We start from the raw sequence: 230,686 nt of genomic DNA, 5'->3' as shown, positions 1-230,686 counted from the left end.
GCGTCCAGTTAAATGACGGGCGTGAGTATGAGGCCAAACTGATTGGCCGTGACGAACAAACGGATATCGCCCTGCTTCAACTGGTGAACGCCAAAAATCTGGTTGCCGTCAAAATGGCGGATTCCGACCAACTGCGCGTGGGTGATTTCGCCGTCGCGGTGGGTAACCCGTTCGGCCTCGGACAGACGGCCACTTCCGGTATCATTTCCGCGTTAGGTCGCAGCGGGTTGAATCTGGAAGGGCTGGAAAACTTTATCCAGACCGATGCCTCCATCAACCGCGGTAACTCCGGCGGCGCATTAGTCAACCTCAACGGTGAACTTATCGGAATCAACACGGCCATTCTGGCGCCGGGCGGCGGAAACATCGGCATCGGATTTGCCATTCCCAGCAACATGGCGCAAAACCTGGCTCAGCAGTTGCTCGAGTTTGGCGAAGTCAAACGCGGCGTGCTGGGTATCAAAGGCAGCGAGATGACTGCCGAAATGGCCAAAGCCTTCAAGGTCGACGCACAGCGCGGCGCATTCGTCAGCGAAGTGTTGCCAAAATCCGCCGCTGCCAAAGCAGGTATCAAAGCAGGTGATGTGCTGATCACGCTGGATGGTAAACCCATCAGCAGCTTTGCCGAACTGCGCGCCAAAATAGGCACCACCGCCCCCGGTAAAACCGTGAAAATCGGTTTGCTGCGTGAGGGTAAACGGCAGGAAGTGTCTGTCGTACTCGACAATAGCGCAACCTCTACCACCAGCGCGGAAACCCTGTACCCAGCCTTGCAAGGCGCATCCATGACCAACGGACAGTTGAAAGATGGCAGCAAAGGCATACAAATTGATAATGTCGCCAAAGACTCCCCAGCCGCACAGATTGGTTTGCAAAAAGGCGATGTCATCATCGGTGTCAACCGTGAGCGAGTGGAAAACATTACCCAGCTCCGTAAGCTGCTGGAGGCCAAACCGTCTGTACTGGCTTTGAACATCGTTCGAGGCGACGAAACGATTTATCTGCTTCTGCGTTAACCAGCCGCGGAGAGATTTCTGCATGCTATTTCGCCGAACATCGCACACCAAGCCAGCCTGAAAAAATCGGACACAGTATCCTGCTGTGTCCGGTTGTCTCGTGTTATCCTCGGCACCATATTCCTCTTACACAGTAAAACGCGCTTATGCTTGTTAAGTTATTACGCTCCACCCTGCTTGGCGTAATCGCCGCTGGCATTCTGCTGGCCGTTTTCCCCATGCTGCGTCCTGCATCATGGCAGAAAACCGATAACAAACCGGCCTCTGATACCCCGGTCAGCTATTACGAGGGGGTCCGCCGCGCCGCGCCGGCCGTGGTTAACGTCTACGACAAAGTGCCCAATTCAGATCAGACAGCCGAACTCAATATCAGCACGCTGGGTTCCGGCGTCATCATGAGCGACAAAGGTTATATTTTAACCAACAAACATGTCATTAATAACACACAACAAATTTTGGTTGCACTTCAGGATGGCAGACTCTATGAAGCCATGGTTGTCGGCTCGGACAGTCTGACCGATCTGGCCGTCTTGCAAATCAACGGCGTCAATTTACCGGTCATCCCGATCAACGCCGATCGCATCGCGCATGTGGGCGATGTCGTGATGGCTATCGGTAATCCCTACAATCTGGGACAAACCATTACTCAGGGGATCATCAGTGCAACCGGACGCGTAGGACTGAGTGCCGGCGGACAGGATAGCCGACAAAATGGCCGCCAAAACCTATTACAGACCGATGCTTCCATTAATCACGGTAACTCCGGCGGCGCGTTGGTCAATACGCTGGGCGAACTGGTGGGTATCAATACGCTCTCCTTTGAGAAGGGTAACGACGGCGAAACGCCAGAGGGGATCGGTTTCGCCATTCCCGTAGCGCTGGCAACCAAGGTGATGGGAAAACTCATTCGCGACGGCCGCGTGATTCGTGGTTATATCGGCATCAACGGGATACAAATAGAAGATATCGAAAGTATCGCAAACGGCAGCAAACAAGGGCGTCCCAACGGAATTCTGGTCAGCACGGTTGACCCCGGCGGCCCGGCGGATAAAGCCGGTATCCGGATCAGAGATATCCTGGTCAGCGTCAACAACAAGCCGACACGCTCTGTTATCGAAACCATGGATCAAATTGCAGAAATACGGCCCGGAACGGTGGTGCCCGTTGTAGTCAAGCGGGATAATAAAGAAATCCGATTAGACATGACGATTCAGGAGTTTCCGGCCAACTGAATCCTGAAACCGGAATCACAAAAGGCACGCACAAACCGGGTGAAACCTCACCCGGCAGCTACCCGCAACACCGCTATCGAACTCGCTTAATCGTGCTCTTTCACACGCTCGATGTTCGCCCCTAACGCGCGTAATTTATCTTCAATGCGATCGTAACCGCGATCGATATGATAGATACGATCAACGGTCGTTACCCCTTCGGCAATACATCCTGCCAACACCAGACTCGCTGAAGCACGTAAATCTGTTGCCATAACCTGCGCACCGGACAACTTTTCCACGCCGTGGCAAATTACCGTGTTGCTTTCAATTTCCGCCTGCGCGCCCATGCGGATGAGCTCGGGTACATGCATAAAGCGGTTCTCGAAAATCGTTTCAGTAATGACGCCGGTGCCTTCCGCCACCAGGTTCAGTAGGCTGAACTGCGCTTGCATATCTGTTGGGAAACCAGGATGCGGCGCGGTACGGATGGTCACCGCTTTCGGCCGTTTCCCATGCATATCCAGGCTGATCCAGTCCTCGCCGATTTCGATTTCAGCCCCTGCCTCACGCAGTTTAGCCAACACCGCATCCAGCGTTTCCGGGCGAGTCTGACGGCAAACCACTTTACCGCCGGAAACAGCGGCGGCGACCAGGAATGTCCCGGTTTCGATACGATCAGGCAGCACGCGATGGACGCCGCCGCCCAAACGCGCGACCCCTTCGATAATCACTTTGTCGCTGCCCGCGCCGCTGATTTTAGCGCCCAGTGTGTTCAAAAAGTTTGCCGTATCAACTATTTCCGGCTCGCGCGCGGCGTTCTCGATAATGGTGGTGCCTTCGGCCAGCGTCGCTGCGCTCATGATGGTCACCGTGGCCCCCACGCTGACTTTATCCATCACAATGTGCGCGCCTTTCAAACGACCATCGACAGAAGCCTTCACGTAGCCTTCTTCCAACGTGATCTCCGCCCCCAATTGCTCAAGGCCATTGATGTGCAAATCCACCGGACGCGCACCGATCGCGCAACCGCCGGGCAAGGAAACCTGACCTTGTCCAAAGCGCGCCACCAATGGCCCTAACGCCCAAATTGATGCACGCATGGTTTTCACCAGATCATAAGGCGCACAAAAAATATTCACCCCACTGGCGTCTACCTGTACCGAACCGTTACGTTCAACGCGCGCGCCCAACTGAGTGAGCAACTTCATTGTTGTATCAATGTCCCGCAATTTTGGCACATTCTGGATTTCTACCGGCTCTTCAGCGAGCAAGGCAGCAAACAGAATCGGCAGTGCGGCATTTTTGGCCCCGGAGATGGTGACTTCACCTGTTAGCCGGGTTGGGCCCTGCACACGAAATTTATCCATAATCGCTGTTTCTCAATGTTTCAATTCAATGTTGCATCATACGTCCGCAAATTTAAAAACCATTCAACTTGCGATCGCGCTGCCACTCTTCTGGCGTATACGCCTTGATCGACAACGCATGAATACGGTTATCCACAATATATTCCGTCAGCGGCGCATACACGGCCTGCTGTTTTTTCACCCGACTCATGCCAGCGAAAAGCGCACCTATGGCGATAACCTGAAAGTGGCTGCCATCACCGGTAACATGGGCTTCCTCCAGCGCCAGCGCCTTCATCAGCACATCTTTAATTTCGTTATTTTCCATCGCTCTCGATTTCTATGCCAGGGGGGATGATAATCAGGCTGGTATCTTAGATGAATACCACGCTATCTTAAACAAAGAAATCCCCTAAAAATTGCCGGGCGTGATTTTGACGCCGCTTGTGACGGCCCGAAGGGTGGCGGGCAGAGAGCCCGCCTTAAACAAGGGGATTCCGATATCCCTTCATCAATGGCGATCAGGCCATTTGAGACACGGGGATGATTTCATTCAGGTTATAAAGTGCAATCAGCGTTTTTAGCCGTTCGCCGGCCCCAACAATTTTCAGCCAGCCGTCTTGCTGAGACGGCTGGTGATAAAAATGCATCAGTAAAGCCAGCCCCGCCGAGTCAACACGTTCCAGACCGGAAACATCCAACGCCGTTTTACCCGCCAGCAGTGTCTCCCGCTGTTCCCAGAGCGGAAGCAGCGTTTCGCGATCCAGATCGCCGGTTAACACCAGCGTCGATTCCTGTGACTGCCAGCTCAATGCATTCGCCATGTCTCTGCCCAGAATTAATTGTTTTGCTTATCCAGCGTGATCGGCCGTTTCGCCGCCGCCTCTAGCTGTTGGGTCAGGCCATCAACGCCTTTTTGACGCAATGTCGCCGCCCATTCATTTTGCTTGGTCGTAATCATACTGACGCCTTCGGCTATCATGTCATAAGCCTGCCAGTTACCGGTTTTGCTATTTTTACGCCATTGGAAATCCAGACGCACCGGCGGGCGGCCGCCGCTATCAATGATTGAAACGCGGATGGAAATAATATCGGCATTTCCCAGCGGCTGATCGGGCGCAATCTGGTAAGTCTGACCGTGATATAACGCCAGGGCTTGTCCGTATGCTTGCTCCAGATAAGCTTCAAATGCCTTGAAATAGGCATCGCGCTGTTCAGACGTCGCCTCTCTGTAATAGCGTCCCAGTACCAGCGCCCCGGCGTAGCGCACCTGTACATACGGCAACAACTCTTCACTCACAATCGTACGCAGGTAATCCGGGTTTTGCTTGATACGCGGCTGTTCAGTTTTCAACCGGTTAAAAGTCTTTTCTGCCGCTTCTTGCATCAAACGATAAGGATTTTTTTGATCAGCAGCGTTGGCTAATGGCGCCACCACCAGTAAAGCCACCATCAGTAAACGTTTAAACATGCAGATATCCTCTTATGGATGTGGAGTAACAGGCTGGCTCTGAGGTTCAGGCGATGCTGGCCCGGAACCTGCCTGACCTGCATTATCCTCGCTATTGCCGCCGCTTCTATATAAGAATTGACCGATGAGATCTTCCAATACCAGGGCGGACTTGGTGTCCTGAATGACACCGCCGTCTTTCAGTGTTGACGTGCCCATCTCTTCATCCTCAAAACCGACATTCATGGCCAAATACTGCTCGCCCAGCAAGCCGGAAGTGCGAATTGCCAGAGAACTGGTATCAGGAATGTGGTCATAGCGCTGCTGAATATCCATCGCCACACGGGGAAGGTAGGTTTTCTCATCAAGCGAGATATCCACCACCCGTCCAATCACCACGCCGCCAATTCGTACCGGTGAACGCATTTTCAGGCCGCCGATATTGTCAAACGTCGCGTACAAACGGTAGGTGGGCTCACTACCGATCGACTTGAGATCGGCTACCTTCAGGCACAAAAAGAGGATGGCGCACAGCGCAATCAGCAAGAATGCGCCAACCCAAACTTCATTTTTCTTTGTTTGCATTGAATCAGTTCCCAAACATCAGTGCTGTCAGCACAAAATCCAATCCCAACACCGCGAGCGATGAATGCACAACGGTACGGGTGGTCGCCCGACTGATCCCTTCTGAAGTAGGAATCGCATCATAGCCGTTAAACAGTGCAATCCAAGTCACGGTAATCGCGAAGACGATACTTTTAATCACGCAGTTCAGTATATCCTGCCGCCATTCGACGGCCCCCTGCATGGCAGACCAGAAAAAACCGCTGTCGATGCCTTTCCAGTCAACGCCAACCAGCGCCCCTCCCCAGATACCGACAGCGACAAAAATCACCGCCAGTAACGGCATACTGATCAGCCCGGCCCAGAAACGCGGCGCCACGACGCGGCGTAGTGGATCAACCGCCATCATTTCCATGCTGGACAACTGCTCGGTCGTCTTCATCAGACCAATTTCCGCCGTCAGCGCCGATCCGGCCCGACCGGCGAACAGCAGCGCGGTGACCACAGGGCCGAGTTCACGCAGCAGAGAAAGCGCCACCATCATGCCCAGACTGGCTTCCGCGCTGTAGGTGGTCAGAACAAGATAACCTTGTAAGCCGAGAACCATACCGATGAACAGACCGGATACCATGATGATTAACAGGGACTGAACACCGACGCTATACAGTTGTTTGATCAGCAGCGGCCACTGTTTCCTGAATTCAGGCTTGCCCACCAACGCATTAAACAGCATCAGTCCAGCACGGCCAAACGAGGCACAGGTAGAAATTCCCTGACGTCCCAACGACGCCAACGCCTGTAATAACATAAGTCCGTTAACCCCCTGAACCTAACAGCGCGGTTTTATAATCATCCGCCGGTAAACGAAAAGGGACGGGACCATCGGCAATGCCATCCATAAACTGGCGCACCCGGGGTTCGTCGTTCATTTTCAGTTGTTCCGACGTACCTTCCGCCACGACGTGCCGTTCGGCAATGATATAGGCGTAATCGGCAATGCTCATGACTTCCGGCACATCATGGGAGACGATAATGCAGGTAACACCCAGCGCATGATTCAGTTCATCAATCAGTTTGACCAGAGTTCCCAGCGTTATCGGGTCCTGCCCGACGAAGGGCTCGTCGAACATGATCAATTGCGGATCGAGCGCGATTGCCCGCGCCAACGCCGCGCGCCGCGCCATCCCGCCGGAAAGTTCCGCGGGCATCAGATTGGCCGCCCCTCGCAACCCCACCGCCTCCAGCTTCATCATCACCGTGCTGCGAAGCAACGGCTTCGGCAGCCGGCTGTGCTCGCGCAGCGGCCAGGCGACATTATCAAACACGTTCAGATCGGTAAATAACGCGCCAGACTGAAATAACATGCTCATTTTCTTGCGGGCGTTATAGAGATCGGTGCGCGACAACGACGGAATATTGTCGCCGTCAAACCAGATTTCCCCGCTGTCCGGCTGAAGCTGCCCTCCAATCAGGCGCAACAATGTCGTCTTACCGATACCGGACGGCCCCATAATCGCGGTAACCTTCCCTTTGGGCACATTCAACGTGATATCTGTAAAAATCTGCCGTTCTCCGCGCCGAAAGCTCAGACCGCGAATCTCAACCAGATTGACACCATTATGATTCATTATTTCATATTCCTTGCCGATCAACGTGTTATCTACGATCCTCTGTTTTAAACGAATAGCGATAATGCGTCCTTATCTCTAAATCCTAATGGCTGATACTCTGCAAAGCCCGAGTTTTACAAAAACTTACCCTAAGTTCTTGTCTAAAATGGCCGAACATCACCGCCATAGGTTTTACTTTTCCGTCTTACACAGTCAGAATTAACGCTGATGATGGAAACGTATTTTATTTGAAATTCATCCAGAAATGCTGGTTATAAACTTATATACCTCAATAATTCGAGTTGCAGGAAAGCGGCAAGTGAGCGCAGCCAACGCTCATGCAACTTGAAGTATGGCGAGTATAGCCAGTGATTATACCTTAAAAAGGACGCTGAATGCTTTTTGCGACGGTACTGCTGTTCGTTGGTTTAATATTGCTGGTATATGGTGCCGATCGTCTGGTGTATGGCGCCGCCATTCTCGCGCGCACCATCGGCCTGCCGCCTTTCATTATCGGTCTTACCATCGTCGGCGTCGGGACATCGCTGCCCGAACTGATTGTTTCCGTAACCGCCGCATTAAACGATCAGATCGACATGGCGGTCGGCAACGTACTGGGCTCGAATATCGCCAACATTCTCTTGATTCTCGGCAGTGCGACGCTCATCCGCCCCCTGGCCGTTCATTCAGAACTGTTGCGCCGGGAATTTCCGCTTATGCTGCTGATCACCGTTTTATGTGGCTTTTTATTACATGATAGCGACCTGAGCCGCACTGACGGCATGATTCTCCTGACCACCGCCGGGCTGTATCTGTTCCTGATAATCCGCATGACGCGTCTGGCGCAACAAGAAGGCGTGGATAGCCTGACTCGGGAGCAGTTGGCTGAACTGCCCCAGGAAGACAGTAATCAAACGGTCGCCATTTTATGGCTGATCCTCGGTCTGATTATTTTACCGATGGCCGCGCGTATGGTGATCGATAATGCCACCGTGTTGGCCCGCTATTTTAATATCAGCGAACTGACCATCGGCCTCACCGTGCTGGCGATTGGCACCAGCCTGCCTGAATTGGCCACCGCCATTGTTGGTACGTTGAAAAAGGAAGATGATATTGCGCTGGGCAATCTCATCGGCTCGAATATTTTTAATATCGCCATCGTGTTGGGCGTACCGGCGCTGCTTTCACCCGGCGCAGTCAATCCCCTTGCCTTCCGGCGCGACTATTGGGTCATGCTAGGAGCCAGCACGATACTGGCGGCGCTGTACCTCAGCAGGAAACGCCGTATCGGACAGGGCGCGGGCGCGCTGTTACTCTGTGCGTTTTTCGTTTATCTCTCGGTGCTGTTCTTTGTGTAATTAGCGAATGGCTGGGTTAACCCGAACATCAGCGCATTCACTAACAGCATCAAACCAAGCAGGATCACTCAGGTATGTCACATTTTGAACTCCAACCCGGTTTTGATTTTCAGCAGGCAGGCAAACAGGTTCTGAATACTGAGCGCGAAGGTCTGGCACAGCTCGATCAGTACATTGACGATAATTTCACGCAGGCCTGCGAAAAAATATTTCACTGTCAGGGAAAGGTGGTCGTGATGGGAATGGGAAAATCCGGCCACATTGGTTGCAAAATGGCGGCGACGTTCGCCAGCACCGGAACCCCCGCTTTTTTTGTTCACCCCGGCGAAGCCAGCCATGGCGATTTGGGCATGGTCACGCCGCATGACATTGTGATTGCCATTTCCAATTCGGGTGAATCCCACGAAATCCTGTCGTTAATCCCAGTACTGAAACGCCAGCAGATTTTCCTGATTTGCATGACCGGCAATCCTGAAAGCACCATGGGAAAGGCGGCGGATATCCACCTGTGCGTCCATGTTCCGCAAGAAGCCTGCCCTTTAGGTCTGGCGCCGACCAGCAGTACGACCGCGACGCTGGTGATGGGAGATGCGATGGCTGTCGCACTGTTGCAGGCGCGGGGTTTTACCGCCGAAGACTTTGCGCTCTCCCACCCCGGCGGGGCTTTGGGCCGCAAACTTCTGCTGCGCGTCAGCGACATCATGCACTCGGGCGAAGAAATTCCCCATGTCTCCCACAATGCCTCCCTGCGCGATGCGCTGGTGGAAATAACGCGCAAAAATTTAGGGATGACGGTAATCTGCGATGCGGACATGAAAATCCTCGGCATCTTCACCGATGGCGATCTGCGCCGAATCTTCGACATGAAGATTGACTTGAACAACGCCCGCATTGCTGATGTGATGACCGTCGGCGGCATTCGGGTCACGCCGCAAACGCTGGCCGTGGAAGCACTGAACCTGATGCAGTCACGCCATATTACGTCGCTGCTGGTGGCGGAAAACGATCGTCTGGAGGGGATCGTTCATATGCACGATATGCTACGTGCAGGCGTGGTGTAATCCGTCATCATGCGCCAACCCGCGATAGTGAAGTAACTACTTGTAGATCCATAGCCAAAAGAACCAAGGATAAACATCAATGAGTGAAACCAGGACGCAAACCGATACCTGTTATGGGCCTGTCGATCAACAGGTGCTGGATAAGGCCGGTAAAGTTCGTCTGTTAATCTGCGATGTTGACGGCGTGATGTCGGATGGGCTGATTTATATGGGAAATCACGGTGAAGAATTGAAAGCGTTTAACGTCCGCGACGGTTACGGCATCCGTTGCCTGCTGACGTCCGGTATCGAAGTCGCCATTATTACCGGCCGAACGGCCGACCTGCTGGTAGACCGTTGTAAAACGCTGGGGATCACCCATCTTTATCAGGGACAGTCCGATAAGGTTTTGGCCTTCAACAATCTGTTGGATAAACTGACGGTAACCGCTAGCCAGGTCGCCTATATTGGTGACGACCTGATCGACTGGCCGGTGATGGCTCAGGTGGGCTTAAGCGTTGCCGTGGCTGACGCTCATCCGTTGCTGCTGCCGCGGGCTGATTATGTTACGCGCATCGCGGGCGGTCGCGGCGCGGTACGTGAACTTTGTGATTTAATCCTGTTTTCACAGGGTAAGCTGGAGCAGGCCAAAGGGTTGTCGATATGAGTAAAACTAAGCGTTGGCTGACCGCTTTGCTGGCACTGCTTGCCCTCATTCTGATCGGCTGGACTATTACAGATAATGAAACGGTGACGCCGACAGACAGTGCGAGTCCGGCCGTACCGGTATATACCAGCGAGAAAACCACCACCCAGGTTTACAGCCCGGCCGGAAAGCTGAGCTACCGTCTGATCGCGGACAAAGCGGAATATTTCAATGACGAGCAACTAAGCTGGTTTACCACCCCGGTGGCGACAATGTTTAACGAACAGGGGACGGCGACCTGGTCGGTGCGCGCGGACCGCGCCAAGCTGACGAAAGACAAAATGCTCTATCTATACGGTCATGTCGAGGTCAACAGCCTGACACATGACTCACAGTTGAAGAGAATCAAAACCAATAATGCCAAGGTAAATCTGGTCACTCAGGACGTCTCTTCCGATGATGAAGTCACCCTGTACGGCGCCAGCTTTACGTCCAACGGGATGAGAATGCGCGGGAATCTGCGTAATAAGACAGCCGAGTTGATCGAAAAGGTAAAAACCTCTTATGAAATTCAAAACCAATAATCTGATGCGTCACACCCTGATCGCCAGTTCGCTGTTAGCCGTCAGCGTTTCTGCGCCGGCCGTTACCGGGGATAACAACCAGCCGATTAATATCGATTCAGAACAGCAGTCTCTGGACATGCAAGGCAATACGGTAACGTTCACCGGAAATGTCGTCGTAAAGCAGGGAACGATAGAAGTCAAAGCCGACAAAGTCGTCGTTACCCGGCCACAGGACGCAAAGGGCCGTGAAGTTGTTGAAGGCTACGGCAACCCCGTCACTTTCTACCAGATGCAGGACAACGGCAAGCCAGTGAAAGGCCATGCCCGGAAAGTCCGTTATGAACTGGCCAATGACTTTCTGGTATTGACCGGCGACGCCTACCTGGAGCAGATGGACAGCAATGTGAAAGGCGACCGAATCACTTATCTGGTGAAACAACAGCAGATGGAGGCTTTCAGCGATAAAGGTAAACGTGTTACTACGGTATTGGTTCCCTCTCAACTTCAGGAAAAAGAGAACAAGAACGCCGCCTCCCCCTCTCAAACACCGCAACCGAGAGTCACCGAATAACTTATGGCAACATTAATCGCAGAAAATTTGGCTAAGGCATATAAAGGCCGCCGAGTCGTGGAAAACGTCAGTCTTACCGTTAACTCCGGTGAAATCGTTGGGCTACTGGGGCCGAATGGCGCGGGGAAAACCACCACATTTTATATGGTTGTCGGTATTGTCCCGCTCGATGAAGGGCGGATAGTAATTGATAGCGACGATATCAGCCTGCTGCCCCTGCACGACCGCGCTCTGCGCGGGATCGGCTATTTACCGCAGGAAGCGTCGATCTTTCGCCGGCTGAGTGTCTACGACAACCTGATGGCCGTTTTGCAGATCCGTAAAGATCTGACCTCGGAACAACAGGAAGACCGGGCGAACGAGCTAATGGAAGAATTCCATATTATCCATTTACGCGATAGTCTGGGACAATCGCTCTCCGGTGGAGAACGGCGCCGAGTGGAAATCGCCCGTGCGCTGGCGGCAAACCCTAAATTCATCCTGTTGGATGAGCCATTTGCCGGTGTTGACCCCATTTCGGTGATTGATATAAAAAAAATAATTGAACATCTGCGTGACAGCGGACTCGGCGTGTTGATTACCGATCATAACGTCCGTGAAACGCTGGATGTTTGCGAGCGCGCCTACATTGTGAGTCAGGGACACCTGATCGCCCACGGTTCACCGACCGAAATCCTTGCCGACGAGCAGGTAAAACGCGTCTATCTGGGCGAAGGCTTCCGACTCTGATAGGGTAGGGTTTCAAATTAAATAATAGATAAGGAAGTTAGCGCTACTTATGAAGCAAGGTTTGCAACTCAGGCTTAGCCAGCAATTGGCCATGACTCCACAGCTACAGCAGGCAATCCGTCTGTTGCAACTGTCCACGCTTGAACTGCAACAAGAGATTCAACTGGCGCTGGAAAATAATCCGTTACTCGAGCAGTCGGACAATCACGAAGAAATAGAGTCATTCGAGGCGGCCGACAGTGATTCGCTGGATACCGGCGAAGCGCTGGAACAGAAAGATATGCCGGAAGAGTTGCCGCTTGACGCGACTTGGGACGAAATCTATTCCGCGGGCACGCCATCCGGCACCGGCACCGATTACCGGGATGAAGAGTTACCCATCTATCAGGGGGAAACGACGCAAACCCTTCAGGATTACCTGATGTGGCAGGTGGAGTTGACGCCCTTTTCAGATACCGATGCGGCGATAGCGACGTCCATCGTTGACGCGGTGGACAACACCGGCTATCTCACCGTGCCGCTGGGAGATATTTTGGACAGCATTGGGGATGAAAACGTCACGCTGGATGAAGTGGAAGCGGTGCTCAAGCGGGTACAGCGCTTTGATCCGGTGGGCGTTGCCGCGCGCGATCTGCGTGACTGCCTGCTGGTACAGCTTTCCCAGTTTGCTGAGAGCACGCCGCGCCTCGCGGAAGCCAGGCTGATTGTGAGCGACTTCCTCGATTTGCTGGCCAACCATGATTTCCGCAGCCTGATTCGCTCAACCCGCCTGAAAGAAGAGGTGTTGAAAGAAGCGCTGGCGCTGATTCAATCCCTCGACCCCCGTCCGGGCCAATCCATCAACACGGGTGAGTCCGAATATGTTATTCCTGACGTGCTGGTGCGCAAAATCCAGGGACGTTGGGTGGTCGAACTGAATACCGACAGCGTGCCGCGGCTACAGATCAATCAGCAATACGCCGCGCTGGGCAACTGCGTCCGTAGCGACAGCGACGGCCAGTTTATCCGTAGTCATTTGCAGGAAGCGCGCTGGTTAATCAAAAGTCTGGAGAGCCGTAATGATACGCTGCTCAAAGTGACCCGCTGTATTGTCGAACAACAGCAGGATTTTTTTGAACAGGGTGAAGAATTCATGAAACCGATGGTGCTGGCAGATATCGCCCAAGTGGTGGATATGCATGAATCCACCATTTCCCGGGTGACCACACAGAAATTTCTGCACAGTCCGCGCGGCATTTTTGAACTAAAATATTTCTTCTCCAGTCACGTGAATACCGACAGCGGAGGTGAGGCTTCGTCAACGGCTATCCGGGCACTGGTGAAGAAGTTAATCGCCGCGGAAAACCCCGCCAAGCCATTAAGCGACAGCAAGCTCACGCTGCTGCTCGCCGAACAGGGCATCATTGTGGCGCGGCGGACGGTGGCGAAATACCGAGAGTCTTTATCTATCCCACCATCAAATCAGCGTAAACAACTGGTTTGATCTCAACAGAGAAGGAAGAGACGATGCAGCTCAACATCACCGGACACCACATCGAAATTACCGAACCTTTACACGATTTCGTGAACACCAAATTCTCCAAGTTGGAGCAATACTTTGATCGCATCAATCAGGTCAACGTGGTATTGAAAGTGGAGAAAATACAACAAATCGCTGACGCCACGGTTCACGTCAACGGTGGAGAGCTGCACGCCACATCAGAAGCGCTAGATATGTACGCCGCTATCGATTTGCTGATCGATAAGCTGGCTCGCCAGCTTACCAAGCATAAAGATAAGCTGAAACAGCACTAGTTTCTTCTCTTGTCCCGTTGGGCAAGAGAACAGACCCGGCTCATGCGCCTGTGGGCCGGGCTCACCAGAAGTAAAAGCGCCGTTAAGTGAATATAAAATGAACAACGATCCCGTTTTGCAACTCAGCACCGTGTTACGTCCAGAGTGCACCCGAAGTTCGGTCCATTGCCAAAGTAAAAAGCGGGCATTGGAAATTATCAGTGAGCTGGCGGCCAAACAGCTTAATCTCTCCTCACAGATTATTTTTGATGCCATTCTCACCCGCGAGCGAATGGGCAGTACCGGTATCGGCAATGGTATTGCCATTCCACATGGAAAGCTTGAGGGGGATAACGTGCTGGGAGCAATCGGCGTCTTTATCCAGTTAGAGCAGCCTATCGCTTTCGATGCCATTGATAATCAAGCCGTTGATTTGCTTTTTGCCTTGCTGGTTCCGGCAGAACAATGTAAAACCCATTTACATACGCTGTCGCTCGTCGCCAAACGCCTGGCGGATAAAACGGTTTGCCGGCGCTTGAGGGCGGCGCAAAGCGATGAAGAGCTCTATCAGATCATGACGGAAACCGGTTAAGTCAAATGACGGCAATGCTGACGATGAATGGCGACCCGATCGGGGATCAACGGTTCTTGGGGGCAGAGAGTGCTTGCAATCTGTGTTCTAACAATTCATTTTCTAGCCATTCACTATAAACACAACGGCAGCAAGAGTTCGCCATCACGCTGCCAGAGGGGAGTCGTCAGATGGTGCTGATGATCGTCAGCGGTCGCTCAGGGTCGGGGAAATCTGTCGCCCTGCGCGCGCTTGAAGACATGGGGTTCTACTGCGTAGATAACCTGCCAGTGGTTTTGTTGCCAGAGCTGGCCAATACGCTTGCGGCACGCAATATTTCCGCCGCGGTCAGCATTGATGTACGCAATATGCCGGAATCCCCGGAAATCTTCGAGCACGCGATGGAACAACTGCCGCAAAGCTTCTCACCGCAACTGTTATTCCTGGATGCCGATCGCAATACGCTAATCCGCCGTTACAGTGATACCCGCCGTCTGCATCCCTTATCCAGTAAAAATCTGTCGCTGGAAAGCGCCATTGATGAAGAAAACGATCTGTTGGAACCGCTGCGCTCGCAGGCCGATCTGATCATCGATACCTCCGAGATGTCGGTGCATGAGCTGGCTGAAATGCTGCGTACCCGCCTGCTGGGTAAACGGGAACGCGAACTGACGATAGTATTTGAATCTTTCGGCTATAAACACGGTATTCCCATTGATGCCGACTATGTGTTTGACGTTCGCTTTCTGCCCAACCCGCACTGGGATCCGAAGCTGCGTCCGATGACCGGTCTGGACAAACCCGTCGCTGCCTTCCTCGATCGGCATACTGAAGTCCACAATTTTATCTACCAGACGCGCAGCTATCTGGAACTGTGGCTTCCCATGCTGGAAACCAACAACCGCAGCTATCTGACGGTGGCGATTGGCTGTACCGGGGGAAAACATCGTTCGGTGTACATCGCGGAGCAGTTAGCTGATTATTTCCGCTCACGCGGCAAGAACGTTCAGTCGCGCCATCGCACATTGGAAAAACGTAAATAATGACCGTCAGACAAACAGTTGAAATCAAGAACAAGCTGGGTATGCATGCCCGGCCCGCCATGAAACTGTTTGAACTGGTGCAGAGTTTTGACGCGGAAGTGATGCTGCGCAACGACAGCGGTACGGAGGCCGAAGCCAGCAGCGTCATTGCCATGCTGATGCTGGATTCGGCCAAAGGCCGGCTCATTGAGGTCGAGGCCACAGGCCCGGATGAGGTATCGGCGCTGGCGGCGGTTATCCAGCTATTTGAAGCCGGGTTTGATGAAGAGTAATGCTTTTCGGCTTCGCGGCGCAGCGGCAATCGCATAAAGCCGATGACCGCCCCGCCGTGGTTTATTCTCCCGCAATCTTCATTTCAGGCAGCAGCACCGAGCCGCACTGAATATTGCTGCGTGTTTCAATATCGTTGCCGACCGTCACGATGTTGCGCAACATGTCTTTCAGGTTGCCCGCTATGGTAATCTCACTGACCGGATACTGAATTTCGCCGTTTTCCACCCAGAAACCGGACGCGCCACGAGAATAGTCCCCCGTTACGCCGCTGACGCCCTGTCCCATTAGTTCGGTCACCAGCAGACCTTTGCCCATCTGTTTAAGCAAACCGTCGAAATCCAGCCCCTGTCCGGCAATGCGCCAATTATGAATCCCTCCGGCGTGTCCGGTGCTTTTCATGCCCAGCTTACGCGCGGCATAGCTGCTCAGCAGCCAGGTCTGTAAGACACCGTCTTTCACAATCTCACGTTGCTGAGTGCGTACACCTTCATTATCAAACGGCGCCGACGCCGGCCCTTTGCGCAAATGCGGCTGTTCTTCAATAGTGAGCCACTCTGGTAAAATCTGCTGGCCCAGTTTATCCAACAGGAAGGTCGATTTACGGTACACGCTGCCGCCGCTGATTGCGCCGACCAGATGGCCGAACAGTCCGGTCGCCACTTCAGCGGAAAACAGTATCGGCGCCTGCATGGTCGGTAACTTCCGCGGCGACAGACGGGATAACGTTCGGCGCGCGCACTCTTCGCCCACCCATTCCGGCGTTTTCAAATCATCCAGCGAACGACCAACGGTATAGGCGTAATCACGCTCCATATCGCCATTCACTTCGGCAATCACAGAACTGGACATGGAATGACGGCTGGAGCAGAAGCTTTGCAGCATGCCGTGGCTGTTGCCAAACACTTTGATACCGTAATGACTGTTGAAACTGCCGCCTTCGGTATTGGTGATGCGTTTATCCGCCTTCAGCGCAGCCTGTTCCGCGCGCGCGGCCAGTTCGATACCCCGCTCCGCATTCAGTTCCGCTGGGTAAAAGAGATCCAGATCCGGCGCGTCAAAGGCCAGCAGATCGTTATCCGCAGGCCCGGCAAAGGGATCGGCGGAGGTGTAACGGGCAATATCCAACGCCGCCTGCACGGTGCGCGCGATCGCATCCGGGCTGAGGTCGGTGGATGACGCGCTGCCTTTGCGCTGCTGGTAATATACCGTAATGCCCAGCGCGCCATCACTGTTAAATTCAACGTTTTCAACTTCACCATAGCGGGTGCTCACGCCAATGCCGGTGGTTTTCGACACCGCGACTTCCGCCCCGTCAGACCCCGCCCGCGCCAGCGCCAGCGCCTGTTCAACCGCCTGTTCCAGCGCTGCGCGCTGTTGTGCAACCTGAGTGATTATTGCCATTGTTCTGCCATAATGAGTGAGGAAATCAAAGCCAATATATACCTGCAACTCGAAAGATGAAGGGGGTAGCATAGAACTTTTAAGTCTAACAGGATCTTTAGACAATTTCGCACAAAGCCCAAACCTGTTAGGATCGGCCTCTTTTTACGACGAGCGACCTGCCTGTCATTTTCGGCGTCGCGGCAAGCGCCGTTAAAAACGCGCCCGGAAATTTTTAGGAACCCACCATGAGCAAGAAACCCGCAGACTGGCTTGATGATGTCCCGGACAATAACGAAGACGATGATGATGAAATTATCTGGGTCAGCAAAAGCGAAATAAAGCGCGATGCCGAAGCGCTGAAAGATCTCGGCGCGGAGCTGGTAGAGCTGGGTAAAAACGCGTTGGAGAAAATCCCGCTGGATGATGATCTGCGCACTGCGGTAGAGCTGGCGCAGCGAATCAAGAAAGAGGGCCGCCGCCGCCAGTTGCAGTTGATCGGTAAAATGCTGCGCGCCCGCGATCCTGAACCCATCCAGGCGGCACTGGATAAACTGAAAAACCGTCACAATCAGCAGGTGGTGCTTTTTCATAAGCTTGAACTGCTGCGCGACCGTCTGGTGGCTGAAGGGGATGACGCCATTCCCGACATATTGGCGCTTTATCCACATGCCGACCGTCAGCAGCTACGCTCGCTGGTGCGCAACGCGCAAAAAGAAAAGGCTGCGAATAAACCGCCGAAATCCACCCGTCAGATCTTTCAGTACCTGCGTGAATTGTCAGAAACCGAAGCGTGACAGCGGATTTGGGGTGACCACCGCGCCCCTGGGTTAGCGCGTCTAATCACTCAACGCGTGCTGATATTTACGCAACATGGCGATTAAACGTCCTACCGATGCCGTCATGTCCGGCGACACCTGCCGTTCAGTCAGTTTCTGCTGGTACTCCCCCAGCTCATCCAATAGTTGTGCAAAAGAGTGGCTGCGCGTGGTTTCCCGCCGCGCGCCAATCACCTGCTGCGCCGTGGCGCGGATCCGGCGATGAAAAGCGGAGAGCGACTTATCCGGCGGGATTGCCAGTAAACGCAGGCGCTGATGCGCGATAATCAACGATAGCGCCAGACGGTATTTGGCAATATCGCCGGGGAACATGTTCAGCAGTAAAAACAGCTGCTGGTAGAGCGCGGGTAAGTGGTTATCTTTGCGCCGCGCCTGATTGGTCGTCAATGCCGATACCGCACGGTAAACAAAACGATTCAGCAACGTGCGTCCGGTGCGGGCTTTCGCATTGTCGCGGATCAGCAAAATGACCAGCAATGCCAGAAAACAACCGATAATCTGCCCGATAGCGCTATCCAGAAACTGACTGATATCGAAGGTCATCGGGTTATCCAGCACCAGAATATTAATCGTACTCGCCAGTGCGCCCAGCGACCCCAGACGCCGCTTTTGCACCTCGATACCCAGGAAGAACGCCATCGTCCCCAGGCTGATGCACAGCAACAGCATGCTCTGCTGCGTGGCGGGCATGATAAACATAAACATCAGCGCCCCCAGCGGCAGCGCGAAGATTGTGCCGTAAAGGAAATCAATCGCCATCATTTTGGGGTTCGGCAATCGCATCGCCAGCGACGTCACCACGGCAATCATCACCATGCAAACGCTGCCCGACGTCCAGCCGGTACTTAGCCAGAATAAGCAGCCCAGCGCGGTCGCTACTCCCGTACGCAATCCGTTGATCATGGCATGGTGGGCTTCAGCGGATGGTACTTTAACCTCAACATCGCTGCTCAGCACCTCAGCCTCTACTTTGCTGATGCGTCCGTTGGTCTGCACGCCTTTGGTCAGCAACAAGTAGCGGGTTGCGGTTCCGACCCAGCTACTCACCGTAGGCGGGATCGCCTGACTATCGCTGGCCACCATCAGATGCCGCAGCGATTTCAGACGCTGATGGACATCCCGCATCGATTCAACCGGCTGATCGATAACCCATTTCAGGCTGCCTTTCATCCATGAAGGATGGTCCTGTAAAATCAGATAGGTTTCGCAAGCCTGGGTAATCAGCGCCAGCGATTGCGTATGCATTGATTTCAACCGGCGGTTGCTGTTCTGCCAGCGCGACGATTCCATCATCAAATAACTGCGCATACCATTCAGCGCTGTCGTTTTACGCACCAGCTCGTGCCAGGCGGTATCGATCACCGCTTTTTCCGCCTGACTGATACACAGTTGCAGCAACCGATACTGATCCACCAGCAGCGCGTCGATGCTACGGTCAATATCTTGCTTTATCGAACGCGGCGAGAACGCCAAATCAGCCAGAATCGCGCACACAATCCCCAGTACAATTTCACTACAGCGCTCGACGGCAAACTGTGGGGTCAGCAGCGGCGTTCCCTGCGCGGTGACGATGATGATCAACGCCGTGTAGCCAGCCAGCCCAACCCCATAGGCGTTTTCAACTTTGACCAGTGAAGAGAGCCAGGTACACACGCCCGCCCACAAACAACACAGCATCAGCATCAGAACCGGCGCGCGGATCGTCGCAATAATGATGACTAACGCACCGATACAGCCGATAAACGTCCCGATAATACGCAACATGCCGCGATGACGGATCGCGCCGGAAAACGGTTCGCCTCCCGCTGCAAAAGCCGGGCCGGCAGCAACGATGGCCGCCGTCAGCACTGACCAGCGCGGAGTTTCCAACTGCAAATGGAAACCCAGCAGCAAAGACAGGACAATGGCGAAACTCAGCTTAAACGCAAAACGGAAGCGCAAAAATATTGGGTTTTTCATGATGTTAACCGAACTCACGCAGGCGGTATAACAGACGAATCAGCGGCGATGGCTTTTTATCGTTGTTGACCTGCTCGCCGGTAATGACGACGGTGGCGGTGGTGCCGGCCGGATACAGATCGCCCATTTGACGATCGAGTTTGATTTTCACAGGCACGCGCTGTGCCAGACGCACCCACTCCAGGTTTGAGTCAACGGTTGCCAGACCTTTACTGTCGACGCTGCTACTGCTGTTGTTCACCCCGGCGGCCACGCTGTCCACCGTACCGTAGAAGATACGCTCGCTGCCCAGCGGCGTGATTTCAACGCGATATCCGCGGCGCACCCTTTCCAGTTTGGTTTCTTCCATATACGCCAGCAGGTAGAATGAATCTTTCTTTACCAGCGCAACGGCGGTCGAACCGCGGGTAATAAATTCCCCGCGCTGCACAGTCAGGTTGGTTACCCAACCATCCGCTGGCGCACGCACCACCGTACGTTCCAAATCCAATTTCGCCAGTCCCAACGCGGCCTGTGCTTTGGCAAGCTGGTGCGTCGCCGTTTCCAGCGCATTGCCTGACTGGTCGATATCCTCCTGCGACATCGCCTGAATGCCCAAACGTACCCGGCGTCCCGCTTCCCGCTTTTTCTCCACCGCCAGCGCCTGATAATAGGCTACATCGGCTTCAGCCTGGGCCAGCGCCTCACGATAGCGGGGTTGATCCACCACGAACAGCACATCGCCCTGTTTCACCGACTGATTATCCGTCACCCGAACATCGGTGAGTAACCCGCCGACGTCGGGGGAGATTGCCACCACATCCGCGCTAAACTTCGCATCCCGCGTCCAGGGCGATTCGGTATAAAACGCCCAGATACGAAATACCGCCACAATTGCGCATAACACAACAGCCAGCGTAATAACCACACTGCCCAGCTTTTTCGCGAGCGTGGCAATAAAGAAAGATTTCACAAAAAAACCTCAAAGACCGTAACGGAACAGCAGATAGAACAGGCAGCAGAATAATGCGGTATTAAACAACGCCGGATGCCAGACAAAATCATAAATACCCGTCGGGTGTAATAGCCGGTTCACCACAAAAAATAGCGTCAGCGACACCAGCAGAACAAAGAAAACCGGCGGGAACGACAAACCGAACAGCACCATAACAGGGAGTGAACTCATCCTCTTTTCCTTATGTTTCATTAGGTGTAACGCGCCTTAATGACAGGTTACCGTGATTAACGTAATGATCGTCCACCGCGTGACGCATCGACAGCAACGTCTTGTCCCACAGGCTTCACAGCCGGCAGGTAAAACTGAGTCAGAACGAGGGAGGAGGCTGACTGCTGATTCAATAAGCGATGTTAAATCGGCATTTTTTAAGCTACGGTGATAACAATGAACGATTGAAGGTTTTACATGACCCGTCCGGCATCACCGGATGGACTACATTATGAATGTTTATTATCACCTTATCTACACAGTGTGATCTAAATCACTTTTAAGCCAGAGTGAATAATGGACCGATTAAAAAGTATGTCGATATTCGCCAGAGTGGTGCAATGCGGCTCCTTTACCGCCGCAGCACGCCAACTTCAGATGAGCGTTTCCGCCGTCAGCCAGACCGTCACCAAACTTGAAGACCAATTGCAAATCAAGCTGCTTAACCGCAGTACGCGTAGCATTGGCCTGACCGAAGCGGGAAAAATTTATTACCACGGCTGCCGCCGCATGCTGCATGAAGCGCATGAGGTGCATGAACAGCTCTATGCCTTCAACAGTACCCCGATCGGCACATTACGTATCGGCAGTTCTTCAACCATGGCGCAAAATGTGTTATCCGCCATGACCGCCGATATGCTGAAAGAATATCCGGGACTCTCCGTTAATCTGGTCACGGGTATCCCTGCGCCTGATTTGATCGCCGACGGTCTGGATATTGTCATCCGGGTTGGGGCGTTACAGGATTCCAGCCTGTTCTCCAAACGACTGGGATCGATGCCGATGGTGGTGTGCGCCGCCAAAAGCTATCTGACCCAGCACGGCTCGCCGGAAAAACCGGCCGACATGGGCAATTTCTCCTGGCTGGAATACAGCGTGCGAGCGGATAGTGAATTTGAGCTGATTGCCCCCGAAGGCATTTCCACCCGGCTGGCGCCGCAGGGCCGTTTTGTCACCAACGATCCGCAGACGCTGGTGCGCTGGCTAAAAGCCGGCGCAGGCATCGCCTATATTCCCTTGATGTGGGTAGTTGAAGAAATTCAGCGCGGCGAAATGGAAATTCTGTTCAACCGCTACCATTCCGATCCGCGCCCGGTTTATGCGTTATATACCCGTAAAGACAACCTGCCGCTGAAAGTGCAGGTCTGCATCAATTACATGATTGAATATTTTAAGAAAGTCGCTCTGACGTATCAGGGGTATCGTCAGGATAACGGGGGAGAGGAAGAGAAAACGTAAATTTCGTGAAACGTTTTCGCCTTTCCCCCTACAAATTAATGATGATGTTTTGGTGCAACGTCACGCGATACATATCAGTCGGTTGAAATCGGTTTTCACCGCCGTGACCTGTGTTAAAAAACCGCATCCGTTCAGTAAGCACGCGGTTTCTCATAAAGACAACGTGAGTACGGCGTTTGCTTACGCCGTACCGCCCACGGTAAGGCTTTCCAGCTTCAGCGTCGGCTGACCAACGCCCACTGGGAGGTTTTGCCCCTCTTTGCCGCACAAGCCAACCCCTTTATCCAGCGCCAGATCGTTACCCACCATAGAAACCTGCTGCATGGCTTCAATGCCGGAGCCAATCAACGTGGCGCCTTTTACCGGCGTGGTCACACGGCCGTTCTCGATCAAGTAAGCTTCAGATGTTGAGAACACAAACTTGCCGGAAGTGATATCCACCTGACCGCCGCCGAAGTTCGGCGCGTATAAGCCGTATTCAACGCTGGCGATTATCTCTTCCGGCGTTGACTGCCCCGCCAGCATGTAGGTGTTGGTCATACGCGGCATCGGCAGGTGCGCGTAGGATTCACGGCGTCCGTTGCCGGTAGGGACGACGCCCATCAGACGGGCATTCAGTTTGTCCTGCATATAGCCTTTCAGAATACCGTTTTCAATCAGTACGTTATACTGTCCCGGCACCCCCTCGTCATCCATCGCCAATGAGCCGCGACACCCTGTCAGCGTACCGTCATCCACCACCGTACAAAGCTCGGACGCCACCAGTTTGCCCACCTGACCGCTGAATACCGAGGTTCCGCGGCGGTTAAAATCGCCTTCCAGACCGTGCCCAACCGCTTCATGCAGCAATACGCCCGGCCAACCCGCGCCCAGTACGACTGGCATCGATCCCGCGGGCGCCGCAACCGCCGACAGATTGACCCGCGCCATGCGCACCGCCTCTTTCGCCCAGGCTTCCACACGCGGTTCACCGTCATCGGCTTCCCAGAAATAGTGATAACCGCTGCGCGAACCGCCGCCGCTGGTGCCTCGCTCACGTTTGCCGTCCACCTCAACCAGCACGCTGATCGACAGACGCACCAGCGGACGAACATCGGCTGCCAGCGTGCCATCGGTGGCGGCCACCAGCACCAGTTCGTACACCCCTGCCAGACTAGCGGTCACTTCCTGCACGCTGGCGTCAGCGGCACGCGCCACTGCATCCGCTCGCTGCAACAGGGCGATTTTCTCTTCACGGGTCAGGCTATCCAACGGGTTAAGCTGGGGATAAAGCGCAGGGTGCCCCACCTCGCCCAGCGTATGCACCTTGCCGTTACCTTGCTCGCGCACAATGCTGCGGGCGGCCTGTGCACTCTGATGCAACGCATTCAGCGTGATCTGGTCGGCATAGGCAAACCCCGTTTTTTCACCATCAATCGCGCGAATTCCCACGCCCTGATCGATATGGTAGGAACCATCCTTGATGATGCGGTCTTCCAATACCCATGACTCGTGGTAGCTGGATTGAAAATAAAGATCGGCATAATCCAGACGACGTTCATTTAATAATCCCAATACGGAAGACAGATCGTTAAGGTTCAATTTGTTAGCGGTAAGTAATTGCTCACTGACAAACGACAGACTCATATTTTTTCACTCTTTATTAGATGAAATTGGGTGAACGAACCGCGCCAGCCATTTATGCCGCTACTCGCCCTTACTTTTTACTCGGTTCACGCAGCACTTCTTGAATCTTTGGCTGATCGATGCTACCGGAAATGTGGTAACGGATCAGTGAAATTTTGTTCCATAGCGGCGCCAGCGCTTTGCTGGCGGCGAATACGGCGGCCCCGACGACCGGGTTCACGGCAAACGCCACCCCGACCCCTACCGTGGCGGAAATTTCCGGCGCTATCACCGCTTCCATATCAATCTGGCGATTCACCAAATCAGCATTGCCTTTCATCGCAATATCCGCTTCCAGGCCATCGACCAGCGTATCGTCGGTACGCAGCACGCCATCTTTAATCCATGCCGTGCTGCGGATACCATCAAAATAGAAACCGCTGCCAAACGTATCGCTAAAATCGAACCGCAGTTTGCGCAGCAAGGCATCAAAACTCACCAGACGCAGCAGTTGCCCGGCCTGACCCGTCCCCGCCTCGGCGATTTCCCCTTTTCCTATCCGCGTACGCAGAATTCCGCTCAGGCTGGCGATATCCGGCGCCCACGGGGTGCCGCGCCAGTAAAGATCGTAATCCACCTCAAACGACCCGGCATGCAACGGCGTTACGATGCCGAACCAGTCGGCGTTCTGCACCAGACTGTCTCCGTTCAGGCGTCCTTTCAGTGCCGTACGGACGCCCTCGGCATTCTCCTGCCAGCTACCGTTTACCGTCAGCCGCGCCTTGCCCGTGTCAATAACGCCGCCGCTCAGAATCAGCCTGTCTTTCTCCGGCTGTAGCGTCCCCTGTATGCGGCCAACGTTTTGTCCCACGAGCCAGCACTGACGACAATTGAGCTGCAAGGCAGGCAAATCCTGAAAACTGATACTGGGATCGTTCAACGGCGATTTCTTCTCGGCCAACGCAATCGGATTGGTTGCCTCATTCTCTTTCCATTGAGGATTGTAATAGAGATAACGAATATCACTACGCCACACACCGCGCTGCGGTATCTCAAGCGTGGCATCAATTTCGCGAGCCTGAGCCCGCACCTCGCTGCCGCGAAGACCGTTTTTACCGGTTATCGATAAATCATGCCACCGCTGCCCCAGCATTTGCAGTTCAGGCGTGCGCACGGTCACTTCTGTCGGTAAGCGGAAACGGCTGACAGCGCCATTTCCACCCATTGATGAACGTGCTGATGGCAGCAATCCGAGCCAACTCTCACCATCCAGCGCGGGCAGATCGACCACCAGCGCCGAGCCTTCCGGCAATGGCGGCAGCGTATTGACGCTGTTTTTCCAACTGCCGCGCGCCAGCGTGACAGTATCGCCTTTCAGTAACCATTGGCTGTTGAACTGATTATCCTTACCAATACGGCCATTCAGCGTGAACCCGCTCAGGTCGCCTTTGGCTTTGACCAGAAAAGGTAAACGCTCTCCCGCGGCTTTATTTAACGGACGAGGTAAGTGACTACTTACTTTATCTAAATTAGCTTCGATATCAACGTCATATGTCGTTTTCCCTTGATGGGGCAACGTGACTGCGATGGTACTTTTCCAATCCGCCGTCCCCGACACCTGACCGGCAAGCGGTTTCGGTATACCGGACAAGCGGGAGGGTTGCCAGGCGCCCTGTAGCCCGACGTTCACCTGGAGCGCCTTTTCCTGCTCTTGCGTGGTGAAATTCACCCGCATTGGCTGATCCAGCCAGTTGGCTTCCAGCGTTTCGCTGCGCAAGTTGCCGTTGTCATAACGGAACCGGCCCGTGAGGTTTTTTATCGTCGTTGCCAACGGCTTGATATACAGGCTGTTATTATTTAATACGACATCGCCTCTGGCGCGAACCCCGTCCCCATTCAGTGGAATATCAAGACGCAGGGAACTCTTCACCGCACCGGCAATTCTCAATTCTTCCAGCGCGGCGCCCACCGAGGATTTCAGCGGCGTCTGCTGGAAATAGTTGCTGACTTCCGGCCCCGGACCGTCCAGCTCGGCGTCAATCAACAGTTTCTCTTTTTTGTAATCGGGAATAACGGCGCTGATGTTCTTGCCTTCCACCTTGCCCAACCAGGCTTGCGGCGCAAACATCCACAGGCCGTTATTGGCGAAATCGAGATTGATATCCAATTGTGTCAAGGCAGGCCAACCGGGCTGAAACTCGAACACCGCATTTTTGACCGGCACCCACACTTCAAACTGTCCTTCGTTATGCACAAAGGGGAAACGCTGCGGATTACCGGCAAAAATCAGCGTGCCATTGTCGACCCGACCGCTCTTGAGCGCGTTGCTCAGGTAATTCACCAGTTCCTTGCCCATAAAGGGCTCAGGATAATAACGCCCCGCATCAGCAGCATCGGTCAGGCGAAGTCCGGCCAGAATGTCCAGTCTGGGCTCGCCTTTTTCAGGGTGCTGATAGCGGAAATCGCCGTTGATCCGCAGCGATTTGGCCTGGACATCCAACCCGTGGCTCCACAGTTCCCAACCCTGCGGGTTATAGCGCCAGTAGACCGCACCGTTCGCCCGATTGATTTCCAACGGGGCGCGGAACATGGCTTCATAAGGCAGCGTACTCTCCGCCAGACCGATATTCAGTCGCCCTTGTTCGGCACTGCCGCTGACCGAACCAGAGAAATGGTTCATCCCCGGCAGCCGTTCCCACGGCTGCCAGCTCACATCCTGCCAGCGGCTTTGAAAACGGGTTTTTTCCGGTTGTTGCAAGGGGATATCCAGCGCCAGCGCCGCAAGCTTACCTTTCGGTTGCAGTGATCCCCAGCGCGTTTTCAAATCGGGCAGGGTGGTCGACAGCAGCGGCAGCAACGTACCAAGACGCTCCAGTTCCAGATCGGTGGCCCGGACACGTAACGCTTCCTGACGATCCGGCCCCGGCATAGATTCATCCTTCGGCAGCCAAAGCGCGGATAGTTGGCCTGCCGGCCAGGCAACGCCATCGGTGGCGAGCACGTTCAGTGCGGGAACATCCAACTGCCAGCCATTTTCCTGACGACTGGCGCGCAATACCATGTCATCCACATTCAGCCGATGCCCGTTCTCTCCTTCTTTCCAGGTTGCCGTCCCGTGATTCAGTAGCACATCTCCGCTATGAATATTGCCGTCACGCACCTTCAGCCAGGCGGCCAAACTAAAATCCGCGCTCTCCAGCCCGGTATTACTCTTCAGCCAGCGGCTAAGCCAGGGCTTCATATCAATATTGTCGGCCTGTAAATACAGCGTGCCGTTATTGAGCACCCCCTGGCTATCTTGCAGATCCATGCTCATCTGCACCACACCATGCTGACCGGTAAAACTCGACAGGCTGATCAACCCTTCGGCACGGTGTTGATTATCCTGATTCAGCCAGGTCAGCTGAGGGATGCTCAACTCCGCACGATCGCCGGACGGCGTAAGAAAGGAGATAGCGCTATCACGCAGATCAAAATGATCGAACTGTCGCAGGAACAGATCGTTCAATTTCCCCTGCTCCATCAGTGCGCCATCCCGACGCTGCCCGTTCAGGGTCGTATTGAGATCCAGGCGGGATTGATAAAAGGTAAGCTCACGAAACTGCCAGCGTCCACGCAGCAGAGATTGCCACACATCCAGCGCCAGCGTGACGCGTTTAACCTGCCAGTCGGATTCCGGCAGCGAGATACGAAAATGGTCAATTTCCAACGCGGGGCCAAACGATTCCCAGCGCCCTTTGAGCGCGCCGATCTCCAGCGGAACCCCGGAGACAGACTGTGCCCATGCAACCAGCTGTGGCCGGAAGTGATCGAGCTGTGGCAGCACCAATCTTAAACCGCTGACTAACAGCGCTACAATCACGATAAGAGTGGCGCCCGTGACGAATAATATTCCGGGCAGTCGCCTCACGTATTTCTCCTTGTTTTCGTCGTGATGACGGAGGGCACTTACTTACATCATCACTACGTCAAATTGTTCCTGGCTATACAGGGGTTCAATCTGTACTTTGACCTCTTTGCCGACGAAAATCTCCACCTCGGCCAGCGCGTGCGACTCTTCGCTTTTCAGCGCTTCGCCAACCGCCGGCGACGCATAAACCAGGAAGCGGTCAGTGTCATAAGCATGGTGAACACGCACAATCTCGCGCATGATTTCAAAGCAGACGGTTTCGACGGTTTTCACCGTACCGCGCCCGTGGCAGGTGGGACATTCATGACACAAGACATGTTCTATACTCTCACGGGTGCGTTTACGCGTCATCTCCACTAATCCTAGTTGGGAGAAGCCATTAATACTGGTTTTTACCCGATCTTTACTCAGCGCCTGCTCCAGAGAATGCAATACGCGCCGACGGTGATCCTCATTGTTCATATCAATGAAATCGATAATGATAATGCCGCCGAGGTTACGCAAACGCAGTTGCCGCGCAATCGCCTGAGTAGCTTCGATATTGGTGTTAAAAATGGTTTCATCAAGATTGCGATGGCCGACAAAAGCCCCGGTATTGATATCGATGGTGGTCATCGCTTCCGTTTGGTCGATGATCAGATAGCCGCCGGATTTCAACTCGACTTTTCTATCCAGTGAGCGCTGAATTTCGTTTTCCACATCGAACAGATCGAAAATCGGCTGTTTACCCGCGTAGTGTTCCAGTTTGCTGGTCATTTCAGGAATATACTCGGCGGTGAACTCCAGCAGCGCATCATAGGTCAGCCTGGAATCGATACGAATGCGATCCAACGCCGCGCCTGCGAAATCACGCAGAATACGTTGCGCCAGCGCGACTTCGCCGTAGAGTTTGCATTTGGTCTGGTTGCGTTTTTTACGCTCCATCACCTTGCCCCACAGACGCTTGAGAAAAGCCGCGTCCTGAGAAAGTTCCTCTCCACCAATACCTTCCGCCGCCGTGCGGATGATAAAGCCGCCCTGTTCGTCACAGTAATCCGCGACGGTTTTCTTTAAACGTTCACGTTCAGCCTCACTTTCGATACGCTGCGAAACGCCAACGTGCGAAGCGCCCGGCATAAAAACCAGGTAACGCGACGGCAAGGTGATATCCGTCGTCAGGCGCGCCCCTTTGGTGCCCAGCGGATCTTTCACCACCTGAACCATCAGATCCTGCCCTTGCCGCACCAGTTCGGCAATATCGCGAACGTGGAAGTTTTTCTGTTCGTCATTGGCCACACATTCGGTATGCGGCATGATATCGGAGGCGTGCAAAAAGGCGGCCTTATCCAGACCAATATCGACAAACGCCGCCTGCATGCCCGGTAATACCCGGCTCACGCGGCCTTTGTAGATGTTGCCGACGATGCCGCGTTTGGCTTCACGCTCAATATGAATTTCCTGCAAAATGCCGCCGTCAATGTAGGCAACCCGCGTTTCTGAAGGGGTGACGTTCACCAGTAGCTCAGCAGTCATGTTTTCCTCTCGCCTGTCGCAGCGCAGCAAAATTACTGAACAGCTCATGTGTTTCCACCAGCGGCAACCCTACCACCGCGTGATAGCTCCCGTTGAGCGATCGGACAAAACAGCCGCCCTTGCCCTGAATGCCATAGGCGCCAGCCTTATCCATCGGCTCGCCGCTGGCGATGTAAGTGTCGATATCTAGCGGGGAAAGCGTCCGAAACACGACATCCGTCTTGACCAGCGCGCTGAGGCTATCGCCCCTGTCAGCCAATGCCACCGCGGTCATGACCTGGTGCCGTTGCCCGGAAAGCATCGCCAGCATGTGCGCCGCGTGCGCTTCATCCCGAGGCTTTTCCAGCACTTGTCCGTTCAATACCACAATCGTATCCGCCCCCAGCACCGGTAAGTCGGCAGGCGCGGCCCGTACCCCCGCGGACGCTTTTTCATGCGCCAGACGGCGAACGTAGGCTTCGGCCGTTTCATCGGGGAAACGTTGTTCTTCCACCGCCGTATTCAACACGGAAAAGGGGACACCGAGCAGAGATAAGAGTTCCCTGCGACGCGGCGATGCGGATGCCAGATAGAGCTGAGTCATGATTAACCTTTATTGCACGGTAAACTGACGACGTACCTTACGCATCAGCAGGAACAACCACGGCCAGAGAATGCCGTCAACTACACTATTCCAGAAAGTTTCAGGCCGGAACGAGACGTTAATCACCAGGAATTCGGCCCAAAATACAATCAAGTCCATCAACAGTGACAGCATCATGACGATCAGCGCCTGCTGCCATAACGCCATGTTCCTGAAAAGCTGGAATTTAAATGCCACCAGATAAGCCACAATACTGAGCGCCAGCGCCCGCACGCCAAGTGTAGACCCTAAAATCAGATCCATAATAATGCCGAGCACAAACCCGGTGCCGACGTTAACTCGGTGCGGTAGCGCCATCACCCAGTAGATCAGAAATAACGTCAGCCAGGAGGGTCGAAACACATAGATTTCGTCCGGCCACGGCATAATCTGCAATACCATTGCGATGAGGAACATGAGCCAGATGATCCAGTTTCCGTGTCTGTGGTAGCGGTTCATTGACGGCCCCCTGACGGCATAGCCGCAGGATCGGAAACAGGCGGCGGCGGGCCCATTTCATCGGGAGACGGTAAGACATGCGGCATCATCTGCATCAACCGTTCATTGGCGACCCGATGAACCTCTTGCGGCGGCAACGCGGCACGGGTATTCCCGTCCACGCCCCATAACAGCAACAAATAACGCAAGCGCTGCAAGCCCGCCGTCGGACGCGCCTGAATAATCGTATAAGCGCGTTGGGTATCAATTTTCACTGACGACACCACGGCGACCGGATACCCTTCCGGGAAACGCCCGCCCAGCCCTGACGTGACCAGTACATCGCCGACGCGAATGTCGGTGTTATTGGGCAAATGTTCCAGTTGCAGGTCATCAGTACAGCCATTGCCTGCGGCAATCACGCGGATATCATTGCGCAGTACCTGAATCGGCAGCGCGTGGGAAACATCACAAATCAACAAAACCCGGCTGGTTAACTGCCCAACCGCCACCACCTGGCCCACCACCCCCTTGTCACTGATGACCGGCTGACCTTCATACACGCCGTTGACCAGACCCTTGTTAATCACCACCTGATCGCTATAAGGGTCCGTGCCGGCGGAAATGACCTGCGTCACCATTTTCTGCTCGTCCTGACGCAGCGGCGACCCCAGTAACTCACGCAGACGGGCATTCTCCTGCTTGAGTTGCCCTAACAGCAGCAGTTCGCTGTTCTTCATCAGCAATTCCTGACGCAGCGCGGTATTTTCGATCCCCAGTTGTTCACGGGTTACCAATGACGCCGAGACGTTATCCAGCACCTCACGCGGGCCATTCGCCAAAAAATAAAAGGGACTGACCGCGGTATCCATATACGTTCTGATTTTATTGAACGCACCAAGCCGACTGTCAGCAATAATCACAGAAATCGCGGTAACGACAGCGAGAAAAAGTCGTAGTTGCAGGGAAGGTCCCCTGCTAAAAATCGGCTTCATATAATTCGTGTATTCCTCGACAGCAATAAAACGCCGGGCGCGTTTTTTAACAACGTAAAGCGTTGGCCCGCGGAGCGGCGGGAAGGAAAAGCCTGCTGTAACAAAACGCCGGGCGCGTTTTTCAACGCTGCCCTGCACGGAACCGCTGGGCGAGTCATGAATGAGACGAATAACGATTGCCCCGCGCTATGTTCAACAACGCGCAGCGTTGACCCCAAAGCGCAGGACGGACAAAGCCCGCCATAAAACATAAAAAAAGGGCGGCCGCACGGGATGAAAAGTGTCCGCATTCATCCATACGGCCCCCTATTTCCCGGCCGGATTATTCTTCGCTGAACAAATCGCCGCCATGCATATCAATCATTTCCAACGCTTTACCACCGCCGCGCGCCACGCAGGTCAACGGATCTTCCGCCACAACGACCGGAATGCCCGTCTCTTCCATCAGCAGACGATCGAGGTTACGCAACAGTGCGCCACCACCGGTCAACACCATGCCGCGTTCGGAAATATCGGAGGCCAGCTCCGGCGGACATTGTTCCAGCGCCACCATTACCGCGCTGACGATCCCCGTCAGCGGTTCCTGCAATGCTTCCAGAATTTCATTGGAATTCAGGGTAAAGCCGCGCGGAACCCCTTCAGCCAGGTTACGGCCGCGGACTTCAATTTCAAGCACTTCATCACCCGGATACGCCGAACCAATCTCATGCTTGATACGTTCCGCTGTGGCTTCACCAATCAGTGAACCGTAATTGCGGCGAACATAGTTGATAATCGCTTCATCAAAGCGGTCGCCGCCAATCCGCACGGAAGAGGAATACACCACGCCGTTCAGGGAAATAACGGCCACTTCCGTCGTACCGCCACCGATATCCACAACCATGGAACCCGTGGCTTCAGAAACCGGCAGACCCGCACCAATCGCGGCAGCCATCGGTTCTTCAATCAGAAAGACTTCGCGAGCCCCAGCCCCCTGTGCGGATTCACGAATCGCACGGCGCTCTACCTGCGTGGCGCCGACCGGCACGCACACCAGCACGCGCGGACTTGGGCGCATAAAGCTGTTGCTGTGCACTTGTTTGATAAAATGCTGCAACATTTTTTCAGTCACAAAGAAATCAGCAATCACGCCGTCCTTCATCGGGCGAATTGCGGCGATATTGCCAGGCGTTCTACCCAGCATCTGTTTGGCGTCATGGCCGACTGCGGCGACGCTTTTCGGAGAACCTGCGCGATCCTGACGAATAGCGACCACGGAAGGTTCATTCAGTACGATGCCCTGCCCTTTAACATAAATCAGGGTATTGGCCGTACCCAGGTCGATGGACAAGTCGTTGGAAAACATGCCACGAAATTTCTTAAACATAACTAAAGGATAATCCTGCAAGTGGGGGCGAAAAATAAATCCGCTTACTTTACCAACCACACGAAGCAGCGACAAGGCACGAAAACGCTCTGCTTCGGTGAAAAAAGTCTGTGTTGTACCGTTCGGCTTTCAAAAGAATCCCGCTCGCCGCCGTCTTTCCTCCAGACAGCGAGGCGAATCATCGCTTTTTCCACCACAGCATGGCGCTAACACAGGAGATAAAATCTAACTTTCAATCGGTTTGCTGCTAACGTAAGCACACACTAACCTAATCAACAGCCGAGCCATTCTACGTCAATTTAGCCAGGACTTTTACACTAAACGCGATGGCGAGGTGAATATTTTTTCAACTCATCACCTACCAGCAGCGAAGCGGCAAAGAAGTCACCCTGCCCGCCATAAACACCCTTCTCCAATAACGTACGCCACTCTTCTTTAGTGCGTACGCCTGCCGCAAAAACGGTCGTCTTGGTCCCTTTACAGGCTTCCGTCAGACTTTGTACAATTAACTGATTTTCCGCTCGGCGTTCAAGGCTGCGCACCAGTCCCGGATGGAGCTTGATGATTTCCACTGTCAATGACTTAATATAGGTGGTGCTGACCAGTGTTAATCCCGCTTGCACCACCGCAATACGACAGCCCAAACCCAGCATAATCTCCAGCACCGGGCGCAGACGGCCGATATATTGACAAACATCCGCTTCAGCAAGTTCAAATAAAATGCGCTGCCGCTGTTTAACGGGACACTGCCCCAGCGTTTCCCGTAGCCAATGGATAAATGGCTTTTGCAGAAGTGAGTCAATACTCACCGGCATCGCCAGCGTTTCTTCAGGCCAGCTTACCAATAGCGTCAGAATTCGGGAGATAAGTTGCCGATCATAGCTGGCCGTCAACCCCAGTTGCTGAACCAATGGCATGTACTCGGCTGCCAGTAACTCCTGAGTACCGTCGTAAATACGGCTCATCATTTCACGGTGGTGCACCACGCCTTCCCGAGTCACCGCCGGTTTCTGATACAGCCTCGGCCCCCCTCTGGCAAGCGTCAGTTCCAGCAATGTGCGCCATTTCACACAGCCCCGGCCTTTTTCCGGCACCTGCCGATCAAACACGCACCAGCCATTGCCTCCCAGCAACACTGCGTTACGGGTCGCGTCTTCCACACTTTCCATCACATGCTCTGGACTTTGCCCGCTGCGATAAGCGCAAATCCCAATATGCAGGATATCTTCGCGATCGATCACCGACATCGGCGGCAGAATATCAATGGCTTTGACCAACTGAGCGGCTATGCTGTCCGCTTCTTTCAGGGTACGGTGCGGCAATAACACCGTAAAATCATTGTTGAAATAACGCGCCAGTAATGCAGAGGGATAGCGCATCACAAAGGTCGACAGTAAATTCACCAGCGTATTGCGGTATTCATGAATCGCACTGTTATAACCGTGAGTTTCCTGCAATGTGTCAAAATCAGGCACGCGAATCATCATGACGATACCGTGCGTACCGACATTTTCGGTATCTTCCAACTGTGTCGTTAGCTGGTTATCAAAAAATAGGCGATTGCTGAGGCCGGTTTCCGCATCCTGAGCCGCAAACGCACGGATTAGCGTATCGACCCGGCTGCGTTCTTCTCGCGCGGTTGTTAAATCAGACAGCAGTTGATCGATCGCGCCACTGGCGTTTATCGGCCACTCCCGCACCGAACCATGCATCACCGATTCACGCTCACCATTCAGAATCCGCCGGGCGCGCATTTCCAGTTCTTCCTGTCCGGCAGTCTGGCGGTGCAACCAGCGAATGGACAGATAAAAGACCAGCGCCATCAAGCAAACGGCCAACAGTACCGACATCAAAAAACGCGATATGCCAATCAGGGGATCGGCATAGGTGACGGCCACCTCCATGTTTAGATTGTGCATCAAAGCAAGCCGGGTATCACGGTTGAGATAGCTGGATCTATCACCCGCCTCGGGCAGCCGCACCGAATACAGAATGGTATCCCCATCGATAACCTCTAGCGAGACGATAGCGGCGGTTTTCATCATGGAGGGTAACCAGAATTTGATATTTTCTGACGATTGCACCAAAAGTGCCTGATCGATGCTGGCCGCGACTTCATTTAACTGCTGTGAGGTTCGCTGCTGGCTATAATAAAAGAGGCTCGAAATGCTGCTGGAGAGAATCAGAAAAATCGCCAGAGTTGTCAGCAGCGTCATGAGTATGGAGAATCTGGTCGTAAATTCCATCCCTGCGTCCTATTCCTGAACAGTGTTGTCTCTGCGGGTTTGTTGTTTTTTATCAGTACGCATACTACCTGTCACAAATATAGTTTCTAAAATGATTCGGCATCTTTTTTTATACTGTCAAAGGAGATTGCACATGCGCGCCCTGGTTCTTGAACAACAGGATGGATTAACACTGCCCCGGTTACGTAATATTGATCCGGCACAACTCCCCCCCGGCGATGTCACCGTCAATATCAATTGGTCCAGCATCAATTATAAAGATGCGCTGGCCATCACCGGCAAAGGTAACATTATTCGTCAGTTTCCGATGGTGCCCGGTATTGACTTCGCCGGCACCGTGAGCCACAGCGACAGCGACCGTTTTCAGCCGGGTCAATCCGTCATTCTAACAGGATGGGGCGTGGGTGAAAATCACTGGGGCGGGCTGGCTGAACAGGCGCGGGTAAAAAGTGACTGGCTGGTCGCTCTGCCTCAGGCGCTGGATGCCCGCCAGGCGATGGTCATTGGCACTGCGGGTTTTACGGCGATGCTATGCGTCATGGCGCTGGAGGAAAGCGGCGTCATGCCGGAAAGCGGCGATGTCGTTGTGACCGGTGCCAGCGGAGGCGTCGGCAGTACCGCCGTGGCGCTGCTTTCCGCGCTGGGCTATCAGGTCGCGGCCATCAGCGGCAGAGCCGGCAATACCGGGTATTTACAAGCGCTCGGCGCAAAACAGGTGCTTGATCGCCATGAATTCAGCCGCGATGCGCGTCCTCTGGAAAAACAGCGCTGGGCAGGCGCGATCGACACTGTAGGCGGCAAAGTGCTGGCAACGTTACTGGCGCAGATGGATTATAACGCCACTGTCGCGGCCTGTGGTCTGGCGGGCGGGGTTGCGCTACCGGCAACGGTGATGCCTTTTATCCTGCGCAATGTTCGCTTACAGGGTATTGATTCGGTAATGACGCCACCGCCGCGCCGCCTGCAAGCTTGGCGGCGTCTGGCCACGCTGCTGCCCCCGGCTTTCTATCAACAGGTGACTCACGAGATCGCGCTGGACGCGGTGCCCGCCGTCGCCATCGCGCTGTTGGAAAACAACGTGACGGGCCGTACGCTGGTCAAAATCAGATAACCCACTCCACCTGCCGTAAGAATATCTCCGCAGATAAGGCCAGTATTAAGCTGCTAATTGCTACGATATGGTTATAATGCTCGACTTTAATTTTTCAGCGCCGGACAATTTTCACACGAAAGGTGACAAACGAATGGCTTCGCGCTATTTTGTGCGACACCGTTTTTACAATCCGGGCGAATCGCGGGAGATAGCAGCACAATGGCCGAAAAGTTTCACATTTTGCTTTTGAATGGTCCTAACCTCAATCTGCTGGGCACCCGCGAACCGGACAAGTACGGCAGCACGACGTTGCCTGAGATTGTCAGCCGCCTGGAAGCTCAGGCGCAGGCGTTGAATATCCGGTTTTCCCATCTGCAATCCAATGCGGAACACATCCTGATCGATAGCATCCATCAGGCCAGAGGAAATACGGATTTTATTTTGATTAATCCGGCGGCGTTCACCCATACCAGCGTTGCCCTGCGTGATGCTCTGCTAGCGGTAGCCATCCCGTTTATCGAAATTCATCTGTCCAACGTGCATTCGCGCGAAGCGTTCCGTCATCACTCCTACCTTTCTGATATCGCGGTAGGCGTGATTTGCGGGCTTGGGGCAGAGGGTTATCACTATGCTTTACAGACAGCGGTAAAACGTCTGTCAACCTCCAATTAAACAAGAAGAGTACGGAACCACATCCATGGATATTCGTAAAATCAAAAAACTGATCGAACTGGTTGAAGAGTCCGGCATCGCCGAACTGGAAATTTCTGAAGGTGAAGAATCAGTACGTATCAGTCGTGCCCCGGTAACGCCAAGCTACCCGATGATGCAGCAGGCCTATGCGCCCATGATGCAACAGCAACCGGCTCTGGCCGCCGCCGTCGCGCCGGCCGCGGACACGGCTGCACCTGCACCTGCCGCCATCAGCGGTCACATCGTTCGTTCTCCAATGGTGGGTACGTTCTACCGCACCCCAAGTCCTGATGCCAAAGCATTTGTCGAAGTGGGCCAGCAAGTAAATGTCGGCGATACGCTTTGCATTGTGGAAGCCATGAAAATGATGAACCAAATCGAAGCCGACAAAACGGGCGTGGTCAAAGCGATTCTTGTCGACAACGGTCAACCGGTTGAATTTGACGAGCCACTGGTTGTCATCGAATAACGAGGCTTACCATGCTAGATAAAATCGTTATCGCGAACCGCGGAGAGATTGCGTTGCGCATTTTGCGCGCCTGCAAAGAGCTGGGCATCAAAACCGTTGCCGTTCACTCCAGCGCGGATCGCGATCTGAAACACGTACTACTGGCGGATGAAACCGTGTGTATCGGCCCGGCGCCGTCCACCAAAAGCTATCTGAACATTCCGGCAATCATCTCCGCCGCGGAAATTACCGGTTCGGCGGCGATTCACCCCGGTTACGGTTTTCTGTCAGAAAACGCCGACTTTGCCGAGCAGGTTGAGCGTTCAGGCTTTGTTTTCATCGGGCCGCGTGCCGATACCATCCGTCTGATGGGTGATAAAGTCTCCGCCATCAACGCCATGAAAAAAGCCGGCGTACCTTGCGTGCCGGGTTCCGACGGCCCGTTAGACGGCGATATGGATAAAAACCGCGCTTTTGCCAAGCGCATCGGCTATCCGGTGATTATCAAAGCGTCTGGCGGCGGCGGCGGTCGCGGTATGCGCGTGGTTCGCAGCGATAAAGAGCTGGAACAATCCATCAATATGACCCGTGCGGAAGCCAAAGCCGCTTTCAACAACGACATGGTCTACATGGAGAAATACCTGGAAAACCCGCGTCACGTGGAAATCCAGGTACTGGCTGACGGCCAGGGCAACGCGATTTATCTGGCTGAACGTGACTGCTCAATGCAGCGCCGCCATCAGAAAGTGGTGGAAGAAGCCCCGGCGCCGGGCATCACCGACGAACTGCGTCGTTTCATCGGCGACCGCTGTGCGAAAGCCTGTATCGATATCAATTATCGAGGCGCGGGTACGTTTGAATTCCTGTACGAAAACGGCGAGTTCTATTTCATTGAAATGAACACCCGTATTCAGGTGGAACATCCGGTCACCGAAATGATTACCGGCGTGGATCTGATCAAGGAGCAATTGCGTATTGCCGCGGGTCAGCCGTTGTCCATCAAACAGGAAGACTTGATTGTGCGCGGCCACGCGGTCGAGTGCCGTATCAACGCCGAAGACCCGAATACCTTCCTGCCGAGTCCGGGTAAAATCACCCGTTTCCACGCGCCGGGCGGTTTCGGTGTGCGCTGGGAATCGCATATCTACGCCGGTTATACCGTACCGCCGTACTATGATTCCATGATCGGCAAACTGATCACCTACGGTGAAACCCGCGAGGTCGCGATTTCCCGCATGAAGAACGCGCTGGCTGAGCTGATTATTGACGGCATCAAAACCAACGTCGATCTACAGATGAAGATCATGAACGATGAAAACTTCCAGCAAGGTGGCACCAATATCCACTATCTGGAGAAGAAACTCGGTTTGCACTAAATCTTCGCGGTTCTCCCGGAAGGCCGGCTTAATGCTGGCCTTCCGCCATTAAGCCGCAAGAAAACCTTACGATCTGGGTGTCATAACGACACGAATATCCGCCGATGACGCCTGATAGGGGGCAGAGGTGATCAGCAACCCCACGCCGGTTTCGGCATAACGTTGAATGGTTTGCAAATTGACACCACCCGCCGCCGAAACGATGCACGCCGGGGCGTGTTGCTTAACATGAACCACAATGGCCCTGACTTGTTCCGGCGTAAAATTATCGAGTTGCAGGATATCCGGTTGCGCGGCGAGCGCCAGGAGTGCCTCATCGGGATTATCCACTTCGACGATAATCTCTTTCTCCGGCGCGGCGTTGCGCAAACAGGCTACGTGCGTTGCCCAGTCATCAGGATTTGATAAAAAGCGGCGATGATTGGTAAACAGCAGTATGGTTTCCGCACAGCCCAGACGATGGACGATACCGCCTGCGGCCACGACAGCCAGCGTCGCAAGCAGTTTGGTTCCGGGGATGGTTTTCCGCGTACAGGCAATCTGCCCGGACGGAACATAGCGGCGATACACTTCTCTCATCTGCGACAGATACTCACTGACGCCACAGCACCACTCCAGGACGTTTTGCGTGACTTTCCACCCCTGATGCAACGCCGCCGCATTCCCCGTGGCGGATAACAGCGCCTGCCCAGGTTGAATGCGCTCTCCGTCCTGAACCCGATAGGTAATCTGCAACCCCAGTTTTTGCAACAAACGCTCGGCTACGGGTATCCCACTGACACATCCCCCCTGACGATGAAAAAACGTGATATCGCCCGTTATTTTCTCAATCCCCAGCGCCCGGGTGGTTAAATCCCCGTATTGAATGTCCTCCAGCAAAAGCTGGTCGAGAAAAGTCTCTGGAAGGTAGATCATCTCACATGCTCCGTTAGCGCCGATTATCGTTATGTATTTTTTTATATTACGCTTCAAATTATCCACGTACGGCGCTACGGTCAATCACCAATGACCTACTTTTCACCCTGTGAACGTCTTGCCTGAAAATCGAATCTGAGCAGGCCCCCCGCCCAAACAACGCTTTTGTCTTTCTGACGCAATTAATTACTAGGCAATTGGCTCACATGCCGTAAAATTTCCGGTTTTGTCATACTTTCACCCAATCAATGCCATTGCTCCGGCTTAACGTGGAGAGAAAAATGGATACACGTTTCATTCAGGCGCACCGGGAGGCCCGCTGGGCCTTCATCCTGACGCTGGCTTATCTGTTCGCCTGGATTGTGGCGGCTTACCTGCCCGACAGTACACAGGGCATAACCGGCCTACCCCACTGGTTTGAAATGGCCTGTTTGCTGCTACCGCTGATTTTTACGCTATTGTGCTGGCTGATGGTGCGCGTCATCTTCCGCGATATCTCTCTGGAGCATGACGATGCAAAATGAAGTGCTTTTGCCGTTGCTGGGCTACCTGCTGCTGGTTTTCGGACTCTCGGTATACGCGTACCGCCGTCGGCAGGCCGGTAACTTTCTTAACGAGTATTTCCTCGGCGGGCGATCAATGGGCGGCTTTGTGCTGGCAATGACCCTGATCGGCACCTACGTCAGCGCCAGTTCGTTTATCGGCGGACCGGGGGCGGCCTATAAATATGGGCTGGGCTGGGTACTGCTCTCCATGATTCAGTTGCCCGCCATGCTGCTGTCGCTGGGCATTCTGGGGAAGAAATTCGCTATTCTGGCCAGACGTTACAACGCCATCACGCTTAACGACATGCTGTTCGCCCGCTACGGCAGTCGCCTGCTGGTGTGGTTTGCCAGCATCAGCCTGCTCGTTGCCTTCATCGGCGCGATGGCGGTGCAATTTATCGGCGGCGCGCGCCTGCTGGAAACCGCAGCCAACATTCCCTACGATATCGGCCTGCTGATTTTCGGCGTGACTATCGCCCTCTACACCGCCTTTGGCGGCTTTCGCGCCAGCGTGCTGAATGACGCCATGCAGGGCATCGTGATGTTGATAGGCACGGTGATTCTGCTGGCGGGCGTGATCTACGCCGCAGGGGGGTTACACAGCGCGGTGGAAAAACTGCAACAGATCGATCCTGCGCTGGTCACGCCGCAGGGAAGCGATCAGATCTTGTCGATGCCCTTTATGGCGTCATTCTGGGTGCTGGTCTGCTTCGGGGTTATCGGCCTGCCCAATACGGCCGTGCGCTGCATCTCCTATCGCGACAGCAAGGCGCTGCACCGCGGCATTATCATCGGCACCATCGTGATCGGCATCCTGATGCTGGGCATGCATTTATCCGGCGCGCTGGGCCGGGCGGTTATGCCGCATCTGACCATCCCGGACCAGGTGCTGCCGGCTCTGATGGTGACCGTTTTACCGCCGCTGGCCGCAGGCATCTTTCTCGCCGCGCCAATGGCGGCTATCATGTCCAACATTAACGCGCATCTGCTTCAGGCCTCCGCCACGATAATCAAAGATCTCTATCTCAACGTGCGGCCTCAGCAGATACACAACGAGCGCCGTATCAAACGCCTTTCCAGCATGACGACGCTGTTACTAGGATTACTTGTGCTTGCCGCTTCCTGGCGGCCGCCGGAAATGATTATCTGGCTCAATCTGCTGGCGTTCGGCGGTCTGGAAGCCGTGTTTCTCTGGCCGCTGGTGCTGGGTCTGTACTGGGAGCGGGCCAATGCGACAGGCGCGCTGAGCGCCATGTTCAGCGGCGCCGTTTGCTATACCATACTGGCCAGCTTCAATCTCCAGCCGGCCGGTTTCCATCCCATTGTGCCATCGCTGCTGCTGAGCCTGATGGCGTTTATTGTTGGTAACCGGTTTGGTCATCAGACCCCGCAAACGGTTACCGCCTCAACTTCACTTTAAAATGTAATAGAGACTGCTATGCCGTGGATTCAACTGAAAATCAATACGTCCGGTAACCATGCCGAACAACTGGGTGACACGCTGGTGGAAAGCGGCGCCGTGTCCGTTACGTTTCAGGATAGGCATGATACGCCGGTGTTTGAACCGCTGCCGGGCGAAACCCGTTTGTGGGGTGATACGGATATCATCGGCTTATATGACGCAGAAACCGAGATGGACGAGGTTATCGCTATGCTGGAGCAGGAACCGCTGCTGGGAACCGGTTTTAAATACAAAATTGAACAGTTGGAAGATAAAGACTGGGAACGCGAATGGATGGACAACTTCCACCCGATGCGTTTTGGCGAGCGTCTATGGATATGCCCAAGCTGGCGGGACATACCCGATCCGACCGCCGTCAATGTTATGCTCGATCCGGGGCTGGCGTTCGGCACCGGCACTCACCCAACCACCGCACTCTGCCTGCAATGGCTGGATGGGCTGAATCTCCAGGGCAAAACCATTATTGATTTCGGCTGTGGTTCCGGCATTCTGGCCATCGCCGCGCTGAAATTGGGCGCCTCTCGCGCTATCGGCATTGATATCGACCCCCAGGCTATTCAAGCAAGCCGCGATAACGCGCAAAGAAATGGCGTCTCCGACCGTCTTGAACTCTACCTGCCGAATGAGCAGCCTGTCGACCTGTCGGCCGACGTCGTGGTTGCCAATATTCTGGCCGGCCCGCTGCGTGAACTGGCGCCGCTTATCAGCGATCTGCCTAAATTCGGCGGTTATCTCGGTCTGTCGGGCATATTGGCGACGCAGGCCGGCAACGTTGCGGAAGCCTACGAAGAGAAATTCAACCTCGATCCCGTCGCGGAAAAAGAAGAATGGTGCCGTATCACGGGCCAGCGCAAGTAACCGTTCAGAACGCCAATCCACTGTAACCGGCAATACAGTGGATTCTGCCTCGCTCTCTCGCCTTCACCCCCGCCATATCCTGTTGCCGGAACGGTTCGCCGTCACTGCCGATAAATCAGGTAGCATCACCGATTTTTCTCCGAACCATCAAAGCATTACTCTGTCAAACCCACCGTCAAATTGAAAATTTCGGCTAATAATAGCGTTGCATACAGATAAAATTCTGTTACCAAAGGAATATAATTTAGAGCACAAAATAATCACAAGCACTCAACTTATTGTTAAATATAGATAATATATCCTTTCCCTCTCTCGAACTGCATTTTCCATGATCGATAGCGGCTGATTGGTCAAAGTTTGGCCTTTCATCTGGCTTAAAAAATGCGTAATATACGCGCCCTTACAGACACAGTATGGTCACTCTTTGTCTATGCGCATTGGACAACTTCAGCTTACCAATCGCCTGATAGCCGCCCCGATGGCCGGCATTAGCGATCGCCCGTTCAGAGCACTCTGTCATGCGATGGGCGCTGGAATGACCGTGTCCGAAATGCTCTCTTCCAATCCGGAAGTCTGGCGTTCAGACAAGTCACGTTTGCGTAGGGTACATAGTGATGAACCCGGAATCAGAGCCGTGCAGATTGCCGGTTGTGACCCGGACGAGATGGCGGCGGCGGCCAGAATCAATACGGATTTCGGCGCGCAGATCATCGACATCAATATGGGCTGTCCGGCCAAGAAGGTGAACCGCAAGATGGCGGGATCTGCATTATTGCAGTACCCGGATCTGGTAAAACAGATCCTCTCGGCGGTAGTGAAAGCGGTAGACGTACCGGTAACACTGAAGATCCGTACTGGTTGGGCGCCAGAGCACCGTAACTGTGTAGATATTGCCAAATTGGCTGAAGATTGTGGTATTCAAGCTCTGACCATTCACGGACGCACACGTGCGTGTCTGTTCAATGGTTCGGCGGAATACGACACGATTCGGACAGTTAAGCAGGCCGTTTCCATTCCCATTATTGCGAATGGCGACGTGACTTCCCCGCATAAAGCCAGAGCGGTTCTTGATTACACCGGGGCAGACGCCCTAATGATAGGACGAGCCGCTCAGGGAAGACCCTGGATCTTTCGGGAAATCCAGCATTATCTGGACACAGGGGAGTTGCTTGCACCAATGCCGTTGGCGGAGGTTAAGCGCTTGTTGATCGAGCATATACGGGAATTGCACGACTTTTATGGTCCAGGCAAAGGATTTCGTATCGCTCGTAAGCACGTATCCTGGTATCTCCGGGAGCATGCCCCAAACGACCAGTTTAGGCGCACATTCAACGCCATTGAGGATGCCGGCGAGCAGCTGGAGGCGTTGAAGGCATATTTTGAAAATCTTGCGTAAACAGAAAAAGAGCTGACAGAACTATGTTCGAACAACGCGTGAATTCTGACGTACTGACCGTTTCCACCGTAAACTCTCAGGCTCAGGTAACCCAAAAACCCCTGCGCGACTCGGTTAAACAGGCACTGAAGAACTATTTTGCCCAACTGAATGGTCAGGACGTTAATGATCTCTATGAGTTGGTATTGGCTGAAGTTGAACAGCCGCTGTTGGACATGGTGATGCAATACACCCGCGGCAACCAAACCCGTGCTGCCCTGATGATGGGTATCAACCGTGGCACCTTGCGTAAGAAACTGAAAAAATACGGCATGAACTGATTTTCGTTCATCACCGATCGTTCCTTAAGGGCGCTGATGCAACATTGTCAGCGCTTTTTAATGACCATTCTCCAACCCTTTATCGGCCAAATAACTTCTCTCATCCGTCTACGTCGTCAGGTAATATCCACCTCAATCCATAGCGCCGTATGACGCAAACCGCGGTACTCCATGAAGTCACCTCAGCTAACGGCACGACTGGTTCGGACCTCATTAGCACGGTGCTTTATTGGTGAATCCTCGAGCAACAATGGCCGCAACAGCATGCGGACACTATATGCGTTGTTGATATAACCCATTGCTTTATTATGATTAGTAAAAACACAGGACATAACGTAGATTCGCTTCGTTTAACGCTAATAATGGCGTAACACTTTATGATGAGGTTTTCATAATGAAGAACATCAGTTTTGCTTTACTGACTGGCGCGTTGCTCGCTACCAGTGTATTTGCGCAGGCGCAAGATGACCTCAGCGCGATCAAAGCTGCCGGTGTCATCAAAATTGGAACAGAGGGTACCTACGCACCTTATACCTACCATGACAAGTCAGGTGAACTGGTTGGTTTTGATGTGGATGTCGGCCGGGCCGTTGCCGAAAAGTTGGGCGTCAAAGCGGAGTTTGTCGAAGGCCGTTGGGATGGGCTGATCGCCGGCATTGATGCCAAACGTTATGATGTGGTCATTAATCAGGTCGGCGTGACCAAAGAGCGCCAGGCCAAGTATGATTTCTCTAAACCCTATATTGAGTCAAAAGCCGTACTGATTACCCGAGGCGACAATACTACCATCAAGGATTTCAGCGATCTGAAAGGGAAAAAATCCGCTCAAAGTCTAACCAGTAATTACGCAAGGCTTGCCACCAGCCACGGAGCGGATATTGTCCCGACAGACGGCTTTAACCAGTCACTGGATCTGGTCCTCAGCGGCCGCGCCGAAGCCACGTTAAATGATAATCTGTCCTTTCTCGACTTCAAAAAACACAAGCCGGACGCCAATGTTAAAATCATCGCCACCTCCCCTACCGGCGAGCCCTCTGCTATTTTGGTCCGCAAAAATCAGCCTCAACTAGTCGATGCGTTAAATAAAGCGCTGGATGAAATCAACGCGGATGGCACCTATAAAACGATATCTGTGCGATACTTCGGTGAGGATGTTTCCCAATAACCGCCCTGCTATCGGAGCCATTTTTTATGCCGCCCTGGCTACAACTTATGGCAGACTCCTTTTGGAGTCTGCTGTCTGCTGGACTTAAATTCACTGTCCCCCTTGCCATTCTTTCCTTTATATTCGGCTTGGCTGTTGGCGTGATGGTTGCGCTGATACGTCTTTATGGCCCGAATCCGCTGAAGTGGCTGGGAGATTTCTACGTTTGGGTGATCCGCGGAACACCGCTGTTAGTGCAGCTTTTCCTCATCTTTTACGGGCTTCCCAGCGCCGGTATCACACTCGATGCATTTCCCGCCGCATTAATTGGCTTTACCATCAGCGTCGGCGCCTACAGTTCTGAAATCGTGCGGGGAGCCATCCTGTCGGTTCCCAAAGGCCAATGGAACGCCGCTTACTCACTTGGCATGAACGGTACACAGGCAATCCGCTGGGTCATCTTTCCGCAATCCGTTTTTGTATCGCTGCCTCCTTTATCCAACACGTTTATCTCGTTGATTAAAGACACATCTCTTGCAGCCGTCATCACCGTCCCAGAAATGTTCCTATCCGCACAGCGGATTGTTTCCGTCACTTATGAGCCGCTGATTCTCTATATTGAGGCCGCCTTGATCTACCTGATGTTCAGTACCGTACTAAGCCAGTTGCAAGTGAGACTCGAAAAGTATTATCAACGCCATATTGAACGTTAATTCCCTGTTTCCCAACTGGAACGAGCGGCGCTAAAAGGTATTACATCACCTTTAGCGATTGCTTTACTCAACACTGCCGCGCATCAAAGGTTTACCAATCATCACTGTCACTTTTTTGCACCAAAATAAAGCAACACGAGTATCTTGCCTTTATTTTGGTGCATCAATACTTCTCGGGCACTGCCGATCAAGAGAGCTTATTCCCAATATTTATATTTATTATCATATAGATAAATAGTTGGCATCTTGTTTGCTAGCTCTTGCCACGGCGGTAAGCCGACTGACAGGAATGGTGCACCATAAATTGTGCCCCGCGTCACAACAGCATATAACTTTAGCCACTAGGATGATTATGAAGAGAATGATTATGTCTACTCTGGTTGCCGGCGCTTCATTGTTCGCCGCGATCAACCAGGCTCATGCTGGCGCAACTTTGGATGCGATTCAGAAAAAAGGGTTTGTACAGTGTGGTATTAGCGACGGTTTACCCGGCTTCTCTTACGCAGACGCCAGTGGCAAATACTCAGGTATTGATGTTGATGTATGCCGCGGCGTGGCTGCCGCCGTATTTGGCGATGCGAACAAAGTAAAATTTACCCCTCTGACCGCCAAAGAACGTTTTACCGCCCTTCAATCCGGGGAAGTTGATATTTTGTCCCGCAATACAACCTGGACCTCTTCTCGCGATAGCGGCATGGGTATGCTCTTTACCGGCGTTACCTACTACGATGGCATCGGTTTTCTGACTCACAATAAAGCCGGGTTAACCAGCGCAAAAGAGCTGGATGGCGCAACCGTTTGTATTCAGGCCGGTACAGATACTGAACTGAATGTCGCTGACTATTTCAAAACTAATAAAATGCAGTACACCCCAGTGACATTCGACCGTTCTGACGAAAGCGCCAAAGCACTGGAATCCGGTCGCTGCGATACGCTGGCTTCCGACCAATCCCAACTCTACGCACTGCGTATCAAACTGAGTAAGCCGAGCGAATTCGTTGTTTTACCAGAAGTGATCTCTAAAGAACCGCTGGGCCCGATTGTCCGCCGCGGTGATGAAGAGTGGTTCTCTATCGTTCGCTGGACGCTGTTTGCGATGTTGAACGCCGAAGAAATGGGCGTAACGTCCCAGAACGTCGAGCAACTGGCGGCAAAACCAATTACGCCGGATATGTCTCACCTGCTCGGCCATGAAGGCAACTATGGTAAAGACCTCAAATTACCTAAAGATTGGGCTTTCAAAATCATCAAACAAGTCGGCAACTACGGTGAAATCTTTGAACGTAACGTCGGTATGGGCAGCGAGCTGAAAATCAAGCGCGGTCTGAACGAATTGTGGAATAAAGGCGGTATCCAGTACGCACCAGCCGTACGCTAATCACCTGTGGAACCGGGTGCAGCCAAAGGCTGCACCTTCTGTATCCCCGTTATTGAGGCTTCAACATGCTACAACGCCCAACCGTGAAAAGTGATTTATCACTGACGAATCCAGCGGTGCGCGCCTGGCTTTATCAAATCATCGTTGTTATCGCTGTATTAGCTACCGCTGGTTACCTGTTACACAACACCGTGACTAATCTAGCCCAGAGGGGAATCACATCTGGATTCGCCTTTTTAAATAACACGGCGGGATTTGGGATCGTCCAACATCTGATTGATTATCAACAGGGCGATACCTACGCGCGTGTTTTTCTTGTCGGATTATTCAATACGCTGTTGGTGTCAGCCTTGTGCATTTTTTTCGCTTCTTTCCTTGGTTTCATCATTGCACTGGCACGCTTGTCTGATAACTGGCTGCTGCGAAAAATCTCCACCGTCTACATCGAAATCTTCCGTAATATTCCGCCACTATTGCAGATCTTTTTCTGGTACTTTGCCGTACTGCGCAACTTACCCGGACCACGGCAATCCATTAATGCCTTCGATCTCGCTTTTCTCAGCAACCGCGGCTTTTATCTGCCTGCTCCAGAAGCGGGACCGGGAGCAATAGCATTCAGCCTTTCCATTGTTATTACGCTGATTATCGCGATTATTGTCTCTCGTGCTAATAAACGCTACCACGCACTAACGGGTCAGCAACGGAAAACCTGGCCCGTGGCTTTGGGCTTATTGGCCGTATTGCTCGTCCTAAGCCACCTGGTTTTCGGCCAGGCGATACATTGGAGTGTGCCTGAATTAAAAGGGTTCAACTTCCGAAGCGGAATGGTATTAATTCCTGAACTAGCAGCCTTGACTCTGGCTCTTTCGGTTTATACCTCATCGTTCATTGCTGAAATCATTCGCTCAGGAATTCAGTCCGTTTCTCATGGTCAGCATGAGGCTGCACGCTCTCTGGGTCTGCCAAACCCGATAACCCTGCGCAAAGTTATTCTGCCTCAGGCATTGCGGGTCATTATTCCTCCGTTGACCAGCCAGTATCTCAACATCGTCAAAAACTCCTCGTTGGCAGCCGCTATCGGTTACCCAGATATGGTTTCTCTGTTCGCCGGTTCGGTGCTAAACCAAACCGGTCAGGCAATCGAAACCATCGCCATTACGATGTCGGTCTACCTCATCATCAGCCTACTGATATCCCTGTTGATGAACTTATATAACCGCAAGATTGCGCTCATTGAGCGTTAAGAGGGCTTATGACGATGATTCAACCTATTCAGACCCGTCAGGCTCCTCTTTTCAGAGCGATCCATTGGGCTCGACGAAATCTTTTTTCCAGCATTACCAATAGCCTGCTCACACTGTTTTGCCTGTGGCTACTGTGGATTGCCATTCCTCCGTTATTAAATTGGGCAATATTTCAGGCAAACTGGATCGGTACAAGCCGTGATGACTGTACACGAGACGGCGCATGCTGGGTCTTTATCCATGCCAGAATCAGCCATTTCATGTATGGCCTTTATCCGGCAGAAGAAATCTGGCGCATTAATTTTGCGCTGGTCATTGGCCTACTCAGCATCCTGCCAATGTTTTTGCGCAGTATTCCACATCGTGGACGCTACATTGCAATCTGGGCCGTTGCTTATCCGTTGATCGCCTGGTGGTTGCTTTACGGTGGATTTGGCGGCCTTCCTCGTGTGGAAACCCGTCAATGGGGCGGATTGACGCTAACATTGATCATTGCTGCGGTTGGCATCTCTGGCGCGCTGCCACTGGGTATTCTGCTGGCGCTGGGACGCCGTTCCACACTGCCTGTCGTTCGTATGCTCTCTATTGTATTCATCGAGTTCTGGCGCGGTGTTCCGTTGATTACCGTACTTTTCATGTCCTCTGTCATGCTGCCGTTATTTTTAACGGAGGGAACCAATATTGACAAGCTGCTGAGAGCGCTGGCGGGAGTCATACTTTTCCAGTCTGCCTATGTCGCCGAAGTCGTCCGGGGCGGCTTACAGGCATTACCGAAAGGCCAATATGAAGCAGCAGAGTCACTGGGATTAGGTTATTGGCGCATGCAAGGGCTGGTCATTCTGCCACAGGCGCTGAAAATGGTGATTCCTGGATTGGTGAACACCATAATTGCGCTGTTTAAAGATACCAGCCTGGTGATCATCATTGGTTTATTCGATCTCTTTAGCAGTATTCAACAGGCAACTGTCGATCCAACCTGGCTTGGTATGTCGACAGAAGGCTATGTTTTTGCCGCAATGATCTATTGGATCTTTTGTTTCAGCATGTCGCGCTACAGCCAACATCTGGAAAACCGTTTTAACACCGGACATAAGTCGCACTGAGGCCATCCATGAATCAAAATTCTATAACACAATCAGCCGATCACATGATCACACTGGATAATGTAAATAAGTGGTATGGACAATTTCACGTATTGAAAGATATTAATCTGCAAGTCAAGCAGGGTGAAAGGATTGTACTATGCGGTCCATCAGGCTCAGGAAAGTCCACGACCATACGTTGTATCAACCACCTTGAAGAGCATCAGCAAGGGCGTATTCTTGTTGATGGTGTGGAATTAAATGGCGATCTACGAAACATCGAGAAAATCAGAACGGAAGTGGGCATGGTTTTCCAGCACTTCAACCTGTTCCCGCATTTGACCGTATTGCAGAACTGCACGCTGGCCCCTTGCTGGGTGCGCCACACACCGAAAAAAGAGGCGGAAGAACTGGCAATGCATTATCTGGAGCGTGTACGTATCGCGGCACACGCGCACAAGTTCCCAGGCCAGTTATCCGGGGGACAGCAACAACGTGTCGCGATTGCTCGCTCACTGTGTATGAAACCCAAAATCATGTTGTTCGATGAACCAACTTCAGCACTTGACCCTGAAATGGTAAAAGAAGTCCTGGATACTATGCTTGGGCTTGCTCAGGACGGAATGACCATGTTGTGTGTGACGCATGAGATGGGCTTTGCAAAAACTGTTGCCGATCGGGTGATTTTCATGGATCAAGGAGAGATCGTTGAACAGGCGCCACCGGACATCTTTTTCTCCAGCCCACGTTCTGAACGTACCCAAACATTCTTGGCACAAATTCTTCACTAATTGAATCCAGGTAAGACATTCGTAAAAGCCGGCCAAAGAGCAGGCTTTTCACACTGATGACAAAGTCCTGGCCTGCCGGTCAGGACTTTGATCTAATGAGGTCAGTGCAAAAAACGGACTGACCGCCATGCTCAAAGAGCCTGCCCCACAGCAATACCAATTTGAAATGGTTACCCTCGAAGAACTGGTGCCTGAAGACCATCTGGTGCGCAAAATTGATGCCGCCATCGACGTTGAATTTATCCGCGATACCGTTGTCAACGCCAAGATTGTTGGCCGTTTTTCGCCATTTTTAATGTCCGCTATTGGTCATTAATGTTGTCCGCTTTCCGCCATTTCATCATCACTGATTGGCGTGGCGTTTTTTGCCAGCACTCCGGCTTTGCGTTTTTCCTTTGACCGATAGCTTTCTCCTTTGATGTCCAGTGTGGTTGAGTGGTGTAGCAGCCGATCCAGGATCGCCGTTGCCAGCACGTTATCGCCGAACATCTCTCCCCAGTCGGCGAACCCATTATTTGACGTCAGCACGATGCTCGCTTTCTCATACCTACGGTTCAGCAACCGGAAGAACAGACTGGCCTCCTCGCGGGTCATCGGCAGATAGCCTATCTCATCCAGTATCAGTACACAGGCGTAACCAAACTGTTGTAGCTGCTTTTCCAGCCGGTTTTCCTGCTTTGCCTTCATGAGTGTGGCGATCTGAACCACCCCGGTTTTCTTGGAGAGGGTTAAAGCAGGAAGCTCAGGCTGCCAGATTGTTACATTTTCTGGAAGCATAATATGCTTTCTCGGCTTTCACTGGTGGTATGTGACCGATGCGTTCGAGCAACCGTCGATTGTTGTACCAGTCCACCCACGCCAGCGTTGCCAACTCCACTTCTGCCTGATTTTTCCAGCTTTTACGGTGTATGACTTCAGCTTTATAAAGGCCGTTGATACTCTCGGCCACAGCATTATCGTAGGCGTCGCCTGTACTGCCCGTTGATGCCAACAACTCTGCATCCTGAAGCCGCTGCGTGTATGCCAGCGAGACGTACTGCGAGCCCTTATCGCTGTGATGGATAGTACCCACTGGACGACGAGCCCACAGTGCCTGTTCCAGAGCGTCCAGCACGAACGTCGTTTCCATCGACGATGAGACTCGCCAGCCAACGATCGCGCCGGCGAACACATCGATGATAAAGGCCACATAGGCGAAGCCCTGCCAGGTGCTGACGTACGTAAAATCTGCACACCAAAGTTGATTGGGGCACTCTGCCACGAACTGACGGTTTACCCGCTCTGCTGCCGCCGCTGTTTTGCGGCTGATCGTAGTCCTGATGACCTTGCCACGGAGTACACCCCGCAGACCCATCATTTTCATCAGACGCTCCACAGTACATCGTGCAACGCTGAAGCCCTCGCGGAGCAACTTTTCGTGCCCCGTAAACACGGTAATTTTCTTCATAAACGCGTTTTATCTCCAGGCTGATCTGAGCATCACGCTTTTCTCGTTGGCGACATTTTTCGGGGTGCTGCCGGCGTTGCTGATGCCAGTAATATGTCGACGTGGCAATATCCAGCTCGCGACATACCGGCCCGACCCCGTGCGTACCACTCAGACGTTCCATAAGTGGCATTATTTTTTCCAGTGGCGGTCGATCTCCGCCTGCGCAAAATAAGCAGAGGCCTGACGCAATATGTCATTGCTTCGGCGGAGTTCCCGATTTTCACGCTCCAGTTCTTTTAAACGCCAGCGTTCATCAACAGTCAGTCTCCCATCATCAAAATTTCTGGGGGAAACATCGCCATGGGTATCAGTTCTGTGCTGTCGCAGCCAGGCCCGCAAGGTATCGTAATGACAAGCCAATTTTTGATGAGATGGCGCGAATGGCATCCGGCTCGGAGTCATATTCAGCGCGGTGTTCAAGAATCATCCTGACGGCACGTTCACGTAGCTCTGGCGGATAACGGTTTGTTGATTTTGATTTCATTTAGGATCGCCTTCCACTGAGAGTTTAGTCTCCAGGAAACTCGGTACGGTTCAGCTCAAAACAACATCATGGTCATCGTTATGCGCGGTTCCGTGGTCTGATGAAAGTGCAGATGCAATGCCTGCTTGCTGCCACAGCGCAGAATATGAAGAAGATGGCGCTGCTGGCGCTGTGTTATCTGCTTTTACTGGCTGACTACAACGCAGTAAAGCGTAATGAGCGCCGAAGAGTGACGCTGAACGCAGTAGTAGGATAAAGACAAAAAATATCGCGTTCGCGACCAACCGTCGTTCGTAAAACAGAACCCCACGTGAAAACATGGGGTTCGTCATCAGTCTGAGCCTGCCAAAGAGCGGGCTTTTATTTGTTCATCCCTATCACGCAAAAAGCTCTTCTCATAACCGGCCTCAACGCAAAAAGCCCCATGCTTTCGCATGAGGCCTTCTGTTTTATTTGATGCCTGGCAGTTCCCTACTCTCACATGGGGAGACCCCACACTACCATCGGCGCTACGGCGTTTCACTGCTGAGTTCGGCATGGGGTCAGGTGGGACCACCGCGCTATCGCCGCCAGGCAAATTCTTTTCCGTCCCGACCGTCATGCGCCTTTCCTCTCGCACAACCACCAGAACCTATCACGGAACAAGCTGACTATCTCTTCTCTCTCAAAACACCTTCGGCGTTGTAAGGTTAAGCCTCTCGGGTCATTAGTACTGGTCAGCTCAACGTATCGCTACGCTTACACATCCAGCCTATCCACGTCGTCGTCTTCAACGGCCCTTATGGGGACCTAAAGTCCCAGGGAAGACTCATCTCGAGGCAAGTTTCCCGCTTAGATGCTTTCAGCGGTTATCTCTTCCGCACTTAGCTACCGGGCAATGCAATTGGCATCACAACCCGTACACCAGCGGTGCGTTCACTCCGGTCCTCTCGTACTAGGAGCAACCCCTCTCAGTCTTCCAACGCCCACGGCAGATAGGGACCGAACTGTCTCACGACGTTCTAAACCCAGCTCGCGTACCACTTTAAATGGCGAACAGCCATACCCTTGGGACCTACTTCAGCCCCAGGATGTGATGAGCCGACATCGAGGTGCCAAACACCGCCGTCGATATGAACTCTTGGGCGGTATCAGCCTGTTATCCCCGGAGTACCTTTTATCCGTTGAGCGATGGCCCTTCCATTCAGAACCACCGGATCACTAAGACCTGCTTTCGCACCTGCTCGAGCCGTCACTCTCGCAGTCAAGCCAGCTTATGCCTTTGCACTAACCTCCTGATGTCCGACCAGGATTAGCTGACCTTCGTGCTCCTCCGTTACGCTTTGGGAGGAGACCGCCCCAGTCAAACTACCCACCAGACACTGTCCGCGACCCCGCTCAGGGGCCCACGTTAGAACATCAAACATTAAAGGGTGGTATTTCAAGGTCGGCTCCACGCAGACTGGCGTCCGCATTTCGCAGCCTCCCACCTATCCTACACATCAAGGCTCAAGGTTCAGTGTCAAGCTATAGTAAAGGTTCACGGGGTCTTTCCGTCTTGCCGCGGGTACACTGCATCTTCACAGCGAGTTCAATTTCACTGAGTCTCGGGTGGAGACAGCCTGGCCATCATTACGCCATTCGTGCAGGTCGGAACTTACCCGACAAGGAATTTCGCTACCTTAGGACCGTTATAGTTACGGCCGCCGTTTACCGGGGCTTCGATCAAGAGCTTCGCCTTGCGGCTGACCCCATCAATTAACCTTCCGGCACCGGGCAGGCGTCACACCGTATACGTCCACTTTCGTGTTTGCACAGTGCTGTGTTTTTATTAAACAGTTGCAGCCAGCTGGTATCTGCGACTGGTCTCAGCTCCGTCCGCGAGGGACTTCACCAAATCCAGCGTGCCTTCTCCCGAAGTTACGGCACCATTTTGCCTAGTTCCTTCACCCGAGTTCTCTCAAGCGCCTGAGTATTCTCTACCTGACCACCTGTGTCGGTTTGGGGTACGATTGCGTGTTACCTGGTGCTTAGAGGCTTTTCCTGGAAGCGTAGCATCGGTTACTTCGCCACCTTGGTGGCTCGTCGTCACGCCTCAGTGTTAATGACGACCCGGATTTTCCAGGGTCATCCACCTTCACGCTTAAACCGGGACTACCGTCGCCCGGCCAACCTAGCTTTCTCCGTCCCCCCTTCGCAGTAACACCCAGTACAGGAATATTAACCTGTTTCCCATCGACTACGCTTTTCAGCCTCGCCTTAGGGGTCGACTCACCCTGCCCCGATTAACGTTGGACAGGAACCCTTGGTCTTCCGGCGAGCGGGTTTTTCACCCGCTTTATCGTTACTTATGTCAGCATTCGCACTTCTGATACCTCCAGCAGCCCTCGCAGGCCACCTTCGCAGGCTTACAGAACGCTCCCCTACCCAACAATATCGCTATTGCTGCCGCAGCTTCGGTGCATGGTTTAGCCCCGTTACATCTTCCGCGCAGGCCGACTCGACCAGTGAGCTATTACGCTTTCTTTAAATGATGGCTGCTTCTAAGCCAACATCCTGGCTGTCTGGGCCTTCCCACATCGTTTCCCACTTAACCATGACTTTGGGACCTTAGCTGGCGGTCTGGGTTGTTTCCCTCTTCACGACGGACGTTAGCACCCGCCGTGTGTCTCCCGTGATAACATTCTTCGGTATTCGCAGTTTGCATCGGGTTGGTAAGTCGGGATGACCCCCTAGCCGAAACAGTGCTCTACCCCCGAAGATGAATTCACGAGGCGCTACCTAAATAGCTTTCGGGGAGAACCAGCTATCTCCCGGTTTGATTGGCCTTTCACCCCCAGCCACAAGTCATCCGCTAATTTTTCAACATTAGTCGGTTCGGTCCTCCAGTTAGTGTTACCCAACCTTCAACCTGCCCATGGCTAGATCACCGGGTTTCGGGTCTATACCCTGCAACTTAACGCCCAGTTAAGACTCGGTTTCCCTGCGGCTCCCCTATTCGGTTAACCTTGCTACAGAATATAAGTCGCTGACCCATTATACAAAAGGTACGCAGTCACCCCCCATTAAGAGAGGCTCCCACTGCTTGTACGTACACGGTTTCAGGTTCTGTTTCACTCCCCTCGCCGGGGTTCTTTTCGCCTTTCCCTCACGGTACTGGTTCACTATCGGTCAGTCAGGAGTATTTAGCCTTGGAGGATGGTCCCCCCATCTTCAGACAGGATGTCTCGTGTCCCGCCCTACTCATCGAACTCACCGTCTGTGCCTTTTCGTGTACGGGGCTGTCACCCTTTGTTGCGCGACTTTCCAGACGCTTCCACTAAGGCACAAACTGATTCAGGTTCTGGGCTTCTCCCCGTTCGCTCGCCGCTACTGGGGGAATCTCGGTTGATTTCTTTTCCTCGGGGTACTGAGATGTTTCAGTTCCCCCGGTTCGCCTCGTTTGACTATGGATTCATCAAACGATGATGCACTAGTGCACCGGGTTTCCCCATTCGGGTATCGTCGGGTATTACGGCTCATATCGCCTTGCCGACGCTTATCGCAGATTAGCACGCCCTTCATCGCCTCTGACTGCCTAGGCATCCACCGTGTACGCTTAGTCGCTTAACCTCACAACCCGAAGGTGTCTTTGATTCTTCAAAGCCTCTTCGCGCCGTGATTATTGAGAGACTCTGATGCGACCGCCTTTTTATCGCTAAAGACTCATGCCGCCGCATCGTTTCAATTTTCAGCTTGTTCCAGATTGTTAAAGAGCAATATCGCAAACCCTGACTATCGCTAGTCAGTTTTAAGATAAAAGATAAGCATGAACACTTACTGAAGACCCCCGCTTTCACCGGAATGGTCGGATGCGCTGGCGTCCCCTAGGGGATTCGAACCCCTGTTACCGCCGTGAAAGGGCGGTGTCCTGGGCCTCTAGACGAAGGGGACACGACACCGTACTTTGTTGACGCTTTTGCTCGTTATTTTCATCAGACAATCTGTGTGAGCACTTCACTCAATCCGCTCTGCTGGTAAGGAGGTGATCCAACCGCAGGTTCCCCTACGGTTACCTTGTTACGACTTCACCCCAGTCATGAATCACAAAGTGGTAAGCGCCCCCCCGAAGGTTAAGCTACCTACTTCTTTTGCAACCCACTCCCATGGTGTGACGGGCGGTGTGTACAAGGCCCGGGAACGTATTCACCGTAGCATTCTGATCTACGATTACTAGCGATTCCGACTTCATGGAGTCGAGTTGCAGACTCCAATCCGGACTACGACGCACTTTATGAGGTCCGCTCACCCTCGCAGGCTCGCTTCTCTTTGTATGCGCCATTGTAGCACGTGTGTAGCCCTACTCGTAAGGGCCATGATGACTTGACGTCATCCCCACCTTCCTCCGGTTTATCACCGGCAGTCTCCTTTGAGTTCCCGACCGAATCGCTGGCAACAAAGGATAAGGGTTGCGCTCGTTGCGGGACTTAACCCAACATTTCACAACACGAGCTGACGACAGCCATGCAGCACCTGTCTCAGAGCTCCCTAAGGCACAACCTCATCTCTGAAGTCTTCTCTGGATGTCAAGAGTAGGTAAGGTTCTTCGCGTTGCATCGAATTAAACCACATGCTCCACCGCTTGTGCGGGCCCCCGTCAATTCATTTGAGTTTTAACCTTGCGGCCGTACTCCCCAGGCGGTCGACTTAACGCGTTAGCTCCGGAAGCCACGGTTCTGGACCACAGCCTCCAAGTCGACATCGTTTACGGCGTGGACTACCAGGGTATCTAATCCTGTTTGCTCCCCACGCTTTCGCACCTGAGCGTCAGTCTTCGTCCAGGGGGCCGCCTTCGCCACCGGTATTCCTCCAGATCTCTACGCATTTCACCGCTACACCTGGAATTCTACCCCCCTCTACGAGACTCCAGCCTGTCAGTTTTGAATGCAGTTCCCGGGTTAAGCCCGGGGATTTCACATCCAACTTAACAGACCGCCTGCGTGCGCTTTACGCCCAGTCATTCCGATTAACGCTTGCACCCTCCGTATTACCGCGGCTGCTGGCACGGAGTTAGCCGGTGCTTCTTCTGCGGGTAACGTCAATGAAAAAGTCTCTTAAACCTTTCCCCTTCCTCCCCGCTGAAAGTGCTTTACAACCCGAAGGCCTTCTTCACACACGCGGCATGGCTGCATCAGGGTTTCCCCCATTGTGCAATATTCCCCACTGCTGCCTCCCGTAGGAGTCTGGACCGTGTCTCAGTTCCAGTGTGGCTGGTCATCCTCTCAGACCAGCTAGGGATCGTCGCCTAGGTGGGCCATTACCCCGCCTACTAGCTAATCCCATCTGGGTTCATCCGATGGCGTGAGGCCCGAAGGTCCCCCACTTTGGTCTTGCGACGTCATGCGGTATTAGCCACCGTTTCCAGTGGTTATCCCCCTCCATCAGGCAGATCCCCAGACATTACTCACCCGTCCGCCGCTCGCCGGCAAAGTAGCAAGCTACTTCCCGCTGCCGCTCGACTTGCATGTGTTAGGCCTGCCGCCAGCGTTCAATCTGAGCCATGATCAAACTCTTCAATTTAAGAATGGTTTGATTCGCTAAGTGAATAGCTTTGCTCAAAGAATCAATAACTGTTTATTCGTAATGAATTTACTGTCAGTCACTCTTCAAGACTCGGTATATCTTTGAGATACGGTCTTGTGAGTGCCCACACAGATTGTCTGATTAAATTGTTAAAGAGCGTTGCATTGCGGCCTGAACCGCTAACGCGAGGTGGCGTATATTACGCATTCCTCTCTCAGAGTCAATGCTTATTTTGAGCATAACTCTTTCCTCTCGCCACCCCGTTGTGATTAAACTCACAGCGCCGTATCGATGGAGGCGCATTATAGAGCTCCCATTTCGTTACACAACTATTTTCTCCATCTTTTTTCTATATTAGCGTGTTTTTCGTCCCTTTCGTTGAGATCTTATTCGATCAAAGCTATTTTCAGGGGACAAATACGGTATAGCAGTTGATATTTTGCCACCCGCTAAAATTACGATGTCATGACTAAGGGGTTGTTGATGGAACCTAAATTAATTCGCCGTTATAAAGACTCGTTTCCTATTGTTAGCAAAAACGTCATGATTGATCGTTCAAGCATCGTTATTGGTAAAGTGACACTGAGTGATGACGTAAGCGTGTGGCCGCTTGTAGTGATTCGCGCCGACGTGAATCAGATAACCATAGGCGCAAGAAGCAATATTCAGGACGGATCGGTTTTGCACATCACCCACTGTTCAGAGAAAAACCCTGAAGGTAATCCAATTATCATCGGAGAAGATGTCACGGTCGGACATAAAGCAATGCTACACGGTTGCAAAATCGGCAACCGTGTATTGGTCGGAATGGGATCGATTATTCTTGATGGCGCCATTATCGAAGACGATGTCATGATCGGTGCCGGTAGTCTTATTTCACCGGGAAAACGTTTAGAAAGCGGTCACTTATACTTAGGTAGTCCTGTGAAAAAAATCAGGCCGCTGGCTCAGGAGGAGATCGAAGGACTCATCTACTCCTCAAATAACTACGTTCGCTGGAAAAATGAATATCTCGCTCAGGATAAGGAAAAATAGTTCCGGACGTCATATTCATTCATTATCACGAATCATTTTTTCAAATATGTCTTCAAAATCCCAGCGATTTTACCTGAACAGCGCCAAGCACAGCTCAGGGCTGACGTTAGAATAATGCCGCCGAAACTGTGCTATACCGATTAGGCATTCCTGCTGAAATCCATTTCCCAAAACCGGAAAACGAATCGCCTGCAACACCCCGTTCCAATGAGTACTAACAATCAATCCGGAAATTGGATCGCCTGATTCACGGCGACAGTTCCAGTTTAAGTAACTGGATGACAGGATTAACATCTGGCATCACGCCATGCCAAAGTTTAAAAGCATGTGCTGCTTGCCCAACCAACATACCTAAACCATCTGCGTAATGGACTGCCCCCTGGTTGATACACCATGCTAAAAATGGCGTAATTCTAGGTAAGTAAAACATGTCATAGCAACGTGTTTCAGGTGAAATCAGCTTCGAGGGTAAATCGGGGACACTACCGTACATGCCGGATGATGTTGCATTGATCACCAGATTGAATAACTGTCCTTGCAACAACGCATCAAACGTTACCGCCTCAATCTCACCAATCGAACCGAAGAGTTGTGCCAATGCATCCGCTTTTGAGAAAGTACGGTTCGTCAGCACGATCGAGCAACCATAAGACAGCAATGGCTGTATAACACCACGGGCGGCACCACCAGCCCCAATCAGTAAAACATGATCTTGTGGATTGATGAAATTCAGCCGCTGCAAATCACTTAACAATCCAATGCCATCAGTATTGTCGCCAAACAAGCGCCCATCTTTAAGCTTCTTTAACGTATTAACCGCACCAGCAAGTGATGCATATTCACTAAGTTCATCTGCCTGTACAAAAGCCCGCTCTTTAAATGGCGCGGTAATGTTCGCGCCCCATGCTCCGTCTAGAAAATAGTGACGAAGAACCTCTTCAAAGGTGTCCTGCGGTGCCAGCACACGCTGATAAGAAAGGTCAATGCCCGTCTGGGCAGCAAATAACTCATGTATACGTGGCGATTTACTGTGTGCGATTGGATTACCAAAAACAGCAAAAGACTTTATCTCAGACACCCTCTTCTCCAATCGTTAGATTAACCCTGACGCAGCAGCTCACCAGTTAAAACATCTCTTATCTCTGAAGGATTTGTCCTGCCACCGACTTTCCCATGAACAATAGGAAAATCTTTACCGAATTGTTGGCAAACTTCCTCCTCAGTACGGCAAGGCGGCAATCCACTCAAATTAGCACTGGTTGAAACTAACGGTTTTCCATAGCTCAGACACAATTGCTTTACCAATGGGTGTGCGCTGACACGGACTGCGAGGGACGTGAATTGCCCGGTAAGCCATTTCGGCGTTGTCGGCTTCGCCGGCATCACCCAAGTAACCGGCCCTGGCCAACTTGAGAACATATCGTATTTTCGTTTTTCAGATAACGCGCTGTCGTCTACATAGGATGATAGTTGCTGGTAATTGGCGGCAATAAGGATCAATCCTTTCTGCCAAGGCCGTTGTTTTAGTGCCAATAAACGCTTGACCGCAATTTCACTATCAGGATCACACCCCAAGCCAAATACGGCCTCAGTGGGATAGGCGATCACACTTTCATTCTGCAATTCCCTTAATAAAGGAACCAGAACATCATCAGAAACATCACTCATCGTTATCAATTTCAGTCTTTGCCGGCTTTCCGCATAATTTGCTGGCACAAAAAAACCTGATGCCCTGCGCTGTTTTCTTCTCAAGCAGTAGCGGGTAATGGCAATAGATACACTCGCCTGCAACAGGTTTATGGTTTAGCGTAAACTGGCAATCAGGGTAGCAATCGCAAGAATGAAATACTTTCCCATAACGGGATTTACGTTGTAGCAAAGTGCCTCTTTTACATTGCGGACAATCAATCGTTGTTTCATCTGGGCGATCTATTGCTTGGGTATGATTGCATTCGGGATAATTGTCACACCCGATGAACATGCCATAACGTCCTTGTCTCAATACCAATGTGGCCTGACATTGCGGGCAAATCTGCCCATCCAATACTTTGACAATATGACCATCTGCCTGAATTTTCAGCGGACGAATAAATCCGCACTGCGGATAGCGGGAGCAACCGAGAAAAGGTCCGTGTCGGCCGGAACGGATAACCAACACAGACCCACACTCAGGACAGATATTTTGTTTCTTTTCGGCAAACAGTGCGGTCTTAGCCATCCGTTCTCTTATATTTATTGCACATAATCGCCATTCACCTCAAATAGTAGCTCTTCCATCTGCTGATAAGCGTTTTCACACCCGGGAACATTGAAAAGCACCATGAGAATGACCCATTTCAGATCCTCAAGATCAAACTCTAGCGTTTCCAGCGCCATCACCCGCTCAATCACCATTTCGCGCGTTTCAAGGCTCAGCACCTGAATCTGTTCAAGGAATAATAAAAAACCACGACAGTCAGCATCAAGCCGTTGCTCTTCATCCTGCGTATAGATTCGCATAGCTAGCGGGTCATGCGCCAGATTAAGAGGCGTGTTCTGCCCTTCCTGTATATCAGCCAGTTTTTCCAACCAATTCAACGCGCTGTAAATATCATTACGGTCAAATCCAGCACGTGTGAGGTCATCAGTCAACGTATCCTGATCGACACGCATTTCTGTTTCATTGTGGATGTAAGTTTCAAACAAGTACATGAGTACGTCGAACATGGCCTGCCCTCCTTAATCGGACATAGCCGCCGGGTACTGATGCGATCCATCCTGCTAACTCCAGTTCCAATAGTTGATTCACTACCTCTGGCACAGGTTGGCCGGCACGTTCAGCGACAACGTCAACAGGTGTAACCTCATCTCCTACGTTAGCCAACACATCAGCAAATGGCAATTCAACATCCGCTTCAACAGCAGAAATAGTTTGATCGTTTTCGGTGGAGATCCAGTGAAGTTCGCTTCTCAACTGTTCGAGAATATCTTTAGGATGAGTAACAAGGCATGCCCCCTGTTGAATCAACCAGTGCGTTCCCTCTGTCATCGGATTGCCAATTGCTCCTGGCAAAGCAAAGACTTCACGACCTTGCTCCAATGCATAGCGTGCGGTAACCAAAGAGCCGCTCCGGATCGATGCTTCAACGACCAATGTTCCCAGACTCAACCCGCTTATAATACGGTTTCTCCTGGGAAAGTTGGTTGGCCTGGGAGGGGCAGACAGCGGAAATTCGGATACCAGCGCACCACCATTTTCAAGGATACGTGAGGCAAGCATCTTGTGGCGATGAGGATAATGAGTTTCCAATCCGCATCCCAATACGCCAATAGTCTTCCCCCCCGCATCCAATGCCGCACGATGCACAATGCCATCAATCCCGATAGCCAAGCCACTGGTGATGGTGAAATCGTTGACGGCCAGTTCCTGAGCAAAAAACTGCCCCCATTGCTCACCATACAGCGTGTTATTTCTGCTACCCACCATCGCTATTTGTGGTGATTTCAGTAAATCTGGATCGCCATCGACAAACAGTAAAAGAGGAGATGAGCGGATATTACTCAGTAAAAACGGGTACCTGTTATCAGAGCAAGTGATGATGTGGTGGCCTGGCTGAGCTAACCACTTTAACGTGGCCTCCAGTATGCGGCGATCCACAAGTTGAAATTGTTCAACCTGAATTTCCGCCATCCCCAGAGATCGCAAGGTATTGTCATCAGTGCGCCCTCTGTCAATGAGCTTCCTGGCGATGACGATCGCGCGTTTCGCGTTCAACTGCTTCACTTCCCTTAAACGCAGCCAAATTTCCGTTGATAGCATTGAACGCCCCTTATTTCTCCGAATTCAGGTTACCGCGTAATTGAGTGCAGATGCTGTCAATCGGAACAGGAAATGTCTAGAATAGTTGGCAGGACTCTTTCACCACTCAGACGCAGATCTAAATATATATGTCAGTTTTGCAGGTATTACACTTTCCGGACGAGCGGCTTCGCATAAAAGCGCGGCCAGTAAAAGAAGTCAATGCAGATATTCAGCGTATCGTTGATGATATGTTTGATACTATGTATGAAGAAGAAGGTATTGGTCTGGCCTCCACACAAGTGGACATTCATCAACGTATTATTGTCATAGATGTTTCAGAAGAACGGGATCAGCGATTGGTTCTGATCAACCCTGAACTGCTTGAAAAGAGCGGTAATGCCGGCATAGAAGAAGGATGTTTGTCGATCCCAGAAACCAGAGCATTGGTTCCGCGTGCCGAACACGTAAAAGTGCGTGCATTGGATCGGGAAGGAAATACATTTGAACTGGAAGCCGACGGTCTTCTTGCTATTTGTATCCAGCATGAAATGGACCACCTGGTCGGGAAACTGTTCATTGATTATCTTTCCCCGTTGAAACGCCAGAGAATTCGTCAAAAGCTGGAAAAACTGGCAAAGCAAAATAGCCGCGCTTAATAATTTTTCCATACAGGAAACACCGTGACTGACTCTTTACGCATCATTTTTGCCGGAACACCTGATTTTGCAGCACGCCATCTTGAGGTCCTGCTATCGTCCAAACATCGGGTTGTCGGTGTTTTCACACAACCTGATCGGCCGGCTGGAAGAGGCAACAAACTGACACCAAGCCCGGTGAAAATTCTGGCGGAAGAACATAATTTGCCGCTCTATCAACCCAAATCCTTGCGTCCTTCAGAAAGCCAGAGGCTAGTCGAAGCGTTACATGCAGATGTTATGGTTGTCGTCGCCTACGGTTTGATTTTACCGCAAGCCGTGTTAAATATGCCACGACTTGGCTGTATCAACGTACATGGTTCACTTCTGCCGCGTTGGCGGGGTGCGGCCCCCATTCAGCGCGCACTTTGGGCGGGTGATCGGAATACAGGTGTTACCATTATGCGGATGGACGCAGGTCTGGATACAGGCGCAATGCTGCATAAAATTGAGTGCCCGATACTTCAAAATGATACCAGTGCAACGCTATACAGCAAACTTGCTGAACTGGGTCCACGCGGCCTTTTAGAGACGCTTGAACAGCTTGCCAATGCTTGCAGTACAGCAGAAGCGCAAGATGATGCTTTTGCCACCTATGCTGAAAAACTCAGTAAGGAAGAAGCCCGCCTTAACTGGCAGCTTTCTGCGGAGCAGCTTGAGCGTTGTATTCGGGCTTTTAATCCCTGGCCAGTCAGCTATTTCCTGATAGACGAACAGCCTGTGAAAGTATGGAAAGCAGAGGTTATTTCTTCCAATCACTTTTCGCAGCCAGGCACTATCCTGCAAGCTGACAAGAAAGGCATCCAGGTTGCCACTCGGGAAAATATTTTAAATATTGTCGAATTACAGCCCGCAGGCAAAAAAGTGATGAAAGCACAGGATTTACTTAACTCACGCCGGGAGTGGTTTACACCCGGTAATATTCTGGCCTAGTCGATTCGCATACCGGTCGCTATCACCGGTATGCCCACCTCTCATGTAGTCGCTAACGAATGAAAAGCTCATATAATCTTCGCAGCATTGCCGCTAAAGTGGTAGGACAAGTATTGGACCACGGACAATCACTTAGTACGCTGTTACCTGTTTATCAGCGAAAGATCGCCGATAAAGATCGCGCATTACTACAGGAACTATGCTTTGGCGTACTACGTGTATTGTCGCAATTAGAATGGTGTATTCAACAATTGATGTCCAAACCTCTGACGGGTAAACAGCGACCGCTCCATTACCTCATTTTGGTCGGCATCTATCAGCTGTTATACACGCGTATTCCGGCACATGCGATACTGGCCGAAACCGTTGAAGGTGCCGTTGCCATGAAACGACCACAGCTTAAGGGACTAATCAATGGTGTATTACGCCAATTTCAACGACAGCAGGATGAGTTAATCCAGCGTGTAGCAAATAACCCCGCTCATTTCCTGCACCCCGGCTGGCTATTAAAAAGGATTAAAGATGCCTATCCGGAACAGTGGGAAGAGATTATTGACTCGAATAATCAACGCCCGCCAATGTGGCTGCGCGTCAATCGTCTGCACCATACCCGTGACGCGTATATCGCCTTATTAACTCGGGAAGGCATTGAAGCTTTCCCCCATCCTGACTATGCCGATGCCATTCGGCTATCTACGCCCTGTTTAGTTAATCTTCTTCCAGGGTTTTCGCAAGGCTGGGTAACGGTACAGGATTCTTCAGCCCAGGGGTGTGTTTATTGGCTGGCACCACAGGACGGTGAACAGATTCTCGATCTCTGTGCGGCACCTGGCGGTAAAACGACGCATATTCTCGAAGCCGCACCCAAATCTCACGTTCTAGCCATTGATATCGACAGCACAAGGCTCAACCGGGTGAGAGAAAACCTACAACGTTTGCAGTTGCACGCTGAAGTCAAGCAAGGGGATGCACGCTACCCTGCAACTTGGTGCGGTGACAAAGTATTTGATCGCATTCTTCTCGATGCGCCTTGTTCAGCGACCGGAGTCATTCGCCGCCATCCAGATATAAAATGGCTACGACGAGATGATGACATTGCAAAACTCGCCATACTGCAAAAACAGATCCTTGATGCTGTCTGGCCTCATCTGAAAACAGGCGGAACGCTGGTCTATGCGACGTGCTCAATTATGCCGGAAGAGAACCAGCAGCAAATAACCGCTTTCCTCAATCGCTATACCAACGCACGGTTAATAGAGACGGGAAATTTAACAAGTCCTGGCATACAGAAACTACCCAGGGTCGATGATGGCGATGGCTTCTTTTATGCGAAACTGGTAAAAAGCTGACATCAACCCCAGTATTGTCCAACCCCCGGCAATGAATATACGGCAGAATGAACTATGAAAATTATTATTCTTGGCGCTGGTCAGGTAGGCGGTACACTGGCGGAAAATCTGGCAGGTGAAAATAACGATATCACCGTCATCGACACTGATACCGTTCGTTTGCGTCAGCTCCAGGATAAATTTGATCTCCGGGTGGTTACAGGCTATGCCTCTCATCCACGTGTATTGCGTGAGGCGGGTGCGGAAGACGCGGATATGTTGGTCGCAGTAACGAATTCCGATGAAACTAATATGGTTGCGTGCCAGATTGCCTATTCACTTTTTAATACGCCAAACCGAATTGCGCGAATTAGATCGGCTGAATACATCCGTGAGTCCGAGCATTTATTTTTTCCCGAAGCCGTTCCTATTGACCATTTAATCTCACCTGAACAGCTGGTCATTGACAACATTTACAAGTTGATTGAATATCCCGGAGCACTTCAGGTTGTCAATTTTGCACAAGGCAAAGTCAGCATTGCCGCAGTAAATGCCTATTATGGCGGACCTTTGGTCGGCAATGCGTTGTCCTCTATTCGTGAACATATTCCCCATATCGAAACGCGGGTTGCAGCAATTTTCCGTCATGATCGCCCTATCCGTCCTCAAGGCTCTACTGTTATTGAAGCAGGTGACGAAGTCTTCTTTGTTGCCGCTTCACAACATATCCGGGCCGTGATGAGTGAATTACAACGACTGGAAAAGCCCTATAAACGAATTATGATTGTTGGGGGTGGGAATGTTGGTGCGGGTTTAGCTCAGCGATTAGAAAAAAACTATAACATCAAACTGATAGAACGAAACGCTGAGCGTGCTGCTGAACTGGCTGAGCTGTTGCAAGACACGATTGTTTTTCATGGTGATGCGTCAGATCAGGAGCTTCTTGCAGAGGAACATATTGAACAAATCGACGTCTTCATTGCGATAACCAACGATGATGAAGCCAATATTATGTCTGCAATGCTTGCAAAACGGATGGGTGCCAAGAAGGTCATGGTACTTATCCAACGCAGGGCTTATGTCGATTTAGTTCAAGGGAGCGTCATTGATGTTGCAATTTCACCACAACAGGCAACGATCTCGGCTTTACTCAGTCACGTCCGTAAAGCGGATATTGTCAGCGTATCCTCTCTTCGTAGAGGCGTAGCGGAAGCGATTGAAGCTATCGCGCATGGGGATGAAGGAACATCAAAAGTTGTCGGGCGGACGATTGAAGATATAAAACTTCCGCCTGGCACAACCATCGGTGCGATTGTTCGAGGCGATGATGTCATTATCGCAAAGGATAATACTCACATTGAGCAAGGCGACCATGTCATCATGTTTTTAACAGACAAGAAGTTCGTACCGGATGTAGAACGCTTATTCCAACCAAGTCCGTTCTTTTTGTAATTTCTGAATACGCCTTTTTATACAAATTTTGGGTAATGTGGAAAATATTAAACTATTGGTTAAAATTAATTAGTCTTTTGTCAAGGGGAGTGGTTATGAGCATTATCAAAGAATTCCGCGAATTTGCCATGCGGGGAAATGTTGTCGATTTGGCGGTTGGCGTTATCATTGGTACCGCCTTCAGTAAAATTGTTTCGTCATTGGTTTCAGATATCATCATGCCCCCGTTAGGATTACTGATCGGCGGTGTGGATTTCAAACAATTCAGCTTAGTATTACGTGGCGCCCAAGGGGATGTACCCCCAGTAATTATGCATTACGGCGTCTTTATTCAAAATATTTTTGATTTTATCATTGTCGCTTTTGCTATTTTTATGGCGATCAAACTCATGAATAAAATGCGTCGTAAACAGGAACAGGCTCCAGCAACACCGCCCAAGCTGAGTGCGGAAGAGAAATTATTAACTGAAATTCGCGATCTGTTAAAAGATCAACAACAGCCTAAACTATAAGCTGATGAAAGAAACGATTTATAGAATACGTCGTGGTGCAACGACGCGCTCATATTCATATCCAGGCCTGTAGTAAAACCATCAGAAAACAAAAAAACCAGCGGTAAATAATCATTCGATTTCTTACCGCTGGACTCCCAGTTTCCCATCTTGGCATGTTTATCTTTTCTGCGATAACTGCCCTTACCTTTAACATTAACTTCCACTCTTTGGCGAAACATTGGGTCATACAGTAAAGCTTCGATAGCATTATCATGGATCTTTCCTCGTTTATGACAATAGGTAGTCATAATTACTCCTCAAAATTAGAATAATAGAAATAGGGCATGGTGGGTATAGTGAATAACCTTGGATTAAAACAGTCAGAATTGATAATTCATTATGTCACTTAAAATCTTTTTTTCAGCGATGATCCATATTTACCGTGCAAAAAATCTGTATTGATGCCCTTTTGCCGTAACCTCAATTCAAGCATACGTAAACGCTGCGACATTTCTTGATATCCTGGCGCCTCTTGAGAAATACTTTCCAGCATATCGGCTAACGCTAATGCCTCTTTACGTTCTTGCAGTTCAACCGGAAGACACCCGGCATTCTTGAGCAAGCGATAAGCCACTCTGAGCTCTTGAGGAACACGACTATCATCATCCAAAACCAACGGACGTCCATAACCGGGAAGGTTATCAAAGGCACCATCCTGTTTAGCACGAGCAATATGGCGTTCAACCAGCTCATCAATCAACCACATTACACAACCTCTATACGGCCAGATCTAGCTTCACAGATTAAGCTTATTTCAGACATAAAAAAACCGGGTTTCCCCGGTTTTTTTATGCTATTACAGATTACTCTGCGGTAGCGACTTCTTCTGTCGGAGAAGCTGAACGATCAACGAGCTCGATGTATGCCATCGGCGCATTGTCGCCTGCACGGAAGCCGCACTTAAGAATACGTGTGTAACCACCAGCACGGCTCGCGAAACGCGGGCCCAGTTCATTAAACAGTTTTGCCACGATCTCGTTATCACGAGTACGGGCGAATGCCAGACGACGATTAGCAACACTGTCGGTCTTGGCAAGAGTAATCAGCGGTTCAACAACACGGCGCAGCTCTTTTGCTTTCGGCAGGGTCGTCTTGATAATCTCATGACGAACCAAAGAACTAGCCATGTTACGGAACATAGCCTGACGATGGCTGCTGTTACGGTTCAGTTGACGACCACTCTTACGATGGCGCATGACCTTATCCTTCTCAGTAAAACCTTAACCTGTGATCTGGTTACTCATCAGCAATGCTTGCCGGTGGCCAATTTTCCAGGCGCATGCCCAGAGATAAGCCGCGGGAAGCCAGTACGTCTTTAATCTCAGTAAGAGATTTTTTACCCAAGTTAGGCGTTTTGAGTAGCTCAACCTCGGTACGCTGTACCAGATCACCGATGTAGTGGATAGCTTCTGCCTTCAGGCAGTTAGCAGAGCGGACAGTCAATTCCAGATCGTCAACAGGGCGCAGCAGGATCGGATCGAATTCTGGTTTTTCTTCTTTAACTTCTGGCTGACGAACATCACGTAAGTCAACAAAAGCTTCAAGTTGTTCAGCCAGAATGGTTGCCGCGCGGCGGATCGCCTCTTCAGGATCGATCGTGCCATTGGTTTCCATTTCGATGACCAGCTTATCCAAGTCAGTACGCTGTTCTACGCGAGCTGCTTCAACATTATAGGCAATACGCTCTACAGGGCTGTAGCAAGCATCGACTAACAGACGACCAATCGGGCGCTCATCTTCTTCCGTATGAATACGGGCAGACGCCGGCACATAACCACGACCACGCTGAACCTTAATACGCATGCTGATCGCAGCGTTCTCATCAGTCAGATGGCAGATCAAATGCTGTGGCTTGACGATTTCGACATCACCATCATGGACGATGTCGGCTGCAGTCACAGGGCCAATGCCAGATTTATTCAGGGTAAGAATAACATCATCTTTGCCTTGAACTCTCACCGCCAGCCCTTTCAGGTTGAGCAGGATTTCCAGGATATCTTCCTGTACGCCTTCTTTGGTGCTGTACTCATGCAGTACACCATCAATCTCAACCTCGGTCACCGCGCAACCTGGCATGGATGAAAGCAGAATACGGCGCAGTGCGTTGCCGAGAGTATGGCCGAAGCCCCGCTCTAACGGCTCAAGGGTCACCTTGGCGTGCGTCGAACTCACTTGCTCGATATCAACCAGGCGCGGTTTTAGAAACTCTGTCACAGAACCCTGCATTGTGTCCTCTCTTTGGTACTAAGCTTTACTTGGAGTAAAGCTCGACGATCAGGTGTTCATTAATGTCCGCAGACAGATCGGTACGTTCAGGAATACGCTTGAACACACCTTCCATCTTGGCAGCATCAACTTCCAGCCAAGTTGGCTTTTCACGCTGTTCAGCCAACTCCAAAGCGGCTTTAACGCGAGATTGCTTTTTAGCTTTCTCACGGATGCTGACTACGTCATTCGGGGATACCTGATAAGAAGCGATGCTAACAACGCGTCCGTTTACCATAATAGCTTTATGGCTGACCAACTGACGTGCTTCTGCACGAGTGGCGCCAAAACCCATACGATAAACGACGTTATCCAAACGCCCTTCCAGTAATTGCAACAGGTTTGCACCAGTGTTGCCTTTCAGACGTGCTGCTTCTTTATAATAGTTACGGAACTGGCGTTCCAGAACACCGTAAGTACGGCGAACTTTTTGCTTTTCACGCAACTGCACACCATAGTCAGACAGACGCGGTTTACGCGCACCATGCTGGCCGGGAGCTTGTTCAATTTTACACTTGGTATCGATCGCACGAACACCAGACTTCAGAAACAGGTCGGTGCCTTCACGACGGCTCAGCTTGAGCTTAGGACCCAAATATCTTGCCATTTTCTTTCTCCAACAATCCTAAAAGCGGCGTTATACGCGGCGCTTTTTCGGCGGACGACAACCGTTATGAGGGATCGGAGTCACATCAGTAATATTAGTGATGCGGAAACCAGCCGCGTTCAATGCGCGGATAGTAGACTCACGGCCCGGACCAGGTCCTTTAACCATAACTTCCAGGTTCTTGATACCGTATTCTTTCACTGCTTCAGCACAGCGCTCTGCTGCAACTTGAGCGGCGAACGGAGTGGATTTACGAGAACCACGGAAACCGGAACCACCGGCAGTTGCCCAACCCAGCGCATTACCCTGACGATCCGTTATGGTAACGATGGTGTTGTTGAAAGAAGCATGGATATGAGCCACACCGTCAGAGACTTGCTTTCTTACACGCTTGCGTGCACGAATAGGTGCCTTTGCCATTATTCAATCACCCCGATTATTTCTTGATCGGTTTGCGCGGACCCTTACGGGTACGGGCGTTAGTCTTGGTACGCTGACCGCGAACCGGCAGACCACGACGATGACGCAAACCACGATAAGTACCAAGATCCATAAGACGCTTGATGCTCAGGGTAACTTCACGACGCAGATCGCCTTCGACAACAAACTTGGCAACTTCGTCACGCAGCTTATCGATTTGCTCTTCAGACAGCTCACTGATCTTAACATCTTCAGCAATTCCCGTAGCAGCACAAATAGCCTGCGAACGAGTCTTACCAATACCGTAGATCGCAGTTAATGCGATAACAGTATGTTTATGATCAGGAATGTTAATGCCTGCTATACGGGCCACTATGCACTCCTACAATTTTATACAGCAATACCATTCTGAAAAGCCCGTTTTCAGGATACTCAAATAGTATTGCGGTTACATACAAAAGATTGGCTGGCTAATCTAGCCAGCTCAACCCAACTTTGCAAGAAAAATATGCGAGATAATCAGCCCTGACGCTGTTTATGCTTCGGTTCGGCACTGCAGATCACACGAACGACACCGTTACGCTTAACAATCTTACAGTTACGACATAATTTCTTGACAGAAGCACGAACTTTCATTTTTACTCTCCGTAACTTCTCAAGCTCACCCGATTAACGGTTATAGCCTTTCAGGTTTGCTTTCTTCAATGCAGACTCGTATTGACTCGACATCATCAGAGTTTGCACTTGAGCCATAAAGTCCATGATGACAACGACAACGATCAATAATGACGTGCCACCAAAATAGAAAGGCACTTTCATTGCGTCGCGCATGAACTCCGGGATCAGGCAGATAAAAGTAATATACATCGCACCGACCAAAGTCAGACGAGTCATTACTTTATCGATATATTTAGCCGTTTGCTCTCCCGGACGAATTCCTGGCACGAATGCACCGGACTTCTTCAGGTTATCTGCTGTTTCACGCGGGTTGAAAACCAACGCCGTATAAAAGAAACAGAAGAAGATGATTGCAGACGCATAGAGTAGCACATAAAGCGGTTGTCCGGGCTGTAAATACAGCGAAATCGTAGTCAGCCAGTTCCAACCGGTACCGCCCCCAAACCAAGATGCTATCGTGGCTGGGAACAGAATAATGCTGGAAGCAAAAATAGCCGGAATTACCCCCGCCATGTTCACTTTCAACGGTAAATGCGTACTCTGTGCTGCATAAACACGACGACCTTGTTGACGCTTGGCATAGTTAACAACAATACGACGTTGACCACGCTCAATGAAAACAACGAAGAAGGTTACTGCAAACACTAAAACTGCAACCAACAGCAACAGGAGGAAGTGCAAGTCGCCTTGCCGCGCTTGCTCGATGGTATGACCAATGGCCGGCGGTAAACCCGCAACAATACCAGCGAAGATTATGATCGAGATACCGTTGCCGATACCACGCTCCGTAATCTGTTCACCCAACCACATCAGAAACATTGTCCCGGTGACCAGGCTCACAACAGCGGTAAAGTAGAACGCAAACCCTGGATTTAACACCAAGCCCTGCATTCCAGGCATATTCGGTAAACCGGTAGCAATACCGATTGACTGAAATATTGCCAATACCAGAGTGCCGTAACGGGTGTACTGGCTAATCTTACGACGGCCAGCTTCCCCTTCTTTCTTTATTTCAGCCAACGCTGGATGAACCACCGTTAACAGTTGGATAATAATAGACGCCGAAATGTACGGCATGATACCCAGAGCAAAGATAGAAGCACGGCTGAGAGCACCACCAGAGAACATGTTGAACATTTCAATGATGGTGCCTCGCTGCTGTTCAAGCAATTTGGCAAGCACAGTGGCATCAATACCAGGAATTGGGATAAAAGAGCCAATACGGAAAACAATCAGCGCACCGATAACAAACAATAGTCTGCGCTTCAGTTCGCCAACTCCGCCTTTAGCACTTTGAAAATCTAATCCTGGTTGTTTGGCCATCTGCTACTTATTCCTCAATTTTACCGCCAGCAGTTTCGATAGCAGCACGAGCGCCTTTAGTGACACGCAGACCACGAATCGTTACCGGACGAGCAACTTCACCAGACAGAATCACTTTCGCGAATTCGATCTGAATGCCAATAACATTAGCGGCTTTCAGCGTATTCAGGTCAACGATGTCGCCTTCTACTTTAGCCAGATCGGACAGACGAACTTCTGCCGTAATCATTGCCTTGCGAGAAGTAAAACCGAATTTCGGCAGACGACGGTATAACGGCATCTGACCACCTTCAAAACCGCGACGTACGCCACCGCCAGAACGAGACTTCTGACCTTTGTGACCACGACCGCCAGTTTTGCCCAGGCCAGAACCAATACCACGACCTAAACGCTTCGGTGCATGTTTAGCACCTTCGGCCGGAGACAGAGTATTCAAGCGCATCTGTTACTCCTCCACTTTAACCATATAGGAAACCACGTTGACCATACCACGAACGGCAGGAGTATCCTCACGTTCAACGGTATGCCCAATACGGCGCAGACCCAGGCCAAGCAGTGTTGCCTTATGTTTCGGCAAACGACCGATTGCACTACGGGTTTGAGTTATTTTAATAGTCTTTGCCATGGTTAATTACCCCAGAATTTCTTCAACGGATTTACCACGCTTGGCAGCGACCATTTCCGGGGACTTCATATTTGCCAGACCATCAATCGTTGCACGAACCACGTTAATCGGGTTAGTGGAACCATAGGCCTTAGCCAATACGTTGTGAACCCCTGCGACTTCAAGGACGGCGCGCATTGCACCACCGGCAATAATACCGGTACCTTCAGAAGCCGGCTGCATGAACACACGAGAACCCGTGTGAGCACCTTTAACCGGGTGCTGCAGGGTGCCGTTGTTCAGCGCGACATTCATCATATTGCGACGGGCTTTTTCCATCGCTTTCTGGATTGCTGCCGGAACTTCGCGTGCTTTTCCGTAGCCAAAACCAACGCGGCCATTACCATCACCCACTACAGTCAGCGCGGTGAAGCTAAAAATACGACCACCTTTAACGGTTTTAGATACGCGATTTACCGCGATCAGCTTTTCCTGCAGTTCGCCAGCTTGTTTCTCGATGTGAGCCATCTTACACCTCTACCTTAGAACTGAAGGCCAGCTTCACGAGCAGCATCTGCCAGTGCCTGGACTCGACCATGATATTGGAAACCGGAACGGTCAAAGGATACGTCTTTAATCCCTTTTTCCAATGCGCGTTCAGCAATAGCTTTACCTACTGCGGTTGCTGCATCTTTATTACCGGTATACTTCAGTTGCTCAGCGATAGCTTTTTCTACAGTAGAAGCGGCTACCAGGACTTCAGAACCGTTCGGTGCGATGACCTGCGCATAAATATGGCGCGGGGTACGATGTACCACCAGACGCGTCGCACCCAGTTCCTGGAGTTTGCGGCGTGCGCGGGTCGCACGACGGATACGAGCTGCTTTCTTATCCATAGTGTTACCTTACTTCTTCTTAGCCTCTTTGGTACGCACGACTTCGTCGGCGTAACGGACACCCTTGCCTTTATACGGCTCAGGACGACGGTAGGCGCGTAATTCCGCAGCGACCTGACCAATAACCTGCTTATCAGCACCTTTCAGTACGATTTCAGTCTGGCTCGGACATTCAGCAGTAATACCTGCCGGCAGTGCGTGATCAACCGGGTGAGAGAACCCAAGAGACAGGTTCACTACGTTGCCTTTAACGGCAGCACGGTAACCAACACCAACCAGTTGCAGCTTCTTGGTGAAGCCTTCGGTAACACCTATAACCATTGCGTTCAACAGAGCGCGGGTAGTGCCCGCCTGGGCCCATCCGTCAACGAAACCCTCGCGCGGAGCGAAAGTCAGAACGTTGTCAGCCTGCTTAACTTCAACAGCATCATGGATCTTACGACTCAGCTCGCCGTTTTTACCCTTAATCGAAACATCCTGACCGTTGAGTTTTACCTCTACGCCGGCAGGAATGACGACGGGTGCTTTTGCAACACGAGACATTCTTTCCTCCCGATTAAGCTACGTAGCAGATAATCTCGCCACCAAGACCTGCCTGGCGAGCTGCACGATCAGTCATAACACCTTTAGAGGTAGAAACAACCGCGATACCTAAACCAGCCATGACTTTCGGCAGCTCATCTTTTCTTTTATAGATGCGCAGACCTGGACGGCTTACTCGCTGAATGCTTTCTACCACTGCCTTGCCCTGGAAATATTTAAGTTCTAATTCCAGAACCGGCTTGGCGTCGCCTTCGATTTTAAAATCTTCAATGTAACCTTCTTCCTTCAGCACGTTGGCAATTGCCACTTTCAGCTTGGAAGAAGGCATGGTGACCGCAACTTTGTTCGCGGCTTGACCGTTACGGATACGGGTCAGCATATCCGCGATCGGATCTTGCATGCTCATCTGTCTTTACTCCCGTGATTCAATTGGTGACAATTACCAGCTAGCCTTTTTCAGACCCGGAATTTCACCGCGCATAGCGGCTTCACGGACCTTGATACGGCTCAACCCGAACTTCCGCAGGAAAGCATGCGGACGACCAGTTTGGCGGCAGCGATTACGCTGACGAGACGGGCTGGAATCACGCGGCAGAGTCTGCAGCTTAAGAACCGCATCCCAACGTTCTTCGTCGGATGTGTTCACACCAGAGATAATAGCTTTTAATTCCTCGCGTTTAGCGCGGTATTTATCAGCCAGTTTCACACGAACAACTTCGCGTGCTTTCATGGATTGCTTAGCCATTAGTAACCCTACCTTACTTGCGGAACGGGAAGTTAAAAGCGGCCAACAGCGCACGGCCTTCATCATCGGATTTCGCAGTAGTGGTAATGGTAATATCCAAACCACGAACGCGATCGACTTTGTCATAGTCGATTTCCGGGAAGATGATCTGCTCACGCACACCCATGCTGTAATTACCACGACCATCGAATGACTTGGCGGGCAAGCCACGGAAGTCACGGATACGCGGTACAGCAATGGTAATCAGTCGCTCAAGAAACTCCCACATGCGTTCGCCACGCAGAGTTACTTTACAGCCGATCGGATAGCCCTGGCGGATTTTGAAGCCTGCAACAGATTTGCGTGCTTTGGTGATCAACGGTTTTTGACCGGAGATAGCTGCCAAGTCAGCTGCTGCATTATCCAGCAGTTTCTTGTCAGCGATTGCTTCACCAACACCCATGTTAAGGGTGATCTTCTCGACCCGAGGGACTTGCATGACAGAATTGTAGCTAAACTCAGTCATGAGTTTTTTAACTACTTCGTCTTTGTAGTAATCATGCAGTTTCGCCATCGTACTACTCCAAATTACTTGATAGTTTCGCTATTAGATTTAAAGAAACGGACTTTTTTACCGTCTTCAAATCTAAAGCCTACACGGTCAGCCTTACCAGTTGCCGCATTAAAGATTGCAACGTTAGAAACCTGAATTGCCGCTTCTTTTTCAACGATGCCGCCTGGTTGATTCAGGGCCGGAACCGGCTTCTGATGCTTTTTAACCAGATTGATACCTTCAACGATGACCTTACTAGCAGACAGGACATTTTTTACTTTACCGCGCTTACCTTTATCTTTGCCGGTCAACACGATAACTTCGTCATCACGACGGATTTTCGCTGCCATGATTCGCTCCTTAAAGTACTTCTGGTGCCAGAGAGATAATTTTCATGAACTTCTCATTGCGCAGTTCACGAGTTACCGGCCCAAAAATACGCGTACCGATAGGCTGTTCGCTGTTATTGTTTAAAATAACGCAAGCATTTCCATCGAAGCGAATGACAGAACCGTCCGGGCGACGAACACCCTTCTTGGTGCGCACCACTACCGCCTTCAGCACATCGCCTTTCTTCACCTTACCGCGGGGAATTGCTTCCTTGATGGTAATTTTGATGATGTCGCCGACGCCTGCGTAGCGACGGTGCGAGCCACCTAGAACCTTGATACACATTACGCGACGTGCACCGGAGTTATCGGCCACATTCAGCATAGTCTGTTCTTGGATCATTTTAGTGCTCCGCTAATGTCAACTACTACTTTAGGACCCATGATAGGCCATTAAAATGCCCCATAATTAAGGGCGCAGCATTATAACACCGCTTCCTGATTATGGGTAGAAAAAATAAACGGCCCAATTACTGAGCCGTTTATCATATCGAGAAGAGCGCTACTGTATTACAGAATAGCTCTCTCTACAACGCGAACCAGCGTCCAGGACTTGGTTTTGGACAGCGGACGGCATTCGCGGATTTCAACCACGTCGCCGATACCACATTCGTTGTTCTCGTCGTGTACGTGCAGCTTAGTCGTACGCTTGATGAATTTACCGTAAAGCGGGTGTTTCACGAAACGCTCAATGGCAACGACCATGGATTTCTCCATTTTGTCGCTAACGACTCGGCCTTGCAGAGTACGGATTTTATCGGTCATTACGCACCCGCCTTCTCAGTCAGTAAAGTCTTAACACGTGCAACATTACGACGCACTTGTTTCAACAGGTGAGTTTGTTGCAGCTGACCACTTGCCGCCTGCATGCGCAGATTAAATTGCTCGCGCAGCAGTTCGAGCAGCTCAGTGTTCAGCTCTTCAACGCTCTTTTCACGCAGCTCTTGTGCTTTCATTACATCACCGTCTTAGTTACAAAGGTGGTTTTGATCGGCAGTTTCGCTGCTGCCAGTTGGAATGCCTCACGGGCTAACTCTTCCGGCACACCGTCCATTTCGTACAGGACTTTACCTGGCTGAATCAAGGCAACCCAATACTCAACGTTACCTTTACCTTTACCCATACGGACTTCAAGCGGTTTTTCGGTAATAGGTTTGTCCGGGAATACACGGATCCAGATCTTACCTTGACGCTTAACAGCACGGGTCATGGCACGACGTGCAGCTTCGATTTGACGAGCAGTCAGGCGACCGCGGCCAACAGCTTTCAGACCGAAAGTGCCGAAGCTAACATCCGTACCGGCAGCCAGACCGCGGTTGCGGCCTTTGTGCATCTTACGGAATTTTGTACGCTTTGGTTGTAACATCAGCGACTCTCCTTACTTGCGGCCTTTACGCTGCTGCTTTTTAGGTTGAGCAGCCGGTTTCTCCGGTTGTTCAACGGCAGCCATACCACCCAGGATCTCACCTTTAAAGATCCACACTTTTACACCGATAACACCATAAGTGGTGTGCGCTTCGGAAGTGTTGTAATCGATATCCGCACGCAACGTGTGCAACGGAACACGACCTTCACGATACCATTCGGTACGCGCGATTTCAGCGCCGCCCAGACGGCCGCTTACTTCAACTTTAATACCTTTAGCGCCCAGACGCATGGCGTTCTGTACCGCACGCTTCATCGCACGACGGAACATCACACGACGCTCCAGCTGAGAAGTGATGCTGTCAGCAACCAGTTTTGCGTCCAGTTCAGGTTTACGAACTTCTGCGATATTGATCTGTGCAGGTACGCCAGCGATATCCGCTACGACTTTGCGCAGTTTTTCAACATCTTCACCTTTCTTACCGATAACGATGCCTGGGCGAGCAGTGTGAATAGTCACACGAATGCTTTTAGCCGGACGTTCGATAACGATACGAGAAACGGAAGCCTTCTCCAGTTCCTTCGTGAGGTATTTACGAACTTTAAAGTCGCTGTCCAGGTTGTCAGCGAATTCTTTGGTATTCGCATACCAGGTAGAGTTCCAAGGTTTGACAATACCCAGTCGAATACCATTAGGATGTACTTTCTGACCCATTGCTAGTCTCCAGAGTCTCAGCGATCGGACACAACCACAGTAATGTGGCTGGTACGCTTCAGGATGCGATCCGCACGACCTTTGGCACGCGGCATAATGCGCTTCATGCTTGGGCCTTCGTCAACGAAGATTTTCGCAACTTTCAGATCATCAATGTCAGCGCCATCGTTGTGCTCTGCGTTAGCAATGGCAGACTCCAGCACTTTTTTAACCAGACCAGCAGCTTTTTTGTTGGTGTAGGTCAGAATATCCAGAGCTTGCGACACTTTCTTACCGCGAATCAGGTCAGCCACCAGGCGAACCTTTTGAGCAGAAGAACGAGCGTGGCGATGTTTAGCGATAGTTTCCATCTCTTCCTCCTACCTTAGCGCTTTTTAGCCTTTTTATCGGCCGCATGGCCGCGATAAGTACGAGTCGGCGCGAATTCACCCAGTTTATGACCGACCATTTCATCGGAAACAAACACCGGAACGTGCTGACGACCATTATGGACAGCGATGGTCAAACCGATCATGTTTGGAAAGATCGTTGAACGACGGGACCAAGTGCGCAAAGGCTTCTTGTCACCGCTTTCCACCGCTTTCTCTACCTTCTTCAGCAAGTGCAGGTCAATGAATGGACCTTTCTTGAGAGAACGTGGCATGGTTTATCCTCTAAGATTATTTAGTACGGCGACGCACGATAAATTTATCAGTACGCTTGTTGCTGCGGGTCTTCTTACCTTTAGTCTGAATGCCCCACGGAGTAACCGGGTGCTTACCAAAGTTACGACCTTCACCACCACCGTGCGGGTGGTCCACCGGGTTCATCGCCGTACCGCGAACGGTAGGACGAACACCACGCCAGCGTGCAGCGCCCGCTTTACCCAGAACGCGCAGCATATGCTCAGCGTTACCTACTTCGCCCAGCGTAGCGCGACAGTCAGATTCGACTTTACGCATTTCGCCGGAACGCAGGCGCAGGGTCACGTAGGAACCGTCACGAGCAACGATCTGAACGTAGGCACCGGCGGAACGAGCCAGTTGGCCGCCCTTACCTGGTTTCATTTCTACGTTATGAACCGTTGAACCGACAGGGATGTTACGCATCGGCAAGGTGTTACCGGTTTTAATTGCAGCATCAACGCCAGATTGAATCTGGTCACCTGCTTTCAGGCCTTTCGGCGCCAGGATGTAACGGCGTTCGCCGTCCTTGTACAGAACCAGCGCGATGTTCGCGGAACGGTTCGGATCATACTCCAGACGCTCAACAACAGCAGGAATACCATCTTTATTGCGTTTGAAGTCAATCAGACGATATTGCTGTTTATGACCACCACCGATATGACGGGTAGTGATGCGGCCATTGTTGTTACGGCCACCGGATTTGCTGTTCTTTTCCAGCAACGGGGCATAAGGTTTGCCCTTGTGCAGCTCAGGGTTAACCACTTTAACAACGTGGCGACGACCCGGAGATGTCGGTTTACATTTAACAATTGCCATTGTTCTTTATTCCTCCGACTTACTCTGCGCCGCCGATGAAGTCCAGATTCTGGCCTTCTTTCAGGGTGACGTAAGCTTTTTTCCAGTCGCTACGACGACCGATACGCTGTCCATGACGTTTCACTTTTCCTTTAACTACCAGGGTGCGAACATCATTGACTTCGACTTCAAACAGTTTCTGCACAGCAGCTTTGATTTCTGCTTTAGTCGCGTCTTTAGCAACTTTGAGCACGATGGTGTTGTTCTTTTCCATCGCAGTAGACGCTTTTTCAGAAACGTGCGGCGCGCGCAATACTTTCAGCAGACGTTCTTCACGGATCATGCCAGCATCTCCTCAACTTGCTTAACAGCATCAGCAGTCATGACGACTTTGTCGAAGGCGATCAGGCTAACTGGGTCGATTCCTGCTACATCGCGCACGTCAACCTTGTATAGGTTACGAGCAGCCAGGAACAGGTTCTCATCTAGTTCACCAGTGATGATCAGCACATCTTCCAGAGCCATGTCTTTCAGTTTCTGTGCCAGCAGCTTGGTTTTCGGTGCCTCTACAGAAAACTTCTCGACAACAACCAGACGATCTTGACGCACCAGTTCAGACAGGATGCTTTTCAGCGCGCCGCGATACATCTTTTTGTTAACTTTCTGACTGTGGTCCTGAGGCTTCGCAGCAAAGGTCACACCACCAGAACGCCAGATCGGGCTCTTGATAGAACCAGAACGCGCACGGCCAGTACCTTTCTGACGCCACGGCTTTTTACCGGAACCGGTTACTTCGGCACGGGTCTTCTGAGCGCGAGTCCCTTGACGGGCACCTGCTGCGTAAGCAACAACAACCTGGTGTACCAGCGCTTCGTTGAAATCACGACCGAAGGTAGTTTCGGAAACAGTCAGCGCGCTTTGCGCGTCTTTCAATACTAATTCCATTGCTATCTCCTCACGCCTTCACAGCTGGTTTAACGATCAGGTCGCTACCGGTTGCACCCGGAACCGCACCCTTAACCAGCAGCAGGTTGCGCTCAGCGTCAACACGCACTACGTCCAGGCTCTGAACGGTTACACGTTCGTTACCCAGTTGGCCTGCCATTTTCTTGCCTTTAAACACCTTGCCCGGAGTCTGGTTCTGACCGATAGAACCCGGAACGCGGTGAGACAAAGAGTTACCGTGGGTAGCGTCCTGGGTACGGAAGTTCCAGCGCTTAACTGTGCCGGCAAAACCTTTACCCTTAGATGTACCAGTAACGTCTACTTTTTTAACGTCTGCGAAAATTTCAACACTAATGCTCTGACCTACAGAGAACTCTTCGCCTTCACACAGGCGGAATTCACGCAGGATACGGCCGGCTTCAACACCAGCTTTAGCAAAGTGACCTGCTTCTGGCTTGGTAACGCGATTTGCTTTTTTAGCACCGGTTGTTACCTGTACAGCGCGGTAACCATCGTTAACCAGGTCTTTTACCTGAGTGACGCGGTTTGCTTCAATTTCGATAACCGTTACGGGGATAGATACGCCATCTTCAGTGAAGATACGAGTCATGCCCACTTTTTTACCGACTAAACCAATCATTGTTTCAACCTCTCAATCGCTCAATGACCTGATTAACCCAGGCTGATCTGCACGTCTACACCGGCAGCCAGATCCAGACGCATCAGAGCATCAACGGTTTTCTCAGTTGGCTCAACGATGTCAACCAGACGCTTGTGAGTGCGAATTTCGTACTGATCGCGCGCATCTTTATTCACGTGCGGAGAAATCAGAACGGTAAAGCGCTCTTTGCGGGTCGGCAGCGGGATCGGACCACGGACTTGCGCACCAGTGCGCTTGGCAGTCTCGACGATTTCCGCAGTTGATTGATCGATCAGACGATGATCAAACGCTTTCAGGCGGATACGGATTCTTTGGTTCTGCATGAGACCAGAGCTCCAATTATTTATAAACGTAAATAATTACTCCTCACACCCATTTCGATTGATGGGGGAGTGTAATCGTCGGTACATAACCCCCATATCGGGAGTATTGTTTTAGCTAATTAATCAACTTAGCTTCTGATTTACTAGAAATCAGACTTACCCAGCTTTGGTAAGCTCGCGCATTATACGCAAATTGGTTCAGGAAGCAACAGAAAGGAGAAAATGATTTAAAATATAACTGGTCGGAACATAGCGATATGTCCGACCATGAGGTTTAATAATGAAAAGCAACTTATTACGCTTTAAGCTGACTCTGAAGATAGTTTTGTATTCCAAGACGGGATATCAGATCCAGCTCAGTCTCCAACCAGTCAATATGCCCTTCTTCATCAGCCAGGATTTCTATCAACATATCCCTGCTGACATAATCCTGCACAGAATCCGAGTAAGCGATGGCTTCTCGTAAGTCTCTGGCACCATCTAGTTCAAGTTGAAGGTCGGAACGAAAAATCTCCTCGACATCTTCCCCGATGTTAAGTTTCCCCAAGTCTTGCAGATTAGGAACACCTTCGAGAAAAAGAATTCGCTCTATATAGCGATCGGCGTGTTTCATTTCGTCAATGGACTCATGATACTCGTGATCGTTGAGACGGGTCAGCCCCCAGTTTTTAAACATTCGGGCATGTAGGAAATATTGGTTGATTGCTACCAGCTCATTGCCCAATAAGTTATTCAGATATGTAATGACTCTTTTATCGCCTTTCATGACACACTCCTCCGCTCCAGTTATTAAAAGTGTATAACCGGTGAGCAGAGAGAGTCAAAGAAAGACCTTACATTTTATGCTACTTCATACATATCAGGAACTTTGGCTTGTTCATCCTCAAAAATAATCTTCGCCTGTCTAATACATTTGCCACAATCCGTTCCAATAGGGACTAACTCACGCAACTGCTGCATAGACCGAGGTTGATGCTGACGAACCGCATTACGGATCGCTTTATCAGAGATGGCGTTACATAAGCAAACATACATACCAGACAACTCATTTTTCATGACCGGCTGTCCTGCCCGCCACTTTTGGAGCCACCGAAGTGACGATTTAAAATCGCTTCCTGCGATTTTTTAATCAATACTCCATTGTAAATAAGAATGGTTTTTATTTCAATTCACATTTAGATAAACAAGCATAAAAAAAGGCACCGAAGTGCCTTTTGGATAACTTTAGTGTTTCAGCGATCAAGCAATAACTTTGGCAACAACGCCCGCGCCGACAGTTCGACCGCCTTCACGGATGGCGAAACGCAGACCGTCATCCATCGCGATTGGCGCTATCAGGTTTACCACCATCTTGATGTTGTCCCCTGGCATTACCATCTCTACCCCTTCCGGCAGTTCGATGGTGCCGGTCACGTCAGTTGTTCGGAAGTAGAACTGCGGACGGTAGCCTTTGAAGAACGGCGTATGACGCCCCCCTTCATCTTTGCTCAGGATATACACTTCTGATTCAAACTGGGTGTGCGGCTTGATTGAACCCGGTTTAGCCAGTACCTGACCACGCTCTACGTCATCACGTTTAGTACCGCGCAACAGAACACCAACGTTCTCCCCTGCACGGCCTTCGTCCAGCAGTTTGCGGAACATTTCCACGCCGGTACAAGTGGTTTTCGTGGTGTCTTTGATGCCCACGATTTCAACTTCTTCACCCACTTTAACGATACCACGCTCTACACGACCGGTCACAACCGTGCCACGCCCGGAAATAGAGAACACGTCTTCGATCGGCAGTAGGAACGGCTTGTCAATCGCACGCTCCGGTTCTGGTATGTAGTTGTCCAGCGCTTCAGCCAGCTCGATGATTTTCGCTTCCCACTCTGCATCGCCTTCCAGCGCTTTCAGCGCGGAGCCGCGGATCACAGGCGTGTCGTCACCCGGGAAGTCGTATTGAGACAGCAGTTCGCGAACTTCCATCTCCACCAGTTCCAGCAGTTCTTCGTCATCAACCATGTCACATTTGTTCAGGAACACGATGATGAAAGGAACGCCTACCTGACGACCCAGCAGGATGTGCTCGCGCGTCTGCGGCATCGGGCCGTCAGTGGCGGCAACAACCAGGATCGCGCCGTCCATCTGGGCTGCGCCGGTGATCATGTTTTTCACGTAGTCGGCGTGCCCTGGGCAGTCAACGTGCGCGTAGTGACGGGTCGGGGTATCGTATTCAACGTGAGACGTGTTGATGGTGATACCACGGGCTTTTTCTTCCGGTGCATTATCGATCTGGTCGAATGCACGTGCGCTACCACCGTAGGTTTTAGCCAGAACGGTGGTGATAGCGGCGGTCAGCGTTGTTTTACCATGGTCAACGTGGCCGATAGTACCGACGTTAACGTGCGGTTTTGTACGTTCAAATTTTTCTTTAGACACGGCGATATTCCTTACTCTAATGCTCTCTCTAATGGAGAAGAGAGCACGGGATCAATGTGTTAAAACCCGGATTACTTACCACGGGCTTCAATAACGGCCTGAGCTACGTTGTTCGGCGCTTCAGCGTACTTCAAGAACTCCATGGAGTAAGAAGCACGGCCCTGAGTCTGCGAACGCAGATCGGTAGCATAACCAAACATTTCAGACAACGGAACCTGTGCACGAACAGTCTTGCCAGTTGCCGTATCTTCCATACCTTCGATAATACCGCGACGGCGGTTAAGGTCACCGATTACGTCACCCATATAATCTTCCGGCGTTTCAACTTCAACCTTCATAATCGGTTCAAGCAGAACGGGTTTTGCTTTCTTAAAGCCGTCTTTAAACGCCAGTGAAGCAGCCAGTTTGAACGCCAATTCAGAGGAATCGACGTCATGGTAAGAACCGAAGTGCAGACGCACTGCGATATCCACTACCGGATAACCCGCCAGAGGACCCGCTTTCAACTGTTCCTGAATACCTTTATCAACGGCAGGGATATATTCACCAGGAATCACACCACCCTTGATGTCATTGGTAAAGGTGTAACCCGGACCACCTGGTTCCAGCGGAGACAAGTCGATCACCACGTGACCATACTGACCACGACCGCCGGACTGCTTCGCATGTTTACCTTCGATATCCTTGACGGTATCACGAATGGTTTCACGGTAGGCAACCTGGGGTTTACCGATGTTCGCTTCAACGTTGAATTCGCGCTTCATACGGTCAACGATGATTTCCAGATGAAGCTCACCCATACCTGCGATGATCGTCTGGTTGGATTCTTCGTCAGTCCATACTCGGAAAGACGGGTCTTCTTTCGCCAGACGTCCCAAAGCCAAACCCATTTTTTCCTGATCGGCTTTGGTTTTTGGTTCAACTGCGATGGAGATCACCGGCTCTGGGAACTCCATACGCTCCAGAATAATCGGAGAGTTTGGATCACACAGGGTATCACCCGTCGTTACGTCTTTCAGACCGATTGCCGCAGCAATGTCCCCTGCACGAACTTCTTTGATTTCTTCACGTTTGTTGGCGTGCATCTGAACAATACGTCCAAAACGCTCACGCGCGGCTTTCACCGAGTTCAGCACCGTATCACCTGAGTTCACCACGCCAGAGTACACGCGGAAGAAGGTCAGGTTACCCACAAACGGGTCGGTGGCAATTTTAAACGCCAATGCAGAGAACGGTTCTTTGTCGTCGGAGTGACGCTCAGCCGGGGTGTCTTTACCGTCGTCCAGGATACCTTTGATCGCAGGAACGTCGGTCGGCGCCGGCAGATATTCAACAACGGCATCCAGCATTGCCTGTACGCCTTTGTTCTTGAACGCAGAGCCACAGGTAACCAGAATGATTTCGTTGTTCAGCACACGCTGACGAAGAGCGGACTTGATCTCTTCCTCGGACAGTTCTTCACCGCCGAGATATTTTTCCATCAGCTCTTCGTTTGCTTCAGCCGCAGACTCAATGAGGTTCTGATGCCATTCTTCAGCCAGATCCTGCATTTCAGCCGGAATCTCTTCATAAATGAAGGTAACGCCCTGATCGGCGTCATTCCAGTTGATGGCTTTCATTTTCACCAAGTCGACAACGCCGGTGAAGCTGTCTTCCGCGCCGATAGCCAGCTGCAAAGGAACAGGATTCGCACCCAAACGGGTTTTGATCTGACTTACGACTTTCAGGAAGTTCGCGCCCATACGGTCCATTTTGTTAACGAACGCAATACGCGGAACTTTGTATTTGTTAGCCTGACGCCAGACCGTTTCAGACTGAGGCTGAACACCACCAACCGCGCAGTAAACCATTACTGCACCGTCGAGTACACGCATAGAACGCTCCACTTCGATAGTGAAGTCAACGTGTCCTGGGGTGTCGATGATGTTAACGCGGTGTGGCTCAAACTGTTTAGCCATACCAGACCAAAAAGCGGTAGTCGCAGCTGAGGTGATAGTGATACCACGCTCCTGCTCCTGCGCCATCCAGTCCATGGTGGCCGCGCCGTCATGAACTTCACCGATCTTATGGTTTACACCTGTGTAGAACAGAATACGCTCTGTAGTGGTGGTTTTACCGGCGTCGATGTGTGCACTGATACCGATATTACGGTAGCGTGCAATGGGTGTTGTACGAGCCATTTGTTTCCTCTATATCCTAGGGCGTTCAATTTAGTTAACACAAGCGGGCTGACTTTAAAGCGCCCGCCTGGTTAGCATAACTACAACGAAGGGATTACCAACGGTAGTGAGCGAACGCCTTGTTGGCCTCAGCCATACGGTGAACGTCTTCACGTTTCTTGACAGCAGTACCTTTGTTTTCTGCTGCATCAGAAAGTTCGTTCGCCAGGCGCAGAGCCATGGATTTATCACCGCGTTTACGAGCAGCTTCAACGATCCAACGCATTGCCAGAGCATTACGACGAACCGGACGGACTTCGACTGGAACCTGATAAGTAGAACCACCAACGCGGCGAGACTTAACTTCGACAGTCGGGCGCACGTTATCCAGAGCGACTTCAAAAGCTTCCAGATGGTCTTTACCAGAACGCTGAGCCAGGGTCTCCAGCGCGGTATAGACAATTGCTTCAGCAGTAGATTTTTTACCATCTACCATCAGGATGTTTACAAATTTAGCCAATAGTTCTGATCCAAACTTCGGATCTGGCAGAATTTTACGTTGACCAATAACGCGACGACGTGGCATGGAAATACTCCGTTGTTAATTCAGGATTGTCCAAAACTCTACGAGTTTAATTTGACATTTAAGTTAAAACGTTTGGCCTTACTTAACGGAGAACCATTAAGCCTTTGGCTTCTTCACACCGTACTTGGAACGGCCCTGCTTACGGTCTTTAACACCGGAGCAGTCCAGCGCGCCACGAACGGTATGGTAACGCACACCTGGCAGATCTTTCACACGACCGCCACGGATCAGGATCACGGAGTGTTCCTGCAGGTTATGACCTTCACCACCAATATAGGAAGTAACTTCAAAACCATTAGTTAAGCGAACACGGCATACTTTACGCAGCGCGGAGTTCGGTTTTTTCGGGGTGGTAGTATACACACGAGTGCATACGCCACGTTTTTGCGGGCAGGCTTCCAGCGCCGGAACGTTGCTTTTAGCAACCTTCAGGGAGCGCGGCTTGCGAACCAGCTGGTTAATTGTTGCCATTGAAAAGCTCCTGGTTTTTGCTTCGTAAACACGTAATAAATCGCCTCATACTTGCGCAGGGCACAATATGAGGACGCAGAATTTTAGGGCTGGCTGTGGAAGGAGTCAAGAAATATACAAAAATTCAGCGTCACCAAGCCAGCTGTTGCGGATATTGAACCGTCAATTGAACAAAATGATTATAGCTAATTAATGCGGCCCTGTTTGAAATTTGCGCAGTCAAACCTCTAGCATCAGCATCATTACAAATCACATACAACGGGATAGATAATTCGAGGAGGCGTTCTAACATTTTCGTCTCGGCCAGCGCGCTAATCACACCGTCCTGCATTAAGACAAGGACATCTCCGGGCTTCAGATAGTGTAGAAGCGCATCCATGTCACTGTGATAGGGTGAATGAGAAAGCGTGTGCAGCATAAATATGAGCGCCCGTCTTAAAATGAAAGAACAGAATGGTAATCGGCCAGTTTGTCGTGTAACGCGTCAGGGGAAAGCAGTTCGACATCCAGAACCCAATCCGTACTCAAGTCGATACCGCGCTGACGTATTGATGTTTCGCACACATAGCAATTTTCTATATCATAAAGCGGCAGTACGCCAAAGGTCGCAATATAGTCGCGCATCAGAATTTTTTCCGGCTGTTGTGATGGCAACAGTTGCAACACGCCATCCCCAATAAAGAATACGCCAACTTCTTCAGTTAATGCGGACATCGCCAACAGCGCATCTAATCCTTCGCGGCCAGAAGCATTCCCGTGAGGCCCGTGACTAAAAACAAAAGCAATACGCTTCATAACGCTACCCTAAAACTGGAGAACCCGATCGCAGTTCAACACGGATTGTGCCAATTCTCCCAGACCGCTCAGGGTAAAACCATGTTGCAGATTAGCCCCCTCCAGCTTGAGTTGCTCAGCCTGCTGTCGATCGGTTACCCCCCGCCGCAAAGCTGCGGCGATACAGACGTTCAACGCCACATGATGCTCTTGCCCCAAACGTTGCCAGGCTCGTACAAGATCAAATTCGTCATTTGCCGGCGAGGTGAGATGATTCGCGTTAAACACCCCTTCGCGATAGAAGAATACGCTTTCCAACTGGTGCCCTTCCGCCAACAGAGCCAGCGCGAACTGTAGAGCGCTGCTTGCTTGCTGCGTTCCATAAGCGGGGCCGGTAACCAAGATGCAATAAGTCAGCATGTGCTTAGTGCCCGCTGAAATCGCCGCTTTTAAACTGGCGGATATAGAGATACACGGTGTGTTTGGAAATATTAAGACGTTCGGCAACCTGATTGATAGCATCTTTAATATCAAAGATACCCTTTTCATACAAACTCAGCACAATCTGCCGGTTTTTTGCGTTATTACACACATTGCGGTCTGCATTAATTTCCTCAATGGAGAACTCCAGCGTTTGCGCAACGAGATCGTCCACCGATGAGGCAAAGTTAACCGACGAGGCCACTTCGTGCATTTCAGGTGGGATAAATGTTTGAATTAATTGAGAAAAAGGGACATCCAGATTCATATTGATGCACAATAGACCAATGACTCGTTGATCGCGATTGCGTATAGCGATCGTAACTGATTTCATCAGCATGCCGCTTTTGGCACGGGTGAAATAAGCCTTAGAAACACTGCTGTCCTCCCCGGCCATGTCATGCAACATACGCAATGCAAGGTCAGTAATGGGCGAGCCGATTTTCCTGCCAGTATGTTCACCGTTAGCGATCCGCACGGCAGAACATTTAAGATCCTCAAGCGAGTGCAAAACAATCTCGCAATGATCACCGATTAACATGGCCAGACCATCAACCACCGCTTCATACGATTTGAGTATCTCATAATCCGTCTGGCTAAACGGACGTTCATCCAGCAAATCAAGGTCATAAGATTCGCCAGATACAAGCGAATTAGACATGGCAGACACCACCCTCAACGTCATCTATTTATTGTATTGACAGGAGACATAGTCTAGCAAATGTCCACTCTGTCGTCCCTGAATTTCACGATTCCCGATCTTAAGGTTGTATTAACTTAGCCCCGCTAGAGTCTGCCCGTATTGATATTTCCCTCAATACAAAAGAGACTCATCATGACAAGCCAGATTCAGATTGGCAGACCACGCTGGAGCAGCATACCGTACGCTGTGTTTTTTGCAGCCTTCATCACAATTGTTCAAAATATCGCCTATTATCGGCAAACGCTGCATTTGCTCGATATGACCGACTGGGTCAATATTCTGTTCTTCTTTAGTATGCCAGTAGTGATTTTTGCGGTGCTGAACATAGTATTCACCGCGCTGTTCGTGCCGTATCTGCGCCAATCCGTCATTGTGTTATTTCTATTATCCGGTGCTACAGCCCAATATTTTATGCTGAACTACGGCATTATCATCGATCGTACAATGATTCAAAACATCATTGAAACAACGCCCATCGAAACAGCCTCATTGATAACGCCACAATTGATCGTCTGGCTATTTTTACTGGGGATTGTCCCCTCGCTTCTCGCCCTTTGGATAAAAATAATCCCCGCTAAACCGACGATAACGAATATCGGCATGCATTTCCTGAGCATTATTGCCTCGTTGTTTGCCATTTTATTTATTGCCGTTATTTTCTATAAAGATTACGCATCGTTGATGCGTAATAATAAAGAACTGGTAAAATCAATTACGCCAAGCAATATCGTCGCCGCGAATCTGTCTTATTACAAACATAACGCACTGGCCAATTTGCCTCTGGTAAAAATTGGTCAGGATGCACACAAGAAAACTCCACAATCCGTCACGGCGAAAAAAAATCTGGTCATCCTCGTTGTGGGTGAGACAACGCGGGCCCAAAACTTCTCCCTCGGCGGCTATCCCAAAGAAACCAACCCACGGCTGGCGAAAGACAACGTTATCTATTTTGACAATACAACTTCCTGCGGTACATCAACGGGCGTCTCGGTGCCCTGCATGTTCTCTAATATGCCGCGCACCGGATTTAATGGTGAACTTGCCAGCCATCAGGAAGGTCTGCTAGACATATTACAACGCGCGAATGTAAACGTGCTTTGGCAAGAAAACGACGGTGGCTGCAAAGGAGTTTGCGCGCGAGTGCCAACGACAGATATTACGAAAATGGCGTTGCCGGAAATGTGCTCTGGCGGCGATTGCCATGATGAAGCGTTGTTGCATGGCTTGGAGGATTATATTAATAAGCTGAATAACGATGGAATCATCGTTTTGCACACCATGGGCAGTCATGGCCCAAGTTATTATCAGCGTTATCCCGCTACTTTCAAAAAATTCACCCCAACCTGCGACACTAATCAGATTCAACAATGCTCTCAGGAAGAACTCACCAATACTTACGATAATACGATCGTCTATATCGACTATATGCTGGATAAAACCATTAATTTATTGAAGTCCCATCAGGATAAATTTAATACCGCGCTGGTTTACCTTTCCGACCACGGTGAATCCCTGGGTGAAAATGGCATCTATCTGCACAGCATGCCCTACTCGGTCGCGCCTGAGCAGCAAACCCATATCCCTATGCTCATGTGGCTATCTGAAAGCTATAAGCAACAATTTGCTATTCAGGACAGCTGTTTGCGTAAAAATGCGAAGCAGCAAGCATACTCACAAGATAATCTTTTCCATACCATACTGGGAATGTTTACTATTGAAACAGCAGAATATCAGCGACAGTTGGATATTCTCCAGCCATGTCGGGGCTACGTATCATGAAGATATTGATTGTTGAAGATGACAAGTTGTTGCAAGAAGGGTTAGTGATGGCCTTAACCTATGAGGGTTATGCCTGCGACTATACCGGAACCGCAAAAGAAGCCGACGCGTTAATTGGGAGCGCGCATTATAGCCTCGTTATCCTCGATCTCGGATTGCCGGACGATGACGGACTGCACTTATTATCTCGCTGGCGTAAAAGCAAGTATCAGCAACCGGTTCTGATTTTGACCGCCCGGGATAGCGTAACAGACCGTGTTAATGGGCTTGATTTCGGTGCCGATGACTACCTTGTCAAACCTTTTGCCCTGACAGAATTACAGGCAAGAGTCAGGGCCCTCATCCGCCGACATCAAGGCGCAAGCAATAGCAATATTCAGGCCGACAACATTACGCTTGACCTGAACAGTAAGCAGGTAACGGTTGATGACAAACCTGTTATCCTCACGCCGAAAGAGTTCGCCATTCTGTCCCGGCTGGTATTAAAAGCAGGTTCTCAGGTACATCGCGAAGTATTACATCAGGATATCTATAACTGGAATGACGATCCCTCCTCCAATTCGCTTGAAGTGCACATCCATAATCTACGCCAAAAAATCGGCAAAGACCGCATACGAACCTTGCGTGGTTTTGGTTATTTATTGACAAAAGGCAGCCAGACATGAAAAGCGCCCCCGATCCGTCCAGTGATATTGCGAACGTTGCCAGCATGCGTTGGCGTCTGATTTTGGCGCTGGGTTGCATTCTTCTGGTCTGCCAGCTAATCAGCGTGCTGTGGCTATGGCACGAAAGCGAAGAGCAAATTGGATTACTGGTGGATAAAACCCTGAGCGCGCTTGCTCAGAATAGGCAAATCAATCAGGAAATTAACGAAGCTATTGCCTCACTTAGTCTCCCCAGCCTGGTAATGGTGGTTGCTACATTAATACTGTGCTTTCAAGCTGTCAGTTGGATAACCCGTCCACTTTCACGTCTACAGGAAGAATTGAAAAACCGTACAGCAGAAAATCTGGAACCCTTGCCGCAACAGAGCGACATTAAGGAGATTATTGCCGTGACAAACACCATTAATCAGCTATTTCAGCGTCTGGATGAAACCTTGAAACGTGACAGACAGTTTACCGTCGATGTCGCTCATGAACTGCGTACGCCCTTGTCCGGCATACGGTTGCATCTGGAACTGCACGAACAACTGCATCACATTGATTGCCGACCGTTAATCACTCGCATTGATAAGATGACAAAAACCGTGGAGCAATTGTTACTGCTGGCCCGTGCCGGACAGGACTTCGCCGCGGGGCATTATCACGATATCGCTATGCTGAAAGACATCATCTGCCCCATGCAGGATGAACTCACCGAGATGGTACAAAACCGTCATCAAACACTTGAATGGCGGCTTCCGGATACAGACATGATCATGCGCGGCGATATAACCCTGTTGCAATTGCTACTGCGTAACCTGGTGGAAAATGCCTATCGCTACAGCCCGAAAAAAAGCACGATAACCATCAGGCTAAATACTCAGCAACATATTGAATTAATTGTGGAAGATCAGGGCCCGGGAATTGATGAAAGCAAGGTGGGAGACTTAAGCAAGGCATTCGTTCGAATGGATAGCCGCTATGGTGGAATTGGTCTCGGTTTAAGTATTGTCACGCGAATTGCCCAGTTACATGATGGACAACTCTTTCTGACAAATCGTCTACTGGAGACAGGGACGATCGCCCGCGTAGTTTTTGCCACCTCGCCAGAGAACAGCCAAAGATAATCGACACTCAGAAAAAAAAAATCGCAGGACTAACCTGCGATTTTGACATTACTTGGCGCCATTACTGCGTGCTTTTCTCAGCAGCCGGTTTTTCGTTTTTTGCCCCATCAGCGGCTTTCACATCGGCTTCAGATTTGATATCCAGCAACTCAACATCAAAGACCAGCGTTGAGTTGGCAGGAATTCCCGGAACGCCGGTTTCACCATAAGCCAGTGCAGGAGGGATGACCAGTTTGATTTTCCCACCTTTCTTGACATGTTTTAACCCTTCAGTCCAGCCAGGGATGACGCCATCAAGACGGAAAGATAACGGTTCGCCACGCTTATAGGAGTTGTCAAACTCTCTACCATCAACCAGCGTGCCTTTGTAGTTAACGACAACCGTATCGCTATCTTTCGGCACACTGCCGCTGCCGTCTTTCTCAACCTGATACAGCAGGCCGGATTCGGTTTTCTTCACGCCGTTTTCTTTGGCGAAAGTATCACGATACTTGGTGCCTTTATCCGCGTTGTCTTTCGCATCCTGCTTCATTTTGGTTTCTGCCGCGGCTTTCACACGGGCTTCAAAGCTTTGCAGCGTTTTTTCAATCTCTTCGTCGTTCAGTTTGCTCTTATCAGCAAACGCATCCTGAACACCGGCAATCAGTTGTTCTTTATCCAGCTTGATGCCAAGTTTTTCTTGCTCTTTCAAGGAGTTATCCATGTAACGTCCCAAAGATGCGCCTAAAGCATAAGCAGCAGCCTGTTCATCATTCTCGAATTTGGCTGTCGTGGCACTCTCAGACGCCTTCTTCTCCTCTGCCGCGAAAGCCTGGCCTGCGTTCAGAGTCAGAGCCATCGTCGTTGCTAACAGCGTTACTTTAAACAGTGATTTCATCCATTTCTCCAGCATCTGGAACAATGCGCTCCAGCCATCATTAAAAATAAATTCGCGCCTACTATAACTGTGCGCGTGAAGACAACACAACGACACGCGCGACAATCTTTTGATAAAAAATCGTCTGGAACGTTTTTAACGCCACGGGCGGCAGCCCGCCGTAAAAATCGCCAGATAACGTAAGACGCTTTACTCCGACCGTTTTTACTACCAGAAGTTTCCACTTTCTGACAAACTCCGGGAGAAGAAGAGGCATAGAGGAAAAACCATGACACCGTCTTTACTTGAAGCACGGCTTGAACTTCTGGAAAGCCGTCAGGCCTTTCAGGAAATAACGATAGAAGAGCTGAACCAAACCGTCATTCAGCACGAACGGGAAATTAGTCGGTTGCGTGAGCAGATACGTCTATTAACGGAAAGATTGCGGACGCAGCAAACCTCGTTAGTCGCCCCGCAGTCTGAAGAAACAGCGCCGCCGCACTATTGATGCAGGCGTTAAAACGGGTATAAAAAAACCTCAGGCGATTCACATCAACCTGAGATTCTCCATAAAGGGTGGCAATCAGTGGCAACCGCATCCGCCATGTCCGCCGCAACCACCTTTGCCATGCTCGTGATCATGATCGTGGCCGCCGCAACAGCCATCACCATGTTCATGATCATGCTCGCCATGAACATGGCCGTGAGCCAGTTCTTCTTCCGTTGCTTCGCGGATTGCGATAATTTCAACATTGAAGCTCAGATTCTGCCCCGCCAGCATATGGTTGCCGTCAACCACGACGTGGTCGTCTTCCACTTCCGTGATCTCAACCGGAACCGGACCTTGATCGGTTTCAGCCAGGAAACGCATACCGACCTGAAGCTCATCCACGCCCATGAAGACGTCTTTAGGAACACGCTGAACCAGATTTTCGTCATAGTTGCCGTAAGCGTCGTTGGAACCAATGTTCACATCAAAACGCTCACCCACAGTACGGCCTTCCAACGCATTTTCCAGACCGGTAATCAGCGAGCCGTGACCGTGCAGATAGTCCAACGGCGCACTCACCGGAGACTCATCAACCAATACACCCTCTTCTGTACGTACCTGATAGGCCAGACTGACTACCAGATCTTTTGTTACTTTCATGATATCTCCTACCGTTGGAAATCAAACTGGCGCAAATTGTAGCTGAAAAAAATCCTCATGTACCGCACGGAATAAAAAATCGTCAGGAACGATTTTGAATGTCACACGCGACGGCCCAACATTAAAAACCACCGCGGCCTCAATCGGGATGAAAAATGCCGATGATGTCCTGAGCGGGTCGTTCCGGCACTGCCGGCGGCATGTCCGACTGGCTTTGGTGGTAGCCGCATTTTACGCAGGTCACAATGTCGGTTTCACCTTCACGCCCTATGGCCAGCGTATCCTGCGCCTGACATTTAGGGCAGACGGCCCCGGCAATAAATCGTTTACGCATTATTCATGGCCTATTATTCCCGCTTACTCCGCTTCATCCCAATCTTCAGGCCGACGCCGTTCACGCTGCATTTCCCGCTGGAAAATATCCTCCAGCTCGCGGCGGGCCTCTTTGACGCGGGATATTTGGGCAACATCCCCATGCAGTTGCGGCATCAGTTCACGCAGCATACGCATATCCAGACGCCGGAAATGCTGCTGAGCACGAAATGCCTGATGAGGATGCATTCCCAGCGACATCAGCGCCTTGCGCCCCAGTTCCAGCGCACTGGAAAACGTTTCACGCGAAAAGTGTTTTACGCCGGATTGCAAAAGCTCATGCGCCTCAACACGCCCGCGCGCCCGCGCTAGAATTTCCAGGTGCGGAAAATGTTGCTGGCACAAATGTACAACCGCCATCGTATCTTCCGGCGCGTTGCAGGTAATGACGATCGACTGCGCCTTGGCCGCACCCGCCGCACGCAATAGCTCCAGTTCAGTCGCATCACCATAGTATACTTTATAACCATAGCTTCTCATCAGACTAACGGCGCTTATGTCGCGCTCTAATACCGTAATCCGCATTTTGTTCGCCATTAACAAGCGGCCGATGACCTGTCCGAAGCGGCCGAATCCTACAATAATGACCTGCGGATCATCGTCGGCAACATAGGGCTGCTCGTCGGAAACGTCCTGTTGATTGTAACGCCGAGTCAGAATACGGTCGATCGCCTGCATTAACAGCGGTGTCGTCATCATGGATATCGTCACCGTTACCAATAGCAACGGCAGTTGTTCGCCTTTCAAGACGTTATAGGTCGAGGCGGCCGAAAACAGGACAAATGCAAACTCTCCGCCCTGGCTCAAAACCCCCGCAAACTGTAAGCGCTCCGATCGACGCATCCGGTTATACCGCGCCAAGCTATACAGCACCATGCCTTTAACCGCGACCAGCACCAATACCGCCACCAGTACCTTGATAATGTGGATATAGAGAATACCCAGATTCAATGCCATCCCAACGGAAATAAAGAACAGTCCCAGCAGCAGTCCCTTGAACGGCTCAATCGCGATTTCCAGTTCATGGCGGTACTCGCTTTCCGCCAACAATACGCCGGCAATAAAGGTGCCGAGCGCCATAGAAAAACCCAGCGCTTCCATAAAGAGCGCTGAGCCCAGCACCAGCAACAGCGCAGCGGCGGTAAAAACCTCACGCACACCGGATGCCGCAATGAAGCGGAATAGCGGACGCACCAGATAGCGGCCGCCAATCAACATCCCCACAAAAGCCGCGACTTTCAGCACCACCTGATTCCAGTCATCCACCTCGCCCTGAACCCCGGCCAAAATCGGAATTAGCGCCAGTGCGGGAATCACCGCCAAATCCTGAAACAGCAGTACTGAAAAACCAAGCTGGCCTGATTCGCTGCGGTTCATGCCTTTTTCTCGCATCAGTTGCAGCGCCATCGCCGTGGATGACATGGCAAGGCCGATGCCGCCGATCAAAGCCGACTGCCAGGCGAAATCCGTCAGGTAGAGCGCGCCCCCCAGTATCACTGTACTCAGCCCGACCTGTGCGGCCCCCACGCCGAAAATGGAACGCCGCAGCGTCCACAATTTTTTCGGATTCAGCTCCAGTCCAATGATAAACATTAGAAAGACCACGCCAAGCTCGGAGAAATGCAGGATCGCCTCAACATCGCGGATAAATCCCAACCCCCAGGGGCCAATGGCTATTCCGGCGATCAAATAGCCCAATACCGCGCCGATCCCCAATCGTGCGGCAATTGGTACAGCGACCACCGCCACAAATAAAAACATCACGCCGGCGGCCAGTAGCGCAGAGCTCTCCATCATCTGCGCTCCTTTTTATCGAGAGGGCTTGCCAGCCATTCGCCGTAAGCCTGGGCATAACCTGTCAAAACATCAGGTTGCAGACGGCGCGCCCAGTAAACAATCATCGGTTGCATCCAGTGCATACGGCACATCGACGCTGTCAGCTCAAATGGACGCAGCAGATCCACGATGGAGAAACGGCGCTCACCCCCCGCCTGATAGACATATTCAGGCTCTCCCGTGGTAATCACCGAACGCCAGTATTTGCCCGCCAGCGCATTGCCGCCAATGCCGCTGGCGAAACCGCGCGACAAAACCCGATCAAGCCATTCTTTCAACAAGGCCGGACAACTGTAGGTATAAAGCGGATGTTGAAAAACAACCACCTCGTGTTCACGCAGCAATTGTTGTTCATGATGAATATCAATAAAAAAATCAGGATAGTGCGCGTAAAGATCGTGCACGGTGACATTATCCAACTGCTGTGCCGGTTGCAGTAAAACCCGGTTCGCTACCGAGTCCTGTGATTCCGGATGGGCATACAGCAGCAAAATCCTCGGTGGCTGCAACATCTATTCCCCTCCAAAGCGTCGTCACGGTAGACGTTTTCCGTTACCATGCAGCGCAACGACTAAAAAAACAGACACAACGGGTGCTGTTATTAGGTCAATAATTTAACATACTCTGAACATACGGCGCTTTATGATTGTTTTCTCTTCGCTGCAAATTCGACGTGGCGTGCGCGTTTTACTGGATAACGCGACAGCCACGGTTAATCCAGGTCAGAAAGTCGGGTTGGTCGGTAAGAACGGCTGTGGCAAGTCTACGTTGTTATCGTTACTTAAAGGTGAAATCAGCGCCGACAACGGCAGCGTCACCTTCCCTCAGAACTGGGCGCTGGCGTGGGTAAATCAGGAAACCCCCGCGCTGGATGTACCGGCGCTTAATTACGTCATTGATGGCGATCGCGAATACCGTCATTTGGAAGCCGAACTGCACACCGCCAACGAAGAGAACGACGGGCATGCCATTGCGACGTTGCACGGCAAGCTGGATGCTATTCAAGCTTGGACTATTCAGGCCAGAGCCTCAAGTTTGCTGCACGGTCTAGGCTTCTCCCAGGATCAGCTACAGCAGCCCGTCAGCGCGTTTTCCGGCGGCTGGCGCATGCGTCTTAATCTGGCTCAGGCGTTGATTTGCCGTTCAGATTTGCTGCTGCTGGATGAACCGACCAACCACCTCGATCTGGACGCGGTCATCTGGCTGGAGAAATGGCTGAAAAGCTATCCGGGCACGTTGGTGCTGATTTCTCACGACCGCGATTTCCTCGATCCCGTCGTCAATAAGATCCTACATATCGAGCAGCAGGTGCTGAACGAATACACGGGCAACTACTCCTCTTTTGAACGTCAACGGGCTACCCGGCTGGCGCAGCAGCAATCGCTGTATGAGCACCAGCAGGAAAGAGTCGCGCATTTGCAACATTATATTGACCGTTTCCGCGCTAAAGCGAGCAAGGCTAAACAGGCGCAAAGCCGGATAAAAATGCTGGAACGGATGGAAATGATTGCCCCGGCGCACGTGGATAATCCTTTTCGTTTCAGTTTCCGCCCACCGGAATCTTTGCCCAACCCGCTGCTGCGAATGGAAAAAGTCAGCGCAGGCTATGGTGACAAGCTGATTCTGGCGTCGATTAAGCTCAATTTGGTGCCCGGCTCACGTATAGGCTTGCTGGGGCATAATGGCGCGGGTAAATCCACGCTGATTAAGCTGTTGGCGGGCACGATCGCGCCCATACAAGGCGAAATCGGCCTGGCCAAAGGGGTCAGGCTGGGGTATTTCGCCCAGCATCAGTTGGAGTTTCTGCGGGCGGATGAATCGCCGCTACAGCATCTTGTCCGTCTGGCCGAACGGGAAACGGAACAACAGTTGCGTGATTACCTCGGTGGTTTCGGGTTTCAGGGGGATAAAGTCACCGAAGTCACCGAATGTTTCTCCGGGGGCGAAAAAGCCCGTCTGGTTCTGGCCCTGATCGTCTGGCAGCGCCCGAATCTGCTGCTGCTGGATGAACCCACCAACCACCTCGATCTGGATATGCGACAGGCGCTGACCGAAGCGCTGATCGATTTTGAAGGCGCGCTGGTGGTGGTATCGCACGATCGACACTTGCTCCGCTCCACCACCGACGATCTTTATCTGGTGCACGATCGCCAGGTCGAGCATTTCGATGGCGATCTGGAAGATTATCAGCAATGGCTGGTCGGCCTGCAACGTCAGGATAATGCGTCGGATGAGACGTCAAAAGAGAACACCGCCAACAGCGCCCAGGCCAGAAAAGAACAAAAGCGGCGGGAAGCAGAGCTGAGAACGCAAACGCAGCCGCTGCGTAAGCAGATCACCAAACTTGAGCAGCAGATGGAAAAGCTGGGCGACGCGCTGGCCTCGCTCGAAACCCGGCTGGCGGAGAGCGATCTCTATGACATCAGCCGTAAAGCCGAACTCACCGACTGTCTGCAACAACAAACAAAAGTCAAAATCGCGCTGGAAGAAACGGAATCGGCCTGGCTGGACGCGCAGGAACAACTGGAGCGGATGATGCAAGGCGATTGAATGGCATTCAGCCCAGCGATCCAGTCTCTTGTATGCTTCCGCATCATCTTGGCATATACCGATACAACCATTCGGCGAACATCTTTCCTATGATGTTCTCTTCGCCGCCTGCGTCATTCTGGGGGTTGCGTGCTATTTCAGTTCTTCCCCAGCCTTCGCCTGGCGGCAGTGCGATAACTGAATAGCAAGCGGCAAGCTATTTCATCAATGCCAAATCAGCAGCACACACGCTGCGGTCAGCACGCCCATCGAAACATTGAAGATAACCCATGCTTTTTTACTGCGCAGCAGGCGGCCTATCATCGTACCGAATCCCAGCCAAATCACCCCCGACGCCAGATTCACCAGCACGATTCCCACGCTTATCGCCGCCACCGAATGGGAATAGCCGTCCCCTGCCAGACTGAAGCTGGCAACCGCCCCCAAAGCCATCAACCACGCTTTTGGATTCAAGAATTGCAGTAGCCATCCCTGATAAAACCGGATCGGTCTGGACGGCGCGGCATTAGTTTCCAGCGTCTCATAAGCGGCAGTGGCAATTTTCCACGCCAGCCAGAACAGGTAAGCACTGCCGAAAACTTTGAAGATAAAATGCAGCGAGGGATAGAGCAGAATCAGGCTGCCCACGCCAAACGCCACCAGCAGCAAGATACTTTGCATACCCAGCATGATACCGCCCATCAGCCACAAAGAACGCATAAAACCAAAGTTTGCGCCGGACGTGGTCAGCAACATGTTATTTGGTCCGGGCGTAATGGCCGCAACCCAGAGAAAACCTAACATTGAGAGAAATAAACTCAGTTCCATGAAGTGGCGCCTCTCGCCTCGCCCGACTGCGTTGAGTCGATACCGTCTATTGCCATGTGCTTTTTCAGCCTCGATTTTAGCAAATCACCCTTTTCCGCACATCCCAGGCTCAACGCATGAGGGTTTTGACAAATCAAAAAAGAGTGATTAACTGGCAGTATCGAAGCTAGCAGTATGCTATTGATCGCACAAGATCGGATAACAAGATTTCATGACATGATGTATCGCATTTTTCGCCCGCTTTTATCAGTACCCTATTTTGGAAAAAATCGTGATTATTCCCTGGCAACAACTCGATCCTGAAACGCTGAACAATCTCATCGAATCTTTCGTGCTGCGGGAGGGAACCGATTACGGTGAGGAAGAACGCACATTAGCGCAAAAAGTCGCTGACATTCGTCGGCAACTGACGTCCGGTGAAATCGTACTGGTGTGGTCTGAATTACATGAAACCATCAACATTATGCCCCGGGACCAATTTAATGCCGGTGAGCATCACTCGTATTGAACGACTAAATATGCTAAAAGCAGTGCATATCTATTCCCTTTTTTGATGGCGCCCGATTACCGACGGCGATGCTAAGTCGCGCCGCCATCACGGAGTAAAGCCTCACATGTCATATAAGCATCCAATTATAGCCGTTACCGGCTCCAGCGGCGCGGGAACCACCACCACCAGCCAGGCGTTCCATAAAATTTTTCAGCAGTTGAAAATGCGGGCTGCCCAGCTCGAAGGGGATAGCTTCCATCGTTACACCCGCCCGGAAATGGATATGGCCATTCGCAAGGCGCGCGATCTTGGCCGGCACATCAGCTACTTTGGGCCCGAAGCCAATGATTTCAGCCTGCTGGAACAGTCGTTCATTGAATATGGGCAGCATGGGCGAGGGAAAACCCGCAAATACCTTCACACCTATGATGAAGCGATTCCCTACAATCAGGTTCCCGGTACATTCACCCCCTGGGAACCCATGCCGTCACCCACGGATGTGCTGTTTTACGAAGGTCTGCATGGCGGCGTGGTTACCGAGCAACACAATGTGGCTCAACACGTCGATCTGCTGGTCGGCGTGGTGCCTATCGTCAATCTGGAGTGGATTCAAAAATTGATTCGTGATGTCAATGAACGCGGGCATTCACGCGAAGCCGTGATGGATTCAGTCGTTCGCTCGATGGAGGACTACATCACTTACATCACGCCACAATTTTCACGCACCCACTTAAATTTCCAGCGCGTCCCCACCGTGGATACGTCCAACCCGTTCGCAGCGAAATCCATTCCTTCACTGGATGAGAGCTTCGTGGTGATACATTTTCAGGGGCTGGACAATATTGATTACCCTTATCTGCTCGCCATGTTGCAAGGCTCGTTTATTTCTCATATCAACACGCTGGTTGTTCCCGGTGGAAAAATGGGTTTGGCGATGGAGCTGATTATGACGCCGCTGGTACAACGCCTGCTGGAAGGGAAAAAGATCGAATAGCATCACAGCATCACGCCCTATCAGGCGCGTCGTGTCGCTGTGATGGCGACGATGTCAGGAAGGCGCGGTTAGGCTGAATCCCGGACTTCATGACTGTGCGTAACCTGAACAACTTCCCCCAACATCAGCGCCACAGAGCAATACTTTTCAGCAGACAATACCACCGCGCGCTCTACCGCCTGATCGGTCAGCCCTTTCCCCGTCACGATGAAATGCAAATTGATATGAGTAAACAGACGAGGCGCTTGCACTCTCCGTTCCGAAGTCAATTTCACTTCACAATCGGCGACATCGTGACGTCCTTTTTGCAAAATCGACACAACATCGATCGCGCTGCAACCGCCAACCGATATCAGCAGCATTTCCATAGGGCTTGGCGCCTTGTCACCCGCATTGCCGTCCATCATAACCTGATGTCCTGAGGCGGACTCGCCAAGAAACGTTAAGCCTTCAATCCATTTCACCCGTGCATGCATAGCGTCTCCCTAAAAAATTTTTGAAAATTTATATTGTTACTATACAAAAAACGCCATACCCGGCGCTTTCTCATGCTGAAGCGAGACAATACAAGACACTTCCCTCAAGCTGTGTTAAAAACAAAAGTAGCATCTGCCTGTTCCGGGCAAACACAGATACAAGGAAGGTGATGGCGTCGCCAGATAGTAAATTCCAGTATATTCCCTGACGTCATTCTGCCCACACGAAATTTGATTTTTTAGCAGTCGCAGTTAACACGCCGTACAGGGAACTCTGAGCCCTGTGATTTGCGCAGTGAATTACAACAGAGGATAATAGCGAATGGTTCTCGGCAAACCGCAAACAGACCCCACTCTCGAATGGTTCCTTTCTCATTGCCATATCCATAAGTATCCATCGAAGAGCACGCTTATTCACCAGGGTGAAAAAGCAGAAACGCTTTACTACATCGTGAAAGGCTCTGTCGCAGTGCTAATCAAAGATGAAGAAGGCAAAGAAATGATTCTCTCTTATCTCAATCAGGGAGATTTTATCGGCGAGCTTGGCCTGTTTGAGGAAGGACAGGAGCGCAGCGCCTGGGTACGGGCAAAAACGGCTTGTGAAGTCGCTGAAATTTCTTACAAGAAATTCCGGCAACTAATACAGGTCAATCCAGATATTCTCATGCGTCTGTCCGCGCAAATGGCAAGCCGTCTACAGGTAACCTCGGAAAAAGTCGGCAACCTGGCTTTTCTTGATGTCACAGGCCGTATTGCTCAAACGCTGCTAAATCTGGCGAAACAACCTGATGCCATGACCCACCCGGATGGCATGCAAATAAAAATTACCCGCCAGGAAATCGGACAAATTGTTGGCTGTTCACGTGAAACCGTGGGCCGCATTCTTAAAATGCTAGAAGACCAGAACCTGATCTCCGCACATGGCAAAACGATCGTCGTTTACGGCACTCGTTAAGTCTTACCTTACCCTACAAAAAAAGCGTGAAGCCAACCTCACGCTTTTTTAACTGTTTCATGGCAATAGCGCATTAATCTGCGGCGTTAACCACCTGCTCGACGGCTTTAGCGAATTTAGCCATTCCCTGCTCGATATCTTCCGTTTCAATCACCAGGGAGGGCACAAAACGAATCACATTCGGACCGGCTATCAGCACCATAACGCCTTGCTCAGCGGCGGCGGCCAGGAAGTTACGCGCCCGGCCATGCCACTCCGGGGTCAGCTCGGCGCCCAGCAATAGGCCCATGCCGCGAATCTGTTCGAAAATGCCATGCCGCTGGTTAATTTTTTCCAGTTCATTGACAAACCGTTCGTGACGATCCGCCACACCAGACAACACTTCCGGCGTATTAATGGTGTCCAGCGCGGCTTCCGCCACTGCGCAAGCCAGCGGGTTACCGCCATAGGTCGTACCGTGTACGCCAACCGTCATCACCGAGGCAATTTCCTCGGTTGTCAGCATCGCACTGATCGGGAAACCGCCCCCCAACGCTTTCGCCGTGGTCAGAATATCTGGCGTAATACCGTAATGCATATAAGTAAACAGTTTTCCCGTTCTGCCCATTCCACTTTGGACCTCGTCAAACACCAGCAGCGCGTTATGCCGATCGCATAACTCACGCACGCCCTGCAGAAACGCTGGCGTCGCCGGCATAATTCCGCCCTCTCCCTGCACGGGTTCCAGAACCACCGCACAGGTGTGATCATCCATTACCGCTCTAACCGCGTCCAGATCGTTAAAAGGCACATGAACGATATCCGCAGGCTTCGGGCCAAAACCGTCAGCATATTTTGCCTGGCCGCCAACCGAGACGGTGAACAACGTTCTTCCATGGAACGCATTATAAAACGCGATGATTTTAGTCTTGTACGGGCTGTGGCGTTCAATCGCGTAGTGGCGCGCCAGTTTAAACGCCGCTTCGTTGGCCTCCGCCCCGGAGTTGACAAAGAACACCCGATCGGCAAAGGTCGCGTTAATCAGCTTGCTGGCCAGACGCAACGCCGGCTCATTAGTAAAAACATTGCTGGTGTGCCAGAGTTGTTCTCCTTGCTGTTTCAACGCGGCGACCAGAGCGGGATGGCAATGCCCCAGCGCGGTAACGGCAATACCGCCTGAGAAATCAATATATTCTCGCCCTTGCTGATCCCACACCCGGCTTCCCTTACCTTTTACCGGCACAAACTGCGCTGGTGCATAAACCGGCAGAATTACTTTATCGTGAGTTTCCCTTGTTACTGTTTTGTTCTCTGTAGTCATTTGCTGCCCCGCTCTGATATTTCATCGTTCCGTATGAAAATATAGTCAGTAAATATGCATAAAAAATCAATTAAGGGCAATGTTTAATCCCCTTTGCCAAGCAATGACTTTCTATCCGACTAGATTTTAAGAAAATTATCCAAAAGCTGATGTCCTTGCTGGCTAAGTATGCTTTCAGGGTGAAACTGTACCCCCTCCAACGGCAGCGAACGATGCCGGATTCCCATGATTTCATCACGTTCGCCCTTGCACTCACTCCAGGCGGTCACCTCAAAGCAGTCAGGTAAAGCATCCGCTTCAAGCACCAACGAGTGGTAGCGCGTCACCGTCAGCGGCTGGGATAAACCGTAAAAAATTCCCGTACTGTTATGGGTGATGACAGAGGTTTTGCCATGCATGACCTGTCGGGCACGCACAACACGCGCGCCAAATGCCTGTCCCAGCGCCTGATGACCAAGACAGACCCCCAGAACAGGCAATTTATCCGCAAAATGGCGGATCGCCGCCAGTGAAATACCGGCATCATCCGGGGTACAAGGGCCGGGGGAAATCACCAGTCTCTCTGGCGCAAGCCGTTCAATATCCGCCAATTGCAACTCATCGTTACGCTTGACCAGAACCTCTGCGCCCAGCTCACAGAAATACTGATACAGGTTGTAAGTAAAGGAGTCGTAGTTATCGATGATTAGCAACATAATTATATTATCTATTTGATATTTAATGATTAAAATAAAAATGGACCACCATCCTGCGTGCAGGCGCGCATACCTGGTGAGCAATAACTACTCCGTCGCGGTGCCTACAATGACACCAGGCTTTCTTGGGGTAAATTGATTGCGCATATTCCATTAACTTTTACGGAAGGTATCAATCACCAAGTTCTCAACACGCCTCCTTCCCCCCCGACAGCTTATCAAGATTGGAGCCAAGCCGCACAAGGCGGTGAAAGTAGCGCCGCTCATCAGAAACAAAAGCCCCGCCATCAAGTCCGCAGCATGACCAACCATCCAGCCCTTGCTCTTCTGACTCCCCTGGCGAAAAAAGCGCGCGTCTCCCGGACAGGAGAAATGATCCGCGGGTCAGTTTGTGCATTCTAACCAGATTTCGCAACGCCTTCCTGGGTGATGAGAACGTCGGTCAATGTCCTGTCAGCAGCGAAAAAAATGAAAAGCTATGTTTAACGCGCTTACAAAGACCCCCCGTCATTATCACGGTACAAACCAAGCCTGTAATGTATGCGTCGTCTGCCAAAGTCACTAATACAAGAGATTGGATGCCGAGAAGCGGTATCGATGGCGTGGCGAAAGCCGGGAGGCTATTTCGTACAGCCCACTTCTCATAGTTGTAACGCTATTATCAGCTTAAACGGTACGTTGCCGGAATGGGGCCAGGTGCCCGGCTCATGAGAGGAAAATCACGGTTCTCAACTTTAGCCGCCATCATCAGCAAAGGGCGACCTCCCCAATGGATAACCCCCGGATGCACCTTCATCAATTGCTTTCGGAGTTGGCGACTGATAACACAGGATGCCGGCATGAAGACGACTCGTTCGCCAGCCCTATTTCTTACCTTTTCATCTGTATTACCCATTGAATACCATCCATTTGCAGTAGCAAAAGGGAAATAATACAAAATTATTCTCTTCTAATTTGTTTTAATAAAATTATATATCCCAACAGAGATTAATTAACTCACACGGAGCAACTTTATTAATCAAAAAATAATCTGATGTTCATCACACGTGTTATTCCAGAAAAATTAACCCCATAAAAAAACAGAAATAACTGGAAACCGTACGATTCACTCCCGATGAAATAAAACTAATATACTGATAAATAATAAATTTATAAGAAACCAATTTCTAAATAGAACACCAGCATATTTTTAAATATACGTTGAAAGATATATTTAATATAACATCTGTTGTATTGTTCTATATTTGTGGTAACACTGAGGTGGGCGAATCAACAAACTTATATTTTATTTTTGTTGAAACATCCTGTGACAATTACATCTGGCATGTGGAACGATAAATGCCAACGATAGTTATACCAAGGAGATAATCATCATGAAATATTTACTGCCTTCCGCAGCCGCTGGACTATTATTTTTAGCTTGCCAGTCGGCGATTGCGGCAGATACCGGGGGTTATGCAACAACAGACGGCGGCGACATCTCCGGCGCCGTTAAAAAGACCGCTCACTCAATGCAGGATATTATCGATATTATTGCAGAGGCGAAGCTCAATTCTGCTGGCAAAAAAGTAAAGGGAGGCGCCTATCCGCTGGTCATAACTTATGATGGTAATGAAGACTCGCTGATCAAAGCCGCTGAGGACGATATCTGCGGACAGTGGAAAAAACCGGTACGCGGCGTGGAGATCAGAGAGTTCACCAAAGGTCTTACCATTATCGGCACCAATGGTTCTTCAGCAAACTTCGGTTTCTGGCTCATCAAATCCGCGGATGTTGTGATTCGCAATATGCGTATTGGCTATATCCCTGGCGGCCCGGAGGACGGCGACGCCTTTCGCGTTGATGACTCGCCGAACGTCTGGATAGATCACAACGAAATTTTTGCCAAAAATTATGAATGCAAGGGGACGCCTGACAGCGATACCACCTTTGAATCCGCTGTGGATATCAAAAAAGGGTCAACCAATGTGACGGTTTCCTACAATTACATTCACGACTTCAAGAAAGTTGGCCTGAGCGGTCTTGGCGCCAAAGATACCATCAATCGTGACCTGACTTACCATCACAACATCTACAGCAATGTGAATGCGCGTGTTCCGTTACAGCGCGGCGGCAAGGTTCACGCCTACAACAATCTGTATACCGGCATCACCAGTTCCGGTCTTAACGTGCGTAAGAAAGGCATTGCACTGATTGAGAGCAATTGGTTTGAAAACGCGAAAAACCCGGTGACGTCGCGTTACGATGGTTCTGAGTTCGGCACCTGGGAATTGCGTAACAACAACATTATGGAACCGGCTGATTTTACGACTTACAACATTACCTGGAATAAGGATTCCAAATCTTACGTGAACGCCGAGGATTGGAAAAGCACAGGCACCTTCCCTTCCATCCCTTACAGCTATTCGCCAGTAACGGCACAGTGCGTGAAGGATAAACTGGCGGATTACGCCGGCGTAGGTAAAAATCTGGCGGTATTGACACCTTCCGACTGTGATTAAAACCCCAGGCAATCCATCGTCGCGAAAGGAATCGCGGCCACGCTTGAGCGAGATCTTCGGATCTCGCTTATTTTTTATGAAGTTTTTCAAACCTGGAAATAAAAACGATTACTCCCCCATCGCTATAGGATGGGCGAAATAAAGCAACCACAATCTCTACCGCCCAGATTTCCTGTAAAATTTTGTCCATAAATTAGCAAAAAGTGCTCAAGCCCATATGTAACATGCCGATAACATGCTTTGCACCACATGCTCTATTTATGGAGTACCAACAGCCCGCAACTTCCCTGCCGGCTCACGCGCAGGGAGGCTCAAACTAGAGATCTCTTCATCAGAGATCATAAAATCATAGTGTCACCAGGGCTAGCATCATGAATTTTATTCGCAACACCAAAATCAGAACCATGATGGTTCTTATCCTCGTTCTGTTTTCCTTGCTATGGGGCGGCGTCTCCGCATTCGCCTTATATTCCTTAAACCAACTCACTTCGGAGCTTAACCTGACCAGCGTTCAGCAAAATAACGGCGATATTATCAACGGCGCCAGCGGGCAGTATTACCGCGCCAAAAGCGCGCTGGATCGCGCGGTTGAAGCCCGGCAGCAAAACAACGCTCCCGCGTTTGATGAGGAGATGCGGAACGCCGCGGCTGAAATCGCCAGCCTCAAAGCTGGTCTGGAAGCGTTCAAAACCACCGACCACGCCAATATCGATCAGGCCATCATCGATAACATTTACAACAGTTCTTATCAGTTATTCAGCCAGTCCATTGTGCCGATGTACGACGCCTTAAAAGCGGATCGCATGGAGACGTTTTTGCAGATTTCCAGTCGTGAATACCGCGATCAGCGCAGAAACTTCACCACCGTCATCGATCAATATAACGGCGTGATCGAACGATTGAAGGCCGAAGCCCAGGAGCGCATTAACAACTGGGTGAGCATGTGTCAGAAGATGCTGGTCGCCGCGCTGGTGGCCGGTTCGATCATCGTCCTATTAACGGATCGCTACCTGGCGAAATTTGTCATTCATCCGCTCAACCTGATCCAACAGCATCTTCATATCCTTTCTGTCGGCCAGTTGCACAGGCTTCTGGAACAAACCGGGAAAAATTGCGTCGGCAAACTGATCCCGTTCGTACAGCAGATGCAGGCAAACTGGGTTAAAACCGTTTCCGAAATTCGCATGAGCTCCGAGGAGATCTATCGCAGCGCCGGTGAAATCGCCTCCGGCAACACAGACCTGTCTTCCCGCACCGAAGAGCAGGCTTCCGCGCTGGAGCAAACCGCCGCCAGCATGGAAGAGCTTAGCGCCGTGGTAAAACAAAACGCCGACAACGCTAGCCAGGCAAGCATACTCGCGCAGAATGCGTCCAAAACCGCTAATCAAGGCGGCGATATCGTTGACGGCGTGGTTAAGACCATGAGTAATATCTCCAGCAGTTCACAGAAAATTTCCGATATCACCTCGGTGATCAACAGTATCGCTTTCCAGACCAATATTCTGGCGCTTAACGCGGCGGTAGAAGCGGCGCGCGCTGGCGAACAAGGCCGAGGTTTCGCCGTGGTAGCCAGCGAGGTGCGCAATCTGGCGCAGCGCAGCGCGCAGGCAGCCAAAGAGATCGAAGGTCTGATCGCCGAATCCGTCGATAATGTCAAGGTCGGTTCGGATCAGGTGACGCTGGCAGGCAACGCAATGGACAACATCGTGAAGGCCGTGACCAACGTCACCGACATCATGGGTGAAATCGCCTCCGCTTCAAGCGAGCAAAGCAAGGGCATCACCCAGGTTGGTGAAGCCATTGTGGAAATGGATGGCGTGACGCAGCAGAACGCCGCGCTGGTCGAGCAATCGGCGGCCGCCTCTGCTTCGCTGGAATCTCAGGCTCGTCATCTGACACAAATCGTGTCGATATTTAAACTTTCCGCCGCAGAGGAAACTAAAACTGCCGAGACAACGCACCAGCCAGCCCAGTCTGTGGCGGCCATTGCGCAGAAGAAAGCACCCGCCAGCCCTAGCGGGAAAGCCAACTGGGAAACTTTTTGATTCCGTTTTGACGGTACCCCAATGCGGCGGAAAAGCCAGATAAAAAACCCGGCGTCTTCATCAAAGACGCCGGGGCCGGTAAACATGGCTGGCATGAGAGAAATCAGGGCAGTACTTTCGCCGACTGGATCACGATCGGTTTGGTCGGCACATTCTGATAAGGACCGACATTTTCCGTCTGCACCTGAGAGATCTTATCCACCACGTCCATACCTTTTACTACCTGACCAAAGACGGCATAGCCGAAGTCGCGCTGACCATGATCGAGAAACGCGTTATCCGCCACGTTGATAAAGAACTGGCTGGTGGCGCTGTCCTTTTCTGCGGTACGCGCCATGGCAATCGTACCGCGCAGGTTACGTAGCCCATTATCCGCTTCGTTTTTGATCGGCGGATTAGGCGCTTTCTGTTTCATATCGCTGCTAAAACCCCCGCCCTGAATCATGAAGCCCGGGATCACCCGATGAAACGTCGTACCGTTATAAAAACCGTTATTCACATACTCAATGAAGTTTTTCACCGAAACCGGTGCCTTTTGATTATCCAGCGCCAGTTCGATATTCCCGGCCGACGTGGTCAGCAGAACGTTCGTTGTGCCGGAAGCGGCGAAGACGGGAGGGAAAGCCGTCAGGGAAATAAAAGCTACCGCAGCAGCCAGAGTACGTTTGAGCATGAGAATTCCTTTTTGAAAAAGCCAGCTACAGAAAGCGTACTGATTGTAAATACCTACACCTTCCAAAGCCACTCATTTACCTTTTTTTACGTAGTAAACTCTCATTGTGTCGCATTGTTAATGCCCCCCCATTTATCCCCGGTACCAGCAATAAAAAGCACTGATATTGGCGCTGGCGCTAAAGATTTTATTGCAGGGTATGAAGAAAAATCCTCCCCCCTGCGTTACGCACTTACGCCCAAAATGCGGCTATACCGATAGCTGGCATCGAACTTTACCGGCAGAACATCAACGTGAATGAATTAAGCGCCAGCAAATTAAAAAAACAGCACTTTTTCTTATTATGATCGTATCTTCCTGGAAGACGATGCCCGGTTCGTTGCGGCATATGAAATTCAGGTCATCGATGGCGCTACGCAAATCAAATGCCATTGCCGTTAATAATACGCCATCATTTACCCAACGCCGCGCGTCCTGCCGCACCAGCAGGACGTGTTCCGGCCTGAACTTGTTAAATGGCACCACAGGATTTACCTGCCAATATTCTGCCAATTGCACGACAAACATTGCTTACTGGTGTGAGGAGGTGAAATCGCCGAACGGAAAGCACGCCTGCTGCTGGATGCCGCCTCGATTCTCACGGTGAACGCCATCAGCTTCAGTGAACAGTTTCTTGACTGGCAGAAAGAAAGCCGGGTTACGCTGGTGCGGGGCAGCCTCCATCCTGATTTACTAAATCGCGCATGGCTGGTCATTGCGGCTACCGACGATCGTCACGTCAATAAGCAGGTTTACAACCACGTCAGCAAGCGGCGGATCTTCTGCAAGATGTTCGACGACGCCAAAAACGCCAGTTTTATCTTGTCCTCGATTGTCGATCGTTCTCCACAATGATTGCCGTGTCGTCCGGCAGCACCGCGCCGGCTCTGGCGCGCCTGCTGTGTGAAAAACTGGAAGGTATCCTGCCCCAGCACCTCGGGCAATTAGCTTCATTGGCAGGTAAAGACGTCAGCGCGTCAAGAAGCGTTTCCGGCAGGCGGCCACGCGCCGCCGATTCTGGGAAAAGCCGTTCACGCACGATAGGCTTGCCCAAGCGCTGGCCAATAACGACGGCATAAGCACACAGCAACTTTCCGCACAACTATTTTCAGCACTGCGGGACGAAAAAGGCAAAGTGGTGCTGGTGGGCGCTGGTCCCGGAGGTGCGGCGCTACTCACACGAAAGGCCTACAGCAACTGCAACAGGCGAATATCGTGGTCTACGATCGGCTGGTTTCCAGCAATGTGTTGAAACTGATCGGGCGTGACGCCGAACGTATATTCGTCGGCAAAGGTCTGGCTACCACCGGATTAAGGTCATCAGGAGGCTTGGCCTCCTGATTATTTTAACCGTTACGGGCGGGGAACAAATCCAACCGCATCATACACTTTTTTCAGCGTTTCCTGCGCACGAGCGCTGGCTTTCTCCGCGCCCTCACGCATGACCTGCTGCAAAAAAATTTCGTCGCCGCGGAAGCGATGATAGCGCTCCTGCAATTCCGCCAACATGCCGGACACCGCATCGGCAACGGCGCCTTTCAGGTGACCATACATCTGGTCGCTGAATTCCTGCTCCAACTCGGCGATGGTTTTTCCTGTCACGGCAGAAAGAATATCCAGCAGGTTGGATACCCCGGCTTTATTCACCACATCGTAGCGAACCACTGGCGGCTCATCGGAGTCCGTTACCGCACGTTTGATCTTCTTCACAACCGATTTCGGATCTTCCAGCAGACCAATCACGTTGTTGCGGTTATCGTCCGACTTGGACATCTTCTTGCTCGGCTCCAACAATGACATCACGCGGGCGCCGGACGTGGGAATAAACGGTTCGGGGACGTTGAAAATGTTATCACCATATAGACTATTGAAACGCTGGGCGACGTCCCGGCTCAGTTCCAGATGCTGTTTCTGATCTTCGCCTACTGGCACCTGGGCCGTTTGATACAACAGAATGTCAGCCGCCATCAGCACCGGATAATCAAATAAACCCGCGTTGATATTTTCTTCGTAGCGAGCTGATTTATCCTTAAACTGTGTCATACGACTCAGTTCGCCGAAATACGCATAACAGTTCAGTATCCAGCTCAGTTGGCTGTGTTCCGGCACATGCGACTGGACAAAGATGGTACTTTTCTTCGGGTCAATCCCGCAGGCGAGGTAAAGCGCCAACGTATCCAGCGTCGCTTCACGTAACTGCTGGGGCGCCTGACGCACCGTAATCGCGTGCAGGTCAACGATGCAATAGATGCAATCGTAATCATCTTGCATATTAACCCACTGACGTAACGCCCCCATGTAGTTACCAATGGTCAATTCACCAGACGGTTGTGCGCCGCTAAATACAATGGGTTTGCTCATACTAATGCTTCCTGATTTTTGAAAATGACGGCCCAACGAGGGGCAGCAGATCGGCAAAACGATCCAGCACGATGTCTGGGTGACTCAATTCAATCGCTTCACCATAGTTATATCCGTAAGTCATACCGACGCAGGGGCAGCCGGCAACCTGGGATGCCTGAATATCGTTACGCGAATCACCCACAAACAGTAATTCTTCAGCCCGTAATCCTAACTTGCCCAAGACCAGATACAACGGCGCTGGATGAGGCTTTTTGGCAATCACATCGTCGCCGCCGATAATCAGCGAAAAATAGTCGCCAATCTCCAGCGATGCCAGCAACGGCGCGACGAATGGCGTAGGTTTGTTGGTCACCACTGCCATTGGAAAACCTTGCAGCGCCAGCGCCGCCAGTGTCTCTTTTACCTGGGGAAAAAGCGAACTGCCGCTTTCCACGGTTTCAGCATAATAGTGGTCAAAACGTTGCCGGGTTTCACTCAGACGCTGTGCGGTGGGTTCAACGCCCGCCCAGCGCAGCGCCCGTTCAACCAATACGTCCGCACCATTACCGATCCAGGTAGCCACTCGCGCCTCACCGGCAGCAGGCAATGATTGTGACTGCAACGCCAAATCGACTGCGGCGGAAAGCCCTGGCGCGCTGTTAATCAACGTGCCATCCAAATCGAATGCCAATCCGCGAATCGGCGTCACGTCACTCATGACTCACCCTGGCCAATTCAGTGCGCATCCGTTCAATGACGGCATGGTAGTCCGGCGTCCCAAAAATAGCCGAACCAGCCACAAACATATCCGCACCGGCCGTCGCGATATCGCCTATGTTATCCACTTTGACGCCGCCATCCACTTCAAGACGGATGTCATAACCGCTATCGTCAATCAGCGTGCGCACATGACGCAGTTTATTCAGCGTTCCCGGAATGAAGGATTGACCGCCAAAGCCAGGATTAACGGACATCAGCAGAATGATGTCCAGTTTATCCATGACGTAATCAAGATAGCTGAGCGGCGTTGCCGGATTGAAAACCAGGCCAGCCTTGCAGCCGTGATCTTTAATCAGTTGCAGGGAGCGATCGACGTGTTCCGAGGCTTCCGGGTGAAAAGTAATGAAACTCGCACCCGCTTTGGCAAAATCGGGAATAATGCGATCAACCGGTTTCACCATTAAATGCACATCAATCGGGGCGGTGATACCATAATCCCGTAAGGATTTCAGCACCAGCGGCCCCATAGTAAGATTAGGCACATAGTGATTATCCATCACATCAAAGTGCACCACATCTGCCCCGGCGGACAATACGTTTGCCGTGTCCTCACCAAGCCGGGCAAAATCAGCCGAAAGAATAGACGGTGCGATTAAAAACGGTTTCATTCGCTTCTCCAAACGATAAAGTCTGAATTTCTGCTGTCGGAGCTTCCGTTCATCCACCCTCCGATCGGCGAGAATTATTGAACATAGTCAATTATTGAATAACGCGGCTGTCCAGCCAATCATCTTTAAGTTGTTGGAACCCTGCTTACTGCCGACAAATTAACAATACAGGGCTAATAACTCGTTTACTTTACTACGCCCCAGAATATTACGGCTAATCGTTCGACGCGCTTTAACCACGTAAAGTGAGGCCCCCTGATACCACTCACGGGTCAACACCGTATCGTGATTGGAAATCAGTACCGGAATCTGGCTTTCAACCGACAGGCGATGCGCTAACCTGGCCAGGTTCTGCTGATCGATATGATTGAAATTATTGGTGTGATACGCCGTAAAATTCGCGGTTGCCGACAACGGCGCATAAGGAGGATCGCAATATATGACCGACCCCGGCTCCGCTTTAGTCAGCGTTTGCTGATAATGCTCGCAAACAAACGTCGCACTTCTGGCCTTAAACGCAAACCAGCGAATTTCTTCCTCTGGAAAATAAGGCTTCTTATAACGTCCGAACGGGACATTGAATTCACCGCGCATGTTATAGCGGCATAGGCCGTTATAACAATGACGGTTCAGATAAAGAAACAATACCGCGCGGCGGTAAGCATCGGTACAAAGATTAAACTCCTCACGCAGCAGGTAAAACGTCGTTGAGGTATTTACCTCTTCGGTAAACAGCTTGCGAGAGTCACGAACAAATTCATCGGTATTTGACTTGACGATGTTGTACAGGTTGATCAGGTCGCTGTTAATATCAGCCAATATGTAGTTTTCGTACTCCGTATTCAAAAATACAGAACCCGCACCGACAAAGGGCTCGATAAGACAGTCTCCTGCGGGTAAATAGCGACGAATTTCTTCTACCAGCGGATATTTACCACCAGCCCATTTTAAAAAAGCGCGGTTTTTCTTCATGCCGTCGTTAGTTACTCATACGTTTCAGAGCCACGGATTGTACTCTGTGTCAGACAGCACATCAGGGCTAAATTGGCGTTACTTATTCAAGTCCTGCTTCACCTGACGGATCGGCTTAACCCATGGTTTTTTCGCTTGTACATCAGCAGGCAGTGTTGCAATGGCCCGTTTTGCTTCGGCGGAGGAAGCATAGACTCCAGTCACTAACACATACCAGGATTTTCCGTCACGTTTAGTTTCATAAACCCACGAATGAGTCAGGTTATGCTGCTTGGCGTAGGTTTTCAGCGTATCTGGACGGGATGCGCTACTCAATTGCAGCGTAAAATGGCTGGCTGGCGCATTCTGTATCGAACTGCCTGATGCAGAGGGCGCAATACCCGTACTTGCAGACTTGGCGGCGGGGGGTGTCGCTTTCGGCGACTCCGTGGTCGCAGGCTTGCTGCTATTGCGAGGCGCGTTGGCGCTGTGGGTATTTTTTTCGGCGGGAGTACCCGCAGGCGTCTTCGCGGCAGGTGCAAGCGTTGCGGGAGCCGCTGGCAGCGAGGTTCCCGTCGCACCCTGGGAAAACTCGTTGATACGCCCCTGCTGCTGAGAAAGCGCGTCCGTCATATTGCCCGGTAATTCAATGCGCTGCTGGCCGCTCGGCGGCGGTTGAACAGCGGCTTCCGTTGGCGTGCCGGAAACAGGCGGCGCACTTAGCGTCTGTGGCGCGCCCGTCGCCTCACCCGGCGCCGCAGGAGGATTTTCAGTGGATGGGGCAGGCTGCGGGCCTTGCGTCATGGAAGACGATGAAGAGAGATCGATACGCTTTTCATCACCGTTTTGACGTTGAGTCTGCGTCGTTTCCTTATGGGAAGGAGCCTGTAAAGCAGAACCAATCCCAATAATCAGCAATACCAATACCACAATCCCGATACCAATCATCAGGTGTTGTCTGGAAAGCGTGATTTTCGATGCGGAAAAACGGCTGCTTTTTTGCTGACGAGTGGGACGACGGTCACTGGTATCAGGCTTCAGCTCATCTTCCGGCTTAAACTCATCCATTTGAAACCCCCAACTGAAAGGCTAAAGTTCGCAACATCATCCTCGTTACGACTCGTTGAATCATAACGCATTGTATTTTATTAACCATAAACCATCGGCGTTCATCTGTCGTTAACACGACAGAGAAACACTCAGGCAAGACAATCAGCTATCGACGCCAGCACAATGTCATGCGCCACGCCGCCGCGGACCTCCGCATGACCAATCGATGTCGGCAGCACAAGACGCAGTTCGCCCGCCAGCACTTTTTTATCACGCATCATATGAGGAAGATAGGACTCCGGCGTCATCTGCGCAGGACCATTAACGGGCAGGCCGGCGCGAACCAGCAACGATTTGATTCGTTCTATATCGTCGGTGGAAAATTGTCCGAGACGATGGGCTGCGCGCGCAGCCATCATCATACCGGCAGCAACCGCTTCGCCATGCAGCCAGTTTCCGTATCCCATTTTCGCTTCAATCGCGTGGCCGTAGGTATGTCCCAGGTTGAGCAATGCCCGTCTGCCGCTCTCGCGTTCATCCTCGGCAACCACCGCCGCTTTCAGTTCGCAACAACGGCGGATACAGTAAGCCAGCGCTTCATGTTGCAATGAACGCACTGCTTCAATGTTCGCTTCCAGCCAGAGAAAGAAATCATGATCCAGAATAATGCCGTACTTAATGACTTCTGCCAGACCCGAGGAGAGTTCGCGTGCAGGTAAGGTATTCAGACAATCCAGATCGATGACAACCGATACCGGTTGGTAGAACGCGCCAATCATGTTTTTACCCAGCGGATGATTCACAGCGGTTTTACCGCCAACGGAGGAATCAACCTGCGCCAACAGCGTCGTCGGCGCCTGGATAAAACGGACGCCGCGCTGATAACTCGCGGCGGCAAAACCCGCCAGATCGCCAATCACGCCGCCGCCTAACGCAACGATGGTGGTATCACGGCCATGTGGTTTGGCGAGCAATGCGGTAAACACCTGATCCAATACGGTCAGGGATTTATATTTCTCGCCATCCGGCAAAATAACCTGATCGACATGCACGCCGTTTTGCTCTAACACACGGCGAACACGTTCAAGATAGAGAGGAGCCAACGTCTGGTTGGTGACCAGCATGGCCTGATTTCCGGCCTTCAACGGCATAAAAGAAGCCGAATCATTAAACAATCCGGCGGCTATCGTAATTGGATAACTACGTTCCGCTAATGTTACGGTAATTCTTTCCATGCTCGCTCAATAGCCTGTTTAAAATCAGCATGATACAAACCATGCGTTAAATTAGTTGCTTTCCAACATATTAATGATCTGATTGGCAACGACCTTGGCACTTTGTTCGTCTGTTCGGATGGTGACATCGGCGATTTCCTCATACAGCGGATTCCGCTCTCTCGCCAACGCTTCCAGCACTTCACGCGGCGGTGATTCAACCTGAAGCAACGGGCGTTTTTTATCACGTTGTGTACGGGCGAGCTGTTTCTCGATCGTCGTTTCCAGATACACGACAACGCCACGCGCGGAAAGACGATTGCGTGTCTCACGAGATTTAACCGAACCGCCGCCTGTCGCCAGAACGATCCCTTGTTTTTCCGTCAATTCATTAATGATTTTCTCTTCACGATCGCGGAAGCCTTCTTCGCCTTCCAAATCGAACACCCAGCCCACATCAGCTCCGGTGCGTCGCTCAATTTCTTGATCGGAGTCGTAAAACTCCATATTGAGTTGCTGAGCTAACTGACGGCCAATAGTGCTTTTGCCGGCACCCATAGGCCCAACCAGAAAGATATTGCGTTTCTCTGCCATGTTTTTTGGTATTACTAAGACAATTCGTTAATGATAACCCGCCCCGCCAATCAACCCAGCGACGGGACCTAAACTGAAACCTCATGAGCGATAGTGCGAGAATCAGACAAAAAATTATCTCAATACTCAGGGTAGTTTGGCAACCGAATAAAATGCCACACCTTACCCTGTGGGTAATATAGCGTGTTTTATCGACATTTTCGGTGGAACAACACTTCAGTGCTCAATTCGCTAACCCTTGTAAGCTAAATCAGTCGCAGCGTCAAACTTAGAAGACATGAATCAATCAAAATAATGCGCCACTTTCATGAAAAAGAACGCCTTGCATTGGGAATGGGAAGAAACCCCTGCTTTTCGCTACGAGGGCGGTATTAGCGTTGGGGTAATAAAAATAATCAACTCCCTCCGGGTATGTTGCTGCGTATTGTTTTTGAATAAATGCCCCAATACCGGAATATCGCCTAATGTCGGCACCTGACGATTGCCACTCTTTTTCTGCTGCTGAAAAATCCCCCCTAAAACGATGGTTTCACCATCCGCCACCGTGATCTGCGTTTGTATTTCCTGCTTGTCAATCGCCAGCGCTTCGCCATTGTCACTCTGCTTTATCGCCTGTCCCGGCATATTCTGACTGATTTTCAGGTTTAACGTGATGCGTCCGGCCCGCAGGATACTGGGCGTCACCTCCATTCCCAGCACCGCCTCCTTAAACTCAATCGACGTCGAACCGCTGGCGCCACTGGAAACCTGATAGGGGATCTCGGTCCCTTGTTTAATGCTGGCAGTCTGCTGATGCGCGGTAAACAGCCTGGGGCTGGCAATGATTTCGACCTGATTTTCCTGCTCTAACGCCATTAACTCCAAGTCAAGCAACCGGCCATTCAGCCGCGCCAGATTGAAGCCGGCATTTACCGCAGGCGCATCGACGGGCAGACCGACATTAAAATTGTTCAACCGCAGCGCCTTATTCGTCGACTCACTGCCGCTCAGCCCCCAATTAACCCCCAGTTCTTGCAGATTTTCACTGCTGATCGTCACAATATGCGCAGCCAGTTGCACTTGTGATAAAGGCAAATCCAGTTCACTTACCCAGGCTTTGAGTTGTCCTAACGCGAATTCTGTATCGCGAACCAGTAGGGTGTTAGTTCGCTTGTCCACCGTGACGCTGCCGCGCTCCGTCAGCAACGCGCCTTGCTGTGCCTGAACGCTGCGAGCCACCTCGGATGCGTCCGCGTATTGCAGCGCGACGGCAAGATTCCGTAACGGTTGATTTTGGACTTGCAGGGCAAGCCGCTCCTCTTTTCGGCGTTCAGCCTCTTCAAGGTATTCGGCAGGATAGACCAACAACACATTGTCATCACGTTCCACCGCCAACTGTCCCATGCGCAAAATGATATCCAACGCTTGCTGCCAGGGAACGTCCGTTAGCCGCACGCTCAGTTTGCCCTCCACCCCAGGGGCAACCACCAGATTTAATTGCTGATGATCTGCCAATACCTGCAATACCCGTTGAACCGGAGAATCCTCAAACGCCATGGAAACCGGTTCTTCAGCCCCTGCGGGGGCCTGTAGGCAGACAAACAGCCACGTGAGCGCAATCCCTTTTCGTATCATTTTCTGTATAAACCGACGCTTCATAACTTTCCTTGTTATCGATATCCCTGGCGCAATGTAAGAACCGTGTTTCTAGTGGGCTGCGAGCTTATTTATGAACGGTGACGCCAGAGAAACGGTAGCGGATATCCCCTCACAGGTTGCGACTCGCGCCACCGCCGTTAATTTCATCCCCGATTTATCGAGTTGGCTGACCTGCCAATCGCCCGGCGGGATCATTTCGCCACGTTTCAGTTTTAGCCATTGGTCATCTGACTGCGCCAACCATCCCGTCCAATGGTTGCCCGTACCAATCATCCCTTTCAACTGCCATTGCTGTGCCGCGTTAAGTTGGGAGCAGACTGCGATAGACGCGGCGCGAAAAGGGTCGCGGCGTATTTCCGCCGAATTGCCCTGCGCGGTGACCAGGGTCAATAAGGCAACGGACAACAGCCTGATGCGCGTACCACCGACCGCGCTATTCAACTTTCTCACTCCGACTGACTGTTGGCCTCATTACGGTCATTTCGACGTGCAGTGGCCGGCCCGTATACGATGGACTCTCCGCTGATTTCACGATCAACCTATCCATCCGCAGAACATAGGGAAGCGAGATGAATTGACGGACGACATTCAACAGGCTTTGATAGTCTGAACTGAAAGTCAGCCTCCAGGCTGTGTCCTCATCAGCAGCCGGAGATTTATGCTGAACAGGCTGCCAGGAAAGCAGTACGGCGCCAGATTGGGAAAGCGGCTCCGCCGCCCATTGCGCCAGCCTTTCCCCAAGGAATGGCGTCTTGCCCACCGTCCATGCCGTTAACTGTGCTTGCATATCGGAACGTGTCGGCATCGCGGCCAACTGCTGCTGAATATTGCGTATCCCGAGCGATTGTTCGCCAATTTGCTGTTCGATATCCGCGATATCATGCTTCAGCGGGCCAAAGACCAGCCCGCTCCCCAGCAGAATGAAGATCATAACCGGGACAATTTGCGCGATTGCCAGTATCCAAAATGGCTGACTTATCCATACGCTCCAGTTAAGCATTGGGTTAGTCATGGGCGGCACCCATGCTGGTAAACTCACCCGCCTGCCAGTCAGCCTGAAGGACAAAATGCAAAAGCGAACGCCCATTCTTCTGTCTGAGCGCATTGAGAATCCTGACCCGCGCCAGTGTCGGATGACGCGCCAAAGAAAGATTTAACTTTATAATATCAATATAGTTTTCACTCATTCCGGCGATCGAAAGGTGTGTTCCGCGGTCGTCAAGTTCTGTCAGCCAAAGACGTTCCGGCATCATGAATGAGAGTTGTTCCAGCAGATTGAGATAGCGTTGATTGTGATGTTTCCCTGCCCTATCAGCCTCATATTGCGCCTGATAATTTTGCCACCTTTCCCATACCTGGCGAGTTCGTTGATACTGTGCAACCCATTGCCGATGCTGTACGGAAACCTCGCCGAGCTCACGTTGTAACAACGAATATTGCCGCTGCCAGAGCGCATAAATCATCCCGAATAGGGCGGAAACCAACAACAGTTGCAACAGCAACAAAACCAGCCAATTGCGCGCACGCTGCCATAAACGTCGTTGACGCCAGGGTAAAAGATTAACCAGCAACATATTCAGGCATCTCCAGGGCGCAGTGCCAGACCGCCCGCGATGACAAAAGCAGGAGGAAAATCAGGCAAGGGAGGTTGCAAATGGTTAAACGCCACCAGCGGCGACCATGGCAGCAGTGGGTCAGATTCCGTCTTCATAAAAGAAGAACATGTACTGCTGTAATAAGCGACGTCTTCAATACGCTGCCCGTACCGGGTGCTGACTAACGGCAGAATCGCGGTTTCCTGCGTCCATTCATCACCGTAAATCATGCCGAAATGAAAGGCATGATTCAGCGGAGAGATCCAAAGCCACCCGTCTATCAACCGATGCAGGAAAATTCGGTTGTTTTTGAGTCCGGCGAGAATCGCCATACAGCGAATGGCGCAGGCCGAAATATCAACAATATCAGGATAAAGATGTGCGGCGTGCAGACACTCAAGCCAGCGCGCCAGCTCACTTCGTTTCGCCGCGGTGATCAATAGAGAGTCAGGCGCGTGAGGGTCCTCGCGGTAATCCATCAATAGCGAATCACTGCTTACCGGCAGCTTGCGGGCCGTCATACTTTCGATATACCGACTACGCTCAGGCTCTTTTAATCGACTATCTGGCGCGGGCAGACGCTGTTGCAATACCTGCTGGGCGGGAAAGGCGACACGCAGTGAAATGTGACGAGGCAATAATCGACGCCATTTCAGCAAGACCTCACAAAGTGCTTCGGTATGGTGTAAACTACCCGTTTGTAATGTGTCGTCCGGCAATGGAAACTGCCACCAGTGACGCAGTTGCCAGCCGCCACGACGCTGCTGAACCGCCAACGCGCGCATGAAACCGTTTTGTATATCTAACCCCACCTGCCAAATGTGATAAGCCATGTTCAACCCAATCTCCTTATTTAATATGCCCAATGGATTTCACGTTGTAGGAAGGCGGCAAGTGAGTAAACACAGCCAACGCACCTGCAACGTGAAAAATGACGGGCATAAAAGAACGTATCCACAGTGCCGGCTTACCTTTATACTAGCGCGCGATTGTTTATAAACTGTTCAAACACTACGGAATGGAAAATCTCAGGTGAAGTTCGTAAAGTATTTACTCATACTTGCAGTGGCTTGCATCCTGCTGGGAGCTGCCTCGATATATGGTTTGTACCGTTATATCGAACCACAATTACCCGATGTCGCTACGCTGAAAGACATTCGGCTGCAAACACCTATGCAGGTATACAGCGCCGAGGGTGAGCTGATTGCTCAATTTGGCGAAAAACGCCGTATCCCGCTGAAGCTGGATCAAATTCCGCCAGCGATGGTACATGCCTTTATCGCAACGGAAGACAGCCGTTTCTATGAGCACCACGGCGTCGATCCGGTGGGGATTATTCGCGCTGCGTCGATTGCGATAACATCCGGCCGCGCTTCTCAGGGGGCCAGCACCATCACGCAGCAGCTTGCCAGAAACTTCTTTCTGAGCCGGGAACGCACTCTGATACGTAAAATCAAGGAAGTCTTCCTGGCTATCCGCATCGAACAACTGCTCACCAAAGATGAAATTCTTGAACTCTATCTGAACAAAATTTATCTCGGCTATCGTGCTTATGGCGTCGGCGCCGCCGCACAGGTCTACTTTGGCCGGCCGGTTGAAGAGTTGACGCTAAGTGAAATGGCGATGATCGCCGGTTTACCGAAAGCGCCTTCAACTTTTAACCCGCTCTATTCCTATGACCGCGCAATAGCCCGACGTAATGTGGTGCTGGCCCGCATGAGAGATGAAAACTACATTACGCAGGCGCAGTATGATGCCGCCCGGAGCGAAAAACTGGTGGCTGACTATCACGCACCGAAGATTGCTTTCTCCGCGCCGTATATCGCCGAGATGGTACGTCAGGAAATGGTTAAACGTTATGGCGATGGCGCCTACAACGATGGCTACAAGGTCTACACCACCATTACCAGAAAATTACAGTTGGCGGCGCAGGAGGCTTTGCGCAATAACGTCATCGCCTACGATATGCGCCACGGCTATCGCGGCCCGAACAACGTGCTGTGGAAAGTGGGCGAGAGCGCCTGGGATCAGACTAAAATTGTCGCCACGCTGAAAAAGTTGCCGGTTTATGGTCCGTTGTTCCCCGCGGTTATCACCAGCACCAGCGCCGACGCTGCGATTGCATTGATGTCCGATGGCAGCAACATTTCCCTGCCGATGGAAGGCATGCGCTGGGCCCGCCTTTACCGCTCGGATACCCGGCAAGGGCCGATGCCCAAACGGGTGACCGATGTCGTACAAACCGGTCAGCAGGTGTGGGTGCGAAAAGTGGATAACGATTGGTGGCTGGGACAAGTGCCGGATGTCAATTCCGCGCTGGTTTCCCTCAATCCAACCGACGGGGCGATTGAAGCGCTGGTCGGCGGCTTTGACTTCAACCAAAGCAAGTTCAACCGCGCCACACAAGCCCTGCGCCAGATCGGTTCCAACATCAAGCCATTCCTTTATACCGCGGCCATGGATAAAGGTCTGACGCTGGCAACCATTCTCAATGACGTACCGATTACGCGCTGGGATGCTGGCGCGGGCTCGGATTGGCGTCCGAAAAACTCACCGCCCACCTATGACGGGCCGATCCGATTGCGTCAGGGTCTGGGGCAGTCGAAAAATGTAGTAATGGTTCGTGCCATGCGCGCCATCGGCGTCGATTATGCCGCTGACTATCTGCAACGTTTCGGCTTCCCGGACCAGAACATTGTTCATACCGAATCGCTGGCGCTGGGCGCGGCTTCTTTCACTCCATTGCAGGTAGTACGCGGTTATGCGGTGATGTCCAACGGCGGCTATCTGGTTGATCCGTATTTTATTACCAAAATCGAAAGCGAAGCTGGCGGCACCGTCTTAAGCGCCACCCCGAAAGTGGTCTGCGAGAGCTGCAATTTGCCGTTAGTGTATGGTGAAACACCGCGTTCTGCGATGTTGTCCGCCGACAATATGGAAAACGTCGCCACCTCTCAGGAAAACCCGCAGGGCGTACCGCCTATGCCGCAGCCCGAACCGGTAACGCCGCGGGAGGCGCAGCAGAGCACCACCCAGCCTTATGCGCCGCATGTGATCAGCTCGCCATTGGCCTTCCTGATCAAAGACGCCATGAACAGCAACGTGTTTGGCGAACCAGGCTGGATGGGAACAGGCTGGCGCGCAGGCCGAGAACTGAAGCGTCGTGATATTGGCGGGAAAACCGGCACGACAAACAGTTCCAAAGATGCCTGGTTCTCAGGCTATGGTCCGAATCTGGTGACATCCGTTTGGATAGGTTTTGACGATCACCGCCGCACTCTCGGCACCAGTAGCGTGTCCGGCGCGATCAAGGATCAGATTTCAGGCTATGAAGGCGGTGCAAAATCCGCCCAGCCCGCCTGGGATGACTTTATGAAAGTCGCACTGGATGGCGTACCGGAACAACCACTGGCGCCGCCGCCCGGCATCGTCAGCGTGATGATCGACCGCAGCAGCGGCAAACTGTCCAATGGCGGAGGAAATAGCCGTTCCGAATATTTTATCGAAGGGACGCAACCGACCGAATATGAAGTGCATGAAGTCGGCACGACACTGATGGATAACGGACAAAGTGAAGAACTGTTCTGATAATGCAACGCTATCGGGCTTCTGAAAACACAAAAGGCGCGGAAATCTGCGCCTTTTTACATACTGCGTTTTATCAACGCGATAAACGACTCAACCAATCCTGAGTCAGAAACAATGCGCTAACGTTACGCGCCTCCCGGAAATCGGGCTCCTGTAGCAGCGACATCATATCGCTCAACGGCCAGCGCACCTTCGGCATCGGTTCCGGTTCATCGCCTTCCAGGGCTTGCGGATATAAGCCACGCGCCACCACAATATTCATCTGGCTGGAAAAATACGAAGGCGCCATCGTCAACGTCGCCAGCAGTTCCATATTCTCCGCGCCAAATCCGACTTCTTCCATCAATTCACGGTTGGCGGCCTCAAAAACCGTTTCACCCGGATCAATCAACCCTTTCGGGAAGCCAAGCTCATACTGTTCAATCCCGACGGCATATTCACGAATCAGCAGCAATTCATCATCAATAATCGGCACTATCATTACGGACTGACGCTCAGAAGGACGCATCCGCTCATAGACCCGACGCACACCATTGCTGAACTCCAGATCGATAGATTCAACATTGAACAGACGTGAACGCGCAACCGTTTCTACCTTAAGAATTTTAGGTTTTTTCAGGTTGTGACTCATAATGGCCTCATAAAAATTTTACGACCAGAACGACTCCCTAATCCAACCCGAATGACAGGCAATCATTACCTTCACCCTGTATACTGGCGTGTCGATAATGAAAAGGGATCGTTAATGTGCTTTTTTGATCTTGCTCACATTGTGCGTTAACAGCGGCCTTCGCTGCAACTTTTGCCAATCATCAATGACTGCGATTGTGAATTACTTTTCCGCAACATGCCATATACATATTTGCAAATTCAAAACAAGCAATAAAAGTCAATGCATTGATGAAAAATCAGATGATCCTTATGTCAGGCACTCCCCCTGCTTGTTACTATCATCCCCTTACGCAATTAATTTTCACCATTTTTTAGTTATTAATCTGAGAAAACAATACCATACGGGTTACCATCATTTGTATAAACTTGTTACACTCTGGCGATAACAGGGAGCAGGCTGCTTTGGAATGGAGATGAGATGAGCACAATATTTACCATCCTGGCTATATTGTTCGCCTGTCTGATTGCCGTTGGTGTTTTTGTTGTCTACCGGAGGCGTGAACGTCTGTCATTTGTTAAGCCATTGCCGGTGACGCAGTCGTTACCCCGCCAGCTGACAGAGGAAGAACACCAGGTTGTTGAACAATATCTTGCTCAGGAAAGCGCACAAAAAACGACCCCGCTTGATACGCCTAACGCACAACCGCGACTTCCCCGCTCATTACAAAGCACCCGGGTTTATCCAATTACCCATACCATCACACGTTACGGTCTGAGCACCGACTCACAAAATAAGTGGCGCTACTATATTGATACGCAGGAAATTCACCTGCCTCCCTGCTGGGAACAATACATTGCCGAGAATAATAGCATTGAGCTGATCAAAACCCGCTCCATTCCATTAGTCATTTCCCTGAATGGACACTCGCTGGCGGAGTGCATCGACAGTCATGGAGTCATCCTTGCGTCAGATATTCCAATACCCAACGCCTCTATCAGTCAGGAAGGGAATGAGCACGCCGAACTGGTTACCATCCGTAAGGAAACCCAGGAAGAACACGCCATCCATCATTCCGGCGGCATGAAAGAAGCCGCCGTGCTGTGCCTGGCGTTTTTGCTGCTATTTATCAGCCTGAACAGTCCTATCGCACTACTGCCCTGGTTAACCGGCACGGCGGCCTTGCTGACGGTCTGGAGCATCTGGCAGCTTTTCCGCTCCCCTTCCAACAAGGAACTACAGGATGTTCACTGCCTGCACGGTACACCGCAGAGCCTCGGACTGTTTGGCGAGTCCAATCAGGGACAACTGGGTAATGTTTCTCTCGGCAATATCGATCTGATTTATCCAACGCACTGGCAGCCCTATATCGGCAACGATCTCAGGCGAAAAACCGATGTCGATATCTACCTGAACCGCCAAGTCATCCGACAAGGTGAACATCTTTCGTTGCATGACGAAGTGAAGCTTTTTCCCTTGCAGCAATGGGGAAAAAATCTGCTGCTGGCCGCCGGGGCATTTCTCAGCCTGATCCTGTTAATCACTTACGTCCCGCTTGAGCTGCCATTGAAACTCAGCATGGCATGGCTTCAGGGGGCGCAGCATATTAAAGTGGCTCAGGTGGACGAGTTGGAAAAAATACCGCTCAAAATCGGTGATACGCTGGAAGTACAAGGTTCGGGGATGTGCTATGTGCCCACCGGGATTCATCCTGCGGCAGCGTCACAGCATTATGGCTTCGCGCCTTTTGATTGTTCCGCAATTTACTGGAACAAAGCGGCGCCGTTGCCGCTGCCGGAATCAGACGTGATTGAAAAAGCGTCCGCCTTGCTGAAGAGCGTAAATAGTCAACTGCATCCACAAACGGATATAGACAATCAGATAAATTCACAGCTTGCTTCCGCCATCCAGAAATCGGGCATGATTCTACTAAACAATTTTTCCGATATCGTGTTGAAAACACAAGCGCTATGTGAACAGGAAGGTGCTTGCATCCGCCTGAAAAATGCGCTCATCAATCTGGGTAACGTCAAGACTTGGGATATCCTGGTAAAAAGGGCCAATTCCGGTGCGCTGCAAGGCATTAATGTACTGCTCCGCCCGGTCAGCGCGGAAACGCTGGAATCGCTCGTCAACAGCTCAACGGAATTCTTCTTTTATCGGGAAATCAATAGCGCGGCAGAATCACTGAACAGTCCGCCGCCGGGAGGTTTTCTGATCCGTAGCGATGAGGGCCGTCAGTTGGTCAACCACCCTTTACCTCCAATGCCACTGAACGAGTATCGGCCTTCAGACCAATGGCAAGAACTCCAGCGGCTGTCTGCCATGTTGTTGCACACGCCGTTTAATGCCGCGGGGGTGGTTACTGAGCTGAGTACCGACGCCAATGGCTCGCAGCATATCAGTCTCCATAGTGAACCGGATGTGATTACGCTATGGCGCTATCTGGGTAGTTGCTTGCTCTTGGTGCTATTTTCCGCGATTTTGCTCGTTAATCTGGTGCTTCTCGGTATCAAAATACGCAAAAGCCGACAACGAATAACTAACATCCAGCGCTACTATGCTGCGCGTTTTAATGCGGCAGGAACATTACTTGACAACCTCACACATCAGCCTTGATCGCCCTTCCTGCCAATCATCGCCAAAGGCTATGTTACGCTGAAAAAACATTCGCATGGTTTTTCCGTCATGCACGCGCCGTCGCTATAATGTGTTATTTACCCGCAATCGTTCTGCATCCGGAGTAGTTATGCGCCTCGACTTCGACTGGCCCAACATTGATACCGTCATTCTGGATATGGATGGCACGTTGCTGGATCTGGCCTTTGACAATTATTTCTGGTTGCAACTCGTGCCGCAGTCCATCAGTAACCAGCGGGGCATCAGCCTTGAACAGGCCAGGCAGACGATCGCGCAGGAATATCACGCCGTGCAACATACGCTGAACTGGTACTGTTTTGATTACTGGAGTGAGAGGCTGGCGCTGGATATCTACCAAATGACGACTGACATCGGCGGCCGTGCCCGACTGCGTGAAGATACCAAGCCGTTTCTGGCGGCGCTGCGCAACAGTGGAAAACAGACCATCCTGCTGACGAATGCCCATCCGCATAGTCTGGCGGTTAAAATTGAGCATACCGGTTTAGATCGACACCTTGATTTATTACTTTCCACCCACATTTATGGGTTTCCGAAAGAGGATCAGCGGCTATGGCAGGCGGTACAACGGCAAACCGAGTTCGATCCTGCCAGAACGTTATTTGTCGATGACAGCGAACCGATTCTGGATGCGGCGAAAACATTCGGTATTCGTTACTGTCTGGGCGTCAGCAATCCTGACTCCAGCCAGCAGGAAAAAACATTCCGGCAACACCCCTCCATGAATGATTATCATGCGCTGCTGCCATCACTGCATCGTTCGGAAAATCCCGGATAACCAGCCGGCAGCGGCGTCACGACGCCCTAATCAGGAGGATTCATCATGAAAGCAACCGACAAGACTGACGATGCCGTTCGTCTGGATAAATGGCTTTGGGCCGCGCGCTTTTATAAAACCCGGGCTGTCGCGCGCGACATGATCGATGGCGGCAAAGTGCATTACAACGGGCAACGCGGCAAACCGAGCAAACTGGTTGAACTGAATGCCGAGATCACGCTGCGTCAGGGAAATGAAGAGCGAACCGTCATTGTGCTGGCGCTCAGCAGCCAGCGCAGAACCGCGGCAGACGCTCAGGCGTTGTATCAGGAAACGGACAGCAGCCTTGAGAAAAGGGAAAAGCTCGCTTTGGCGCGAAAAATGAATGCGCTGACCATGCCGCACCCGAATCGTCGTCCCGACAAGCAAGAGCGGCGGGATTTAATTAAATTCAAACACAGTGATCGGTGATATTCATCACCCAGCGAGAGAACACTATGGCCACTCATGACCAACTACATCGTTATCTGTTTGAAAATTATGCCGTTCGTGGCGAGTTGGCAACGGTAAGCGATACCTATCAGCACATACTGACCAACCATGACTATCCGGCAGAAATACAGACTTTGCTGGGGGAAATGCTGGTGGCGACCTGTCTGTTGACGGCAACGCTGAAATTCAGTGGTGATATTACCGTACAAATCCAGGGAGACGGCCCGCTCAAACTTGCCGTGATCAATGGTAATCATCTCCAGCAGATGCGCGGCGTGGCGCGTCTTCAGGGTGACATTGCCGCCGGATGCTCACTCAAGGAGATGGTGGGTAACGGTTATCTGGTCATCACCATTACGCCAACCGAAGGTGAGCGCTATCAGGGCGTGGTTGGCTTAGAAGGCGAAACCGTTGCCGACTGTCTGGAAAACTATTTCCAGCAATCAGAACAGCTACCGACCCGGCTGTTTATCCGTACCGGCCAGCACGATGGCCGTATGGCGGCAGCGGGTATGCTGTTACAGGTGCTGCCCGCGCAGAATGCCGGTCAGGATGATTTCGACCATCTCGCTCAGCTCACGGCGACGGTCAAGGAGGAGGAGCTGTTTACCCTGTCCGCAAACGATGTACTCTACCGTTTATACCATCAGGAAGACGTCACGATATTTGAACCACAGGCGGTTTCTTTCCAATGCCATTGTTCACGCGAGCGGTGTGCCGATGCATTAATCACGCTGTCCGACCGGGAAGTGAATGACATTCTGGCGCAGGATGGCGAAATCGACATGCACTGCGATTATTGCGGTAATCATTATCTTTTTAACGCCAACGACGTTAAGAGACTCAAACAGCAATCACCGGATAATCCTCTTTCGCATTGATTTTAAACGGGTACGGCCGTACCCGTTTCATGCCGTTCATTGAAACGCGTTAAACTAAATTGATTGTTTTTTCAACACCATGAACAAGCAAAGTTATTAATGAATTTATTTAACTTTATGATTACCATCGAGGTTAAAATAAGCTCTATCTCCTACAATAATTATTAGTATGAATATAACAATTCAGGAGTAGTTTTATGTCTGTCAAAGCTATGCCCTCAGAAGCTTTCGCCGCTTATGGAATCCAGGATGTCTGCGAGATTGTCTACAATCCCAGCTATGAATTGCTTTTCGAGGAAGAACTCGCCCCTACCCTGCAAGGCTATGAGCGTGGCATAGAAACCCAATTGGGCGCCGTTGCCGTCGATACAGGTATCTTTACCGGTCGTTCTCCCAAAGATAAATATATCGTTCGCGACGATGTGACTCGCGACACGGTGTGGTGGTCCGATCAAGGAAAAGGTAAAAATGACAACCATCCGCTGAGTCAGGAAATCTGGACCCATCTAAAGCAACTTGTTACCCAACAGCTCTCAGGCAAGCGCCTGTTCGTCGTTGATGCCTTCTGTGGCGCCAACCCGGATAGCCGGCTGAAAGTCCGCTTCATCACTGAGGTCGCCTGGCAGGCACACTTTGTAAAAAACATGTTTATCCGCCCGAGCGATGAGGAATTGCAGGATTTCGAGCCTGATTTCATCGTGATGAATGGCGCAAAATGCACCAACCCACAATGGCGGGAACAAGGGTTGAACTCCGAGAATTTCGTTGCTTTCAACCTGACCGAACGCATCCAGTTGATTGGCGGCACCTGGTACGGCGGCGAAATGAAGAAAGGGATGTTCTCCATCATGAACTATCTGCTGCCGTTAAAAGGCATCGCCTCCATGCACTGTTCGGCCAACGTGGGTGAACAGGGCGATGTGGCGGTGTTCTTCGGTCTGTCTGGCACCGGGAAGACCACGCTGTCGACCGATCCGAAACGCAAGTTGATTGGTGATGATGAACACGGCTGGGACGATGATGGGGTGTTCAACTTTGAAGGCGGCTGTTACGCCAAAACCATCAAGCTCTCTAAAGAAGCGGAGCCGGACATCTATGGCGCGATCAAACGTGATGCCCTGCTGGAAAACGTTACCGTGCTGGCCGATGGCAGCGTTGATTTCAACGACGGTTCAAAAACCGAGAACACCCGTGTTTCTTACCCGATCTACCATATTCAGAATATCGTCAAACCGGTTTCCAAAGCCGGACATGCGACCAAAGTGATTTTCCTGACGGCGGATGCGTTCGGCGTATTGCCGCCGGTTTCCCGTTTGACGTCAGACCAGACGCAGTACCATTTCCTGTCGGGCTTCACCGCTAAGCTGGCAGGTACGGAGCGTGGCATTACCGAGCCCACGCCAACCTTTTCCGCCTGCTTTGGCGCCGCTTTCCTGTCACTGCATCCAACGCAGTATGCGGAAGTGCTGGTTAAACGCATGCAGGCCGCAGGCGCACAGGCGTATCTGGTCAACACCGGCTGGAACGGCACCGGGAAACGTATCTCCATTAAAGATACGCGCGGGATCATCGACGCCATTCTGAACGGCAGTATTGATGATGCGCAAATGCAAACGTTGCCGATCTTCAATCTGTCGATCCCCACCTCGCTGCCAGGTGTGGACCCGGCGATTCTAGATCCGCGCGATACCTATGCCGATCGAGCACAGTGGCAAGAGAAAGCAGAAGATCTGGCTCAGCGGTTCATCGCCAACTTTGACAAATACACCGATGCGCCAGCAGGCGCCGCACTCGTTACCGCCGGCCCCAAGCTGTAAACGCCTTGTAAAGCTCGACCTCAGGCGCGGTAATCCGCGCCTTTTTTCAACTCTCTTTTACCGTACTGCTCAGCACACCGGCAACGTCAAACGGCAGCGGCAGATAAGCCCGTACGCACAGCCCGCCGCGTTCACTGGTGCTGATATCCAATATGCCGTCGTGGGCGTCGATAATTCGCTGCACAATCGCCAGCCCCAACCCCGTGCCACTGGTGGTACGCGCGCTGTCGCCACGCACAAAAGGCTGGAACAGATGTTTCAACTGCGCAGGATCGATGCCTTCGCCGTCATCCTCCACCTGAAACCAGACTCGCTGTAATTCCCGTCCTGTGCTGACTTTAATCCAGCCGTTGCCATAACGGGCTGCGTTGACCACCAGATTCAGCGCGGCGCGCTTAATGGATAGCGGGCTGGCGCGCACCAACAGCACACCGTCGGAAAAATCACTGTCGATCTGGCGTTCATAGCCACTTTCATCGGCCACAACCTCGCCCATAATGGCGTTCAGATCGGTAATCTCGGTTTGCATTTCCTGACCGGTGCGCAGATAGTCAATAAACTGTTCAATAATGGCATTGCACTCTTCAATATCCTTATTGATCGATTCCGCCAGATAGTCGTCATCCTTGTTCATCATCTCCGTCGCCAGACGAATACGCGTCAACGGCGTTCTCAAGTCGTGGCTCACCCCGGCCATCAGCAAGGTACGATCGTCGGCCAGCAGCTTCACGCCGGAAGCCATCTGGTTAAAGGCGCGGGTTACGGAACGCACCTCTGAAGCGCCGTATTCACGTAACGGAGGAGGAATAATCCCTTTTCCGACCTGTAAGGCCGCATGTTCCAGTTCGACCAACGGACGGTTCTGAACCCGGATAAACAACCACGCGCCACCGATCACCAGCAGCATAATCGCCAACGTATAGCGGAAAAGCGGCGAGAAATCGCCTTGATGAATTTCTGTCAGCGGCACACGCACCCAGATGTCCGGCGATAGCCAGGTTTTCAGCCACACCACCGGGGTATTTTTGCTGACCTCGACCCGGACATCCGTCGGGCCGCCCAACTGTTGCGCCATTTGCTGGCTCAGAAACTTATAGTGCTGAGCCCATCGCAGGCCGCTCTCCTCCGCTGCCTCGTTGGTATATAACGATATACCGAGTTCGCGGTAAATCTCACGCCGGAACGCAGGCGGCACCTCCAGTGTGGTGCCGTCCTCCAATTGCAGGCTGTCGGTCATCAACATTCTGACTTCGTACGCGAGCACCTTATTAAACTGCTGTAAACTCGGCAGGATCGCGAAGTTCAATACCACCAGATAGGTGGTGACCAAACTGACAAACAACAACGTAACAATCAATAGCAACGTCCGTGCAAATGAGCTGCGCGGAGAAAAGCGCCATCGGCTCATGCCTTACTGCCGTCCGGTACAAAGACGTAGCCCAGACCCCAGACGGTCTGGATATAGCGCGGATGCGCCGGGTCCTCTTCCACCATACGTCGCAGACGGGAAATCTGCACATCGATAGAACGCTCCATCGCGCTATATTCGCGGCCGCGAGCCAGATTCATCAACTTATCGCGGGACAGCGGTTCACGCGGATGACTGACCAGCGCTTTCAGCACGGCGAACTCGCCGCTGGTCAGCGGCATAGGTTCGTCATCGCGGAACATCTCGCGCGTCCCCAGATTCAGTTTGAATTTGCCAAATGCGATAATGGCTTCTTCCTGCGACGGCGCGCCTGGCAGTTCATTCGCCTGACGGCGCAGCACGGCACGAATACGCGCCAGCAGCTCACGCGGGTTAAAGGGCTTGGGAATATAATCATCGGCACCGATCTCCAACCCGACGATGCGATCCACTTCCTCCCCTTTCGCCGTCACCATAATGATGGGCATCGGGTTACTTTGGCTGCGCAAACGGCGGCAAATGGATAAACCATCTTCACCCGGCAACATCAGATCCAACACCATCAGATGAAATGACTCGCGAGTCAGCAAACGATCCATCTGTTCAGCATTGGCAACGCTACGTACCTGAAAACCCTGCTCGGTAAGATAACGTTCCAATAGCGCACGTAAACGCATGTCGTCATCCACAACCAGAATTTTATAATTCTCTTGCATACTCTTTCTCCAAAGGCGTAATAGCCGCCGATGCCGCTATTGTTCAGAATCATACAAATTACTGACAGCCGTTTCTGGTGCACATTCGAGGCAAATTGTTACAAAGCATATTAAAGCACCTGCTATCAAGCAGTTTCGTACGCGATTATAGCCGTTCGAAAATGAATCAACCGTCATTCAATGCACGTTGCCACCGAGATCTCATTCGTGCGTCTCATCATGATAATTCAGCTGGATTTAAGCCACTGAAAAAATCATTGATATAATGTCGGCGTACCTATCCCTACTGCCATGAGATAAAAAAACGCGTGAAAACGAACCTGATCACCCGCGAAGGATACAACAAACTCAAAGCTGAACACGATCATCTCTGGAATGTAAAGCGGCCTGAGATCACCAAAATCGTGTCATGGGCGGCCAGCCTGGGAGATCGTTCTGAAAACGCCGACTACACCTATAACAAGCGGTTATTACGTCAGATCGACCGACGCGTTCGCTATCTGAGGAAATGCCTGAGCGAACTGCAAATTGTCGATTATTCCCCCCAGCAGGACGGCAAAGTTTTCTTCGGCGCCTGGGTTGTGATTGAAAACGAAGAGGGTCAGGTAAAGCGCTTTCGTATTGTCGGCCCGGATGAAATTTATGGCGATGTGAAAGATTATATCTCCATTGATTCCCCCATGGCGCGCGCCTTGCTGAAAAAAGAGGTCGATCAGGAAGTTACCGTCAATACGCCGCAAGGCGTTAAAGCGTGGTTTGTGAACGCCATTGAATACGTCAAGCCAGAACAGGAATAAACCGCTCGATCTCACAAAATCGGGCGTCGCTGAATCAACGGTATGATGCTCGCTCGCAATCATTACAACACGATACCTGCCGACATGTTCACCTCATTTATTTCTATACTGACATAAATGTGTCACTTCCATCCCTTACCTTTGCCATCAATGAGCTACGGAGAACGACCTATGTTTAGCTTAGATGCCATTCTGCAAGACCTAGCACCTCATCGTCATACGCCCCTCTGGCAAAAAACCCTACTACGAACGTTACTGTTCGAGAACGAAATCCAACAGTTTTCTCAGCGATACCCCTACCTCAAAGGGTTGGATCTGGTCGAGCAAATTCTGGATTACTTTCATCTCGACTGTGAGATGGTTGAAGGGGATTTGGAAAACATCCCCAGTCAGGGACCGGTGGTACTGGTTGCCAATCACCCGATTGGCTCACTGGACGGATTGGCGCTGCTACGCACGGTTGCCAGCGTCAGGCCGGACGTGCGTGTCGTGGCCAGCCAGTTGCTCTGTTACGTAGAACCGTTAAAAAACCTGTTCTTTTCCGTTGATAACTTTACTAACCGCACCAAGCGGCAACAATTTAACGCCATACAGCAATACCTGAATAATGACGGTGCGATTATCGTTTTCCCGGCTGGGGAAGTGTCCCGCATCAGCCTGAAAGGTATTCGCGACGGCCACTGGCACAACGGTTTTATCCGCATGGCGAGCAAAGCGCGCGCGCCCGTGGTTCCTATTCACATCAGCGGGCGTAACAGCAACCTGTTTTACCTCTCTTCGCTGATCTATCGGCCGCTCTCCACCCTGCTGCTGGTCAGGGAAATGTTTCGTCAGCAAGGACAAAGGCTCAAACTACGCATAGGCGCTCGCATCCCTTATGCCACCTGGAGCCAGGGCGACTGGCAGGCAAACGATCTTGCCGCCCGCTTTCGACGCCACGTTTATCGGTTGGGACAGGGAAAGCCCGGCTGTTTTTCCGGTGAGAAACCCATCGCCCTGGGCGAAGATCGCGTCATGTTGAAGCGGGCATTGGCGGAGTGCGAAATGCTGGGCACCACACCCGATGGAAAAATCGTCTACCTGTATCAGCGCGGCGAAGAAGACTACGTTCCGATCCTGCGCGAACTGGGACGTCTGCGGGAAATTGCCTTTCGCGCCGTCGGGGAAGGTTCCGGCCAGCGCCGCGATCTGGACAGTTACGATGATGATTATCTGCACCTGATTTTGTGGGACGAGCACGATCTGGAAATCGTCGGCGCCTATCGCTTTATCCCCACAGCGAAGCAGATTGCCGGGAAAGGGAAAAACGGTCTTTACAGCCACAGCCTGTTTCACTACGGCGAAGAGATGAATCCGATATTGGCGTCAGGTATTGAACTGGGGCGCAGTTTCATCCAGCCCAAATACTGGGGCAAACGCGGTCTGGACTACCTCTGGTTAGGCATTGGCGCTTATCTGGCGCGTTATCCGCAGTATCGATATTTATTCGGCCCGGTTTCGCTGTCCGGCACCCTGCCGCCAACGGCACGCGATTTGCTGATCGCCTTTTATCGTCTGCACTTCGCGCCGGACCAGTCACTGGCCCAATCCCGCCGTCCCTATCCGGCGTCGCTGCCTGATGTTCTGAAACAATTTGAAGGTAAGGATTATCAGCAGGATCTGACACGGCTGAAAAGCATGCTGGGCAATATGGGCTGCGCCATTCCCACCCTGTATAAACAGTATTCGGAAGTTTGCGAACCCGGCGGCGTACGGTTTATCGATTTTGGCATCGACCCAGACTTCAACAACTGTATCGACGGGCTGGTTCTGGTTGATTTGCAACAGCTTAAGGCCTCCCGTTACCAGCGTTATATCGCACCATTTGTTGATGAAAATGCTGCCGTAACGTCAAACGGGGATTAGAAGGAAAGCCGGAGGCACTGTCTTCAGCTTCCTGTTTTTGACTCTTCATAACATCAATTCACAATTTCACCTATCGCATACCGGTCCTGTTTGGCGTTATGGGTGTATGCTTTTTTCTAGTGCGCTGATTTGCGATCGGAAGATAGCCATTCATCAGACAAAGGCGATAAATTATGAAACAGACTGTTGCCGCATTAATCGCTAAGACTCTGGAAAGTGCCGGCGTAAAACGTATTTGGGGCGTAACCGGGGATTCGCTTAACGGATTGAGCGATAGCCTGAATCGCATGGGCACTATCGAATGGATGCCAACCCGCCATGAAGAGGTGGCGGCTTTTGCCGCAGGCGCAGAAGCGCAGATTAGCGGAGAACTGTCGGTTTGCGCCGGTTCTTGCGGACCGGGAAACCTGCATCTGATTAACGGTCTGTTTGACTGCCATCGTAATCGCGTTCCGGTACTCGCTATCGCCGCGCATATTCCTTCCAGTGAAATCGGCTCCGGCTACTTCCAGGAAACCCATCCGCAAGAGCTATTTCGCGAATGCAGCCACTACTGCGAGCTCGTCTCCAATCCCGAACAGTTGCCGCAGGTATTGGGTATCGCAATGCGTAAAGCGATCCTTGACCGCGGTGTTTCAGTGGTCGTGTTGCCTGGCGATGTGGCGCTAAAGCCCGCCCCCGAAGACGCGGTATCGAACTGGTATCCGCCGCAACAGCCTGTGATTCGGCCAAACGATGATGAATTGCGCAAGCTGGCCGACGTGTTGAATAAGGCAAAAAACATTACCCTGATGTGCGGCAGCGGTTGCGCTGACGCGCATGATGAAGTCGTGCAGTTGGCCGCTATGCTGAAATCGCCGGTGGTGCATGCATTGCGCGGCAAAGAATATATTGAATATGATAACCCGTATAGCGTCGGCATGACCGGCCTGATCGGTTTCTCATCCGGCTACCACGCAATGATGAACGCCGAGACGCTGGTGCTGCTGGGGACTAAATTCCCTTATCGCGCGTTCTATCCGGCCGGTGCCGACATTATTCAAATCGATATCAATCCCGGCAGTATTGGCGCGCACTGCCATGCTGATATGGCGCTGATTGGCGATATCAAATCCACGTTAACCGCCCTGTTGCCCCTGTTGGAAAACAAAACCCATCGCGCCTTTCTCGACAAGGCGTTGGAGCACTACGCCGACGCGCGCAAAGGGCTTGACGATTTGGCGACCGCGAATGATAAGCAAGCGATTCATCCGCAGTATCTGGCACAGCAGATCAGCCACTACGCGAGTGAAGACGCCATTTTCACCTGTGACGTGGGGACGCCGACGGTATGGGCCGCGCGCTATCTGAAAATGAACGGCAAGCGCCGTCTGATCGGCTCATTCAGCCACGGTTCGATGGCCAATGCGATGCCTCAAGCGCTGGGCGCACAATCGATCGACCGCAATCGCCAGGTCATCTCCATGAGCGGCGACGGCGGCTTCAGCATGCTGATGGGAGATTTTCTCTCTGTCGCACAGCTCAAACTGCCGGTAAAAATCGTGGTATTCAACAATAGCGTACTGGGGTTTGTCGCCTTGGAGATGAAAGCGGGCGGTTACCTGACCGACGGTACTGAACTCGTTAATCCTGACTTCGCTGCCATTGCCAACGCTTGCGGTGTCAAAGGCATTCGCGTGGAGAAAGCCTCCGAACTGAATGACGCGATTGAAGAAGCGTTTGCTTACGATGGCCCGGCTCTGCTTGATGTCATCACCGCCACCGAGGAACTGGTGATACCTCCCCAAATCAAACTGGATCAGGCAAAAGGCTTTAGCCTCTACATGATGCGGGCCATTATCAGCGGACGCGGCGATGAACTGATCGAACTGGCGAAAACCAATTGGTGGCGATAAACAGTATTGATGTCTGACGAGCGCCGCAGCGCCTGTTTCGCTACAGAAACACCAACAGCCGGTTTAGACAGAATGGCGCATCACACTTCCCTTGTTATTTATCCAGCCGGGACACATAGTCACGGCGAGGTTTACCGGTATAAATCTGACAAGGGCGGTAGATCTTCACTTCCGGCTGGTTGTGCATTTCATTCCAGTGCGCAATCCACCCGATGGTGCGCCCCACCGCGGAGATGACCGTAAACATCGACGGCGGCAGCCCCATCGCTTTAAGGATCACCGCGGTATAAAAATCCGCGCTGGGATACAGTTTTTTTTCCAGAAAATATGCATCTGTCATGGCAATGTGCTCCAGCTTAATCGCCACCTGAAGCAGGCTATCTTCCATGCCCAGTTCCGCCAGCACCTCGTCACAGGTTTTACGCAGAATGGCTGCCCGCGGGTCGAAATGCTGGTACACCGAATTGCCGAATCCCATTAGACGTAATACATTGCCCCCCTCTTTTGCGCGCTTCACAAACTCCGGGATGCGGTCCACGGTTTTAATCTCTTCCAGCATACGCATACAGTCTTCATTCGCGCCGCCGTGCATCGGCCCCCACATCGAAGCCAGCCCTGCGGCGATACAGGCAAACGGGTTGGCGCCGGAAGAGCCGGATGCTCTCACCGCCATGGTGGACGGACATTGACCGTGATCGGCATGCAGAATCAGAATGCGGTTCATCGCGCGTTCCAGTACCGGATTTACTTCATATTCTTCCGCCGGAACAGAAAACAGCATATGCAGGAAATTACCGGTATAAGATAAAGCATTGCGGGGATAGACGGATGGCTGCTCGACGGAATATTTGTAGCACATTGCCGCCAGCGTCGGCATTTTGGACAGCAGACGAACCGCAGCCAATTCACGATGCTCCGCGTCATCAATGTCCAGCACATCATGGTAGAATGCGGCCAGCGCCCCCACTACCGCACACATCAGCGCCATCGGATGCGCGTCGCGGCGAAACCCGCTGAACATACGCGCAATTTGTTCATGAATCAGGGTGTGGCGGGTAATATTGTTGGTAAATGCCTCAAATTCTTCCGGCGAAGGCGCCTCACCGTGCAGCAGAATGAAGCAGACCTCGGTAAAGTCGCACTGCTCCGCCAGTTGCTCAACCGGAAATCCCCGATGCAGCAACACGCTGTTCACCGCATCAATATAAGTAATGGCAGATTCACATCCGGCGGTGTTGGCAAAGCCGGGATCGTAGCTGCATAACCCCTGCGCGCCAAGCGGACGGATATCCACAGCCTGTTTCCCCATCACACCAGAACGCATTTCCAGCGTAATCTTTTCCTGTCCGTCTATCGCCAACGCAGACCGTCTTGCTGTCATAAATCGTTCTCCTGCCGAATGAATAATCGTCATCGCTGTAGCCAATATACCCGGTTAATCTTAATGTCGGTAATTGCAACCCGTCTGCCCTGAAGCCGCTGTCACACAATGACGGCCCCCGCCCGGTTTATTTAATACGCTAAAATCACCGATGGGTTGCAAGAATCTGACGTAATATTGACTCAGGTAAAATTTGTTGCCCGTGCAAGCGCCTAAAAACCGCCCCGCAGACACAATGGGAGACGGGCTGGCATTTTTCTTTCTCAATCCGTATAACTGTCCCACAGTTGCCCAACCCATTAATTGATGACTATCGATATCAGACCTATGAATGATTCATTAAGCCAGATTATCGCCAGCGAATTGCAGGCGCGAACGGAGCAAGTGGACGCCGCCGTCCGCCTGCTGGACGAAGGAAACACCGTCCCTTTTATCGCGCGTTACCGCAAGGAAGTGACCGGCGGGCTGGATGATACCCAGTTACGCTTGTTGGAAACCCGCCTGAGCTACCTGCGTGAACTGGACGATCGGCGCCAGACTATTCTGAAATCCATCAGCGAACAGGGAAAACTGACCGACCAACTCGCCGCCGCCATTAACCGAACTCTGAGCAAGACTGAACTGGAAGATCTCTACCTGCCGTACAAGCCCAAACGCCGCACCCGCGGACAGATAGCCATTGAAGCCGGTCTGGCGCCGTTGGCGGATAGCCTGTGGCAAGATCCCTCTCAGGAACCGGAACTGGCTGCTCAGGATTACATTGATGCTGAAAAAGGCGTAGCCGACACCAAAGCGGCGTTGGACGGCGCACGTTATATTCTGATGGAACGTTTCGCGGAAGACGCAGCGCTGTTGGCGAAGGTGCGAAACTATTTGTGGAAAAACGCGCATCTGGTATCCCGCGTGGTGGAAGGCAAAGAGGATGAAGGGGCGAAATTCCGCGATTATTTCGACCATCACGAACCCATTGCTCAGATGCCGTCCCACCGTGCGCTGGCGATGTTCCGCGGTCGCAATGAAGGCATTCTGCAACTGGCGCTGAACGCCGATCCGCAGTTTGAAGAAGCGCCGCGTGAAAGCCATTGCGAACAGATTATTATCGACCACCTGAACTTGCGTTTAGGTCATGCGGCGGCGGATAGCTGGCGGCGTGCGGTCATCAACTGGACGTGGCGCGTCAAAGTGCTGCTGCACCTTGAAACCGAACTGATGGCCGGCGTGCGGGAAAAAGCGGAAGACGAGGCGATCAATGTTTTCGCCCGCAACCTGCACGATTTGCTGATGGCGGCGCCGGCGGGCATGCGCGCCACCATGGGTCTCGATCCCGGTTTACGTACCGGTGTCAAAGTGGCGGTGGTGGACGCCACTGGCAAGCTGGTCGCCACCGACACGATCTATCCCCACACCGGCCAAGCAGCCAAAGCCGCGGCCATCGTCGCCGCCCTGTGCATTAAACATCAGGTTGAACTGGTGGCGATTGGCAACGGCACCGCCTCACGTGAAACCGAGCGCTTCTTCCTCGATACGCAAAAACAGTTCCCTGCTATCCAGGCGCAGAAAGTCATCGTGAGCGAAGCCGGGGCATCGGTGTATTCGGCCTCTGAACTGGCCGCGCAGGAGTTTCCCGATCTGGATGTATCCCTGCGCGGCGCGGTTTCCATTGCCCGCCGTTTGCAGGACCCGCTGGCCGAACTGGTGAAGATAGACCCGAAATCCATCGGTGTCGGTCAGTATCAGCATGACGTCAGCCAGAGTCTGCTGGCGAAAAAACTGGACGCGGTGGTGGAAGATTGTGTAAACGCCGTCGGCGTCGATCTGAATACCGCCTCCGTCGCGCTGTTGACCCGCGTTGCGGGCCTGACGCGCATGATGGCGCAGAACGTGGTGGCCTGGCGCGACGAACACGGCCGCTTCCGCAGCCGGGAACAGTTGCTGAAAGTCAGCCGGCTGGGGCCGAAAGCGTTTGAGCAGTGTGCGGGCTTTCTGCGCATTAATCAGGGCGACAACCCGCTGGACGCGTCCACCGTTCACCCGGAAGCCTACCCTATCGTGCAGCGCATTCTGGCCGCCACGGAGCAGGCGCTACAAGATCTGATGGGCAACCCCAGCGCCCTGCGCAGCCTGAAACCGGCCGATTTTACCGATGAGCGCTTTGGTGTGCCGACCGTTACCGACATCATCAAAGAGCTGGAGAAACCAGGCCGCGACCCGCGCCCCGAGTTCAAAACCGCCAACTTTGCCGATGGCGTGGAAACCATGAACGATCTGGTGCCGGGCATGATCCTGGAAGGGGCGGTCACCAACGTGACCAACTTCGGCGCATTTGTGGATATCGGCGTTCATCAGGACGGTTTGGTACACATTTCCTCTCTCGCCGACCGGTTCGTCGACGATCCCCACAAGGTGGTGAAAGCCGGGGATATCGTGAAGGTAAAGGTGATGGAAGTGGATCTGCAACGCAAGCGTATCGCACTGACGATGCGGCTGGACGAACAACCGGGCGACACCGCAGCACGACGAGGCGGCAACGGTAACGCACGCGACAACAATACGTCTGCGCGTTCAGGCGCAGGCAAACCCCGGCCTCGCCCAGCCACCCCATCCTCCGCGGGCAATAGCGCCATGAGTGATGCATTAGCGGCGGCGTTTAGGAAGCGCTGAATTGTAACGGTCATCGCGGTTCCGTTTCTCAGGGCTCTGCCACTCCATGATTATGACATGTTGTCAATCATCGGGTGGCAGCCGGTCAGAAACGATAATGACAAAACAAGGATAGGGTGGCATTACGCATTAGCTATGCCGAGCTGTCCAAATCCGCTATGCCAGCGCCGACACGAACTCAGAATATCGTCACTCCCCCCGCAGCGCCGCAGCGGGCGACTGTCGGTAAGACAGCATCGCAGGTATAGTCAGTACCGCGGCGGCAACCAACAGCAGAATCAGGACAAAAGTCACGTCTTCCTGTTCCAGCGTGACGGGCAGGACAAAACCACTCTTCTCACTCATGATCACGGCAATAACCCGTGCGGCGGCATACCCTATCGCAACGCCCAACATCACACCGATGCTGACCAGCGACATCAGCCCGCACCAGATGAGCGCGAAAACACCATAGCGCGGTGCGCCAAACGCCCGCAGCGCACCAATTTGCTTCTGCCGCTGTCTAAGATGGATCACGGCGACCATCGCCACGGCAACGCCAACCAGCCCCTGCGTACCCAGCGTGATATACGCCAGCAGTTCACGAATATCACCCAGAATACCGTAGAGTTTCACCAACACTTCCCCAGGGAAAACCGCCTGTGTCGTACTGTTGCGATACAGCGAGCGCAGTTGATACGCCCCGGCGATGCTCTTGGGTTTAACCACTATCGCCGGGACGCCCGCCTGACGCGCCCCCCCCTGTCCATCCGCGCCGGCCGGTTGGACATCATGCTGTTCATCCGTCTCGCTATGCTGAGCCGTGTCAGTTTCATGTGCATCGTCGGGCGGCTGAATGCCGTGCACCCGCCATACCGCATCCATCGGCGCCAGAATTGCCTTATCCCAGGCGCTGCCGTCCGGCGGCAGCACGCCGACGACCGTATACGTCACCGCATCATGGGCATGTACGCCCTCGGCTCCGACCTGCCCGTGAATCGGGCTGAATGTATCACCCGGCGTCAAACCCGTTTGTGCGCCCACCACGGCTTCAAATCCCTCGTTAAATACCCGCCCGGCAGCCAGCGGACGTTTACCGTTATCGGTCACCAGCAGCGGCGTTGTACCCACGATCGGCATCCCCTGATAGAAATCGCCGAAGGCAACCGGCGCAGCCCAGGCAACCAGCGGATTTTTCGTCAGATCATCCAGTATGCTGACGGGAATCAACGTCAGCGCTGACGGCTGTAAAAAAACCGACGACAGCACCAGTTGCGTTTCACTGCCCGGCGCGCCGACAACCAGATCAAAACGATCGGCGGCTTTGGCGCTACCCATACGCAGCGCTCTTTCCTGTAAACCAACGGAAATACTTAACGCCGTTGCCACGGCAATCAGCAGCACCACGACCAACACTCCCGGCCACAGACGCCGCCAGTCCACCCAAATAAGACGCCAGGGAATCATTGTCTTCCCTCCAGTGAAGTGTTGTCCGCCACCAGGCGCCCTTTTTCCAGTTGAATACGGCGGGTCATCTGCGCTGCCAGACGCATATCGTGGGTAATGGCGATCAGCGTGGCATGGTGGTTACGTGCCAGCGTAACCAGCAAATCGGCAATCTGCTCGCCGCTGTGCGAGTCCAGACTCGCCGTCGGTTCATCCGCAACCATGATTTCCGGGGCGCCGAGCAAGGCTCGGGCCACCGCTACCCGCTGTTTTTCGCCACGGGATAGCACATCAACCGGCCGTTTGCCGGTATTCAGCCCAACCTGTCCCAGCAAATCCGCAGCCCGCCGTCGGAGCGACGCAGGCACGCGCCAGTGATGAAACTGTGCGGGCAGCAATACGTTTTCCAGTGCATTCAAACCAGGGAAAAGATGGAAATCCTGCATCACCAGCCCGACATGTTTGGCTCGCCAACGATCCCGCCCCGCCTCATCAAGCAGTCGGATATCCTGCCGCGCCCATTGCACTCGGCCCTCGCCGCGGTTATCCATCCCGGTAATCGCATTGACCAGTGTGGTTTTACCGGAGCCGGACGGCCCCATGACGGCGACCTGTTCGCCAGCGTCAATACGCAGCATCGGGATATCCAGCACGGCGCCCGGCGTATCGGGGAATGTTACGCTCAGCCCCTGAATCAACAACTCGGCCATTGGCTCTCCTACAGGGTGTCGAAGGTCGCTTCCCGCAGCCTTAGCAAACTGACAAAGCCGGTTTCCGGATCGGTCCACGATCCATGCTCCAACACGCCTTCCACCTCAATCATGGTGTTGTTCTGTACGAAAGTTTGTCGTTTAGCCAGATAGACCACCACAATATCTTCCGGCCAGTCGGCATCGGAGGAACAGAAAGGGCAAAGGGCCATCGGCATTTTGGTTAACACGAAGAATTGAGATTCCGCTTTCAGGGGCGGCGCCATAAAACCGCGCATCTTCACCTGCTGGCCGGATAACGATTTAACCTCATCGGAAAACGTCAGCCCCAGCACGCCATAAGACGCGTAGAGCCGATCAAATGGGAGTTCGGACAACGCCGCTTTCACCGTTGTGCACAGCGACAGCAGCGCTACCATCAGTACCGCTTTCACCAAGATAAAAAGCGGGGTCTCCCCCGCCTGGTCGTATTTCACGTTATTCATATTGGGAAATTATTTTTTATCCTGCGGTTTTATCGCCAGCGAATCCACTATGACGCGGAACAATTCCGAGTTCTCCATATAACCCCGAATGCGCTCGGCGCCCGGTCCGCTGGCCTGAATCACCATGTCGTCCACGGAATGAACCCCGCTATCGACAGAACGCGGCAGGATACCTTCGCGGAACACCGCGCCCGGTACTTTTTCATAGGCTTTGTTCGCAACGTACTCATCTTTCTCGTTCTTAATGGCCGGCACAAAGGTGCCATCCAGTTTCGGACGGAAGGTTTCGTAGTAGTCAGGATAATTATTGAAGAAGACCGCCAGACGTTTGGAAACATTCACATCGTCAGGGTAACCGTCTTTATTGGCGTCTTTGTAATTCGGGTAGCCCGCGTCTTCATATACGCCGACTTTTTCACGCATCTCGGTGCCCGGTTTTTCATCATCAACCGTACCGATAATAGAAATGCCGTGCGTATGGTCGCCCGTCACGATGATCAGCGTATCCGGGTTTTTCTCGGCAAACTTCTGCGCCAGCGCCACCGACTGATCCAGCATGATGGTGTTATAGAACGAGCGTTCCCAGTCCAGCGGATGCGAAGCTTTGTCGATCAGCGCCGACTCCACCATCAGGAAGAAACCGTCCTTGTTTTTGGACAGCACATCCAGCGCCGCCTGCGTCATCTCGGTCAAATCCGGTTGGTTGGGGAACTTTTTGGTGACATCATTTTTCAGGAATCGGCGGTCCAGCACGCCGTCCATGTTGCCGGTGTGAAACAGCCCCAGCACTTTGGTGGCTTGCGAAGCATTCTTCTTCAGGGTGTCAGCATCGGTCGCCAGCGCATAACCTGCCTGCTGGAATTTTTCCACGTAGTTGTTTTCGTCTTTACGTTTGGAGCCCGGCGTACTCTTGGGCAGGAAATAGGCCGAACCGCCGCCCAGGATTACGCTGGGCTGCACGTCATAGAACATCTTGACGATTTCAGCTTTATCAGAGCGGCGACGGGTATGAGACACCACGGCGGCCGGGGTCGCATCTTCAAGCTCGGCGTCGCTGACCACACCGACGGACATTTTGGTGGAACGGGTAATCAATTCGCCCAGCGTTTCCTGTTTCGGGTGCTCCAGCGAGTTTTTACTGCGGCTGACATAAACCCCCAGCGCATTCACGCCGGATTTATGGCCCGTCATATAGGCGCTCATGGTATTGGCGCTGTCCGCCGCGATAGAGTCCGTACTGGATGTCCCGGCGAAGGCCATGTATTGCAGGTCGTCGATCGCCAGACGGCCGTCCGCTTTCCCTTCCGTCACGCCTTTGGACAGAATACGCGCTCCGGTGCGGTGGGCAACGGAAAGACCATCGCCGATAAACAGAATCACATTCTTAGCTTTGCGCTTGCCGGGCGTTTGATAAACGTCCCAGGTTACCTGTGTTTTCTTACCGTTGGCCTCGGCTTCCACCACATATTTACCCGCGGCCGACAAATTCACATCCCGCAGCCACACGGTGGAGGCGTTTCCGCCATCTTCACGTTCCACAAACGTGGCGGATTTTCCCAGCACCTGCTGGTAATCCTTGCCATTGATCAGAATGCGGATATCTTGCGGCTTGAGTACTTCATCGAACTCGACTTTAAAATCGAATTTGCCGCCGGCCAGCATGGTGGCGCGGTCGATAGGATAAATGGCTTGAGCCTGCGTCATTGCTGGTATAGCGGTAGAAAACAGTAAAGGCAGTAACCAACGAGCTTTCATCGTGATGTCCTTGATTGCAGAATTAGCAGGAGATAACGTAGTTACTTTTTTTTACAGTTTTATGAATTGATGCATAAATTCTCCAGCCGGACGTGCCCGGCTAGCGCGTCTTCTCTTTCAACGGGAAACGTCGGCGAACGAGCACGAAAAACAGCGGGACAAAAAAGATGGCGAGGAACGTCGCAGATACCATCCCGCCGATCACGCCGGTTCCTACCGCATGTTGACTGGCCGATCCTGCGCCGCCGCTGGTCGCCATCGGCAATACGCCGAAAATAAACGCCAGCGACGTCATCAATATTGGCCTTAGCCGCTGACGAGACGCTTCCAGCGTCGCTTCAACCAGATCCTTGCCTTTTTGGTTCATTTCGTTGGCAAATTCCACAATCAGAATGGCGTTCTTTGCAGAAAGCCCGACCACCGTCAACAGTCCCACCTGAAAATACACATCGTTTTCCAGCCCGCGCGCCCAGGTAGCAACCAGCGCGCCCAGCACCCCAAGCGGCACGACCAGCATCACCGAGAAAGGTATGGTCCAGCTTTCATACAGCGCGGCCAGACACAGAAACACCACCAGCAGCGAAACCGCATACAGCGCTGGCGCCTGCGCGCCGGTCAGCCGTTCCTGAAAGGACATGCCCGTCCATTGCAGCCCGATCCCCGGCGGTAATTTGGCCACCAGCGATTCCATGATATCCATAGCTGTACCGGTACTGACGCCCGGCGCGGCCTCCCCGACAATCTCCAGCGATGCGTAGCCATTATAGCGCTCCAGCCGGGGGGAGCCGGTCTCCCAGACCGTCTGCGCAAACGCGCTGAAGGGCACCATGCCCCCGCTGCTGTTGCGGACGTACCACTTACTCACATCATCCGGTAGCATGCGGTACTTCGCCGCCGCCTGAACATAGACCTTTTTCACCCGCCCGCGGTCAAGAAAATCATTCACATAGGTAGAACCCCAGCCGGTTTTCAGCGTGTTGTTGATATCGTCAACCGAGACGCCCAATGCCCGCGCCTTGCGTTGATCGATATGAATCCGCAACTGTGCGCTGTCGTCCAGACCGTTATGACGTACGCGCGTCAAATCGGCATTCTCCCCGGCCATGTTCAACAGTTGATCTCGCGCCTGCATAAACTGTTCATGTCCCAGCCCGGCGTGATCCTGCAACTGCATGGCGAACCCCGCCGAGTTGCCCAATCCGTTGATGGACGGCGGGCTACTGGCGATGACCCGCGCTTCGCTGATGTCGCGAAATGCCCGGGTGGCGCGTTCGATAATGGCAAACGCACTGCGCTCCGAGCCAGAACGCTCACTCCAATCCTTGAGCCGGACAAACAGGCGCGCCACATTTTGCCCGTTGCCGCCCGGCCCGGAACCGATCGTGGAAAAGACCGATGTCACGTTGTCTTTTTCTTGCGTGAGGTAATATTGCTCGATCTTGTTGACCACCTGTAGGGTTTGCTGCTGCGTCGCGCCCGGCGGCAGTTGCACCTGGGTGGTGAAAATAGCCCGATCTTCCTGTGGCAGAAAAGAGGTCGGCAGTTTGAGAAACAGGAACGCCATAATGCCGATAATGCCCAGATAAAGCAGCAGCCAGCGACCGCCGTTAACCAGAATGTTGCCCACGCCTCGCTCATAGCGCAGCGCATTGCGGGTGAAACTGCGGTTGAACCAGCCAAAAAATCCCTTACGGCCGTGATGCTGACCTTTGGCAAGCGGCTTGAGCAGGGTGGCGCACAGCGCGGGCGTCAGGATCATCGCCACCAGCACCGACAGAATCATAGAGGTCACGATGGTAATTGAAAACTGGCGGTAGATCGCCCCGGTGGTGCCGCCAAAAAACGCCATCGGCACAAACACCGCCGACAGCACCAGCGCAATCCCCACCAATGCGCCTTGCACCTGCCCCATCGATTTGCGTGTCGCTTCTCGCGGCGAAAGTCCTTCCTCGCTCATCACCCGTTCGACGTTCTCCACCACCACAATGGCATCGTCCACCAGCAGGCCGATGGCCAGCACCATCGCAAACATGGTCAGAGTGTTCAGGCTGAATCCGCAGAGATAAAGCACGGCAAACGTCCCGAGCAACACCACCGGCACCGCGATAGTCGGGATCAGCGTGGCGCGAAAATTTTGCAAAAACAGGTACATCACCAGAAAAACCAACAGAATCGCTTCGAACAGGGTTTTCACCACATCGGTGATGGAGGCTTTGACAAAAGGAGAGGTTTCAAAAGCGATTCTGGCTTCCAGCCCGTGCGGAAAATAGGCCGACAGCTCCGCGATACGCGCCCTGACGCGCTTATCCGTCTCCAGCTCGTTGGCTCCGGAGGCGAGCTTTACTCCCAGCCCGGAGGCGGCCTGACCGTTATAGCGGCTGAGGAAATCATAACGCTCGGCGCCCAGCTCCACCTCCGCCACATCGCCCAGCGTCACAGCGGAACCATCCTGATTCACTCGCAGGGTGATATCGCGAAACTGCTGCGGCGTCTGTAGCAACGACTGGGCATTGATGGCGGCATTGAGCGCCTGGTTATCCACCGACGGCACACCGCCCACCTGCCCCACCGAAACCTGGCTGTTCTGCGACTCGATGGTTTGCACCACATCTTCGGTGGTCAGGGCGTAATCCACCATCTTATGCGGATTAAGCCAGATGCGCATCGCATACTGCGACCCGTAGGCGTCCACTTCCCCCACGCCGCTGATACGGCTGATGGGCTCCTGAATATTGGTCGCCACATAATCGGCGATGTCCTGTTTATCCATACTGCCGTCGGTAGACACAAACGCAATCATCAGAATATTGGTTTCGCCGGTCTTACTGACCGTTACACCTTGCTGCTGCACATCCTGCGGGAGTTTACGAATGGCGGACTGTAACTGGTTTTGCACCTGCTGGCGGGCTTCATTGGGATTAGTGCCGGCATCAAACGTGAGCGTGATTCTGGCTTGCCCGGTGCCGCTGCTCTCAGAAGTCATGTACATCAGGTTATCCAACCCTGTCATACTCTGCTCGATAACCTGCGTAACGGTGTTTTCAAGGGTCTGCGCCGACGCGCCAGGGTAGTTGGCGGTGATGCGCACGCTGGGCGGCGCGAGATCAGGATACTGTTCAAGAGGCAGCGCTTTAATCGCCAGCATACCGCACAGGCAGAGAAGAATAGCCAGCACCCACGCAAAAATCGGGCGATCGATAAAAAAACCTGCCATCTCTTTCAAACTCCTCAGCCATATTTCGAAGTGGTGAATTCATGAACAGCTTATATGGGTAGAGGCAGGCCAACCTCATGACCGCAGAGTGATTAAACACCTTACCTGTAAGGGCTGGTGAAATCGTGGAGAAATTGAGGAGAAAATGTAAATTATCGTCGTTTATACGTCAGCAAACGCCGTTACCGCCTCAACAAACGCCCCAGGGTGGGAAATAAACGGCGCGTGCGCCGCTTTAGGGATCACGCAGGATGACGAGTTCGGCCAGCGTTCATCCAGCAAACCGGCCACCTTACGCGGCACCAGCCCATCCAGCGCGCCATACAGCCGCAGGAATGGCAGCGGCAGCGAGGCCAGCGGTTGACGCAAGTCCACCTGGCGGAGGATCTCCAGCCCGCCATTCAGCACGTCAACTGGCGGCATGGGGTACTCCAGCACCACGCGTTTTAATAAACGGGCGTCCTGCCGGGCGCTGTTCGTCCCCAGCGTTTGCAAAGCCAGAAATCGCTCGACCGTACGTTGAAAATCATCGCTGAGCTGATGCTGAAATCCATGCAACACCTCCGGTTTGATACCCGGCCAGTCATCCCGCGCACTAAAACAGGGGGATGACGCCACCGTCACCAGCCCCGTCACCCGCTGCGGCGCACTTAACGCCACCTGACTGGCAACCAGACCGCCGAGCGACCACCCAAGCCAGAAGGCTCGCGCCGGCGCCTGCGCCAGAACAATGTCCGCCATCGCTGCCAACGATAAAGGACCGAACCCCTGACTTCTACCATAGCCGGGCAGATCCACCAGATGCAGGCGAAAATGCGACGCCAGCCGCGATGAAATGCAATGCCAAACCTGGGCATTCAGTCCCCAGCCGTGCAGCAGCACAAGTTCCGTTTTTCCTGAGCCTTCAGTCTGCCAATACAACGATGTCATCAGTTATCTTCCTGCCTTCGGGAACGCACGTCTTTATCATTTCAGGGAAAACGCTATGTTAACCATCGCTGCCCACTGCTGGCTATGCCGATTACCGCTTTATCATAGTCAACACGGTATCTGCTCGTTTTGCCAACGTCATTTGCCTCCCCGCCCCTTGTGTTGTCCTCGCTGCGGCCTGCCGGCCGCCGATCCGACCCGACAATGCGGCCGCTGTCTGCGACGACCACCGCCGTGGCAGGCGATAACTTTTGTTGGAGACTACACTCCGCCATTCAACACGCTGCTGAAACTGTTTAAATTTCATGGTAAAACGGAGCTGGCTTCCGTCCTGGCCCGACAGATTTTGTTAGCCTGGTTGAGCAACCACCGGGAGTACGCCTTGCGGTCGACCGCGCCATCATGCCGACCTGACGTTCTGGTTACCGTGCCTCTGCATAGAAGGCGTCAGTGGTTGCGCGGCTTTAACCAAACGGAACTGTTGGCGCGACCTCTGGCATATTGGCTGGGTTGCGCCTATGCGCCGCGGGCGATTCGCCGTCTGCGCCAAACCCGCATTCAGCAAACGCTCAGCGCCGGCGCGCGGCGTAAAAATCTGCGGGGGGCGTTTGTCTGTCCGGCGTCGTTGACGGGCAAGCAGGTCGTGCTACTGGACGATGTGGTCACGACGGGCAGTACCGCCGCGGAAATCAGCCGCTTGCTGCTGGCTCAAGGCGCGAGCCGCGTTGAGGTGTGGTGTTTGTGCCGCACCTTGTAGTTCGGGGGAGGATGGGCGTATTATAACCAATAAGTGCAGTCAACCATTGAGTTTACTATTATGATCCGTATTACTGACGCTGCGCAGGAACACTTTGTGAAACTGCTGGCAAAACAGGAAGAAGGTACACAGATTCGTGTTTTCGTCATTAATCCCGGCACCCCGAATGCGGAGTGCGGCGTGTCTTATTGCCCGCCGGATGCCGTGGAAGCCAGCGATACCGAACTGAAATTCGAAAAAATTTCCGCGTATGTGGACGAGCTCAGCGCCCCTTATCTGGAAGACGCTGAAATCGACTTTGTAACCGATCAGTTAGGTTCTCAACTGACGCTGAAAGCGCCAAACGCAAAGATGCGAAAAGTGGACGACGACGCGCCGCTGATTGAGCGTGTGGAATATGTATTGCAATCACAGATTAACCCGCAATTGGCAGGTCACGGCGGCAAAGTCACCTTGATGGAAATCACCGACGATGGTCTGGCGATCCTGCAATTCGGCGGCGGCTGTAATGGCTGTTCAATGGTCGACTACACGCTGAAAGAAGGGATTGAGAAAGAACTGCTGCAAAAATTCCCTGAGTTGAAAGGCGTTCGCGACCTCACCGAGCACCAGCGCGGCGAGCACTCTTACTACTGATCTTTGTCAATTATTGACGGTCTGGGAGCGATGCGCCTGGACCTGAGACAGCGATCTTTCCGGTTTCTTCAATCCAAGATTCATTTTTCAAACTTTAGGCTAACACGCACCTTATCGGCACGTTAAATGCCTCAAAGCTGGCGCGTCCAGCTACGTTTATTTCCGTACGGCTTAGCCTGAGACATATCCGCCTCATAGCGCTTTTACGCCGGAGGGAAAACAACATCACTTCACGGGCACGCCGCGCCGTAAATCTATATCCCGGATCAGCCGTTCCAGATAACGATCGGAAAAGATGGATTCCAGCGTACGGGTCAGCTTACGCCGCCAGTTGGGATACGACTGATGGGTGCCGGGTACGTTGACCGGCGTCGCCATATCCAGCCAGTCTTCGAGTTGAAAACCCACCAGCGCGCTGGCGCTGTCGGCGATGTAACGCTGAACGCCCCGATTAAGCGGCGCGCCCATGGTCGTCAACGCGGAATTTCGCCCCACTCTCTGCGGCAACAGACCGTTCCGATGCAGCGTATCCAACAACCCCTGCTTGACGTTTTCACGCAGTTGGATCTGCTCTTGTAAGCGCTCAGGGTTCGGATACAACCCCAGATCTTTGCCCAGCGACAAATCCACCGCCTGCCAGAAGCCGCGCAACGTAGGCAGATCGTGCGTCGTGATGGTCGCCATTGACTGACGAGGGTAGTCAGCGGGCGAACGGAAAACGTTTTTATCATCCTTCTCAAAGAACAGCACTTTATAAGAATACACCCCGAAATCCTGCAACTTGCTGACAATCTCTTTCGGCACCGTTCCTAAATCCTCGCCGATCACCAGACAACGGTTTCGCTGACTCTCAAGCGCCAGCACAGCCAGCAGGTCATCCACCGGATAATAAACATAAGCCCCGTTCACTGCGGATTCCGGCTTGGGTATCCACCACAGCCGCAGCAACGCCATCACATGATCGATGCGCAGCGCGCCACAATGCGCCATATTGCTGCGTAACACATCAATAAAAGGCTGATAGCCGCGAGTCTGCATCATGTTGGGATTCATCGGCGCCAGTTGCCAGTTTTGTCCTTGCGGCCCCAGCGGATCGGGCGGTGCGCCGATGGAGGCTTCCAGGCAGTAAAGCTGACGTTCGTCCCAGGTTTCCGCGCCACCCTGCGCCACGCCGACTGCCAAATCGCGATACAGACCAATCGGCAAGCCGAGCTGTTTACTGTGGGCAAAGCACTCCGCCAACTGCTCGTAAGCCAGCCATTGCAGCCAACAATAAAACGTAATCTCATCAGCGTGCTCCTGGCGAAAGGACTTCACCGTCTCGCCGTGCACATCATGATACCGGGCGGGCCACTGGTTCCAGTCCGCATAGTTGTCGCCCTGACGTTTCAGGTAAGCCTGTAATGCATCAAAGGTGGCCTGCAACTGTAAACTCTGCCCGCCGTTGAACACAAACTGGCGGAACGCGGCGATCCGCGGATCTAGCGAACTCCGGTTGTTAAAATAGCGAAAGGCCAGCCGCAGCGCGGTGAGTTTCAGCGTCATCACCGATTCATACTTGACCCAGCGCGCCGCGCGCAGCGTCGTTATCGCATGCTGGGTATCCTCAAGCCGCCACCACTGCTGTGCTTCAATGCTCTGCTGAAAATCGTCCACCCGGTTAACATCGATATAAATCACGTTCAGCCAGTGGCGGGAAGAAGGGCTATAAGGGCTGGCCGCTTCAGGATTGGCCGGATACAGAGAGTGCAGCGGATTGAGGCCGACGTACACACCGCCACGGCGGGCAATCTGCTCGACCAACTGGCGCAAATCACCAAAATCGCCAATGCCCCAGTTAGTTTGTGAGCGCAGCGTGTAAAGTTGGACGGTAACGCCCCACCAGCGTTTGCCCTGCTGAATGGCATCCGGCTCATAGCAGCGCGGCGGCGCCACGATAATTCGGCACGACCAGCGCCGATCCGCCTGCGTTAGCGTCAGATGGTGATATCCAAGGGGCAGGGCCGCCGGGAGCGACAGCATCGTCCCGCCCGTCATCCGCCCCTGAACCTGTCCACCGTTTTCATACATCAGCACCCAGTCAAATTCGCCGCTGCCGGTAATTGCAATAACGGCGTGCCGTCCCTGAAGAAAAACTTTTACCGGAGGCAAAGGCGCATCCTCACTTCCAGACACATCCATCATCGCCAGAAGCTTATCCCTGATCGGTGCCTCGACAAGATGTTCATTGCCGTAGGCATCTGTATATTTTTCTGCAATACCTGTCTGCTGGATTGCCGGTTTATCCACCTTGAATACCCTCTTCCATTTTCTCAACGACACACTTGCCAAATGCGCTTCTGGTAGTCACGAATTGCCCTATCCGAGCTGAACATCCCCATTCTGGCGGTATTAAGCACACAACGACACGTCCATTCATCCGGCTCGCGGTATCCCGCCTCCACCTGCTGCTGTACCTGACAGTACGGGGAAAAATCGGCCATTAACATATAAGGGTCGCCCGCTTTCAACAGGCTATTCAATAATGGTGCAAATGCTTGCTTATCTCCCCGGCTGAAAGCGCCGCTGGCCAGTTCAGCCAATATTTCACCTAACAACGGCGTCTTTGCAATGTAGTCCGACGGCACGTACCCCTGAGCCTGCAAAGCTTTTACCTGCTCCACCGTATGACCGAAGATGAACATGTTTTCCGCGCCAACCTGCTGCGCCATCTCAACGTTGGCGCCATCCAGCGTGCCCACCGTCAGCGCGCCATTCAGCGCCAGTTTCATGTTGCCCGTACCGGACGCTTCTTTACCTGCCGTCGAAATTTGCTCAGACACATCAGCGGCGGGAATCATACGTTCAGCCAGCGACACGCGGTAGTCGGGAAGAAACACCACTTTGAGTCGTTCATGACAGCGGCGGTCCCGATTAATTCTCTCTGCAACCTGGTTGATGGCGTAAATAATATTCTTTGCCAGCATATAGCCCGGCGCGGCTTTGGCGCCGAACAGAAAGACGCGCGGCACTATATCCAGATGCGGGTTATCGCGCAATTGACGATACAGCGAAAGAATATACAGCAGGTTCAAATGCTGACGTTTATATTCATGCAACCGTTTGATCTGCACATCAAATAGTGCGTTCGGGTCAAGCATGACGCCAAAATGCTGCTTGAGGTGATCCGCCAGACGCACTTTATTGTCATGTTTGATCTGCCGGTAACGCTCACGGAATCCGGCATCCTCCGAGTAGGGTTCCAGCCCCTGCAAGACGGGCAAATCGTTGACCCACTCCGTCTGTAACGTCTCGTCAATCAGCGCCGACAGCGCCGGGTTGCACTGTTTCAGCCAGCGCCGGGGGGTAATACCGTTGGTGACGTTATGGAATTTTGCCGGCCACAGGTGGTGATATTCCGGGAACAGGTCTTTCACCACCAGTTCAGAATGCAGCGCCGCCACGCCATTGACCGCAAAGCAGCTTATCACGCACAGATTAGCCATGCGGATTTGCCGCTGATGGCGGACGGCAAGTTTCGCCCATATCCGCCGGTCGCCCGGCCATGCCTCTTCTACCTGCGTTTTGAACCACGCGTCAATTTGCCGTATGAGGGAGAGATGACGGGGCAGCAGCCGGCCAAACAAACGCTCATCCCAGCGCTCCAACGCCTCCGGCATCAGCGTATGGTTGGTATAGGCAAACGTGCGCCCGGTTATCGACCAGGCTTCATCCCAGCTCAGCCTGTGTTCGTCCAGCAGCAGACGCATCAATTCAGGGATCGCCAGCGCCGGATGGGTGTCGTTGAGCTGGATCACCTCGTAATCGGGCAGTTCGGACAGCCCTCTTCCGGCGTTCAGATGCCTGCGCAGGATATCAGCCACGGAACAGGCGCATTGAAAATATTGCTGCATCAGCCGCAGGCGTTTACCCGCCGCATGGTTATCGTTCGGATAGAGCACCTTGGTCAGACTGGCGGCCGAGATGCCGGCCTGCTCAGCTTTAAGGTAGCGCCCTGCGTTGAACAACGTCAGATCAAACGGGTGACAGTGGGTCGCTTGCCAGAGGCGCAACGGTTGCGTAACGCCATTGCGATAGCCAATCACCGGCAAATCACAGGCCTCGCCTCGAAAGAAAAAATCAGGCTGCCAGGACTTGCTACCGTCGTCATGCTCTTGCAGTTTTCCGCCGAAGCCGACATTCACGGCGAGCGTCGTCCGCTGGAAAAACCACGGATAACTATCGCGATGCCAGTCATCGGGCGTCTCCTGCTGCTGTCCCTGCGAGAAATGCTGACGGAACAGCCCGTACTGATAATTCAGGCCATATCCCGTGGCGGCCTGCCCGACAGTCGCCATCGAATCCAGAAAGCAGGACGCCAGCCGCCCCAGACCGCCGTTGCCCAAACCGGGATCGCTCTCCTGCTCCAGCACATCGCTCAGGCTAATACCCTGTTCGACCAGCACCGCCGCGGTATCGTCGTACCAGCCCAGATTCAGCAGGTTATTGCCCGTCAGCCGACCGGGAAGAAACTCCATCGACAGGTAATTAACGTGACGCGATGGCGGCCTGTCAAATGTATCGGCGCGGAGCGCGGGGAGAAACGGCTGCGCGGCCAGTTGTTCAGCCAGCGCCAGGCTGACGGTACGCCAGCGCTGTTCCGGGGACAGCAGAGTGAGAGAGGCGACTCCGTAATATTGCCGCTGGCGTAACAAGGCGGCGGCAAATTGGGGCGCATTGAATGAAAAAGATTGCACAGATAAAAACGACGACATGATGCCTCCCCCTCTGATCCGTCACGGAAAAAGGCACGCCTGGATCAGCACAACTCCAACTGCACCTTATGTTGTTCGATAATTTCTTGCACGCTGGGTGGCGGTGGTCGATCGGTAAAAAGGTAATCGATCAAATCCATGTTGCCTAAATTCACCATGGCATTCCGACCAAACTTGGAATGATCCGTCACCAGCATGACGCAACGCGAGTTTTCAATAATGGCTCGCTTGGTACGAACTTCATGGTAGTCAAACTCCAGCAATGAGCCATCCATGTCAATGCCGCTGATGCCCAAGATACCGAAATCCAAACGAAACTGAGAGATAAAATCCAGCGTCGCTTCGCCCATAATGCCGCCGTCGCGGGTACGCACTTCACCACCCGCCAGTATCAAACGAAAATCCTCTTTTGCCGTCAACAACATCGCCACATTCAGATTATTGGTGACGACCCGCAGCCCTCTGTGCCGCATCAGCGCATGAGCCACCGCTTCCGGCGTGGTGCCGATATCAATGAACAGCGTGGCGCCGTCGGGGATCTGGCTGGCGACCCGGCGCGCAATGCGTGCTTTTTCATCAGACCACATCATTTTCCGATCATGATAAGCGGTATTTACCGAACTTGAAGGCAGCGCCGCCCCACCGTGGTGACGGTGTATTCTATTTTGCTCGGCCAAATCGTTCAGATCGCGGCGAATCGTTTGCGGGCTCACCGCAAAATGTTCTACCAGTTCTTCCGTGCTGACGTAACCTTGACGACGCACCAGTTCGATAATGGCGTCATGCCGCTGTACTTGCTTCACGTTCATCCCCTAACATGTCCCGATTCACCGGGGGGTCGTTTTATTATTCGTTTTATTATAAGTATCCCAGAAGGCCATTAATAACCCGATTACCAGCCCGGCGACATGGGCCGCGTTAGCTATCGACATTCCTAAAATATCGAAATATCCGGCGATCAGCCACAGCAATGCAAACACCATCAGGCTGCGCGGCATAAACAAATAACCTTCGGGTTCTCTTTCTCCCCGCAGCCAGACATAGCCCATCAGGGCATACACCACGCCGGACAACCCGCCAAAATAGATGCCGCTGAACTGCGACTGCACCCAACCGCTGACCAGCGAGGCCACCAGAGTAATCACCAGTAGTTTACGGGTGCCCAGCACTTTTTCGACCGGCCCGCCTAGATACCACCACCACAACAGATTGAACAGAATATGTAAGACGGAGAAATGCAACAAGGCATGACTGAACCAACGCCAGAGCTGCCATTGCTGCCCGGCGTCCGGGTAAGCGAGCAGCAGCATTACACGCTCATAACCTGAAATCTTCATCAACGCGAACACCGCAACCGACACAATCATGATTAACAGCGTTAGCGGCCCCGCCTGCCGTTTGAGGGTTTGCAGATAAGAGAACCGACGGTATTGGATACCTGAATCGGTCGAACCGGTCTGCCAGCTTGCCGCCTGATAGCGCGGGTTGAGCGGATCGTGCAGAAAGATGTCCAGCGCTTGCTGCACCTGCGTCAGATGGGCGTCATCGGCCAGCCACAGTTCAGCCTCCTGTCCCGTGGAGCGCATTTCCAGACTGACGCCCTGCGTATGCATGTAATCCACAAAAGCTTGAGCCAGACGTGGGTTGGATAGCGCGATAACTCGAATTGCCATAGTTGATTTATCACATTTTGCCATGGGTGGATTGGGCGTAAAAATATCACATATCCGGGAGGGGCGTGCGCGAGAATATCCTTTTCGCCTCAGTGGGAAATCATGCCGTTCGTCCAAAAACCCGCTCAGCATAGCAATATGTCAATCATTTCACTCTCTTTTTGACAACCAAATTACTTGTTTTTGTTTACTTCCGTCTCGACGTATTTCCCATGATATCAGTCACTTTTTAATCAACGTGACTGTTTTACTCTCCTGATATAAATAGGGGGGCGCTAGTTTCTCGACGCAAGACGAAATCGCATCCTTACCTATCTGGACAGGCACGGGCGGGCCAGCAATGAATAACGCCATGGCGTCCGTGGTGGTCATGCTGGTGATGGGGATTGTGGGATATTTGTTGCAGAAGCATCACTACCCGATTGCGCCAGTGATCTTGTGCATGCTACTCGGGCCGATGTTCGAGAAAAGCTTGCTGTCTTCCTTACTGAAGTCGGATGGCAATCTGCTCGCCTTCGTGGAACGCCCGATCTCTGCTCTCCTTGCCGTGCTGTTTCTGATTGTCGTCATCATGCAGGCAAAAAGCATCATTCAGATGTTCAAAACAGCCGGGGATGAACCGGGCAACGAGTAAAGCGGGCCTTATATCCATATGCCCGACGCCCGTCAGCCCTGCGCCTGAACTTCCTGCGGGTAGCGGTTTTGCCAGGCTTCAAAGCCACCGTCAATGCTGTACACCGACTCGAAACCCAGACTAATAAGGTACTGTGCCGCATTGCGGCTGCTGATCCCGTGGTAGCAAATCACCATGATCGGCGTTGCAAAATCGGCGGCGCGAACAAAATCCGACAGCGTTTCGTTAGTCAGATGAGCGGCGCCGGGGATATGAGCCGCGGCAAAACTCTGCTGATCGCGGATATCGGCGACAACCCCGCCCTGCCGCCAGCGGGCATACGCCTGCTCGATGCCTATCGCTTCATATTGTTCCATCAGGCGCTCCCACCATATTAATCGTAAGGAGCGTTATTGTAACCTGACAGGCGAGAGATTAAACCTGATAAGTTGTGGGGCGATATCCGCTTTTTGTCAGCAAGCAAGACCACCCTAAAACATTATCCTCTGTTTACACTTCTCCCCCTCAACACGCCACCGCAGCTCACGACATCGCCGGGACGTTGTCTCGTATCCGTCTGTAATGCAACGGAATGGTGCTGACCCGGCTGGGCGAGGACACCGATATCGCCGCGCTGCTGGCAGAGCTGGACGGCCACGACAGTGAAGGGGCGGACTGGATACGTGATAACGGCGAGCTTTATCTGGCGGGCGACTGGCTTGTAAGTATCCCGCATAATCGTGCCATTCACATTTAGAGATCTTCCGGCATACTCATTTTGCCAACGAAGGAGATCGCTATGCGTAAAGCCCGTTTTACTGAGCATCAGATCATCACGGTGATTAAGTCAGTTGAAGCTGGACGAACAGTGAAAGATGTCTGCCGCGAGGCCGGAATCTCTGAAGCCACTTATTACAACTGGAAGTCTAAATACGGTGGCATGGAAGCATCTGATATTAAAAAAATAAAGGATCTTGAGGACGAGAACCGTCGGCTCAAGCAGATGTTTGCCGACCTCAGTCTTGAGAATCGGGCATTGAAAGATGTTATCGAAAAAAAGCTCTGAAGCCAGCCTTTAAGCGTGAGCTGGTGACGCACCTGATAACAACGTTCGGACTGAGTATCCGTCAGGCCTGCAGGAGCATGAACCTGAGCAGAACGGTTTTCCATTACCGTCCGGACAACACGCGTGACGAACCCGTTATTTTCGCATTGCAGACGGCTGCGGAAAGATATCCACGATACGGCTTCCCGAAGCTGTTTCAGGTTCTGCGGCGGCAGGGATACCAGTGGAACCATAAACGGATCCACCGTATTTACTGTCTGCTGAAACTGAATTTTCGTCGCAAAGGCAAACAGCGTCTGCCGGTACGTAACCCATCGCCGCTGACCACACCTGAAGCTCTGAACCAGAGCTGGTCTGTTGATTTCATGCATGACGCGCTGATTTGCGGCCGTCGCTTTCGCACATTCAATGTCGTCGATGATTTTAATCGCGAGGCTTTGTCGATCGAAATAGACCTGAACCTGCCGGCCCAACGAGTGGTTCGAGTGCTCGACAGGATCGCAGCAAACCGGGGATATCCCGCGATGCTTCGCATGGATAACGGCCCGGAATTTATTTCACTGACTCTGGCTGAGTGGGCAGAAATGCACGCAGTGAGGCTGGAATTTATCAAACCGGGTAAACCGACTCAGAATGCATTTATTGAACGCTTTAACCGGACATACCGCACTGAAATACTGGATTTCTATCTGTTCAGGACGCTGAACGAAGTACGAGAAATCACAGAGCGGTGGCTTTCAGAATATAACTGTGAGCGTCCACATGAATCGCTGAGCAACCTGACACCGGAGGAATACCGATTACAACACCATCTGGCCGGGATCTCAAAAAGTGCGTGGAACTAAAACGGGTCTATTTACATGGACGGCTGCGAGACGGAGGGCGCGGACTGGGTGGAGGACAACGGCACGTTAACACTGGCGGGCGACTGGCTCACCCTGAGCGGGTTACCCGACCAGCCGTTAAGCATTGACGTGCTGCCCGGTAAAATAACCATTCGGGCAGAACAGGGGACTATGCTGGCGTAATAACACCAACCGCTAAAAATAAAATAGCCGGAAGGATCGTGTGATCACTTCCGGATTTTTTATTATTTAATAACACTTAGATATTATTTTCAGTATTTTTTAAAACCTGCTTAAACTCTTTCTTTACCCCTACAGCCATTCCCGCAACAGACAGCCCATAATTTGCAAAGTCACGAGCCACATCTATATTCCCCCTTAAAAGATTATAATTCATACACATTGACACTAATCTAACAGATGTAACACTATTAAATTCAGTGGGGATATTACCATTCTTAACTTTATCGATACTCATATGAGCAAAAACATCATCGATAGAACTAAAAAAATTAAAAAACGCCCACGCTTTTTCTTCTAGCGCTTTAATAACCAAGGAGACACCACTTGGCGAATCTAACAATTCGATCCTTAGCATTTCATCAGTAGATAATCGAGTACGGATATAACAATCAATCTCTCTTTTAGGGAGAGAATGGCTATTTATCTGATCAAAGACTGGATGAACACCTAAATTTATAAAAAAAATGTCTCCTGTGGTTTTTTTCTGAAGATTAATACAATTCAAAAAGCCATTACTCTCCCTAAAAAAATCAGCACCACTCTCTTTAGAGAAACCATTTGAAATAAAAAAGTCTTTTATTAAATTAGTATTCATTACGTTACCTATCGATAAACAATTGGTATTCCATGTTTATTTAGCACATTTTCCAGAGCTTTCGTTGGCCCGATCTTTCCGGTCGTAGGACTTCTTGTAAATACCCACTCAATTCTATCAAGCTGGCCACTTCTTAATATTTTGATATCTCTAGCAACTTCCTGTCTTACCCTCGACGTTAAGCCAGTACGCCCAACTTTAGATTCAATCCCAGTAGTACCATCAACTACATCCATTCGACGTAGCCCACCCGGAACCCGGAAATTCTGCTCTATGAGATCCGTTCCTCTTTCGGCTGCAATTTCATCCCTTACAGAATCGCCTACGGCTTTATTTTTCTGTACCTGAGATGCAGCACCTTTCTTATCCAGCCCGAACGGATCAACCCATTCCAATGGATTATGTACATAACCCTGCGGTCTATTTCCACCAAGCAGCCCAATCGGGTCAGGCGAAATATACTGCTGCGCGCCTTCTGCATCATAATAACGATGTCGGTTATAGTAAAGCCCCGTCTCCCTGTCATATATCTGACCCTGATACCTCAGCTCGCAGTACGCCTCATCGTTCGCCGCGTCCCCCGGATAACGCCGCAGCGGAATGGCGATTTTCTCCTCTCGGTAACCGTCCCACAGTCCCTGCTCGCCCCGCCACAACACCCGGCCTTCCTCGCTGCACAGCTCCCGCGCCGTCCCGGACACATCCGTCACGATATAGTGCAGCCGCGTTCTCTCTCCCTTTGACTCCACCTGCGCCAGCGGCCGGAAACTCCCCGGCTCATACACCCACTGCACCTCCCGGGCCGCCGTCCCGTCCGCCAGATACTGCCGCTGACCCACCAACTGGTCACCGTCCCACCGGTACGCCACCCGCGCCACCGCCTGCCCCAGCTCAGCCTGACCCTCCCGCGTCTTGCTTATCCGCCGGCCGAACGCGTCATACCGATAGCGCCAGCGCCCCCCGTCCGGTAACAATACCCGCACCAGACGCGCCTGCGCGTCCCACTCGTAACGCGTTTCCTTTGGCCGGAAACCCGGACGCGACTCCCGCTTCACCGCCAGACGCCCGCACGCGTCATACCGGTACTGCGCATAACCCCGCTCAACCACCCGGCCCGCCGCGTCATACCGCGACCTCCACTGCGCCACCGCATCCTTCACCGCCAGCGCCTCGCCCGGCGCTATCCGGGCCACTTCACACAGGTTCTGTTCGCTGTCGTAACCAAACAACCTCGCCTGCCGCCGCCGCCCCTCCTCGCGACGCTCCGCCGTCACCTGACCCGCACCGTTCAGACGGAACGCCTGCCCGCCCCAGTGACTGTCGCTGATGCCCGTCAGACGGTCCAGCTCGTCATACTGATAACGCCGCTCCAGCACATCATTGACCCGCCCGTCCGCCCCTTCCAGCGCCTGACGCCGCAACAGACCGCTCGCGCTCCACTCCTGACGCAGCGCAAAACCCGCCCCGTTGCTGCGACGCCCCTCCTCGCCCGACACCGTGTGGCTGAAACTCAGCGGCTGATGCGAACCGATACCCAGCCCCGACAACCGCCCCGACGACCACGACAGTTGCAGCCCCGCCAACAGCCCTTCCACCACCGACCGCTCGCCGCTCTCATCATAAACGCTGCGGATTTCCTCGCCGTTCACCCGCTCCGACACCACCTGCCCGGCTCGGTTGTAAGCGTATTCCACCACTGCGTCCGGGTTCGACGCGTTGACCAGCCGTCCGCCCATGTCATACGCCAGCGTGGTCACGCCTTCCGTTTCACCGTCCGCTTTCAGCGCCGTGACCTCGCTCACCCGTCCGCATGCGTCATACCCGTAGCGCAGCTCGCTGCCGTCCGGTGCAACCCGCCGCGTCAGCCGGCCGGCCGCATCATAACCGTAACGGTACGCCCGCCCGTCGTAATGCCGCTCCCCGCTCAGCCGGCCGCCGGCGTCAAACTCATACCGCCAGTCCTGCCCCTGACTGTTGGTCACCCCGGCGAACTCCGCTTCCGCATTGTAGTGATAACGAATAGTGGCCCCCAGCGGGTCGGTCGCTTCCAGCAGGTTATCGAACGCCCCGTAGCGGAACCGGTAACACTGACCCAGCGCGTCGGTCACTCCGGTCAGATTGCCTTCCTCATCGTATCCGAACCGCGTTTCGCTGCCGTCCTCGTAAATCACCCTTGACGGCGCTTCCCGTCCTCCCTCGTACTCCCAGCGCCGAATCTGCACACCCTGATCATGGGCGATATGCCGTTCTCTCAGCCGGTCATGGTCGTCATAGATAAACGTCGCCGCCGGCGCGTTGTCACGCTCAACGCCGCTCAGCAACCCGCGCGTATTATAGTGATAGCGTTCCGCCACCCCGTCCGGGCCAGTCAACGTCGCCAGTTTCCCGGACGCGTGATAATGATGCAGCCATTCCCGCCCTTCCGGGTCATTCACTTCCACGACCTGGCCTGCGGTATTACGCCGGTAGCGCCACACGCTGCCCAGCGGGTCGGTGTAGGCCAGCAGTTGCCCCTCATCATCATAGTCATAACGATGGACCGCCCCATCCGGCAGCGTTATCGCCGTCGCCTGCCCCCATTCGTTACGCTGGTATTCGGTGCGGTTGCCCAGCGGGTCGGTCTCGGCGATTAACTGGTTGTTTTCCCATTCAAACCGCGTTTCTCCCCCGTCCGGCGTTCGCCGCAGCAGAATATTATTGCGCGCGTCACGCACATAGCTGACCACGCCGCCAAACCCGCTGTGATAGTGGCTGGTCAGCTTGTCATCATCGTATTCAAAGCGCCCCGGCCAGAATCCGCCGGCGGCCCGATCCGCGATCGACCGCCCCTTGTCGTCATAGTCATGCTCCACCCAGGTCTGCGCCAAATCCGACCAACGCAGCAGCCAGCCTTGCGCCGAGTAGGTGTAGTCAAAATTACGCCCTTCACCCGCCCGCACGCTGAGCAGGTGCCCCTGTGCGTCATAGGTATAACTGACCAGCGTCTTCAGCGGCCGACGATGCGGATCGCACAGCGTCAGTCTGACAATCCGTCGGCGCGCGGTTTCCACATGCACCAGACGGCCATCGGGCAGGCCCACCCAGCACAGCGTCGCGCGATCCCATAACAGCGATACCCGGTTTCCCGCCCGATCTTCGATACCGGTCAGACACAATTGCAGACCCAGCGCATGGTCGAACCGGTAGCGCAACCCGTCGACATGCTGCAACACCAACTGTCCCTGATGGCGGTTCAGCCGCCACCCCGGATTGGACGGCGAGCGGCTGAAGCCGCCTTCATCGGGCAGGACGAAAACGGCTTGGTTGAACTCGCCATCCGTCAGCGTCGCCACGCCGTTGTCCAGCGTCAAACTCATATCCCAGTTGCAACGCCACAGCGACCCCAGCAACCCCGGCTGGCGCTCGCCGCCGGAACGGTAATAGCGTTTCATGGCGAGCGGCAACACCCCGGCCAGTTGGAAATCGGTACGCCAGTCCACCACGTATCCCGTGGCCATATCCACCGGCTCCCCCTCGCTCTTGCATTTATCTGAGGTCGCGCAGGTGGCTTTATCCTTTTCGTCGGCTTTTTTTTGTTGTTCCAGGGCACCGGGCCGCTCATCCTTGCTCCTGCCTGCGTTAACCTTGCTCGCCCTTTCCGGCGGCGCGGCAGGTTTTTTGGGGTCATGGGACGGGGTCTTTTTCGCCGGCGTCTGTGAGGCGGCCCGCGTCTCGGCTGTCGCGCGGGGGACGGGCGCTTTTGCGGACTTCGCAAATGCCCCTTTGCGAAGCGCACTCCCGGAGGCCCGGGTCACAATCAGGGGAATAAAGCTGTCGAATTTGCTCTCAAGCGTGGTGATGGCTTCGTCGTAACCTTCAATAAGTCGATCCAGATTATCGATCATCTTACTGAAGCGCTGTTTCATCACCCCGACAAGCCAGCTTTTTTTCGCTGCGTCGTCCAGCGCTTTTATCATCGCAGCACGGATATCCGCCAGCTTGTCCTTGCCTTTCTTCCCATACTCCCGCAGCAAGCCCCGCAGCCGGGTCACTCCCTGCACCAGATTGCCGTCCGACAGGCTGCGGATAGTCTTGATCGCAAACTGCACCGCTTGCGGCGAGCCTTTCTTCAGGGCTTTCAGGATCGCCCGGCCGACCACCTTTATCGCGTCCCCCAGCCCCGGCACGACGCCGATCACACACAGCGCGCCGTCAGCCAGATGCAAATTGTCATCCAGCAGCGCCGGATTTTCATAGGTTTTCCAGCACCACTCACCGATGAAAAAGAGATCCAGCGCCTGCCCCACCACCGGCACGCATCCCAGAACGACCTGACAGAGCATCATGAACGCGGCGTTGTCATCCTCCCCCATATCCGCCACTTCCGCCGCCAGACTGTGGTGGGTTTTATTAATCGCCTGCTTCAACTGGCGGCTGCCGCGGTTGACCTGTTCGTCCAGTTGCCAGAAGCGGTCATATTCTTTCCGGTATTCATCCGGAATTAACGTGAGAAGCCCCGCACCTTCCACATCCACATGGCTGTCGCCGCTGTCCTCCGCGTCATAGGCGAGCAGACCCTGCTTGCGCAGACGAAGATACAATGTGAAATATTCAGCGGCCAACGCTGCGTAGGCCGGGCTGGACTGCAACACCGGATTATTCTGAACGGTTTGCTTCGGCTCGAACGCATCCGTGCCTTCATCCAGCAGAAGCTCAAAGGTGCCGCACCCCATGTCGAAGATATGGCACAGGCCGTTGGCGTCCGTCTTGCCGCGGATCTCTTTTTTATTGCTGTCGGTCAGCACGAACGGCGCGTTGGGCACCGGCTTTCCGGAATCGTAATGGTAGTAAATCAGCGCTTCGCAGCCGCATATGGCGCAACCGCCGGAGATTTTGTTGTCGGTGCTGAAGTTACGTTTCGCCGCGTCCTCGCTGGAAAGCAGCGTGGCTTTTTTGTCCTGATTCATCGTGACTCCCTGTTAGGCGTTTTCGTTTTCCTGATGTTCGAGCGCCGCGCTGTAAAGGCGATCCATGCGATTTTGCGTACCGATATTTTCAGGCTGCGCCAGAATGCGTTGCGCCCAGGGCTGAAGAATGAAATCAGGCTCCAGTTCAGTCGCCAACGCGAGCCAGCGAACAATATCGCGATCATTGTTAAAGCCGTTGAGCCGGGCTTGTTCCGCTTGCCGGCGGGTAAAGGTAAACAAGGATTCCTCATCGCTATCCTGCCAACGCGGGTGATACGACTTCAGGTGGGCCATATATCGTTTCAGCACTTGATGTTCTGATGGCGCCATAATGGATTGCCATTGCCCATTACTCAGTTGGCGAGGCAAGGTGTCCGGTATCGTGTGAGGTTCGCGGGAAATAAGACTTAAGGTTTGCACCTTACCGTCAGGGGAAAGATCGCAAAAACTGGCGACAGGACCAAACAGCGCACAGGCTTCCTGAGCGTTGCTGGCCGACAGTAACTGACTGATAACCTGCCAGTCACTGATGCGCAAGATAGCGTCGTCCCCTGAGGGGGAGGTTACCAGGCTCCAATGTCTCAGGTGTTTTACAACATCAAGCAGTTGGTCAAGCGGTGAATAGGCTTGCATAAACCACGCCAGTTGCAGCCCCAATCCCCAGCCATCCTGCGTTACGATGTGCGCTCGCACTTGCTCCCAGTTGGCGGTGTGGACCGGGATACAGTAGGAAGCGACCGATGCGTGTATGCGTCCGGTCTCTCCCCAGTACAACCGGGTCTGATCCAGGCTGCCGCCCCAGCGTTCCGCCAGCCAGGGGACGGCGTCATTCAGCGCCGCTTCCGCGACGATAAAACAACCGCCCTGAGCAATGCGCGTCTGCCAGGCCGCTTCATCTTCCGATTCCCGCGCCAGAAAAGGTCGAGACACACTCATTGGATGACCTCCGTCATATCAGGTAATTCTCCCCGCATCCATCCGGGACGATGATAATAAAGACGCGCACTTGCTATGCGTTCAGGTTCGAATTTGAAGATCCGAATGCTGTCGCCGAGCGTGCGATATTCAATAAGGTGAACAAAAACCGGGTGTAGGAAAAATTCGCTGCTCAATACCCAACGATGGGCCGACCAAGTTTCACATTCCGCTTCAGTCGCTCTGGGGTATCGGGCCTTTGCCAGATCAATACCGCTGATAAAGCGGTGTTTCACGACTTCAATATCGAGCGGGAAAACATATAACGTGCTGACGAACAGAAATAATTCGTTCGCCAGGCGGTGTAATCGGTTTTCATCGGCAAGCAGATAAAACTGGTAACGTGTCAGATTGATTTGATAATCAGGGTCAGCTTCGCCGCCTTTTTCCTGTTCAATCAGTAATTGGTATTGACCCTGTTCACTATCAGGTGTCGGCAGAAACAGGTTGATCAGCGGTCCGAGAAAATCTGTTTTGGCGTTGTCGTCAAGCGTCTGCCACCAGGGCAGCAATACCGCCGGCGCATAGCTGCGCATCAATGCACGAGAGCCATCCGGCCAGAGGCAAGCAATGCGCCGCTGCCAACAGGCGACAACCTGCCGGAGAGAGAGTGCGCCATGCATCAGTATGACCCCTTGATGCTTTGAAGGCTGCGTATCAGTCAGCCAGTGCAGCAGCGTTTCCCCCGGCCCCCCTTGTTCGATTTTTACCACAATAGGCGCCCAGACTTGCCAGTCTGCGGCCTGCTTATCAAAACGTAAGGGTTGCCATAAATCACTCGCCGCGGGTTGAAATGCCTGCCAGAATTTTGGCAAATCTGGATAATTCAGCAGATCGATAATGGCGTACAGCGGTAAAGCATGACGTTGACTGATTTCAAACAGGGAATAACCGTTTGTCATCTTCGATATTTGCCTGTGAGTTATTTAAATATCTTTCGGATAAAAAAAGAAATAGAAAATTTATGTTTAAATATGCAGTTAAATAAAAGCACATTAATTGAATACTTAATCGATAATAATTATTTAACGCCAAACGCGACAAGACAGAAAAATAGCTCTCCACCGATTATTAATACCGAACTTGTTATTTCTTTGATGGCAAAAGCCTTGCCTGACAAGCGGTTAACAACGGCACACAGGCCAACAGTAGCCTGAACCAACGCCTCTAAGCGGCTCTCCTTTTGCCCGGCGCGCCCTCACCTCTGCGGGTGACAGTGGCGGAAATTCAACGCCGCGTTGCTGTAATAACTGTTTTACTTTTAATGCCCAGGGATATTGAGGCGATTGGGGAGACATAATTGACAGACTGTCTTCTACTGAAAAGGCTAAATCACTGCCCGTATCATCATAGATAGTGGTATCCGCGCCTTGTTCAATCAGCCAATAAACTATTTCATATTTATCCAGATAGGCTGCATAAAGCGCACTATTTCGTCCTGGACCATCTTTTAAATTTACATCGGCTCCCCGTTCGACCAATAATTTAATATCAGCCCAACGTTCTTCACCAATGGCACTAAATATTGCAGGCTGCCTACGTCGGCCTATCGAATTCGGATCACCCCCCGCATCCAGCACGACACGCAGCCAGTCAGGATCTCTTACGCCTGATACCCTGTTGACTATACTATCACCAGAACCATCCTTATAATTTGGATCGGCTCCCAGCTTTAACGCCAGTTTTACTGCTTCCTTATTCTGCGTTTCATAAACCAGCCACAGCAACGGAGTAACGCCTTCTTTTCCCTGAATATTCAGATTTAATCCCTGCGACAATTGGTGCTTTGCCGTAGCCTCATCACCTTTCTGAATACTCTGCAACAACGCCGCCATCGGCGGCTCAAATAACTCACTGGCCTGCATACTGCGTCCTCCGGCTTGACAGGAAGTTAACAACGGCACGCAGGCCAACAGTAGCCTGAACCAACGCCTCAAAGCGGCTCTCCTTTTGCCCGGCGCGCCCTCACCTCTGCGGGTGACAGTGGCGGAAATTCAACGCCGCGTTGCTGTAATAACTGTTTTACTTTTAACGCCCAGGGATATTGAGGCGATTGGGGAGACATAATTGACAGACTGTCTTCTATCGTCCAGGCCAAACTTGCGCCTGTGGCTGAATAGCTATTCACTTCGGCTCCGTGTTCAATAAGCCAATATGCAATTTCATATTCATTCAAATATGCAGCATAGTGAGCACTGTTGGTTTTCTGCCCATCGGTCAAATTCACATCCGCCCCTTTACCTACCAACAACTTAATATCCGCCCAACGTTCTTCGTTAATCGCATTAAAGAGGGCAGGCGTCTTATTATGATCTAATGCATTAGGGTCCCCCCCCGCATCCAACATCATCTTTAGCCATTCCGGTGAGTTAGCACCTGAAACCATATTCACTGCGGTATTACCATGACCAGTTCTAAAATTGGGATCGGCCCCCAGCTTTAACGCCAGTTTTGCGCCAGCCTGATCTTTCTCCATGACCAGCCACAATAAGGGGGTAATTCCCTCCTTTCCCTGCACATTGAGATCCAGCCCTGTCTGTGCAATCTGATGTCGCGCCGCCGTTTCATCCCCTTTCTGAATAGCCCTCAATAATTTCACCATCGGTGGTGTAAAAAACTCACTGACCGGCATACTGCTCCCTCCGGCTTGACAGGCGGTTAAACATCCCAGAATAACTATCCCTACCCATTTCAAACGTGCCAACCATTGCATTACGCCCCCTTAAGTACGTTGGTAATTTTGCCGATATCGTCCTTTTTCTGGCTTTCAATTCCGGCAATAACTTGATCCATACCATGACGGGCCAGCGGTGAACCGCCGGAAGCGGGCAGCGATTGCATACTCCCCGCCGCTTTTGGTAAAGCGCCCCCCAGCAGCGTCGCCACGCCGATTACGCCGCCAATCGCCGCGCCAGCCGAACCGCCTATCAATGCTCCGGCGCCGGACAACAAACCCGGCACCATCGCTTTACCAATGCCTTGCACCATCGTTAAAATTTCACCATCCACAGCTTGGGTGGTAATCAGCGAGTTAATTTTAGCAAGATCGGCTCCCCCGGCCCGACTCGTAGTATTCGCATGCAGACCAGCCGCATTAAAGGTATAGCCGGGTAAACCACTTACGCCCACGCCCGCCGAGGCCAAACCTCCCCCCAGCGAATGTCCAACAATAACAGGCGGCAAATAAAGAGCATCTTTCGTTTGTTTAGACAAATACATTGCTTGCTTGTATGTCGCTGTTTCTCTTCCCACACCTTGAGAAAGGTTGGTCATCCAATCCTTTGCACCAGTAACCGCATTATTTGTACCGCGATAAGTCAGCATGGTTTCGCTATTAATAGCGGACTTAAATAACGCTGCTCCAAACCCAGTGTCTTTATCCAAAAAAGTCGCATTTTCAAGCCCCGGCATTGCGCTGGTATCAATCAGCTCCAGCCCCACAGGCGCCTTCGGCAACGCCTCCAGCACGCCCCGTCGGAACTCATCCACCGGATAAACATACTGCGCGGCTTCCGCGCGCAAAATACTGTCGTTATTAAATGCCAGCCGTTGCGCCGCATCCGCCAGCCCCGGCAATGTTGCCGCTTCCGTCGCCAGTTTTGCCCGCGCCAGATAACGATCCTTGCGCTGGGCAAGGGTAAGCTGTTCATCGAGCATCGGCAATTCGGCGATTTCCCCCCACGCCATCAGGGTTGGCAACAGCATCGGCGTCAACGCCAGCAGCGGCGCCCGATCCCTGGCGGACTGCTCCGCACAGGCTTTCACTGGCGATTGATAGGGGGTGTCGCCAATCATGACATCACCGCTGCCCGCGGCCACCGAACCGCCGCAGCCAATAGCATCACCGATTCGCGCCGCCGGTTTGCCGTTGATGGTCACCGTGCCGGAGCCGGCGGAAATCGCCCGGTTATGTATGCCGTGAGGCATATTCGGACAAGGACAGGCATGCAGCAATACCGCGTCGCCCAGGCGGGCGGCGGGTCTGCCATTGATCGTCACATCGCTGCTGCCCTCAATAATCGGAGTGGCCGGGAAACAACCGTGTCCCGCGCAGCTATCTCCCAAACGTGCGGCACCTGGCATACTCTCTCCTTAACGTCGGTCAGGGGCATCCGGTAATGTCGGCTTGCCTGGTTCTTCCGGCGTGACGGAAACCGGCGCCGTACCTACTCCCGCCGCGCCACCTTCGTTGACTTTCACCCGCGTTCCAGAAATGGTGACGCCAGCGCCATCAATCTTGATAAAACCGCCAGGCGCTTTAATGGTCAGTGCCTGCCCCGCTTCCAGTACAATGTCCGCCGCTTTCAGGTAGCTGTCGGTATTCACCACAATACGCTGATGTGCGCCGATCAGGGTTTCTTCGGAGCCGGACAGCGTGGTCTGGCGACTGCCTTCGATATGAGAGATCTCGCCACCACCGATAAACCGTTTAAGTGACTCGGCGATCCTCTGAACAAAATTACGCCCGATATGCTGATGGTGATCCTGGCCTATCTGTTCAAAATCATCCTGCCCGATAGTCCGGTGACTGTGGCGATCAACCCGCTGGAACTGATCCTGTGCAACGCTGAGATGCTGATCCATCCCGACGCTTTGGCGGTGGATATGATTGATTACCGCGTCCAGGTCTTTTTGCGCATGCAGATAAATCTGTTCACGGGTAGCTTCATCTTCAAAGCGAAGTTCGTTAAAACCGCTGCCTTTGTGGGTATCGGTGCGCAGCGTGGTGCGGGTTTTATGCTCCGGCAAGACATACGGCGTCGGGTTCGTCGCATGAAACGTCCGCCCGGTGACGATCGGCTGGTCCGGGTCGCCCTCAAGAAAGCTCACTATCACCTCATGCCCGATACGCGGTATCGCTATCAGACCGTACTGGCCGCCCGCCCAGCCCTGACTTACCCGCACCCAGCACGAACTCTGGTCGTCGTTCGCCCCATACCTGTCCCACGGAAATTGCAGCTTCACCCGCCCGTATGGGTCGCAGTAGATTTCCTCCCCCGCCGGACCCACCACCGTCGCAATCTGCGGGCCGTCCACCATCGGTTTGTACGGCATCTCCGTCCGCCAGGTCGTGCTCCCCTTCACCACGCTGAAACTGTTGCTCAGCGTGGTCGGTTCGCCCCCGCTCTCCTCTTCCAGCGCCTGCGGCTGCTGCCCCGTATGTGTCACGCTCACCGTCTGCCAGACGATATTCAGCCCCGCATTCGGGTGCTCAGTCAGCCGGAACGTGCTGCCCGGCATCAGTCCCGCGCAGTTCGATTCCCCCTCGCCCGCCACCGCATCCGACCGCAGCGCCTCCAGCCGGTAACCGCTGAACGCTTTGCCGCTCGGGTCCCGTTTGTAACGTCCCGGATAGTCGTAGTGCTGGTAACTTTCACGCTGGTGCTCAAGTCCGCTGCCCGGCTTCTTGTGCGACAGCCCGTACGCCGGGGTCTTGAAGCTGTAGTCTTTAAGCTCCACCTCGGCGGTGCGCACCGCCTCGCTATACCGGAAGCGTCTGACATACTCCCCTTCCGACAGCCCCTGCGTCGCCAGATTGAAGAACAGCGCCGGCCCTTTCCCCAGCGCCCCGGCGTCATCCGCGAATACCACCCGGTGTTTCCCTTCCTCAAACTCGTGGAAGTAATACATCCCCTCTTCCGCCGCCAGACGACCGACAAACCCCAGGTCGCTTTCGCGGTACTGTACGCAATACTCCCGCTGGGGATGGTCGTGACGCAGCGCGAACGCGTAATCCGCTATCCCGGCTTCCTCCAGCAACGTGGCGATGATTTCCTCCGGCTTTTTTGCCTGAAAGATACGCGCGTTGCTGCGCAGCCCCAGCCGCCACAGCGCCGGGCGCACCTCCGCCTGATAGCGGGTGCGGCGAAAGCCGGTGTCGCCCTGACTGAACGCGCTGACGATGCCGCTCACCCGGCGGCGCAGCTCGCCTTCGTACCACACCAGCAATTCGCACGGCTGGTCCAGCACCGCGCCAAAGTCAATATCCGGCTGCGCGCTCGCCAGATTCAGCGACAGGCTGAACGGCTGGTTCAGCCTTTCCTGTAACTGGAAATCCACCACCGCGAACGCGCTTTGCGGCAATGCGCCCAGCGTCACGGTAAACTGTAGTCCTGTACTGTTCGCCACCTTGCTCCTCCTCCCTCTGCCACGGCTACCGCACGCCCCGTTACCGCCCGGTGCGACACGCTACTACCCTGGTGAAAATGACCCCCTGTGCTGCGGTCTGAGTCCGCTCACACCGCAGCGCAGCAAAAAACCCGGCACGCTGTCCGGGTTAAGGAAGGATTACGCTTCGACCGGCGCGCGCCAGTCATCGGAGCCGGACGTGCCGGCCACCGTGTGCTCCCAGTCGATTTTGCGGTACGCCAGCGACACCTCAATCAACTGGGTGTAGTCCAGCTTGGACGGGTCCTGGCAGTGCGGCATCTGGCAGTCGATGTCCACGATGGTGGCGTCGGTCAGGATGGTGGAGAAGAAGTGCTCCTGCTTGCCTTCGACAGAGGTGCGATACCACTTCAGGGTGACGGTCGGCAGCATTTCGCCGGAGGCCAGGGAGTTGTACATCAACGGCACCGCCTTGTTCAGCGCGACGGTGAATTTGAAGGGTTTGTGGACGCGCTGGCCGGAAGGCTGACCGGACTGCGGGTCGGTGGGGACGGTCACCACGTGTTTGAATTCCTGCACCAGCATTTCGTCTTCGTGGCCCTGCACGTAGATGTTGCCGACAGAGTCGGAAGTGAAGGCGCCGGCGGTGATATTGCCCTGGGTTTTTCCTTCGATGCTGATATAGCATGGGGTTGGCATGGTCTTGCTCCTTGTTGATTGAACAGGTGTTTGACTTCACTGTTCACAGGGCAAAGACCATGCCAAACTTTATTCCATTGTTTTTAAACAGAATTTATCTAAGCCAGATTTTGCCTAAGTCAAATTTGAGCAAAAAGTTGCGCAGACTGCGCAGATCAACGGCATCCATTGCGCAAAAAGTGACTTATGCTGGAAAGTGAGCAAGAAGTTGCGCAGATTTTTCATTTGTTCTGAAAGTTTTGGTTAGGGTTATGAAAGTCATGTCTATTTGCGAGTTATCACCTATTGATATAGCGAAAAGCACGCACAAAAATTCAATTAATTATTATGTAGATAATTATTGCCATTATGGTTTTAGCTAAACCAGGGAACGGAACATATTGAGTCTGTCCGGTTTGTATCTTTGGCAAAATTTATCGGCAAGATCCTCTCCGACTTTGTTGAATAAGCAGAGCCTTTGACGAACGTGACAATTAAAACACGACGGTTTCCTGTACATCCTGACTCACTGTGGCGAAGTAAACGTTTAAAATCCCAACTGGAAAAAAGATAGTAAGGCGCTTGCCCAGCGCAATGATTGACTATCTGGTTCGACGAAACCGCTATCGCCGCAGGGTATGACGCATTCGAAGCGGAAATATCATCAACATTTACTTTTACCACAGTAAATGGCCGACGAAATTTCTCTTTCCAGCGCGTAGGCCGTTTCGCACCGGATACCCCGCTATGCCGGGGGTATCACAGAGACGTAAAAACCGTATGCCTATGACAGCGATACGGTTTTCATTCATCCAGAGATGTATAGGAACATCCCGGAATAGGTAAATAGCGGAACGGGCGTCATTCAATTTTTTCCAACGTAATTCATTGAAAGTATAAAAGGTTCAATATCCAGCGCCACAGCCATCTACTGAATTATTTACTCATTATTCTTAATAGGGTGAAAGGTCTTTAAACCGGAATAACAGAGTAGATGGATTAGCGAAGCGTAACCCGTCGTTTACCGAAGCGTTGCCATCTATTCGGAGGTATAGATCTCCGGCGAATACATCCGACTATCCTGATAAACCGAAAAACATCGCCTATCGAGTATAAGCTCGTTATCACTACTTTCGGTCATAATTCCCTGCACACGATGATGATACTGAACACCCACAAGCCAGTTGTCCAGGTTCAAAAATCATGGGTCGCCCATTATGAATTGCTGAGCCATCACCGCCGGAAACCAGCGGAAACGTCCCTTTGTGAGCGGGACATTCCGCGTTATCGCCAAGCAAACATTGTGGAATACCATTAACGGGAAAACCGCTGGCTTCAATCATTTTCCCTCCACCTGAATGGGCATCACCAAGACGAATCGCTCCACGTCCAGACATCTTTTTTCTCCTTATTTACAATTTACATAGCGCATTATATTCCTGGCGGCAGCACCTGCGGATCACGCTGACGAACCACTTCAAGAAAACGGTCAAGCAATTCATCGCGCTCGGTCACCTCACCGGGCTGGCAGGTAATAGCGGCATAAGGCGTTTGCATCAATGGATGGTCGATGTGGTCAGGATTCGGCAGCCCCAGCAGTTCGCGCAGACGCAGCACGGCCAGGATTTCTGTGGGATGCACAGCGAGGAATACGGAATTGAACTCAAACTGTTTGGCTTGCTGGTTGGCCTCGCGCTCGGTCACAGCAATGCGCTCGACGTGGGTATCGCAGGCAGCGAGCAGAACGGGTAGAAACTTGTCCAAGTCGGGTTCGCGCCAGTGCGCCACCAACTGGCCCCAGGCAGGGTCGCGTGGCAAGGCGTGCTTGTCCAGATCCAAGGGTTTTCCCAGCCAGTCGCCAATAATAGTCAAGCCGAAGGCGGCGTAACGAAGCGTGGTGCCGAGTGGGAGATTGTGTCCATCGTGAATGCCATAACCGCCATCAATGCCATCCAATACTGTCTGATAGTGAGGTTGTACCAACTCATGTCTACCGGTTGCTATTACCCCGAACATCAAGTGTGTTTCGGTATCCAAATTTCCTGCGATTCGTCTATCGGTACCTTTCATTTCACGAATGTCAAACATCTCTGCCAGGATCATCCGTGTAAATGCGTAGGCCATATGCTGGTTGGCATCACAGTAAGCCCCGTCTATTGCTGCGAGTAGACTTTGACTAACTTGCGACATTCCGTAATCGAAGAGATCCGTATTCGCAAGAACCAACTTCCCCTCACCCGACAAGTAGGCATTGAGTCGATGACCTCTAACAGATGAGCTTCCTGTTGCCCACTGCCTGACTTCTGACAATGTTTTATTGAGCCTACTCTTCGTATTCTTTGTCATTTTTCTCTACCAAATATTAAGTTGAATTCCAGACCCTGAACCAACCAGAGAATTCAATTGACCTTGGCTGTCAAAGAATATCTGCGCATGCAAGTGCTTGATATTTCCTAACTTGACTGCATCATTGATTGCATCCAGCTTGTCTTGCATGTTCGGATCTACTTCTAACATTTTATCTTCCTTCCATCCTTGCACTTTACTTCTGATTTTCAATTGAATATCAGCAACTTTGTCTGCCCCTGTTCCCTGTGTGCTATTAAATCCCGGCGTCTTCGTCCCACCCAATGTGGCTTTGGTTTCAATCACCAGCAGCGTGTCTTCCGTGAAGTTTAGCGTCTGTGTCGGCGCGGGAGTACCGTTTGCACCCTCCATCCCGTGACGCATGGCGTTAGTTGTGGGCGCCCGCACGGTCAGTGAGGGCGGCGGCGGTACCCAGACCAGCATATCCAGGCCGTGGCCGCTCTTGTTCGTCAGCCCGAACCGATTTGGCACACCCGCTTTATTACTGTAACCAAGAATACGCTGGGGATTGACGCCCCATTTTTCTACCATGCTGGCTGCCAGCGCCTCTTCACCCGCATCACCCACCACTTTACAGATGCGTCCTATCACTTTCAGGCTGCCGCCACGCTGGATAATCAGCATCGTCAGACGACTGCGTAGCGTATTACTCATGACCGAGTAATTGGCCTTACCCGTCGCCGTGGTCAGCGCCACCTGGCTGCTGTTGGTATCCAGCGAGGGTCTGTCGCGCCATTCGACATTACCCGTGTCATCATGACGTTCCGCCTGTCTGCTGCCATGCAGTTCAATCGCCAACGGCTCACCGCTTGTGTGTCCTCCCAGTCTGCGGCGCTCTTCTTCACTGATTGCGTCGGTGTCGAAGCGGGCGCTGACAGGCACATCCCCCCGGATCTTGCGCAAAACCCAACGGGCTCCGCCCAGTGCGAAGGGGGTCAGCATGGCCAGATTGATTAACATAAAGACCTGACGGCCACGCTCTTCGCCGTCCTTCGGATCGTACAATTTACCCAGGTTTTCAAAGAGGGCTTCGCCGTGGTCTATTCCTTCGCCAGTGATCAGTGTCGTGCTGCCATTGGCAATGGCGTTGCCGGCAATGGCAATATCAATAGCCGCAAACGTATATCTGACCCCCTTGTAAATACCAAAAAGCCCTCGGGCTACGCCGACGGCAGGAATAATGGACAAGACGCCGAATCCTGCTTCTGCGACAGCGAGTACGCGTGTCCAGAGTTTGTGCAGCGTTTTAGCCTGCCGATAGTGGCGGTCCAGCGCCTGTGCAGCTTGTCGTGGATCGAACAGACCGGAAACCGTCCATTCGAATTTGTGCCTGCTGGCGCGTTGCCCATGTGGGCCAATTAGTGGCTCTTCGTGATAACGGGCAGACGTAAACGTCCAGAAGTAGATGCGGCTCCCCAGAAAGACACAATTAGTCTGGTTACAGGAAATGGTGGGAAGTTTAGTTATGTCTCCGTGAGCTACTTCCATCAGAAAGGCGGGTGTAACGTGGGTTTCCGTTTCCATGTCGTCTTCCAGGCAGTGGAATACCAGGCCCTGCGCAGCCTGAAAAGCATGGAATTCGGCAAGGTAGGCATCTCCGTACATCTCCCCCAACTGATGGATCACTCGCTGCAAGTAGGTATTACGGAAGTTTTCGACGCGGTCGGTGATCCAGGGATTCTGGGTGAACCAGTCCGGCGTGGCGGCATCATCGTGAGAGGGGATCCCCAGCCATTGATCGGCCTCCCGGGGTCCGTCGCTGCCGTTGAGGGAGAACGGTACGCCGAGTCCGGCGCAATCCGTGCAAATCGATGCCGGGCTGGGCACCTTCCCCTCCATCGCATCCTGAAACAGTTGTTCATAGCTGGCGCTGAGGGCGTCAGTCGTCATTAGGTGCTTCCTCCATGAGAGCACGCCGATGTTGCCGCAGAAATTGCAATAAGAAATGACAAATCTGGCGCGGGTCCGTTTTCTGATACAGCCCGTCATGCAAGACGGTGAATAAGGGATTGCAGTAAAAGAAACGGCCAAAGCTCAGCGCCAGTAACACATGGTGGCCCAGGCAAAGAAGCTGGTTCAGTTGCAGGTGCTGCAAATCATCACTGGGCAGGCGTATTCGTCCAGTCATATGACGCATGCCAAGCAGCTCATAAGCTGAATACTGCTGCCGCCTGACAGGAGGCAATTTAAGCTGATGCAGCGCATCCGTTTCATAGGTTTCAAACAATGTCTGTATGCGCTGAGGCGTATTAATGCCGTACCGCGATGCGGATTGCTCGAAGGCGCGCCAGATGTTTTCAGCCTGCAATGCGCCAGGATTGATCGACAATAGCGTGATAAAAATCTGATGCGCCTGTGGCATAACGCGTTCAGTCTGCTGGCGTAGCGTAATGGCCGTGTTAATCGCCAAATTCAGCCGGGTTGGTTCAGGGAGCCCTGCCGCCGTCAGAATCGGGTTTAGGGTGGCATGGTGAATATCATTCTGCCACCCCAGGCCAAGCAGCAAACTCAGGGTAACGTGCGTGCTGTATCGTCGCCCGTCGCTGTATCCAACCGCTATCGCTTCTTTACCGGCGGCCTCCACAAACGCAGGCATACATTGCGGCGTGCTGGGCAACCTGGGTAACAGGGGGGCCAGCGTATTGCACAAGTAGCGTGACAACCGATGATCCGCCTGCTTTCTTGCAAGGCGCGCCATGACGTCGAGATTGATAGGATTCAGCGCCATCAGGCCTCCTGGTCAACGGGAAGGTCAAGCCAGACCAGGCACCCATCGCACTCTGCCTCTTCATGGCGCTGTTGCTCAAACAGCGGTTGTACGCGCCGTGACAACGATGCCTGTGGATCGTGAAAGTACATCTCTTCAATCTCGCCATCAGCGAAAAAATGTGAGACGGCGGAAGGCAAATGGGCAATGGATGCGATATAAAGTTGCAGGGCTGACGGGGTGCCCAGGCGCAGAAAAAAACGTCGAGTACCTTCCACAAACTTACTAAAATGCCTCAGGTGTCGCCGGACTGCATCCGGTGGCATGCGGGCAAATATCACAATCATGGGCATCGTTTCATAGGCCTTGCCCAGCCACAGATCAAAGTCACTGTCAGGCTCTGGTACACAGAGCCACGGCGTATAGGGTTCAAGCCCTGCCTGCGTATCCAGATGCCATAACGGATAATGGACAACCTCGTGAAACTCCAGCCGTGCCAACAGGTTTCGCTCGGCCCTTGTTTCAGTCAGCACATAAAGGTGAGTACGGTTATTGCGGGTCGGTAACCCTGCTTTATCCAGTTGTTGATAGAAGCTCATTCTTTACCCTCTTTGAGAGGGCACTCTTCGACCAGCGGTGAACCCTGATTGATGGCGGCTTCAATGGCCTGTATCTGGTCGCCAGAAGGGGAAAGAATGCTGACATTTCCTTTCAGTTGAATATTCGGTGCATCCAGCGTAATACCACTGCCATCAAGCAGGATCTTGCCAGCCGGACCGCGGATTAAGATACGGTCGGTGCCTTGCAGGACATATTCGGTCGTCAGCAGTCGCTGACCGCTTCTGGCCTCAATGGACTGCATGCCTTCAATGATCACTTTTTCATGTTCGCCAATCGTGACGAGATGGCTGGCGGTAATATCTTCCTTCAGCGTATTGCCGATATTGCGTACCTCGTTGCGGTCAATGGTGACGAAAACATCCTGGCGGATATGCTCTTTGCGATCACGACCAACCGTATTGGCTTCATCCTGACCGATATGGGTGGAGCGATCACGCGCCACGGCGATCCGCTGATCGTTGCCGATAGAAAGCGTCTCATCATGATTGACCTGAATATTTTGATCTTTTTGCGCATGAATAAAAATTTCTTCGTTGTCTGCGGCATCTTCAAAGCGCAGTTCGTTAAACCCGCCACCTTTGTGCGTTTTACTTTTGATGGTCATCCGCGTTTTATGCAACGGCAGTTCATACGGTGACGGATTAGTCGCATGAAAGGTTCTGCCGGTGACGATCGGCTGGTCCGGGTCGCCCTCAAGAAAGCTCACTATCACCTCATGCCCGATGCGCGGTATCGCTATCAGACCGTACTGGCCGCCCGCCCAGCCCTGACTTACCCGCACCCAGCACGAACTCTGGTCGTCGTTCGCCCCATACCTGTCCCACGGAAATTGCAGCTTCACCCGCCCGTATTCGTCGCAGTAGATTTCTTCCCCTGCCGGCCCCACCACCGTCGCAATCTGCGGACCGTCCACCATCGGTTTGTACGGCAGGTCGGCACGCCAGGTGGTTTTGGCGCTGATGACCTCAAAACTGTTGCTGTAGGTGGTCGGCTCGCCCCCGCTCTCCTCTTCCAGCGCCTGCGGCTGCTGCCCGCTGTGGGTGATGGCGACCAGTTGCCAGCCGCTGTTGAGGGCCGGATTGGGGTGCTCGGTGAGCGTGAAGCTGCTGCCCGGCATCAGCGTGGGCGCATTGGATTCGCCTGAGCCGGTCATCGCCCCGGCGCGTAACGCATCCAGCCGGTAGCCGGTAAAGGCCTTGCCGCTCGGGTCTTGCTTGAAACGCCCCGGATAGTCGTAGTGCTGGTAGGTGTCGCGCTGATGCTCCAGCGCACCGCTCATCTTGCTGTGCAGCAGACCATAGGCCGGGGTCTTGAAGCTGTAGTCCTTGAGGGCGACCTCTGCCGTGCTCACCTGCTCCGCGTAGCGGAAACGGCGCACATATTCCCCCTCGCTCAGCCCCTGAGTGGCGAGATTAAAGAACAATTCAGGGCCTTTGCTCAGCGCCCCGGCGTCGTCGGCAAACACCACCCGGTGCTTGCCCTCTTCAAACTCGTGGAAGAAGTACATCCCCTCTTCCGCCGCCAGTCGGGTGACAAACGCCAGGTCGCTTTCGCGATACTGTACGCAGTATTCGCGTACTGCGTGGTCGTGACGCAGCGCAAAGGCGTAATCGGTGATACCCGCTTCTTCCAGCAATGTGCCGATAATGCCCTCCGGCTTCTGCGCCTGAAAGATACGGGTGTTGGTACGCAGCCCCAGCCGCCACAACGCCGGACGCACCTCCGCCTGATAACGCGTGCGACGAAAACCGGTGTCGCCCTGGGCAAAGGCGCTCACGATGCCGCTCACCCGGCGGCGCAGTTCGCCTTCGTACCACACCAGCAATTCGCACGGCTGGTCAAGGACATCGCCAAAATCAATCCCCGGCAACGGGCTGGCCAGATTCAGCGACAGTACAAACGGCTGGTTAAGCGCCTCGCTGAGCCGAAAATCCACCACCGCAAAAATCGATGCAGGCAACGCGCCGACCTTCACCGTGAACTGTAATCCTGTACTGTTTGCCACACGTCCTCCTGATACTGTATCCGCACTCAGGCATGGCCCGGGCCATGCCTCAATGCAAAAACCCGGCACGCTGGCCGGGTTAAGGAAGGATTACGCTTCGACCGGCGCGCGCCAGTCATCGGAGCCGGACGTGCCGGCCACCGTGTGCTCCCAGTCGATTTTGCGGTACGCCAGCGACACCTCAATCAACTGGGTGTAGTCCAGCTTGGACGGGTCCTGGCAGTGCGGCATCTGGCAGTCGATGTCCACGATGGTGGCGTCGGTCAGGATGGTGGAGAAGAAGTGCTCCTGTTTGCCTTCGACAGAGGTGCGATACCACTTCAGGGTGACGGTCGGCAGCATTTCGCCGGAGGCCAGGGAGTTGTACATCAACGGCACCGCCTTGTTCAGCGCGACGGTGAATTTGAAGGGTTTGTGGACGCGCTGGCCGGAAGGCTGACCGGACTGCGGGTCGGTGGGGACGGTCACCACGTGTTTGAATTCCTGCACCAGCATTTCGTCTTCGTGGCCCTGCACGTAGATGTTGCCGACAGAGTCGGAAGTGAAGGCGCCGGCGGTGATATTGCCCTGGGTTTTTCCTTCGATGCTGATATAGCATGGGGTTGGCATGGTCTTGCTCCTTGTTGATTGAACAGGTGTTTGACTTCACTGTTCACAGGGCAAAGACCATGCCAAACTTTATTCCATTGTTTTTAAACAGAATTTACCTAAACCAGATTTTGCCTAAGTCAAATTTGAGCAAAAAGTTGCGCAGACTGCGCAGATCAACGGCATCCATTGCGCAAAAAGTGATTTATGCTGGAAAGTGAGCAAGAAGTTGCGCAGATTTTTCATTTGTTCTGAAAGTTTTGGTTGGGATCTTGAGGCAACACTGTTATTGCAACACGATAACTATCAATAAATTGAATTTAATCCACAAAACAGATTAATTAACCTCTTTTATGATGTTAATTAGCGGTAATTTCCTGAAAGCGACAGCTATGTTCAACGCCCCCCATCGAATACCGTACCCAGATCCCCCCTTTATTCAACAAGCGGAAAGCCCGTAAACCACAGATTTACGGGCTTCTCGGAAAACGTGATTATTTGATTATTTCGACGCCGCCTCCCAGACAACGTGGGTCATGGCGCTGTCACCAGGATCTTTTTTGATCACCGAGGCATCGCCGCCGTTCAACAGCACATCCACCGTACGGCGGTAAGCCGCAGGATCGAGATAGCCCATTTTCGGCGTGTTGGCATTGGTAATCAGCTTGGCGACATTCTCCATTTGCCGCTGTTGCACCTCTACCGTAGCGGAACCGGACATATCTTCATTCACGATGATGTCGGCCGCTTCCGCCGGGTTTTTCACCGCGTCGTCCCAGCCTTTATAGGTCGCTTTCAGAAACTTCGCCATTCTCGCGACAAAGGCCGGATCGTTCAGGCTTGATTCCAGCACATATAACCCATCTTCCAGCGTCGACACACCCTGATCTTCATAGGGGAAGGAGATCAGTTCGTCCTGCTTCATGCCTGCATCGATCAACTGCCAGTATTCGTTGTAGTTCATGGTTGAAATGCAGGCGGCCTGATTCTGCAACAGCGGATCAACGTTAAAGCCTTGTTTCAACACTTTAATATCCACATCCGGCTTGTAGCCCAGTTTGTGCATCCAGTTGAAAAACGGATATTCGTTGCCCCCGAACCAGACGCCCAGCGTTTTCCCTTTAAAATCCGCCGGTGTTTTAATGCCGGTTGATTTGCGGCAGGTCAACATCATGCCGGAACGGTCAAATATCTGGGCGATATTCACCAACGGCACCCCCGATTCCCGCGCCGCCAGCGCATCCGGCATCCAGTTCACAATCACATCCGCCGATTTTCCGGCTATCACCTGCACCGGCGAAATGTCCGTGCCGCCAGGCTTGATGGTCACGTCCAAACCGGCATCTTTGTAGTAGCCTTTGGCCTGCGCGACGTAATAGCCGGCAAACTGCGCCTGCGGCAGCCATTTAAGCTGCAAGGTGACTTTCTCGGCGGCCCAGACGCCGGTCGTCAGGAAAAACGCCAGCGTTGTGGCGGCCACGATAAGGCATTTGCGAAAAGCGAAACGATCTCTCATCTGAATATCCTCGGGGTAAAGTGGAACACACAACGACCAATGGCCTATGACTCCCCGCGAACCGAAGGGTGCCAGAAATTAATTTTCTTCTCCAACTGCACCAGCAGGGCGTAAAACACCGACCCAACGACGGAGGCCACCACAATCGCCGCCCATACGGTGGACATATGCATGCGCGCCGCCTCTGTCGAAATACGAAAGCCCAACCCGGACGTAGGAGAACCAAAAAACTCGGCGACAATCGCACTGATGAGCGCCAGTGTCGCATTCACTTTCAACGCATTAAAAATGAAGGGTAATGCGGCCGGAAAACGTAACACCCAGAGCGTCTTGCGCGGCGTGGCGGCATAGCAATACATCAGTTCGCGCTCCAGCTTGCCGCTGGCCTGCAATCCGGCCAGCGTACTGACCAGCGCGGGGAAAAACGTCACCAGCACAATTACCGCCGCCTTCGAAGGCCAGTCAAAACCGAACCACATCACCGCGATAGGCGCGACGCCCACCAGCGGGATAGTGCTCGTCAGGTTGGCCAACGGCAGCAACCCGCGTTGCAGAAAGGGCAGACGATCGATCAGTATCCCTACGGCGATGCCCGCACCGCTGCCCAGCAGATACCCCACCAGCACCGATTTCAGTACCGTCTGCACAAAATCCCCGCTCAGCGGCCCGGCGTTTTCATACAGCGCCTGAACGATATCAAGCGGCGCGGGCAGCAGCACTTGTGGTACGGCAAACGCCGTGACCAGCAACTGCCAGAAATAGATCACCCAGACGCCAAACAGCGCCGCCACCATGCCGGCAGGCAGTTGAGGGCGCTTGACCGCTGCCAGACGCTGTACGCTGTGGCAAGCCAATAACCCCAGCGCAAAAATAGCCAGCCAGTATGAGGCATCGGCCTGCGCCATGACGTCGGGAAGGAGCAACAGGCCGGCCGCCGTCACCATCAGTACCATAAGCAAAGCCAGATACCACGGTGATGATAACGGCAGCATGGCCAGCACCGTCACAAGCGGCAGCAACAGTAAAATCGCCAACATGGGCGTGGCGTCCCCCGCCAACGTACCGGGAAGCCACTGCCCCAGCCCCAACAACGTGGCAATCAGCGCCATCATAAGGCCGATACCGCCGGGAACGGATTTACCCATTATCAACCCCCTTTACGGTGTTTCATCACGCCGTACTCCGTCACACTGACCAGCGCGGTCAACAGCAGTCCCAGCAACGACGCCATCACCAGGGCGGACCAGATCTGAATGGTGTTGCCATAGTAAGAACCGGTAAGCAGGCGCGCGCCTAATCCCGCCTGCGCCCCGGTCGGCAGTTCCGCCACCATCGTGCCCACCAGTCCGCTGGCTATCGCCACCCGAAATGCCGGGAATAAATAAGGCAGAGCGGACGGCAGTCTCACCATCCAGAAGGTGTCAATACGACTGGCGGCGTAGGTATGCACCAGCTCCATTTCCATCCTCTGCGGCGAGCGCAATCCCTGCACGGTGGCAATCGTCACCGGAAAGAAACAGAGATACATGGCGATGGTGGCCTTCGGCAGCAGGCCGGTAACGCCAAGACTGCCCAAAATCACCAGCACAATCGGCGCGATAGCCAGCACCGGCACCGTTTGTGACGCCACAATCCACGGCAGCAGGGCTTTATCCAGCGTACGCGAATGCACAATACATATCGCCAACAGCAGGCCGAACACCACGCCCATCGCAAACCCCGTCAGCGCGGCGCTGGCGGTGACCCAGGTGTGCAACAGTAAATTGCGCGGGGAGGTGACCGGCCATTTGGTCAGGCTGGCCCAGATATCCGCCAAAATCTGGTGCGGCGCTGGCAGAACCGGACGCGCCATGTTCAGCGTGGTATCGAGCAGATCGCGCCAGCCCCAGCCGCCCGCAGGGGCCAGCGTGCGTTCAATCGCGCCCTGGGCATTCAACCCGACGGCCAGCAGATACCAGAACGCCACCGCGATGGCGAGCACCACACCAACCGGTAAGGCCCGATGGCCTAAGGTGTCAATGTTCATGGTGTCCCTCGATCAGCGCCTCCCGTACCTCCTGCGCCAGATGAATAAACGCCGGTGAGTCACGCAGAGATAGATCCCGCTGGTGCGGTAACGGCGAATCAATGACTTTGACGATGCGGCCGGGACGCGGCGACATAATGACGATACGGGTGGACAGATAAACCGCTTCGGAAATGGAGTGCGTCACAAACACCATCGTGCGCTGTTCGTTGTACCAAAGCTGCTGCAACTGCTGGTTCAGGTTGTCGCGGGTCAGTTCGTCCAGTGCGCCAAACGGTTCGTCCATCATCAGGATTTTGGGCTCAAAACCCAGCGCCCTGGCGATGGATGCCCGCTGCTGCATACCGCCCGACAACTGCCACGGATACTTTTTCTCAAAACCGCTCAGGCCCACGCGCGATAGCTGCTCACGGGCAATCTCTTCAATCTGGTCAGGCAATTTTCCCTGAATCTGTAACGGCAGCATGACGTTAGCCAGCACGGTACGCCACGGCAACAAGACGGGCGCCTGAAACACATACCCATAGGCGCGCGCCAGACGAGCTTCCGATGGCGTCATCTCATTGACCCAGACTTCGCCTGACGTAATCGCCTCCAGATCGGCAATCACCCGCAACAATGTTGTTTTACCGCAACCGGAAGGACCGATAAAAGAGACAAATTCCCCCTGTCGAATGGTCAGATTCACATCTTTCAGCGCGTGAACCGGCCGATCAGCGGCGGGATAGATAACATTGGCGTCACGCACAACGATTGCTGGTCTGGCGGTGGCCGGGGCTACTGCCGTCGTGATGCGAGAAGGCTCGTCTGCATACATTGGTTGGCTCATACCGGTGTCCCCTCCTGGCGATTTCTGACTATCTGGTTAAGTTCCTGAATTGATTGATGCCATTTCCATGCCAACGTTTATTTTTTACCCGACCTTATGGAATACGTGGGCTTTCGTCCTGGCGCTTAAATCCACATCAGCATATTTGGTGCAAATTGCGGCGCAAGTGCCTTCATTTGGAGCAGAATATCTACCAAAGATGTCTATTTGATTTACCGAGCGCGATTTGTTCAGGATGCTGCCGATGAAGGTTCGGTGAGATGTCGTGCGCGAGAATCACGTCATTGCCATTGTATCGCTATAGCGCACCCAAAGAATAAGGCGCGTCCAATCGGCGCTGCGCCTCAATCTCAAACGCAAAACAGGCAGAGAGGGTCTATAAGGTCAGGCAACTCTGCTGTTGATTTCCCCCAGAACCTCATCAATGATACCCAGCCCCTGCTGCACCTCATCCGCAGTCACGATACAGGGAGGAACCACATGCAGGCGGTTTTCCGCGATGAAACCGAGTAATCCTTTAGCGAGCAACCGGGTTTTTAATTCCCCCATCACCGACGCCGGCAACGGCGTTTTATTTACAGGGTCGGAAACCAGTTCCAGCGCATGGAACACGCCGATACCCCGAATATCGCCGACGATTGGGTATTTCTCGCCCAGTTTCTGTAAACCGGCCGCCAATACGCCATTCCCAATCTGCGCGGCATTTTCGACGATTTTTTCTTCTTCCATCGCATCCAGCGTCGCAACGATGGCGGCCATTGCCAGAGGATGCCCGGAGTAGGTCAAACCGCCGGGAAACAGCTGCGTATCGAAGAAATGGGCGATCGGTTCAGAAATCAGGACGCCTCCCGCCGGCACATAGCCGGAGTTTACCCCTTTGGCAAACGTGATGAGATCCGGTTCGACGCCATAATGTTCAAAGGCAAACCAGGAACCGGTGCGGCCGAAACCGGCCATGACCTCATCCATAATCAGCATAATGCCAAACTCGTCGGCCAGCGCCTGTACGCCCGCCAGATAGCCCGCCGGCGGAACCAGAATACCGGCCGTACCCGGAATGGTTTCCAGTAAAATCGCGGCAATCGTATTTGGCCCCTCGCACTCGATTATCCGCCGCAAATGGTGCAATGCCGCCCGGCACTCTTCGGCTTCGGTGGTCGCCAGAAACTCACTGCGATACAGATATGGCGTAAAGAAATGAAGATGACCGCGGGAATATTCATTGGGTAGACGCCGCCAGTCACCTGTGGCGCCAATTGCACTGCCGGTATTACCATGATAAGAGCGGTAACCAGACAGAATTTTCTCTCTGCCGGTAAACAAACGCGCCATACGGATCGCATTTTCATTGGCATCCGCGCCCGCATTGGTGAAAAACACTTTGTTGAACTTATCGGGCGCGCGGGCAACGATGCGTTTGGCCGCCTCGCCGCGGGCCAGATTCGCGGTCGACGGGGCAATGGTCGCCAGTAAATCCGCCTGAACCTGAATGGCCGCAACCACTCTCGGATGACGAAAACCAATATTGGTGTTGACCAACTGGCTGCTGAAATCCAGCCAGGATTGCCCGTCATAATCCCAGAGCCGACACCCCTCCCCGCCCGCAATCACCATCGGATTCAACGCGCCCTGCGTCGACCAGGAGTGAAAAACATACTGTCTGTCCAACTGACGGACATAATCATTAGACAATGCAGCCTCATTCTTCAACGTCATCTTTCCATCCTCATCGTTACACGGTGGAGCAGCGACGGCCTGCAACTGCGGCGCGATGCTTTACATACCGTCATCAAGTGGTGAAAATCAGACTAGGGATAAAAAAGGCAACGGGGATAGAGCCAGATCGAGGATAACCATGAGCCAGTTGATGCTACAGGCCGATTTGTCCCATACATTCCGAACAACTGGCCCTGTCAGAGTCGCATACCCCTTCGTAAAGTTGAAAACCGTACACCACTCTCAGAAGAGGACATTTTCATGCGCAATATTGTTTTTATCACCGGAGCAACCTCTGGATTTGGCCGTGCGGCGGCGCAGCACTTTGCGGCAAACGGCTGGTCGCTCATCCTCTCCGGCCGGCGTGAAGAACGCCTGAAAGCGCTGGCGGATGAGCTGACCGCGCAAGTGCCCGTTTACTACTCGGTATTGGATGTGCGCGACGCGCAGGCGGTCCAGAACATGGTGGCGACCCTGCCCGATGCATTCAAAGCGGTTAAAACGCTGGTGAATAACGCCGGTTTAGCGCTATCCCCCCAGGCGGCGCAAGACGTTGAATTAGCGGACTGGCACACCATGATCGACACCAATATTACCGGGTTGGTAAATGTGACTCATGCCTTATTGCCGACGCTGATTGCGACCGGAAAAGGCGCCAGTATCATCAATATCGGCTCGATCGCAGGCCAATGGCCGTATCCGGGAAGCCATGTTTACGGCGCCTCAAAAGCGTTCGTCAAACAGTTCAGCTACAATCTGCGCTGTGACCTGCAAGGAACCGGCGTGAGAGTCACTGATCTGGCGCCCGGTATTGCCGAAACCGAATTTACGTTGGTGAGAACCAAAGGCGATCAGACCGCGTCCGATAAGCTGTATCGTGGCACCACGCCGCTCACGGCCGAGGATATAGCCGGGCAAATCTATATCGTGGCGACGCTGCCAGACCATATGAATATCAATCGGATAGAGATTATGCCGGTACGTCAGGCATGGTCACCCTTCGCCATCGATCGTGACTAGCATCACGTCACGCTGAATGCCTTTCCCCATCGGATGGACTGACCGCGTCGTCTCGCCCCTTATCTCCGGTTACTCTCCCACCATACCCGCGCAGGCGGGTATCGGGTTTCGCCTCCCACGCCGACACGCGTTCAGGTATGCTATTTGCTTGTTTTCCCATCGGGGTTGTTAAGTTCAAGGGGGAGCGGGAAATGATTGACCATTGTCTGCATATTGATTTTGTTTCCACCAGAAGCTTGCAGGAACAGTTACGGGAAACGCTGGTTACCTCTATTCTCGCCGGTATTTTCCCTGTCGACGAGCCATTGCCTTCATGTCGTAAATTATCGTGCCAACTGAATATTTCGCGCAACACCGTGGCGCTGGTTTACGAAGGGCTGCTCAATGACGGCTATCTGGTCAGCCGCCCGCGCAGCGGATATTACCTGCACCCGGACTATCATCACGCCGAAACCTTGCCCGAAATGCCCAACGACAGGCAGCTATCGGAAATGGCGCCGCAGGCACCGGAATGGGGCAAGCGATTCAACGTTTGCCCCAGTAACTACCCCACCACCATGAAACCCGCACAGTGGATGGATTACCCGTATCCGTTCATTTACGGTCAGCCCAATACACAGTTGTTCCCGCTGGAACAATGGCGTGAAACAACGCGCAAGGTTACGGGAACCCACCATGATCACGGCTGGCTGTACGACAATATCGATCAGGATGTCACGCTACTGGTTGAACAGGTGCGTAAGCGCATTCTCCCCAAACGCGGCATCATCGCCCGCGGTGACGAAATCCTCATTACGCTGGGTTCACAGAACGCGCTCTATCTGCTCGCCCGCTTGCTGTTTAACAAACATTCCCGCATCGGCGTTGAAAACCCGGTCTTCCGCGAAGCCATTAATACCTTCTCATTGCAGGACGCCGCTATCATTCCTCACTCGCTGGACCGCGAAGGGATTCAACTGACGGCGGCTTCGCGCAGCTGTGACTATTTCTATGTCACCCCCAGCCATCAGGCGCCAACCGGTATCAGCATGAGCAACGCCCGCCGTACCGAATTGCTTGAACACGCCTGCCAACACGACCAAATCATCATTGAGGATGATTACGATTCTGATAGCAGCTTTGATCCCCACCCCAGAGCCGCGCTGAAAGCCAGCGATATGCATAACCGGGTCATCTACGTCAGCAGCCTGTCAAAATCGCTGTCGCCCGGTATGCGTCTGGGCTATCTGGTCGCCCCATCCGAACTGATTGATGAGCTGCGGGCGCTGCGCCGGCTGGTTTATCGTCATCCGCCCGCCCATATTCAGTACCAGATGGCCCACTTTCTGGCACAGGGCTATTACGAAACTTACCTGCACCGCTATCGCGAAGATTCCGCCAGACGCTGGAATATTCTCAACGACGCATTGAATACCTATCTTCCCGAATGTACCCGTCTTCCCGGCAGCGGTCCCGCCAACGCGTTCTGGCTACAAACGCCCGCCGCCGTCAACACTCAGCAGCTCGCATGGCGCGCGGCGCATGCCGGCGTGCTCATCGAGCCGGGTCAGGATCGCTTTCTCGACAGGCATCCGCCGGAAAACTTTTTCCGGCTGGGATTCCATGCCATCAAAGCTGAACAGATCGAACCCGGAATTATTCGTCTGGCAGAGGCTTTTCATCTTAGCCAGTCAGCCCATCGCCGATAGCGTCTCATTCCAGTCATACTTGCCGCTTCGCAATGTTTAACGCACGGGCAATGCGAGTACAAAAAAAGCGTCGAAGCGACGCCGGGAAATCACAAATTGAGATAGATCAAAGCGATTGCTAGCTCAGAAAAACCCACATCCCAATCAGAGCGATGTGGGTTAGCCGCAACCTATCAGATGGTGTGAACGGGCTGAGCGCTCAGCTCATCCTGATCGACCGCGAAGCACGCGACGTTCTGTTCGCCATAGCGCTTCAACTGCGGCTGGAACTGAGTACAGGTACTGAAGCAGCGTTGGCAACGGGCGTTAAACGCACAGCCCGGCGGTGGATTTAGCGGGCTGGGCAGTTCACCCGTCAGCTTGATACGTTCGCGCCGTAAATCAGGATTCAACCGGGGGGTCGCCGACAGCAGCGCCTGCGTATACGGATGACGCGGATTGTTGAAGATCGCGTCTTTGCTGCCCTGCTCCACACAACGTCCCAGATACATCACCATCACTTCATCGGCGATATGCTCCACTACCGACAAATCGTGAGAGATAAACACATAGGACAGCCCCATATCCTGCTGTAAATCCATCATCAGATTTAAAACCTGAGCGCGTACCGACACATCCAGCGCGGAAACCGGTTCATCGGCAATCACCACGTCCGGGTCCAACATCAGCCCGCGGGCAATGGCGATACGCTGGCGCTGACCACCGGAAAACATATGCGGATAACGGTCGTAATGCTCCGTTTTCAAGCCGACTTTCGCCATCATCGCCAACGCCTTTTCACGACGCTCGGCTTTTGACAGACCGGTATTGATCAACAGCGGCTCTTCCAGGATCTGGCCGACTTTTTTACGCGGGTTAAGCGATCCATAAGGATTCTGGAACACGATCTGGATCTTCTGACGGCGCAACTTTTCCGCCGTTTGATCCGGCTTGAGCAGATCCTGACCCTGATAGTAGAGCTCTCCGCCTGAAGGGATTTCGATCATGGTCAGCAAACGGCCCAGCGTGGACTTGCCGCAGCCGGATTCCCCCACCACCGCCAGCGTTTTGCCACGTTCCAGCGTGAATGACACGCCATCCAGCGCTTTTACCAAACGTTCCGGCGCGAAAAACCCGGTTTTCACTGGATAATGTTTTTTCAAATCAATCGCATGCAATAAATGCGGCTGCGGTATTACGTTATATTGGCTCATACGCTCGGCCTCCCCGCATCATCCAGCGGTGTATGACATTTCACCTGACGGCCAGGAATATCCCGCAGCTCAGGTTCTTCCTGTCGGCAACGGTCATGGGCATAGGGACAACGCGGATTCAACAGACAGCCGTTAGGACGGTCGTATTTCCCCGGCACCACACCCGGCAGCGACGCCAGCCGTGATTTGTCCGCCGCGAACTCCGGCAGGGCGCGCAACAACGCCTGCGTGTACGGATGGCGCGGCGCGCGGAAAAGATCCGCCGCCTTGCCGGACTCCACCACCTGGCCGGCGTACATCACAATAATGTGCTGCGCCGCTTCCGCCACCAGCGCCAGGTCGTGCGTAATCAGGATCAGCGCCATATTTTCACGCTGTTGCAATTCCAGGAGCAGTTCAATGATCTGCGCCTGAATAGTGACGTCCAGCGCCGTCGTCGGTTCATCCGCGATCAGCAACTTCGGCCGACAGGCGATCGCCATGGCGATCATCACCCGCTGGCTCATCCCGCCGGAAAGCTGATGCGGATAAACCTCCAGACGTGAAGCCGGATCGGGTATGCCCACCTGCGTCAGCAGGTCGATCGCCCGCTGACGACGAGTCTTACGATTTCCCCCCTGATGCACTTTGATGGCTTCCATAATCTGGAAACCAACGGTGTAGCAGGGGTTCAGGCTGGTCATCGGGTCCTGGAAGATCATCGCGATTTCAGCGCCCACCAGTTGACGCCGTTGCTTTTCGGAAATTTTCTTCAAGTCGCGCTGGTTAAATTCCAGCTTGTCCGCCATCACGCGGCCGGGATAATCAATCAGCCCCATAATCGCCAGCGAGCTGACCGATTTACCGGAGCCGGATTCACCGACAATCCCGACAACCTGACCTTGTTCGACCCGGTAACTGATGCGATCGACCGCCCGAAACGGCAGATCCTCGTCACCAAAGTGAACCGACAATTTATCTACATTGAGTAACGCCATCTCTCTACCTCTGCTACTGCTTGAGTTTGGGGTCGAGAGCGTCACGCAAGCCGTCCCCCATCAGGTTAAATGCCAACACCGTCAGCAAAATCGCCAGACCGGGGAACGTCACCACCCACCAGGCGCTTTGCGCAAACTGCAAAACGTCGGACAACATGGTGCCCCACTCTGGCGTTGGCGGCTGTGCGCCCATACCGAGGAAACCCAAAGCAGCCATATCAAGAATGGCGTTAGAAAAACCCAAAGACGCCTGCACAATTAAAGGCGCCAGACAATTGGGAAAAATATTGACGAACATCTGACGAAGCGCGCCTGCGCCCGCCACGCGTGAAGCGGTGACGTAATCGCGGTTGACTTCCACCAATACCGCGGCGCGGGTCAGTCGAACATAGTGCGGCAAGGCCACAAAGGTCAGCGCCAGTGAAGCGTTCACAATCGAAGGCCCGAATACGGCAACCAGCACCAGCGCCAACAACAGGCTTGGCAACGCCAGCATGATATCGACGATACGCATGATGATGGCATCCACCACTCCGCCGAAATACCCGGCCAGCAGACCGAAGATCACGCCCAGCAGCAGCGAAAGCACCACCACCAGACACCCCACCAGCAACGACAGGCGCGCGCCGTACATCAGGCGGGACAACACGTCACGGCCGACGTCATCCGTACCCAGAATAAACCGCCAGCTTCCGCCCTCCTGCCAGACGGGTGGATGCAGCAAGGCATCACGGAACTGCTCGGCAGGCGCGTGCGGCGCCAGTACATTGGCGCCAATGGCAATAATCAGCATCAGCAGCACATACGCCATGCCGACTACCGCCCCTTTATTACGTTTGAAATAGTGCCAGAATTCCTGCAACGGGGTCATTGGCTTGGGCGCACTATTTACAACAGGTTCAGTCAATTGTGTCATATCAGCCTTCCCCTTATTTCTTGTGACGGATGCGCGGGTTTACCACCCCGTAAAGCACATCCACCAGCAGGTTAACCAGAATGATCATGGTTGCCACCAGCAGAACGCCCCCCTGCACCACCGGATAGTCACGGCGCTGTAAAGCGTCGATCAACCAGCGGCCCAGCCCCGGCCAGGAAAAGATCGTTTCCGTCAAAATCGCGCCCGCCAGCATGGTGCCGACCTGCAAGCCAATCACCGTGACCACCGGCAACATGGCATTACGCAACGCATGTACCACAATCACCCGCAAACGGCTCAACCCTTTGGCGCGGGCAGTACGAATGTAGTCTTCACCCAGCACTTCCAGCATCGCGGAGCGCGTCATACGCACAATGACGGCCAGCGGGATCGTACCCAAAACCACGGCCGGCAGGATCATGTGCTCGACGGCATCAATAAAATCCCCCGGTTCGCCCCAGAACAAGGTATCGATGAGCATGAATCCGGTAAGCGGCATGCTTTCATCAAGGAAAACGATATCGCTGATACGGCCCGAGACGGGCGTCAGGTTGAGCTGAACGGAAACCAGCATGATCAACATCATGCCCCACCAGAAAATGGGCATGGAATAGCCGGCCAGCGCCAGCCCAACGGAAGCGTGATCGAAAATTGAGCCGCGTTTAACCGCCGCCAGTACCCCGATGGGGATCCCGACGATGATGGCAAAAATCATCGCGCAAGTTCCCAGTTCCAGCGTCGCTTTGAAACGGGGAACGAACTCTTCCCAAACGGGGATACGGCTTTTGAGGGAAACCCCCAAATCGCCTTGCAACACGCCGCCAATATAATGGAGGTATTGCTGCCACATCGGCTTATCCAAACCCATTTCGGCCAACAATTGTGCATGGCGCTCGGCAGAAATGCCACGTTCCCCGGCCATGATCATCACCGGGTCGCCCGGTATCATGTGCACAAATGCGAAAGTCAGTAAGGTAATGCCAATAAACGTTGGGATAACCAACCCCAAACGCCGGAGTATGAACTGCAACATATCCCGAACTCTCTGTAATAAGTATGCCCGATTACTCATTGGCGACCGGGCTTATTCATTGCTCACCGCTAAAAAACGCCAGGCGCGATTTTCAACGTCGTGTACGACGGCCCGCGGGGTGGCGGACAGGAAGCACGTCATCATATTTAACGGGCAAAAAACCCCGTCCCCGCGTTCTCCGAAAGAGAATCCGCGAGGCCGGGATTTTTATTGTCCATTGAAATCAGCGGCGGAATTAATCCAACGTCACGTGATTAAAGCTGTGAACACCACGCGGCTGAATGACGTAGCCTTTCACATTGTTACGTATCGGCTCATACACCGTGGAGTGCGCGACGATCAGCGCCGGCGCCTGATCGTGCATCACGACCTGAGCCTGTTGGTACAGTTCGACGCGTTTTGTATGTTCGGATGTCGAGCGAGCCGGCTGGATCAGGTCTTCAAACGGCTTGTAGCACCATTTGGAGTAGTTGGAGCCATCTTTGGCCGCATCACAACTGAACAGCGTGGCCAGAAAGTTATCCGGATCGCCGTTATCGCCGGTCCAACCCATCAACACGGTCTGGTGTTCGCCGTCTTTGGCGCGCTTGAGATATTCGCCCCACTCGTAGGTCACAATCTTGGCTTTGACGCCGATTTTCGCCCAGTCAGACTGGATCATTTCAGCCATACGGCGGGCATTCGGGTTATACGGACGCTGTACCGGCATCGCCCACAGATCGATGGAAAAGCCATTCGGCATTCCCGCTTCTTTCAGCAGCGTTTTGGCTTTTTCCGGATCGTAAGCATAGTCTATAACGTCGTCGTTATAGCCCCACATGGTCGGCGGGATCAGGTTCTTCGCCGCCTGACCCGCGCCCTGATAAACCGCTTCAATAATGGCGGATTTATTGACCGCGTAACTCAACGCCTGACGAACTTTCACGTTATCCAACGGTTTTTTCTCAACATTGTATGCCAGATAACCAACGTTAAGACCCGGTTTTTGCAGTAGCGTAATGTTTTTATCTTCTTTCATGCGCGTCAGATCGGCCGGGTTCGGATACGGCATAATCTGACATTCGTCTTTTTGCAACTTAGCGTAACGCACGGAGGCATCCGGGGTGATAGAGAAGACCAGACGATCGATACCCGGTTTAGTCCCCCAGAAACCTGCAAAGGTTTTGTACAGAATACGGGAGTCTTTCTGATACTGTTGCAGTTGGAACGGCCCGGTGCCAATCGGGTTCAGGTCAATTTTTTCCGGGGTGCCGGCTTTCAGCATCTTATCGCCATACTCGGCTGACATTATGGAAGCAAAATCCATCGCTAGGTCGGCCAGGAACGGCGCTTCAGGGCGAGTCAGCTCAAAACGGACGGTATAGTCATCCACTTTTTCAATTTTGCTGATCAGTTCCGGCATCCCCATCCCCTGGTAGTATTCATAGCTGCCGCCAGAAACTTTATGGTAGGGGTGGTTGGCATCCTGCTGACGCATAAAGGAGAAAATCACGTCATCCGCGTTGAATTCACGGGAAGGTTTGAAATCTTTATTATTCTGCCACTTCACCCCTTTACGCAGATGGAAGGTATAAGTTTTTCCATCGTCGCTAACATCCCATTTCTCTGCCAGACCGGGCTCAAGATCGGTTGTGCCGTCTTTAAATTCAATCAGGCGGTTATAGATAGGAATGGAACTGGCATCAAACGTCGTGCCAGAAGTAAACAATTGCGGATTAAACCCTTCTGGAGAGCCTTCTGAACAATAAACGAGGGTTTTCGCCTGCAAACCTGCCGCGACAGACATTGCCAGCAGACCAAAGCCGAGTGTCAGTACCCTTGATTTAGCCAGGGAATTTGCCATTAATTATGCTCCACTGTGGATGATGTGTGTGTTCATTTAGACAGACCTGTATTTTTAAGTGCTTCGGTCCGTACCCTGTTGCCCGAAGGTATGAACGTTAAAATCATTGAGGAGGCTGACAACAACGTGCACAAAGTCTACGGACGCCTGCACGTACGTAACATTCTCCATACAAACTGTGGCTTCCCCCCTTGATAACGCCCTCAATTTGTCAACAGATCATAGAGACGTCAATATAAGTAGTAGGGATTTACAATCACCATACCTATCATATATAAAAATAAAATTCAGGTTTTAGAATAAAAACCAAGTTGATATATCGCATTAATTACCAAATACAGATTAAAACGCTAACAATTCGCGCATAAAAGGAAATTAACACCATTAAAAAAACTATAGTTATACCTGCTTATCTGTCCATAATATGAGCGCGACTTTTGGTTAAAAGGGTTAGCGATGCGTGAAAAACCCGCCAGATAATAAGTAAAAGTGATATTTTCTTTGCATTCATAAGTAGAAATATAACTATCTACGCTTGATAAAAAAACTTTATAACAGTTCCCGACAAGTTATACACAATCCATCTTATGTCGCTTCTCACTTCGGCAGCCCCATTGGGTGCGCAGGCAGGCGAAACGAAATACACCATTTTCACTGGCTGTGGCATATAAAGGAGGCAGGATTGTGATATGTGATGTGCGCGATCTGAAGAGACATGGGTAGATTTCCATGAATAGGCGCAAAAATGCCGTATTTATTCATTTAACCTGAACTAAAGAAATTAAAATTTTAGTTATGGAAATATTTTTATTAATAGCAAATCTCCCTTATTTACTTACGCTATTTAGCGTGATAGTTTATTTTTATATTCTCCCGCCTCTTCAAAATCACCTCGAAAAACGGTTTAAACCCTCACGCGATAATTAATTTAATTACAAAAAAATGATATAAGTTATTTAAAAAGGACTTGCCGATTAGTTCACAAATAATGAGATAGCATATTATTTTTAACATTCACCCATGCTAGATTACCTATTAATAAAAATATGCAAATGAAATAACCTCCTACCATTTTTCGTTTTTTGTTATTCATTGATAAAGAACAAAAAAATGGAATTTCTTACTTTCTGAAAATAATGCACAGGTTTTCCTGTACCTACTGTCATAGCAGGGTGAACAAAATGAAAAAAACCGAAACAGATATTCTATGTCATAGCAATCTTCCCATAGATTCATCGAAGTCCACCTCATTCATGGAAACTATTTTTAAAATGAAAATAGGCTCTGTTCCCATCCTCCTTTTTATCGCCATTGCCGCTATTGTTACCGTCTCCGCTTACGCGGGCTTCCTGCCTAGAAATATGATTGGCGGCTTCGCCGTTATTATGACAATGGGTTTTTTACTGGCGCATATCGGACACAATATTCCAGTCTTTAAAGATATTGGCGGTCCGGCCATTCTTTGCCTGATGGTGCCGTCAATCATGGTGTATTTTGATTTTTTCAATGACAACACCATGAAGACCGTACACCTGCTGATGAAAGAGGCGAATTTCCTTTACTTCGTTATCGCCTGTCTGGTGGTCGGCAGTATTCTGGGTATGAACCGCAAAATCCTGATCCAAGGGATGGTTCGTATGTTCGTTCCGCTGGTTGTTGGTACGGTTACCGCATTGGTGACCGGCCTGCTGGTCGGCAAACTGTGCGGCTATAGCTTTTACCACACTTTCTTTTTCATCATCGTGCCGATTATCGGCGGCGGTATTGGTGAAGGCATCCTGCCGCTGTCATTAGCCTACTCAGCCATTTTGGGCGAAAGCCCGGATGTGTATGTCGCACAGCTCGCCCCAGCTGCCGTTGTCGGTAACATCTTCGCGATTCTATGCGCCGGCATGCTGTCTCGTCTCGGCATGCGCCGTAAAGACCTGAACGGTGAAGGCCGTCTGGTGCGCAGCGATGAGGACAACGCGATGTTTGCCGTTAACGAAGCGCCCAAACCGGTGGATTTCCATTTGATGGGCGGCGGGCTGCTGATGATCTGCGCCTTCTTTATCGTCGGCGGGCTGCTTGAACATGTGGTTCATATTCCAGGGCCGGTGCTGATGATTTTGATTGCCGTATTCTGCAAATATGGCCGCGTGGTCCCCGCCATCATGGAAACCGGCGCGCACAGCGTTTACAAGTTTGTCTCCAGTTCGCTGGTATGGCCGCTGATGATCGGATTGGGCATGCTGTATATCCCGTTAGAAAGCGTGGTTTCCGTGTTCTCGGTCGGCTACGTGATCGTCTGTGGTTCGGTTGTCCTGTCCATGGCCCTGGTCAGCTTCTTTATCGCGCCTTATCTGAACATGTACCCGATAGAAGCCTCAATCGTTACCACTTGCCATAGCGGTCTGGGTGGTACGGGCGACGTGGCGATTCTGTCTGCGTCTAACCGCATGTCTCTAATGCCGTTCGCACAGATCGCCACTCGTATCGGTGGGGCGTCAACGGTGATTGGCGCAACGTTGTTACTGGGATGGATCATATAATCACGCATGCGATTAACCAACAAAAAGGCCACGATAATCCGTGGCCTTTTTGTTATAGGATCACTCGCAATACTGCCGCAGCGCATCCTGCTTCTCTGGCAACAGCCGGTAGAGATACACCGGACGCCCTGTAGAGCCATAAAGAATATTGGTAGCCAGAATCCCCGTTTCAGACAGGTATATCAGGTATTTACGGCAAGAAACGCGGGAAATGCCAATGGCATTGGCCAGCATTTCCGTTGAAAACTCGGCCCCCTGATTACCTTCAACCCACTCACACACGGTGCGCAAGGTTAGGCTGGTCAACCCCTTCGGCAATTTCTTACGCTCGCCGGCCGAGTTGCTGCTGGTGCGACGAATCAGGTTATCAATATCAGACTGCGCCACGAAATCACGGTGTTTCAGTAAATTCGCTTCTTCACGGTAAGCCGTTAATGCCTGCTCAAAACGCGAGAACTGGAAAGGCTTAATCAAATAATCCACCACACCGTAGTGCAGCGCTTTTTTAATGGTATAGACGTCACTGGCAGAAGAAATAATAATTACATCCGTCTTTTCACTCACTTCACGGATGATAGGTAACAAATCCAGACCGTTATCCTGTTGCATATAGATATCCAGCAATACCAGGTCGATTTCGGAATTCGGTTGCATCAGTAAATTTCTTGCCTGCTGCAATGTAGGCACTGTCGCATAGCAGCTAAATCCAGCAACCTGATTCAGATAAGATTTGTTTAGCTCTGCAACCATGGCATCGTCATCAACAATCAGTACATTAATCATGGTCAAACAGCCTTGCTTGATAAGGAATATTAACGAAAAACTGGGTGTACACCTCAGGTTCCGACTCAAAATCGATGTTGCCACCGATCTTCTCCAGGCTCTGTCTGGTCAGATGCAGGCCAATACCACGTCCACTGCCTTTCGTGGAAAAACCCTGTTCATAAATACGTTCCTGATCCTCCAGCGCAATACCGGGCCCATCATCACCGACAGTAACATGCAAACATCCATCTTGATGGTGGAAACTGACGCTGATTTCGCAGTTTTCCTGGCCGTTTATCGCGTCCATGGCGTTTTCAATCAGGTTACCCAGCACAGTAATCAATTCATTGGTTATATCAACATCATCCGTTTCCGGCAGCAGGCTTTCCTCGCTGATGGATAATGTAATACCAAGATCGCGGGCCCGATTAATTTTCCCCAACAAGAAGCCGGCGATCACGGGTGATTTTACTTTACGAATAATGGAACCAATTTCCGCCTGGTAGTTATTGGCGGTTTTCAAAATATAATCTTCCAGTTGAGAATAATATTTTAAATGCAGCATCCCCAATATCACGTGTAATTTATTCATAAATTCATGGGATTGCGCCCGCAAGGCATCCGCATAGTAGGACATGCCGGTCAAACGTTGCAGCAACTGACTGATTTCGGTTTTATCACGGAATGTCGCGATAGCCCCGATAATATCCCCCTTCACAAATACCGGTACGGTATTGGTCAGCAGCAGGTGACCGTTAAAATTGATTTCCTCGTCACGCTGGGGAACGCCGCTCTCAAGAACCTGCTTCAGGCGTAAGTGTTCCAGCCACTCAGCGCTGACAAGATCCGTCGACTTTTGCAGCAGCGAATTATCCTGCCGGAATAATCGCCTGGCCTCATCATTAATTACCGTGATATGTGCCTGATTATCCACTGCGATCACGCCTTCCTTGATGTGCTTCAACATCGCGTTACGCTGTTCAAACAGGCTGGATATCTCGTACGGTTCAAAGCCCAGCATGATCCGTTTGAGCACCTTCACCAGAATCAAGGTTCCCAACCAGCCAACCAGCGCACCGGCAAGAATCGCCCAGGGGATCATCCAGCGGTTCTCACTGATAACTTTTTGCACGCTGGTCAATGCAATACCCAGTGCGACCACGCCAATCTGCTGATTATTGCTGTCAAAAACCGGCGTAAACACCCTTAATGCTGGATCAAGCGTGCCACGGTTAATCGAGGTGTTTTCCATCCCCAGCAGGGAGGGATAAATGTCACGGCCCGCAAAATATTCGCCAATTCTTTGCGGCTCTGGGTGACTATGGCGAATGGTATCCATATCGGTAATGGTCACAAAGAGCAGCTGATTGCGCTGACGAATCATTTCTGCCGCCTTTTGAACGTCATCCGCCTTTCCGAGGCCCTTCAGTTCATTAATAACCGCAGGGGAGGCCGCAAGGGTGCGGGCGATGGAAAAGGCCTTTTCCCGCAGATGATCTTCTGATAACTGATTAATACGAAAAAATAATAAGGAGTACACCACCAACAGTACAGCGCCAAGCACAACAGAAACCATCAGAAACACCGACGTCCCTAACTTCAACGGTGTTTTTTTCTTGTTCATGTCGCTCTCCAGAATAACCATCATTACACCGTTATCTTATACTGTTTCATCACTTTTCGCGTGTCGGAATGAACGCGTCCAACCACAGGGTGGTTGGACGCGCTGTATCAGAAGGGAGCTTGAATAAAACGGAACACAAGAGCGTTATCTGGCCTTACCAGAAACCAAGCAGTTTCCACCACATGCTGCCTACGCCCAACCAGATTGGAATAATGACCAGGCTGACTAGGAAACCGATTTTCCACCAGGTGCTCAACGGCATGTAACCACAACCGAACAGAATCGGCGCCGGACCGCTGGAATAGTGAGTCGTGGACATAAACAGGTTACTGAAGATACCGAAAACCAACACAGTCAGCATCGGTGGCGCACCTGCCGCCAGGGCGATCGAAACGAAAATCGCATACATCGCACTGATGTGAGCAATCGCACTCGCCATCAAATAGTGGCTGTAGTAGTAAACCAACAGCAGCAGGCCAAGCATCGGCAGCCAATGCATGCCGCTTACCGCGTTACCTGCCAGACCGCCCATCCAGGCTATCAAACCCATTTTGTTGAGCTGTCCTGCCAGCGTCATCAGCACGGCAAACCAAACAACGGTGTGCCACGCTTCTTTTTCACCGACCACGTCATCCCAAGTCAGGGCACGACTAAGCAACAGTACGCTCAAACCTGCCAGCGCCGTCAGAGTCGCATCAATTTTCAACGTAGAGCCCAGCACCCAAAACGTCACCAGACCAAGGAAGACCCCCAGAACCACCCATTCATTACGGCCCATCGGCCCCATTTCACGCAATCTTTCGACGGCAATCGCGCGCATTTCCGAGGTTTGTTTCAGTTCTGGCGGATAGAAACGGTAGATCAGATAAGGAATCAGCGCCAGCGACAGGAAACCAGGCAGCAGCGTAGCAAGCGCCCAGTCAGTCCAACTGATCTCGATACCAAACTGGGAAGCCAGTTTAGCGACCATCGGGTTACCCGCCATGGAGGTCATGAACATCGCTGATGTGACGGCATTACACTGGAATATGGACTGCACCAGAAAAGCGCCGATACGACGTTGCGTGCCTTTTTCCGGCGTTGAGTCATAGGCTTCGGAAATGGAACGGAACAGCGGCGTGATAATCCCACCGCAGCGTGCGGAAGTGGACGGCATGGCGGGCGCGAACAGTAAATCGGTAAACACCAGACCATACGCCAGACCCAATGAGCTATTGCCCAACTTGCTGATAAACAGCAAACCGATGCGGCGGCCAAAACCGGTTTTAATAAACCCGCGGGAAATAAAGAATGCACAGGCAATCATCCAGATGGTCGGATCGCTGAAGCCGGCGAGAACATCTTTAATGGATAACAAGCCCAGTATGGCGACGGAGGTCATGCTGAACGTCGCCATTGCACCCAGGGGATAAGGGGAGAGAATCAGGCCGACCACCGTGGCAATAAAAATCGCCATTAAATGCCAGGCGTCGGGTTTAACACCATCAGGAACCGGGAGTAACCATAATCCACCAGCGATACAAAGTATAATCAGAAGCTTTAACAACCTGCTACTATTTGCAGACATAAGAACACCACTCTTCATTAAAACAGAATTCGCTATACCCAATAGATTTCAAGGTGTGCAGGACAAAACATTGTCGCTTTGAACAACGCATTGATTCTTAACCGGCGAGGCTCATCGATGGGCCTCGTCACGCGGCAACCGACTGAATCCCCAGCGCTTACTCAGGTAAGAGAGGGGTGACAAATCTGCCCGGAGCGGATTTGAACGCTGCCGGCAGCGGCCACAGCGAGGTGAAACCCACGGTGGGTTGAGTGATTCGGCAACCAACGCACCTGCAACTTGAAAGATGTCGAGTATAATTCACAACGGATGTTCTGTGCGGGAAAGTTGGCGTTTCTTTTTATTCTTCTTTCATCACTCTGCCGGTTAATACGATATTTACCAGCACAACAGGAAACATCCGTGAGAAAAAGAGACGAGAGAAATAATAGGTCGACGTGTTTTTTCTCGTCCCATCAAACCAAATAACTGATGAAAAGATGATATTATAAAGCGATTGGCAAATAGCATTACTTTAGTTACTAAAAGTGATTATTAGTTTATTTAAAAATAACTTCTTAGGGCCACCATAAAAGAAAAAACCTTTAAATTCAACATTAAGCAACAATAACGGAACATATAATTAACTTACCTTCCGCTTATAAAACCCATATTGAAATATTATTTTCAGCATGGTTTTAATATTCCTTTTAATGACCAACCATTTATCCTTTTGTATTTATTTTGAGAGCAACGTTCCCCTGAAAAAAATTAATTACCGAAGATAACGCCTCTCTTCTTATTATCTTTATTTTTTTATCCTGCCGATAACATATCAGTACAGTTTTTAAGCGATTTTTTCACCCCCCGAGTGAACGAGATTATTGTGTTGAACGGCATCGCCCGCCCGGTTGCATCACCGTCATCGGAGCAGCCCCCTCCATTCTTCGCCACGTTTCAGACGAGAGCAAACGGTGACGGGCAGAGATACCTGCCATAAAAAATGCCCGCGTCTTGGCTAAGTCGCGGGCACAGCGAAAAAAACAGGAATTATGAGCGCGAAAGACCGCTATTTTGCGGCCACTCCCGCGCTGCGGGTATCGACTAACCCATTCGTGTCGCTCTGGGCGACTGACTGGGTTAATACCGGCCGACTCCCGCCAATCGCAATTCGCTGCGGTTGCAGCGCCTCCGGCACTTCGCGCACCAGATCAATATGCAGCAGGCCATGTTCAAAATGGGCCTCGGAGACATGCAAATGCTCCGCCAGGGTAAAACTCAGGGAGAATGGCTTAAATACCAGCCCCTGGTGCAGGTATTCCACCTTCTTCTTAGCCAGTGTCGGGTTGCCTTTCACCGTCAGGCGCTGACCTTCCACCTCAATGTCCAGTTCGCTTTGCTGGAATCCCGCCAAAGCCAGCGTGATGCGATAATGGTTATCGTCTTTTTTCTCAATGTTGTACGGAGGGAACTCAATGGGTTCCTGACCGCCCATCGCACTGGCTAATTTGTCAAAACCGATCCACTGACGCAGCAGAGGTGATAAATCATAGTTACGCATAAGATATCCTCCTTCTATGAAGCGAGACAATTTCTCCCAGTCACGCTAAAGCGCGGCTGGGTCGTCCCCATTCGGCGGACGAGACAGGTTTATTCACTTGGTTTTGCCATGCGGTCACCACTGACCGCAGGTCAACGCCGGTTATTCAATTTCAATCCGACGCGGCTTCATCGCTTCCGGCACGATACGTTCCAGATCGATATACAGCAGGCCGTTTTGCAGATTGGCGCTTTTCACCTGAATATGCTCAGCCAACTGGAACTTGCGTTCAAAATTACGCTCGGCAATGCCTTGATACAGGTAGTTGCGGGCCGTTTGCTCTCCGGCATGCGCACCTTTCACAATCAGCAAATTGTCTTGCGCGGTAATATCCAGTTCCTGTTCGGCAAAACCGGCGACGGCAATGGCGATTCGGTATTGGTTCTCATCAACCAACTCGACGTTGTACGGGGGATAACCGCCATTACTTTGAGTCTGGCCGCTTTCCAACAAATTGAACAGGCGATCAAAACCAATAGCGGAACGATAAAGCGGAGAAAAATCAGGGTTACGCATAAAACAGCCTCCTAAACATTCAGCGAGGATTAATAATTAACCTTCCCGTTGGACAGGTTCACAGCCTGGACAGATACCCTTATGGCATACCTTTACTGCCGGGCTTACCATCAATATGGTGCTCCCTCTCAGACTTTCAATTGCCTGAAAAGAAAAATTCATGCGTTTTATGCAAAATTCCCCCATAACGTGAGCGTTATCACATACACTCACTATTTGATGGAAAAGGTGCGGTGGCGTTATTCCACATGGACGAGACGATGAAAAGACTAAATATGGACGATGCGATGAAAATGATAAAAACAACCATGCTAAAAAGTGCTTTCTTCTCTTTCATCATCACTGGCAGCGGCGCGGTGTCGCTCAGTGGTTGTTCCAGCGTCATGACGCATACGGGGGCCGAGCAGGGATACTACCCCGGTACGCGCGCCAGTATGGATGTACTGCGTGATGAGGATACCAGTTGGGCGATGATGCCGCTGGTGGCAATTGACCTGCCGTTTTCCGCAGTCGCCGATACGCTGTTGCTACCCTATGATTACTATCGATCGCGCAGTGGTAACACATCCATTCGTGAGCGCGTTTTACACAGTGAGCAGAATAATCAGACCGCCAACTCACAGGCCGTAGTCCCTACACCGAACCAAAACCATCTTTAAGCCAGGCGTAACGAGTGCAGCTCCTGCCCAGGAGGATTGAATATCAGTATCAGCGTGAGCGCCTGTCTCAGCCCGGTGGATCACCTCAGTTTTACGGCTAAACATATCAACCCCCTCTCTTATCAGTTCGTTGGAGGAAGATCCTTAAGATCTGACATCACAAACCAGCCAACTGCATCAAATAACTAGATATTAATGTTGGAAAAAGGATTACCAGCAGCATTAAACGTTATTTTTAATTCATCAATCAAATCATCACTCTGCTAAATCAGTATTGGTCAGCATCTTGTAAATAAAATTCAGTTTTACCTATAAGATATTGTTTTAACGACACAAAAACCATAGCAATTTAAGCCTTTTTGTTCAAAAAAATAGAACAACACGCTCAATAACATCCGTTTTTTAATCCATTAGCATCGGCGTAACATTATTGACATCGAAAGGAAACAACCTTTCACTTCATAAATCAAGATAGGAAAAGACATGATGAAAAACGTAAAAACCATCGCCGCCGCAGTCGTACTTGCTACCGTTTCTTTCGGTTCTTTCGCCGCTGAGCATATCAATCCGCAGCAAGCCCTACAGCATCAGAAAGTGGGGGTTATCTCCGTCATGGGTGCTAAGGACCTGGGTTCTCTGCAATCACAGTTGGCGAAAAAAGCGGAAAAAGCCGGTGCGCAAGCTTATACCATCACCTCCGCGACCGGTAACGACATGCTGCGTGGTACGGCGGTAATCTATAACTAATTCCCGCCTTTACCATTATTACTCTCTCCCGGTTTGTCTCCTCATCAGGACAAACCGGTTTTTTTTATTCTTTCCGGCAATCACTCTCAGGCCTGCACCCAATGGCCGGGGGAGACTTCACGGTAGCGGCGCTCAGGATGGGTAAAGTCAGGCGATCTCATCGGGTTTTTCAGTTCATCGCTCAGGATGGCGCGAACAGGTCTGGTGTCGGGATCGGGGATCGGCACCGCCGAGATCAAACGACGGGTATAGTCATGCTGCGGATTTTCAAAGATAGCGCTCCGAGGCCCAATCTCAACGATTTCACCCAGATACATCACCGCCACACGGTGGCTGATGCGCTCCACTACCGCCATATCATGGGAAATAAACAGGAAGGCGAGCCCTAACTTCTGCTGTAGATCCAGCATCAGGTTGATCACCTGCGCCTTGACAGAGACATCCAGCGCCGACACCGACTCGTCCGCAATGATGACTTTTGGCTCCAGCGCCAGCGCTCTGGCAATACACACTCGCTGGCGTTGCCCGCCGGAAAACTGGTGCGGAAAACGATCGGCCATCCAGACCGGTAACCCCACCTGTTCCAGCAGCGCCCGCACCCGCGCCTGAACGTCTTTGTCCGTGACCAGCCCATGTAACAGCATCGGCTCGGCGATGGCCTCACCCACCCGCATTCTCGGGTTCAGGCTCTCATAGGGGTCTTGAAACACCATCTGAATCTGGCGCCGCCGATCTGACAAGTCATGTTTATCCGCCGTAAGGATATTCTGTCCTTGCAGGAGAATTTCGCCGCTGGTGGCCTCGGCCAGACGAATGATTGATCGGCCCGTCGTGGATTTCCCACAGCCCGACTCGCCCACCAACGCAAGCGTCTCACCAGACCACACATCAAAGGAGACATTTTCCACCGCATGTATCCGCCCGGACAATCGGCGGAAAAAACCGGCCCGGATATCAAACCGGGTGACGAGATTTTTCACTTCCAATATCGGTTTATCACCAGAAAGAGTATTGACCGTCTCCGGTATTGGCTGGGGTATGCCGGTTTGGAGATCGATAAGCGGAAAGCGCTGTGGCCGATCGGTGCCCGACATCGATCCCAATTTCGGCACCGCGGACAGCAACAGGCGGGTATAAGCGTTCCGGGGATGATGAAAAATTTCCCGGGTCGTCGCGTTTTCAACCATCTCGCCCTGATACATCACCAGCGTTCGGTCCGAAACTTCCGCCACCACGCCCATGTCATGAGTAATAAACAGCACCGACATCCCCTCTTCTTCCTGAAGGGTTTTGATCAGGGTCAGTATCTGCGCCTGAATGGTGACATCCAGCGCGGTAGTGGGTTCATCCGCAATCAGCAGTTGCGGATGGCACGCCAGCGCTATGGCGATTACCACCCGCTGACGCATGCCGCCGGAGAAGCTCTGCGGGTACTCGTTTAACCGCGATTTTGCGCCGGGAATACGCACTTTTTCCAGCAGACAAACGGCCTCGGCCCTTGCTTCGGCTTTATTCATTCCCCGATGCCGACGCAGGACTTCGGTAATCTGATAGCCAATCGGCAATACCGGATTCAGGCTGGTCATGGGCTCCTGGAAAATCATTCCGATACGATTGCCCCGGATAGCCTGCATCTCTCTGGATGATAGCGAGAGCAGTTCCGCGCCGCTGAAATGAATCTCGCCACTGACCCGACTCTGCGCCGCGGGCAGCAACCGCATGATGGATTTCGCCATCACGCTTTTCCCGGAACCAGATTCCCCCACCACGGCGACCGTCTCTTTTTCGCCAATGGTAAAGGAGAGATCGCGTACCACATCAAGCCACGCGCCGTTTACCTTAAACGCGGTGGTCAAATGTGATACGGACATAATGGGCGACGTCATGTTTTTCCCTTAATTCCTTGGATTGAGGATATCGCGCAGCGCGTCCCCTACCAAATTGATCGCCACAATCAGCAGCAACAGCGTCAGCCCTGGGAAGAAACTGATCCAGTAATCGCCCGACATCAGGTATTCAAAACCATTGGAAATCAGCAGCCCCAAAGACGGCTCCGTTACCGGCAACCCAATGCCGAGAAAGGAGAGCGTCGCCTCCAGCATAATGGCGTAGGCCAACCGCATCGTCGCGACCACAATCAGCGGCGCCAGACAGTTCGGTAAAATATGACGAAACAGAATCCGGCGGTTGGATAACGCCATACTGCGGGCCGCATCCACATAGCTCCGGCGCCGTTCGACCAGCGCCGAACCGCGGATAGTCCGCGCGTAATAAGCCCATTGCGTCACCACCAGCGCAAGAATGATTTTATCGACGCCCTGTCCCAGCACGGCCAACAGGATCAGCGCGATTAGGATAGGCGGAAAGCTGAGCTGAATATCGACAACCCGCATGATCAGCGCATCCGTTTTTCCGCCGGCATAGGCGCTGATAAGCCCCAGCGAGGCGCCAATCAGCAACGCCAGTACCGCGCTGGTAAAACCGACCAGCAAACTGATGCGCGTGCCGTAGAGAATGGCGCTGAATAAGTCGCGCCCCTGATCGTCCGTTCCCAACCAATAGCGCATTCCGTTCAAACTGAGACTCCCCGGCGCCAGCCGCCCCTCCATGATGTCCAACTGCATCAGATCATAGGGGTTTTGCGGTGAAATCAATGGCGCCAGCAATGCCAGCAGCGTCAGAATCCCTAGCAGGATCAGGCCGCACAGCGCCAGCCGGTCTTTAAGTAACGCGAACAATACCCGGGTAAACGCCGGCGGGATTTTCTCAGATGCTGCCGAGCGCTGATGCACTGTGTTCGCAGTCATCCGTGATTCCCTCCCAGCCGGACGCGCGGATCAACCAGTACGTACAGCAGGTCGACAATCAGGTTAATCACGCTGAACATCACCACCGTAATCATCAGGTAGGCCAGAATGACGGGGCGATCCAGCACCGCAATGGCGTCAATAATCAGCTTGCCCATGCCGGGCCAGGCATAAATGGTTTCCGTCACCACGGCAAAGGCGATGAGCGACCCCAACTCCAGACCGATCACCGTAATCAGCGGGATCAGGGTGTTGCGCAAGACATGCACCAGGACAATGCGGGTTTCCGAAAGCCCTTTGGCCCGGGCAAACTGCACATAATCCTGTTGCAGACACTCCATCACCCCGGCCCGCATCAGGCGGATTACCAGTGAGATTTTGAACAGCGCCAGGTTGAAGGCCGGCAAGATCAGATGTTCCAGCCCATCCAGAGTCAGTAAGCTGAAGGGAACGCCGAATAGCTCACCGGTCTGTCCGCGGCCGGAAGCCGGGAGCCAACCCAGTTTGACGCTGAACAGCATGACCATCACCAGCCCGATCCAGAATGTCGGCAGGCTGAACCCCAGAATGGAAAAGCCCATGATCGACTTCGACGCCACACCGTCCGGCCTGAGTCCGGCGTAAATTCCCAGCGGAATGCCGATGACCAGCGCGATGACGAAGGCCGTCATCGCCAGCTCCAACGTGGCGGGCATTCGCTGAAATATTAGCGTCAGAGCGGGCTGGTTAAAAATAAACGATTTTCCCATGTCGCCTTGCACGGCATTCAGTACAAACAGCCCGTACTGCTCCCAGACCGGTTTGTCCAACCCGAATGACTGGATGACCGCCAGCCTTTCCGCCGGCGTCGCCGTTGCCCCCAGCAACATATCCACCGGGTTGCCGACCAGGTACACCCCGACAAACACCAGCACGGACATGACGACTAATGTCAGGAGCGTCTGCCCCAGCCGGCCCAGCAGGTAGGTAATCATCCGCGCGACGCCGAACCGTATCGGCTCAATAGGTCGGCCAGCAAAGACAAAAACCCTTGTTCATCAATGCTGCGCACGATCAGCGCATTCGCAGGCTTACCGAGCTTGTGATAAAAATCGGCAAAAACATAACCCGGCGTCCGGCCAGAAACCTCTACGCCTACATAGGCCGACGTGCCGGTAAACAGCTCAGGTTTAAGTAACCACGCGACAACGGCGGCATCGTGAATGGGGCTGCCTTCGCGCCCCAGGCGGGCAACATCATTGCGGTCAAACGCACGCAGCAGGGCTGCCATCGCTATCCCCGGCGCGCCGCCGCGACGTTCAATATCATCAATCTGTACGGGCTGAATCAGCGCCTGAAAGGTCACATCCAGCGGCATGATCACCACCGGTACGCCAGAGGAAAACACGATTTCGGCCGCATGGGGATCGGCATACACGTTAAAGTCGGCCCAGGGAACGCGGTTGCCGAGCGCGGTAAACGCGCCCGCCATGCTCACAACCTGTTTGATTCCGCGAGCGACATCAGAATGGTGACGCAAAGCCAGCGCCAGATTGGTCAGCGGCCCTAGCGCGCACAGCGTAATGGGGTCGTTATTCGCCGCCGCCTGACGCGCCGTGCGGACAATGAAATCGACGGCGTGTTCCCGCTCTGGCAGGCGTGATGTTTCCGGCACCAGATCGGCGGAAAAAGCGCCAATATGGGCGTATTTGCCATAAACCTGATCGCGCACCAGCGGTCCCGACGCCCCGCCGTAAACCGGCACATCGGTTCTACCGGTGAGCGCCACCACCTTACACGCATTTACCAGCGTGGCGTCAAGGGGCACGTTGCCCGCCACCGTGGTGACGCCAAGAATATCCAACGCTGGCGATGCGATTGCCAGCCAGATGGCAATCGCATCGTCCACGCCGGGATCGGTATCAATAACTATGCGCTGTCGAACCCTATCAGACATTTTCTTCATAACGGCTCAGGAGGTCGGAAAACAGCTCGAATACCCGTTTGGCATCCACCGCCGTTACGATATCCACATTGGGTGGCCGGTCGGTTTTTCCGTACCAGTCGGCGACGGTCTGCCCCATACAAAGCGTACTTTCATGCTCAACGTAAACGCGCGCTTTTTCCGTTTTAAAACAATCAGGCGCCAGCATCCAGGCAATGACCAGCGGATCGTGCAACGGCCCGCCGCGGGAACCGTAGCGGCGAATATCATTACGATCCCAGAACGCCATCATCTCCCCCAACGGGACCGCAATCCGGCCGGCGCGCGCAACCAGCCGGGCTACCCGCTCAGGCGTCAGCATCACCTGATGGGTGGCGTCCAGCGGTAAATCAACAATAGCAATGGATGACGAAAACACCACATGCGCCGCGTGGGGATCGGCCAGCATATTGAACTCTGACGTCAGGCTACGATTACCCGACGCCCGGTAAGCGCCGCCCATCATCACGATGCGCTCAATACCTTCGGCAATGATGGGTTTCATGGTTAATGCCGCCGCCACGTTGGTCAAGGGTCCCAGCGTACACAGCGTAATGGGCTTGCCCGCGGCAATGGCGTTTTCACATTGCCCGATGATAAAACTCACCGCATGCTGCGGCTCAGGCTGCTTTTGGGGATCGGGCAATAGCGTGTTCCCCAACCCGCGCTTCCCGTGAAATTGACCGTGAATCGGGTCGCGGAAGAGCGGGCGGTGGCAACCCGCATAAACAGAAATCCCGGTTCGCCGTCCCAGTTCGGTAATCTGTAGCGCATTACGCAGCGTATGATCCAGCGGTTGATTACCGCAAACCGTAGAGATACCGAGAATATTCAATTCAGGCGAGACGAATGCGCTCAACAATGCAATCGCGTCATCAATACCCGGATCGCAATCAATAATAATGGCGGCGGCACGCATGATGCGAACGTTCCTTATTTTCTGCGCTTTATTTTTTCAGCTCAGCGCCGATGCGCGACCGCATTTACCTGGCCGAACGGACAAAGTACGGCAGCGTGTAAGCATCCGAGCGGCCCACATAGGTGTACTGTTTCTTCATCGCCCAGGTGTTGGAGAGGAACATCACAGGAATGACCCCCAGATCGCTCATACCGATGTTCATCGCCTCGGTCAGCAACGCCTCACGCTTGTTACTTTCCAGCGTGGAACGCGCCTCGTTTAGCATTTTATCAAAGGCAGGGTTGGAGTAACGGCCGCGGTTGCCTTGTCCGGTATGGGGGCCGAAAGTTTCCAGCAACGGCCCCAATACGCCAGAGGCTTCCCCGGTTTCAACCGCCGCACCGCCCATAATCAAACTGAATTCGAGACGGGCAGCCCGAGAAAAATAGACGCTGCCCGGCATGGTGACCACGTCGGTCTTGATGCCAACGCGCGTAAACATCTGGCCGATGGCCTGGGCGATTTTGGAATCATTGGGATAGCGATCGTTTGACGCATGGAATGTCAGCGTAAAGCCGTTGGGGTATCCCGCCGCCGCCAATTCCTGTTTGGCTTTTTCTGGATTGTAAACCGGCGCAGGAATGGAAGCGGAATACCCGAAATACCCCTTCGGCACAAGCTGGGAGGCAGCAACAGCCTGCCCATCCATGACACGATCGACGATTGCCTGGCGATTAAGTGCTAACGACATCGCCTGACGAACTTCTTTTTTTAGTAATGGATTTCTGCCGTCTGGACCTTTTGCGAACGGTGATATATCGCGTTGTTGGTCCATATGCAGATAAATAATACGATTCCCTGGTGTTGAAATCGTATGTAACTGACTATTATTTTTAATATTACTACTATCGGCTGTTGGAACGTTTTCAATCATGTCCACATCACCGGATAAAATGGCGGCTACTCGGGCGCTACTGTTTTTAAAGACGCGAATAGTCACCTTGTCCCACTCGGCATTTCCTCCCCAGTAATTTTCATTACGTTCGAGGACAACCCGATCGTCCGGCACCCAGGAGACAAATTTAAAAGGCCCGGTGCCAATGACGTCTTTTCCGCTATTCAACGTTTCCGTCGGGACATTTTCGAGACGCGCGGGCAGAATAGACACCCGGCTCAGGTTATTCAGCAACAAAGGCGCAGGCGCTTTCGTGACAATCCGAACCGTTAAGGGGTTGATCTCCTTAACCTCGACAATGTCCGTGACGTACGGTGCGTACGAACTGGGACTGTTTTTTGACGCCAGCGCGATACGCTTAATGCTGGCAATCACATCCCTGGCGGTGAAATCACTGCCGTCGTGAAACTTTACGCCGGGACGTAATGCAAATTCCCAGGTTTTATCATCAATTATCTTCCATGATGTCGCCAACGCAGGGAAAATTTGCTGTTTTTCATCCTGAGAAACCAGGCTATCAAAAATATTTCGCGCCATTGCACTGTTTGCCCCTCCCACATAAAACTGGGGGTCCATCGACGTAGTGGATGAAGACAAACCAATATTTAAATTAGCGCTATATACCAAAGGCGAAAACGAAAATAAAATAGTGAAAAATAAAGCCAACGTTGATTTTTTCATTCATTAAATCCTCAATTCCATGACTGATTTATGAAGTGTATTAAATATTATGATTCAGAGTCTATGCGTTATATTGGATAATGAAAAATTGCATTTTGTGTTAGATTGATAACTAAATATTATGTTTTGGAGTGAGCAGCATGCGTATCAACCCCCGTCAGGTTGAAGCTTTTCATAAAGTGATCCTCACCGGCGGGATCACGGCAGCCGCCAACATGATGTACATTACCCAACCCGCGGTAAGTCGGCTGATCCGGGATTTTGAAGCCGCGCTGAACCTGAAGCTGTTTGACCGCGACGGCCGCGGCCTCATTCCACGGGCTGAAGCAATGAAACTGTATCGGGAGGTAGAGCGTCTCTATCTGGGCCTGGATCACATCGCCCTGATTGCCGACGAAATTCGCCATGCCAAAGGCAGCGTGCTGCGCATCGCCGCGGTTCAAGCGCTCTCATTCCTCTGCTCGGATGAAATGCTTCCCTTTCTTCTCACTAAATATCCTGATATCTCCTTATTTCTGGACATAGAAAGCACCAGTCACATCAGAGAGGCGATCGCCAAAAACCAGTACGATATCGGCTTCATTTTTGGTCAGATAGGTATTAAAGGCTTGGAAGCGGAACATCTGGCGGAGGCCGACGCGGTTGCAGTGCTCGCCAAAGATCACCCGCTAACCGAAGCGGAGGCGATTACCATCGCCGACCTGATTCGTTATCGCGCTATTCTGCCGGGCCGCACCACACCGCTGCGGGCGGAAATCGACGCGGTAACCAGAAAACACTTGGGGTATTTACATAACCCGATTGAAACCTCAATGGCGAACTGCTGCGTATTGGCCTCGAAGAATATCGGTATTGGGGTGGTTGATTTCATCACCGCACTGAGCAGTAAATCCGCCGTTGTGGTTAAGCCGTTTCACCCCGCGATAAAAGTGGCGTACTTTGCGGTGTATCCCCCACAAATCCCCCGCAGCCAGTTAATTAACCACATCACCCAGGTAATGAAGGAGAAAATAAATCATCATCTGGCATTAAAATAAAAGCACCGACAATCATTGAATTAAACTTCCCCCAACAGATTTCGCGTGACGGGAGGACAGCAAGCGAGGGAGGGTTCCCCCGCCGTTGTCGATTATCGAAGACCGTCCAACCGTTGATATTCTGGCACTGTGGAGAATGACGCATGTGCCTTATGCTGTCGATTTTCCATCCCGTTAAGCACGAAGCACAAATTTTTCAATCGCATAGGCCACACCATCTTCCTGATTGGTTCTGGTCACAAACTGACAGACCGCTTTCACTGCTTCGGTGGCATTCCCCATCGCGACACCCAGCCCGGCATAATTCAGCATCGCCAGATCGTTTTCCTGATCGCCCAGCGCCATTACGCTTTCCCGCGCGATACCGAGATGTTGCGCCAGCATTTTCACCCCTTCGCCCTTATTCACGCGCTTATCCAGAATTTCCAGGTAATAAGGGGCGCTCTTCATGATGGTGTAACCCTCAAACGCTTCCGGCGGGATCTGGCTGATGGCCCGATCCAGCACCGACGGTTCATCAATCATCATGACTTTGGGAAATGTCAGACTGCGATCCATCTCTTCAACCGCCCGGTACTTCAGCGGCATACCGGTCAGGTGCGCCTCATGGACGGTATAACGGCTGATATCCTTGTTGGCGGTATAGACAACATTAAAATCCAGCGCGTGAAAATGAACATCCAACTCCCGGGCCAGCGCTTCAAAGTAAAGATAGTCGTCGAAGCTCAGCGCCGTTTGCGCCACACAGCCGCCATCAATCGCACGTTGTACCAGCGCGCCGTTATTGGTGACGCAAAAGCAATCTTCCCGCTGTAAAGCCAGCTCCGCCAGATAGCGCTCAACGCCGATGAACGGGCGACCAGTTGCCAGCACAACCTCAACGCCCTTCTCTCTTGCCGCTGCGATAGCCGCCTTCACCGCGGGAGAGATTTGATTTTGTGGCGTCAGTAACGTCCCATCCATATCAATTGCGATCAGTTTTATAGACATAAAGTTCTCAGCATCAAATTATCGGTTTTCATGCTAACGCGCTTTGGCGATGAAGTCGCCAGTGAAATGCGGCATGATGACATGCGTATGACACGTAAAGTAATAAAATAAAAGCCGCACAGGTTGCACGGCTTGAGGTTGATGGCGGCCTGCGCGCTACGGTGAAAATAAGGGCGCGGAGCCTCGCTGATCTTTCTCACTCTAAATCAGCGCCGTTGCTGGCGATCACTCGCTTATACCAATGAAAACTCTTCTTGCGGGCGCGCCGCAACGTCCCTGTGCCATCATCATGTTTATCGACATAGATAAAACCATAGCGCTTGCTGTACTGCCCGGTGGTAAACGAAACGCAATCGATGCAGCCCCAGGGGGTGTAACCCATCAGTTCGACGCCATCCTCCAGCACCGCTTTTTTCATCTGCTCGATGTGCGCTTTTAGGTAATCGATCCGGTAATCATCATGGATTTGCCCATCGACTTCCACCCTATCAACCGCGCCAAAGCCGTTCTCAACGATGAACATCGGCTTTTGGTAACGCTCATAGAAGCTGTTCAGCGTGTAACGCAGGCCCACCGGGTCAATCTGCCAGCCCCATTCCGATGCGGAAAGGTGCGGGTTTTTCACTGCCCCCGGAAAACCCGCGATTGCATCATCAGCGGCCTGATCTTGGGCGGCATGCTGTACGGCATTACTCATGTAGTAGCTAAAGCCCAGATAATCGGTGCAACCTTCACGCAGGATTTGTTCATCCTCCGGGTTCATATCAATGTGATAACCTTTTCTGGCCCACTCTTTCAAAATATACGCCGGATAATCGCCACGTAGTTGCACGTCACCAAACAGATGCCGTTCACGCATCGCTTCCTGCGCATACATCACATCATCCGGGTGACAAGACCACGGATAAAGCGGCACCAGCGACAGCATGCAGCCAATTTTGAAATCAGGATTGATTTCATGCCCCAACTTCACCACCCTGGCGCTGGCCACAAACTGGTGATGCAACGTTTGGTACATGGCCTGTTCGGGCTTTTCATGCCTGGTGAACACTACGCCGGAGCAACAATAGCCAAACAGCGGGTAGCGCCAGTTGCGCTGGTTATTGATTTCATTAAAGGTCATCCAGTATTTCACTTTGGATTGATAGCGCTTCATCACCACTTCGCTGTAGCGCACAAAAAAATCCACCACGTTACGATTGAGCCAGCCGCCATAGTTTTTAACCAGGTGATAGGGCATCTCGAAATGGGAAAGCGTGATAACCGGCTCAATGTTGTGTTTCAACAGTTCATCAAACAGATCGTCGTAAAATTGCAGTCCGGCTTCGTTTGGCTCCGGTTCATCCCCGTTGGGAAAAATGCGCGTCCAGGCGATGGAGGTACGGAAGCATTTGAAGCCCATTTCCGCAAAGAGCGCGATATCCTGTTTATAGTGGGAATAGAACGCCACCGCCTGATGATTCGGATAGCTGAATCCAGGCTGTACGCCATCGGTAATCACGCGATCCACGCCGTGCGCGCCACCAGACAACACGTCACAAATGCTGACGCCCTTTCCACCTTGATCCCAACCACCTTCAACTTGATGCGCCGCTACCGCGCCGCCCCACAGAAAGTCTTTGGGTAATTGCTGAACAGACATCTCATATCCTTTTTAGGTTATGTTAAAAAACAAAATCAACCCCGGGCCGCGGGTCATTGGCCGCAGACGGCATCGCCGCGCTTCAGGGCGGCAATTTCCCGGTGTACATAAACCAATTCCTCCGCCAGATCGCGGCAAAGCATCGCGTTCATCAGGTGATCCTGCGCATGAACCAGAATCAGATTGACCGGAATTTTCCCGCTGCCTTCATCCGCGCCAATCAGCGACGTTTGAATATGGTGAGCCTTGCGAGCAGCCGCAGATGCGGACTTCAGCATCCGGTCGGTCTTTTCCCAATCGTGTTCTCTGGCGGCACGCAACGCCTCCATCGCATCCGAACGCGCTTCTCCGGCATGAATGATCAATTCCATGACGGTGTTTTCATCAATTTTCATCAGTGACTCCCCTGGGTTTGCAATGTCTCTTTTTCCTGCGCCAAAAGCTGGCGCTCATACATTTTGAAGAAGGGGTAATAGATCAGAGACGACACCACAATCAGCACGCCAACCAGCATGACGGCGCGCAAATCCCAGCCGGTCGACCAGGCGGCGCCAATCGGACCTGGCGTCGTCCAGGGAGCAAGTGACACAACGTGGTTAACCAGATCGGTTCGGGTGGCGACATATGCAATGACGGCATTGACCAGCGGCGCCGTGACAAACGGGATAAACAGCAGCGGATTCATCACCACCGGCGAGCCAAAAATCACCGGTTCGTTAATATTGAATATGCTGGGCACCACGGCCAGTTTGCCGATGGAGCGCAAATGGAACGAGCGGCTTCGCAGATAGAGAAACACCAGGCCCATGGTTGAGCCGGACCCCCCCACGACGATAAAGAACTGCCAGAAGGGTTCGATAAAGATCTGGGTAATCGGCGCGGCGGTGTTCAGCGCCTGTTGATTTATTCCCAGATTCGTCAGCCAGAAAGCCTGCAAAATCCCGCCGACAATGATCGCCCCGTGAATGCCGGCAAACCACAACAGATGACACAGCAGCACTGCGATTAAGATGGCGGGCAACGAATCGGAAGCAGAAATAATCGGGGCGAAGATCGCCATAATCGCCTGCGGCAACAGCATGCCGAATTGGTGCTGAATAAACAGGCTGAGCGGGAATAGCGTCAGGAAAATAGCGAGAATAGGGATGAGTAAATCAAAGGACTGGCGGATCTTCGGCGGCACCTGCTCCGGCAAGCGAATACCAATATTCCGCTTTTGCAGAAAATGCATCAGTTCCGTCACATAGAGCGAGACGATGATCGCAGTAAAAATCCCCTCGCCCCCCAGGGAGCCTACCGGCAGGCTTTTATCCGTTTGCGGGGCCGCCACCAGCAGGAACGACATCAGCGACAGACTGGCCGCCATAAAGCCGTTCATCTTGTAGCTTTGCGCCAAATTGTAAGCTATCGCGCTGGTGATATAGACCGCCATGATCCCCATCGTCATGTTGTAGGGCATCATGATCTGCTGCGTATGGCGCTCCACCCTATCCAGCCACCACTGAGCAAACGCCCACTGGCTATCCGCGCTAAAAGGCGGGTGGGCGAATAACAGCATAAACGAGCCGACAATTAGAAACGGCATCGACGAAATAAAGCCGTCTTTGATGGCGACGACATGGCGCTGGTTGGACAGTTTCGCCGCAACCGGACTGATGCGGTTTTCAATGACGTTGAATAATGACTGGCTAAACGTACTCATAATTATCTCCCGCAGTGATTCCCTGCATACCCACGGCAAGCCAACGCGCCTGCAACCTGAAAGATGACGGGCACATCCTGAAATAGTGCGGGGCTAACGCATCATACCGAGTGCATCATTAAGCACTTTTTCGCCATTCATCATTCCGTAATCAAGGGTGCCGATAACCGCAATGGGTTTGTTTTTTTTCTCTGCAAGGTTTTTTAACTCAGCCAGTTTGTATTTAATCTGCGGTCCGAGCAGGCAGCAGTCGTACTCATCAATGATTTCGACAAACTCGTCAAACCCGACGGCGGTTATCTCAACATCAACTCCTTGTTCCTTCGCGACTTTTTCCATTTTCTGGACCAGCATGCTGGTGGACATTCCCGCCGCACAACAGAGTAAAATTTTCTTCATTCTGCACCTCATCGCGTGTTTTTTTATCATTCAAGCAACATAAAGAATAATATGCAACCGGTTTCACATCGGGTTTCATAATCTTTGAACGCGATCATAAACAGCCGTTGCTGGCGGCAAAGCGACGCGGTTTATTGTTTCGCGATGATAAAAAAAAACGGATTTCTCTTTATAATGGAGGACACATTTTATATTCATGCTACGTTCAGTAGCCGCCACGTTTAGGAAGAAAAAATGATAACCATGCTTGATGTGGCCAAAAGAGCTGGCGTATCAAAATCAACCGTATCACGGGTGTTGACAGGGAATAACTACGTCAGTCAGCCCACCAAAGACCGGGTCTTCAAGGCCATTGAAGAAATGGGATACCGACCAAATTTACTGGCGCGTCAGTTAGCCACTAACAAATCTCAGAGTATTGGTCTGGTCGTCACCAATACCTTATACAACGGCCCTTATTTCAATGAACTGCTCTTTCAGACCGCAACCATGACCGAGCGGTACGGACGCCAGCTTATTCTTGCTGATGGCAAGCACAGCGCGGAAGAGGAGCGCCAGGCCATCGAATTTCTACTCGATTCACGCTGTGACGCGCTCATCATCTACCCGCGGTTTCTGTCCATCGGGGCGCTGGAAAGCATTATTGATCAACACAAACAGCCCATTATGGTGGTGAACCGAAGACTGAACCGTCATAAGGAAAACGGTATCTGTACCGACCACCAGCAGCACTGTTTCAATGCCGTTAATTACCTGATCGATCGCGGACACCGGGAGATCGCGTTTATCCTCGGCGCACCAGGATCGCCCACGGGTGAGAGCCGCCGCCTGGGTTATCAGCAGGCGCTGGCCGAACAAGGCATTGCCTTAAATGACCAACGGGTGGTCGAGGGCGACTGGACGCCGGAAAGTGGTTACGCCGCGGTGAAAACACTGCACCAACGCGGTGTCACCTTCAGCGCGCTGGTCGCCAGCAATGACGACATGGCCATTGGCGCGGCAAAAGCTTTTCGCGAACAGGGAATGACTATACCGGATGATGTCTCTCTGCTCGGGTTCGATGACCTGCCTATGGCCTCCTGGGTGCACCCGCCCCTGACGACCGTGCATGTTCCGGTGGCGGAAATGATTAAACGTACCCTTGAGAAACTGCTTTGTATGCTGGACGGTAATCCCCCCACGCCGTCCCCGGCATTTCAGGGTTCGTTGATCGTTCGCGAGTCGGTTGGCAAAGGCCCGGCAGCCCGAGGGGAAGGCAATGTACGTTAAGTCTATTTTTTTAACGCATTGGGGTGACAGGCACCCCAATGACTCTGAAACGGATCATTATGGAAAGCGTTTCTTCTCGCTGTTGACGTACAGAACCAGCCCTTGCAACATCTGGGCGAATTTGTGCGCTTCAATATTACCGTCACTCGGCATCATCCATATACTGTTGATTTCCAGTTGTATGCTGGGCACGCCAAGATTAGAGCCAAATTTCGCCACGGTTGCATTTTTCGAAGCTGCAAAATAGTTGTTGGAAAAGTTACTGATACCTTCATTTTTCAATATGTTTATCAGTTCACTCACCCGCTCATCTTTACCTAACAGCGACTTCCCATTCAGGGTTCCTATATCAACGTCATAGGGGCGAAACGGGTGACTACCGTGAATATCGATGATGAGCTTCGGTTGCTTTGAGTGGATTAACGCTGCCAGCTTCTCTTTGTAGGCATTATTGTCATAGTAGTTGGGGTCTGAGGGTGAAGCCTTGGTTGTATAAATTACTGTTGAATCAGTAAGTTTTCCCAACATAATCGCCAGGGCCGCCGTGCCGCCCCCATCAGAAAAGCGATATTGCCCCTCCCTAGACGGCTGTGTGGCGTGAGGAGCGCTGATTATTATCCGACTTTCCCCCGGTAGAACGTTAAACCAGCTTTCTCCTTCTTGCGGTATCACATTAGAATTTTTGTCCGCTTCCTTCTCATAGGTTATGGCTTCTTTTACGTATTCAGGCGTAATTATCGCTTTTTTGAACGGAGCAACGTCGTCTTGTTCGATGCTGCCATAAGCCACTGTTGAAACCAACAGCAAAGCCATTAGCGATGTCTTTTTGAAAAACGTCATAAGCAACTCCTTGCTATGTTGAAAAGTATCATTTGTACAACGCGGATTGTTGGGGGCGTGGCGGACATGAGTGAAGAGGACGAGTCGCGCCTGCCGCCTTGTGTGTCACTCACATATCACTATGCTTGTCACTAAACATTTACACTGGCGAAACAGGTAAAAAAAGGGCAAAGCAGCCTGACAAATGGCCCTTATAACGTAATCAGCCCCCCGCAACAGCAATGAAAGGTTGATGTCTGGGTTCTTTAACCATGTCATTAGCATACGTTTCGGTAGGGTTGAGCTTCAAACGTCTTAACCGGAAGATGAACGGCCGATTGTCGCCAGCACCTGCCGAAATCGGGTGCTGGCTTGGTCGGTAAGATGACGAAAGAACATCAGATATCGATATTCATCGCTTTCAGGGCGTTCTCTTCGATAAACGCACGGCGAGGTTCAACCGCGTCCCCCATCAACGTGGTAAACAACTCATCGGCTGCAATCGCATCTTTCACATTAACCCGCAGCATGCGGCGGCTGGTGGGGTCCATGGTGGTTTCCCACAGTTGATCCGGGTTCATTTCTCCCAGACCTTTATAACGCTGGATTGCCAGACCGCGACGGGATTCTTTCACCAGCCAATCCAGCGCCTGTTCAAAACTGGCTACCGGTTGACGGCGCTCACCCCGCTCAATGTAAGCGTCCTCTTCAATCAGGCCGCGCAGTTTTTCGCCCAGTTGATTCAGCTTACGGTATTCGCCGCCGGCGATGAATACTGCGCCCAACAGATAGTCGGTATCGACACCGTGGGTACGCACCCGCAGAGCCGGTTCAAAAATTTGATGTTCCTGATCTTCATGAATCAAGAAGCTATAGGTACTGCCATGCACATCCTGTTCATTCAGGCTGACAACCAGCGTTTCAATCCACTGCTGTACTTTTGCCCGATCGCCCAAATCCGTTTCACCCAACGCTGGCTGGTAGATTAAGCGATTGAGTAACGCACGCGGGAAACGACGCTCCATACGGTTAATCATTTTCTGCACGGCGTAATGCTCGGAAACCAATTTCTCCAACGGTTCACCCGCCAGGGCCGGGGCGTGAGCATTGGCGTGCAGCGTTGCCCCGTCCAGCGCCAGCGCAATCTGGTACTGATCCATGGCTTCATCGTCTTTGATGTACTGCTCCTGTTTGCCTTTCTTCACTTTGTACAAGGGCGGCTGAGCGATATAAACGTGGCCGCGTTCGATGATTTCCGGCAACTGACGATAAAAGAAGGTCAATAGCAGCGTACGGATGTGAGAACCATCAACGTCGGCATCGGTCATGATAATGATGCTGTGATAGCGCAGTTTGTCCGGGTTGTACTCATCCCGGCCAATGCCGCAACCCAGCGCCGTAATCAGCGTCGCGACTTCCTGCGAAGAGAGCATCTTGTCGAAACGTGCTTTCTCAACGTTCAGGATCTTGCCTTTCAGCGGTAGAATCGCCTGATTCTTACGGTTGCGCCCCTGCTTGGCGGAGCCGCCCGCCGAGTCCCCTTCCACCAGATAGAGTTCGGAAAGCGCCGGGTCGCGCTCCTGACAATCCGCCAGTTTGCCCGGCAGACCGGCCAGATCGAGCGCACCTTTGCGGCGGGTCATATCACGCGCTTTACGCGCCGCTTCACGGGCACGGGCTGCATCAATAATTTTACCGACCACGATTTTGGCGTCTGACGGATTCTCCATCAGGTAGTCCACCAGCTTCTCATTCATCAGCGATTCAACCACGGTTTTCACTTCGGAGGAAACCAGCTTGTCTTTGGTCTGCGAAGAGAATTTGGGATCGGGCACTTTTACCGACACCACGGCAATCAGACCTTCACGCGCATCGTCACCGGTGGCGCTGATTTTGGCTTTCTTGCTGTAACCTTCTTTATCCATATAGGTGTTAAGGGTACGGGTCATCGCCGCACGAAAACCGGCCAGATGCGTCCCGCCATCACGCTGCGGAATGTTGTTGGTAAAACAGTAAATATTTTCCTGAAAACCATCATTCCACTGCAACGCCACCTCAACGCCGATATCGTCTTTCATCGTGGAAAAATAGAACACGGTCGGATGGATTGGCGTTTTATTCCGATTAAGGTAATCAACAAACGCTTTGATGCCGCCTTCATAGTGGAAGTGATCGGCTTTGTCGTTTTCACGCTCGTCAATCAGGCGAATCGATACGCCGGAATTAAGGAATGAGAGCTCACGCAGACGCTTGGCCAGAATTTCATACTCAAATTCCACCACGTTGGTAAAGGTTTCCAGACTCGGCCAGAAACGCACTGTCGTACCGGTTTTCACGCTTTCGCCCACCACTTTCAGCGGCGCCTGCGCCACGCCGTGGCGATAGGTCTGTTCGTGGACTTTACCTTCCCGGCGAATCACCAGTTCCAGCTTTTCCGACAAGGCATTAACCACGGAAACGCCCACGCCATGCAAGCCGCCGGAAACTTTGTACGAGTTATCATCAAACTTGCCGCCGGCATGCAGCACCGTCATGATCACTTCCGCAGCGGATATCCCTTCTTCATGAATGCCGGTGGGGATCCCACGGCCATCATCCTGTACCGACACTGAGTTATCGGCGTGGATGGTGATAACAATGTCCTTACAATAGCCAGCGAGCGCCTCGTCGATAGCGTTGTCCACAACCTCGAATACCATATGATGCAGACCAGTACCGTCATCCGTATCGCCGATATACATACCTGGGCGTTTACGTACCGCATCCAGCCCTTTCAATACCTTGATACTTGAGGAGTCATAAGAATTCGACATCAACGTTTCCCGCTCATTTTAGTCCTGTGATTGAACCGTTATTTTACCCTGTTCCACGCGGAACATCTTGCCCTTTTCACCACCCATGTCGTCTATCTGTTCAGCGCTGACCGCGCTGACAAAAACCTGTGCATGCGTGGCTTTTAACCGTTCAGCCAGTAAACGGCGGCGGGTACTATCCAGTTCGGAAGCAAAATCGTCGATCAGATACAGACAGCGCAGTCCGTTCTGACGGGTGAGGAACTCACCCTGGGCCAGTCTTAATGCGCACATCAGCAGCTTTAACTGACCGCGGGATAACATATCCTCAACGGCCACGCCGCTAGCGCGGATACGAAAGTCGGCTTTATGCGGCCCAAGCGCCGTGTAGCCTAACAGCCGGTCGCGTTCAAACTGACGCTCCAGCAGTTCGGCATACTCACTTTCTTTGTCCCAGCCACGCTGGAACGAAAACCCGAGAGAAAATTCGGGTAGGAATTGCGTACAGGTCGCAGAGATATCCCCAACAATCGCTTCACTGTACTGCCCCCGCCATTCGCTGATACGCAAAGCCAAAGGCACCAGTTCCTGATCCCAGGCTCTGAGCTGACCGTAATGGCTCACCTGCCGCAGCGCCGCATTACGCTGACGCAGCAGACGTTTCATTTTGCTCCAGGCGGAAAAAAAACCGGGTTCGTTATGAAAACAGCCCCAGTCGAGAAAAGCGCGGCGATACTTTGGCCCGCCGTTCAGCAAGGTAAAACCTTCGGGGGTAATTAGCTGAATCGGCAGTAGCTGCGCCAGCTCCGCCACTTTATGGCCGTCGCTGCCGTCAATGCGCACCTTACTGTCGCCCTGACGATTTTTACTCAGCCCGACGGAGCGCTCTTGCTCAGCGCTGTCAATACGGCCATGCAGAACAAATTCAGCCTGATCGTGGCGAATAACGCGCGCCGCCTGCACACTGCGGAACGCCCGGCCATGCCCCAGCGTATAAATCGCTTCCAGCACGCTGGTTTTACCGCTGCCGTTCGCCCCGACCAAAAAGTTAAAGCCGGGGGCCAGCGTCAGATCGGCCGCTTCAATATTGCGAAAATCTTTAATCAAAAGACGAGTAAGCGCCATGCGACTATTTCACGTAATCAAGGGAATGACTGTCGCAGACAGATTGGGTGAGAACCGCGCGCACTCACCGAAGCGGACTTAACGGGCGCGATCGCCATCTCAATCTGGCAAGTATAATAGCCCGCCATCATACTAGAGGCGCATCGGCATAACGACATAGGCGGCCGCCCGGCTGGCGCCATCTTCGATTTGCACGCTGGAAACGGAGTCGGTCAGCAGCAGGCGAACATCCTCGCACTTCAGCGCATTCAGTACGTCCAGAACGTAGCTGACGTTAAACCCGATTTCCATCTCAGCGCCCTCATACTGCACATCCAGAATCTCCTCCGCTTCTTCCTGTTCAGGGTTATTGGCGGTGATTTTCAACTGGTTATGAATGAGATGGAGCCGCACGCCGCGGAATTTCTCATTCGACAGAATAGCGGCGCGGGAGAACGCCTGCTTAAGCAAATCGCAACTGGCTTCCAGCGTCTTATCCGGGTTTTTCGGTAAAACGCGGCGGTAATCAGGAAAACGACCGTCAACCAGCTTCGAGGTAAAGATAAAATCACCGACGTGCGCGCGAATATTGTTACTGCCGATTTGCAGTTGCAGCGGCGTATCGCCGCCATCCAGCAAACGCACCAGCTCCATCACGCCCTTACGTGGCACAATCACCGAATGTGACGGCAGAGACTGTCCGACCGGCATCGCGCATACGGCCAGTCGATGACCGTCGGTGGCGATGGTACGCAGTTCTTCGCCTTCGGTTTCAAACAGCATGCCGTTGAGGTAGTAACGCACGTCCTGATGCGCCATCGAGAACTGTGTGGCTTCAATCAGACGCTTCATCGTGGCCTGCGGCAATGAGAATTCCACTTCACTCTGCCAGTCATCCAGATTGGGGAAATCCGCGGCAGGCAGAGTCGACAGCGAAAAACGGCTGCGGCCGGAGCGCACCAACATGCGATCGCCATCCAGCATCACGGTGATTTCCGCCCCATCCGGCAACCCGCGGCAGATATCAAACAGCTTACGGGCCGGCACCGTCGTCGCACCCGGCTCATGGGGTTGCGTCAGCGCCACGTTAGCCACCATCTCCATCTCAAGATCGGTGCCGGTCAGCGACAGTGCCCCTTCGGTCACTTGTATCAGCAGGTTGCCCAAAATAGGCAACGTAGGCCGACCGCCCAATGGGCTGCTAACCTGTTGCAAAGGTTTTAACAGATGCTCGCGTTCAACAATAAATTTCATCATGTTATGAAGATAGTGTTCTGATTAAATTGGAAAAATCTTCTTTGATGTCGTGACTTTCTTCACGCAGCTGTTCGATTTTACGACAGGCATGCAGCACCGTAGTATGGTCACGGCCACCAAACGCATCGCCGATTTCCGGCAGGCTATGGTTGGTCAGCTCTTTGGCCAGCGCCATCGCCATCTGGCGTGGGCGCGCCACCGAGCGGGAACGACGTTTGGACAACAGATCGGCAACTTTGATTTTATAATATTCCGCCACTGTCTTCTGAATATTGTCGATAGTAACCAGTTTCTCCTGCAACGCCAGCAGATCGCGCAGCGCTTCGCGCACAAAATCAATCGTGATGGAGCGGCCGGTAAAATTGGCGTTGGCGATAACTCGGTTCAATGCGCCTTCCAGCTCACGCACGTTGGAGCGCAGGCGTTTGGCGATAAAGAACGCCACTTCGCCGGGCAGACGGATATCATTCTCATCCGCTTTCTTCATCAGAATCGCCACGCGGGTTTCCAGCTCTGGCGGCTCAATGGCGACGGTCAGGCCCCACCCAAAACGGGACTTCAGGCGATCCTCCACCCCATTGATCTCTTTAGGATAGCGATCAGAGGTCAAAATGATTTGCTGGTTGCCTTCCAGCAACGCATTGAAGGTATGGAAGAACTCCTCCTGGGAACGCTCTTTGTTGGCAAAAAACTGAATATCATCGATCAGCAATGCATCGACAGAGCGGTAGTAGCGTTTAAATTCTTCAATCGCATTGTTTTGCAACGCTTTCACCATATCCTGCACGAAGCGCTCAGAATGCATGTAAACCACTTTGGCATTGGCCTTGCGGGCGATGATGCCGTTGCCCACCGCATGCAACAGGTGCGTTTTACCGAGGCCCGTGCCGCCATACAAAAACAGCGGATTGTAGGCGCCACCCGGATTGTCCGCCACCTGACGCGCCGCCGCGCGCGCCAGTTGATTCGACTTGCCTTCAACGAAGTTATCAAACGTATGTTTGGGGTTCACATTGGAACGATAGGTATGCTCGGCCTGCACCGGGGAATTGTCCCAGCTCGGACGCACCGGCATCAAACGGGTCTGCGGCGCCATCGCCGCCATGCTGACAGTATTATGGTGATTAACCGGCTGACTCACGGCCTGAACCAAAGGTTTGCTCCCGACCTCAAAACGCAGCAAGGGGGCGTCCACACCACAAAAGTCATTAAGCAACCCGTTGATATTATTCAAATATTTATCACGAACCCAATCCAGAACGAAGCGATTAGGGGCGTAGAGTGCCAGAGTGTTATCACTCAACTCCGCCTGTAACGGGCGTATCCACATACTGAATTCTGTGGCAGGTAACTCATCCTGCAAACGGGCAAGACACTGCTGCCAAAGCGAAAGCGACAC

General features: G+C 52.4%; 218 protein-coding genes, 1 tRNA gene, 3 rRNA genes, 7 pseudogenes and 1 other annotated feature (1 of these 230 cut by a window edge). Of the genes and pseudogenes, 72 read left to right on the top strand and 157 right to left on the bottom strand.

Translation table 11 applies throughout. The annotated features are described in order from the left end of the window. Together degQ and degS are read left to right on the top strand one after the other, a co-directional pair. On the top strand, window positions 1-1,016 hold the 3' portion of the coding sequence (gene degQ / locus EH207_RS01140) for a serine endoprotease DegQ (RefSeq protein WP_137712369.1). It extends 355 nt beyond the left edge of the window; 1,016 of the gene's 1,371 nt are visible here — the last part of the coding sequence; the start codon falls outside the window, past its left edge; it ends in the stop codon at window positions 1,014-1,016. Between the two features lie 146 nt (window positions 1,017-1,162). Then, window positions 1,163-2,248 (top strand): outer membrane-stress sensor serine endopeptidase DegS, encoded by a 1,086-nt coding sequence (degS, locus tag EH207_RS01135; protein WP_137712368.1) that lies wholly within the window; start codon window positions 1,163-1,165, stop codon window positions 2,246-2,248. Window positions 2,249-2,334: 86 nt separating this feature from the next. Here degS and murA read toward each other — a convergent pair whose 3' ends face one another. The 7 genes from murA to mlaF all read right to left on the bottom strand — a co-directional run bounded on the left by murA (window position 2,335) and on the right by mlaF (window position 7,218). After that, a complete protein-coding gene (gene murA / locus EH207_RS01130) occupies window positions 2,335-3,597 on the bottom strand; it encodes a UDP-N-acetylglucosamine 1-carboxyvinyltransferase (protein ID WP_137712367.1) in 1,263 nt (420 codons plus the stop codon). Window positions 3,598-3,649: 52 nt separating this feature from the next. Continuing rightward, window positions 3,650-3,904 (bottom strand): BolA family iron metabolism protein IbaG, encoded by a 255-nt coding sequence (gene ibaG, locus EH207_RS01125; RefSeq protein ID WP_137712366.1) that lies wholly within the window; start codon window positions 3,902-3,904, stop codon window positions 3,650-3,652. A 193-nt stretch (window positions 3,905-4,097) separates the two neighbouring features. Beyond that, window positions 4,098-4,400, bottom strand: a complete 303-nt coding sequence (gene mlaB / locus EH207_RS01120) for a lipid asymmetry maintenance protein MlaB (protein ID WP_137712365.1) — start codon at window positions 4,398-4,400, stop codon at window positions 4,098-4,100. A gap of 14 nt (window positions 4,401-4,414) precedes the next feature. Further along, window positions 4,415-5,047: a phospholipid-binding protein MlaC gene (gene mlaC / locus EH207_RS01115; protein WP_137712364.1), complete on the bottom strand. Its 633-nt coding sequence runs from the start codon at window positions 5,045-5,047 to the stop codon at window positions 4,415-4,417. A gap of 12 nt (window positions 5,048-5,059) precedes the next feature. Then, window positions 5,060-5,611, bottom strand: a complete 552-nt coding sequence (gene mlaD, locus EH207_RS01110; RefSeq protein ID WP_137712363.1) for an outer membrane lipid asymmetry maintenance protein MlaD — start codon at window positions 5,609-5,611, stop codon at window positions 5,060-5,062. A gap of 4 nt (window positions 5,612-5,615) precedes the next feature. Then, on the bottom strand, window positions 5,616-6,398 hold the full coding sequence (gene mlaE / locus EH207_RS01105; protein WP_137712362.1) for a lipid asymmetry maintenance ABC transporter permease subunit MlaE: 783 nt from the start codon (window positions 6,396-6,398) through the stop codon (window positions 5,616-5,618). A gap of 7 nt (window positions 6,399-6,405) precedes the next feature. After that, a complete protein-coding gene (gene mlaF, locus EH207_RS01100) occupies window positions 6,406-7,218 on the bottom strand; it encodes a phospholipid ABC transporter ATP-binding protein MlaF (RefSeq protein WP_137712361.1) in 813 nt (270 codons plus the stop codon). Between the two features lie 377 nt (window positions 7,219-7,595). Between mlaF and EH207_RS01095 the strand changes: the two genes are divergently transcribed. From EH207_RS01095 to npr, 11 genes are all read left to right on the top strand, one after another. Further along, entirely contained in the window at window positions 7,596-8,558 is a 963-nt protein-coding gene (locus tag EH207_RS01095) for a calcium/sodium antiporter (protein WP_137712360.1), read from the top strand. 74 nt (window positions 8,559-8,632) lie between these two features. Continuing rightward, the gene (kdsD, locus tag EH207_RS01090) at window positions 8,633-9,619 is read left to right on the top strand and encodes an arabinose-5-phosphate isomerase KdsD (RefSeq protein WP_137712359.1); all 987 of its coding nucleotides are present in this window, start codon (window positions 8,633-8,635) and stop codon (window positions 9,617-9,619) included. A gap of 79 nt (window positions 9,620-9,698) precedes the next feature. Next, window positions 9,699-10,265 carry a 3-deoxy-manno-octulosonate-8-phosphatase KdsC gene (gene kdsC, locus EH207_RS01085; protein ID WP_137712358.1) on the top strand — a complete coding sequence of 189 codons (567 nt, stop codon included), beginning with the start codon at window positions 9,699-9,701 and terminating at the stop codon, window positions 10,263-10,265. Continuing rightward, window positions 10,262-10,828: an LPS export ABC transporter periplasmic protein LptC gene (gene lptC, locus EH207_RS01080; protein ID WP_137712357.1), complete on the top strand. Its 567-nt coding sequence runs from the start codon at window positions 10,262-10,264 to the stop codon at window positions 10,826-10,828. The genes kdsC and lptC overlap by 4 nt, the downstream gene beginning before the upstream one ends. Further along, window positions 10,809-11,381 (top strand): lipopolysaccharide ABC transporter substrate-binding protein LptA, encoded by a 573-nt coding sequence (gene lptA / locus EH207_RS01075; RefSeq protein ID WP_137712356.1) that lies wholly within the window; start codon window positions 10,809-10,811, stop codon window positions 11,379-11,381. The genes lptC and lptA overlap by 20 nt, the downstream gene beginning before the upstream one ends. 3 nt (window positions 11,382-11,384) lie before the next feature. Continuing rightward, the gene (lptB, locus tag EH207_RS01070) at window positions 11,385-12,110 is read left to right on the top strand and encodes an LPS export ABC transporter ATP-binding protein (RefSeq protein ID WP_137712355.1); all 726 of its coding nucleotides are present in this window, start codon (window positions 11,385-11,387) and stop codon (window positions 12,108-12,110) included. A gap of 49 nt (window positions 12,111-12,159) precedes the next feature. Next, entirely contained in the window at window positions 12,160-13,593 is a 1,434-nt protein-coding gene (gene rpoN, locus EH207_RS01065) for an RNA polymerase factor sigma-54 (protein ID WP_137712354.1), read from the top strand. A gap of 23 nt (window positions 13,594-13,616) precedes the next feature. Then, window positions 13,617-13,904, top strand: a complete 288-nt coding sequence (gene hpf / locus EH207_RS01060; RefSeq protein WP_137712353.1) for a ribosome hibernation promoting factor — start codon at window positions 13,617-13,619, stop codon at window positions 13,902-13,904. Window positions 13,905-14,001: 97 nt separating this feature from the next. Further along, window positions 14,002-14,475, top strand: a complete 474-nt coding sequence (gene ptsN / locus EH207_RS01055) for a PTS IIA-like nitrogen regulatory protein PtsN (protein ID WP_137712352.1) — start codon at window positions 14,002-14,004, stop codon at window positions 14,473-14,475. Window positions 14,476-14,645: 170 nt separating this feature from the next. Further along, window positions 14,646-15,497, top strand: a complete 852-nt coding sequence (gene rapZ, locus EH207_RS01050) for an RNase adapter RapZ (RefSeq protein ID WP_137712351.1) — start codon at window positions 14,646-14,648, stop codon at window positions 15,495-15,497. Then, the gene (npr, locus tag EH207_RS01045) at window positions 15,497-15,769 is read left to right on the top strand and encodes a PTS phosphocarrier protein NPr (RefSeq protein WP_137712350.1); all 273 of its coding nucleotides are present in this window, start codon (window positions 15,497-15,499) and stop codon (window positions 15,767-15,769) included. The genes rapZ and npr overlap by 1 nt, the downstream gene beginning before the upstream one ends. Window positions 15,770-15,830: 61 nt before the next feature. On the opposite strand, the gene pmbA is transcribed toward npr, so the two are convergent. Continuing rightward, the gene (gene pmbA / locus EH207_RS01040) at window positions 15,831-17,171 is read right to left on the bottom strand and encodes a metalloprotease PmbA (protein WP_137712349.1); all 1,341 of its coding nucleotides are present in this window, start codon (window positions 17,169-17,171) and stop codon (window positions 15,831-15,833) included. A 227-nt stretch (window positions 17,172-17,398) separates the two neighbouring features. Here pmbA and yjgA point away from each other — a divergent pair, with 227 nt between their 5' ends. Continuing rightward, entirely contained in the window at window positions 17,399-17,947 is a 549-nt protein-coding gene (gene yjgA / locus EH207_RS01035; protein WP_137712348.1) for a ribosome biogenesis factor YjgA, read from the top strand. Window positions 17,948-17,989: 42 nt separating this feature from the next. Here the strand turns inward: yjgA and aaeB are convergent, their stop codons facing one another. From aaeB to aaeX, 3 genes are read right to left on the bottom strand one after another with little or no spacing between them, the layout of a single operon-like run. Then, entirely contained in the window at window positions 17,990-19,948 is a 1,959-nt protein-coding gene (gene aaeB, locus EH207_RS01030) for a p-hydroxybenzoic acid efflux pump subunit AaeB (RefSeq protein ID WP_137712347.1), read from the bottom strand. A 4-nt stretch (window positions 19,949-19,952) separates the two neighbouring features. After that, window positions 19,953-20,900 (bottom strand): p-hydroxybenzoic acid efflux pump subunit AaeA, encoded by a 948-nt coding sequence (gene aaeA / locus EH207_RS01025; RefSeq protein WP_137712346.1) that lies wholly within the window; start codon window positions 20,898-20,900, stop codon window positions 19,953-19,955. Between the two features lie 9 nt (window positions 20,901-20,909). Next, window positions 20,910-21,113, bottom strand: a complete 204-nt coding sequence (gene aaeX / locus EH207_RS01020) for a p-hydroxybenzoic acid efflux pump operon protein AaeX (RefSeq protein ID WP_137712345.1) — start codon at window positions 21,111-21,113, stop codon at window positions 20,910-20,912. A gap of 336 nt (window positions 21,114-21,449) precedes the next feature. On the opposite strand from aaeX, the gene aaeR reads away from it, so the two are divergent. After that, on the top strand, window positions 21,450-22,391 hold the full coding sequence (gene aaeR / locus EH207_RS01015) for an HTH-type transcriptional activator AaeR (protein ID WP_137712344.1): 942 nt from the start codon (window positions 21,450-21,452) through the stop codon (window positions 22,389-22,391). Between the two features lie 180 nt (window positions 22,392-22,571). Here the strand turns inward: aaeR and tldD are convergent, their stop codons facing one another. The 8 genes from tldD to csrD form a co-directional block, all read right to left on the bottom strand. Continuing rightward, window positions 22,572-24,017: a metalloprotease TldD gene (gene tldD, locus EH207_RS01010; RefSeq protein WP_137712343.1), complete on the bottom strand. Its 1,446-nt coding sequence runs from the start codon at window positions 24,015-24,017 to the stop codon at window positions 22,572-22,574. A gap of 70 nt (window positions 24,018-24,087) precedes the next feature. Beyond that, the gene (gene yhdP, locus EH207_RS01005; RefSeq protein ID WP_137712342.1) at window positions 24,088-27,906 is read right to left on the bottom strand and encodes an AsmA2 domain-containing protein YhdP; all 3,819 of its coding nucleotides are present in this window, start codon (window positions 27,904-27,906) and stop codon (window positions 24,088-24,090) included. A gap of 42 nt (window positions 27,907-27,948) precedes the next feature. Then, window positions 27,949-29,418 (bottom strand): ribonuclease G, encoded by a 1,470-nt coding sequence (gene rng / locus EH207_RS01000; protein WP_137712341.1) that lies wholly within the window; start codon window positions 29,416-29,418, stop codon window positions 27,949-27,951. After that, window positions 29,408-30,001 (bottom strand): Maf family protein, encoded by a 594-nt coding sequence (locus tag EH207_RS00995; RefSeq protein ID WP_137712340.1) that lies wholly within the window; start codon window positions 29,999-30,001, stop codon window positions 29,408-29,410. Before EH207_RS00995 ends, rng begins: the two co-directional genes overlap by 11 nt. A gap of 9 nt (window positions 30,002-30,010) precedes the next feature. Beyond that, window positions 30,011-30,499: a rod shape-determining protein MreD gene (gene mreD / locus EH207_RS00990; RefSeq protein ID WP_137712339.1), complete on the bottom strand. Its 489-nt coding sequence runs from the start codon at window positions 30,497-30,499 to the stop codon at window positions 30,011-30,013. Next, window positions 30,496-31,473: a rod shape-determining protein MreC gene (gene mreC / locus EH207_RS00985; protein ID WP_137712338.1), complete on the bottom strand. Its 978-nt coding sequence runs from the start codon at window positions 31,471-31,473 to the stop codon at window positions 30,496-30,498. Before mreC ends, mreD begins: the two co-directional genes overlap by 4 nt. A gap of 322 nt (window positions 31,474-31,795) precedes the next feature. Further along, on the bottom strand, window positions 31,796-32,839 hold the full coding sequence (mreB, locus tag EH207_RS00980) for a rod shape-determining protein MreB (protein ID WP_126485560.1): 1,044 nt from the start codon (window positions 32,837-32,839) through the stop codon (window positions 31,796-31,798). 317 nt (window positions 32,840-33,156) lie between these two features. Next, on the bottom strand, window positions 33,157-35,085 hold the full coding sequence (gene csrD / locus EH207_RS00975) for an RNase E specificity factor CsrD (RefSeq protein WP_137712337.1): 1,929 nt from the start codon (window positions 35,083-35,085) through the stop codon (window positions 33,157-33,159). Between the two features lie 133 nt (window positions 35,086-35,218). Between csrD and acuI the strand changes: the two genes are divergently transcribed. From acuI to accC, 4 genes are all read left to right on the top strand, one after another. Continuing rightward, the gene (acuI, locus tag EH207_RS00970; protein ID WP_137712336.1) at window positions 35,219-36,196 is read left to right on the top strand and encodes an acrylyl-CoA reductase (NADPH); all 978 of its coding nucleotides are present in this window, start codon (window positions 35,219-35,221) and stop codon (window positions 36,194-36,196) included. Window positions 36,197-36,397: 201 nt separating this feature from the next. Further along, entirely contained in the window at window positions 36,398-36,850 is a 453-nt protein-coding gene (aroQ, locus tag EH207_RS00965; RefSeq protein ID WP_137712335.1) for a type II 3-dehydroquinate dehydratase, read from the top strand. A 25-nt stretch (window positions 36,851-36,875) separates the two neighbouring features. Next, a complete protein-coding gene (gene accB / locus EH207_RS00960) occupies window positions 36,876-37,340 on the top strand; it encodes an acetyl-CoA carboxylase biotin carboxyl carrier protein (protein WP_137712334.1) in 465 nt (154 codons plus the stop codon). A gap of 11 nt (window positions 37,341-37,351) precedes the next feature. Further along, a complete protein-coding gene (accC, locus tag EH207_RS00955) occupies window positions 37,352-38,695 on the top strand; it encodes an acetyl-CoA carboxylase biotin carboxylase subunit (protein ID WP_137712333.1) in 1,344 nt (447 codons plus the stop codon). 66 nt (window positions 38,696-38,761) lie between these two features. On the opposite strand, the gene modD is transcribed toward accC, so the two are convergent. Beyond that, window positions 38,762-39,610 (bottom strand): ModD protein, encoded by an 849-nt coding sequence (modD, locus tag EH207_RS00950; RefSeq protein WP_137712332.1) that lies wholly within the window; start codon window positions 39,608-39,610, stop codon window positions 38,762-38,764. Window positions 39,611-39,891: 281 nt separating this feature from the next. On the opposite strand from modD, the gene EH207_RS00945 reads away from it, so the two are divergent. The 12 genes from EH207_RS00945 to EH207_RS18290 all read left to right on the top strand — a co-directional run bounded on the left by EH207_RS00945 (window position 39,892) and on the right by EH207_RS18290 (window position 50,859). Next, the gene (locus EH207_RS00945; RefSeq protein WP_137712331.1) at window positions 39,892-40,134 is read left to right on the top strand and encodes a YhdT family protein; all 243 of its coding nucleotides are present in this window, start codon (window positions 39,892-39,894) and stop codon (window positions 40,132-40,134) included. Beyond that, the gene (gene panF / locus EH207_RS00940; RefSeq protein ID WP_137712330.1) at window positions 40,124-41,575 is read left to right on the top strand and encodes a sodium/pantothenate symporter; all 1,452 of its coding nucleotides are present in this window, start codon (window positions 40,124-40,126) and stop codon (window positions 41,573-41,575) included. The genes EH207_RS00945 and panF overlap by 11 nt, the downstream gene beginning before the upstream one ends. An 18-nt stretch (window positions 41,576-41,593) precedes the next feature. After that, complete coding sequence (prmA, locus tag EH207_RS00935) at window positions 41,594-42,475, top strand: 50S ribosomal protein L11 methyltransferase (protein ID WP_137712329.1); 882 nt, start codon at window positions 41,594-41,596, stop codon at window positions 42,473-42,475. A 430-nt stretch (window positions 42,476-42,905) separates the two neighbouring features. Continuing rightward, window positions 42,906-43,871, top strand: a complete 966-nt coding sequence (dusB, locus tag EH207_RS00930) for a tRNA dihydrouridine synthase DusB (RefSeq protein WP_137715219.1) — start codon at window positions 42,906-42,908, stop codon at window positions 43,869-43,871. A 23-nt stretch (window positions 43,872-43,894) separates the two neighbouring features. Beyond that, the gene (gene fis / locus EH207_RS00925; RefSeq protein ID WP_012883002.1) at window positions 43,895-44,191 is read left to right on the top strand and encodes a DNA-binding transcriptional regulator Fis; all 297 of its coding nucleotides are present in this window, start codon (window positions 43,895-43,897) and stop codon (window positions 44,189-44,191) included. Between the two features lie 394 nt (window positions 44,192-44,585). Continuing rightward, window positions 44,586-45,356 (top strand): amino acid ABC transporter substrate-binding protein, encoded by a 771-nt coding sequence (locus EH207_RS00920; RefSeq protein ID WP_137712328.1) that lies wholly within the window; start codon window positions 44,586-44,588, stop codon window positions 45,354-45,356. A gap of 26 nt (window positions 45,357-45,382) precedes the next feature. Further along, entirely contained in the window at window positions 45,383-46,048 is a 666-nt protein-coding gene (locus EH207_RS00915; protein WP_137712327.1) for an amino acid ABC transporter permease, read from the top strand. Window positions 46,049-46,400: 352 nt separating this feature from the next. Further along, the gene (locus EH207_RS00910; protein ID WP_137712326.1) at window positions 46,401-47,426 is read left to right on the top strand and encodes an amino acid ABC transporter substrate-binding protein; all 1,026 of its coding nucleotides are present in this window, start codon (window positions 46,401-46,403) and stop codon (window positions 47,424-47,426) included. Between the two features lie 65 nt (window positions 47,427-47,491). Beyond that, a complete protein-coding gene (locus EH207_RS00905) occupies window positions 47,492-48,670 on the top strand; it encodes an amino acid ABC transporter permease (RefSeq protein ID WP_137712325.1) in 1,179 nt (392 codons plus the stop codon). Between the two features lie 8 nt (window positions 48,671-48,678). Next, the gene (locus EH207_RS00900; protein WP_137712324.1) at window positions 48,679-49,773 is read left to right on the top strand and encodes an amino acid ABC transporter permease; all 1,095 of its coding nucleotides are present in this window, start codon (window positions 48,679-48,681) and stop codon (window positions 49,771-49,773) included. Between the two features lie 8 nt (window positions 49,774-49,781). Further along, the gene (locus EH207_RS00895; RefSeq protein WP_137712323.1) at window positions 49,782-50,543 is read left to right on the top strand and encodes an amino acid ABC transporter ATP-binding protein; all 762 of its coding nucleotides are present in this window, start codon (window positions 49,782-49,784) and stop codon (window positions 50,541-50,543) included. 127 nt (window positions 50,544-50,670) lie between these two features. Next, window positions 50,671-50,859: a hypothetical protein gene (locus tag EH207_RS18290; protein ID WP_137712322.1), complete on the top strand. Its 189-nt coding sequence runs from the start codon at window positions 50,671-50,673 to the stop codon at window positions 50,857-50,859. Here the strand turns inward: EH207_RS18290 and EH207_RS00885 are convergent. Beyond that, window positions 50,856-51,242: pseudogene (locus tag EH207_RS00885) on the bottom strand (ATP-binding protein); the annotation flags it as partial. The gene EH207_RS18290 and the pseudogene EH207_RS00885 overlap by 4 nt on opposite strands. A gap of 43 nt (window positions 51,243-51,285) precedes the next feature. Further along, a pseudogene (locus EH207_RS00880) lies at window positions 51,286-52,516 on the bottom strand (IS3 family transposase). Beyond that, window positions 52,091-52,207: a sequence feature (AL1L pseudoknot), on the bottom strand. (Overlaps the previous pseudogene by 117 nt.) 55 nt (window positions 52,517-52,571) lie before the next feature. Between EH207_RS00880 and EH207_RS18285 the strand changes: the two are divergent. Further along, window positions 52,572-52,772 (top strand): annotated as a pseudogene (locus EH207_RS18285) (transposase); the annotation flags it as partial. 202 nt (window positions 52,773-52,974) lie between these two features. Here the strand turns inward: EH207_RS18285 and rrf are convergent. From rrf to EH207_RS00855, 4 genes are all read right to left on the bottom strand, one after another. Beyond that, window positions 52,975-53,090, bottom strand: a 5S ribosomal RNA gene (gene rrf / locus EH207_RS00870). Between the two features lie 111 nt (window positions 53,091-53,201). Next, a 23S ribosomal RNA gene (locus EH207_RS00865) occupies window positions 53,202-56,107 on the bottom strand. Between the two features lie 245 nt (window positions 56,108-56,352). Next, window positions 56,353-56,428: transfer RNA gene (locus EH207_RS00860), tRNA-Glu, on the bottom strand. A gap of 84 nt (window positions 56,429-56,512) precedes the next feature. Continuing rightward, a 16S ribosomal RNA gene (locus EH207_RS00855) occupies window positions 56,513-58,054 on the bottom strand. Together the 16S, 23S and 5S rRNA genes with 1 tRNA gene alongside form the textbook arrangement of a ribosomal RNA operon. Window positions 58,055-58,540: 486 nt before the next feature. Between EH207_RS00855 and EH207_RS00850 the strand changes: the two genes are divergently transcribed. After that, the gene (locus EH207_RS00850; RefSeq protein WP_137712321.1) at window positions 58,541-59,092 is read left to right on the top strand and encodes a gamma carbonic anhydrase family protein; all 552 of its coding nucleotides are present in this window, start codon (window positions 58,541-58,543) and stop codon (window positions 59,090-59,092) included. A 69-nt stretch (window positions 59,093-59,161) separates the two neighbouring features. Here the strand turns inward: EH207_RS00850 and EH207_RS00845 are convergent, their stop codons facing one another. The 6 genes from EH207_RS00845 to dprA are packed head-to-tail and all read right to left on the bottom strand — an operon-like array spanning window position 59,162 to window position 62,891. Continuing rightward, window positions 59,162-59,386, bottom strand: coding sequence for a DUF1488 family protein (locus EH207_RS00845; RefSeq protein WP_246048918.1), 225 nt, complete (start codon window positions 59,384-59,386; stop codon window positions 59,162-59,164). Continuing rightward, a complete protein-coding gene (gene aroE, locus EH207_RS00840; RefSeq protein ID WP_137712320.1) occupies window positions 59,340-60,170 on the bottom strand; it encodes a shikimate dehydrogenase in 831 nt (276 codons plus the stop codon). Before aroE ends, EH207_RS00845 begins: the two co-directional genes overlap by 47 nt. Window positions 60,171-60,190: 20 nt before the next feature. Then, window positions 60,191-60,760 (bottom strand): L-threonylcarbamoyladenylate synthase type 1 TsaC, encoded by a 570-nt coding sequence (gene tsaC, locus EH207_RS00835; RefSeq protein ID WP_137712319.1) that lies wholly within the window; start codon window positions 60,758-60,760, stop codon window positions 60,191-60,193. Next, window positions 60,753-61,310, bottom strand: coding sequence for a DNA topoisomerase family protein (locus tag EH207_RS00830; protein ID WP_137712318.1), 558 nt, complete (start codon window positions 61,308-61,310; stop codon window positions 60,753-60,755). Before EH207_RS00830 ends, tsaC begins: the two co-directional genes overlap by 8 nt. 14 nt (window positions 61,311-61,324) lie before the next feature. Beyond that, window positions 61,325-61,798 carry a DUF494 family protein Smg gene (gene smg, locus EH207_RS00825; RefSeq protein ID WP_137712317.1) on the bottom strand — a complete coding sequence of 158 codons (474 nt, stop codon included), beginning with the start codon at window positions 61,796-61,798 and terminating at the stop codon, window positions 61,325-61,327. Continuing rightward, window positions 61,770-62,891, bottom strand: a complete 1,122-nt coding sequence (dprA, locus tag EH207_RS00820) for a DNA-protecting protein DprA (protein WP_137712316.1) — start codon at window positions 62,889-62,891, stop codon at window positions 61,770-61,772. The genes smg and dprA overlap by 29 nt, the downstream gene beginning before the upstream one ends. A 128-nt stretch (window positions 62,892-63,019) precedes the next feature. Here dprA and def point away from each other — a divergent pair, with 128 nt between their 5' ends. From def to mscL, 5 genes are all read left to right on the top strand, one after another. After that, window positions 63,020-63,529, top strand: coding sequence for a peptide deformylase (def, locus tag EH207_RS00815; protein ID WP_137712315.1), 510 nt, complete (start codon window positions 63,020-63,022; stop codon window positions 63,527-63,529). Between the two features lie 24 nt (window positions 63,530-63,553). Beyond that, window positions 63,554-64,501, top strand: a complete 948-nt coding sequence (gene fmt / locus EH207_RS00810) for a methionyl-tRNA formyltransferase (RefSeq protein WP_137712314.1) — start codon at window positions 63,554-63,556, stop codon at window positions 64,499-64,501. 59 nt (window positions 64,502-64,560) lie between these two features. Next, entirely contained in the window at window positions 64,561-65,850 is a 1,290-nt protein-coding gene (rsmB, locus tag EH207_RS00805; protein ID WP_137712313.1) for a 16S rRNA (cytosine(967)-C(5))-methyltransferase RsmB, read from the top strand. Between the two features lie 54 nt (window positions 65,851-65,904). Then, on the top strand, window positions 65,905-67,281 hold the full coding sequence (trkA, locus tag EH207_RS00800; RefSeq protein ID WP_137712312.1) for a Trk system potassium transporter TrkA: 1,377 nt from the start codon (window positions 65,905-65,907) through the stop codon (window positions 67,279-67,281). Window positions 67,282-67,376: 95 nt separating this feature from the next. Then, entirely contained in the window at window positions 67,377-67,793 is a 417-nt protein-coding gene (mscL, locus tag EH207_RS00795) for a large-conductance mechanosensitive channel protein MscL (protein WP_137712311.1), read from the top strand. Window positions 67,794-67,879: 86 nt separating this feature from the next. Here mscL and EH207_RS18280 read toward each other — a convergent pair. From EH207_RS18280 to EH207_RS00595, 40 genes and pseudogenes are all read right to left on the bottom strand, one after another. Beyond that, window positions 67,880-68,083, bottom strand: a pseudogene (locus EH207_RS18280) (alternative ribosome-rescue factor A); the annotation flags it as partial. A gap of 98 nt (window positions 68,084-68,181) precedes the next feature. Continuing rightward, entirely contained in the window at window positions 68,182-68,541 is a 360-nt protein-coding gene (locus EH207_RS00785) for a DnaJ family domain-containing protein (protein ID WP_137712309.1), read from the bottom strand. Window positions 68,542-68,638: 97 nt separating this feature from the next. Beyond that, the gene (rplQ, locus tag EH207_RS00780) at window positions 68,639-69,031 is read right to left on the bottom strand and encodes a 50S ribosomal protein L17 (RefSeq protein ID WP_137712308.1); all 393 of its coding nucleotides are present in this window, start codon (window positions 69,029-69,031) and stop codon (window positions 68,639-68,641) included. A gap of 40 nt (window positions 69,032-69,071) precedes the next feature. After that, window positions 69,072-70,061 carry a DNA-directed RNA polymerase subunit alpha gene (locus EH207_RS00775; RefSeq protein WP_137712307.1) on the bottom strand — a complete coding sequence of 330 codons (990 nt, stop codon included), beginning with the start codon at window positions 70,059-70,061 and terminating at the stop codon, window positions 69,072-69,074. A 25-nt stretch (window positions 70,062-70,086) separates the two neighbouring features. Continuing rightward, window positions 70,087-70,707, bottom strand: coding sequence for a 30S ribosomal protein S4 (gene rpsD / locus EH207_RS00770; protein WP_137712306.1), 621 nt, complete (start codon window positions 70,705-70,707; stop codon window positions 70,087-70,089). Between the two features lie 30 nt (window positions 70,708-70,737). After that, the gene (gene rpsK / locus EH207_RS00765) at window positions 70,738-71,127 is read right to left on the bottom strand and encodes a 30S ribosomal protein S11 (RefSeq protein ID WP_002919257.1); all 390 of its coding nucleotides are present in this window, start codon (window positions 71,125-71,127) and stop codon (window positions 70,738-70,740) included. A 16-nt stretch (window positions 71,128-71,143) separates the two neighbouring features. After that, window positions 71,144-71,500 carry a 30S ribosomal protein S13 gene (gene rpsM / locus EH207_RS00760; protein ID WP_137712305.1) on the bottom strand — a complete coding sequence of 119 codons (357 nt, stop codon included), beginning with the start codon at window positions 71,498-71,500 and terminating at the stop codon, window positions 71,144-71,146. A 146-nt stretch (window positions 71,501-71,646) separates the two neighbouring features. Further along, on the bottom strand, window positions 71,647-71,763 hold the full coding sequence (gene rpmJ / locus EH207_RS00755; protein WP_002227352.1) for a 50S ribosomal protein L36: 117 nt from the start codon (window positions 71,761-71,763) through the stop codon (window positions 71,647-71,649). A gap of 33 nt (window positions 71,764-71,796) precedes the next feature. Next, on the bottom strand, window positions 71,797-73,128 hold the full coding sequence (gene secY, locus EH207_RS00750; protein WP_137712304.1) for a preprotein translocase subunit SecY: 1,332 nt from the start codon (window positions 73,126-73,128) through the stop codon (window positions 71,797-71,799). A gap of 7 nt (window positions 73,129-73,135) precedes the next feature. Next, the gene (rplO, locus tag EH207_RS00745) at window positions 73,136-73,570 is read right to left on the bottom strand and encodes a 50S ribosomal protein L15 (RefSeq protein ID WP_137712303.1); all 435 of its coding nucleotides are present in this window, start codon (window positions 73,568-73,570) and stop codon (window positions 73,136-73,138) included. 3 nt (window positions 73,571-73,573) lie between these two features. Continuing rightward, the gene (gene rpmD, locus EH207_RS00740) at window positions 73,574-73,753 is read right to left on the bottom strand and encodes a 50S ribosomal protein L30 (RefSeq protein ID WP_137712302.1); all 180 of its coding nucleotides are present in this window, start codon (window positions 73,751-73,753) and stop codon (window positions 73,574-73,576) included. A gap of 6 nt (window positions 73,754-73,759) precedes the next feature. After that, window positions 73,760-74,260, bottom strand: a complete 501-nt coding sequence (gene rpsE, locus EH207_RS00735) for a 30S ribosomal protein S5 (RefSeq protein WP_005970257.1) — start codon at window positions 74,258-74,260, stop codon at window positions 73,760-73,762. 14 nt (window positions 74,261-74,274) lie between these two features. Beyond that, window positions 74,275-74,628 (bottom strand): 50S ribosomal protein L18, encoded by a 354-nt coding sequence (gene rplR / locus EH207_RS00730; RefSeq protein ID WP_121576372.1) that lies wholly within the window; start codon window positions 74,626-74,628, stop codon window positions 74,275-74,277. Window positions 74,629-74,637: 9 nt separating this feature from the next. Then, on the bottom strand, window positions 74,638-75,171 hold the full coding sequence (gene rplF / locus EH207_RS00725; protein ID WP_137712301.1) for a 50S ribosomal protein L6: 534 nt from the start codon (window positions 75,169-75,171) through the stop codon (window positions 74,638-74,640). A 13-nt stretch (window positions 75,172-75,184) separates the two neighbouring features. Further along, entirely contained in the window at window positions 75,185-75,577 is a 393-nt protein-coding gene (rpsH, locus tag EH207_RS00720) for a 30S ribosomal protein S8 (RefSeq protein ID WP_109491456.1), read from the bottom strand. 33 nt (window positions 75,578-75,610) lie between these two features. Continuing rightward, on the bottom strand, window positions 75,611-75,916 hold the full coding sequence (gene rpsN, locus EH207_RS00715) for a 30S ribosomal protein S14 (RefSeq protein WP_137712300.1): 306 nt from the start codon (window positions 75,914-75,916) through the stop codon (window positions 75,611-75,613). A 13-nt stretch (window positions 75,917-75,929) separates the two neighbouring features. After that, complete coding sequence (gene rplE / locus EH207_RS00710) at window positions 75,930-76,469, bottom strand: 50S ribosomal protein L5 (protein WP_137712299.1); 540 nt, start codon at window positions 76,467-76,469, stop codon at window positions 75,930-75,932. Window positions 76,470-76,483: 14 nt separating this feature from the next. Beyond that, window positions 76,484-76,798: a 50S ribosomal protein L24 gene (gene rplX / locus EH207_RS00705; RefSeq protein WP_015841924.1), complete on the bottom strand. Its 315-nt coding sequence runs from the start codon at window positions 76,796-76,798 to the stop codon at window positions 76,484-76,486. 10 nt (window positions 76,799-76,808) lie between these two features. Next, window positions 76,809-77,180 carry a 50S ribosomal protein L14 gene (gene rplN / locus EH207_RS00700; protein ID WP_000613954.1) on the bottom strand — a complete coding sequence of 124 codons (372 nt, stop codon included), beginning with the start codon at window positions 77,178-77,180 and terminating at the stop codon, window positions 76,809-76,811. Window positions 77,181-77,347: 167 nt separating this feature from the next. Beyond that, window positions 77,348-77,602, bottom strand: coding sequence for a 30S ribosomal protein S17 (gene rpsQ, locus EH207_RS00695; protein ID WP_137712298.1), 255 nt, complete (start codon window positions 77,600-77,602; stop codon window positions 77,348-77,350). After that, window positions 77,602-77,793, bottom strand: a complete 192-nt coding sequence (rpmC, locus tag EH207_RS00690; protein ID WP_048637248.1) for a 50S ribosomal protein L29 — start codon at window positions 77,791-77,793, stop codon at window positions 77,602-77,604. The genes rpsQ and rpmC overlap by 1 nt, the downstream gene beginning before the upstream one ends. Continuing rightward, a complete protein-coding gene (gene rplP, locus EH207_RS00685; RefSeq protein WP_009111208.1) occupies window positions 77,793-78,203 on the bottom strand; it encodes a 50S ribosomal protein L16 in 411 nt (136 codons plus the stop codon). The genes rpmC and rplP overlap by 1 nt, the downstream gene beginning before the upstream one ends. 12 nt (window positions 78,204-78,215) lie before the next feature. Next, a complete protein-coding gene (gene rpsC, locus EH207_RS00680; RefSeq protein WP_005970274.1) occupies window positions 78,216-78,917 on the bottom strand; it encodes a 30S ribosomal protein S3 in 702 nt (233 codons plus the stop codon). 17 nt (window positions 78,918-78,934) lie between these two features. Further along, window positions 78,935-79,267: a 50S ribosomal protein L22 gene (rplV, locus tag EH207_RS00675; protein WP_012764045.1), complete on the bottom strand. Its 333-nt coding sequence runs from the start codon at window positions 79,265-79,267 to the stop codon at window positions 78,935-78,937. A gap of 14 nt (window positions 79,268-79,281) precedes the next feature. Next, window positions 79,282-79,560 (bottom strand): 30S ribosomal protein S19, encoded by a 279-nt coding sequence (rpsS, locus tag EH207_RS00670; protein ID WP_004929772.1) that lies wholly within the window; start codon window positions 79,558-79,560, stop codon window positions 79,282-79,284. A gap of 16 nt (window positions 79,561-79,576) precedes the next feature. Next, a complete protein-coding gene (gene rplB / locus EH207_RS00665) occupies window positions 79,577-80,398 on the bottom strand; it encodes a 50S ribosomal protein L2 (protein ID WP_137712297.1) in 822 nt (273 codons plus the stop codon). A 19-nt stretch (window positions 80,399-80,417) separates the two neighbouring features. Continuing rightward, entirely contained in the window at window positions 80,418-80,720 is a 303-nt protein-coding gene (gene rplW, locus EH207_RS00660) for a 50S ribosomal protein L23 (protein WP_009111205.1), read from the bottom strand. Then, the gene (gene rplD / locus EH207_RS00655) at window positions 80,717-81,322 is read right to left on the bottom strand and encodes a 50S ribosomal protein L4 (protein WP_137712296.1); all 606 of its coding nucleotides are present in this window, start codon (window positions 81,320-81,322) and stop codon (window positions 80,717-80,719) included. The genes rplW and rplD overlap by 4 nt, the downstream gene beginning before the upstream one ends. A gap of 10 nt (window positions 81,323-81,332) precedes the next feature. Beyond that, complete coding sequence (rplC, locus tag EH207_RS00650; RefSeq protein WP_137712295.1) at window positions 81,333-81,962, bottom strand: 50S ribosomal protein L3; 630 nt, start codon at window positions 81,960-81,962, stop codon at window positions 81,333-81,335. Between the two features lie 32 nt (window positions 81,963-81,994). Further along, window positions 81,995-82,306: a 30S ribosomal protein S10 gene (gene rpsJ, locus EH207_RS00645; protein WP_001181005.1), complete on the bottom strand. Its 312-nt coding sequence runs from the start codon at window positions 82,304-82,306 to the stop codon at window positions 81,995-81,997. 295 nt (window positions 82,307-82,601) lie between these two features. Further along, window positions 82,602-83,072 carry a bacterioferritin gene (gene bfr / locus EH207_RS00640; protein ID WP_137712294.1) on the bottom strand — a complete coding sequence of 157 codons (471 nt, stop codon included), beginning with the start codon at window positions 83,070-83,072 and terminating at the stop codon, window positions 82,602-82,604. Between the two features lie 74 nt (window positions 83,073-83,146). Then, entirely contained in the window at window positions 83,147-83,341 is a 195-nt protein-coding gene (gene bfd / locus EH207_RS00635; RefSeq protein ID WP_137715217.1) for a bacterioferritin-associated ferredoxin, read from the bottom strand. 204 nt (window positions 83,342-83,545) lie between these two features. Next, window positions 83,546-84,730 (bottom strand): elongation factor Tu, encoded by a 1,185-nt coding sequence (gene tuf / locus EH207_RS00630; RefSeq protein ID WP_137712293.1) that lies wholly within the window; start codon window positions 84,728-84,730, stop codon window positions 83,546-83,548. A 71-nt stretch (window positions 84,731-84,801) separates the two neighbouring features. Beyond that, the gene (gene fusA, locus EH207_RS00625) at window positions 84,802-86,910 is read right to left on the bottom strand and encodes an elongation factor G (protein WP_137712292.1); all 2,109 of its coding nucleotides are present in this window, start codon (window positions 86,908-86,910) and stop codon (window positions 84,802-84,804) included. 94 nt (window positions 86,911-87,004) lie between these two features. Continuing rightward, complete coding sequence (rpsG, locus tag EH207_RS00620) at window positions 87,005-87,475, bottom strand: 30S ribosomal protein S7 (protein WP_009111198.1); 471 nt, start codon at window positions 87,473-87,475, stop codon at window positions 87,005-87,007. Window positions 87,476-87,571: 96 nt separating this feature from the next. After that, window positions 87,572-87,946, bottom strand: coding sequence for a 30S ribosomal protein S12 (gene rpsL / locus EH207_RS00615; RefSeq protein WP_137712291.1), 375 nt, complete (start codon window positions 87,944-87,946; stop codon window positions 87,572-87,574). A gap of 130 nt (window positions 87,947-88,076) precedes the next feature. Next, on the bottom strand, window positions 88,077-88,364 hold the full coding sequence (gene tusB / locus EH207_RS00610) for a sulfurtransferase complex subunit TusB (protein WP_137712290.1): 288 nt from the start codon (window positions 88,362-88,364) through the stop codon (window positions 88,077-88,079). 17 nt (window positions 88,365-88,381) lie between these two features. Beyond that, complete coding sequence (gene tusC, locus EH207_RS00605) at window positions 88,382-88,741, bottom strand: sulfurtransferase complex subunit TusC (RefSeq protein WP_137712289.1); 360 nt, start codon at window positions 88,739-88,741, stop codon at window positions 88,382-88,384. 9 nt (window positions 88,742-88,750) lie between these two features. Beyond that, entirely contained in the window at window positions 88,751-89,140 is a 390-nt protein-coding gene (gene tusD, locus EH207_RS00600; RefSeq protein WP_137712288.1) for a sulfurtransferase complex subunit TusD, read from the bottom strand. Between the two features lie 4 nt (window positions 89,141-89,144). Next, entirely contained in the window at window positions 89,145-89,861 is a 717-nt protein-coding gene (locus EH207_RS00595; RefSeq protein ID WP_175413612.1) for a helix-turn-helix transcriptional regulator, read from the bottom strand. Window positions 89,862-90,035: 174 nt separating this feature from the next. Between EH207_RS00595 and eptA the strand changes: the two genes are divergently transcribed. From eptA to pmrB, 3 genes are read left to right on the top strand one after another with little or no spacing between them, the layout of a single operon-like run. After that, window positions 90,036-91,682 carry a phosphoethanolamine transferase EptA gene (eptA, locus tag EH207_RS00590; protein ID WP_137712286.1) on the top strand — a complete coding sequence of 549 codons (1,647 nt, stop codon included), beginning with the start codon at window positions 90,036-90,038 and terminating at the stop codon, window positions 91,680-91,682. Beyond that, a complete protein-coding gene (gene pmrA / locus EH207_RS00585) occupies window positions 91,679-92,347 on the top strand; it encodes a two-component system response regulator PmrA (RefSeq protein ID WP_137712285.1) in 669 nt (222 codons plus the stop codon). Before eptA ends, pmrA begins: the two co-directional genes overlap by 4 nt. Continuing rightward, a complete protein-coding gene (pmrB, locus tag EH207_RS00580; RefSeq protein WP_137712284.1) occupies window positions 92,344-93,453 on the top strand; it encodes a two-component system sensor histidine kinase PmrB in 1,110 nt (369 codons plus the stop codon). Before pmrA ends, pmrB begins: the two co-directional genes overlap by 4 nt. Before the next feature lie 61 nt (window positions 93,454-93,514). On the opposite strand, the gene fkpA is transcribed toward pmrB, so the two are convergent. Continuing rightward, window positions 93,515-94,330: an FKBP-type peptidyl-prolyl cis-trans isomerase gene (fkpA, locus tag EH207_RS00575; RefSeq protein ID WP_137712283.1), complete on the bottom strand. Its 816-nt coding sequence runs from the start codon at window positions 94,328-94,330 to the stop codon at window positions 93,515-93,517. A 268-nt stretch (window positions 94,331-94,598) separates the two neighbouring features. On the opposite strand from fkpA, the gene EH207_RS00570 reads away from it, so the two are divergent. Further along, the gene (locus EH207_RS00570; protein ID WP_137712282.1) at window positions 94,599-94,817 is read left to right on the top strand and encodes a SlyX family protein; all 219 of its coding nucleotides are present in this window, start codon (window positions 94,599-94,601) and stop codon (window positions 94,815-94,817) included. Between the two features lie 75 nt (window positions 94,818-94,892). Here the strand turns inward: EH207_RS00570 and slyD are convergent, their stop codons facing one another. The 4 genes from slyD to kefG form a co-directional block, all read right to left on the bottom strand. Beyond that, window positions 94,893-95,459 (bottom strand): peptidylprolyl isomerase, encoded by a 567-nt coding sequence (slyD, locus tag EH207_RS00565; RefSeq protein WP_137712281.1) that lies wholly within the window; start codon window positions 95,457-95,459, stop codon window positions 94,893-94,895. Between the two features lie 139 nt (window positions 95,460-95,598). After that, complete coding sequence (locus tag EH207_RS00560) at window positions 95,599-95,793, bottom strand: YheV family putative zinc ribbon protein (protein ID WP_137712280.1); 195 nt, start codon at window positions 95,791-95,793, stop codon at window positions 95,599-95,601. A 23-nt stretch (window positions 95,794-95,816) separates the two neighbouring features. Next, entirely contained in the window at window positions 95,817-97,625 is a 1,809-nt protein-coding gene (kefB, locus tag EH207_RS00555; RefSeq protein WP_137715216.1) for a glutathione-regulated potassium-efflux system protein KefB, read from the bottom strand. Next, complete coding sequence (gene kefG, locus EH207_RS00550; RefSeq protein WP_137712279.1) at window positions 97,625-98,179, bottom strand: glutathione-regulated potassium-efflux system ancillary protein KefG; 555 nt, start codon at window positions 98,177-98,179, stop codon at window positions 97,625-97,627. Before kefG ends, kefB begins: the two co-directional genes overlap by 1 nt. A gap of 130 nt (window positions 98,180-98,309) precedes the next feature. Here kefG and EH207_RS00545 point away from each other — a divergent pair, with 130 nt between their 5' ends. Further along, window positions 98,310-100,217: an ABC transporter ATP-binding protein gene (locus EH207_RS00545; RefSeq protein WP_137712278.1), complete on the top strand. Its 1,908-nt coding sequence runs from the start codon at window positions 98,310-98,312 to the stop codon at window positions 100,215-100,217. 204 nt (window positions 100,218-100,421) lie between these two features. Here EH207_RS00545 and EH207_RS00540 read toward each other — a convergent pair whose 3' ends face one another. Continuing rightward, complete coding sequence (locus EH207_RS00540; RefSeq protein WP_137712277.1) at window positions 100,422-101,024, bottom strand: LysE family translocator; 603 nt, start codon at window positions 101,022-101,024, stop codon at window positions 100,422-100,424. Window positions 101,025-101,295: 271 nt separating this feature from the next. Here EH207_RS00540 and EH207_RS00535 point away from each other — a divergent pair, with 271 nt between their 5' ends. Both EH207_RS00535 and EH207_RS00530 read left to right on the top strand, forming a co-directional pair. Further along, on the top strand, window positions 101,296-101,532 hold the full coding sequence (locus tag EH207_RS00535; protein WP_137712276.1) for a YheU family protein: 237 nt from the start codon (window positions 101,296-101,298) through the stop codon (window positions 101,530-101,532). A 106-nt stretch (window positions 101,533-101,638) separates the two neighbouring features. Beyond that, complete coding sequence (locus tag EH207_RS00530; RefSeq protein WP_137712275.1) at window positions 101,639-102,508, top strand: phosphoribulokinase; 870 nt, start codon at window positions 101,639-101,641, stop codon at window positions 102,506-102,508. Window positions 102,509-102,576: 68 nt separating this feature from the next. Here EH207_RS00530 and EH207_RS00525 read toward each other — a convergent pair whose 3' ends face one another. Next, the gene (locus tag EH207_RS00525) at window positions 102,577-102,984 is read right to left on the bottom strand and encodes an OsmC family protein (RefSeq protein WP_137712274.1); all 408 of its coding nucleotides are present in this window, start codon (window positions 102,982-102,984) and stop codon (window positions 102,577-102,579) included. Window positions 102,985-103,306: 322 nt separating this feature from the next. Between EH207_RS00525 and crp the strand changes: the two genes are divergently transcribed. Further along, on the top strand, window positions 103,307-103,939 hold the full coding sequence (crp, locus tag EH207_RS00520) for a cAMP-activated global transcriptional regulator CRP (RefSeq protein WP_004090925.1): 633 nt from the start codon (window positions 103,307-103,309) through the stop codon (window positions 103,937-103,939). Window positions 103,940-104,012: 73 nt separating this feature from the next. Here crp and argD read toward each other — a convergent pair whose 3' ends face one another. Both argD and EH207_RS00510 read right to left on the bottom strand, forming a co-directional pair. Then, complete coding sequence (argD, locus tag EH207_RS00515; RefSeq protein WP_137712273.1) at window positions 104,013-105,239, bottom strand: bifunctional acetylornithine/succinyldiaminopimelate transaminase; 1,227 nt, start codon at window positions 105,237-105,239, stop codon at window positions 104,013-104,015. Window positions 105,240-105,358: 119 nt separating this feature from the next. After that, window positions 105,359-105,934 carry an aminodeoxychorismate synthase component II gene (locus EH207_RS00510; protein ID WP_137712272.1) on the bottom strand — a complete coding sequence of 192 codons (576 nt, stop codon included), beginning with the start codon at window positions 105,932-105,934 and terminating at the stop codon, window positions 105,359-105,361. 1,373 nt (window positions 105,935-107,307) lie between these two features. Between EH207_RS00510 and EH207_RS00505 the strand changes: the two genes are divergently transcribed. Both EH207_RS00505 and EH207_RS00500 read left to right on the top strand, forming a co-directional pair. After that, window positions 107,308-108,435: a polysaccharide lyase gene (locus EH207_RS00505; RefSeq protein ID WP_137712271.1), complete on the top strand. Its 1,128-nt coding sequence runs from the start codon at window positions 107,308-107,310 to the stop codon at window positions 108,433-108,435. Window positions 108,436-108,806: 371 nt separating this feature from the next. Then, a complete protein-coding gene (locus tag EH207_RS00500; RefSeq protein ID WP_137712270.1) occupies window positions 108,807-110,480 on the top strand; it encodes a methyl-accepting chemotaxis protein in 1,674 nt (557 codons plus the stop codon). Window positions 110,481-110,583: 103 nt separating this feature from the next. Here the strand turns inward: EH207_RS00500 and ppiA are convergent, their stop codons facing one another. Beyond that, a complete protein-coding gene (ppiA, locus tag EH207_RS00495) occupies window positions 110,584-111,153 on the bottom strand; it encodes a peptidylprolyl isomerase A (protein ID WP_137712269.1) in 570 nt (189 codons plus the stop codon). Window positions 111,154-111,441: 288 nt separating this feature from the next. Continuing rightward, window positions 111,442-111,711 carry a hypothetical protein gene (locus EH207_RS00490; RefSeq protein ID WP_175413611.1) on the bottom strand — a complete coding sequence of 90 codons (270 nt, stop codon included), beginning with the start codon at window positions 111,709-111,711 and terminating at the stop codon, window positions 111,442-111,444. Here EH207_RS00490 and EH207_RS00485 point away from each other — a divergent pair. Continuing rightward, window positions 111,682-112,485 (top strand): annotated as a pseudogene (locus tag EH207_RS00485) (NAD(P)-dependent oxidoreductase); the annotation flags it as partial. The gene EH207_RS00490 and the pseudogene EH207_RS00485 overlap by 30 nt on opposite strands. A gap of 60 nt (window positions 112,486-112,545) precedes the next feature. Here EH207_RS00485 and trpS read toward each other — a convergent pair. The 12 genes from trpS to pilM all read right to left on the bottom strand — a co-directional run bounded on the left by trpS (window position 112,546) and on the right by pilM (window position 122,798). Continuing rightward, window positions 112,546-113,553, bottom strand: coding sequence for a tryptophan--tRNA ligase (trpS, locus tag EH207_RS00480; RefSeq protein WP_137712267.1), 1,008 nt, complete (start codon window positions 113,551-113,553; stop codon window positions 112,546-112,548). Window position 113,554: 1 nt separating this feature from the next. Further along, a complete protein-coding gene (locus EH207_RS00475) occupies window positions 113,555-114,253 on the bottom strand; it encodes a phosphoglycolate phosphatase (RefSeq protein ID WP_137712266.1) in 699 nt (232 codons plus the stop codon). After that, on the bottom strand, window positions 114,246-114,923 hold the full coding sequence (rpe, locus tag EH207_RS00470) for a ribulose-phosphate 3-epimerase (RefSeq protein WP_137712265.1): 678 nt from the start codon (window positions 114,921-114,923) through the stop codon (window positions 114,246-114,248). The genes EH207_RS00475 and rpe overlap by 8 nt, the downstream gene beginning before the upstream one ends. A gap of 159 nt (window positions 114,924-115,082) precedes the next feature. Next, entirely contained in the window at window positions 115,083-115,895 is an 813-nt protein-coding gene (dam, locus tag EH207_RS00465) for an adenine-specific DNA-methyltransferase (protein ID WP_137712264.1), read from the bottom strand. Window positions 115,896-115,973: 78 nt separating this feature from the next. Further along, window positions 115,974-116,942 carry an SPOR domain-containing protein gene (locus EH207_RS00460; protein ID WP_137712263.1) on the bottom strand — a complete coding sequence of 323 codons (969 nt, stop codon included), beginning with the start codon at window positions 116,940-116,942 and terminating at the stop codon, window positions 115,974-115,976. A gap of 131 nt (window positions 116,943-117,073) precedes the next feature. Continuing rightward, entirely contained in the window at window positions 117,074-118,159 is a 1,086-nt protein-coding gene (gene aroB / locus EH207_RS00455; protein WP_137712262.1) for a 3-dehydroquinate synthase, read from the bottom strand. Between the two features lie 51 nt (window positions 118,160-118,210). Beyond that, window positions 118,211-118,732, bottom strand: a complete 522-nt coding sequence (aroK, locus tag EH207_RS00450; RefSeq protein ID WP_137712261.1) for a shikimate kinase AroK — start codon at window positions 118,730-118,732, stop codon at window positions 118,211-118,213. Window positions 118,733-119,089: 357 nt separating this feature from the next. After that, the gene (gene hofQ / locus EH207_RS00445) at window positions 119,090-120,346 is read right to left on the bottom strand and encodes a DNA uptake porin HofQ (protein ID WP_137715215.1); all 1,257 of its coding nucleotides are present in this window, start codon (window positions 120,344-120,346) and stop codon (window positions 119,090-119,092) included. Window positions 120,347-120,418: 72 nt separating this feature from the next. Then, on the bottom strand, window positions 120,419-120,811 hold the full coding sequence (locus tag EH207_RS00440) for a HofP DNA utilization family protein (protein WP_246048917.1): 393 nt from the start codon (window positions 120,809-120,811) through the stop codon (window positions 120,419-120,421). After that, the gene (locus EH207_RS00435; protein WP_137712260.1) at window positions 120,804-121,382 is read right to left on the bottom strand and encodes a hypothetical protein; all 579 of its coding nucleotides are present in this window, start codon (window positions 121,380-121,382) and stop codon (window positions 120,804-120,806) included. The genes EH207_RS00440 and EH207_RS00435 overlap by 8 nt, the downstream gene beginning before the upstream one ends. Continuing rightward, window positions 121,375-121,944: a PilN domain-containing protein gene (locus EH207_RS00430; protein ID WP_137712259.1), complete on the bottom strand. Its 570-nt coding sequence runs from the start codon at window positions 121,942-121,944 to the stop codon at window positions 121,375-121,377. The genes EH207_RS00435 and EH207_RS00430 overlap by 8 nt, the downstream gene beginning before the upstream one ends. Window positions 121,945-121,946: 2 nt before the next feature. Further along, window positions 121,947-122,798, bottom strand: coding sequence for a type IV pilus biogenesis protein PilM (gene pilM / locus EH207_RS00425; RefSeq protein ID WP_137712258.1), 852 nt, complete (start codon window positions 122,796-122,798; stop codon window positions 121,947-121,949). A gap of 199 nt (window positions 122,799-122,997) precedes the next feature. Here pilM and mrcA point away from each other — a divergent pair, with 199 nt between their 5' ends. Next, window positions 122,998-125,553 (top strand): peptidoglycan glycosyltransferase/peptidoglycan DD-transpeptidase MrcA, encoded by a 2,556-nt coding sequence (gene mrcA / locus EH207_RS00420; RefSeq protein WP_137712257.1) that lies wholly within the window; start codon window positions 122,998-123,000, stop codon window positions 125,551-125,553. 73 nt (window positions 125,554-125,626) lie between these two features. Here the strand turns inward: mrcA and nudE are convergent, their stop codons facing one another. Then, window positions 125,627-126,184: an ADP compounds hydrolase NudE gene (nudE, locus tag EH207_RS00415; protein ID WP_137712256.1), complete on the bottom strand. Its 558-nt coding sequence runs from the start codon at window positions 126,182-126,184 to the stop codon at window positions 125,627-125,629. A gap of 459 nt (window positions 126,185-126,643) precedes the next feature. On the opposite strand from nudE, the gene EH207_RS00410 reads away from it, so the two are divergent. The 5 genes from EH207_RS00410 (at window position 126,644) to pckA (ending at window position 132,768) form a co-directional block, all read left to right on the top strand. Continuing rightward, a complete protein-coding gene (locus EH207_RS00410) occupies window positions 126,644-128,782 on the top strand; it encodes an intracellular growth attenuator family protein (protein WP_137712255.1) in 2,139 nt (712 codons plus the stop codon). 130 nt (window positions 128,783-128,912) lie between these two features. Further along, window positions 128,913-129,599: a GMP/IMP nucleotidase gene (yrfG, locus tag EH207_RS00405; protein WP_137712254.1), complete on the top strand. Its 687-nt coding sequence runs from the start codon at window positions 128,913-128,915 to the stop codon at window positions 129,597-129,599. A gap of 45 nt (window positions 129,600-129,644) precedes the next feature. Next, window positions 129,645-130,049, top strand: a complete 405-nt coding sequence (hslR, locus tag EH207_RS00400) for a ribosome-associated heat shock protein Hsp15 (RefSeq protein WP_137712253.1) — start codon at window positions 129,645-129,647, stop codon at window positions 130,047-130,049. Between the two features lie 26 nt (window positions 130,050-130,075). Further along, complete coding sequence (hslO, locus tag EH207_RS00395) at window positions 130,076-130,951, top strand: Hsp33 family molecular chaperone HslO (protein WP_137712252.1); 876 nt, start codon at window positions 130,076-130,078, stop codon at window positions 130,949-130,951. Between the two features lie 197 nt (window positions 130,952-131,148). After that, on the top strand, window positions 131,149-132,768 hold the full coding sequence (pckA, locus tag EH207_RS00390) for a phosphoenolpyruvate carboxykinase (ATP) (RefSeq protein WP_137712251.1): 1,620 nt from the start codon (window positions 131,149-131,151) through the stop codon (window positions 132,766-132,768). A gap of 46 nt (window positions 132,769-132,814) precedes the next feature. On the opposite strand, the gene envZ is transcribed toward pckA, so the two are convergent. Together envZ and ompR are read right to left on the bottom strand one after the other, a co-directional pair. Further along, window positions 132,815-134,176, bottom strand: coding sequence for a two-component system sensor histidine kinase EnvZ (gene envZ / locus EH207_RS00385; protein ID WP_137712250.1), 1,362 nt, complete (start codon window positions 134,174-134,176; stop codon window positions 132,815-132,817). Continuing rightward, the gene (gene ompR, locus EH207_RS00380; RefSeq protein WP_005969424.1) at window positions 134,173-134,892 is read right to left on the bottom strand and encodes an osmolarity response regulator transcription factor OmpR; all 720 of its coding nucleotides are present in this window, start codon (window positions 134,890-134,892) and stop codon (window positions 134,173-134,175) included. Before ompR ends, envZ begins: the two co-directional genes overlap by 4 nt. Window positions 134,893-135,200: 308 nt before the next feature. Here ompR and greB point away from each other — a divergent pair, with 308 nt between their 5' ends. The 3 genes from greB to poxB all read left to right on the top strand — a co-directional run bounded on the left by greB (window position 135,201) and on the right by poxB (window position 139,489). Further along, entirely contained in the window at window positions 135,201-135,689 is a 489-nt protein-coding gene (greB, locus tag EH207_RS00375) for a transcription elongation factor GreB (protein WP_137712249.1), read from the top strand. A gap of 171 nt (window positions 135,690-135,860) precedes the next feature. Then, window positions 135,861-137,594: a bifunctional ornithine lipid synthase OlsF gene (gene olsF, locus EH207_RS00370; protein ID WP_137712248.1), complete on the top strand. Its 1,734-nt coding sequence runs from the start codon at window positions 135,861-135,863 to the stop codon at window positions 137,592-137,594. A 173-nt stretch (window positions 137,595-137,767) separates the two neighbouring features. Then, on the top strand, window positions 137,768-139,489 hold the full coding sequence (gene poxB, locus EH207_RS00365) for a ubiquinone-dependent pyruvate dehydrogenase (RefSeq protein WP_137712247.1): 1,722 nt from the start codon (window positions 137,768-137,770) through the stop codon (window positions 139,487-139,489). Between the two features lie 94 nt (window positions 139,490-139,583). Here poxB and EH207_RS00360 read toward each other — a convergent pair whose 3' ends face one another. Then, window positions 139,584-140,870: a citrate synthase gene (locus tag EH207_RS00360; RefSeq protein WP_137712246.1), complete on the bottom strand. Its 1,287-nt coding sequence runs from the start codon at window positions 140,868-140,870 to the stop codon at window positions 139,584-139,586. 327 nt (window positions 140,871-141,197) lie between these two features. Here EH207_RS00360 and EH207_RS00355 point away from each other — a divergent pair, with 327 nt between their 5' ends. Then, window positions 141,198-143,531 (top strand): Tex family protein, encoded by a 2,334-nt coding sequence (locus tag EH207_RS00355; RefSeq protein WP_137712245.1) that lies wholly within the window; start codon window positions 141,198-141,200, stop codon window positions 143,529-143,531. A gap of 189 nt (window positions 143,532-143,720) precedes the next feature. Here the strand turns inward: EH207_RS00355 and EH207_RS00350 are convergent, their stop codons facing one another. From EH207_RS00350 to bioH, 6 genes are all read right to left on the bottom strand, one after another. Continuing rightward, window positions 143,721-144,977, bottom strand: a complete 1,257-nt coding sequence (locus tag EH207_RS00350) for an ABC transporter permease (RefSeq protein ID WP_137712244.1) — start codon at window positions 144,975-144,977, stop codon at window positions 143,721-143,723. Next, complete coding sequence (locus tag EH207_RS00345) at window positions 144,974-145,666, bottom strand: ABC transporter ATP-binding protein (RefSeq protein WP_137712243.1); 693 nt, start codon at window positions 145,664-145,666, stop codon at window positions 144,974-144,976. The genes EH207_RS00350 and EH207_RS00345 overlap by 4 nt, the downstream gene beginning before the upstream one ends. 8 nt (window positions 145,667-145,674) lie before the next feature. After that, window positions 145,675-146,151, bottom strand: a complete 477-nt coding sequence (locus EH207_RS00340) for a hypothetical protein (RefSeq protein WP_137712242.1) — start codon at window positions 146,149-146,151, stop codon at window positions 145,675-145,677. A gap of 9 nt (window positions 146,152-146,160) precedes the next feature. Continuing rightward, complete coding sequence (locus tag EH207_RS00335; RefSeq protein ID WP_137712241.1) at window positions 146,161-147,906, bottom strand: alkaline phosphatase; 1,746 nt, start codon at window positions 147,904-147,906, stop codon at window positions 146,161-146,163. Between the two features lie 100 nt (window positions 147,907-148,006). Then, window positions 148,007-151,120: a multidrug efflux RND transporter permease AcrD gene (gene acrD / locus EH207_RS00330; RefSeq protein WP_137712240.1), complete on the bottom strand. Its 3,114-nt coding sequence runs from the start codon at window positions 151,118-151,120 to the stop codon at window positions 148,007-148,009. A gap of 162 nt (window positions 151,121-151,282) precedes the next feature. After that, window positions 151,283-152,050, bottom strand: a complete 768-nt coding sequence (bioH, locus tag EH207_RS00325) for a pimeloyl-ACP methyl ester esterase BioH (protein WP_137712239.1) — start codon at window positions 152,048-152,050, stop codon at window positions 151,283-151,285. A gap of 55 nt (window positions 152,051-152,105) precedes the next feature. Between bioH and gntX the strand changes: the two genes are divergently transcribed. Beyond that, a complete protein-coding gene (gntX, locus tag EH207_RS00320) occupies window positions 152,106-152,807 on the top strand; it encodes a DNA utilization protein GntX (RefSeq protein WP_137712238.1) in 702 nt (233 codons plus the stop codon). 60 nt (window positions 152,808-152,867) lie between these two features. Beyond that, window positions 152,868-153,443 carry a Fe-S biogenesis protein NfuA gene (gene nfuA, locus EH207_RS00315; RefSeq protein ID WP_137712237.1) on the top strand — a complete coding sequence of 192 codons (576 nt, stop codon included), beginning with the start codon at window positions 152,868-152,870 and terminating at the stop codon, window positions 153,441-153,443. A 225-nt stretch (window positions 153,444-153,668) separates the two neighbouring features. On the opposite strand, the gene malQ is transcribed toward nfuA, so the two are convergent. From malQ to glpG, 4 genes are read right to left on the bottom strand one after another with little or no spacing between them, the layout of a single operon-like run. Beyond that, a complete protein-coding gene (gene malQ, locus EH207_RS00310; RefSeq protein WP_175413610.1) occupies window positions 153,669-155,732 on the bottom strand; it encodes a 4-alpha-glucanotransferase in 2,064 nt (687 codons plus the stop codon). Window positions 155,733-155,755: 23 nt separating this feature from the next. Continuing rightward, window positions 155,756-158,197 (bottom strand): maltodextrin phosphorylase, encoded by a 2,442-nt coding sequence (gene malP / locus EH207_RS00305; protein WP_137712236.1) that lies wholly within the window; start codon window positions 158,195-158,197, stop codon window positions 155,756-155,758. A gap of 44 nt (window positions 158,198-158,241) precedes the next feature. Further along, window positions 158,242-159,000 (bottom strand): DeoR/GlpR family transcriptional regulator, encoded by a 759-nt coding sequence (locus EH207_RS00300; protein WP_137712235.1) that lies wholly within the window; start codon window positions 158,998-159,000, stop codon window positions 158,242-158,244. A 24-nt stretch (window positions 159,001-159,024) separates the two neighbouring features. Beyond that, the gene (gene glpG, locus EH207_RS00295) at window positions 159,025-159,870 is read right to left on the bottom strand and encodes a rhomboid family intramembrane serine protease GlpG (RefSeq protein ID WP_137712234.1); all 846 of its coding nucleotides are present in this window, start codon (window positions 159,868-159,870) and stop codon (window positions 159,025-159,027) included. A 340-nt stretch (window positions 159,871-160,210) separates the two neighbouring features. Here glpG and EH207_RS00290 point away from each other — a divergent pair, with 340 nt between their 5' ends. Beyond that, the gene (locus EH207_RS00290; protein ID WP_175413609.1) at window positions 160,211-160,504 is read left to right on the top strand and encodes a hypothetical protein; all 294 of its coding nucleotides are present in this window, start codon (window positions 160,211-160,213) and stop codon (window positions 160,502-160,504) included. Window positions 160,505-160,536: 32 nt separating this feature from the next. Here EH207_RS00290 and glpE read toward each other — a convergent pair whose 3' ends face one another. Further along, window positions 160,537-160,860 (bottom strand): thiosulfate sulfurtransferase GlpE, encoded by a 324-nt coding sequence (gene glpE / locus EH207_RS00285; RefSeq protein ID WP_137712233.1) that lies wholly within the window; start codon window positions 160,858-160,860, stop codon window positions 160,537-160,539. 209 nt (window positions 160,861-161,069) lie between these two features. Here glpE and EH207_RS18040 point away from each other — a divergent pair. From EH207_RS18040 to EH207_RS00275, 3 genes and pseudogenes are all read left to right on the top strand, one after another. Beyond that, a pseudogene (locus tag EH207_RS18040) lies at window positions 161,070-161,204 on the top strand (SymE family type I addiction module toxin); the annotation flags it as partial. Window positions 161,205-161,282: 78 nt separating this feature from the next. Next, a protein-coding gene (locus EH207_RS00280) for an IS3 family transposase (RefSeq protein ID WP_137712232.1) occupies window positions 161,283-162,394 on the top strand; the annotation gives its coding sequence in 2 pieces (ribosomal slippage) (window positions 161,283-161,544 and window positions 161,544-162,394; 1,113 coding nt in all). Window positions 162,395-162,409: 15 nt separating this feature from the next. Beyond that, a pseudogene (locus tag EH207_RS00275) lies at window positions 162,410-162,577 on the top strand (SymE family type I addiction module toxin); the annotation flags it as partial. 76 nt (window positions 162,578-162,653) lie between these two features. Here the strand turns inward: EH207_RS00275 and EH207_RS00270 are convergent. From EH207_RS00270 to EH207_RS00170, 21 genes are all read right to left on the bottom strand, one after another. Beyond that, complete coding sequence (locus tag EH207_RS00270; RefSeq protein ID WP_137712230.1) at window positions 162,654-163,232, bottom strand: DUF4304 domain-containing protein; 579 nt, start codon at window positions 163,230-163,232, stop codon at window positions 162,654-162,656. A gap of 8 nt (window positions 163,233-163,240) precedes the next feature. After that, window positions 163,241-168,178: a DUF6531 domain-containing protein gene (locus EH207_RS00265; RefSeq protein ID WP_137712229.1), complete on the bottom strand. Its 4,938-nt coding sequence runs from the start codon at window positions 168,176-168,178 to the stop codon at window positions 163,241-163,243. A 12-nt stretch (window positions 168,179-168,190) separates the two neighbouring features. After that, on the bottom strand, window positions 168,191-169,114 hold the full coding sequence (locus EH207_RS00260; RefSeq protein ID WP_137712228.1) for a DUF4123 domain-containing protein: 924 nt from the start codon (window positions 169,112-169,114) through the stop codon (window positions 168,191-168,193). Beyond that, window positions 169,111-170,055, bottom strand: a complete 945-nt coding sequence (locus tag EH207_RS00255; protein WP_137712227.1) for a DUF4123 domain-containing protein — start codon at window positions 170,053-170,055, stop codon at window positions 169,111-169,113. The genes EH207_RS00260 and EH207_RS00255 overlap by 4 nt, the downstream gene beginning before the upstream one ends. Window positions 170,056-170,277: 222 nt before the next feature. Next, window positions 170,278-171,018 (bottom strand): ankyrin repeat domain-containing protein, encoded by a 741-nt coding sequence (locus EH207_RS00250; RefSeq protein WP_246048916.1) that lies wholly within the window; start codon window positions 171,016-171,018, stop codon window positions 170,278-170,280. Window positions 171,019-171,086: 68 nt separating this feature from the next. Then, a complete protein-coding gene (locus EH207_RS00245; RefSeq protein ID WP_137712225.1) occupies window positions 171,087-171,866 on the bottom strand; it encodes an ankyrin repeat domain-containing protein in 780 nt (259 codons plus the stop codon). Beyond that, entirely contained in the window at window positions 171,866-173,236 is a 1,371-nt protein-coding gene (locus EH207_RS00240; RefSeq protein WP_137712224.1) for a Tle-like phospholipase domain-containing protein, read from the bottom strand. Before EH207_RS00240 ends, EH207_RS00245 begins: the two co-directional genes overlap by 1 nt. A gap of 9 nt (window positions 173,237-173,245) precedes the next feature. Then, complete coding sequence (locus EH207_RS00235; RefSeq protein ID WP_137712223.1) at window positions 173,246-175,282, bottom strand: type VI secretion system Vgr family protein; 2,037 nt, start codon at window positions 175,280-175,282, stop codon at window positions 173,246-173,248. Between the two features lie 159 nt (window positions 175,283-175,441). After that, complete coding sequence (locus tag EH207_RS00230; protein ID WP_137712216.1) at window positions 175,442-175,960, bottom strand: Hcp family type VI secretion system effector; 519 nt, start codon at window positions 175,958-175,960, stop codon at window positions 175,442-175,444. Window positions 175,961-177,066: 1,106 nt separating this feature from the next. Further along, window positions 177,067-177,336 carry a PAAR domain-containing protein gene (locus EH207_RS00225; protein ID WP_137712222.1) on the bottom strand — a complete coding sequence of 90 codons (270 nt, stop codon included), beginning with the start codon at window positions 177,334-177,336 and terminating at the stop codon, window positions 177,067-177,069. A gap of 34 nt (window positions 177,337-177,370) precedes the next feature. Beyond that, window positions 177,371-177,922 (bottom strand): hypothetical protein, encoded by a 552-nt coding sequence (locus EH207_RS00220; RefSeq protein WP_137712221.1) that lies wholly within the window; start codon window positions 177,920-177,922, stop codon window positions 177,371-177,373. Between the two features lie 369 nt (window positions 177,923-178,291). Then, the gene (locus EH207_RS00215) at window positions 178,292-180,196 is read right to left on the bottom strand and encodes a hypothetical protein (RefSeq protein ID WP_137712220.1); all 1,905 of its coding nucleotides are present in this window, start codon (window positions 180,194-180,196) and stop codon (window positions 178,292-178,294) included. Further along, window positions 180,186-181,034, bottom strand: coding sequence for a hypothetical protein (locus EH207_RS00210; protein WP_137712219.1), 849 nt, complete (start codon window positions 181,032-181,034; stop codon window positions 180,186-180,188). The genes EH207_RS00215 and EH207_RS00210 overlap by 11 nt, the downstream gene beginning before the upstream one ends. Then, a complete protein-coding gene (locus EH207_RS00205; protein ID WP_137712218.1) occupies window positions 181,034-181,612 on the bottom strand; it encodes a DUF4123 domain-containing protein in 579 nt (192 codons plus the stop codon). Before EH207_RS00205 ends, EH207_RS00210 begins: the two co-directional genes overlap by 1 nt. Next, window positions 181,609-183,639 carry a type VI secretion system Vgr family protein gene (locus EH207_RS00200; protein WP_137712217.1) on the bottom strand — a complete coding sequence of 677 codons (2,031 nt, stop codon included), beginning with the start codon at window positions 183,637-183,639 and terminating at the stop codon, window positions 181,609-181,611. The genes EH207_RS00205 and EH207_RS00200 overlap by 4 nt, the downstream gene beginning before the upstream one ends. Window positions 183,640-183,729: 90 nt before the next feature. Then, the gene (locus tag EH207_RS00195; protein ID WP_137712216.1) at window positions 183,730-184,248 is read right to left on the bottom strand and encodes an Hcp family type VI secretion system effector; all 519 of its coding nucleotides are present in this window, start codon (window positions 184,246-184,248) and stop codon (window positions 183,730-183,732) included. Window positions 184,249-184,729: 481 nt separating this feature from the next. Further along, window positions 184,730-185,743 (bottom strand): ABC transporter substrate-binding protein, encoded by a 1,014-nt coding sequence (locus EH207_RS00190; RefSeq protein WP_175413607.1) that lies wholly within the window; start codon window positions 185,741-185,743, stop codon window positions 184,730-184,732. Window positions 185,744-185,787: 44 nt separating this feature from the next. Next, the gene (locus tag EH207_RS00185; protein ID WP_137712215.1) at window positions 185,788-186,888 is read right to left on the bottom strand and encodes an ABC transporter permease; all 1,101 of its coding nucleotides are present in this window, start codon (window positions 186,886-186,888) and stop codon (window positions 185,788-185,790) included. A 2-nt stretch (window positions 186,889-186,890) separates the two neighbouring features. Continuing rightward, a complete protein-coding gene (locus EH207_RS00180) occupies window positions 186,891-187,769 on the bottom strand; it encodes an ABC transporter permease (protein WP_137712214.1) in 879 nt (292 codons plus the stop codon). Further along, the gene (locus EH207_RS00175; RefSeq protein ID WP_137712213.1) at window positions 187,759-188,598 is read right to left on the bottom strand and encodes an ABC transporter ATP-binding protein; all 840 of its coding nucleotides are present in this window, start codon (window positions 188,596-188,598) and stop codon (window positions 187,759-187,761) included. Before EH207_RS00175 ends, EH207_RS00180 begins: the two co-directional genes overlap by 11 nt. Window positions 188,599-188,982: 384 nt before the next feature. Beyond that, window positions 188,983-190,314 (bottom strand): aspartate aminotransferase family protein, encoded by a 1,332-nt coding sequence (locus EH207_RS00170; protein WP_137712212.1) that lies wholly within the window; start codon window positions 190,312-190,314, stop codon window positions 188,983-188,985. Between the two features lie 261 nt (window positions 190,315-190,575). Between EH207_RS00170 and EH207_RS00165 the strand changes: the two genes are divergently transcribed. Together EH207_RS00165 and pdxR are read left to right on the top strand one after the other, a co-directional pair. Further along, window positions 190,576-191,334 carry an SDR family NAD(P)-dependent oxidoreductase gene (locus tag EH207_RS00165; RefSeq protein ID WP_137712211.1) on the top strand — a complete coding sequence of 253 codons (759 nt, stop codon included), beginning with the start codon at window positions 190,576-190,578 and terminating at the stop codon, window positions 191,332-191,334. Window positions 191,335-191,525: 191 nt separating this feature from the next. Further along, complete coding sequence (pdxR, locus tag EH207_RS00160) at window positions 191,526-193,022, top strand: MocR-like pyridoxine biosynthesis transcription factor PdxR (RefSeq protein ID WP_137712210.1); 1,497 nt, start codon at window positions 191,526-191,528, stop codon at window positions 193,020-193,022. A gap of 173 nt (window positions 193,023-193,195) precedes the next feature. On the opposite strand, the gene dppF is transcribed toward pdxR, so the two are convergent. The 5 genes from dppF to dppA form a co-directional block, all read right to left on the bottom strand. Then, entirely contained in the window at window positions 193,196-194,215 is a 1,020-nt protein-coding gene (dppF, locus tag EH207_RS00155) for a dipeptide ABC transporter ATP-binding subunit DppF (protein ID WP_137712209.1), read from the bottom strand. After that, window positions 194,212-195,192 carry a dipeptide ABC transporter ATP-binding protein gene (dppD, locus tag EH207_RS00150; protein WP_137712208.1) on the bottom strand — a complete coding sequence of 327 codons (981 nt, stop codon included), beginning with the start codon at window positions 195,190-195,192 and terminating at the stop codon, window positions 194,212-194,214. Before dppD ends, dppF begins: the two co-directional genes overlap by 4 nt. 13 nt (window positions 195,193-195,205) lie before the next feature. After that, window positions 195,206-196,108, bottom strand: coding sequence for a dipeptide ABC transporter permease DppC (gene dppC, locus EH207_RS00145; RefSeq protein ID WP_137712207.1), 903 nt, complete (start codon window positions 196,106-196,108; stop codon window positions 195,206-195,208). 13 nt (window positions 196,109-196,121) lie between these two features. Next, entirely contained in the window at window positions 196,122-197,141 is a 1,020-nt protein-coding gene (dppB, locus tag EH207_RS00140) for a dipeptide ABC transporter permease DppB (protein WP_137712206.1), read from the bottom strand. 235 nt (window positions 197,142-197,376) lie between these two features. After that, window positions 197,377-198,984 (bottom strand): dipeptide ABC transporter periplasmic-binding protein DppA, encoded by a 1,608-nt coding sequence (dppA, locus tag EH207_RS00135; RefSeq protein ID WP_137712205.1) that lies wholly within the window; start codon window positions 198,982-198,984, stop codon window positions 197,377-197,379. A 1,181-nt stretch (window positions 198,985-200,165) separates the two neighbouring features. Here dppA and EH207_RS00130 point away from each other — a divergent pair. Beyond that, entirely contained in the window at window positions 200,166-201,515 is a 1,350-nt protein-coding gene (locus tag EH207_RS00130; protein WP_137712204.1) for a 2-hydroxycarboxylate transporter family protein, read from the top strand. 60 nt (window positions 201,516-201,575) lie between these two features. On the opposite strand, the gene dcuR is transcribed toward EH207_RS00130, so the two are convergent. From dcuR to ibpA, 5 genes are all read right to left on the bottom strand, one after another. Continuing rightward, a complete protein-coding gene (dcuR, locus tag EH207_RS00125) occupies window positions 201,576-202,298 on the bottom strand; it encodes a two-component system response regulator DcuR (protein WP_137712203.1) in 723 nt (240 codons plus the stop codon). Further along, on the bottom strand, window positions 202,291-203,904 hold the full coding sequence (locus EH207_RS00120) for a sensor histidine kinase (protein ID WP_137712202.1): 1,614 nt from the start codon (window positions 203,902-203,904) through the stop codon (window positions 202,291-202,293). The genes dcuR and EH207_RS00120 overlap by 8 nt, the downstream gene beginning before the upstream one ends. A 154-nt stretch (window positions 203,905-204,058) precedes the next feature. Beyond that, a complete protein-coding gene (locus EH207_RS00115; protein WP_137712201.1) occupies window positions 204,059-205,471 on the bottom strand; it encodes a DASS family sodium-coupled anion symporter in 1,413 nt (470 codons plus the stop codon). Window positions 205,472-206,519: 1,048 nt separating this feature from the next. Next, the gene (gene ibpB, locus EH207_RS00110; protein ID WP_246048915.1) at window positions 206,520-207,011 is read right to left on the bottom strand and encodes a small heat shock chaperone IbpB; all 492 of its coding nucleotides are present in this window, start codon (window positions 207,009-207,011) and stop codon (window positions 206,520-206,522) included. Between the two features lie 141 nt (window positions 207,012-207,152). Beyond that, window positions 207,153-207,566, bottom strand: a complete 414-nt coding sequence (ibpA, locus tag EH207_RS00105) for a small heat shock chaperone IbpA (protein ID WP_137712200.1) — start codon at window positions 207,564-207,566, stop codon at window positions 207,153-207,155. 260 nt (window positions 207,567-207,826) lie between these two features. On the opposite strand from ibpA, the gene EH207_RS00100 reads away from it, so the two are divergent. Beyond that, complete coding sequence (locus EH207_RS00100; RefSeq protein WP_246048914.1) at window positions 207,827-208,225, top strand: YceK/YidQ family lipoprotein; 399 nt, start codon at window positions 207,827-207,829, stop codon at window positions 208,223-208,225. 486 nt (window positions 208,226-208,711) lie between these two features. Then, window positions 208,712-208,972 (top strand): multiple stress resistance protein BhsA, encoded by a 261-nt coding sequence (bhsA, locus tag EH207_RS00095; RefSeq protein ID WP_137715210.1) that lies wholly within the window; start codon window positions 208,712-208,714, stop codon window positions 208,970-208,972. 86 nt (window positions 208,973-209,058) lie between these two features. On the opposite strand, the gene EH207_RS00090 is transcribed toward bhsA, so the two are convergent. The 6 genes from EH207_RS00090 to EH207_RS00065 all read right to left on the bottom strand — a co-directional run bounded on the left by EH207_RS00090 (window position 209,059) and on the right by EH207_RS00065 (window position 216,276). Then, window positions 209,059-210,858 carry an ABC transporter ATP-binding protein gene (locus EH207_RS00090; RefSeq protein ID WP_137712199.1) on the bottom strand — a complete coding sequence of 600 codons (1,800 nt, stop codon included), beginning with the start codon at window positions 210,856-210,858 and terminating at the stop codon, window positions 209,059-209,061. Window positions 210,859-210,867: 9 nt separating this feature from the next. After that, window positions 210,868-211,779, bottom strand: a complete 912-nt coding sequence (locus EH207_RS00085) for an ABC transporter permease (protein ID WP_137712198.1) — start codon at window positions 211,777-211,779, stop codon at window positions 210,868-210,870. Beyond that, window positions 211,776-212,753, bottom strand: a complete 978-nt coding sequence (locus EH207_RS00080; RefSeq protein ID WP_137712197.1) for an ABC transporter permease — start codon at window positions 212,751-212,753, stop codon at window positions 211,776-211,778. The genes EH207_RS00085 and EH207_RS00080 overlap by 4 nt, the downstream gene beginning before the upstream one ends. After that, complete coding sequence (locus tag EH207_RS00075; protein ID WP_246048913.1) at window positions 212,750-213,724, bottom strand: nucleoside hydrolase; 975 nt, start codon at window positions 213,722-213,724, stop codon at window positions 212,750-212,752. The genes EH207_RS00080 and EH207_RS00075 overlap by 4 nt, the downstream gene beginning before the upstream one ends. Beyond that, on the bottom strand, window positions 213,708-214,661 hold the full coding sequence (locus tag EH207_RS00070) for a nucleoside hydrolase (RefSeq protein WP_137712196.1): 954 nt from the start codon (window positions 214,659-214,661) through the stop codon (window positions 213,708-213,710). Before EH207_RS00070 ends, EH207_RS00075 begins: the two co-directional genes overlap by 17 nt. A 64-nt stretch (window positions 214,662-214,725) precedes the next feature. Further along, window positions 214,726-216,276, bottom strand: coding sequence for an ABC transporter substrate-binding protein (locus EH207_RS00065; RefSeq protein ID WP_137712195.1), 1,551 nt, complete (start codon window positions 216,274-216,276; stop codon window positions 214,726-214,728). A 140-nt stretch (window positions 216,277-216,416) separates the two neighbouring features. On the opposite strand from EH207_RS00065, the gene EH207_RS00060 reads away from it, so the two are divergent. Beyond that, on the top strand, window positions 216,417-217,313 hold the full coding sequence (locus EH207_RS00060) for a LysR family transcriptional regulator (RefSeq protein WP_137712194.1): 897 nt from the start codon (window positions 216,417-216,419) through the stop codon (window positions 217,311-217,313). Between the two features lie 174 nt (window positions 217,314-217,487). On the opposite strand, the gene yidA is transcribed toward EH207_RS00060, so the two are convergent. The 5 genes from yidA to EH207_RS00035 all read right to left on the bottom strand — a co-directional run bounded on the left by yidA (window position 217,488) and on the right by EH207_RS00035 (window position 222,046). Continuing rightward, window positions 217,488-218,303 carry a sugar-phosphatase gene (gene yidA, locus EH207_RS00055; protein ID WP_137712193.1) on the bottom strand — a complete coding sequence of 272 codons (816 nt, stop codon included), beginning with the start codon at window positions 218,301-218,303 and terminating at the stop codon, window positions 217,488-217,490. Window positions 218,304-218,499: 196 nt separating this feature from the next. After that, complete coding sequence (locus EH207_RS00050) at window positions 218,500-219,945, bottom strand: 6-phospho-beta-glucosidase (RefSeq protein WP_137712192.1); 1,446 nt, start codon at window positions 219,943-219,945, stop codon at window positions 218,500-218,502. 53 nt (window positions 219,946-219,998) lie between these two features. Further along, a complete protein-coding gene (locus EH207_RS00045; protein ID WP_137712191.1) occupies window positions 219,999-220,340 on the bottom strand; it encodes a PTS lactose/cellobiose transporter subunit IIA in 342 nt (113 codons plus the stop codon). Then, window positions 220,340-221,647 (bottom strand): PTS sugar transporter subunit IIC, encoded by a 1,308-nt coding sequence (locus EH207_RS00040; protein ID WP_137712190.1) that lies wholly within the window; start codon window positions 221,645-221,647, stop codon window positions 220,340-220,342. The genes EH207_RS00045 and EH207_RS00040 overlap by 1 nt, the downstream gene beginning before the upstream one ends. Before the next feature lie 93 nt (window positions 221,648-221,740). Further along, on the bottom strand, window positions 221,741-222,046 hold the full coding sequence (locus tag EH207_RS00035) for a PTS sugar transporter subunit IIB (protein WP_137712189.1): 306 nt from the start codon (window positions 222,044-222,046) through the stop codon (window positions 221,741-221,743). A 234-nt stretch (window positions 222,047-222,280) separates the two neighbouring features. Here EH207_RS00035 and EH207_RS00030 point away from each other — a divergent pair, with 234 nt between their 5' ends. Then, window positions 222,281-223,315: a LacI family DNA-binding transcriptional regulator gene (locus EH207_RS00030; protein WP_137712188.1), complete on the top strand. Its 1,035-nt coding sequence runs from the start codon at window positions 222,281-222,283 to the stop codon at window positions 223,313-223,315. A 57-nt stretch (window positions 223,316-223,372) separates the two neighbouring features. Here EH207_RS00030 and EH207_RS00025 read toward each other — a convergent pair whose 3' ends face one another. From EH207_RS00025 to dnaA, 5 genes are all read right to left on the bottom strand, one after another. Further along, entirely contained in the window at window positions 223,373-224,155 is a 783-nt protein-coding gene (locus tag EH207_RS00025) for an N-formylglutamate amidohydrolase (RefSeq protein WP_137712187.1), read from the bottom strand. Window positions 224,156-224,532: 377 nt separating this feature from the next. Next, window positions 224,533-226,947: a DNA topoisomerase (ATP-hydrolyzing) subunit B gene (gene gyrB, locus EH207_RS00020; protein WP_137712186.1), complete on the bottom strand. Its 2,415-nt coding sequence runs from the start codon at window positions 226,945-226,947 to the stop codon at window positions 224,533-224,535. A gap of 18 nt (window positions 226,948-226,965) precedes the next feature. Continuing rightward, complete coding sequence (recF, locus tag EH207_RS00015; protein WP_137712185.1) at window positions 226,966-228,051, bottom strand: DNA replication/repair protein RecF; 1,086 nt, start codon at window positions 228,049-228,051, stop codon at window positions 226,966-226,968. A 132-nt stretch (window positions 228,052-228,183) separates the two neighbouring features. Then, window positions 228,184-229,284 (bottom strand): DNA polymerase III subunit beta, encoded by a 1,101-nt coding sequence (gene dnaN / locus EH207_RS00010; protein ID WP_137715418.1) that lies wholly within the window; start codon window positions 229,282-229,284, stop codon window positions 228,184-228,186. A gap of 4 nt (window positions 229,285-229,288) precedes the next feature. Beyond that, window positions 229,289-230,686 (bottom strand): chromosomal replication initiator protein DnaA, encoded by a 1,398-nt coding sequence (dnaA, locus tag EH207_RS00005; protein WP_137712184.1) that lies wholly within the window; start codon window positions 230,684-230,686, stop codon window positions 229,289-229,291.

Origin of the sequence: Brenneria rubrifaciens, from assembly GCF_005484945.1 — a bacterium.
GTDB classification, from domain to species: Bacteria; Pseudomonadota; Gammaproteobacteria; order Enterobacterales; family Enterobacteriaceae; genus Brenneria; species Brenneria rubrifaciens.
This window is presented reverse-complemented; position numbering and strand designations above follow the sequence as displayed.

Bases quoted from the DNA above. Each gene is read 5' to 3' on its own strand.
- EH207_RS00185 (WP_137712215.1), bottom strand. From the start codon at position 186,888: ATGGGTAAATCCGTTCCCGGCGGTATCGGCCTTATGATGGCGCTGATT.
- panF (WP_137712330.1), top strand. From the start codon at position 40,124: ATGCAAAATGAAGTGCTTTTGCCGTTGCTGGGCTACCTGCTGCTGGTT.
- rpoN (WP_137712354.1), top strand. From the start codon at position 12,160: ATGAAGCAAGGTTTGCAACTCAGGCTTAGCCAGCAATTGGCCATGACT.
- rplC (WP_137712295.1), bottom strand. From the start codon at position 81,962: ATGATTGGTTTAGTCGGTAAAAAAGTGGGCATGACTCGTATCTTCACT.
- EH207_RS00170 (WP_137712212.1), bottom strand. From the start codon at position 190,314: ATGACGTTGAAGAATGAGGCTGCATTGTCTAATGATTATGTCCGTCAG.
- EH207_RS00165 (WP_137712211.1), top strand. From the start codon at position 190,576: ATGCGCAATATTGTTTTTATCACCGGAGCAACCTCTGGATTTGGCCGT.
- rpsG (WP_009111198.1), bottom strand. From the start codon at position 87,475: ATGCCACGTCGTCGCGTTATTGGTCAACGTAAAATTCTGCCAGATCCG.
- crp (WP_004090925.1), top strand. From the start codon at position 103,307: ATGGTTCTCGGCAAACCGCAAACAGACCCCACTCTCGAATGGTTCCTT.
- EH207_RS00945 (WP_137712331.1), top strand. From the start codon at position 39,892: ATGGATACACGTTTCATTCAGGCGCACCGGGAGGCCCGCTGGGCCTTC.
- EH207_RS00035 (WP_137712189.1), bottom strand. From the start codon at position 222,046: ATGAAGAAAATTTTACTCTGTTGTGCGGCGGGAATGTCCACCAGCATG.
- tldD (WP_137712343.1), bottom strand. From the start codon at position 24,017: ATGAGTCTGTCGTTTGTCAGTGAGCAATTACTTACCGCTAACAAATTG.
- ibpB (WP_246048915.1), bottom strand. From the start codon at position 207,011: ATGCGTAACTATGATTTATCACCTCTGCTGCGTCAGTGGATCGGTTTT.
- kdsC (WP_137712358.1), top strand. From the start codon at position 9,699: ATGAGTGAAACCAGGACGCAAACCGATACCTGTTATGGGCCTGTCGAT.
- ppiA (WP_137712269.1), bottom strand. From the start codon at position 111,153: ATGCTCAAACGTACTCTGGCTGCTGCGGTAGCTTTTATTTCCCTGACG.
- rplV (WP_012764045.1), bottom strand. From the start codon at position 79,267: ATGGAAACTATCGCTAAACATCGCCACGCTCGTTCTTCTGCTCAAAAG.
- EH207_RS00345 (WP_137712243.1), bottom strand. From the start codon at position 145,666: ATGGCCGAGTTGTTGATTCAGGGGCTGAGCGTAACATTCCCCGATACG.
- accC (WP_137712333.1), top strand. From the start codon at position 37,352: ATGCTAGATAAAATCGTTATCGCGAACCGCGGAGAGATTGCGTTGCGC.
- rpe (WP_137712265.1), bottom strand. From the start codon at position 114,923: ATGAAACCGTTTTTAATCGCACCGTCTATTCTTTCGGCTGATTTTGCC.
- EH207_RS00920 (WP_137712328.1), top strand. From the start codon at position 44,586: ATGAAGAACATCAGTTTTGCTTTACTGACTGGCGCGTTGCTCGCTACC.
- aroB (WP_137712262.1), bottom strand. From the start codon at position 118,159: ATGGAAAGAATTACCGTAACATTAGCGGAACGTAGTTATCCAATTACG.
- EH207_RS00350 (WP_137712244.1), bottom strand. From the start codon at position 144,977: ATGATTCCCTGGCGTCTTATTTGGGTGGACTGGCGGCGTCTGTGGCCG.
- npr (WP_137712350.1), top strand. From the start codon at position 15,497: ATGACCGTCAGACAAACAGTTGAAATCAAGAACAAGCTGGGTATGCAT.
- tusB (WP_137712290.1), bottom strand. From the start codon at position 88,364: ATGCTGCACACGCTTTCTCATTCACCCTATCACAGTGACATGGATGCG.
- rpsQ (WP_137712298.1), bottom strand. From the start codon at position 77,602: ATGACCGATAAAATCCGTACTCTGCAAGGCCGAGTCGTTAGCGACAAA.
- dnaN (WP_137715418.1), bottom strand. From the start codon at position 229,284: ATGAAATTTATTGTTGAACGCGAGCATCTGTTAAAACCTTTGCAACAG.
- EH207_RS00475 (WP_137712266.1), bottom strand. From the start codon at position 114,253: ATGAGTGACGTGACGCCGATTCGCGGATTGGCATTCGATTTGGATGGC.
- EH207_RS00850 (WP_137712321.1), top strand. From the start codon at position 58,541: ATGGAACCTAAATTAATTCGCCGTTATAAAGACTCGTTTCCTATTGTT.
- rpsC (WP_005970274.1), bottom strand. From the start codon at position 78,917: ATGGGTCAGAAAGTACATCCTAATGGTATTCGACTGGGTATTGTCAAA.
- EH207_RS00040 (WP_137712190.1), bottom strand. From the start codon at position 221,647: ATGAGTACGTTTAGCCAGTCATTATTCAACGTCATTGAAAACCGCATC.
- dppF (WP_137712209.1), bottom strand. From the start codon at position 194,215: ATGAGCCAATATAACGTAATACCGCAGCCGCATTTATTGCATGCGATT.
- EH207_RS00260 (WP_137712228.1), bottom strand. From the start codon at position 169,114: ATGAGTGTGTCTCGACCTTTTCTGGCGCGGGAATCGGAAGATGAAGCG.
- EH207_RS00045 (WP_137712191.1), bottom strand. From the start codon at position 220,340: ATGAAAATTGATGAAAACACCGTCATGGAATTGATCATTCATGCCGGA.
- ptsN (WP_137712352.1), top strand. From the start codon at position 14,002: ATGAACAACGATCCCGTTTTGCAACTCAGCACCGTGTTACGTCCAGAG.
- pdxR (WP_137712210.1), top strand. From the start codon at position 191,526: ATGATTGACCATTGTCTGCATATTGATTTTGTTTCCACCAGAAGCTTG.
- EH207_RS00250 (WP_246048916.1), bottom strand. From the start codon at position 171,018: ATGCAGGCCAGTGAGTTATTTGAGCCGCCGATGGCGGCGTTGTTGCAG.
- EH207_RS00360 (WP_137712246.1), bottom strand. From the start codon at position 140,870: ATGACAGCAAGACGGTCTGCGTTGGCGATAGACGGACAGGAAAAGATT.
- EH207_RS00195 (WP_137712216.1), bottom strand. From the start codon at position 184,248: ATGCCAACCCCATGCTATATCAGCATCGAAGGAAAAACCCAGGGCAAT.
- rng (WP_137712341.1), bottom strand. From the start codon at position 29,418: ATGACTGCTGAGCTACTGGTGAACGTCACCCCTTCAGAAACGCGGGTT.
- nfuA (WP_137712237.1), top strand. From the start codon at position 152,868: ATGATCCGTATTACTGACGCTGCGCAGGAACACTTTGTGAAACTGCTG.
- gntX (WP_137712238.1), top strand. From the start codon at position 152,106: ATGTTAACCATCGCTGCCCACTGCTGGCTATGCCGATTACCGCTTTAT.
- gyrB (WP_137712186.1), bottom strand. From the start codon at position 226,947: ATGTCGAATTCTTATGACTCCTCAAGTATCAAGGTATTGAAAGGGCTG.
- ibaG (WP_137712366.1), bottom strand. From the start codon at position 3,904: ATGGAAAATAACGAAATTAAAGATGTGCTGATGAAGGCGCTGGCGCTG.
- EH207_RS00505 (WP_137712271.1), top strand. From the start codon at position 107,308: ATGAAATATTTACTGCCTTCCGCAGCCGCTGGACTATTATTTTTAGCT.
- poxB (WP_137712247.1), top strand. From the start codon at position 137,768: ATGAAACAGACTGTTGCCGCATTAATCGCTAAGACTCTGGAAAGTGCC.
- rapZ (WP_137712351.1), top strand. From the start codon at position 14,646: ATGGTGCTGATGATCGTCAGCGGTCGCTCAGGGTCGGGGAAATCTGTC.
- EH207_RS00525 (WP_137712274.1), bottom strand. From the start codon at position 102,984: ATGCATGCACGGGTGAAATGGATTGAAGGCTTAACGTTTCTTGGCGAG.
- EH207_RS00225 (WP_137712222.1), bottom strand. From the start codon at position 177,336: ATGTCTGGACGTGGAGCGATTCGTCTTGGTGATGCCCATTCAGGTGGA.
- EH207_RS00355 (WP_137712245.1), top strand. From the start codon at position 141,198: ATGAATGATTCATTAAGCCAGATTATCGCCAGCGAATTGCAGGCGCGA.
- EH207_RS18290 (WP_137712322.1), top strand. From the start codon at position 50,671: ATGCTCAAAGAGCCTGCCCCACAGCAATACCAATTTGAAATGGTTACC.
- modD (WP_137712332.1), bottom strand. From the start codon at position 39,610: ATGATCTACCTTCCAGAGACTTTTCTCGACCAGCTTTTGCTGGAGGAC.
- rplP (WP_009111208.1), bottom strand. From the start codon at position 78,203: ATGTTACAACCAAAGCGTACAAAATTCCGTAAGATGCACAAAGGCCGC.
- EH207_RS00560 (WP_137712280.1), bottom strand. From the start codon at position 95,793: ATGCGTAAACGATTTATTGCCGGGGCCGTCTGCCCTAAATGTCAGGCG.
- yidA (WP_137712193.1), bottom strand. From the start codon at position 218,303: ATGTCTATAAAACTGATCGCAATTGATATGGATGGGACGTTACTGACG.
- EH207_RS00210 (WP_137712219.1), bottom strand. From the start codon at position 181,034: ATGGCGCTGAATCCTATCAATCTCGACGTCATGGCGCGCCTTGCAAGA.
- dprA (WP_137712316.1), bottom strand. From the start codon at position 62,891: ATGCTATCAACGGAAATTTGGCTGCGTTTAAGGGAAGTGAAGCAGTTG.
- EH207_RS00080 (WP_137712197.1), bottom strand. From the start codon at position 212,753: ATGATTACCTACCTGCTGGGCCGGCTGGGGCAGACGCTCCTGACATTA.
- aroQ (WP_137712335.1), top strand. From the start codon at position 36,398: ATGGCCGAAAAGTTTCACATTTTGCTTTTGAATGGTCCTAACCTCAAT.
- hofQ (WP_137715215.1), bottom strand. From the start codon at position 120,346: ATGATACGAAAAGGGATTGCGCTCACGTGGCTGTTTGTCTGCCTACAG.
- EH207_RS00995 (WP_137712340.1), bottom strand. From the start codon at position 30,001: ATGACTCAGCTCTATCTGGCATCCGCATCGCCGCGTCGCAGGGAACTC.
- smg (WP_137712317.1), bottom strand. From the start codon at position 61,798: ATGTTCGACGTACTCATGTACTTGTTTGAAACTTACATCCACAATGAA.
- yjgA (WP_137712348.1), top strand. From the start codon at position 17,399: ATGAGCAAGAAACCCGCAGACTGGCTTGATGATGTCCCGGACAATAAC.
- EH207_RS00130 (WP_137712204.1), top strand. From the start codon at position 200,166: ATGAAAAAAACCGAAACAGATATTCTATGTCATAGCAATCTTCCCATA.
- mlaC (WP_137712364.1), bottom strand. From the start codon at position 5,047: ATGTTTAAACGTTTACTGATGGTGGCTTTACTGGTGGTGGCGCCATTA.
- EH207_RS00845 (WP_246048918.1), bottom strand. From the start codon at position 59,386: ATGTTAATCCTGTCATCCAGTTACTTAAACTGGAACTGTCGCCGTGAA.
- rplB (WP_137712297.1), bottom strand. From the start codon at position 80,398: ATGGCAATTGTTAAATGTAAACCGACATCTCCGGGTCGTCGCCACGTT.
- EH207_RS00120 (WP_137712202.1), bottom strand. From the start codon at position 203,904: ATGAACAAGAAAAAAACACCGTTGAAGTTAGGGACGTCGGTGTTTCTG.
- rplQ (WP_137712308.1), bottom strand. From the start codon at position 69,031: ATGCGCCATCGTAAGAGTGGTCGTCAACTGAACCGTAACAGCAGCCAT.
- EH207_RS00430 (WP_137712259.1), bottom strand. From the start codon at position 121,944: ATGTTGCTGGTTAATCTTTTACCCTGGCGTCAACGACGTTTATGGCAG.
- rplR (WP_121576372.1), bottom strand. From the start codon at position 74,628: ATGGATAAGAAAGCAGCTCGTATCCGTCGTGCGACCCGCGCACGCCGC.
- EH207_RS00050 (WP_137712192.1), bottom strand. From the start codon at position 219,945: ATGTCTGTTCAGCAATTACCCAAAGACTTTCTGTGGGGCGGCGCGGTA.
- EH207_RS00065 (WP_137712195.1), bottom strand. From the start codon at position 216,276: ATGAAAAAATCAACGTTGGCTTTATTTTTCACTATTTTATTTTCGTTT.
- aaeR (WP_137712344.1), top strand. From the start codon at position 21,450: ATGGACCGATTAAAAAGTATGTCGATATTCGCCAGAGTGGTGCAATGC.
- argD (WP_137712273.1), bottom strand. From the start codon at position 105,239: ATGACTACAGAGAACAAAACAGTAACAAGGGAAACTCACGATAAAGTA.
- aaeX (WP_137712345.1), bottom strand. From the start codon at position 21,113: ATGAGTTCACTCCCTGTTATGGTGCTGTTCGGTTTGTCGTTCCCGCCG.
- EH207_RS00180 (WP_137712214.1), bottom strand. From the start codon at position 187,769: ATGAACATTGACACCTTAGGCCATCGGGCCTTACCGGTTGGTGTGGTG.
- EH207_RS01095 (WP_137712360.1), top strand. From the start codon at position 7,596: ATGCTTTTTGCGACGGTACTGCTGTTCGTTGGTTTAATATTGCTGGTA.
- acrD (WP_137712240.1), bottom strand. From the start codon at position 151,120: ATGGCAGGTTTTTTTATCGATCGCCCGATTTTTGCGTGGGTGCTGGCT.
- fusA (WP_137712292.1), bottom strand. From the start codon at position 86,910: ATGGCTCGTACAACACCCATTGCACGCTACCGTAATATCGGTATCAGT.
- rpsK (WP_002919257.1), bottom strand. From the start codon at position 71,127: ATGGCAAAGGCACCTATTCGTGCACGCAAGCGTGTAAGAAAGCAAGTC.
- pckA (WP_137712251.1), top strand. From the start codon at position 131,149: ATGTCTGTCAAAGCTATGCCCTCAGAAGCTTTCGCCGCTTATGGAATC.
- EH207_RS00785 (WP_137712309.1), bottom strand. From the start codon at position 68,541: ATGTGGTTGATTGATGAGCTGGTTGAACGCCATATTGCTCGTGCTAAA.
- pilM (WP_137712258.1), bottom strand. From the start codon at position 122,798: ATGGCTTATCACATTTGGCAGGTGGGGTTAGATATACAAAACGGTTTC.
- EH207_RS00900 (WP_137712324.1), top strand. From the start codon at position 48,679: ATGACGATGATTCAACCTATTCAGACCCGTCAGGCTCCTCTTTTCAGA.
- EH207_RS00115 (WP_137712201.1), bottom strand. From the start codon at position 205,471: ATGTCTGCAAATAGTAGCAGGTTGTTAAAGCTTCTGATTATACTTTGT.
- rpmD (WP_137712302.1), bottom strand. From the start codon at position 73,753: ATGGCAAAGACTATTAAAATAACTCAAACCCGTAGTGCAATCGGTCGT.
- eptA (WP_137712286.1), top strand. From the start codon at position 90,036: ATGACAAGCCAGATTCAGATTGGCAGACCACGCTGGAGCAGCATACCG.
- dppD (WP_137712208.1), bottom strand. From the start codon at position 195,192: ATGGCGTTACTCAATGTAGATAAATTGTCGGTTCACTTTGGTGACGAG.
- mlaF (WP_137712361.1), bottom strand. From the start codon at position 7,218: ATGAATCATAATGGTGTCAATCTGGTTGAGATTCGCGGTCTGAGCTTT.
- csrD (WP_137712337.1), bottom strand. From the start codon at position 35,085: ATGGAATTTACGACCAGATTCTCCATACTCATGACGCTGCTGACAACT.
- hpf (WP_137712353.1), top strand. From the start codon at position 13,617: ATGCAGCTCAACATCACCGGACACCACATCGAAATTACCGAACCTTTA.
- EH207_RS00830 (WP_137712318.1), bottom strand. From the start codon at position 61,310: ATGGCTAAGACCGCACTGTTTGCCGAAAAGAAACAAAATATCTGTCCT.
- mreD (WP_137712339.1), bottom strand. From the start codon at position 30,499: ATGAACCGCTACCACAGACACGGAAACTGGATCATCTGGCTCATGTTC.
- EH207_RS00075 (WP_246048913.1), bottom strand. From the start codon at position 213,724: ATGAAGAAAATGTCTGATAGGGTTCGACAGCGCATAGTTATTGATACC.
- dppC (WP_137712207.1), bottom strand. From the start codon at position 196,108: ATGACACAATTGACTGAACCTGTTGTAAATAGTGCGCCCAAGCCAATG.
- EH207_RS00570 (WP_137712282.1), top strand. From the start codon at position 94,599: ATGACACCGTCTTTACTTGAAGCACGGCTTGAACTTCTGGAAAGCCGT.
- EH207_RS00340 (WP_137712242.1), bottom strand. From the start codon at position 146,151: ATGAATAACGTGAAATACGACCAGGCGGGGGAGACCCCGCTTTTTATC.
- pmbA (WP_137712349.1), bottom strand. From the start codon at position 17,171: ATGGCAATAATCACTCAGGTTGCACAACAGCGCGCAGCGCTGGAACAG.
- accB (WP_137712334.1), top strand. From the start codon at position 36,876: ATGGATATTCGTAAAATCAAAAAACTGATCGAACTGGTTGAAGAGTCC.
- EH207_RS00335 (WP_137712241.1), bottom strand. From the start codon at position 147,906: ATGAAAGCTCGTTGGTTACTGCCTTTACTGTTTTCTACCGCTATACCA.
- EH207_RS00410 (WP_137712255.1), top strand. From the start codon at position 126,644: ATGAGCACAATATTTACCATCCTGGCTATATTGTTCGCCTGTCTGATT.
- EH207_RS00215 (WP_137712220.1), bottom strand. From the start codon at position 180,196: ATGACGACTGACGCCCTCAGCGCCAGCTATGAACAACTGTTTCAGGAT.
- dusB (WP_137715219.1), top strand. From the start codon at position 42,906: ATGCGCATTGGACAACTTCAGCTTACCAATCGCCTGATAGCCGCCCCG.
- prmA (WP_137712329.1), top strand. From the start codon at position 41,594: ATGCCGTGGATTCAACTGAAAATCAATACGTCCGGTAACCATGCCGAA.
- rpmC (WP_048637248.1), bottom strand. From the start codon at position 77,793: ATGAAAGCACAAGAGCTGCGTGAAAAGAGCGTTGAAGAGCTGAACACT.
- EH207_RS00245 (WP_137712225.1), bottom strand. From the start codon at position 171,866: ATGCAATGGTTGGCACGTTTGAAATGGGTAGGGATAGTTATTCTGGGA.
- aaeB (WP_137712347.1), bottom strand. From the start codon at position 19,948: ATGAAAAACCCAATATTTTTGCGCTTCCGTTTTGCGTTTAAGCTGAGT.
- bfd (WP_137715217.1), bottom strand. From the start codon at position 83,341: ATGTATGTTTGCTTATGTAACGCCATCTCTGATAAAGCGATCCGTAAT.
- ibpA (WP_137712200.1), bottom strand. From the start codon at position 207,566: ATGCGTAACCCTGATTTTTCTCCGCTTTATCGTTCCGCTATTGGTTTT.
- slyD (WP_137712281.1), bottom strand. From the start codon at position 95,459: ATGAAAGTAACAAAAGATCTGGTAGTCAGTCTGGCCTATCAGGTACGT.
- EH207_RS00895 (WP_137712323.1), top strand. From the start codon at position 49,782: ATGAATCAAAATTCTATAACACAATCAGCCGATCACATGATCACACTG.
- rpmJ (WP_002227352.1), bottom strand. From the start codon at position 71,763: ATGAAAGTTCGTGCTTCTGTCAAGAAATTATGTCGTAACTGTAAGATT.
- rpsN (WP_137712300.1), bottom strand. From the start codon at position 75,916: ATGGCTAAGCAATCCATGAAAGCACGCGAAGTTGTTCGTGTGAAACTG.
- bfr (WP_137712294.1), bottom strand. From the start codon at position 83,072: ATGAAAGGCGATAAAAGAGTCATTACATATCTGAATAACTTATTGGGC.
- secY (WP_137712304.1), bottom strand. From the start codon at position 73,128: ATGGCCAAACAACCAGGATTAGATTTTCAAAGTGCTAAAGGCGGAGTT.
- EH207_RS00540 (WP_137712277.1), bottom strand. From the start codon at position 101,024: ATGGAACTGAGTTTATTTCTCTCAATGTTAGGTTTTCTCTGGGTTGCG.
- rplO (WP_137712303.1), bottom strand. From the start codon at position 73,570: ATGCGCTTGAATACTCTGTCTCCGGCCGAAGGTGCTAAACATGCACCG.
- acuI (WP_137712336.1), top strand. From the start codon at position 35,219: ATGCGCGCCCTGGTTCTTGAACAACAGGATGGATTAACACTGCCCCGG.
- EH207_RS00085 (WP_137712198.1), bottom strand. From the start codon at position 211,779: ATGACTGCGAACACAGTGCATCAGCGCTCGGCAGCATCTGAGAAAATC.
- kefB (WP_137715216.1), bottom strand. From the start codon at position 97,625: ATGGAGAGCTCTGCGCTACTGGCCGCCGGCGTGATGTTTTTATTTGTG.
- EH207_RS00910 (WP_137712326.1), top strand. From the start codon at position 46,401: ATGAAGAGAATGATTATGTCTACTCTGGTTGCCGGCGCTTCATTGTTC.
- EH207_RS00205 (WP_137712218.1), bottom strand. From the start codon at position 181,612: ATGAGCTTCTATCAACAACTGGATAAAGCAGGGTTACCGACCCGCAAT.
- rplF (WP_137712301.1), bottom strand. From the start codon at position 75,171: ATGTCTCGTGTTGCAAAAGCACCCGTCGTCATTCCTGCCGGCGTAGAG.
- nudE (WP_137712256.1), bottom strand. From the start codon at position 126,184: ATGAGTCACAACCTGAAAAAACCTAAAATTCTTAAGGTAGAAACGGTT.
- EH207_RS00905 (WP_137712325.1), top strand. From the start codon at position 47,492: ATGCTACAACGCCCAACCGTGAAAAGTGATTTATCACTGACGAATCCA.
- rplE (WP_137712299.1), bottom strand. From the start codon at position 76,469: ATGGCGAAACTGCATGATTACTACAAAGACGAAGTAGTTAAAAAACTC.
- dppB (WP_137712206.1), bottom strand. From the start codon at position 197,141: ATGTTGCAGTTCATACTCCGGCGTTTGGGGTTGGTTATCCCAACGTTT.
- fkpA (WP_137712283.1), bottom strand. From the start codon at position 94,330: ATGAAATCACTGTTTAAAGTAACGCTGTTAGCAACGACGATGGCTCTG.
- EH207_RS00060 (WP_137712194.1), top strand. From the start codon at position 216,417: ATGCGTATCAACCCCCGTCAGGTTGAAGCTTTTCATAAAGTGATCCTC.
- rpsS (WP_004929772.1), bottom strand. From the start codon at position 79,560: ATGCCACGTTCTCTCAAGAAAGGTCCATTCATTGACCTGCACTTGCTG.
- dcuR (WP_137712203.1), bottom strand. From the start codon at position 202,298: ATGATTAATGTACTGATTGTTGATGACGATGCCATGGTTGCAGAGCTA.
- mlaB (WP_137712365.1), bottom strand. From the start codon at position 4,400: ATGGCGAATGCATTGAGCTGGCAGTCACAGGAATCGACGCTGGTGTTA.
- rplX (WP_015841924.1), bottom strand. From the start codon at position 76,798: ATGGCAGCGAAAATCCGTCGTGATGACGAAGTTATCGTGTTGACCGGC.
- murA (WP_137712367.1), bottom strand. From the start codon at position 3,597: ATGGATAAATTTCGTGTGCAGGGCCCAACCCGGCTAACAGGTGAAGTC.
- envZ (WP_137712250.1), bottom strand. From the start codon at position 134,176: ATGAGCCGATGGCGCTTTTCTCCGCGCAGCTCATTTGCACGGACGTTG.
- EH207_RS00190 (WP_175413607.1), bottom strand. From the start codon at position 185,743: ATGAGAGATCGTTTCGCTTTTCGCAAATGCCTTATCGTGGCCGCCACA.
- EH207_RS00100 (WP_246048914.1), top strand. From the start codon at position 207,827: ATGAAAAGACTAAATATGGACGATGCGATGAAAATGATAAAAACAACC.
- degS (WP_137712368.1), top strand. From the start codon at position 1,163: ATGCTTGTTAAGTTATTACGCTCCACCCTGCTTGGCGTAATCGCCGCT.
- EH207_RS00435 (WP_137712260.1), bottom strand. From the start codon at position 121,382: ATGACTAACCCAATGCTTAACTGGAGCGTATGGATAAGTCAGCCATTT.
- aroK (WP_137712261.1), bottom strand. From the start codon at position 118,732: ATGGCAGAGAAACGCAATATCTTTCTGGTTGGGCCTATGGGTGCCGGC.
- glpE (WP_137712233.1), bottom strand. From the start codon at position 160,860: ATGGAACAATATGAAGCGATAGGCATCGAGCAGGCGTATGCCCGCTGG.
- malP (WP_137712236.1), bottom strand. From the start codon at position 158,197: ATGTCGTCGTTTTTATCTGTGCAATCTTTTTCATTCAATGCGCCCCAA.
- kdsD (WP_137712359.1), top strand. From the start codon at position 8,633: ATGTCACATTTTGAACTCCAACCCGGTTTTGATTTTCAGCAGGCAGGC.
- trpS (WP_137712267.1), bottom strand. From the start codon at position 113,553: ATGAGCAAACCCATTGTATTTAGCGGCGCACAACCGTCTGGTGAATTG.
- EH207_RS00070 (WP_137712196.1), bottom strand. From the start codon at position 214,661: ATGCGTGCCGCCGCCATTATTATTGATTGCGATCCGGGTATTGATGAC.
- EH207_RS00545 (WP_137712278.1), top strand. From the start codon at position 98,310: ATGATTGTTTTCTCTTCGCTGCAAATTCGACGTGGCGTGCGCGTTTTA.
- EH207_RS00460 (WP_137712263.1), bottom strand. From the start codon at position 116,942: ATGGATGAGTTTAAGCCGGAAGATGAGCTGAAGCCTGATACCAGTGAC.
- mreB (WP_126485560.1), bottom strand. From the start codon at position 32,839: ATGTTTAAGAAATTTCGTGGCATGTTTTCCAACGACTTGTCCATCGAC.
- EH207_RS00030 (WP_137712188.1), top strand. From the start codon at position 222,281: ATGATAACCATGCTTGATGTGGCCAAAAGAGCTGGCGTATCAAAATCA.
- ompR (WP_005969424.1), bottom strand. From the start codon at position 134,892: ATGCAAGAGAATTATAAAATTCTGGTTGTGGATGACGACATGCGTTTA.
- EH207_RS00090 (WP_137712199.1), bottom strand. From the start codon at position 210,858: ATGACGTCGCCCATTATGTCCGTATCACATTTGACCACCGCGTTTAAG.
- pmrB (WP_137712284.1), top strand. From the start codon at position 92,344: ATGAAAAGCGCCCCCGATCCGTCCAGTGATATTGCGAACGTTGCCAGC.
- recF (WP_137712185.1), bottom strand. From the start codon at position 228,051: ATGGCGCTTACTCGTCTTTTGATTAAAGATTTTCGCAATATTGAAGCG.
- EH207_RS00230 (WP_137712216.1), bottom strand. From the start codon at position 175,960: ATGCCAACCCCATGCTATATCAGCATCGAAGGAAAAACCCAGGGCAAT.
- EH207_RS00510 (WP_137712272.1), bottom strand. From the start codon at position 105,934: ATGTTGCTAATCATCGATAACTACGACTCCTTTACTTACAACCTGTAT.
- rplD (WP_137712296.1), bottom strand. From the start codon at position 81,322: ATGGAATTAGTATTGAAAGACGCGCAAAGCGCGCTGACTGTTTCCGAA.
- lptC (WP_137712357.1), top strand. From the start codon at position 10,262: ATGAGTAAAACTAAGCGTTGGCTGACCGCTTTGCTGGCACTGCTTGCC.
- EH207_RS00915 (WP_137712327.1), top strand. From the start codon at position 45,383: ATGCCGCCCTGGCTACAACTTATGGCAGACTCCTTTTGGAGTCTGCTG.
- def (WP_137712315.1), top strand. From the start codon at position 63,020: ATGTCAGTTTTGCAGGTATTACACTTTCCGGACGAGCGGCTTCGCATA.
- EH207_RS00025 (WP_137712187.1), bottom strand. From the start codon at position 224,155: ATGACGTTTTTCAAAAAGACATCGCTAATGGCTTTGCTGTTGGTTTCA.
- mlaD (WP_137712363.1), bottom strand. From the start codon at position 5,611: ATGCAAACAAAGAAAAATGAAGTTTGGGTTGGCGCATTCTTGCTGATT.
- dppA (WP_137712205.1), bottom strand. From the start codon at position 198,984: ATGGCAAATTCCCTGGCTAAATCAAGGGTACTGACACTCGGCTTTGGT.
- EH207_RS00500 (WP_137712270.1), top strand. From the start codon at position 108,807: ATGAATTTTATTCGCAACACCAAAATCAGAACCATGATGGTTCTTATC.
- lptA (WP_137712356.1), top strand. From the start codon at position 10,809: ATGAAATTCAAAACCAATAATCTGATGCGTCACACCCTGATCGCCAGT.
- olsF (WP_137712248.1), top strand. From the start codon at position 135,861: ATGTTTAGCTTAGATGCCATTCTGCAAGACCTAGCACCTCATCGTCAT.
- EH207_RS00595 (WP_175413612.1), bottom strand. From the start codon at position 89,861: ATGTCTAATTCGCTTGTATCTGGCGAATCTTATGACCTTGATTTGCTG.
- hslR (WP_137712253.1), top strand. From the start codon at position 129,645: ATGAAAGCAACCGACAAGACTGACGATGCCGTTCGTCTGGATAAATGG.
- mscL (WP_137712311.1), top strand. From the start codon at position 67,377: ATGAGCATTATCAAAGAATTCCGCGAATTTGCCATGCGGGGAAATGTT.
- EH207_RS00775 (WP_137712307.1), bottom strand. From the start codon at position 70,061: ATGCAGGGTTCTGTGACAGAGTTTCTAAAACCGCGCCTGGTTGATATC.
- EH207_RS00255 (WP_137712227.1), bottom strand. From the start codon at position 170,055: ATGACAAACGGTTATTCCCTGTTTGAAATCAGTCAACGTCATGCTTTA.
- fis (WP_012883002.1), top strand. From the start codon at position 43,895: ATGTTCGAACAACGCGTGAATTCTGACGTACTGACCGTTTCCACCGTA.
- rpsL (WP_137712291.1), bottom strand. From the start codon at position 87,946: ATGGCAACAATTAACCAGCTGGTTCGCAAGCCGCGCTCCCTGAAGGTT.
- bioH (WP_137712239.1), bottom strand. From the start codon at position 152,050: ATGACATCGTTGTATTGGCAGACTGAAGGCTCAGGAAAAACGGAACTT.
- hslO (WP_137712252.1), top strand. From the start codon at position 130,076: ATGGCCACTCATGACCAACTACATCGTTATCTGTTTGAAAATTATGCC.
- EH207_RS00175 (WP_137712213.1), bottom strand. From the start codon at position 188,598: ATGAGCCAACCAATGTATGCAGACGAGCCTTCTCGCATCACGACGGCA.
- EH207_RS00240 (WP_137712224.1), bottom strand. From the start codon at position 173,236: ATGCCAGGTGCCGCACGTTTGGGAGATAGCTGCGCGGGACACGGTTGT.
- rplN (WP_000613954.1), bottom strand. From the start codon at position 77,180: ATGATCCAAGAACAGACTATGCTGAATGTGGCCGATAACTCCGGTGCA.
- dam (WP_137712264.1), bottom strand. From the start codon at position 115,895: ATGAAGAAAAACCGCGCTTTTTTAAAATGGGCTGGTGGTAAATATCCG.
- rpsD (WP_137712306.1), bottom strand. From the start codon at position 70,707: ATGGCAAGATATTTGGGTCCTAAGCTCAAGCTGAGCCGTCGTGAAGGC.
- bhsA (WP_137715210.1), top strand. From the start codon at position 208,712: ATGAAAAACGTAAAAACCATCGCCGCCGCAGTCGTACTTGCTACCGTT.
- mreC (WP_137712338.1), bottom strand. From the start codon at position 31,473: ATGAAGCCGATTTTTAGCAGGGGACCTTCCCTGCAACTACGACTTTTT.
- tusD (WP_137712288.1), bottom strand. From the start codon at position 89,140: ATGCTGACTTATTGCATCTTGGTTACCGGCCCCGCTTATGGAACGCAG.
- tusC (WP_137712289.1), bottom strand. From the start codon at position 88,741: ATGAAGCGTATTGCTTTTGTTTTTAGTCACGGGCCTCACGGGAATGCT.
- EH207_RS00290 (WP_175413609.1), top strand. From the start codon at position 160,211: ATGAATAACGCCATGGCGTCCGTGGTGGTCATGCTGGTGATGGGGATT.
- rpsJ (WP_001181005.1), bottom strand. From the start codon at position 82,306: ATGCAGAACCAAAGAATCCGTATCCGCCTGAAAGCGTTTGATCATCGT.
- glpG (WP_137712234.1), bottom strand. From the start codon at position 159,870: ATGGCAATTCGAGTTATCGCGCTATCCAACCCACGTCTGGCTCAAGCT.
- yrfG (WP_137712254.1), top strand. From the start codon at position 128,913: ATGCGCCTCGACTTCGACTGGCCCAACATTGATACCGTCATTCTGGAT.
- trkA (WP_137712312.1), top strand. From the start codon at position 65,905: ATGAAAATTATTATTCTTGGCGCTGGTCAGGTAGGCGGTACACTGGCG.
- rplW (WP_009111205.1), bottom strand. From the start codon at position 80,720: ATGATCCGTGAAGAACGTCTGCTGAAAGTATTGCGCGCGCCGCACGTT.
- kefG (WP_137712279.1), bottom strand. From the start codon at position 98,179: ATGTTGCAGCCACCGAGGATTTTGCTGCTGTATGCCCATCCGGAATCA.
- rpsH (WP_109491456.1), bottom strand. From the start codon at position 75,577: ATGAGCATGCAAGATCCGATCGCGGATATGCTGACCCGTATCCGTAAC.
- mlaE (WP_137712362.1), bottom strand. From the start codon at position 6,398: ATGTTATTACAGGCGTTGGCGTCGTTGGGACGTCAGGGAATTTCTACC.
- EH207_RS00530 (WP_137712275.1), top strand. From the start codon at position 101,639: ATGTCATATAAGCATCCAATTATAGCCGTTACCGGCTCCAGCGGCGCG.
- rpsE (WP_005970257.1), bottom strand. From the start codon at position 74,260: ATGGCTCACATCGAGAAACAAGCTGGCGAACTGCAGGAAAAGCTGATC.
- EH207_RS00270 (WP_137712230.1), bottom strand. From the start codon at position 163,232: ATGAATACTAATTTAATAAAAGACTTTTTTATTTCAAATGGTTTCTCT.
- tsaC (WP_137712319.1), bottom strand. From the start codon at position 60,760: ATGAGTGATGTTTCTGATGATGTTCTGGTTCCTTTATTAAGGGAATTG.
- EH207_RS00265 (WP_137712229.1), bottom strand. From the start codon at position 168,178: ATGAATCAGGACAAAAAAGCCACGCTGCTTTCCAGCGAGGACGCGGCG.
- lptB (WP_137712355.1), top strand. From the start codon at position 11,385: ATGGCAACATTAATCGCAGAAAATTTGGCTAAGGCATATAAAGGCCGC.
- rsmB (WP_137712313.1), top strand. From the start codon at position 64,561: ATGAAAAGCTCATATAATCTTCGCAGCATTGCCGCTAAAGTGGTAGGA.
- pmrA (WP_137712285.1), top strand. From the start codon at position 91,679: ATGAAGATATTGATTGTTGAAGATGACAAGTTGTTGCAAGAAGGGTTA.